Source organism: Kitasatospora cineracea (assembly GCF_003751605.1).
GTDB classification, from domain to species: domain Bacteria; phylum Actinomycetota; class Actinomycetes; order Streptomycetales; family Streptomycetaceae; genus Kitasatospora; species Kitasatospora cineracea.
Map to the genome: position 1 here is coordinate 792687 of NZ_RJVJ01000002.1, position 230686 is coordinate 1023372.

A 230686-nucleotide genomic window follows, 5' to 3' on the forward strand; every position below is an offset into this window, starting at 1 on the left:
GGCCGGGTGAGGCCGGTGATCAGTCGGCGGATCTCGGGGAGGGTGAGGGGTATCAGGTCTGGCGTTCGATCTGGTCCGGCCCCTTTTCGAGCTGCTGGGCCCGCAGGACGGTCAGGTAGGCGTGGGCGGCCATGGCCAGGGTGATGTGCCGGTACCAGCCCGGGTGGCGGCGGACCTGGTAGTCGTCCAGGCCGCACTGGCCCTTCGCGGTCTGGAAGCACTCCTCGATCGCCCAGCGGGCACCCGCGACGGCGATCAGCTCGTTCAGTGTGGCCTCGGCGGGCGCGTAGGCGATGTAGTAGGCGATCTTCGCCGGGTCGGTGATGCTGCGGCGGGCCAGGACCCAGTGCCTGCGGTCGGGGCGGTGCCAGGGCCGGACCTCCACACGCGCCCAGTCGTAGATCCGCAGGCCGTGGGCGCCGTCGCCGCAGGATCGGCGCTTCCACTTCTGCCGGGGCAGATCGGCCATCAGGTCGTGCAGCCGGTGGTCCAGGGCCCGCCGGGTGACGACGGTGTCGTGCCGGGTGGTGGCCACGACGTGGAAGACGTCGGCCTGCTCCAACTCGGTCCGCCAGCCCTTGCTGCAGCCGTAGCCGGCATCCGCGGTCACCCAGCGGAACGGGATCCGGTCGTCGATCGCACGGCGGACCATCGCCCGCGCGAGCTGGACCTTGGTCGCGAACTCGACCTCGTCACCGATCCCGGCCGCCCGGCAGCGCTCGCGGTCGTCCGTCCAGGACTTCGGCAGGTAGAGCGCCCGGTCGATCAACGTCCGGCCCAACTTGCCCGAGTAGGCGAGGAACACTCCGACCTGGCAGGTCTCAGTCCGGCCGGCGGTGCCGGAGTACTGCCGCTGGACGCCGGCCGACCGCACGCCCTTCTTCAGGAACCCGGTGTCGTCCACGATCAGCACGCCGCCCGGGTCCGCCAGGTGCTCGACCACGTACCCGCGCACGTCGTCGAGCACCCCGTCGGCGTCCCAGTCGATCCGGTTCAGCAGCCGCTGGATCCGGTCCGGCCCGCCGTGACCTGCCTCCTCCGCCACCGTCCAGCCGTTCTTGCGCTCCAACGGCGCCAGCAGGCCACGCATGTAGGCCATTGCCGACTCGCGCGACTCGCTCCGCGCGAACCGATGAGCAAACCGCTCATGCAACCCGGCCAGCCCATCCGACCAGCGACGAGCATCGACCTCGGATATGTCCCCACCCATGAACAGCCCAACGAACGAACCCAACAACCGACACGATAAGCACCGTTGCAGTACTAGGTGTTCTGACCACGGAGGTTGGTGACGGGGTTCACGGTGTGGTGATCTTGAAATGAGTGAGGGCCTTCTGGCTCGGTGTGGATTGCGACATCTACCCGGCGACCAGAAAGGCCCTCATGCCGCACTCTAATGCACCGCTGACCGAGACCGGCCGCCTGCGTCTGGCCCGGTGCGTGGTCGAGGACGGCTGGCCGCTTCGCCGGGCCGCCGAGCGCTTCCAGGTCTCGCCGACCACGGCCAAGCGCTGGGCCGACCGCTACCGCGCCCTCGGAGAGGCCGGCATGAGCGACCTTTCCAGCCGCCCGCACCACAGCCCGCGCCGGACCCCGACCCGTACCGAGCGGCGCATCATCAAGGTCCGCGTCCTGCGGAGATGGGGACCAGCCCGCATCGCCTACCTGCTGCGGTTGAACCCGGCCACCGTGCACCGCGTGCTGACCCGCTACCGGCTTGCCCGCCTGAACCACCTCGACCGGGCAACCGGCCGAGTGATCCGACGCTACGAGCACCACTCGCCGGGCGAGTTGGTCCACGTCGACATCAAAAAGCTCGGCAACATCCCCGACGGCGGAGGCCACAAGACCCTCGGACGCGCGGCCGGGCGCAAGACCCGTGCCGGGGCCGGCTACAGCTACCTGCACAACGCCGTCGACGACCACTCCCGCCTGGCCTACAGCGAGATCCTGCCCGACGAGCGCAAGGACACCGCCGCCGCGTTCTGGACCCGAGCACACGAGTTCTTCGCCCAGGCCGGCATCACTGTCCGGCGCGTCCTGACCGACAACGGCTCCTGCTACAAGTCCCACCCCTGGCGCGACGCCCTGGCCCGGACCGGGACCACCCACAAGCGCACCCGGCCCTACCGGCCCCAGACCAACGGCAAGGTCGAACGCTTCAACCGCACCCTGCTCGACGAATGGGCCTACGCCAAGCCCTACCGAACTGAGCAGGAACGACGCGACGCCTACCCCGAATGGCTCCACACCTACAATCACCACCGCGGACACACCGCACTCGCAGGCAAGCCACCCGCCAGCCGCGTCCCCAACCTCACGGGTCAGAACACCTAGACGAGTAGTTCCGAAGTCGGGTGTCTTTGGCTGTTCTGCTTCGGACATGCGGGGAGGGTGTCCAGGCTTCGGGTTGTGACGACCGAAGAGCTGGACACCCTCCTGACGGCACTCTACGTGTGGATCGATGATCATCTGCCTCGAACGCGCTGGTTGGGGCGCCCGCCGCGGCTGACGGACTCGGAACTGGTGTGCCTGGCCGTGGCCCAGGTGCTGCTGGGCTTCCACTCCGAGGCCCGCTGGATCCGCTTCGCCCGCGCCCGCCTGCGCGGCATGTTCCCGCACCTGCCCGAACGCCCCGGTTACAACAAGCGCCTGCGCGCCGCGCGCCCGCTGCTCCAGCAGGCGATCCGCGACCTGGCCCGGGACACCGACCTGTGGGCGGACCCGGTGTGGATCACCGACTCCACACCCGTGGAGTGCGGGCGCTCCCGCGACACCGTGCGCCGCTCGGCCCTGGCCGGGTGGGCCGGCTACGGCTACAGCCGCTCGCACTCACGCTGGTTCTGGGGCCTGAAACTGCACCTGGTCTGCACCCCGGCCGGACTCCCCGTCACCTGGGCCCTGGCCAGTCCGAAGGTCGACGAGCGCGAGGTGTTGGCCGCGCTCGTCGAAACCGAACCGGAGCTGGCCCGCGAGCGGCCCGGCCTGCTGATCCTCGCCGACAAGGGCTACGTCTCCGCCGAACTCGACCGCTTCCTCGAACAGCACGGCGCCCAACTGCTGCGACCGTCCTACCGCAACCGAACCCCACGCCCCGGGGAAGGGCTGCTGAAGTCCGTCCGCCAGCTGATCGAGTCCGTCAACGACACCCTCAAGGGCCAACTCGGCCTCGAACAGCACGGCGGCCGCACCATCGAGGGCCTCGGCGCCCGAGTCGGCCAACGGCTACTCGCAATGACCTGCGCGATCTGGCACAACCGGGCCACCGGCCAACCCGTCACACGCTCGTTGATCGCCTACGACCACTGACCGACTAACCGACTTCGGAACTACTCGTCTAGGCCCTGTCCGCGTCCGCTGCCGCGGGGGCACGCGGGGGACGGCGCCGGGGGTGCCGGCTTCGGCCGGTCAACTGTCCGCTGCGGCGACGTGGTTGAGGTGGGCGAGGACCGCCAGGACCCGGCGGTTGCCCTCGGCCGGGTCCAGGTCGAGCTTCATGAAGATGTTCCCGGCGTGCTTGACCACGGACGCCTCGGTGACGGTCAGCCGCTGGGCGATGGCCTGGTTGTTCCAGCCCTCGGCCATCAGGCCCAGCACCTCCCGCTCGCGCGGGGTGAGGCGGCGCAGCGGGTCGTCGGCGGTGTGCCGGGCGAGCAGGATGCGCACCACCTCGGGGTCGATGACGGTCTGCCCGGCGGCGACCCGTTCCAGCGCGTCGAGGAAGTCGCCGACCTCGAGCACCCGGTCCTTGAGCAGGTAGCCGAGCCCGCCGCGGTCGGCGGAGCCCGCGCCGAGCAGCCGGGTGGCGTACGCGGTGGCCACGTACTGGGAGAGCACCAGGACCGGCAGGCCGGGGTGGCGTCCGCGCAACTCCAGTGCGGCGCGCAGTCCTTCGTCGCGGTGGCCGGGCGGCATCCGGACGTCGGTAACGACCGCGTCGGGGCGTTCGGCGTCGACGGCGCGGACCAGGGCGGTGGCGTCGCCGATGGCGGCCGGCACCCGGTGGCCGACCCGTTCGAGGAGTTCGACCAGGCCGGCCCGGAGCAGGACGGCGTCCTCGGCGATCACGATCTTCAGCACGGGACCTCCAGTTCGAGGCGGGTGGGCCCGCCGGGCGGGCTGGTCACGGTGAGCCGCCCGTCCAGGACGGCGAGCCGGTCGGCGAGCCCCTGCAGGCCGGCCCCGGCGCCGGGGTCGGCGCCGCCGCGGCCGTTGTCGGTGACGGACAGCCGCAGCGCGCCCGCGTCGAGGGTGCCGCGGACGGTGATCCCGTCCGCGCCGCTGTGCTTGGCGGCGTTGGTGAGCGCCTCGCTGACGGTGAAGTAGGCGGCGCTCTCCACCGGGCCGGGCAGCCGCCGCGGCAGGTGCAGGTCGACCAGCACCGGGACGGGGTGCCGGGCCGCCAACTCGGCGACCGCGGACGGGAGTCCGTGGTCGGTGAGGACCTGCGGGTGGATGCCGCGGACCAGGGTGCGCAGCTGCTCCAGGGCGAGCTTCGCCTCGCCGCGGGCCCGGGCGACCAGGGCCGTGGCGGGGGTGTCCCGGCCGCGCAGTTCGAGCTCGACCAGACCCAACGTCATGCCCAGGGCGACGAGTTGCTGCTGCGCGCCGTCGTGCAGGTCGCGCTCGATCCGGCGGCGCTCGGCCTCGAAGGCGTCCGCCAACCGGGCCCGGGAGCGGGTGAGTTCGACCACCCGGACGCCCAGGTCGGTGTCCCGCAGGCCCAACAGCTGCTGGGCGAGCCGCACTTGGGCTCCGGCGAGCAGGGCGCCGCTGTACGCCAGGACGACCAGGCCGAGCAGACCGGCGGCGCTCGCCGCGAAGCCGTCCAGCGGGCCGGAGACGGGCCGTCCGGGCCACAGCATCACCGTGTCCGGGCTGACCGCCAGGATGAACACCGGGGCGGAGAGCAGCAGCAGGCAGAACGCCAGCGCGGCGGCGAACAGCAGCCCGGCGGCGGCGAACACGGTGGACTGGACGAGTGCGTAGGCGAGTTCGCGCCGGCTCGCCCGCTCCCGCAGCCGCCCGCGCAGCCCGCGGGCCGCACTGCGGTGCGGGTCGGGCAGCCGCTCCGGTTCGACCAGGCGCAGCCGCCACCGCTCCAGCGCGCCGACCGGCACCCCGAGCAGCGCCGTCCACCCGAGCACCAGCACCCCGACGCCGAGCACCGACAGCCCGACCCCGACCAGCAGCCCGGCCGCCAGCGCGACCAGCACCACCGCCCCCTGCACCGCGCCCGTCACCAGCAGCGCCCACCCCCGCCACGGCCACCACGACACCAGGAACCGCACCGGCCGCCGCCGCACCGCCGCCCACACCGCGACACCCATCCGTCCACCCCCTCCGCGGTCCCGACCCTATAACCGGTGGAGGGGACGGCCGTGGCGGAGTGCGGTGCGACGGTCGCGTCCCGGGTTGAGCGGGGACGGGCGGGGCTCAGACGAGCAGGAGGGCGCCGCAGGATTCGGTGAGGACGGCCTGGGCCTCGGCGGGGAGGGCCTGGTCGGTGATGAAGCAGTCGAGGTCGGTGAGGGCGGCGAAGCTGCTGAGGCCGACGATGCCCCACTTGGTGTGGTCGGCGACGGCGACGGTGCGGTGGGCGGAGGCGATCAGGGCGCGGTTGGTCTGGGCCTCGGCGAGGTTGGGGGTGGTGAGGCCGGCGCGTTCGCTGACGCCGTGGGCGCCGATGATCAGGAGGTCGACGTGCAGGGAGCGGATGGCCTGGTCGGCGAGCGGGCCGACCAGGGCGGCGGAGCGGGTGGGGGCGCCGCCGGTGAGCAGGAGGGCGGGACCGTTGTCGCCGCGGGTGCGGACGAGTTCGGCGACCGGGAGGGAGTTGGTGACGATGGTGAGGCCCGGGACGTCGAGCAGGCGGGCGGCGACCGCGTAGGCGGTGGTGCCGGCCGAGACGGCGACCACGGTGCCCGGCTGGACCTGGGCGGCGGCGGCCTCGGCGAGGGCGGCCTTGGTCTCGGGCGCCAGGGCGGACTTGGTCTCGAAGGCGGGTTCGTCGGCGGCGGCGGTGCGGGCGACGGCCCCGCCGTAGACCTTGCGGACCGCGCCGGTGCGGGCGAGGGCGTCCAGGTCGCGGCGGACCGTCATGTCGGAGACCCCGAGCTGGTCGACCAGTTCGGCGACCTTGACCGCCCCGTCCCGGCGGACCAGGTCGAGGATCAGGGCCCGGCGCTGGTCGGCGAGCAGTCCGCCGTCGGTGGTCACTGTGGTCCTCCACGAGGGTGGGAGCGGGAGAGCGGGCAGGAGAGTGCCTCAGCATAGTTCGGCGGTGGCCGAACGGGGCCTGTTTGGATGTGGGGTTGTGTGTTTGAATGTGTTGACTATGTCACCTGCTCGTCCGTGAACGCCTGCTGGAGCGCCCGATGACCACCGATACCGCCGCCGTTTTCGCCTCCGCCTTCGGCGACTCCCCCGACGGCATCTGGGCCGCCCCCGGCCGGATCAACCTGATCGGCGAGCACACCGACTACAACGAGGGCTTCGTGCTGCCCGCCGCGCTCCCGCACGCCACCCGGGTCGCGGCCCGCCGCCGCTCGGACGGCCTGGTGCGGCTGGTCAGCGCGCAGGGCGACGGCGGGGTGGTGGAGTTCGCCCTGGACGGGCTGGCCCCCGGGTCGGTGCCCGGCTGGGCGGCGTACCCCGCCGGGGTGTTCTGGGCGCTGGCCGAGGCCGGGCACCCGGTGGGCGGGGCCGACCTGGCGTTCGCCTCGGACGTGCCGACCGGGGCCGGCCTGTCCTCGTCCGCCGCGCTGGAGTGCGCCACCGCTCTCGCCCTGGACGAGCTGTACGGCCTCGGCCTGGACGCCCCCGGCCGGGCGCTGCTCGCCCAGCGCGCCGAGAACGCCTACGTCGGGGTGCCGTGCGGCGCGCTCGACCAGATGGCGTCCAGCTGCTGCGTCGCGGGCCACGCCTACTTCCTGGACACCCGGACGCTCACCGGCCGCCAGGTGCCGCTGGACCTGCCCGCGGTCGGCCTGTCCCTGCTGGTGATCGACACCCGGGTCAAGCACGACCTCGGCGACGGCGCGTACGCGGACCTGCGGGCGGGCTGCGAGCGGGCCGCCGACCTGCTGGGGGTGCGGGCGCTGCGCGACGTCGAGGCCGGGGAGCTGGCCGCGGCGGAGGAGAAGCTGCCGGCCGAACTGCGCCCGCTGCTGCGGCACGTGGTGACGGAGGACCGGCGCGTGCTGGACGCCGTCGCGCTGCTGGACGCGGGCGACCCGCGGGCGCTGGGGCCGGTGCTGACCGCCGGGCACGCCTCGCTGCGCGACGACTACCGGGTCTCCTGCCCCGAGACGGACCTGGCGGTGGCCACCGCCAACGCGGCGGGCGCGCTGGGCGCCCGGATGATGGGCGGCGGCTTCGGCGGCTCGGTGCTCGTCCTGGTGGAGACCGGGCGGCTGGCGGAGGTCGAGCAGGCCGTCCGGGAGGCGTTCGAGGCGGCCGGGTACGGCGCCCCGCACGCGTTCCCGGCGGTGCCCTCGCAGGGCGCGCACCGGGTGCAGTAGGGGGCTGGAGGGTCGAGGGCCCGTTCGGGAGGTTTCCCGGGCGGGCTCTTCGCGTGCGGCGGGGGAAAGAGGGAGGGAAGGGAAAGAGGGAGGGAGGGGCGAGACGGGGGGCGGGGGCGGAAAGGGAGAACCCGCCCGGGGGTCGGGCGGGTTCTCGGCGCAGGGGGCGGGCGGGGTGCGGCGGGGGGATTACAGCTCGCGGAGGGTGCGGGCGGCGGTTTCGGGGTTGATGTCGTTCATGAAGGCGCCCATGCCGGATTCGGTGCCGGCCAGGTACTTGAGCTTGTCGCCGGTGCGGCGCAGGGTGAACAGCTCGAGGTGGAGGGCGAGTTCGGTGGGGGCGGAGCGGGGGGTCTGGTGCCAGGCGGCGATGTAGGGGCGGGGACGGGGAAGAGGCGGTCGAAGCGGCGCAGCAGGTCGAGGTAGACGCGGGGGAACTCGGCGCGGGCGTCGGCGTCGAGGGTGGTGAGGTCGGTGGTGCGGCGGTTGGGGTAGAGGTGGACCTCGTAGGGCCAGCGGGCGGCGAACGGGACGAAGGCGGTCCAGTGCTCGCCGGCCAGGACGACCCGGGAGTCGGGCTTGCCGGCGGTGGCGCGTTCGGCGGCGAGGACGTCGTCGTACAGGTTGCGGCCGGTGGCGGCGAGGTGGGCGGCGGCGCGGTCGAGGGCGAGGGAGGTGCGCGGGGTGGTGAACGGGAAGGCGTAGATCTGGCCGTGCGGGTGGCCGAGGGTGACGCCGATGTCGGCGCCGCGGTTCTCGAAGCAGTAGACCTGGCGGACGCCGGGGCGGGCGTACAGCTCGGCGGTGCGGTCGGTCCAGGCGTCCAGGACGAGGCGGGCGCGCTCTTCGGTGAGGTCGGCGAAGGCGGCGTCGTGGTCGGAGGTGAAGCAGACCACCTCGCAGCGTCCGGTGCCGGGGGTGAGCGCGTAGGGGCCGTCGGACCAGGGGGCGACGTGGGCGGTGGAGGAGTCGGCGAGGGACGGGAAGCGGTTCTCGAAGACCGCGACCTGGTAGTCGGCGGCCGGGATCTCGCTGAGCCGCCCGTCCCGGGACGGGCAGAGCGGGCACTCGTCGGCCGGCGGGTGGTAGGTGCGGCCCTGGCGGTGCGCGGCGATGGTGACCGCGTCGCCGGTGAGCGGGTCGATCCGGACCTCTGAGGCGCTCGCGGCCGGTTCCAGCGGGCGCCGGTCGACGGCGTCGCGGGGGGTGGGCGCGGCGTCGTAGTAGATCAGTTCGCGGCCGTCGGCCAGTTCGGTCACCGTCTTGTGCACGGCGGCACACTCCTCGTGGTTCGCGTCGCGGCTCGGGGCAGGGCGGGCTGGGTGAGCCGACACAACGAACATCTTCGAACATAGGGCATCACAATGCAACACCCCTCCGGTCCGTCGGACCGGAGGGGTGGCGGCATGGGGAGGCCGGACGGGCCGCGACGGGGCCGATCAGGCCTTGGCGAGGACGTCGCCGACCAGCTCGCGGGCCTCGGACTGGACCTGGGCGAGGTGCTGTTCGCCGTGGAAGCTCTCGGCGTAGATCTTGTAGACGTCCTCGGTGCCGGAGGGGCGGGCGGCGAACCAGGCGTTCTCGGTGGTGACCTTGAGGCCGCCGATCGCGGCGCCGTTGCCGGGGGCGTGGGTGAGGACGGCGGTGATCGGCTCGCCGGCCAGGGTGTCGGCGGTGACCCGGTCGGCGTCCAGCGCGGCCAGGGCGGCCTTCTGCGCGCGGTCGGCGGGGGCGTCGACCCGGGCGTAGACCGGGTCGCCGTGCCGGGCGACCAGCTCGCGGTGCAGCGCGGAGGGGGTGCTGCCGGTGACGGCGGTGATCTCGGAGGCGAGCAGGGCCAGCAGGATGCCGTCCTTGTCGGTGGTCCACGGCGAGCCGTCGCGGCGCAGGAAGGACGCGCCGGCGGACTCCTCGCCGCCGAACGCGACGCTGCCGTTCAGCAGCCCGTCGACGAACCACTTGAAGCCGACCGGGACTTCGAGCAGCTCGCGGCCGAGCCCGGCGACCACCCGGTCGATCAGCGAGGAGGACACCAGGGTCTTGCCGACCGCGGCCGTCGCGGGCCAGCCCTCGCGGTGGCGATACAGGTAGTCGATGGCGACGGCCAGGTAGTGGTTGGGGTTCATCAGCCCGCCGTCGGGGGTGACGATGCCGTGCCGGTCGGCGTCCGCGTCGTTGCCGGTGGCCAGCGCGTAGGCGTCGCGCTTGTCGATCAGCGAGGCCATCGCGTACGGGGAGGAGCAGTCCATCCGGATCTTGCCGTCCCAGTCCAGCGTCATGAAGCGCCAGGTCGGGTCGGTGAGCGGGTTGACCACGGTGAGGTCGAGGCGGTGGGTCTCGGCGATCCGGCCCCAGTAGGCGACCGAGGCGCCGCCGAGCGGGTCGGCGCCGATCCGCAGGCCGGCGTCCCGGACGGCGTCCAGGTTGAGGACGGCGGGCAGGTCGTCGACGTAACGGCCGAGGAAGTCGTAGCGGCCGGTGGTGTCGGCGGCCAGCGCCCGGGCGTACGGGACGCGGCGCACGCCCTCCAGGCCGGCCGCGAGCAGGGCGTTGGCGCGGCGCTCGATCCAGCCGGTGGCGGTGGAGTCGGCGGGGCCGCCGTGCGGCGGGTTGTACTTGAAGCCGCCGTCGGCGGGCGGGTTGTGCGAGGGCGTCACCACGATGCCGTCGGCGAGCGCGGCGGGGCGGGTGCGGTTGTGGGCGAGGATCGCGTGCGAGACGGCCGGGGTCGGCGTGTAGCCGTCCGCGGTGTCCAGCAGCACGGTGACGCCGTTGGCGGCCAGCACCTCCAGCGTGGTGGCGCGGGCCGGCTCGGACAGCGCGTGGGTGTCGATGCCGAGGAACAGCGGGCCGGTGGTGCCCTGCTCGGCCCGGTAGTCGCAGATCGCCTGCGCGGTCGCGGCGATGTGGTCCTCGTTGAAAGCGGTGCGCAGCGACGAGCCCCGGTGGCCGGAGGTGCCGAACGCGACCCGCTGGCCGACGTCCTCCGGATCGGGGTGCAGCGCGTAGTAGTCCGTCACCAGGCGGGCGACGTCGATCAGGTCCTGCGGCTGGGCCGGCTGGCCCGCCCGTGCGTGCACCATCGTGGTTCTTCCCCTCGGTCGGTACGGCAAGGATGCCCGTCGACCATCATGCGGGCCACAGTGCGTCAACTGCGGGAACGCCGTGGAACGTGTGACCGACGGCGCACCGGCGGACGCGTACCGGCGCCGGGCACCGAGAAGCCCCGCGCCTCGGGAGTCGACGCGGACCCTGGCGAACGTTGCCCCCGTGGAGATCGACTCGGCCATCGGCCGCGGTGGACTCGTCGGAGCCCTCCAGGAAGCTGGAGTGCGCCACCTGGCGCCGGAGCTCCCGGGACAGGCCGCCGGTGCGCCGGCCCGGATTGGGCCTGCCGGTGCTCTGGGCGGTGCGCTGTTGGGGCTGGGCCTTGGACTTCTTCGGGTTGGACGGGCGGCGCTGTTCCTCGGCGGCGGGTTCGGCGGCGCCGGTAGCGGGCGGCGAGGTCACCGGTGTTGATGGCGGGGCCGAGTTGGGTGTGCAGCCGGGCGAGGACCGCGGGATCCACGGGTGTCCTGCCGGCGATGTGGCGGACCGGCCCCGAGGTGGTCGGGGGCGGGCGGCTGCGTCATGCACGTCGCAGTGCGGCGGCGCGGCGGTGCAGCTCTGCGGCCCCTCGGATGCGGCGGCTGGTGTAGAGGCGCAGGGCGGAGCTCATGGTGTCGAGTTCCACGGTGGCGCGATCGGAGGCGACGCCTTCCATGAGGTCCAGGGCCTGTGCCCAGAGGGTGACGGCTTCTTCGTGGCGGTGCTGGGCGGCGACGGTCTTGGCGAGGTTGGCCAGGGTGAGGGCCCGGCCTCGCCGGTAGGTGCCGGGTACTCGGTGCTGGACGGCGGCGCGGTAGTGGCGTTCGGCGGCGGCGTGGTCCTTCATCGCGGTGAGCGTCTTGCCGGTGTGGGAGGCGACGGTAGCGGCGACGGGCCCGGAGGCCGCGGCGTAGGCAGGGGGCGGTTCGGCGGCGGCGAGCATCGCGTTCTCGGCGGCCAGGATCAGCTTCGCGGCGGCGGCCCGGTTGCCGGAGGCTCCGTTGGCGCGGGCGGCGGTGATGAGCAGCAGGGCCTCGGTGCTCGGGTCGACGCGCCCGCGGGTGCGGTGAAGGGCAGCATCGGCGAGGGCGGCGGTGCCGGTGTGGTGGCCGAGGTCGAGGGCCTGGTGGGCGAGGGCGCGCATCGCCCAGGCGGCGCGGCCCGCCGGGTCGGCCTCGCAGGCGAACTGGTAGGCGAGGAGGTAGAACCGCTGGGCCGCGCCGTCGCTGCCGTGGTCGTGGAGTTTCCAACCGATCAGGGTGGCGAGTTCGGCGGCCGCGCCGAACGCCTCGGTGCGGACGGCGCTGTCGGGGAAGGCGCCCTTGAGCATCGGGGTGACGACGTCGGTGAGGTAGGAAGTGATGGCGACCAGGCCGTGGCCGCCGCCGAGGCGTTCGTCGGCGGTGCGGAACATCTCGGTGAACTGCCGGACGACGGCGATCTCGCCGGGCCCGATCCGGCGGCTGCCGGCGGCGGCGCTGAGCGCGGCCGCGGCGGCCTGGTGGTCGTAGGCCAGCGGCAGGCCGACCGCGGCGGCGGAGAAGGTGGTGGCGAGGAAGTCGCGGCGGCGCAGCATGATGAGCCTTCCGAGGTCGGCGGCGGCGGCGAGGGGGTCGAGGGGCAGCGCCCGGGTGGTGTCCTCGACGGGTTCGGAGCCTAGACCGATCTCGGCCGGCGTGACGGTGCGTCGGAGCCTGCGGCTGAGCGCTTCGGCGATGTAGAGCGGTGTCCTGCCCGCCGGTCTGGTCCCGTTGACGACCCAGTGGTGGACGGCCGCCTTCGAGGTGCGCAGTTCGACCCGGGACTCGGCGGCGACGGCCCGCACCGCTCTGGCCAGGGCTTCGTAGGTCCACCCGGCCTCGTCCAGGACGGCTGCCAGGTGCCGGTTCGGTTCGGCGCTGGGGTTCACTTCGCTCCCTGGGACGACCGCGCGTTGATCATGAACGGGATTAACCAGGAGGGGGAGCGAACACGGTACCGCCGCCCGGGCCCCGGAGGCTTCACTTTCAGGCATCCACCCGACTCCGAACAGAGGTGTAGATCAACATGATTGACGCAAAGTCAGCTGTGACCGTTCAGCTCGCGGGCGCGACGGTGCTGGTGACCGGGGGCGGCGGCCTGGTCGGCAGCCGCGTCGTCGCCCAGCTCGCCGCCGCCGGGGCCCGCCCGCTGGTCCTGGACCGGTTCGACGCCTATCCGCACCCGGTGCGCGAGCGCTTCGGCGTGGACCTGAACGCGGCCGAGGTCGTGCTCGGCGACGTCCGGGAGCGCGCCACGGTGCGCTCCCTCGTCGAGCGCTGCGACTACGTGATCCACGCCGCCGCGTACGCGGACGTCGCCGCCTGCACCCGCCACCCGCGCACCGCGTTCGCCAGCAACCTGGCTGGCACCCAGAGTGTGCTGGACGCGGTGGCCGGCTCGGCGGTGAGGCGGCTGGTGTTCGTCTCCTCCGCGTCCGTCTACGGCCACGGCGGCACCGCCGCCGACGGCCCCGCGGTCTTCACCGAAGCGCAGCCGCTGGACCCGGTCTCCGTCTACGCGAACACCAAGGCGTGGGGCGAGCAGCAGACCCGGCTGATGCTGGACGGTTCCGGCACGCAGCACGCGATCGTCCGGTACTTCTCCGTCTACGGGGAGCCGCAGGTCCCCAAGCCCGGCTCGCACTCGTGGATGGTCCCGTGGATGGCCATGTCCGCGCACACCGGCCGCCCGATCCGGCTCAACGGCGGCGGCACGCAGGTACGGGACATGGTGCACGTCGAGGACGTCGCCCGCGCCACGATCCTCGTGCTGGTCGCCGAACGGATGGCGGGCCGGACGGTCAACGTCGGCACCGGCGTGCCGACCATGGTGCGCCGCATCGGCGAGCTGATCGCCGCCCGCTACCCCGGCGCCCGCTTCGAGCACGCCCCGATGCCCGCCGGGGACCCGCTCGGCGGCTACGCCGACACCAGCCTGGCCACCGAACTCCTCGGCTGGACGCCCGCCATCGGCCTCACCGAAGGCATCGACCGGTACGTCACCTGGCTGCGCTCCACCCCCGGCGCCGTCCCCGACTGGTTCACCGCCGACGGTCCCCCGGCCGCCCTGGCCGCCTGAACCCGCCCCGGCCGGGCCGGGCTGGGCCCGGCTGGGCTCGGCTGGGTCTGGCCGTCAGAAGATCGGCGGCCGGCCCAGCTGCGCCATCCGGCGCACCGTGCTCCACCGCATCGGCCGGCGCGGCGGGCACGCCACCCGCACCCCCTCGAAGAACCCGCCCCACCACGCCTTCAAGCCGGCCAGCGGCGGGCGGCGCAGCAGGGTGTAGCCGATCCAGGAGGCGAGGTAGACCGGCACCAGGGGTGCGGGGAGGTGGCGCTTGGCCAGCCAGACCCGGTTGCGGGCGGTCATCCGGTAGTAGGCGGCGTGCCGGGCCGGGTCGGTGCGCGGGTGCTGGAGCACCAGGTCGGCACGGTAGTCGATGCCCCAGCCGGCGTCCAGCGCCCGCCAGGCGAAGTCGGTCTCCTCGTGCGCGTAGAAGAACTCGGCCGGGAACAGGCCGACTTGGTCGATCACGGACATCCGGATGGCGTGGCCGCCGCCGAGGAACGTGGTCACCGGCCCGGACCGCATCGGGTCGGACTTGCCCAGGCGGGGTACGTGGCGGCGCTGGGTGAAGCCGGTCTCGTCCGCGATCCGGAACGAGGCGATGCCGAGCTTCGGGTCCTGCTCGAACGCCTCCCGGACCAGCCGGAAGGTGTCGGCGCGCGGCAGCAGCCCGTCGTCGTCCAGCACCACCAGCACGTCCGTGCCGCCCAGTTCGCGCAGCCGCTCCACGCCGGCGTTGCGCCCGCCCGGGATCCCCAGGTTCTCCGGCAGCTCCACCGCGTCCACCCACCCCGGGAGTTCGGGCAGCTCGATGCCCTGCCCGAGCACCACCGTGCGCACCCCGGACTCCGAGCCCTCCTGCGCCCGCACCGACTCCAGCAGCGCCACCAGCTCGGCGGGCCGGTTCCCCATCGTCAGCACCACTACGCCCAGCGTGACGCCCATGTCCGACCCGACCCTTCGAGGACTCGATGAACTCTCCACCCACACCCCACGACGCAGGCCGGCTGCCGCTGCACGAGTCGGCGGCCGCGGGCCGCCTGCCCGACCACCAGGTGATGGACCGGCCGACCCTCGCGTGGATCGCCGGCCAGCGGCCGGGCGGTCCGGGTGCGCGGCCCAGACTGCCACACCCCGCGACCCCGCTGGTACCGGATCCGTCCTGGTTCGCCCGGCCGGAGACCGCGACCTCCCTGCACGGCGTGCTGCACGGCGCCCGCGTCGCCGTCCTCGTCCAGTTCCTCGCCGTCGGCCTCGGCCCCGACCGGGTGCTCGCGCTCGCCGCCGCGGCGGCCTGCCACGACTGCCGCCGCCACGACGACCGCACCGACCCCGGCCACGGCGCCCGTGCGGCCCACTGGCTCACCCAGCACCCCACCTGTCTCAGCTCCGCGTTCGGCCACGTGCCCGGCCCCGAGGCGGTCACCGCCGTCGCCCTCCACGACGTCCCCCACCACGCCTTCACCGCCGACCAGCGCGCCACCTACCACCGGCACCGCACGGCCGTCGACGTACTCAAGGCCGCCGACGCCCTCGACCGCTACCGCCTGCCCGCCACCCGCTGGTGGCCCGACCTGCACCTGCTGCGCCTCCAGGTCCCCGCCTGGGCCCCGCTCCTCGCCCACGACCTGGTCATCCGCACCGAACACGCCCGCCTCGACGGCGCGAGCGACACCCACGCCCTCCACCTGGCGCTCCGCGCCCTGCGACCCGAGTAGGAGACGACCGTGCACCCGGACTGGGACCTCGCCCACACCCACCTCGACGCCCCCACCGCGCAGTTGCCCGCCGGCCTCGCCGCCACCCCCGACCACTGGCAGCAGCGCCTCCGGCGCACCCCGGGCGGACACCTGCTGCGGCCCGACGGCAACGCCATGCTCACCGCCCTGGCCACCGGCCGTCCGATGCACCTGCTGCACCTGACGCGCTCCCTGGACGCCATCCGCACCAGCGGCCACCTGCTCGCCTCCACCGGCTGCCTCGCCGCCGCCGTCTACGGCTCCCCGCTCACCCCGATGCCCGGCGGCGCGCTGCGCCCCCACAACCTCGGCGCCCACCTCCTCGACGCTCGCCCCGACCTCGACAGCCGACGCGACAGCACCCCCCTGGTCATCCAGGTCTCCCCCGACCACCCGGCCCCCGGCGCCGGCCTGGACTACCTGCGCCTGGGCCCCGTCCACCTGCGCGCCTTCGACCGCCACCGCCACGCCCTCACCCCCGCCGAGGACCACCAGGTCACCCGGTCCGTCACCGACCGGGTCCGCGCCGCCGCACCCCTGCTGGACCTGATGCTCGCCACCGCCACCGGCCGCCGCCACCCCGACGCCGGGCCGTTCCTCGACCAACTGGCCGCCGCCGTCCCGGTCATGCCCTACCTCGGCTACCTCTACTTCGAGACCACCTCCGAGTACCTGATGCTCCACTCCACCAGCACCGCGACGAAGGACCTCGCCGAACGCGGCGAGATGAACAACCACCTCTACAAGCAACTCGCCTTCACCGCCGTCGACACCATGGGCACCCTCTTCGACATTGGCCGCTTCCGCCCCGGCCACCAACGCCTCCTCGACCTCATCGACGCCATCGAACCCGGCCTGTCCCAGCACGCCGCAGCCTTCGTCCGCGACCGCCTCTGCCACCGCTTCACCGCCACCGCCCTCACCCCGGCCACCGACGCCACCGCCTTCGCCTTCACCGGCACGGACACCGACGGCCTGCGCACCGCAGCCACCCCGCTGCTCGGCCAGCTCCTGTTCCGCGAAGTCCGCCTCCTGGACCGCTACCCCCAGCTCTACCACCTCTTCGAACAGGAGAAGGCCGCCGAGGCGTGGACCTACTGGAACCGCCGGCGCGCCGCCCTGCCCTACAACGCGACGTGCGGCCCCAAGGGAGAGATCGGCGTCAACCCCGCCGACCCTCACGCCCGGATCACCGTCTGGACCGCCGAGCAGTGCGCTCGCGGGCTGCTCCACCCCACCGAGCAGATCGCCGCCGTTCCGGCACCCCGACTCGCCCCCTGGGTCTTCACGCCCCTACGGGACCGCACGGACGAGGAGCTGTGGAACAGCCGCCCGGTATTGGCGTGATCTCCGGGGTTCGCCACCAGACCCTGGGGCAGGTCTTGAGCCGGAGCGACAATGCGCGTGTCCCTGGCCCGGGCTCGCTCACTGAGGTTTGGCCGTTGGGGCAGGTTCCCGGTGGTACCCGGACGCCCAGGGCTACTTCTTGCGGCCGCCGCCGCTGCCGCCGCGCTTGGGCTGGGCGGTGCGGCCGCCGCCGGTGCGCCGGCCCGGCGTGGGCTTGGGCTTGCCGCTGCCGCCCTGGCCGGTGCGCTGCTGGGGCTGGGCCTTGGACTTCTTCGTGCTGGACGGGCGGCGCTGTTCCTCGGCGGCGGCGGTGCGGCCGCGGGAGCTGTTGGCGGTGCGGCCGCGGACGATGCCGATGAACTCCTCGACCAGGTCGGTGGTGGCGTCCTCCGGCCAGGCGAGGGCGACCTGGGACTGCGGGACGTCGACCAGGGTGCGGTAGGTGAGGTCGCGGCGGTGGTGCAGCCGGGCCAGGGACTGCGGGACGGCCAGCACGCCGACGTTGGCGGCGACCAGTTCGATCGCGTCGCCGGTGGTGGCGGGGCGTTCGAAGGCCGGGCGGCCGGGCAGTTCGGGCCAGTCGAGGGTGTCGTCCTGCGGGTGGAAGACGACCTCCTCGGCGAGGTCGGCGGCGGTGACCTCCTCGGCGGCGGCCAGCCAGTGGTCCTTGGGGAAGACCACCACGGTGGTCTCGGTGTACAGCGGGATGGCGCTGAGCACCGTCCGGTCCACCGGCAGCCGGACCAGGCCGGCGTCCGCCCCGCCGGACAGCAGCAGGGCGTGGCCGTCGGCGGGCGCCGACTGCAGCAGCTCGACCGGGGTGTCGGGCAGCCGCTCCTCCCACACCCGCAGCCACTTGGTGGGCGTCACCCCCGGCACGTACACCAGGCGGAAGGAGGCGGGGGACTGCTCGGGCTGCTCGGTCTCGGTCACGGGTTCCAGGCTAGCGGGCCGCGGGGCGGGGCCGGCCCGGCGGCGGGGCGGCGGGGGCGGCCGTGACCTGGGCAGGGGTGCGTTCCCTATACCCTTGTCGCATGACTACGCCCAAGCCCAAGACCTCCCAGACCATGAAGCCCGCGACCGCGGCCAAGAAGCTGGGGATCTACCTGGCGGCGACCCCCGCCGAGTTCCAGGCGGGCGTCGTCTCCCGCGACGAGCTCAACGCCATGCAGGCCGAGCCCCCGCAGTGGCTGGTCGACCTGCGCCGCAACGGTCCGCACCCGCGCCAGGTGGTGGCGGCCCGGCTCGGCGTCTCGGTCACCGGCCTCGGCCGCGCCGGGATCTCCGAGGCCCTGACCACCGAGCAGATCGACGCGCTGCGCGAGGAGGACCCGGAGTGGCTGCGCCGCGAGCGCACCACCCAGGCCGAGGTGCGCAAGGAGGCGCAGCGGGTGAAGGACGCGGAGGCGAAGGCCGCGTCGGTGAAGGCCGCCCGGGAGGCGGGCAAGGCCGCGCACAAGCCCGGCCGGAAGTAGCACGGACCGGACGCAGCGCGGTCGGAAGCAGTGCGGTCGGAAGTAGCACGATCGGAAGTAGCACGATCCGATCGTTTCTGGGCCGTTTCCGCGCCGCGGCACCCGTTCGGATGATGTGCGCACGACATGAACGGCGTTGCGGCGTACGGGAGCTGACGATCCGTCAGCATGGCGGGCATGACGTCGCTACGCCGTTCCGGCACCGCCGCACTCGTCGCCTGCGCGGCCCTGCTGCTGCCGCTCGCTCCCACTGCCCAAGCCGCCGACCGGGCCGGCTCCCGTCCGACCGAGGCCGCCGTCGCCGGCCTGCTGGACGGGATCCGGCAGGACCCGGCACGGCTGGACGCCTTCCTGCGGGCCATGCCCAAGGGCGGCGACCTGCACAACCACCTGTCCGGCGCGGTCACCACCGAACTGCTGATCAAGCTGGCCGCGCAGGACGGCCTGTGCATCGACTCGGTGACCTTCACCTCGGCCACCGGCCCCTGCCAGGGCACCCTGCGTCCGGCCCAGGACGCGCTGGCCGAGGGCGAGTTCCGCACCCAGGTGATCCGGGCCTGGTCGATGCAGGACTTCACCCCCGGCGCGGAGTCCGGCCACGACCACTTCTTCGCCACCTTCGGCAAGTTCGGCGAGGCCAGCTGGCGCCACCCCGGCACGATGATCGCCGAGGTCACCGACACCATGGCCGCCCAGCACCAGAGCTACCTGGAGACCATGCTGACCCCGGCCTCCGGCGGGGTCGCCGCGCTGGCCGCCAAGGTCGGCTTCGACCCGGACCTCGCGGCGCTGCGCCGGAAGCTGCTGGCCGACGGTCAGATGCAGGCCCTGGTGGACAGCGCCCGCGCGGACCTGGACACCGCGATGGCCGAGTACCGGTCCACCGAGCAGTGCGGCACCCCGCAGGCCCGGCCCGGCTGTTCGGTGACGGTGCGGATCCAGTCCCAGGCCTCCCGCGCCTCCACCCCGGCCCGGGTCTTCGCCCAGCTGCTGATCGGCATGGAACTCGCCTCCCAGGACGACCGGTTCGTCGCGGTGAACCTCGTCCAGCCGGAGGACTACCAGTCCTCGCTGGACAACTACCAGCTCGAGATGCAGATGCTGGACTTCCTGCACCCGCTCTACCCGAAGGCCCACATCAGCCTGCACGCGGGCGAGTTGGTGCCCGGCCTGGTCAAGCCGGAGGACCTGACCTTCCACATCCGGCAGGCCGTGCTGACCGGCCACGCCGAGCGGATCGGCCACGGCGTGGACGTCACCCACGAGGACGACGCGGCGGACCTGCTGCGCACCCTGGCCGAGCGCAAGGTGCTGGTCGAGGTGCCGCTGACCTCCAACGCGCAGATCCTCCAGGTGCAGGGGCGGCAGCACCCGTTCCCGCTGTACCGCAAGTACGGGGTGCCGACCGCGCTGGCCACCGACGACCCGGGCGTGGAGCGGATCGACATCACCCACGAGTACGTCCGCGCGGCGCAGACCTACCGGCTGAGCTACCAGGACCTGAAGGACCTGGCGCGCAACTCGCTGGAGTACGGCTTCGTCTCCGGCCGGAGCCTGTGGCGCGACCGGGACGGGTTCAAGCCGGTGCCGGAGTGCCAGGGCCGGGCCCTCGGGTCGGAGAACCCGACGCCGAAGTGCGCGGCGCTGCTGGCCTCCAGCCCGAAGGCGGCGCTGGAGTGGAAGCAGGAGGGGGCGTTCCGCACCTTCGAGACCTCGGTGCTGAACGTGAAGTAGCGGGTGCGGCAGGTGTGTCGGCGGCCCGCCGGGGGTGCTCCCCCGGCGGGCCGCCGGTGTGCGGGGCGGTCGGTGGTGTCAGTGGCGGGTGAGGTGGGCGCGCAGTTCGGTGAGGGGCTGGGCGGCGTCCTCGGCGTCGGCGGCCCGGAACTCGGCGACGGCGGCGTCCAGCCGGGCCAGCGCGGCGTCCCGGCGGTCGAGGCGGTTGGCCTCCAGGATGGCGGCGACCCGGATCGACTCGGCCCGGCCGTGCTGGGCGCCGGGGCCGTAGGCGGCGAACGCGGCGATGGCGAGTTCCATCTCGGCGAGGGCCTCCTCGTCGCGGCGCAGGGTGCTCAGGGTGCGGGCCCGGGTGTCGTGCAGGGTGCCGTCGGGGCAGCCGCTGGCGAAGTCCTGGTCCTCGCGTTCGGCGGTGCGGGCCACCTCGGCGGCCTCGTCGAGCCGGGCCAGGGCCTGTTCGGCCGCCTCGGGGTGGTCGGGGCCGTGCCGGTCGGCGGTGTGCCGGGCCTGGCGCAGCAGCATGTCGAAGACCGCGTCGGCGTGCGGGGCGGTGCGGTGGCTGTCCAGGGCGCGCTGCCGGGCGAGGTCGGCGGCGGGCCACTGCTCGGCGGCGGCCAGGGCGGCGGCGGCCTCGGCGGCGACCATGGTGAGGATGTGCCGCTCCTCGAACCCGGCGACCTGGTCGGCGAGCAGCAGGTACTCCTCGGCGGCGGCCCGGGGTTCGTCGAGTTCGCGCAGGCCGCGGGCCAGGTTGAGCCGGGCCTGGGCCTGTTCGCGGACGTCGAGTTCGGTGAACGCCGGTTCCAGCAGCACGGATTCGAGGACGGCGACGCCGTCGTCGGCGCGGCCGGAGCCGCACAGCACCTGGCCGAGCATGATCCGCGCGGAGGCGGCGTCGTCGGCGTCGCCGTTGCGGTCGTAGCGGGCGGCGGCCTCGGTGAACGCCCTGGCCGCCTCGGCGGGGCGGTCCAGGCCGAGGTAGGTGCGGGCGAGGCCGTCGTGCACCCGGGCGGTGCCGGCCGAGCGGTCGCCGTACTGGGCGGCGGTCTCGGCGGCCTGCCGCAGGAAGCGTTCGGCGGCCGTCAAGTCGCCGGTGTACATGGCGAGTTCGCCGCGCTGGCCGTACACCTGGGCGAGCCGCCAGGGGGCGCCGGCCCGGTCGACCAGCTGTTCGGCCTCGGTGATCAGCCGGTCGGCGGCGGCGAAGGCGTCGCTCTCGTCCCGGTGGCGGTCGGCCAGGAAGCGGGCCCGGGCGCCGAGCAGCCGGGCGTTGGCCTGGCGGTGCGGGAAGCCATGGCGTTCGGCCTCGGTGTACAGCCGCTCCAGGGTGGCCTCGGCCTCGGCGAGGGCGGCCGGGTCCGGCCCGGGGCCGTCCGGGCCGCCCGCCTCGGCGGTGGCCTCGAAGAGTGCCCGCAGTTCGGCGTTGGCCTGCAGTTGCAGGACGGCGACCAGTTCGCGGCCGCCGTACGGGGTGCCGTCCTCGGCCAACTCGGCCAGCCGGGCGCAGAGTTCGCGGATCACCGGAAGGTCGCCCGGGTGGTCGTCGGTGGGGCCGGCCAGCCGGGCCCGGCAGCCGAGGGCCCGGGCGGTCAGCCCGGCCTGCTCGAACAGGGCGGCGGCCGAGGTGTAGAGGGCGGTGGCCTCCTGGTCGGAGGTGTGGCTCTCGAAGGCGCGTTCCAGGGCGAGTTCGGCCCGGAGCTGGGCGAGCGAGCCGAGGCCGGACCGTTCGGCGTCCTCCGGGTGCCGGTGGTCGGGGGCCTCGATCAGGGCGCCGATCCGGTTCCAGTGCAGGATCGCGTCGGGGTGGTTGGTGGTGCTCAACTCGCGTGCCTTCTGCACGAGTTCGGCCAGGTCGGCGGGGGCGGCCGGGGTCGCCGCGGGGGCGGGCGCGGGCTGCGCGGCGGCCGGTGCCGGGCCGGTGGCGCGCAGGCCGAGCGGCAGCGGTTCGGCGAACAGCGGGGTGCGGGCCAGCCGGGCCCGGCGGGCGTCGCCGACCGCGGCGGTGCCGTTGCGGGCGTCGTAGCGGGCGGCCAAGGCGTCGCCCTCGGTGCGCAGTTCGGCGAGCAGGGCGGCGGCGGTGCGGTGCGCGCCGGGCGGGCCGGCCACCGGGACGTCGCCGTGGCCGTCCTCGACCAGCCGGGCGAGCAGCAGGTGGGCGCCGGTGAGGAAGTGCAGCCGGGAGAGCGGGTCGCCGTGCCGGTCGAACAGGTCGCGGTTCTCGGCCAGGATCTCCAGGCCGCGCGGCTCGTTGCGGGTGAGCGCGCAGAACTCCAGGTGCAGGCCGACCGCCTCGGCGGCGGCCGGGCGGCCGCGGGCCCACCGGTAGCCGGTCAGGTGCGCGGAGCGGGCCTCGTCGAGCCGGCCGGCGCGCAGCAGCGGCAGCAGGGCGAGGGCCCGGCTGGTGTGCGGCTCCTCGGAGCAGGAGCGTTCGCCGGAGAACACCGGCTGCCAGATCTCCAGGGCCCGTTCGTCCTCGCCGCGGGCGACGAAGTGCCGGGCCTGCTCGCGCAGTTCGCAGGCGTGGCAGTCGCTGTAGCGGGAGCGCCAGCGGCCGGCCCAGAGCTCGAAGGCGTCCTGGACGCCCTCGCCGGTGTGGGCGGCGAGCCGGTACTGCTGGGCGTAGTAGGGCTGCAGGTCGTGGCCGCGCTCCAGGTAGTGGCGGCGCAGTTCGCCGTGCCAGCGCCGGACCGCCTCCAGCGGGACGTCGGGGACGCTCAGCAGCGCGGCGGCGACCCACTTGTAGCGCCAGTCGGTGGCGTGGTTCTCCCAGTCGCCGAAGCTGTCGGGGTGCTCGGTGCGGAGCTTGGCGATCCGGGCGAACACCACGGGCAGTTTGCGCTGCTCGGCGTCGTACTCGTACGCCTCGGTGAGTTCGAGCAGGGCGAAGGCGAGCAGCTCGGGGTCGTCGAACTGCTCGGCGGCGTCGACGAGTTCCTCGGCGGTGACGGTGCGGGTGCGGCCGTGGGGCAGTTCGTCGTTGGCGCGCAGGGCGGCGCGGACGGCGTCGATGGTGTCGAGCATCACGGCTCCTGGTGCGGCGTGGTCGGGCCGGTCTCCCCGGCGGGGGCTGCGGGGCCGGTCGCTCCGGGGGCGGGCTCGTGGCCGAGCATGGCGTGGTCGAGCAGGGACAGGAAGGAGCGGTTCAGCAGCGCGGACTCGCTGGCCTTGAGCGGGCGCCGGGCGAGCAGCAGGGCCTGGCCGTAGAGCGCCTCGACGGTGGTGACGGCGAGGTCGCGGTGCCGGATCGCGGCGGCCCGGCGCACCAGCGGGTTGAGGTGGTTGAGCACGAGTTGGGCGCGGGGCGCGGAGCTGCCCAGCGAGCCGAGGATGTCGGCCCACAGCCCGTCGGCCTGGTCGGCGAGCTGGGTGCGGGTGCGCTCGTGCCGGGCTTCGCGGTCGTCGAGCAGCAGGGCGGGGGCGCTGCTGGGGTGGAAGGTGCGCAGCGCGACGTCGCAGTCGAACCGGCCGAGGACCTCGCGGGCGGTGGCGAGGAACGCGGCGGCGGCGAGTTCGGTGGCCGGGTCGACGTTGTCGAGGTGCGCGGTGACGGTGGCCGGGTCGAGGTCGGCGACGGTGGTGCCGGTGCGGATCTCGGGGAGGCGGTGCACCAGGTCGCGGTCGTAGGTGTAGCCGCCGTTGATGACGCCGAGGCCCGCGGCGCCGGCGATCGGGGCGACCTGCCGGAACTCCTCGACGGTGCGGGTGACCAGCACGACCGGGTGGGCGCGGGCGAACTCGTCGAGCGTGACGTTGCCGTCGGTGGTCTCGAACGGCAGCCAGGGCAGCAGCATCCGCAGCAACTGGTCGTCGTGCCGGGCCAGCGACTTGACGGCCAGGTGGTGCACGGACAGGAAGCGGTGCAGCAGGCCGGGGTCGCTGGCGGACAGGTCGGTCAGCCAGTCGCGGATCCGCAGGCCGAGCGCGTCCCGGACGGCGGCGAGCGTCTCGTCGGCGTACAGCGCCTCGCGGGAGGCGGTGGGGCGCAGCCGTTCGGCGTCGACCACGCAGCGCACGAAGAACGCCCACTCGGGGAGCAGTTCGTCGGCCTGGTCGGAGAGCAGCATGCCCTTGAGGTGCACCCGGTGCCCGGCCCGGCGGGACGGCGGGACGGCCTCGGGCAGCACGTAGGCGACGCCGCTGAGGCCGACCAGCGGCAGGTCCAGGTCGATGGTGTCGAGCGGGGTGAAGTCGAAGGTGTCGCGGCAGTGCTCGGTGAGCGCCTCGCGCCGGGCGGCCGGGTTGGCGTGGCGGGCGGCCCAGGGCGCGGGGGTCCGGTTGATCCGGGTGGGGTGCCCGGCGGCGTCGACCACGGTGACCTCGTGGCGCAGCAGGCTGCCGTAGTGGCGGGCGAGTTCGAGGACCCGGCGGGGCGCGGTCCACTCCTCGGCGTCGGGGCGCGGGGTGAGGGTGACGGTGGTGCCGGGCTCGGGGCGGGCGCCGCCGGGCAGGGTGGTGATGGTGTAGCGGCCGTCGGAGCGGCCGCGCCACTCGACCACCGGGGCGTCGGGGGTGCGGGCGGAGCGGGTGGTGACGGTGATCTCGTCGGCGACCACGAAGCAGGCCAGCAGGCCGATGCCGAACTGGCCGATGAACTCGCTCCGGGCGTCGGCGAGTTGACCGGCGTCCAGGTCTCCTTCGGCGGTCCGCTTGGAGCTGCGGCCGATGGTGGCGAGGAAGGTGTGCACGTCGGCCTCGGTGAGGCCGACGCCGGTGTCGGAGACCGAGAAGACCTCGCCGGTGGTGACGGTGATCGCGGCGGGCGCGGCCGGGTCGAGGGCCTGCCGGGCGGTGATCGCGTCGACCGCGTTCTGCAGCAGTTCGCGCAGGTAGACGCGGGGGCTGGAGTACAGGTGGTGGGAGAGCAGGTCGACCAGGCCGCGCAGGTCCACCTGGAAGGTGTGCGCGCTGGGGTCGTTCGGGGTCACCGGGCTGGTCCTTCGGCTGGTTCGGGCGGGGCGCGTGGCGGGGACGGGGCGGGACGCGTGGCGGGGCCTGCGACGTGTGGCGGGGCGGGGCCTGCGGCGCGTGCGGGCGGCGGTCGGTGGCCGCGCCCGGGTGGCGGCGGTCAGTGACCGGCGCACTGCAGGCGGGTGCGCTGGTACACCTCCACCGGGTCGCCCCAGTAGGCCCAGGGCAGTTCGGTCACCCGGTCGCCGAGTTCGCCGAGCAGCAGGTGCGCGGCGGCGGGCTGCCCGGAGAGCGCGAACGCCATGGCGAACTCGTTGTGGGCGACCGGCCAGTCCCGGCCGCGGACGTAGCCGGGGTGCCGGACCGAGCGGTCGGCGGCCTCGTGCAGCTGCGCGCGGACGTGCTCCTGTCCGATGTACGCGGCGTCCTCCTCGACCGGCAGCGACAGCCAGTGCTCGATGTGGGCGCGGGCGACCAGCTGGCCCATCGGGCTGCCCTCGGGGGCGGCGAGCATCGACGTCCGGGCGAAGGCGTGCATCTCCTCGTGCGAGCCCTGCCACTTCTCGCACAGCTGCTGCAGGCGCTGGCGGTGCGAGGGGACGTGGCCGGGGCTGCGGCGCAGCGCGGCCTCGAAGCGGTGGCGGGCGGAGTTCCGGTCGAGCGAGGCGCCGCGGCCGCTGATCTGCAGGAAGTACCAGGGGCCGAGCAGTTCGGGGTCGAGTTCGGCGGCCCGGAACAGGTGCTCCTCGGCGCTCTCCAGCCGTGCGTGGAACAGCTTCCACTGCTCCTCGCTCACGTGCTTGGCCCGGGCGCCGGTGCGGGCCTCCCAGGCCCAGCTGACGTGGCGGGCGCCCTGGGCGAGCTGCAGCAGCGGGTCGTCGGGGGCGGCCCGCAGGGCCTCGGCGAGCAGTGTCTCGGCGCCGGTGGTGTCGGCGACGGCCTCGACCATCAGGGTCAGGTCGTCCTGCCCGGCGGCGGTGTCGAGGACGCCCCGGGCGTCGTCCCAGGAGCCGGCCGCGACGGCGGCCCGCAGCCTGGTCAGGTCGGCGTCGCCGTGGGCCGGGTCGATGACCGGGCGCCGGGCGCCCGTCCCGGCCGACCGGTCCTCGCCGGTGTCGCGGCGGCCGAGCAGCCGTGCGAACAGTCCCATTCCCGGGTCCCCTCCGAAGGTGCGATGCGTTCCCGCGGGGGCGCGTGTACGGCGGCCCCCGGATCGAGATTCCTATCACGTCCGGGCGACAGGTGTGCGAAGGGTTTTCGACCTGGGGGACATGGGGGACCTGCGGAGGCCGGCGGGGGCGGGTGGGGCCGGCGGGGGCCGGCGGGCGGCGACAGGGGTTCGCGGGGAGGTGCTAGACGAGTAGTTCCGAAGTCGGGTGTCTTTGGCTGTTCTGCTTCGGACATGCGGGGAGGGTGTCCAGGCTTCGGGTTGTGACGACCGAAGAGCTGGACACCCTCCTGACGGCACTCTACGTGCAGATCGATGACCACCTGCCCCGAACGCGCTGGTTGGGGCGCCCGCCGCGGCTGACGGACTCCGAACTGGTGTGCCTGGCCGTCGCCCAAGCCCTGCTGGGTTTCCACTCCGAGGCCCGCTGGATCCGCTTCGCCCGCGCCCGCCTGCGCGGCATGTTCCCGCACCTGCCCGAGAGGCCCGGCTACAACAAGCGCCTGCGCGCCGCACGCCCGCTGCTCCAGCAGGCGATCCGCGACCTGGCCCGGGACACCGACCTGTGGGCGGACCCGGTGTGGATCACCGACTCCACACCCGTCGAGTGCGGGCGCTCCCGCGACACCGCACGCCGCTCAGCCCTGGCCGGATGGGCCGGCTACGGCTACAGCCGCTCGCACTCACGCTGGTTCTGGGGCCTGAAACTGCACCTGGTCTGCACCCCGGCCGGACTCCCCGTCACCTGGGCCCTGGCCAGTCCGAAGGTCGACGAGCGCGAGGTGTTGGCCGCGCTCGTCGAAACCGAACCGGAGCTGGCCCGCGAGCGGCCCGGCCTGCTGATCCTCGCCGACAAGGGCTACGTCTCCGCCGAACTCGACCGCTTCCTCGAACAGCACGGCATCACGCTGCTGCGGCCGTCCTACCGCAACCGAACCCCACGCCCCGGGGAAGGGCTGCTGAAGTCCGTCCGCCAGCTGATCGAGTCCGTCAACGACACCCTCAAGGGCCAACTCGGCCTCGAACAGCACGGCGGACGCACCATCGAGGGCCTCGGCGCCCGAGTCGGCCAACGGCTACTCGCAATGACCTGCGCGATCTGGCACAACCGCACCACCGGCCAACCCGTCACACGCTCGTTGATCGCCTACGACCACTGACCGACTAACCGACTTCGGAACTACTCGTCTAGCCGCGGCCGGAGATGCGGTCGGCGAGGGCGGCGAGGGGGGAGGTGGTGGTGTGTTCGTGACGGTCGGCGTGGTGGTAGGCGGCGTAGAGGGTGTGGACGGCGAGCCAGCGGAGGGGTTCGGGTTCCCAGCGGCGGACGTGGTGGCCGACCCAGGGGAGGGTGGTGAGGTCGGTGGGGGCGGCGCGGTGGAGGTGACGGAGGGTGAGATCGCGCAGGGTGCGGCCGGCCAGGTTGGCGGTGGCGACGCCGCTGCCGACGTAGCCGCCCGCGAAGCCGAGGCCGGTGGCGGGGTCGAGGTCGACGGCGGCGCACCAGTCGCGCGGGACGCCGAGGACGCCGGACCAGGCGTGGTCGATCCGGGCGTCGGCGGCGGCGGGGAACATCCGGGCCAGCACGGACCGGAGTTGGGCGACGGTGCCGGCGGGGGTGGCGCCGTCCTGGTCGATCCGGGAGCCGTAGCGGTAGGGGTACCCGCGGCCGCCGAGGGCGATCCGGTCGTCGGCGGTGCGCTGGGCGTACATGTAGGCGTGCGCCTCGTCGCCGAGGACGTCGCGGTGCTGCCAGCCGACGGCGTCCCAGAAGTCGGCGGGCAGCGGTTCGGTGGCGATCATCGAGGAGTTCATCGGGAGCCAACTGCGCCTGTTCCCGGGGACGTTGGCGGTGAAGCCCTCGGTGCAGCGGAGGATCGTGCGGGCGCTGACGGTGCCGTGCGGGGTGGTGGCGCGGCCGGGGGCGATGGCGGTGGCGGGGGTGGATTCGTGGACCCGGACGCCGAGTCGGCGGACGGCGGCGGCCAGGCCGAGGACGAGCTTGGCGGGGTGGATCCGGGCACCGTGCGGCGTCCAGGTGGCGTCCAACGCGCCCGGGACGTACAGGCGTTCGGCGGTGCGGGCGGCGTCCAGCAGGTGCACGTCGTCCGCGCCGAACGCCTGCTCGTGGGCGAACCTGGCTTTCAGGCGGGCGAGTTGGGCGGGGGTGGTGGCGACTTCGAGGACGCCGCCGCGGTGGGCGTCGCAGTCGATGCCCTCGGCCTCGGCGGCGCGCAGGGTCTCGGCGACCGTGTCGTTCATGGCGTACTGGAGGCGGCGGGCGGCGTCCTCGCCGTGCAGCCGGGCGTAGCGGCCGCGGCCGGCGATCCCGTTGTACAGCCAGCCGCCGTTGCGGCCGGAGGCGCCGTAACCGCAGAACTCGGCCTCCAGCAGGACGACGTCGAGGTCGGGGGCGGCCTTCTTGAGGTAGTAGGCGGTCCACAGGCCGGTGTAGCCGCCGCCGACCACGCAGACGTCGGCGGTGGTGTCGCCGTCGAGCGGGGCGCCGGGTTCGGGCCGGCCGGTGGCCGCGTACCAGAAGGAGACGCCTCCGTTGACGGTGGTCATGTGTCCTGCTTCCGAGGGGGCTTCTGGGAGGGGTGCGGGGTGCGGGGTGCGGGGTGCGGGGTGCGGGGTGCGGGGTGCGGGGTGCGGGGTGCGGGGTGCGGGGTGCGGGAGGACGGTAACCGGGCGGCGGCGGGCCGGACAACGGGCAGCCTGGCAGGCCGCCGCCGCCCGGGCTGACAGGGTGTCCGGGTCGCGGCGGGCGGGGGCGGGCGCGGGCCGCGGCCGCCCAGTCGGCGGTGTGGACGGCCCGGCCGCCGACGTGGGTGCGCAGGACGCGGGTCTCGACGATCTCCTCGACGGGTGCGGCGAACGGGTCGCGGTCCAGGACGACCAGGACGACCAGGACGACCAGGTCGGCGAGGTTGCCGGGGCGCAGCACGCCGGTGTCGTCGAGGGCGGTGACGTGCCGCTTCAGCGCCTCCGGGTCGACGAAGCTGAGGCCGCTGTTGCCGGTGGTGCAGCCGCAGCCGTCCAGGTAGGGGGCGGCGAGGGCGGCGCCCTGACCCGGGCCGGCCCGGGAGCCGCCCTGCGGTCGGCCTCGGCCGGAATGTCGCACCTGGGCGGTATGTTCGGCCGGACGGCGCCACCGGGCGGTGGTGCCACGGCCGCGTTCCGCCCCTTCCGTTCCCGCAGGAGACCCGCATGCGCATCCACCTCACCTCGGTCTTCGTCGAGGACCAGACGGCGGCACTGGCCTTCTACACCGGGGTGCTGGGCTTCGTGAAGAAGCACGACGTGCCGCTCGGCGGGGGTGCCCGGTGGCTGACGGTGGTCTCCCCCGAGCAGCCCGACGGCACCGAGCTGCTGCTGGAGCCCTCGGGCCACCGGGCGGTGCCGCCGTACAAGGCGGCGCTGCGGGAGGACGGGATTCCGGCGGCCTCGTTCGCGGTGGACGACGTGGCCGCCGAGTACGAGCGACTGTGCGGCCTGGGCGTGGTGTTCACCCAGGAGCCGTTGGCGATGGGGCCGGTGACGACGGCGGTCTTCGCCGACACCTGCGGGAACCTGATCCAGCTCGTGCACACCCCGTAGGGGCGGCTAGCGGACGGGGACGGTAGTCGGGGGCGGCTGGCGGGGACGGTAGTCGGGGAGTTCTCCGCTACCCTCCCTCCATGATCATCGAGGGGGCGCGCCCGGGCGGCGCGAGTTGGTGGGGGATCTTCGCGGAGCGGGCGGTGGCCCGCGGGCCGCTGGTGCTGCTGGTGGCGGCGGTCGGGGCGGTGCTGCAACTCGCCGCCGGGGTGCTGGTGGCGGGCCTGGTCCCGGCGTTCTGGATGCTGCGGCTGCTGTCCGTCGCGGTTGCGACGCTGCTGGTGTCGTTCGAGTACGGGGTGGCGCTGCGGCTGCTGGCCTTCCGGCCCGGCCTGGGGTTCGCGCTGCGGGTGCCGCCGCGGCAGCTCGGGCTGATGGCGGGCTGGTCGGTGCTGCTCTCGGTGCCGACCCTGGTCGACCTGTGCGCGGCCTTCCGCCCCGAGCTGTACTTCGACCTGCTCCGCGGGCCGTTGCGCTGGCCGCTGCTGGCCCTGGGGGCGTTCGGGGGTGTGTTGGCGGCGGCGCTGCCGGCCGCGGTCTTCGTGGCGGGCGGCGGGCTGCGGGCCTCCTGGCGGCTGCTGTCCAGTGGTTGGGCGACGGCGCTGCGGCTGTGCGCGATCGCGCTGTTCGGATGCGTGGCCGGGCTGCTGGTGCAGCAGTGGTCCGTCGAGGCGCTGTGGCGGAGCCGGTCGGTGGCGGCCGCGTTCGCGGTGGACGCGCTGGCGGCGCCGGTGCACCTGCTGGTCCTGCTGCTGCTGTTCGCCACCTACCGCCGCTCCCCCGCCGCCGTCGGGCCGGACGGGCCGGCGGGCGGGTCGGCTGGCGGGTCGGGCGGTGGGCCGGAGGACGGATCGGCGGGCGGGTCGGACGGCGGGTCGGAGAGCGGAACGGCGGGCGCGGGGTCGGCGTACCCGCCGGTGGACGCGGCGTTCGGGCGGTGAGGGCGGCCGGGTAGCGCCGGGGCCTGGTCGACGACGGTGCGTGGCGGGTCCGATGTGGTGGGCGGTGGTCCGGGAGCGGGCGGCCGCCTGCTGGTGGCAACTGCTGCTGGTGAAGCTGGCGTTCGCGGCCGCCGGGAACGTGCCGGCCTCCGTGGTCGGCCGCTCCGGGGCCGCGTCCGAGGCGGCGGCGGTGCTGCTGTTCGCGGCCGGGGCGGCGCTGTCGGCCTGACGCCGGTCCGCCCAACTGCGGCTGCTGACCGGGCAGTCGGACCTGCCTGCGGCGTCCCGCGCCGAACGGGGGCCGGTGCTGCGGCCGGCCCTGCTGGGCGCCGCGGCGGACCTGCCCGGGCCGGCCTGGCTGCTGTCCATGCGGCTGTCCGTGCTGCTCCCCGGCGGGTACGACCTGCTGGTGCGGCCGGTGCTGGCGCTGCTCGACCCGGTCGCGCTGCACCTGCTGGCGGTGGCAGCGCTGCTGCCGACGGCGGTGCTGCTGGAGGCCCGCGACCTGCGCCGCTCCTGGCAACTGCTGCACGGCAGTTGGCGCCCCACGGTGCGGATCGTCCTGGTGGTACCGGCGCCCGCCGCACTGAACCGGGCACTGAACCGGGCACTGCCCGGCCCGCTCCCGGGGCTGGTGCTGGAGGCGGTCTTCGCGGTGCTGCTGTTCGGGTGCCGCCGAGACGGAAAGCGTGATGTCGGTCAGCCGGGGGCCACGCGAGGGCAGCGGCGAGGCAGCGTGTTGAGATGGCCATGTCGCGCTGCCGGTCCGCCGGGCGACGTCGCCGTTCCCCCGTAGGGTGGGACGTCAGGCTCTCGCATCGTTCGTCGTCTGTGGCTGGGAGAACTGTGACCGTCGCCGCCCGTCTCGTCACCACTGTGGCCGCTCCCCTGGACCCGGCGTCCTCGGAGGCCCCGTGGGTCCTGCACGGGCCCGACCGCAGGCTTCTCGTGCAGCGTGGTGACACCGAAGTGGTGGCCCTCGATGTGGACGCGTTCTCCGCCGGCCGAGCCTCCGAGGTCCGCTTCCCGGCGCCCTGGCCGCGCCGCTTCGGATCGGTGACGGTGTCGCCGGAGCGGGATGCCGCGGTGTTCGCAGGCGTGCACGCGGTGCGTTCGGTGGAGGCGACCGGCACGACGCGCTGGGAAGTGCGGCATGGCTGCTGGTACGGCGGCTGCACCCTCCTGCACTCGTCCTTCGACGAGTACGCGCGCGACGAGGACCACCCCTACGCCGACAGCGGCTCGGTCGCCGTCAGTGCGGACGGCAGGCTTGTTTGGGCCCACCTCCGCGCTCCGTTGGGCGGCGACCCGGCCGGGGAGGACGACCAGGAACTGTGGGCAGTCCTGGACGCCACGGACGGAAGGGTCCTGGGGCGCGTGAACACCATGACCGTGGCCTCCGGCTCCGAGCACACTCCGCACCTCGACCCGACGCAGATGGGGTTGAGTGTCGGCGAGGGCGAAGAGGGGTCGCCCGCGCTGTGGGGGCGCTGGGACGGGCAGCGACTGTCCGCCACCGTGATCGGGATCGAGCTGGTCCTCCTTGCGGTGAGCCCGTCCGGCCGGCACCTCCTGGCCGTCGACGTCGGGCAATGGTCGCTCTGCCTCCACCGGGCGGAGGACGGCTCGCTTCTGCGGGAACTGGACGCCGAGGGCACGGTGCCGTCGCACCCGCGGAGCACCGGCGAGGACAGGGTGTACTGGGACCACGACGCGGCTTTCCTGGATGACGACACCATCGTCGCCGGGACCTCCGAGTGCGATGCCCGATACGGCACGGCCCGCCACTGGCTGGTCGATGCACGGGGAATGACCCTCCGCGGCGAAATCTCCTACCCCTTCCCCGTCTCCGGGCCTGCCCGCTCCGCCGGGGACGGTGCGTGGTACACGGTCTCCAAGGACCGAAGGTCCGTGCACCTGTGGAAGCCGGCCGACGAGAACTGACCTCGGCCGGGTGACGCCCTGGCCGTTCGCCGAACGGCGGCAGCCAGGTCCGGTGGTGCTGCAACGTGAGATGCGTGCAGGGCGGCGGGTTGACCGACGCGGGGAGGGCCGCGCGCGGGCGGCTGCGGTTTCAGGCCGTCGAACGCTTCGAGGGCGGCCAAAAGAACGCAGGCATCGCGGCCGCGCTGCGGGCGGGCGTGCGGTCGGTAGAGCGATGGCGAAGGTCCCGGCGCGAGTGCGGCGGGGCCGGGCCGCGGTCGAAGGGGTCTCCGGGCCGGTCCCGGCTCGGCGAGACCCAGGTTGCCGGGCTTGAGCGCGAGTTGGAGCGGGGTCCGCTCATCCATGGCTGGGCGGACCGGCGGTGGACGCCGGCGAGGTCGGGAGGAAGGAGACCCGGCCGCGGGCAAGGGCACTGCGGCGGAACTCGGCGCCTGGATCGCCTTCGAGGACGAGGCCGGGCGGTCGATGACCCCGCCGCGCGCCAGAACGTGGGGCCGGACCGGTCAGACCCCTGTCGTACGGGCACGGGGCCGAGGAGCCGGGCGAGTCTCGATGGCGGGCATGACCTGCTACAAGCCCGGCGAGCGGTCCCGACCGATCTGCACGATCCGCGAATACCGCGGTCGCGAAGACGAACCGAAGGGCTTCGGCCGGCGCGGCTTCCGCGGCCTGACCACCCGCGCCCGCCGCCAGCCGGGCGGGCCGATCGTGCTCGTCCGGGACAACGTCCGTCTGCACCTCACCGCCGGGATGGAGGAGTTCATCGAGGCGAACGCCGACCGGCTGACCGTCTTCCAGCTGCCGACCCACGCCCCGGGCCTCAACCCGCAGGAAGGCATCCGGTCGCTGGTCAAACGCGACATCGGCAACCTCGCCGCCGCCGACCTCAGCGAGATCGCTCGTGCCGTGAAGCGCCGACTCAAGCGCATCCAGTACCGCTCGGAGTTGATCGACGGGTGTTTCGCGGGCACCGGCCTGATCACAGACGGCTGACCGGCAGCACACTTTCAAGTCCAGTACCGGGTCTTCATCGCTCCGGGCGATTTCCTTGCCGGGAAATTTTCCTGACGGTTCGTCAAGTTTTATTCGGAGCCGCTCGACGGCCGGCCCGGGTGGGCCGCGCACCGGCGAGTGGGCGCCCCGCTCGCCGTCCCGGCCTGTGCACGGTCCGGCCCTTCCGCGCGGCACCCCCGGCGGCCGGTGTCGCGGCGGATTGGTATGTTCTCGGAGCGTCACTACCGACAGCCGTCTCACGGGGGATCCAACCAGCATGCGCATCCGTCAACTCACCGCCGCAGCAGCCCTGCTGACCGTCGCCCTGGCCGTCACCGGCTGCGACCCGGAGGACACCTCGGACGGCGGCCCGAGCACCGCCGCCGCGACCGGCACCCCCGGCGGTTCCACCGCGAGCGGTGCCGCCTCGCCGACCGGCGCCGCGTCCAAGCCGGCCACCGGGTCCTCCAAGACGGCCGCCGCGCCGGCCGGCGGGCAGACCGTCAGCGCCGCCGACGAGACCGCGTTCGAGAAGGCCAGCATCGACGTCAACGGCTGCGCCGCCTTCTACAAGACCCACAAGGTCATGGTGGTCGAGAACGCGGCCCCCGGGCAGCTCAAGGCCACCCAGGCGAAGGTCACCTGCGACAAGTACGGGCGGCAGCTGGACCTCGGCGGCGGCGTCTCCTCCTACTACAAGTTCGCCTCCGGCGCCTCCGTCACCATGTTCACCAAGGGCCTCAACCCCTCCGGGACGTACCCGCGATACGAGGCCCGGAAGACCACCTTCGACGACTACGCCAAGCTCCACCAGCCCTGCTTCGACACCTCGAAGCCGGACGACCACCCGGCCGACCTGTGCGGGAACCTCTTCATCTACGAGACCGACGCCGGCGGCCTGATCACCTCGATGCACGAGACCTGGGAGATCGTCGACTGACGCCCGCATCGGCTCCGGCTCCGGCTCCGGCGGGTAGGGTCGCCCCGTGAACCCACCCGCCGGAGCCACCCCGCCCGCCGTCCGGGAGACCTCGCGACTCCTGCTGCTCGACCACCGGGACCGGCTGCTGCTGCTCTGCGCCCGCGACCCGCGGCCGGCCGGCGGGCGCTGGTGGTTCACCGTCGGCGGCGGCGTGGACGAGGGCGAGGACGCGTCGGCCGCCGCCGTCCGGGAGCTGCGCGAGGAGACCGCGCTCGACCTGCCCGCCGAACGGCTCGGCCCGGTGGTCTGGACCCGGCGCACCGACTTCACCTTCGACGGCCGCCCCTTCCGCCAGCGGGAGGAGTACCGCCTGCTGCGCCTGACCCCCGCCGAGACCGCCGCCGTCCGGGTCGACCCGGTCGAAGCCAGGTTCGGCCACCACTGGTGGACGGTCCGGGAGTTGGCCACCACCGACGCCACCGTCCGCCCGCGCGACCTGGCCGCCCGCCTCACCGCCCTGCTGCGCGAGGGGCCCGGCCCGGTTCCGCTGCACCTCGGCGACGTCAACGACGACGAGGACTGAAGGTTGCCTGACGCGGTACCGGGAACCGTCCGGCCGGGCGTCAGCCGAGTGGTTTGCGGCGGGCCGGGGCCGGGCGGTCGGTGAGGGCGAGGAGGAGGGTGGCGGTGGCGGGGAGGGCGGCCATGGCGCGGAGGAGGGCGGTTTCGGGGTAGGTGTCGTGGTGGAGGTGGAGGGCGAGGTAGGCGGTGGTGAGGGCGGCGGGGGCGGCGAGGAGGAGGGGGCGGGCGGCTCGGCGGGGGTGGGGGTGGTGGAGGGCGGCGAGGGCGGTCAGGAGGGCTGCGGCGGCGGCGAGTCGGGGGTGCGCGAAGCCGAGGCCGTAGCGGACGGCGAGGGCGGGGACCAGGAACAGGGCGAGGGCGCGGCGGAGCAGGGTGGCGAGGGCGGTGGTGCCGGGGCCGGTCCGGGTGGTGGGCGGGCGGCGGTCGCGGGTGGTGGCGGTGAGGACCGCGAGGGCGAGGGCGGCCTCGGGGAGGCGGGCGGGCAGGTGGCGGAGGTTGTAGAGCAGGGCGGTGTCGTAGACGACCATCACCAGGGTTCCGACGGCCCACAGTTCGGCGGTGAACCTGAGCAGTCCGAGGGTGTCGGTCCGGCGTTCGGGGCCGGGTGCGCGGCGGGCGGCGCGGAGCAGCAGCGGTGTGGTGAGCAGGGCGGAGAGCACCCGGATCGTCACGTCCTGGACGGTCCACGGGTTGTGCAGTCCCCATTCGACGGCGCCGAACACCAGGGTGTAGGAGGTGGCGGCCGCGGCCGCCAGCGCGGGTGAGCCGATGGTGGCGCGCAGCAGGGCGGGGCTGAGGCGGTGCAGCACCGTCGCGTAGGCGGTCAGGACGAAGGGCAGCTCGAGGAACGCTTGGACCCGCAGCACCGTCGGCGCGAACAGCCGGGGGGCGGGCAGGTGGGCGGCCAGCGCCCGGATCGCCGGGTGGCCGGTCGGTTCGGCGAACCATCCGGACGGCAGGTAGCGGGTGACGTACCCGGCGTCGCCGCCGTGCACCCGCACCAGGTAGGCGGAGCAGAGCAGTTGGTTGAGGTAGAGCAGTCCGGTCACCGCGGCCAGCAGGATTTCCGGCCGCACGCCCCGGCCGGGGACCGGTACCCGATCGGGACCGGAGGCCCGGTCGACGGTCGGTGCGCGGTCCGCGGTCGGTGCGCGCAGGGCCCGGGGGGCGAGCAGCAGGGCGGCGGCGGTCGAGCCGAGGACGGCGGCGTCGACCAGCAGCGCGGTGGTCGTCATCCGGGAGATGCTACTGCCGTCGGTCACGGCGCGTCACCGCGGGCGGGGGTGGGCGGAACGGCGGTGGAGGAACGGGTTCCGGGGGCGGGGGGCGGACGGGTTCCGGGGCGAGGGGGACGGTGGTTTCGGGGATTGCGTCCGGCCCCGGGAATGCGAGGGCTGGTCTTTACCCGGGAAAAGTAGGTTCGGGCACCAAGCACACTCTGTCGGCCGGGGCGGCTATCGCCCGCACGGGCCCTTCCGCCGCGTTCCGGGCGGCTTCCGGGAAGCCCGCGGGCGGCCCGCGGAACGGCGCGTCGATTCGCTGACGCACGGTCACCCGCCGGGCCCGGATGGGGCGGTGGCGGGGCGGGTCGGGTGGCCACGGGTCTGCACCGGGCCGGTTCCGGCGATCACGGAACGTGATCAAGGGGCGGGTGGCGGGCGTTCACGAGTCGAGCACGGATTCATCGAACGGTCCGCCCAACAACCATTGTGGGGCCGGATGGTGCGGGGTAGAGTCCCGGTTCGCCGAAGCACGGACGGGTCACCTCTGGGCATTTTCTTGGAGCGCTCATGTCAAAGAAAGGCGGCGTCAACAGACCGGGTCCCGACCTGTTCGACGCGTTCGCGGAAACCGCTCTCCGATGGCCCGAACGGGTCGCGCTCGATTCTCCCGGAAGCACCCTCAGCTACCTTCAACTCGCCTTGTCCGCCAGCAGGTTGGCGGATGCACTGGGTGACCGGCCGGGCCCGGTGGCGGTGTCCGCCCGGCACGCGCCGGAGACCGTGACCGCGCTGCTGGGCATCCTCGCGGCGGGCGGCACGTACGTCCCGCTGGACCCGTCCTTCCCGGTGGAGCGGCAGCGGGCGATGGTGTCCGCGGCCGGGTGCACCGCACTGGTGGGGGCGGCCGGGCAGGCGGCCGCGCTCGGGCTGCCGCACCTCGAACCGGTGGGCGGGGCGGGCGAGTTACCGGCGGGGTCCGATGGGGATCGGCCGCGGCCGCCGGTGACCGTCGGGCCGGACGATCCCGCCTACCTGCTGTTCACCTCGGGGTCGACGGGGCGGCCGAAACCGGTGCTGACGCCGCGCGGGGCGATCTCGGCGGTGGCCGGGTCGCTGCGCGGACTGTTCGGCGTACGACCCGAGGACCGGGTGCTGCAGTTCGCCTCGCTGAACTGGGACACCTGCTTCGAGGAGATCCTGCCGACCCTGACCGCCGGGGCCCGGCTGGTGTTCGACCCGGAGGCGCACTCGGCCTCCTTCCCCCGGCTGCTGCGGGCGGTGGAGCGGCGCGGCGTCACCGTGCTGGACCTGCCCACCGCGTTCTGGCACGAACTGGTGCTGCACCTCGCCGAGGACGGCCCGGACGCCGAGCTCCCTTCCTGTCTGCGGCTGGTGGTGATCGGCGGCGAGGCCGCCGACCCGGCCCGGCTGGCGGACTGGAGCCGGCTGGCGGACAGCGGACGGATCCGGCTGCTGAACACCTACGGCTGCACCGAGACCACCCTGATCACCCACGCGGTGGACCTGCTCGGCCCCGACACCCCGGAGCCGGGCCGCCGCTGGGACCCGGCCGAGCGCGCGCCGATCGGCCGCGCCCTGCCGCACGTCGAGGAACTGCTCACCGCCGAGGGCGAGTTGCTGATCGGCGGCGCCGCGCTGGCGACCGGCTACCCCGGGCTGCCGGAGACCACCGCGGAGCGCTTCACCGAGCGGGCCGGCCGGCGCTGGTTCCGCACCGGCGACCGGGTCTCCCGGGGCCCGGACGGGGTGCTGACCCACCGCGGCCGGATCGACCACGAGGTGAAGATCCGCGGCATCCGGGTCGACCCGGCCGAGGTGGAGGCCGCACTGGGCGCCCACCCCCGGGTGGGGCTGGCGGCCGTCACCGCGACCACCCTGGCCGGCCGCACCGCGCTGGTCGCCTACGTCGTCCCGCGCGCCGGGGCCGCCGACCCGGCGCCGCCGACCGCCGAGGAACTCCTGCGCCACCTGCGGGAGTCGCTGCCCGCGCACCTCGTCCCGAGCCGGCTCACGGTCGTCCCCGAGCTGGCCCGCACCGCCGGCGGCAAGATCGACCGCGCCGCCTCGCACCGCCTGCACGCCGGGGCCGCCGCGCCGGCCTGAGCCGCCCCGACCGGAACACCCCGGCTGAAACACCCCGCTCGAACCGTCCCGCCGGAGCCCGCCGCCTTTCCCCGCGGCGAGCCCGGCGCCCGGCAGCACCGCTGTCCCGCTGTCCCGCTGCCCCGCCGTACCGCGCACCACCTCGCGCACCCACCGCACCGTCGCACCGCGCACCACCGCACCGCGTACCGCTGCACTCCGCACCACCCGACCACGCACAGCACCGCGCACCACGCACCGCTGGCACCACCGGACCACGCGCACCCCGCACCGGTCGAAGGAGACCCCTGATGAGCCTCGACATGCCCGCCGTCACGCCCGCCGCCCCGCCGTCCCCCTCCGGCGCGGAACTGCTCGACTCGCTGACGGCGGTGTTCCGCCGCGTCCTGGAGCTGGCCGAGGTGCCCGCGGACGGCAACTTCTTCCTGCTGGGCGGGGATTCGCTGGTCGCCACCCGGGTGCTGAGCGCGGTGGCCCGCGCCCACGGGGTCGAACTGACCTTCGAGGAGTTCCTCGCCGACCCGACCCCGGCGGGCCTGGCCGGCCGCGTCAGCACGGCTCTCCCGGCCGCCCGGTGAGCGCCGCCGCGCTCACCCCGTCCCGGCCCGCCGCCCCGCGTTCGGCCCTGGTGGTCGGCGCCGGAGTGGCCGGGCTGACCGCCGCCGTGGAGCTGGCCGAGCACGGGGTGCGGGTGACGGTGCTGGAGGCCCGGGAGCGGGTCGGCGGGCGGGCCCGGGGCCTGGAGGTGGCGCCCGGGCGGTGGATCGACGCGGGCGCCGCGTACCTGGGCGACCGGCACACCGAGCTGCACGCCCTGCTGGCCGCCTGCGATCTGAAGACCGTGCCGACAGAGATGGCCGGGGCCAGCCGGTTCGCGCTGCGGGACGGCGACGGCGACGGCGCGACCGCCGACGGGCGGTTCCCGCCGCTGAACGCGGTCGCCCTGGGCGACCTGTTCGAGCGGCTGGAGGAACTGGCCGCGGCCGTCCGCCCGGACGCGCCCTGGCTGACCCCGGACGCCGAGCGGCTCGACGCGCTGACCGCCGCCGACTGGGCCGAGCGCGAACTCGCGCACCCCGACGCCAGGTTGTTCTTCCCGCTGTTCCTCGGCGAGATGATGGCCGCCGACCCGGCGAAGGTCTCCGTCCTGCACATGGCCTTCTACCTGCGCTCCGGCGGCGGCCTGCGCTACCTGAACGCCTTCGCGGGCGGCGCCCAGCAGGACCGGGTCGCGGGCGGCGCGCACCGGCTGTGCGAACGGCTGGCCCGGCGGCTGCTGGACGCCGGCGGGGTGCTGCGCACCGGCGAGCCGGCGCTGGCCGTCGAGCAGTCCGCAGCGGAGGTCACCGTCCGCACCCCGGAAGGGAGTTACCGGGCGGAGGCGGCCGTGGTGGCGGTGCCGCCGCTGCTCGCGGACGCGATCGGGTACCGGCCCGGGCTGCCGGTGCCGCGGGCCGCGTCGCGGACCGAGCGGGGCTGCGCGGTGAAGCTGAACCTGGTCTTCCCGGAGCCGGTGTGGCGGGCGCACGGCCTGTCCGGCTGGTCGGTGAACGCGGCCGGCCCGCTGCTGTCCACGGTGGACGACACCCCGCCGGAGGGCTCGCCGGGCGTGCTGACCGGCTTCGTCACCGGCGCGGAGGCGCACCGCTACGCCGCGCTGGAACCCGGCGAGCAGCGGGCGGCGGCGCTGGCCCAGGCCCGGCGGCTGTTCCCGATGCTGCCCGAGCCGATCGGCTTCCACCTCACCGACTGGGTCAACGAGCCGTGGAGCCGGGGCTGTTACGCCGCGCTGTTCGGCCCCGGCGACTGGACGGCGCTCGGGCCGACGCTGACCGCCCCGCACGGCCGGGTGCGGTTCGCGGGCACCGAGACCAGCACCGAGTTCTTCGGCCTGCTGGAGGGCGCGGTCCGCTCCGGCCGCCGGGCGGCCGCCGACCTGCTCGCCGCCGGGCCGAACGCCGCCGGCCGGCCCGCCGCCGACCTTCCCTCCACCCCGCTCGAAAACTGACGCCCAGTCAGTCCTCTTCGCTTTCAAGCCTTTCCGGCTTCTTCCCGGACCGGTGTCCGCCCCACGGGGGCGGGCCCGGCGACCAGTCCTGCTTGGAGACCTCCCATGAGCGACCAGACACCCCTCGCCCCGCTACCCGTCCGGGAGCGGTTCATGACCGACCCGGACCTCGGGGCGGGGAACTTCCTCGACCGGGCCGCCGAGGCGAACCCGAACCGGGCGGTGCCGTACGCGTTCGCCCACCGGCTGGACCACCGCGGGCAGGTGGTGCTGCTCGGGCACAGCCTGCTGGACCTGGTGGCGCTGCGCGACCGGTACGCGGCCTGGTACCACGCGATGGGGGTGCGGCCGGGCGAGCCGGTGGGCGTGGTGGTCGCGGAGGGGCTGGAGCCGCTGCTGCACTTCTTCGCGCTGACCGCGCTGGGCGCCGTCCCGGCGCTGGTCAACGACGCGATGCGGCCGGACGTGATGGTCCGCTACCTGGACCACGTCGGCGTGGTCGGGGTGGTCGCGGACGACACCACCCGGCTGGCCGCGGCGTACCGGCAGGACCCGCAGCGCAGGCCCCGGTTCCTGGCGCCGACCGCCGAGGTGCAGTCCTTCGACGCGGCGGCCGCGCCGCTGCCGGAGCGGTACCCGTACCGGCACGCGCCCGAGGACGTGGTGGCGCTGATCCACTCCTCGGGGACGACCGGCACCCCGAAGTCGACGATCCTGGCGCACCGGCAGTTCTGGGAGGGCAAGCAGCCGCGGATGGTGCGCTTCCCGGCCGAGCCGTCCGACCGGCTGATGTCGCTGATGCCGCACACCCACGCGGGCGGCCTGAGCTACTTCCTGACCACCACCCTGCTGGGCCTGCCGACGGTGGTGATGGCGGGCTGGCGGCGCTCGGTGGTGGAGCCGGTGATGGAGGCGTTCCAGCCGACCATGGTGGCCTCCTTCCCGCGCACCTTCGTCGAGTTGGCGACCGGCGAGCTGCCGGTGCGGGGCGCGGCCCGGGTGCACTCCTGGTTCAACACCGGCGACAGCGCGCACTACGGGCACGTCCGGCGGCTGGTGCAACTCGGCGAGCGCCCGGCCGGGCTGGTCAGGCCGTGGCTGCTGCCGCAGGAGAAGGAGGGGCAACCGGCTTTGCCCGGTTCGCAGTTCGTGGACGGGCTGGGCTCCTCCGAGATGGGCATGGCGCTGTTCGGGCAGGTCACCTCGCCGGAGACGGCGCGCGCCGACCGCTGCGTGGGCAGGCCGTCCGAGGTGGTGGAGCGCGCCGCCGTGCTGGACGAGGACGGCGCCGAAGTCCCGGACGGGACACCAGGGTTGCTGGCGGTGCGGGCGCCCTCGATCACGCCGGGGTACTGGAACAACGAGCGGCTGACGGCGAGCTTCCACCTGTCCGGGTACTGGCTGACCGGCGACGTCGCCTACCGGGACGCCGAGGGCCGGTTCTTCCACCTGGACCGGACGGTGGACGTGATCGACACCCTGGACGGGCCGGTGTACAGCCTGCCGCTGGAGGAGGTGCTGCTCGCCGACTGCGCCGAACTGGTGCGGGACTGCTCGGTGGTGGGCGTCCCGCACCCGGCCGGCGGGCAGCGGCCGGTGGCCGTGGTGCTGCTCCAGGAGGGGGCGGGGGTCACCGACGAGGCCGGGCTGCTGGCGGCCGTCAACGCCGAACTCGGCCGGGCCGGGCTGGCGGAGCTGGCCGCGCTGCGGGTGGCCCGCACCGAGGCGGAGTTCCCGCTCGGCCCCACCGGCAAGGTGCTCAAGCGCGAACTGCGCACCCGGCACGCCGGCCTGCTCACCGGCCCGGCCGCCGGGGTGGCCGTCGGAGTGGCCGCCGGAGTGACCGTCGGCGCAGTTGCCGCCCCGGCCCCCGCCTCGCCCGCCGCCCCGGCCGCCGTCTCGCCCGCCGCCCCGGCTGCCGTCTCGCCCGCCGCCCTGGCCGCCGTCTCGCCCGCCCCGAGAGTCTCCTGATGGGGCGCCAGGACACCCCGCAGCCGTACCAGTACGTGCGGCAGCCGCTGGTCGAACCGGACTGGCGGCGGCTGCCGGGCTGGCGGGAGGTGACGGCCGCGCAGTGGCGGGACGCGCAATGGCAGCGCTCGCACTGCGTGCAGGGCGAGCGGCAGCTGCGGCAGGTGTTCGGGCCGCTGCTGACCGACCGGTTCTACGACGAACTCGCGGCCGACCAGCGGGAGTTCGCCACCATGTCGGTGCTGGTGCCGCCGCAGATGCTGAACACCATGGCGGTCGGGGCGCCGCTGGTGCCGGCCTCGTTCACCGAGGCGTTCCTGGCCGACCCGGTGCGGCGCTACATGCTGCCGGTGCGCTCGGACCGGCACCCGGCCTGGCCCAGCCACCCGCTGGCGGCCCGGGACTCGCTGCACGAGGCGCAGATGTGGGTGGTGGAGGGGCTGACCCACCGCTACCCGACCAAGGTGCTGGCCGAGCTGCTCTCCACCTGCCCGCAGTACTGCGGGCACTGCACCCGGATGGACCTGGTCGGCCGCTCCACCCCGCAGGTCGCCAAGGCCCGGCTGGTGCTGCGTCCGGCCGACCGCGAGGAGCAGATGCTCGACTACCTCAAGCGCACCCCGTCGGTGCGGGACGTGGTGGTCTCCGGCGGCGACCTGGCGAACGTGCCGTGGCCGCGGCTGGAGTCGTTCCTGCTGCGGCTGCTGGAGCTGGGCTCGGTGCGGGACGTCCGGCTGGCCAGCAAGGCGGTGGTCGGCCTGCCCCAGCACTGGCTGCAGCCGAAGGTGCTGGCCGGGATGGAGCGGGTGGCCCGGCTGGCGGCCCGGCGCTCGGTCAACCTGGCGGTGCACACCCACGCCAACCACGCGGCGTCCGTGACCCCGCTGGTCGCGGAGGCGGCCCGCGGGCTGCTGGACGCGGGCGTGCGGGACGTGCGCAACCAGGGCGTGCTGATGCGCGGCGTGAACGACAGCCCGGAGGCGCTGCTCGACCTGTGCTTCGCGCTGCAGGGCGAGGCCAACGTGCTGCCCTACTACTTCTACCTGTGCGACGTGATCCCGAACGCCGAGCACTGGCGGCTGCCGCTGGCCGCCGCGCAGCGCCTGCAGGAGGCGATCCTCGGCTACCTGCCGGGCTACGCGACGCCCCGGCTGGTGGCGGACGTGCCGCACGTCGGCAAGCGCTGGGTGCACCAGGCGGTCGGCTACGACCGGGTGCGCGGCATCTCGTACTGGACCAAGAACTACCGCACCGGGCTCGAACTGCGCGGCGGCGAGGGGGCGTTCGGCCCGGACGGGCTGGGCCGCCGGCACCCGTACGTCGACCCGGTGGACACCCTGCCGCCGGAGGGCCGGGCCTGGTGGGCCGAACGGGCCGGTGCCGCGGGGAACTTCGACCCGAGTGAGCTGGAGGAGAGCGAGTGAGCGAGCCGCAGGCGCCGTTGCGCCGGATGTGCTGGATCTTCCCGGACCGGGAGTCGAGCCGGTCCGGGGCGATGTGGAAGCACTACTTCTGGGACATGTACGCGGAGATCGCCGCCGAGCTGGGCCTGGCGTGGACGATGCACGCGCCGGAGGCGGTGACGGTGGACGGCACCGACCCGGCCCGGCCGCGGGTGTACGTGGACGGCGAGCGGGTGACGCCGCAGGACACCCTGTTCATCACCGCGCTGTACTCGCTGCCGTACCAGTCGATGGACGTGTTCAACCAGTTGACGCTCTGCACGGTGCTGGAGCAGGCCGGGTTCTACCTGCCGTTCCCGGCGCAGGTGTCGCTGCTGGGCAACGACAAGCTGGCGACGGTGCTGTTCCTGGCCGACTCGCCGGTGCCGGCCGTCCCGTCGGTGCGGATCGGCTCGGGGCGGGACGTCTCCAAGCACCAGTACGAGGCGGCGCTGGACGGCCTGTCCTTCCCGGCGATCGTGAAGCCGTCCGGCTGGTGCGGCGGCGGCGGGATCTGCCTGGCCCGCTCCCGGGAGGACGTGCGCGGTCTGGCCAGTCTGGCCCAGGGCGGCGACACCGTGCTGGTGGCGCAGCCGTACCTGGGGGACGGCACCGTCGACTACCGGGTGTACGTGGTCGACGGGCGTCCGGTCGCGGCGCTGCGGCGCACCCCGGAGGCGGGCTCGCCGGTGGCGAACGCCAGCCGCGGCGGGTCGATGGAGTTCTGCGAGGTCCCGGCCGAACTGGTCGACGCCACGGCCTACTTCGCCAAGAAGCTGCCGATCCCGTTCTTCTGCGTGGACTTCCTGCACGACGGGGAGCGGTTCTGGTTCTCCGAGCTGGAGCCGGACGGGGTGATCGCCCCGGACCTGGACGACCCGGCCCGGCCGGTGCAGCGGGAGGTGACCCGGGCCCGGTTCGCCGCCTACCGGGACGCGCACGCGGCGTTCGTCGCGGACGGGGGCGTGCGGCGATGACCTTCTCACTCACCGAGGAGCAGGCGGCGGACGGCCTGGCGGTGGCCCGCCGGACGCTGGAACTGCTGCGCGGCGTACCGGGGTTCGGCGACCGGTACGCGCAGGCGGCGGCGCCCTCGACGCTGGCGGAGCTGGCCGCGCTGCCGCCGCTGGCCAAGGACGACCTGAACACCGCGCTGGCGCACCTGGAGCCGGCCGCCGAGCACGGCGCGACCTGGCTGTTCCAGAGCGGCGGCTCGACCGGGGCACCGAAGGTCGGCTACGCGCCGACCGGGTTCTACATGGCGAAGGTGTTCGAGCACTGGCGGCCGCTGGAGCGGGACGACGTGTTCGTCAACGCCTGGGGCGCGGGCCGGATGTGGGGCGCGCACTTCCTGGCGGCGGGCCTGGCCGACCTGTCCGGCTGCCGGGTGATCGCGCTCGGGTCGGTGACGGCCGAGGAGTACCCGCAGTGGCTGGGCTTCCTGGCCGACCGGAAGGTCACCGCGATCGGCGGGACCCCGAGCGTGCTGCGGTTGTGGTTCGCGCACGCCCGCGCCGCCGGGATCGAACTGCCGTCGCTGCGCAAGGTGTTGTGGCTGGGCGAGGCCTGGCAGCCGCAGCTGGAGGAGGACCTGGCGGCGGTCGCGCCGAAGGCCCGCCGGCACGGCATGTTCGGCTCCACCGAGACCTGGGTGGTGGGCTCCAACTCCCCCGACTGCCCGGCCGACACCTTCCACCCGTTCCCGCACCAGCTGGTGCACGTCGGCGACGGCGGGCTGCTGGACTTCACCTCGCTCGACCCGGCGATGCTCAACCCGGTGCTGCGCTACCGCACCGGCGACGCGGGCGAGTTGGGCCCCTGCCCGTGCGGGCGGCCGGGCCCGGCGATGCGGGTGCTGGGGCGCCGCGACAACGTGGTGCAGGTCCGCGGGCTGGGCCTGCACGTGGACGAGCTGCTGGCCCGGGTCGAGCGCGAGCCGGACGTCAGCCGGGCCCAGGTGCTGGTCACCGAACGGGGCGGCCGGGCCCAGTCGGTGGACGTCCTGGTGCTGGGCGCGCTGCCGCCGGGCCGCGCCGAGGCGCTGCGGCGCGAACTGCTGGCCGGGACCTTCACGTTGAGCACCGCCTTCGTCCACGACCCGGAGCAGGTGCGGGTGCGGGTGGTGGACGCGTTGGTCAGCAACGAGCGCACCGGGAAGACCGCGGGCTTCGTGGTCCGGGAGGAAGCATGAGACGAGGGCTCGTGAAACTGCGCAGGCCGGAGCAACTGGGCCGGGGCTTCAACCTGTTCTGGTTCGGCAAGTCGGTCTCCAACGTCGGCGACCGGGTGACGGTGTTCGTCGTCCCGACCCTGATGATCTTCGTGCTGCACGCCTCCGCGTTCCAGGTCGGCGTCGTCGCGATGGCCCAGTACCTGGGCATCCCGCTGCTCGGCCCGGTGGCGGGCGTCCTGGTGGACCGCTGGGACAAGCGGCGCACCCTGATCGCCTGCGACCTGGTGCGGCTGGCGGCGGTCGCGGTGATCCCGGTCGCGTACTGGCTGGACCTCCTCTCCACGCCGCTGCTGTTCTGCTGCGTGGCGGCGGTCTCCGGGGCGACGATCTTCTTCAACGTCGGCTACCTGGTGGCCGTCCCGGCGGTGGTCGAGCAGCCGCACCTGGTGCGCGCCTACTCCCGGCTGGAGGGCAGCGGCTCGGTCGCCGAGGTCTCCGGGCCGTCGATCGCCGCCGCCCTGTACGGGGCGCTCGGCGCGGCCTCGCTGCTGGTGGACGCCGCCAGCTACCTGGTCTCGGCGGCCTGCTTCCGCTGGATGCGGCCCTGGGGGCAGCCCACCGTCGCCCAGGGCTCGGTGTGGCAGCGGCTCACCCTCGGCTTCCGGCTGAACTGGCAGGACCCGGTGCTGCGCCGGGTGGTGCTGGCCGCCGTCACGCTCAACTCCGGCGGCCCGGTGTTCGTCACCGTGATGCCGGTGCTCGCCTACCGGGGCCTGGGCGTCACCGTCGGCGTGTACGGCGCCGCGATGTCCGCGGGCGCGGTCGGCGCGCTGCTGGGCGCGCTGGTCGCCCCGCGGATCGGCGAACGGCTCGGCATCGGACGGACGCTGGCCTGGGCGCTGCTGCTGCACTGCCTGGTCGGCCTGGGCGTGCTGGCTGCGCCCGCGCTGCCCGCCGGGCCGGTCATCGCCGCCACCATGGGCGCTTACGGCTTCTTCATGTCCTGCATCAACGTGTGCTCGGCGCCCGCCCGGCAGTCCCGGATGTCCGCGCAGCACCAGGGCGTCATGCACGCCGCGTTCCGCACCGCCACCTGGGGCGTCATCCCGCTCGCCGCGCTGGCCGGCGGCCTCGCCGTCTCGCTGCTCACCGGCCCGCTCGGCGTGCTGGACGCGGCCCGCTGGACCATGGTCGGCGGCACCCTGCTCGCCGCCTGCTCCTTCCTGCCCGCGCTCGGCATCCAGTCCCGGATGGACGCCGACCTGCCGAAGGCCGTCGACCTGGTCGGCGATCCGACCGCACCCGCCGACGGCGCCACCGCACTCGCCGACGGCGCCACCGAGCCTGCGGAGGCCGCGAAGTGACGGAGCGTCAGCAATTGCTGGTCACCGGCTGCTCCTCCGGCATCGGGCTGGCCACCGCGGCGGCGGCCGACCGGGCGGGCTGGTCGGTGCTGGCGACCGTCCGCGACCCGGAGCGCGCCGGGGCGCTGCGGGAGGCCGCGCCCGGGGCCGAGGTGCGGCGGCTGGACGTCACCGACGAGGAGTCGGTGGCGGCCTGCTTCGCCGGGATCGACCGGCTCGACGCGCTGGTCAACAACGCCGGGATCTCCAACTTCGACCCGACGCTGGAGATGTCCACCAGCGCGGCGCTGCGCGCCAACCTGGAGGTCAACTTCTTCGGCACCGTCGCCGTCTCGCGCGCCGCGATGCCGCTGCTGCGCGCCTCCGGCGGGCGGCTGCTGACCATCGGCAGCGTGCACGGCGTGGTCGGCCAGCCCTTCAACGAGGCGTACTGCGCGGCGAAGTTCGCCGTCGAGGGCTTCATGGAGTCGCTCGCCCCGGTCGCCGCCGCGCACGGCGTGCGGGTCTCGGTGCTGGTGCCCGGCTACGTACCCGACACCCGCTTCGGCATCTTCCCGGACGTCAACCGCCGTACCGTGCAGGCCGCTTCGGGCCCGTACGCGGACACCTTCGCCGCCTACGGCGACCGGATCGGCGCGCACTGGGCCGGCGCCGGGCAGCCCGCCGCGGAGGTCGCCGCGGCGGTGCTGCGCGCGCTGGCCGAGGAGCGGCCGCCGTTCCGGATCCCGACCGGACCGTGGGCCGCGGCCTACCTGGACGCCAAGCTCGCCGACCGCGACGGCGCCGCCGTCCAGCGGCTCGCCCACGACTGGATCGGCCTGACCCCCCTGCCCTGAGGAGCAACCACCGTGCCCGCACTGCCCCTTCACGCGCTCGTCGACCACGCCCGGCGCCACTCGCCGTTCTACGCCGAGCTGTACCGCGACGTGCCCGCCGTCGTCACCTCGCTCACCCAGCTGCCCGTCATCGACCACGTCGCGTTCTGGTCCGCCAACCGGTGGCCCGACAACCGGCTGCTGACCGGGCCGCTCACCGACGCCGCCGTCTACAAGTCCGGCGGCACCACCGGCGCGCCCAAGTTCTCGCCGTGGACCCGCTCCGAGCACGTCGACTCGGTCAGCGCGTTCGGCGCCGGACTGGTCGACGCCGGGCTCAGGCCCGGGCAGAAGGTCGCCAACCTGTTCCGGGCCGGCGAGTTCTACAGCGGCTTCCTGTTCATCGAGGGCGCCCTGCACCACGCGCCGATCGACAACGTCCGGCTGCCGGTGGCCACCGCGCCCGACGAGTACGTCGCCGACCTGGTCCACTCCTTCGGCGTGGACGTGCTGGCGGGCGAGCCGATGAAGCTGTCCGCCGTCGCCGAGACCCTGCTCAAGCAGGAACGTCCGGCCCCGCAGGTCGAGTTGATCCTGTTCGGCGGCGACATCCTGTTCAACGACCTGCGCCCGCTGCTGCGCTCCGCCTTCCCCAACGCCGCGCTCTCCTCGATCGGCTACGCCTCGGTGGACGCCGGGCTGGTCGCCGGGCCGGTGCCCGCCGGGGACGACCTGCGGGTCCACCGGGCCTTCCCGAACCGCACCGTGGTCGAGCTCGTCGACGACACCACCGGCGAGCCGATCACCGAACCCGGCGTGCCCGGCCGGGTCGTGGTCACCAACCTGTTCCGCACCCTGGTCCCGATCCTGCGCTACCCGGCGGGCGACCGCGCCGAATGGACCGACGCGTCCTGCACCACCTTCCGCCTGCTCGGCCGCTCGACCGAGGGCGCCCGGGTCGGCATCGTCACCATGCCCACCGAGGACGTCCGCGACGTCCTGCTCGCCCACGACCCCGACCACCGCATCACCGGCCTGCAGTTCGTCCAACGCCGCTGGGACGGCCGCGACGGCCTGCTCATCCGCCTCGGCCACACCACCCCCGCCCCGCCCCCCGCCGCCCTCACCGAGACCCTCCGGCAGGCCGTCCTCGACGCCCGGCCCGCGTACGTCTCCGAGACCGCGATCGGCGCGATCCACCCCCTGCAACTGGAGTGGGTCCCGCGCTCCGAACTCGCCACCAACCCCCGCACCGGCAAACTCCGCCAGGTCATCGACGAACGCCCCGCGCACTGATCCCGGGCCCGACCTCCGGCCACCCGGGTTGGCATGATGGTCCGATGAGCGACCTTCAGCGCACCGAGCCCTCCCGGGTGGCCGACGACCGCGCCTCCCTGACCGAGTTCCTCCAGTACCAGCGCGAGACGCTGGCGATGAAGTGCGCCGGGCTGACCGCCGAACAGCTCCGGCAGCGGGCCGTACCGCCCTCCGGCCTCTCCCTGCTCGGCCTGGTCCGGCACCTCGCCGAGGTCGAACGCAGCTGGTTCCGCAACGTCGTCAACGGCGACGGGGCGCCCGCGCACTGGCCCGGCGACGCCGCGTTCGACGTGGACGCCGCCGACCCCGACGAGGCCTTCCGCACCTGGCACGAGGAGTGCGCCCGCTCCCGCGCCACCGTCAACGACGCCGCCTCCCTCGACACCCCCGTCCACTGGCGCGAGGAGGTCTTCACCCTCCGCTACGTCGTCACCCACATGATCGAGGAGTACGCCCGCCACAACGGCCACGCCGACCTGCTGCGCGAACGCGTCGACGGCACCACCGGGGAGTGACTCCCGCTACCCCGCGAACGAATCCGCCGGCGCCCGTCCGTCCCGGGCCGTCAGCTGCGCGCCGACCGACCAGGCGTGGCGGGTGACGGCCAGCAGGAAGCGGCCCCGGGAGACGTGGACGGCGTGCAGGGCGGGGCCGTGGTCGACGGCGACGAACAGGGCGCCCGCCAGGGCCAGCAGCAGCCAGGCCAGGTGGGCGAACGGGCGGGCCACCGGGCCGAGTTCGGCGAAGGACTGGTGCAGCCGGCGGACGTGGAACGGGATGTGGCGCCGCTCGTCGTACAGGATCCGGTCGGTGACCTCGCGGGCCAGCGGGTCGGCCAGGCCGTCCCGGAGGCTGCGGTAGTACTCGACGGCGACCAGCTCGGCGACCATCAGCACCATCAACTCGGTGCGCAGGCCCAGCAGTCGGCGCACCCGGACGAAGATCCCGTCGCTCCAGTGCCCGTCCAGCAGCGGGACGCCGGCCGCGCCCAGCAGTTCGGCCAGCAGCCGCGCGTGGTTGCGCTCCTCGTCGACGAACAGCCGCACCGCCGCCGAGTACTCCGGATCCCCCGCCCGGTCGGCCTTGGCCCGCAGGTTGGCCCCGTCCCCGTCCTCCCCCACCTGGAACTTCTGCAGGCTCCGCGCCACCACCGCGGGCAGTTCGACCCCGTGCTCCCACTCCGGGTCCGCGATCCACTCCCGCCGCGCCCGCTCCGCCTCGAACTCCGCCACCCACCCACCGAACCCGCTTCCGGGCATGGCTCCGCCCCCGCTCTCGTGCATGGTGCTGCGCCCGCCGCACCGACGGCGTGCGGGCGTACCGGGATGAACGCCACGGCTCGGTGGCGCACGGCCAGTACGCTACCGCAACTCTGAACGCGTTCAAATAGCCGCGCCGAGCGCTCCTGGTCCCGCGGCTCAGTACACGTCGCGGACGTAGCGCTTCTCGGCGGCGAGGGACTTGACGTAGCCGGCGGCGTCGGCCGGGGAGAGGTTGCCGTGGGTGGTGGCGATGGTGTGGAGGGTGCGGTCGACGTCCTTGGCCATCCGGGAGGCGTCGCCGCAGACGTAGAGGTGGGCGCCGTCCTGGAGCCAGGACCAGAGGTGGTGGCCGTTCTCGCGCATCCGGTCCTGGACGTAGACCTTGGCGCGCTGGTCGCGGGAGAAGGCGGTGTTGAGGCGGGTGAGGGTGCCGTCGGCGAGGTGGGTGCTGAGTTCGTCGCGGTAGTAGAAGTCGGTGGCCTGGTGCTGCTCGCCGAAGAAGAGCCAGTTGGCGGCCCGGTGGCCGCGGGCGCGGCGGTCCTCGAGGAAGCCGAGGAAGGGGGCGACGCCGGTGCCGGGGCCGACCATGATCATGGGGATGTCGGGGTCGGCGGGCGGGCGGAAGTGCGGGGAGCGCTGGAGGTGGACGGGGACGGTGGCGCCGAGGTCGGCGTCGGCCAGGTGGGTGGAGCAGACGCCGCCGCGGGGCAGGCCCTTGAGGTTGTCCCAGCGGACCACCGAGACGGTGAGGGAGAGCAGGTGGGGGTCGGTGAGCGGGCTGGAGCAGATCGAGTACTGGCGGGGCTGGAGCCGGCCGAACACCTCGGCCCACTCCTGGGCGTCGGCCCGGACACCGAACTCGGCGGCCACGTCGACGGCCTGCCGCCCCCACGTCCAGCCGGCCAGCACGTCGGTGCTGTCGGCGCGCAGCAGGGCGCGCAACTCGCGGTCGTCGCGGGTGCGTTCGGCGGTGAAGCGGAGCAGTTTGGGGGTGATCCGGGTAATGTCGAGGTGGCGAGTGAGGGCCTCGCGCAGCGGGAGTTCGCCGGGGCCGGGCAGGGTGACGGCGCTGTCGCCGGGCCTGCCGATGACGGCGAGCCACTCGTCGACCAGGGCGGGCGGGTTGACGGGGTGGACGGCCAGCGAGTCGCCGACGGCGTAGTCGAGGGGGAGGTCGAGGTCGCGGGTGTCGAAGGTGAAGCGGCGCACCTCCTTGCCGGAACCGGCCCCGGAGAGCAGCCGGTTGCCGACCAGCCGGGCCGGGACGGTGCTGCGGCGCGCGGTGGCGGCGGCCGGGGGCGGCGGCGGGAGCGGGACGGGGCGGGTGAGGGCGGCCAGGACGCCGTCCAGCCAGGTGCCGGCGGGGCCCTCGTAGTCGGGGTCGCAGTCGGTGCGGGGGGCCAGGCGCTGGGCGCCGAGTTCGGCGAGCCGGGCGTCCAGACGGCGGCCGTGGCCGCAGAAGTCCTGGTAGTTGGGGTCGCCGAGGGCGAGGACGGCGTAGCGGCGGCCGTCCAGGCGGACGGGTTCGCCGGTGGTGAGGGCGTCCCAGAAGGCGGCGCCGTTGTCGGGGGCCTCGCCGTCGCCGTAGGTGGAGGTGATCAGCAGCAGGTCGGCGTCGGCGGGGAGGGCGGCCGGGTCGGTGTCGGCCATGGCGTGCAGGGCGGCGGGGTGGCCGGCGGCGGTGAGGCGGGCGGCGGCGGCCGCGGCGAACTCCTCGGCGTTGCCGGTCTGCGAGGCCCACAGGACCAGCAGTTGCCGGGTCTCGGCGGAGGCGGAGGCGCCGGCGGCGCCGGCGGCGCGCGAGTACAGGCCGGCCAGCGCGCCGTTGACCCACTGGGCGTGCACGGGGTCGAACGGGGCGTCGGCCGGGAGCACCGGCACGCCGGGCCGGCCGATCGGGATGGCGGCCAGGAACCCGGCCAGGTAGCGGCGTTCGTCCTCGTCGAGGACGGGCGGGGGCGCGGTGTCCAGCCCGAAGACGGCCGCGGTGACGGGGGCGGTGTCGAAGGCGGGGAGGGGCGCGGGGTCGGCGGGCGCGGCGGTGGTCACCGCGGTCAACGAGACGGCGCAGTACTTGAGTTCGGGCTGGAAGGAGAGGGGGTCGACGGCGTCGGAGGTGACGGCGTTGATCGACAGGTCCTCGCCGAACAGGTCGTTCCAGTGGAACGGGGCGAAGCAACTCCCGCGCTGCACCCGGTCGGTGAGCACGGCGGGCAGCACGGCCCGGCCGCGCCGGGAGGCGATCTCGACGCCGTCGCCCGCGCCGATGCCGAGCGCGGCGGCGTCCTCGGGGTGGATCTCGACGAACGGCGACGGGTTGAGCTTGGTGAGTTTGGCGACCTTGGCGGTCTTGGTGAGGGTGTGCCACTGGTGCGGGAGGCGGCCGGTGTTCAGCACGAACGGGTGCTCGTCGTCCGGGAGTTCGGCCGGGTCGAGGTGCGGGCGGGGGTGGAAGACGGCCCGGCCGGACGGGGTGGGGAAGTGCGGGGTGCCGTCGGGCTGCAGGTAGCGGATCGGGTTGCGGTCGGGCCCGTCGGGGTCGGCGGCGGGCCACTGGACGGGGGTGTCGCGCAGCCGCGGGTAGGAGGCGCCGCGCAGGTCCCAGCCGGTGGCGGGGTTGTACGCCTGCTTGAGCTCCTCGAAGACCTGCTCGGCGTCGGTGAAGTCGAAGCCCTCGGCGTAGCCCATGGCGCGGGCGACCTCGGCGATGATCCGCCAGTCCGGGAGGGCCTCGCCGGGCGGGTCGGCGGCGGGGCGGGCCAGGGTGAGGTTGCGTTCGCTGTTGATCAGCACGCCCTCGGTCTCGGTCCACAGCGCGGCCGGCAGGACGACGTCGGCGTAGGCGTTGGTCTCGGTGTCGGCGAACACGTCCTGGGTGATGACGAGTTCGGCCTTCTCCAGGCCGGCTATGACGGTGCTCCGGTTGCCGACCGAGGCGACCGGGTTGGTGCAGATGATCCAGCAGGCCCTGATCTCGCCGTCGGCGAGCTTCTCGAACATCTCGACGGTGCCCCTGCCGACGCCGTCGGCGCGCAGCGTGCCGGATGGCAGCTGCCACAGCCGCTCGGTGAACTCCCGGTCGGCGGCGGACTGGACGGTGCGCTGGCCGGGCAGGCCGGGCCCCATGTAGCCCATCTCGCGGCCGCCCATCGCGTTGGGCTGGCCGGTCAGCGAGAACGGGCCGCTGCCGGGGCGGCAGATGGTGCCGGTGGCCAGGTGCAGGTTGACCAGGGCGTTGGTGTTCCAGGTGCCGTGCGTGGACTGGTTCAGCCCCATCGTCCACAGGCTGGTGAACTCCCCCGCCCCGCCGATGAGTTCGGCGGCCTTCCGGAGGTCCGCCTCGGCCAGGCCGGTGATCTCGGCGACCTTGTCCGGCGGGTAGTCGGCGAGGAAGTCGGGCATCGCCGCCCAGCCCTCGGTGTGCCGCTCGACGAACGCCTCGTCGAGGTGACCGTCCGCGTGCAGCAGGTGCAGCAGGCCGTTCAGCAGCGCCAGGTCGGTGCCGGGCTTCAGCTGCAGGAACAGGTCGGCCTTGGCGGCGGTGGCGGTGCGCCGCGGGTCGACGACGATCAGCTTGGCGCCCGCCTTGACCCGGTCCATCATCCGCAGGAACAGGATCGGGTGGCAGTCGGCGGCGTTCGAGCCGATCACCAGGAACACGTCCGCCAGGTCGAGGTCCCGGTAGGAGCCGGGCGGGCCGTCCGCGCCCAGCGACAGCTTGTAGCCGGTGCCGGCGCTGGCCATGCACAGCCGGGAGTTCGACTCGATCTGGTTGGTCCGCAGGTAGCCCTTGGCGAGCTTGTTGGCCAGGTACTGGGCCTCCAGGCTCATCTGCCCCGACACGTACAGCGCGACCGCGTCCGGCCCGTGCTCGTCCACGATCGCCCGCAGCCGCCGCCCGGTGTCGGCGATCGCCCCGGCGACCGGGGCCGGCACCGGCTCCCCGCCGCGGACCGGGCGCACCAGCGCGGTGGACAGCCGGCCGGGCGCGGCCAGCATGTCCGCGGTGGTCGCGCCCTTGGTGCAGAGCCGGCCGCGGTTGGCCGGGTGCTCCGGGTCCCCGGAGACCTTCTGCACGGTGCGGCGGCCGTCCGGGCCGGTGCCGACGTCCAGGAGCAGGCCGCAGCCCACCCCGCAGTAGGAGCAGACCGACCTGACCTGTTCGGTCCCCGGTCGCTGCGGCTTCGCTGCATCCTGCGCCACCTGTCCGGCCACGGGAACCCTTCCGTTCGACCTGCACCTGCCTGCGGCGACTGTAGGAAGAGCGCATTTCGCGGCTGTCTCCGCGGCGCACGGCCGACGGTTACACCGCCCGCACAGCGGATCGCACCCGCCGGTGAGGCATCGGACACGCTACGGGCCCCGGGCCGGGGCCCGGTCGAGCGGCGGCGGTGGGACGGCCGCGGGACGGCTCAGCCGCTGTGCGGCACCCCGGCGACCAGCACGCTCTGCCCCCGGAACTCGGCCACCACCGCGCCCGCGGCCGTGCGCACCGTCACGTCGTACACGCCCTGCCGGCCCGCCAGCGTCCGCTCCACCGCCTCCGCCACCAGCTCGTCGCCGAGCTGCGCCGGGGCCAGGAAGGTGACCTGCGCGCCCTGGGCCAGCGCCACCGGCCCGTAGCTGTTGCAGGCGTACGAGAACGCCACGTCGGCGAGCAGGAACACGTACCCGCCGTGCCCGATCCCGTGCGCGTTGGCCATCTCCTCGGTGACCTTCATCCGCGCCACCGCGCGGCCCCCGGCCACCTCCCCGAGCACGATCCCCGCGCCGCCGGCGGCCCGGTCGCGTTCGAACATTGCGTCGATCCTGGAACGTCCCACTACGGCCCCCCGGTGAGCTGCGCGTTCAGCGGCAGCAGCATTAGACCGATCACGCTGACGGCCTGTCAATGACGCCACGGCCCGGCGCCGGCCGGGAAAGCCCCCTGACCGGCGCCGACGGCCGCACCGACTGCTACGGCACCCGCTCCATCCGGGGCGGCAGGGCCACCCTGGTCCGACCGGGCAGGCCGTCCGGGACGGGTTCCCGGACGAACCGCACCCCCGGGGCCCCGAGGGTCTGCGCCAGCCCGGCGACGGGGGGACGGCCGTCCGCCCCCGCGTGGGTGCCGACGTGTGCGGTGCCGACCACCACCACGTACTTGGCGGGGGGCGCGCCCTCGCCCTGCTGACCGGCGGGCACCGCCCCCTGGTGGGTGGCGATCACCTCGTGGGCGTAGGCGTTCATCCGCCGCGCCCGGAAGTACTTGCCCTCGTCCCCCGCGACGTCGGCGATCCCCTCCCGGTTGCGCCGGGCCGGGTAGCCGTCGATCACCCGGACGTCGACGCCCTGCCGGTGGGCTTCGACGATCGTGTCGAGGACGGAGTCCTCGGGCAGCTTCATGCCCTTCGACTGCCGGCGGGCGACGGCGGCCAGTTCCTCCCCGGGGGCCGTGCCGGGCGGCGTCGTGGCGAAGTACTGGTCCAGCATCGGCTGGAACGCCTCGTCGGCGAAGTGCTCCAGGTACAGGGTGCGGACCCCGGACTCCCGGAGCTGCTGCATGTTCCCCCGCAGGAAGTCCCAGGTCCCCTGGTCCCCGTGGTTCTCGCCGAGGACGAACCCCTGGTGCTGCCCCAGCAGCGCCTGCGACTGCCCGCGGGCGCCGCCGGCGTCCGCCAGCAGGTCGTCCACCTCGGCGTGCCCGGGCTGCTCCGGCAGCCCCTGCGCCTCCAGCCGGTCCGCGTCGGCGTCCAGGTCGGCGTCCCGCAGCTTCTGCGCCTCCCAGTACCCCTGGGTCTCCGGACGGCTCGCCCCGTAGCGCCGCATGAAGTCGACGCTCTCGGCCGACTGGTTGTCCACGGCGAAGCCGTCGCCCCGGCTCCGCAGGCTGTGCACGATGAAGTCGCGGACCGCGGTGGGGACGGACTCGTACTGGCTGTTGAGCATCCCCGGTTCGATGCGGCAGACCACCTCCCCGGTGGCCTGGTCGAACGAGAGGTGGGGGGCTCCGGCCGGGCCGAGTTCGACGCGCGTGCCGTTCGTCCGCCCGCCCCGGTGCTCCATCCAGAACTTCAGGCTGTCCGCGTCCTGCTGCCACTGCTTGGCCAGCCTGCGCCGCTCCTGCTTCTCCGCCTCGTACGCCTTCTGCTCCGGCGTTCCGGGAATGCGCGCCTTCAGGCTCTTGTCGGGCTTCGGCGGTTCGTCGACCTTCGGGAACCTGCCCTGGACGGGGTGGCCCGGCGGGTTCCGGTGGCTGACGCCGATGCCGTCGGACGGGTCGGTGCCGTGGGCGTTCAGGGTGCCGAAGCGGTCCATGAAGGCCGGGTCGTGCGGGCCGGAGAGGGTCTGCCCGTGCGGGTCGGCGACCGAGGCCCAGAGCGTCCAGTCCTCGCCGAAGCCGGTGGGGAGCGCCCCGTCGGCGGTGGTGACCTTGCGGTCGGTCAGGTCGGCCCAGCGCAGCGTGCCGTCCCGGTCGTGGACCAGCGCGACCGCGTGGCCGTCGCCGTCCTTGCCGGCGCCGATCACGGTGGCGAAGCTGCCCGGGCCGCCCTCCTTCACCTGTTCCATCAGCTTCCGGACGGCTTCCGGCCCCTCGCCGAACCGGGCCGGGGCGTCGTGCCGCTTCCACAGGGCGTCGCCGCCCGCGTGCTCGACCTCGCCGTGCAGGCTCTGGCCGGAGACCCGGGGGCGCCCGTAGTGGGTGTCCCGGTACGCCTCGACGTTCTCCAGGCAGGCGTTCAGGTCCTCGGTGCGCCGCCCGCCCGGGCTCTCGTGGACCGGGCTCTCGTGGACCGGGGCCTCGTGGACCGGGGCCTCGTGCGGATTCACCTTGTGCAGCAGCGTGTTGCTCATCGGCGGGTGCAGCTTCGACTCGCCGCCCAGGTAGCCCACCAGCTCCTGCGAGAGCGGGTGCTCCGGCCCGAACGCCCGGAACCCGCGGCCCTCCAGCACCGCCGGGTCGTTCTCGTACTCCTCGGTGCGGCGGGACTTCGCCGGGGGCGCGGAGTCGGCGGCCGGGGAACCGGGCTCCTCGTCCGGCTCCGGGGTGCGGTCGTGCTTCCTCGATGACGACGGCGGCGGGGGCGGGGAGGGCGGGAGGTTCCCGGGGTTCCCGGGGTTGCCGGGGTTCCCGGGGTTGCCGCCCTGGCCGTCGTTCTGCGGGTGCCCCTGCGGGGGCTCCTGCGGGTGCTCCGGCGAGGTCCGGGGCGGGGCGCCGCGGTCGGTGGCGGCCGGGAGGCCCAGGCCGTTCAGGCGCTGGTCGAACTCGCCCACCGCGCCGAGGAATTCGTTGCGTCCCTCGATCATGGTGGCGGCGCTCCGGGCGCGGTCCGCGGGGGGCCTGGCCGGGTCGAGCAGGTCGGCGCCCTCCTTGAACTTCGAGATGCCCCGGTCGGCCCGGTCGGCGAGCTCGGACAGGTCCTTCCGCAGCGCCGGGTCGCCCGCCGCGTCGGCGATGTCCCGGCGCGCCTGGACGTTCTCGTGCAGGGACCCGGCGAGTTCGTCGGCGGTCCGCCGCACCATCGGGATCTCCTGCCGGACCTGCACGGTGCCCATCGGGTTCGGGTGCGCGGTGCCCTGCCCGGTGGCCAGGTCGGTCTCGTCCAGCCCGAAGCTGCGCACGCCCGACATCGACAGCGTGGCGTGCCGGGCGACCTCGTCGGAGGCCCGGTCCCAGGCGTTCTGGAACCTGGCGCCGTGCTCGCCGACCGCGATCGAGCCGTCCGGCAGCAGCGCCGTGCCCTCGTGGTTGCCGGACGCCCGCCACAGCTCGTGGAACTTCTGCTGGGCCGCCTTCGGGTCGTACGGCAGGCCCTGCCCCTCCTGCTGCCGCAGCCAGGCGGTGAAGTCCTTCTGGTAGGGCGGGTCGGACGGGATCTTCCCGTCCGGGTACCCCTGCTTGATCTCGTCCAGCGCCCGGAAGTGCTCGGGCGTCGAGCTCATCAGGTAGCCGGGCGCGGCGGCGGCCTGCCCCTCCCCGGTCCTCGCCGGGTCGTTGCCGTAGGCCGGGCCGAGCTTCGGGTCGGACGCCGACTTCTCGGGCCCCGACCAGAGGTTGTACTGCAGGGCGCCGGCCGGGCCGTCCTCGCCCAGGCCCAGCTTGGCCAGGTTCTCCTGGATCTGCGCGTACACCTGCTCGGTGTGCACCTGCAGCGCGGTCATCCGGTCGCCCAACTCCTGGTTGGTACGCGGGTCCTGGCTGCCCGAGAACGTCCCGACCTCGGTCGGCACCGGGTGCACCGGCGGAGGCGGCGGGGGCGGGGAGGCCGGGCGCGACCCGGGCGGCGGCGGGGGCGGCGAGGAGGGGAGGTCGCCCGGCGCCTGCTGCACGGGCTGGACGTCCCGCTGCACGGGCTGCTCGTGCACGGGCTGCTCGTGCACCGGCTGCTCGTTCGCGGGCTGCTCGTGCACCGGCTGCTCGTTCGCGGGCTGGACAGCGTCCTGGTGCACCGGCTGGACGGCGTCCCCGTTCACCGGGGCGTCGTGCACCGGGCTCAGCCGGAGACCGCCGGGCTTGGTCTCGCTCGTCGCCAGGTTCCCGTCCGGGCCGGTCAGCTTCACTCCGGGGACGCCCAGCATGTCGGCCGTGCCGCGGATCGGGGCGCCGCCGGTGACCGCGTGGTCGTGGACGTGCGCCATGCCGGTGACGAGGACGTACTTGCCCGGGTTGCCGTTCGTGTCGATGATGTGCCGCGCGTACGAGTTGAACCTCCGGGCCCGGGCCTCCTGCTCCTGCGTGGACTTCTGGGTGTCCGCCGTCGCGGGGTACCCGTCCACGGCGCGGACGTCGACGCCCTGGCCCTTCGCGCTCTCCAGCAGACCGCGGAGCGTACCGCTGGAGCCGGCGTTGTAGTGGTTGTCGTAGCTGGCGACGAGCCGCCTGAGCTTGTCCGGCATCGCGGTGCCGGCCGGGCTCTTCAGGTACTCGTCCAGCAAGGGCTGGGCGGCCTCGTCCTTCAGTGCTTCCAGGTAGATGGTGTCGACACCCGCGTTCTTCAGGTGCTCCATGTTCCCGGTGAGGAACCCCCAGGTGGCCGAGTGGTTGTGCGACTCGCCCAGGACGATGCCTTCGTGGTCCGCGAGCAGCCGCTGCGCGCCGTCCAGCGCGGAGGGCGAGCCCGCCAGCCGCCCGGCGACCTCGTCCTCGGGCACCGGGTGCCATTCGGCCTGCGCGTCCTGGTGGGCCAGCCGTTCCAGGATGTTGCGGCGGACGTCCTGCTGCGCGTGGTGGTCCTTGGTGCGGTAGTCGAGCCGGCTGCCCTCCTCCAGGATCCTGTTGTTCGCCACGTCACCGGGCGGCAGGTGCTCTTTGACCAGGGGGTTCACGTGGTTGGCCACGCTGCCGTAGACGGCCATGAAGGTTGCCGGGTCCTGCTGCACCTTCAGCGCGTGGTCCTTCTCGCTGTACCGGACCTCCGGCTTGTTGTTCGACCCGATCTCCGTCGAGCTGTTGCCGTGCTTGGGGTCCTTCTCCGGGAGGATCGAGTTGAACAGCTCCAGCCTGTCCGGGGTCGGCCGGAACTTGTTCGCCATCCGGTTCACGCCGAGTTCGAACGCGTTCTTGGTCGGTGGGATGACCATCGCCACCCCGCTCGGGTGGGCGTGCATGTACGCCAGCTCGTCGGGGGTGGGCGGCTTGTCCAGCGGTTCGATCTTCGGGCGCGGCCGCGACGGCTCGGGCGGCGGCGCGGGCAGTTCGTCGTCGGTGGCGCGGGGCGGCGGGGCCTCGTCCAACCGGGCGTGCGGCTGCGGTTGTTCGTGCGGTTGCGGTTCGGGGGTGTCGTGGTTGCCCTCGACGAGGTCCGTGAACTCGCGCAGGCCCGCGTACATGTCGTTCTCGGCGGCGGTGGCGTGCACCGGGTTGGCGCCGCCCTGCCGGTCCGGGGCCGGGCCGTACAGCTTCTCCAGCAGCGGCAGCATCTCGGGCTCGTTGTGCCGCACCCAGTCCACGCCGTTGTTGCGCGGCTCTCCGGTGTACGGGTCGGTGCCGTGGTTGGTGCCGAGGTAGGCGTTGGTGAGCTGGGCGAAGTACTCCTGCTCGTCGCGGGACGAGTAGTTCTTCTCGCCGTTCGCGCCCCGGCCCGGACCGTCCGGCCAGACCGCGTCCGGGTCGCCGTCCTTCTTGCGGAAGGTCTCGGTGATCAGCTTCTGCCCGGTCTCGTCGAGGCCGTGCCGGTGCAGGGTGTGGCTGAACTCGTGGGTGGTGGTGGAGTACCCGTCCTCGTAGTGCCCGCCGTGCCCGATCGAGGTGTCCTCGCCGAGCAGGTTCTCCTCGGTGACCGCCGCGTGCCGCCCGCCCGAACCGCGCATGTCGTCGTACGCCCGGCCGGCCGCCGCGTCGGAGTCGTTCCGCACCGCGCGCAGCTCGTGCAGGCTCGGGACGTCGGTCATCCGGACGTCCTTCGGCACGATCACCACGTCCGCGCCGCTCTTCAGCAGCCGCGCCGCGGTGTCCGGGTCCTGGAGCATCCGGGCGACCTGCTGCTGCGCCTCCTGCCGCGCGGACGCGGCCCGTTCGGCCCGCGGGTCCACGTGCACCAGCAGCTCGGACGCCGTCCGGGCGAACTCGTGCGGCGGCAGGCCGTTGCGCAGCGCGTCCACGGTCCGCGGGTCGCGCGCCAGCCAACGCCGGTTCTCCGGGCTGAGGTTGGCGAGCTCCTGGGCCCGCTCGTGCGCCGACATGCCCGGCAGCTCCTGCCGCAGCCGGTCGGCGTCCACGGGGCGGACGGTCTCCGGCTTCGGAGTGCTGTCGGTGTGCTCGGTGTGTTCGGTGGGCGCGTGCTCGGTGTGTTCGGTGGGCGCGTGCTCGGTGTGTTCGGTGGGCGCGTGCTCGGTGGGCTCGGTCGACGGGCGGTCGGGGGCGGGGGTCTCCGGACGGGCGGGGCGTTCCGCGCCCGGGCGGATCGTTCCGCCGGACGGGCGCTCGGTGGCGCCGGACGGCCGGACCGGGCCGGACGTGGCCGGGCGCGGCGGCTGGTGTCCGCCGGTGCTGCCGCTGCCGGTGTGGGCGCCGCCGCCCGTCGGGGCGGTTCCGAGGCCGCCCGTCATCGGCATCTGCACCGGCGCCTGCTGCGTACCGGCTCCCGCCGGGGGCGCCGTGTCACCGGCACCGCCCGGGTGCGCAGCCGCCGACGCCGCGTCCGGCGGCGTCGGCCGGACCGCCGTCGCACCGGCACCCGCCAGCCGGGAGCCGCCGTCGATGTGGGTGGCGCCCGCGAGGTTGGGCACCGGGCCCGTAGCGCCGCCCGGCACGGCGCCGGACGGATGCGCGGTACCGGACTGGGGCGCGTCGTGCCCGGCCCCCGACTCCCGTAGCGGGACGCTCTCCTGACGGACGTCCGCCTGGGACGGCCGGGACGACTGCTCCTGCGGGCCGCCGTGCTCGGCGTTCGCCTCGTGGACGGGCTGGGCATCCGGGCGGACGCTCGCCACGGGCGTCGCCGCGGGCTGGGACGACGGTTCGTGCGAGCCGGACGTGCCGGTGTGACTGCCCGCGGTCTCGTGCGGCAGGGGCGCGTCGGCGGTGCGGACGGAGCCGGTGGGCGCGTCGTGGCCGCCCGTGCTGCCGGTCGTCTCGGGGTGGACGGGCGGGGCCTCGTGACGGCCCGTCGCTTCGGCGTACGACGGCGGAGCTTCGTGTCGGCCGGGCGCCTCCGTATACGACGGCGGGGCCTCGTGTCGGCCGGGCGCCTCCGCGTACGACGGCGGGGCTTCGTGGCGGCCGGAACCGGTGGGCGCGTCGTGGCGGCCGGACCCGCTCGTCGCCTCCGCGTAGGACGGCGGGGCCTCGTGGCGGCCGGAACCGGAGGTGGCCTCCGCGTAGGACGGCGGGGGCGCGTCGCTGGTGCGGCCGGAGCCGAACGGGGTGAGGCCGTTGGGCCTGCTCTCGCTGCCGGTGCCGGTGCCGCTGCCGGTGCTGCTGCTGTTGCCCTCCGGGCCGTGGTAGCTGCTCTCGCCGGTGGGGGCGGAGTCGGGCTTGGTGAAGGACGGCGGAGGTCCGTCCTGGCGGCCGCCGGTGCCGGGGGCGGTGGGGCCGGGGATGTCGAGGTGCGGGCCCTCGCCGGGCTTGGGGGCGTTGGCGTGGGCCTTGGCGGCGGCGCCGGCCGCGTGCAGGCCGACGCCCGCGCCGCCGGAGAGGCCGGAGCCGAGCAGGGAGGAGCCGTCGACCTCGCCGGTGGTGATGAGCTGGGTGAGGGCGTCCGCGCCGACGCCGACGGCCGCGCCGGTGGCCATCTTGCCGACGGTGGAGCCGAGGGCGGCCTCCGCGCCGAGCTTCTTGCCGATGCCGCCGATGCCTGCGCCGAGCAGGTGTCCGGTGGCGCCGCCGATCGCGCCGCCGAGGGCGTTCTGGCCGACTTCCTTCATGTCGATGCTCTTGCGGTGGCCCTCGGCGAGTTCGATGCCCTGGGCGAGCAGGTTGATGGCGGCCATCTGGATGGCCTGCTTGGCCGCCATGGTGATCATCTCGGTGGCGAGCTTCTTCAGGATCCCGAGCACGATCTGCCGCTGGGTCTGGATCATCACCGGCACCTGGAGCATCGAGGCCCCGGCGGTGACCACCGACTCGGCCTCGGCGGTGGCGATCTCGAAGGCCAGGATGCCGAGTTGCACGACGATCTGGATCTTCGCGGTCTCGGCCGAGTTGGCCATCTGCTCCAGCATGTCGCCCATGCCGTTGAGCGCGTTGACCGCGCCGCCGAGCCGGCCGGGGTCGTTCTCGGTGCCCTTGCCGACCGAGAACTTCACCCAGTACGCGCCCAACGACTGGGCGGCGTTTCCCTGTTGGCCGTCCAGGGCGCGTTTGATCGCACTGTCGGCCCCCCGCGAGGTGTCCTTCAGCCCCTCGGCGGTCTTGCGGCAGTGCTCGGCCATGTCGCGGAGCTGGTCCTCGTCGGCCTCGGGCCAGCGGCAGCCCGCGAGCAGCAGGAGCACCCACTGGAGCGGTTCCGGGAGTTCGGTGGCCATCGTGGGTCAGTGCCTTCCGCTCTGGGTGAGGTGCGGCGTCATCGGGACGTGCACGGGGGGACGGGGCGCGGACGGCGCCGGGGGGAGCGGGGCGGTGCCCTGGTCCTGGCCGCCGAGGTCGGCGGTGATCGCCGAGTCCGCGTCCTGGTAGCTCTGGCCCATCGCCTTCAGGCCGTCCGCGATGTTCTTCAGGTCGCCGGAGAGCTCCTTGAGGACGGCCAGGGTGTCGTGGCTGTAGCTCAGGTAGCCCTTCTCCCCCTCCGCGAACTTCTTGCCGGAGTCGTCGTTGCCCCAGGGGTTCTGGGACTCCAGCGACGGCAGGTAGCCGCTCAGCGCGCTGCTCAGCGCGGCCACCTGCTCGGACGCCGCGAGCAGCGGTGAGACCGCCGCCAGGTACTGCGCGGGGTCGACCCGGAAGCCCGCCCCGGTGTTGCCCGCGCCCCCGGTGGTTCTGGCGGCGGCGCCCGCGGGCTGACGGGGCGTCATCGTCGTGCCCGCCGGAACGGTGCCCGTCTCCTTCGCCACCCCGGGCACCGTCCCGGCCCGGTCCGTCGGCACCCCTTCCGACGCCGCCCGGCCCACCTGCTCGGCCGGAACCGTCCCGTCAGCAGCCCTGAGCGGCACCCCTTCCGTGGCGGGCACCCCGGCCCGGTAGGCGGGGATCGTCCCGTCCGTCGCCGTGAGCGGCACCCCCTCCGATGCCGGAACCCCAGCCTGGTAGGCGGGGATCGTCCCGTCCGTCGCCCTGAGCGGCGCCCCCTCCGATGCCGGAACCCCGGCCCGGTACGCCGGGAAGGTCCGCTCGCCGAACTCCGCCGGTATCCCCTCCGTCGCGGGCACCCGCTCCTGGTACGCCGGGAACGTCCGCTCGCCGAACTCCGCCGGCACCCCCTCCGCGGACGACCTCGCGGTGTAGGCGGGGAACGTGCCGTCGGGCAGGACGGTGCCGATCCGGGCCGGTTCCACCCCGTCGGGCAGGACCGTGCCGATCCGGGCCGGTTCCACTCCGTCGGGCAGGACGGTGCCGATCCGGGCCGGTTCCACTCCGTCGGGCAGGACGGGTTGGGCGGGGACGGTGCCTTCGGGGTAGTGCCGGGCGGTGTGGGCCGGGGTGGTGAACCAGGCGGGCTCGTCGGTGGTCATGGGGGGTCCTCTGCTGGTTCAGTCGGTCGGGGCGGCGAGGCGGGTGAGGGCGGCGCGCAGGAAGGGGCTGGGGACCTGGTAGCCGCCTTCCTCCCGGATGGGTGCGGGCTTGGCCTCGGCGGCGGCGGTCGGGGTGGCCGGGGTGGTGGACGTGGTGGAGGTGGTGGCCGCGTCGGGTACGGCGGGTGCGTCGGGGTGGCCGCGGCGGGCGGCGGCGGTCCTGGCGCGGTCGAGGTAGGCGTCGTCGCGGTCGGCGGCCTGGGTGGTGGCGTCCTGGGACCTGGTGCCTTCGCCGCCGACGGCCGTCGCGGTGTCGCCGGGGGCGGCGGGGCCGTCGTCCGCGGTGCCGTCGGTGTCGTCGGTGCCGCGCAGGACGCCGGCCAGCAGGGCGAGGGCGTCGCTCTCGCTGGCGGGGGTGACGGGGGTCTCGGCGGGGGCGGCCTCGGTCTCGGGGGCGGTGAGGGCGCCGTCGGCGCGGGCGTCGTCGAGCCAGCGGCGGCGGGCCTGCTGCCACTTGCGGTCGCGCGGGTCGGTCTCGGCGGCCTGGCCGAGGATGCCGCGGTCGGTCTTCGGGAGGTCCTCGTCCTCGGTCTCGGCGCCGAACCGGCTGGGGCTGAGGAAGCGGTTGCCCTTCTTGCCGTCCTTGCCGGCTCCGCCGCGTCCGCCGCCACCCATGCCGCCGGGGCCGTGGGCTCCGGCGGCGGTGCCGCCGGGTCCGGCCCCACGTCCGGACCCGGCGGCGGAGAGGAGTCCGGCTCCGGCCCGGCCGACGGCGGAGGCGGCTCCGCCGAGGCCGTTGGCGGCGGCGCCCGCGGTCCCACCCGCCAGTGCGCTGCCGCTGCCGCTGCCGCCGAGGCCGAACGCCCCGCCCCCCGCCCCGCCGCCCGCGCCGCCGAACGGGGACAGCGCGCCGGAGCCGGAGCCCCCGCCGAGCGCGCTGCCCGTGTCCAGCCCGGACAGGCCGGCCAGGCTCAGCCCCCCACTGGGACTGAGCGGGAGGGGGGAGTAGACCGGCAGCTTGCCGCTGCCGGAAGTGAAGTCGGGGACGGTCGGCATCGCCGGGGTGAGCGGCTTGAACGGCTGGATCGCGGGCGTCTTGCCCTTGCCCAGGCCCGCGCCGCCGCTGTGCGAACCGAGGCCGCCGGGCCCGCCCGCCCCGGAGCTGCCCGCCCCGGAGCCGGGTCCGCCGCCGTCCGGACCGCTGCCGCCGGATCCGCTGCCCGCGCCGCCGTCCGCGCCGGGGGGCGGGGTGATCCCGTCCAGGCCGGTGCCGGGGCCGCCCGCACCGGCACCGCCCGCACCGGCGCCGCCGCCGTTGCTGCCGTTGAGGGCGCAGGTCTTGGCCATGCCGGTCATGTCGGTGATGTGGTCGGCGCTCTGCCGGAGCATGCCGTCGACGTTGCTGCCGACCTGGCCGATGTACTGGTGGTAGACGGCGGCGGCCTGCTTGACGCCCTCGGACTGGGCGATGTCGCTCTTCTTGCCGGCCGGGTGGGACGCCATGTACTCCTTGGCGTACTGGAGTTCGCGGATCATCTCGTTCTTGGTGCCGGTCACGGCCTGCGCCGCGCCGTGCAGGCTCTGGGCGATCGCCTGCCCGGCCTGCAGGGTGGTGGCGACGTGCGAGCCGGCCCCGGAGGCGAACTTCTGCAGGTACTGGGAGAAGCTGTCGGCGGCGGGGCCGGACATGCTGGACATCGCCCGCTGGGCGGCCTGGACGATGCCCTGCACGTGGCCGTCGGCGGCCTCGTTCCACCGGTCCCAGGCGGCGGCGAGCTCCGCGATCAGGTCCTCGTTCCCGTCGGGGAAGAAGATGTCCTTGCCGTTCTCGTTGTTCTGGACGGTCTTGAGCACGTCGGCGAGTTCGGCGGGCAGCAGGATCATGGCGGGCGGCTCTCTCGGGCGCGGACGGGGAGCGGGGCGGAGGGACGGGGCGGGGCGGACGCGGGGACGCGGCGGGGTGACCGGGCGTCAGATGTAGTTGCGCTGGCCGCCTCCGCCGCCCGTGTGGGTCTCGGGGGGCGGGGCGGGCTTGTTGTAGTCGAGGTCGGGCGCGGTCGGGTCGTGGTACCCGATGCCGGGCGCGGGCGCCGGGGCCGGGGCGGGCGCGGAGACCGGCTGGCCGGCCGGGACGGACGGCACCTCGGCGGAGACCGGGACCCCTTCGGACGCGGGCACGGCGGGGATGAGCGGCGCCGACAGCGGCACGGCGGGCTGCGTCTTGGCGACGGCGTCCACCGCGGTGGCGCCGGTGCCGCCGGTCTCCGTGCCGAGCCGGCGCAGGTCGGCGGCGTGCTCCTCGTCGACGCTCTGGTGGCGGGCCGCCATGGTCTGGAGGTTGGCGCCGACCGCGGCGGCGTTCCGCAGGAACTCCCGGATGCCCTCCAGGACCTGGGTCTGGTGGGTGCCGAGGCCGCCGATGCCGGAGGTCTCGCCGATCAGGGACTTGCCGAGCAGGTCGCTGCCGTAGACCTTGTCCTGGACCTGCTTGACCTTGGCCTCGAGCTGGTTCATCGGGCCGTTCAGTTCGTCGAGCAGTCCGGCGATGGTCTTGGCCGCCGCCTGTACCTCGTCGAGGTCGATCTGCACCGTCTCGCCCGCCACCGCGCCCCTCCAGGGTGTCCGTGTCCGATGGGACCGCGGACCGCCGGTGCGGTCCGTACGGTCCGTTCGGCGGCGGAGTGCCGGGGGCCGGTCCGGTCGGGCGGGGTCGGGTGGGCCGGAGCCGTGCACGCGCCTGGAGCCGGCCGGGCGGGTCCGCGCTGCCGTGCGGCCATCCTCCCGAGGGGCGTTTGCCTTTCGGCTGCGCCTGGTTAACGTCCCATTGTCAGCGCGGCGCGTGACGCGGATCACGCCCGGCGCGGGGGCGGGTGACGGGGCGTCAGACGGGCGACAGCAGGTCGGCCCGGAGGCGGTGCGCGGCGGCGGCGTGGCCGTGTCCGGCGGCGTCCTCGGCGCGGGCCAGGGCGCGCAGGACCTCGGCGGTGGCCTCGTCGTGGCCGACCTGTTCGGCCTCGGCGAGGGCGGCGCCGAGCCGGGCCCGGGCCTCGGGGTGGCGGCCGAGCGCGGAGAGCGCCTCGCCCGCGGTGGTGTGCAGCAGGACGCGGCGCGGGTCGGAGTGGGTGCCGGTGCTCAGCGCGAGGCCGTGCAGGGCGTGGTCGAGGGCGGGCCGGGGGCGTCCGGTGCCCAGGTGGTGGCGGGCCAGGTTGAGCAGGGCGAGGGCGGTGGTGTGCGGGTGGTCGGCGGCCAGGGCGATCTCCAGGGCCTGAGCGAGTCCGGCTCCGGCGGCGGCGTGGTCGGCGAGTTCGGAGTGGACGGCGGCCAGGTTGATCAGGGCGATCGCCCGGCCGACCTGGTTGTCGGCCCGGGCGGCGAGTTCGGCGGCGGGGGCCAGGCAGGCGGCGGCCTCGTGCAGGCGGCGGTTGGAGACCAGGACCCAGCCGAGCAGCGCCCGGACCTGGCTCTCGCCGTCCAGGTCGCCGGCCTCCACGGCGGCCTCCAGGGCGAGTTGGAGCTGCGGAACCCAGCCGTCGCGGACCCGGCGCAGGATCAGCGGCCACTGGGTGAGCACCAGCCGCCAGGTGCGTTCGGGGGTGGCGGTGGCGATCACCTCGGCGAGCGTCTCGCGGTGCGCGCCGAGCCAGTGCAGGGCGTCCCCGATGGCGGTGAACTCCGGTACGGTGCGCTGGCGGTGGCTGCCGGCGGGCGGTTCGCAGCACGGCTTGCTGCCGGGTTCGGCGCACTGCGCGGCGGCCAGGCCCGCGTACAGGTACTGGTCGGCGAGCCGGGCCCGGGCGGTGCGCTGCTCGGCGCGGGAGGTCTCGGCGGCGAGCTGGCGGGCGTACAGCCAGACCAGGTCGTGCAGGGTGTACTGCTCGGCGTCGGTCTCGGTGACCAGGTGGGTGGCCGCGAGCCGCTCCAACGCCTGGGCGGCGTCCGGGTGTTCGAGGTCGGCGAGGGCGGCGGCGGTGTAGGCGTCGACCATCGGGCCGGGGTGCAGGCCGAGGGCGCGGAACAGCCGGGCGGCGGTGGGCGGGAGCTGTTCGCAGGAGATCCGCAGGGCGCTGGTGACGCTGATCTCCTCGGCCGCCAGGTGGTTCAACCGGCGCTGCTCGTGCCGCAGTTGCTCGGTGACGGCGGCCAGGCCGCGGCGCGGGTCGGCGGCGGCCTTGGCGGCGGCGATCCGCAGCGCGAGCGGCAACCCGTCGCACAGGTCGGCGAGTTCGCGGGCGGCCTCGGGTTCGGCGGCGATCCGGGCCGGGCCGAGCACCCGGGCCAGCAGCGCCGAGGACTCCTCCGGGCCCAGCACGGACAGCGGGACGGGACGGGCGAGTTCGGAGGCGACCAGGCCGAGCATCCGGTGCCGGCTGGTGACCAGCGCGGCCGAGTCGGCGCCGGCCGGGAGCAGCGGGCGGACCTGCTCGGACTCGCGGGCGTTGTCGACCAGGACGAGCAGCCGGCGGCCGGTGGTGGCCCGCCGGTAGAGGGCGGCGCGGCCGGCCAGGGTGGGCGGCAGGTCCTCGTGGGCGGTGCCGAGGGCGGCCAGGAACTCGGCCAGCACGTCGCCGAGTTCGCGGTCGGGGCGGTCGCTGAAACCGCCGAGGTCGGCGAACAGCACGCCGTCGGGGAAGCGGTGGCCGTGCCGGTGCGCCCAGTCCAGCGCGAGCGCGGTCTTGCCGACCCCGGCCGGGCCGGTGACCAGCGCGATCGCACCGTCCGGCCCGGTGCTCAACGCGTCGCCGAGGGCGGCGAGTTCGGTGCCCCGGCCGTAGAAGCCGCGCGGCGGCCGGGGCAGCAGGTCGACGGCGGGCAGCTCGGCGGCGTCCCGGTCCGGGGCCTTGGCCGGGGGCGTGGCCGACGAGAGCACGGGTGCGGGCGCCGGGACGACGGGCGCGGCCGGCCGCAGCCGGCCCCGCTGGACGGGGATGCCGGGCACCCCGACCGGCGCCGCGGCGGGTCCGGCGGTGTCGGCGGGCCCGGCGGCGTGGTCCGCCCCGGCGGCCGCGGCCGCGGCGCCCTCGCCGCGCAGGATCCGCTCGTACGCGGCGTTCAGGGCCCGGCCGGGGTCGACGCCGAGGCGGTCGGCCAGCGACTCCCGGGTGCGGTGGTACCAGGTGATGGCGTCGGACTGCCGACCGGCCCGGAACAGGGCGAGCATCAGCGCGGAGACCAGCGACTCGCGCAGCGGGTGGGCGACCGTCTCGGCGCGCAGCAGTTCGGCGGCGCGGGCGGGTTCGCCGAGTCGCTGGAGGTGGTCGGCGAGGGTCTCGACGGCGGCGAGCCGGTTCTCCTCCAGGGTCTGCCGCCAGGCTTCCAGCGGGGCGCTGGGGACGGTGCCGGTGAGGGCGGGTCCGCGCCACAGGCCGAGGGCGTGCTCGAGGGCGCCGACCACCTCGGTGGAGCGCTGCTCGGTGCGGGCGGCGGCCACCAGCGCGTCGAACTGCTCGACGTCGAGCAGCCCTTCGGGCAGGCACAGGGTGTAGGCGTCGCCCGCGGTGGTCAGCCCGACGCCGTGCCGGCCGGCCCCGGCCTCGGCGAGCAGGGCGCGCAGCCGGGAGATGTGGCTCTGCACGACGGTGCGGGCGTTGGCGGGCGGTTCGTCGACCCAGAGCGCCTCGGTGAGCTGGGCGACGGACACCGCGCGGTTGCGGCGCAGCAGCAGGAGGGCGAGCAGACTGCGCCGCTTCTCCGGCCCGAGCCGGAGCTCGCCGTCGGCTCCGTCCGCGGCAACTGCCCCGAGCAGCCGGAATTTCACCGTGTACCCCCCACTGTGGTGCATTGTTCGGTGAGGGAGGCTATCCGGTCGTTATCCGGTGCACACCACCGGGCCCGCCGCAGTGCCCCGCCGGACGGGCCCGGTGCCCCACCGGACGACCGCAGTGCCCCGCCGGGCGGATCCGGTGCCCCGCCGGGCGGCGCGGTGCCGCCCGACGGGTGCCCGGTGCCGTCAGGCGGACGGCGCCCCCGCCGCCCGCAGCGCCTCGACGTGCCGGCGCATCGCCTCGACCCGGGCGGCCGCCGCCGCGGCCGCCGGTGAGGTGCCGCCGGCCGACTCGCCCGGCCCGGCTTCCGGCGCCGGGGCCGGGACCGGCTCGGGGCGGCGGTGGCTGAGCATCAGCTCGCGGCTGCGGTCGGAGCGGGCGGTGATCCGGTAGTCCCAGTCCTGGCCGTGCTCGGACGGGCCGGCGAACCGGACGGTGACCTCGCGGGGCGAGACGCCCGGCTTGAAGTAGGTCTCCGCCTCGATCTCCCCGATCCGCTGCACCGGGTCGCCGTCCAGGGTGAACTGCCGGTGCATCGGCAGTCCGGGACCCTCGCCGCTGACGGTGAGGTGCAGCACCCCGCCCGCCCCCGCCGCGCCGTTGCCGAGCAGCGGCAGGACGGCGCCGGAGGCGGTGGCCATCGCGGAGGTGAGCAGGCCGCTGGCCGGGCCGTGGTCGGTCCAGGTCTCGCGCCGGACGTCGTACGGCCGGTCGGTCGGCCAGCCCTCGCGGGCGCCGGTGACCAGGTCGTCGAGGGTGAACGGCCCCTCGGCGCTGCGTCGCACCACGTAGTCGAGCGCCCGGCGCACCTCGGTGGCCGGCAGCGGTTCCCCGGCGGGGGCCTTGAGCAGGTCGCCGAGCAGGCCGGCCGCGGACTCGGAGCTGCCGCCGGAGAGTTCGACCAGCCGGTGGGTGGCCTGGATCCGCTGCTGGGCGAGCGGGGTGCCCGCGGTGAGGGCCTGGCCGTAGGCGGCCCGGCCGAGCCGCACCGTGCCGGCCAACTGCTCGCGTTCGGCGGGCGTGAGCGCCCCGTGGTCGTAGCCGCCGCTGCTGCCGTGGACCGCGTCGTGCACCTGGTCGAGCAGGCGGCCGCCCTCGGTGAAGTGCGGGGTGCCGTCCCGGTGTTCGGGGCTGAAGGCCCGGTACTGGTCGCCGGGGACGTCCACGGTGCGGGACTCGCCGCGCGGGACGTCCAGGGTGATGGGCAGCAGGCCCTTCTCGACGACCGGGTCCTTGCCCTTGTCGAAGAACGTCACCTCGACCTCGGCGTAGCCCTGGTAGCGGTCCACGGGGGCCGCGAACTTGCCGTTGGAGACGGTCTGGCCGGCCTCGTTGAGGCTGCCGCCCTCCCGCCACAGCCGCTGGGCCCCGGCGGTGATCCCCGGGCTGGTGGTGACGTCGCCGGTGATCTTGGCGCCGACCTGGGCCTGGGCGCCCGCGTGGTTCGCGGACAGGTCCGAGCGGGCGGTGCCGGAGGCCGTCGTGTTGGCGGGGCTGAGGTCCGTCTTCTCGTTGCTGCCGTCGTGCTCCAGCGAGACCACCTTCACGCCGACCTCGACGCCCTTGCCGCCGCCGAGCGTGACCCGGTTGGTCGGGGCGGTCGCGCTGATCCCCCCGCCCTGGCTGGCGGTGCCGAACATGGCGGACAGGTGGCTGTGCGTGGTGAGCGCGTTGACCTTGGGCTCCAGCTCCTTCCAGGAGGTCTTCCCGAAGTAGTCCTGCCCGCGCAGCCGCACCACGTCCCGGACGCCGCCGACGTCGCCGAGCCAGCGCAGCGCGTCGGTGTCACGCAGGCCGTTCTCCCAGATCCGCTCCGGCGGCACCGGGACCGCGGTGGTCTCCGGCGCCTTCACCGGGACGGTGCGCGCCGGGTCGTCGACGACCTCGTCCCGCCCGTACTTGTCGTTCGGGTCCGTCTCCTCCTCGGACTTCCGGCCCTGCGGCTCCGTCTTGCCGCCTTCCGTCTTGCTGCCTTCCGTCTTGCCGCCTTCCGGAGCCTTCGTCGGCTCTGTCTTGCTGCCTTCCGGGGCCTTCGCCGGGGCGGTCTCCCCCTCGGGGGCCTTGGCCGCCGGCGCCTTCCCGTTCACGAAGGGCTCCACCGGGACGGTCTCGCCGGTCTCCACGATGGTCTCGAAGCCGACCGTCGCGGTGCGCCGCTGGTGGACCGAGGTGCCCACCCACGGCTTGCGGGTGATGGTGAACTGGAGTTCCGCCTCGCCCCGGTAGGCACTGCCGGGCAGCTTCGACTTGGTGGCCAGGCCGGCCGTGGTCGACTCGGTCCGGACCTCCGTGTGGTCGTGGCCGTGCCCGCCGGTGCCGGTCAGTCCGGCGGTCACCGAGACCGGTGCGCCGGGGATCGGGGCCGCGCCGGTCGCCCCGAGGACGCCGATCTTGGAGTTGCCGCCGCCCTCGGTCCGGGCGAAGGTGCGCTGCACGTCGGTGCCGGCGTTGAACTCGGTGGTGCCGGACTCGCCGAGGTGCTCCATCCGGTCCCGCAGCACGGCGCCGACTCGGACGGTGGTCCGGCCGTGCCGCACCACGATCTCGTCACCGGCGGTCATGCCCTTGAGCCGGGACTGCAGCCGGTCCGGGGTGAGCTCCGCGTCCAGCTTGCGGCTGATCCCCTCCCAGTCGCTGCCGAACGGGTTGCGCTCGGGCCGGGCCGCGCCGTCCGGCCGGGCGCCGCCGCGGCGGGGCTTCCAGCCGGACTCCACCTGGTCCCGGATCGACTCGCCGAGCGTCCGCCGCGGCCCGGGCGCCCCGCCGCCCGTACCGGCCGAACCGTTCCGGTCCCCCAGCGCGTGCACGTCGGTGACGATCGCCGAGGAGTCCAGCCGCCGCCGCTCCACGAAGCCCTTCGGCTGCCGGGAGGTGGTCCGCCCGGTCGGCTCCGCGTCCTTCTTCCCGTCCTTCGGGTCCTCCTTGGGTGCGTCCTTCGGGGCCTCCTTGGGGGCCTCCTTGGGGGCTGCGCCCTCCTCGTCCTTCGGGGCCGGGGCGGTGTCCTCCTTCTTCGGCACCGGGACGGCGTCGCGCTCCGGCACCGCGACCCGGGCCACCGTGTCGACCTGGTGGGTGACCGAGCCGTCGGCGATGCCCAGCCGCTTGAATTCGACCTTGACGTCGTACTTGGCGTCCACGTCGAACAGCACGGCCGTCTCGACGTGCTTGCCGCGGTTCGAAGTCGAGCCGACCGTCTCGGAGTTGTGGCCGTACGTGCGGTCCACCCGGTAGCTGGAGCCGCCCGTGACGTCCAGCACCGGGGTCTTCAGCCGGCCGATCCCGCCGCCGTTCAGCCGGGTGCGGCGGTCGCCCAGGCTGCCCTGTCCGCTGGAGGTGCGGGTGCCGGACTCGAACTCGTAGTCCTTCGACGTGGAGTGGTAACTCGACTCCCCGGTCCGGGCGGTGACGGTGATCTCGGCCTTCCAGGTGGTGCCGGAGACCGTCTCGGTGAGCTTCCCGCCGCGGGTCAGCTGGGAGAGCTGCGACTTCAGCGCGAGCCGGTCGAAGGTCTCCCCGAGCTGCTGGCGGGTCTCCTCCGACAGTTCGCCGTGCTTCGTGCGGACGGCGTTCTCCACCGTGGTGCGGACCTGGTCCGCGCCGCTCAGGCTGTGCACCACGTACGAGGCGTTCAGCTCGCCCCGCTCGTGGATCCGGGGCGGCGCGGTGTGCGTCGCGTCCGGGTTGGGCGCCTTCGCGGCGGCGGACACGGGGGCGGCCTCGGGCAGCTTCTCCGGCCGGGTGAAGGTGTGGGTGCCGTCCTCGGTCTTCGCCACCTTCGACTTGACCGTGTTCCCGGCTTCGAGGCCCACCTCGATGCCGAGCGGCGCCGTGGTGTCCGAACGGCCGCCCGGCAGCGTCTCGCCCGGGCGCCCGAAGTGCACGTCCACCGCGAGCTTCGCACCGTAGATGACCTGCGGCGCGTTGTACTTGCCGTTGGCGTAGACCCGGTCGGCCTGCCGGTCCTGCCCGCCCTCCCGGTGGCGGTGCTGGGCGGAACCGGTGGCCAGCAGGTCGCCGCCGGGCGCGCCCTTGGCGACCGTCCCGCCGAGCTGGCCGTTGCCGGCCGCGGTGCGCGCCAGCATCCGCCGCTCCACGGTGAACGAGCTGTTCTCGTTCACCGTGTTCAGCGCGGCCTTGCCGTCCTCGCGCCGGTAGGTCATCTCCTGCACCCGGGCGGTGGCGGTGACCACCATGTCCTCCTTGCCCGGGATCTTCACCACCAGCGGCTCGCCCCGGGTCATGCCGGTCATCCGGGAGGCCAGCTTCGGCTGGCTGAAGCCCTGCAGCACCTGCTCGCGGACGGCGTCCCAGTCCTTGCCGAACCGCTCCCGGCCCTTGGCGTCCACCGCCGCGCGCAGCGCGGACGTGTTCTCCACGTCCCGGACCACGACGTCCTCGCCGAGCCCGCCCCGGTCGTTGCCGCCGCGCCACACCGACTCCGGCGGGCCGGCCACCTCGTGCTGCTCGGGCTCCGGCGCACCCTTGGCCTTGGGCTCCCCGCCGCCTTCCTTCGCGTCCTTCACGTCCTTCGCGTCCTTGGAGTCCTTGGGCTCCGTGCTGCCCTCGTCCTCGGGCTTGGGGGCCGCGACGGGGGCCTTGGTGTCCGCCCGGTCGACCAGCAGCCGGACGTCGGCCTCGCCCGCCGGGTGCGCCGTGTCCTTGCCGTTGAACTTCACCTCGTAGTGCACGGCGCCGTCGTAGAGCACACCGGGCACCTTCGACTTGCTGGTCAGCTGGGAGACCCGGCTGTCACCGGAGATCTCCACCACGTCCCGGCCCAGCCGCCCGGAACCACCGACGTTGATCAGGGCCGCACCCGGCTTCAACCCGAGCGACGCGCCGAGCTGGCCCGCGTTGCCCTTGTTGGTCGCCGTGCTGTGGACCTGCTGGACGGTGGTGCCGATGTTGAACTCGGTCTCCTTCGTGGTGCCGACCTGCTCCAGCGTGCCGACCCGCGCCCCGATCTCGACCGTCCCGAGGCTCTTGCCGTTCCGGTCCGTCAGGTTGACGGTGAGCGGCTCGCCCGCCGTCATCGACTTGAGGTCCCGCTGCAGGCGTCCGAAGTCGACCTCGGCGAGGACCTTCTCCTTCATCGCGGGCCAGTCCTTGCCGAACTCCCGCGCACCCGCCTGCTCGACGTGGTCCAGCAGCCCCTCGACCGGCCGCTTGCCCGAGCCGCCGTCGCGCGGCTTCAGGTCCAGCACGATCTCCTGACCGCCCACCCGGCCGTCCAACAGCCGCTGCGGGGGCACCCGGTGCTCGCTGTCGGCCCCCATCGTCGGACGCTCCGGCACCGCCACCCTCATCGTGAGGTCCACCTGCGCGGTGTGCCCGGACTCGGTCCGCACCGGGGTCCCCCGGTGGCTCATGTTGCCGAAGTCCAGCTCCAGCCGCATCGTCGAGTCGAACAGCTCCGCGGTCCCGGAGGTCTTCGACCGCGCCACCATGCCGCCCAGGTCCACGTCGACCTGGGCCTGGCCGCGGTCGTGGAAGTACCCCACCATCTCGGTCGGATCGGCGATGCCCTTCGACTCCCGGACCTGGACGCCCACGTTGTACTGCCACTGCGAGTTCCGGTTCCCGCCGGTCGCCACCGTCCGGTCCGCGCCGTTCTCGAACTCGATCTTGTCGGTCCCCGCGGGCTTCGACTCGGTGACCCGGCCGCGCAACTCCACGCTGCCGCTCCACCCGTGCCGCTCGAACGAGGCCGTCCACACCTCGCCCCGGGACAGCGCCCCGAGCATCGGGCGCAGCGTCGCCGGCCCGAAGTGCTCCTCCGCGAACGCCCGCGCCGCCGCCCGGTCCCCCGGCACCATCCGCTCGATGGCCGCGACCACCTGCTCCCGGACCGCCTTCTCGTTCCCGGTCAGCCCGACCACCAGGTCCGTCCCGGCGATCGGCCGGGGCGCCGTGGACTCCTTCTTGCCCTCGGGCGAGGGGAGTTCGGGCTCGGGCTGCTTCTTCTCCTGCTCCGGCTCGGGCTCCGGCTGCTTCTTCTCCGACTCGGGCTCGGGCTCCGGCTGCTTCTTCTCCGACTCCGGCTCGGGCTGCTTCTTCTCCTGCTCCTGCTCCGGCTCGGGCTGCTTCTTCTCCTGCTCCTTGAGCGCGTTCTCCCACTTCCCGTGGCTCGGCGACGGGGCACCCTCCGGGCGCGGCACCGGCGCGCTGCCGTCGTAGTGGGCGGGCGCGTCGTGCTCGGGCCCGTCGTTCCGGTACACCGTGACCTGCCGGCCGTTCTCCGGGCCGAACGTCCCGACGTGCTCACCGTTCGGGTCGAGGACCCGCAGCCGGACGCCCAGCGCGTTGGCCGCCGCGACGGGCAGCATCTCGCCCGCCTGGGTGTTCCAGCGGTTCCCCCAGTCGCGGACGGTTTCGAGCAGCGCCTGCCGCTCGTGCGGGAGCGGCGGCGGGGCAGTGGTGAGGATGTGGTCGCCGACGATCGTCCGCAGCTCGGCGAGCGGCACGTCGCCGAACCCCCCGCGCACGTCCTCGGGAAGGTAGGAGAGCAGCTCCTCCCTGGACGCGTTGCCCCGGGCCACCAGATCGCCGCGGTAGTTGGTGACGACCTCCTGCGGCCACTGGTCCACGGGCAGCGTCCGGAAGTGCTCCTCGACCTCGGCCCGCAGCCGGTCGTGCGCGCCGTTCACGCCCGAGAGCTCGGGCAGGCCGACGACCAGCGAACGCAGCAGGCACAGACCGTCGGCCGCCACCGGAACCAGCTTCCCGGCCGGCGGGAACTCGGGCCGCTCCTCGGTGTCGTCCTTCGGAGCCTTCTCCTCGTCCTTGTCCTTGCCCTCGTCGCCGTCCTTCTTGCCCTGCTCCTCGTTGCCGTCCTTCTTGCCGTCGCCCTCGTCGTCCTTCGGGGCCTTGCCCTCGCCCTGCTCCTCGTCGCCCTGCTTCTTGCCCTGCTCCTCGTCGCCGTCCTTCGGAGCCTTGTCCTTGTCTCCGCCCCCGTGGTCCTCGGGGCCCTTGTTGCTCTTCTCCCCCTCGGGGGACGGCGGGTGCTGCTCGTGGACCGGTGCGTGCTGGGTGCCGAGTTCGGGCGGGGCCGAGGCGGACCGGGGGCGGGTGGTTCCGGTGGGCGGCGGCGGGGCGGGGGTGTCCTCGGTGTGCTGCTGCCGCGGGGGTTCCTGGTGTTCGGTGGGCGGCGCGTGGTGGGGGACCGAGCCGAAACCGGGCTGGTTGTCGTTGCCGCGCGGCGTGCCGGTGCTCCCGGTGCTGCCCTGCGGCGCCTGCTCGTTGCCGCGGTTCTCCAGCAGTTGCTGGCGGCGGGCGAGCTTGGCCGCCTTCGTCTCTTCCTTCTTCCGGCGCGCCTCGGCTGCGGCTTCCGCCTTCTGCCGTTCCGCTTCCAGCTGCTCCGGGGTCTTCTCCGGCTTGGCCGAGAGCGCTTCCCGGCGCTTCTCGAGGTCGTCGTTGCTCTTGACGACCTCTTCCGCTTGCTTCTTGCGGTCGTTGAGCAGCTCGTTGGCCTGCTTGGCCCGCTCTTCGGCGGCGGCGAGCTGCTTCTGGTGTTCGGGGCTCCGGTCGTCCGTCTGCTTGAGGCGCTGGACCTCGGCCTCGGTCTGCTGGACGAACTCCTCGGTGCGGGCGACGGAGTGCTTCGCGGCGGAGACGGCGGGACCGTACTGGCGCAGCGCGTTGTCGAGGTTCCTCTTGTTCTCGCCCTTGTTGGCGTTCTTGTCGCCCTCGCGCTGCCGGTCGTCGACCCGGTCGGACATCCGGGCGGCGGCGAACGCGATCGGGTCGAGGGTGCCGTCGTTGCGGTAGCGGCCGTCGCCGTCCGGGTTGTGGACCGTGAGCGGGCGGTACGGCGGCCGGCCCTCGCCGGCCGGGCCGGGGCCGTGGCCGGGGCGCGGGTCGATCGGGAGGCCGGAGCCGAACTTCGCCTCGGGGCGGTAGAACCGGGAGACGAGGTCGCCGAGTTTGCGTTCGGCTTCGTCGACCTGCTTCTTCGCGGCGGGTTCGCGGTCGGTGCCCCTGGCGTCTTCCAGGTCGCCCTTCGCCTTGGCCAGTTCGTTGTTGAGGCCGACGGCGTGTTCCCTGAGCGCGGGTCCGCCCCGGTGGATCTCCTGGACGACGGACAGGGCGAGGCCCTCGGCCACGTCCTTGCCGTGGAAGACCTCCTGGTCGAAGGTGACGTGCTGCTTCGCGCCGCCGTTGCCGGGGTAGGTGTGCTCCCACTTGCTCTTCTCGCCGGTGGCGGTGGAGCCCTCGACGTACTTGGTGGTGCGGACGGTCTCGCCGTTGGGCAGCTTGTACTCCTGCATGGCCGGGCGGTCCAGCGGTTCGAGCTGGTCGTGCAGGGAGACCCAGCCGTCGTGGTGCTGCAGGATGTCGGAGCCGAACACCATGGTGGTGGGGCCGTAGCGGGTGACCATCTTCTCGTCGCCGACCTCCATCCGGAAGAAGGCGAAGTCGTCGTTGCCCAGGCTGCTGGTGTTGGTGTCGCTGCTCTTCCCGGACGCCATGAACTTGACGTCCCGCCGCATGAGGTCGCCCTGCGAGGAGAGCATGCCGGAGTTGGCGATGGCGTGGTAGGCCGGGGTGGAGTGCTTGAGCCGGTAGGGCAGGTCCTTGAGCGAGTCGTGGAGGTCCTGCAGTTCGGGGTCGTCCTTGAGGTGCGGTTCGACCTGGTCGCGCAGGTTGCCGAGGTTGCGATCGGACAGGGCGCGGACGAAGTCGGCCCGCTGCTCCGGTGGGAGGGTCGACAGGTCCTCGGGGAGGTTTGCCAGGTCCTCGTTGGTGAGCTTCTTCGAGCCCTCGGCCTTGGGCTGGTTCGCCGGGTCCTCGGCCTTGGGCTGGTTCGCCGGGTCCTCGTGCTTCGGCGGGTTCGCCGGGTCCTCGACCTTGGGGGTCTCGGAGGCCGGCGGCTTCTGCTGCCCGGCGCTGTCCCTGATGTCCTGCTGGACGGTCTTCCACTGGGTGCCGGTGGGCACGTCGGCGTACGCCTGGTCGCGGCGGAACTCGCGGACCCGGTTGTGCAGCAGGTCCATCAGCTTCGGGTCGAGCGCCAGCGGGACGCGGCTGCCCGCGCCCTGCGGGTGCGGCTCGGACAGGGTCTTGGAGAGGCCGGTGAGCGGGCCGTACTCGTTGCGCAGGTGGTAGAGGCCGCCGTGGTCGGCGGCGCCCGTGACCTGGCCCTTGAGCAGGCGGTCCAGTTCGTCGCCGCGCCGCACCGTCTCCTCCTCGTAGGCGCGCCGCGCCTCGGGGGTCGGGTGGGCCTGCTCGAAGCGCGGGGGGTCCGTCAGCAGCTGGAGCCGCTCGCGCAGTTCGTCGCCCTTGCCGACGATCTCGTTGCCGGTGGCGCGCAGGTGCTTGCCGGGGTCGGCCCCGTCGTTGCCCAGCCGGGCCTGCTCGTCCAGCCACTGGGCCCGTTCCAGCACCTTGGTGGCGGTCTGCGGGTAGTCGCTGCGGATCAGCATGTCGGCGAACTGGTGGAGTTCGGGCTGCGACAGGTGGTCGACGTTCACCTCGACCGGGGTGTCCTTGCGGGTGGTGAAGTCCTTGCCCATCCAATCGGAGAACGCGTTCGGGTGGGCCTGGTCGTCGGTGGAGGGGACCCACTTCTTCTGGTCCGCGTCCCACTTGATCCTGACCGACCCGTCCTGGGTGACGGCGGCCTCGTTGTCGCGCCGCTGGGCGGCTTCCGGGTCGTCGTCCTGGTTCTGCTTCCCGTCCTTCTTCTTCGCTCCGAAGCCCTCGTGGTCGGCGGTCGGCTCCGGGAGCGGCCGCTCCTCGGGGCGGGAGAAGTTGGAGTAGGTGTCCATGAAGGCGGGGTCGTGCGGCCCGGAGATGTTGTTCTCGTGCGGGTCGGCGACCGAGGCCCAGACCGTCCAGTCGGAGCGGAAGTTCTCCGGCAGCCCGCCGGTCGCGGGGGCCGTCGTGTGGTCCGACAGGTCGGCCCAGCGCAGTTGGCCGTCGTGGTCGTGGACCAGCGCGACCACGTGGCCGGTGCCCTCCTTGCCCGCGCCGAGCACGGTGGCGAAGCTGCCCGGGCCGCCGGCCCGGACCGTCTCCATCAGCTTCGGGATCGCGGCGGCGCCCTCGCCGAACAGCGCCGGACCGTCGTGCCGCTTCCACAGCGTGCTGCCCGGGTTCTGTTCCACGTCCCCGTGCAGCGTCTGCCCGGCGACCCGGGGACGGCCGAAGTGGGTGTCCCGGTAGGCCTCGACGTTCTCCATGCAGGCGTTCAGGTCGTCGCCGACCCGGAAGCCCTCGCCCGGGTGGACGGGCGCGGCGTGCGGGTTCACCTTCTCGAGCAACGCGGGACTCACCGGCGGATGCGCCTTCGCTTCGCCGCCGAGGTGGTTCACCAGGTCCTGCGTCAGCGGGTCGTGGGTGCCGACGGCCCGGAAACCGCGGTCCTGCATGACCGCGTCGCTGTTCTCGTACGACGGCGTCCGGCGGCGCTTCGGCTCCTGCTCGGAGACGGGCTGGTCGTCCTCGTCCTCGTCCCGTCCGCGCTTGCGGCTGTTCGACGGGGAGGGCTGCGGCGTGGCGTCGCCGTCCGCGTCCCGCTGGTGCGGGACGGCCCGGGTGTCCTGGGCGGGCGCGGTGGCGTCCGTCGGACGGGGCGGCTGGTGTTCGGGCGCGGCAGTGCCGTGCGCGGTGGCGTCCGTCGGACGGGGCGGCTGGTGTTCGGGCGCGGCGGTGCCGTGCGCGGTGGTCGACGCGGGCGCCGAGTCCGACGCGGGCGCCGGGCGCGACGGGAGCGAGCCGAAGTCCCGGGCGCCGGTGCCCTGTCGGCTGCCCTCGGCGGGGGGCGAGACCGGCGGCGGCACGGACGTGCTCTCGTCGCCGGACCGGGCCGTGTCCGGTCGCGGGGTCACCGGCCCGGGGTTGTCGGTGGAACCGGACGGCTGGGGCTGCCGGGCGGCACTCTCGTCCCGCATCACCCCGATCCAGTCCGACTTCCGGAACTCCGAGAGCAGGGTCTCGGGGGTCCGGTTCGGGTAGGCCGCCAGGGCCTGGTCCGCCAACTGCCGGATGGGGACCTCGCTGGCGTTCAGGAACTGCTGGTTCGCCTCGTTCGCCCTCTGCAGCTGGGCCACCGTGGCCTCGACGTCCGCGAGGGTCTTGCCGGGCCGCTGGAGCTCGGCGACGAGACGCTCCTGGGCTTCGAGCCGCCCGCTCATGTCATTGACGAACCTCTTCAGCGTCTGGACGGACGGGTCCCGCGGGTCCAGCCCCTTGGTGAGGCCGTGCGCCGCGTCCTGGAACTGTCCGAGCTGCTGCTTCGCCCTGACGTGGTACGGGTCCACCGTCATCTTGACGAGGTTCTCCGGGGTCTGCGTCGCGACCTCGAACGGGATGGTCGACTGCTTGGAGACCGTCGGCGGACGGTTCGGATCCAGGATGTTCGTGTGCGTCTCCTGGCTGACCAGTTCCCAGCCCTGCCCGTTGTGGCGCAGCATGTTGGTCGCCGCCGGCGTGTGGCCGGGCGGCAGGGGCGCCGCGTAGTCGTGCAGCCCCGCCCACTGGGTGACGGTCTTCCCCAGCCGGAAGTCGGCGCCGGCCTGCAGGTTCTCCGAGGCGGAGTACGACTGGTAGTGCCACGCCGTGAAGGTGTCCTCGCCGGGCTTGACGGTGGCCACGAACGCGCAGCCGTTCATCGCGTCGGTGAACACCAGCCCCTCGCGCGGGAGGCCCGGGTGCGGGCGCAGCGGGACCTCGGTGTGACCGATGGTGTGGTCGGCACCGGGACGCTCGCTGGCTTCGTAGGGCACGTACGCGCCCTTCACGTAGTGGCTGTCGTCCTTCAGCGGCGGCAACTGGGCCCCGACCGGCTCGGGGAAGCGCTCGAGTCCGGGGAAGCTCTCGGGGTGCTCGGCGAAGTGCGCCGCGTACTTCTCCCACGCGGGCACCAGGTGGTAGGAGGGCTTGCCGCCGTGGCCGGCGGCCGGGTCCGGCTCCATCGTGAACCAGTGCTTGTCGCTGCTCTTCATCGCGTTGAGGAACGCGATGTCCTGCCCCGGCCTCAGCCCGGGCATCCGCTGCTTCACGCCTTCGGAGAAGTCCACCGAGAGGAGGTTGTCCTCCAGGAACCTCGCCGGGTCGTGCATGATCCCGTGCTCCGGCGTGCCCACCGGCGGCAACGGCTCCGGCTCGACGTGCGGCACGGCCTCGTCGTGGTCCGACGGCCGGTCGGTACCGTCCTGCTGCTCCCGGCCCTCGTGCTCGTCCCGGACCTGCGACGACTCGGGGCCGGCCTCGTGCTCGGGCCGGAGCGAACCGCCGCCCTGGTGGCTGCCGCCGTTGCCGGTCGCGCCGTTCGGGTGGACGGAACCGGACACGCCGGAAGTTGACGGCGCCCCGGATCGGATCCCACCGCCCACGTCACCGACACCGCGGACCGGACCGGTCACCGGTCCCGACCGGTGACCGTCCTGCCGCGGGACGGCCCCGAAGCCCGTCGGGCGGCCGGACGCACCGGCCCCGCCGCGACCGGCACCGGCCGCACCACCGGCCGTCGCACCGGGCAGGTACCCGCCGCCCGCCATCGGGGGCGGCGTGGCGGTCGACGACGTGACGTCCGGGACCGCGTCCGGCGACTCCTGACCGGGCAACTGCTCCGACCCGGCCGGACGCATCGGCGTCGGGGCGGACGCCCCCCGAGTGCCACCGTCCAGATGGGTGCCACCGCCACCGGCCAGGTTCGCGGCGCCACCGAGCACGCCCGACAGGTTCGGCACCGCGGACTGGTGCGCCGCCGCGGAACCGTCGGACTGCTCCGTCCCCCGCGACGCAGGACCCTCCTGGTGCGGCAACGCCGTCCCGTGCGCCTGCGCGGCGACCGGCTCGTGGCGCGGGGCCGGAGTCTCGTGCGGCTGGGCGACCGGCTCCTGGCGCGGGGCCGGAGTCTCGTGCGGCTGGGCAATCTGCTCCTGGCGCGGGGCCGGAGTCTCGTGCGGCTGCGGAGTCGGCGACTCGTGCGGCTGAACCGCCACCGGTTCCGTGCGCGGCGCGGGCGACTCGTGCACCTGCTGGGCCACCGGCTCCGGACGCGGCGTCACACTCTCATGCGGCTGCGGCGCGGGCGACTCGTGCACCTGCGGAGTCGGCGACTCGTGCGGCTGAACCGCCACCGGCTCCGTGCGCGGCGCCACGTTCTCGTGCACCGGAGCCGACTCCTGGCGCGGAACAGCCTGCTCCTGACGCGGAGCAGCGCTCTCGTGCACCTGAGCCGCAGGCTCCTGACGCGGCGCCACGTTCTCGTGCACCGGAGCCGACTCCTGGCGCGGAACAGCCTGCTCCTGACGCGGAGCAGCGCTCTCGTGCACCTGAGCCGCAGGCTCCTGACGCGGCGCCACGTTCTCGTGCACCGGAGCCGACTCCTGGCGCGGAACAGCCTGCTCCTGGCGCGGAGCAGCGCTCTCGTGCACCTGAGCCGCAGGCTCCTGACGCGGCGCCACATTCTCGTGCACCGGGGCCGACTCCTGGCGCGGAACGACCTGCTCCTGACGCGGAGCAGCGCTCTCGTGCACCTGAGCAGCGGGTTCCTGACGCGCCGTCACGTTCTCGTGCACCGGGGCGGCCTGCTCCGTGCGCGGTGCCACGTTCTCGTGGACCGGCGGGGTGGCCGTCGGCGTGGAGTCCGTGTGCGGCCTCACCGATTCGACCTTCGGCGTCGCCGCCTGGGTCTCGGCGTGCGGTGCGGGGGTGTCCTGGATCCGCACGCCCGTCTGCTCGCGCGGCGTGGACGCGGGGGTCTCGTGGGTGGCGGACCCGGCGGAGGTGGTGGTGTCGTGCGCCTGGGGGGTGACGGGCGTGGTCGTCGGGTGGGTGCCGCCCGCGGTGTCCCCGGCGCTGCGGCCCGAGCCGAACGGCGCCAGGCCGCTGACCTTCGACTCGCCCGCGCCGGCGCCCGCGCTCGCACTCGTCCCGGAGCTGTGCCCGCCGGACGAACCGGCCGCCGCAGCACCCGCACCCGCACCGGCGCCAGCGCCAGCGCCGAGCAGCGAGCCCGCGCCGGTGCTGCCGTGCGTGCCCGCGCTCTCCGCCGAACCGCTGCCGCTGCTGCTGCCGCTTCCACTGCTGCCACTGCTGCCACTGCTGCCGGAGGAGGACGTCCCGGACGGCCCCTGGTAGGCGCTGTCGCCGGAGGAGGTGGCGGACTTGTTGAAGGTGGGCGGGCCGTCGTGGCTCGCGCCGCCGCCGGTGCTGCCGGTGCTGTGGGGGAGGTCGAGCTTGGGGGCCTCGGCGGGCTTGGGGGCGGCGGCGTGGCCCTTGAGGGCGGAGGCGCCCGCGTGCAGGCCGGCGCCCGCGCCGCCGGAGAGGCCGGAGCCGAGCAGGGACTCGCTGTCGACCTTGCCGGTGGTGATGAGCTGGGTGGAGACGTCGGCGCCGACGCCGACGGCCGCGCCGGTGGCCATCTTGCCGGCGGTGGAGTTGAGGGCGCTCTCGGCGCCGATCTTCTTGCCGGCCGCGCCGATGCCCTTGCCGATCAGGTGGGCGGAGGCGCCGCCGACCGCGCCGCCGAGGGCGTTCTGGCCGACTTCCTTCATGTCGATGCTCTTGCGGTGGCCCTCGGCCAGCTCGATGCCCTGGGCCAGGAAGTTGATCGCGGCCATCTGGGCGGCCTGCTTGGCCGCCATCTCGAGCATCTCCTTGAGCAGCTTCTTGAGCAGCTGCGAGACGACCACCCGGCTGGCCGCGATCATCACCGGGACCTCGAGCAGCGAGGCGCCCGCGGTGAACGGGGCCTCGGCCTCGGCGGTGGCCAACTCGAAGGCCAGGATGCCGAGTTGCGCGATGATCTGGATCTTCGCGGTCTCCGCGGAGTTGGCCACCTGCTCAAGCATGTCGCCCATGCCGTTGAGCGCGTTGATCGCGCCGGGTAGGTAGCCGGGGTCCTGCTCGGTGCCCTTGCCGACCGAGTACTTGTCCCAGTACTTGCCGAGCGCCTCGGCGGCGTTGCCCTTCTGTCCGTCGAGGGCGCGCTTGATCGTCGAGTCGGCGCTCTGGGTGGCGTCCTTGAGGGAGTCGGCGGCCTTGCGGCAGTGGTCCGCCATCTCGCGGAGTTGGTCCTCGTCGGCCTCGGGCCAGCGGGTTCCGGCGAGCAGGAGCAGGACCCACTGGAGCGGCTCCGGGAGTTCGACAGCCATGGGGTCAGTGCCTTCCGCTCTGGGTGATCCGCGGGGTCATCGGGACGTGGACGGGGGTGGACGGCATGGAGGGGGAGGTGGGCATCTGCACGGGGCTGTCGATGTCGCCGAGTTCGGAGACGACGTTCTGGTCCGCGTTCTGGTAGCTCTCGGCCATCGCCTTCAGGCCGTCGGCGATGCCCTTGAGCGCCTCGGGCAGGCCCTTGACCACGTCCATGGTGTCGTGGCTGTACTTCAGGTAGCCCTTCTCGCCCTCGGCGAACTTCTTGCCGGACTCGTCGTTGCCCCACGGGTTCTGGGACTCCATCGAGGGCAGGAAGGCGCTCAGCGAGCGGTAGACCGAGGCGACCTGCTCGGAGGCGGCGAGCATCGGCGAGACGGCCGCCCGGTACTGGTCGGGGTCCACCTGGAAGCCCGACCCGGCGTTGCCCGACCCCCCGCTGCCGGAGGCCGCGCTCCGCTTGGCGGCGGCGGTCTCGCCGCGCCGCAGGGCCCGGTCGGGCGTGGCCTCGCCGCGTTGCAGGGTCCGCATCGGTTCGGCCTCGCCGCGCTGCAACGTCCGGTCCGGTGCGGCCTCCTGCGCCGGAACGCCCCGCTCCATCGGCCGCAACGGCTCCGCCTCCTGCGCCGGAACAGCCCGCTGGAACGGCTGCAACGGCTCGGCCTCCTGCGCGGGGACGCCCCGCTGCAACGTCCGGTCCGGTGTGGCCTCCTGCGCCGGAACAGCGCGCTGGAACGGCTGCAGCGGCTCCGCCTCCTGCATCGGGACACCGCGCTCGAACGGCTGCAGCGGCTCCGCCTCCTGCGCCGGAACGCCCCGCTGGAACGGCTGCAACGGCTCCGCTTCCACCCGCTGGAACGGCTGCAACGGCTCGGCCTGCACCCGCTGGAACGGCTGCAACGGCTCCAGCGGCTCGGCCGGCTGCTGGCCCTCCTCCGCGGCCCGGAGGACCCGGTGCTGCGGCTCCAGCGGGACGCTGTCGGGGATGACCGTGCCGACCCGCAGGTGGGCGGGTTGGACGGGTTCCTCGGGCAGCAGTCGGGCCGTGCTCGGCTCGGACGCGGCGTACCAGGCCGACTCGTCGTTGCTCATGGGAGGGTTCCTTCGTCGGTGCGGGGGTGGCGGCGGGCGGGCGCGCGGGTCAGTCCGCGGCGGGGGCGGCCAGCCGGGAGAGGGCGGCGCGCAGGAACGGGCTGGGCACCTGGAAGCCGCCCTCCTCGCGGAGCGGGGCCCGTTGCGGCGCGGCGGCCGCGCCCTCGGCGGCGGGCGCCGGGGCGGTGGTGGCGGCGGGCGCGTCGGGGTGGCCGCGGCGGGCGGCGGCGCTGCGCGAGCGCTCCAGGTAGGCGGCGTCGTCCGTGCGGTCGGCGCCCTCGGCCGGGGTGTCGGTCCGGGTGCTCGCCGGGGTGTCGGTCCGGGCCGTGGTCGGGTCGGCCGCGGGGCTGCCGCCGGGGGTACGGTCGGTGTCCGGCGTGCTGTCGGTGGCCGGGGTGCCGTCGGTGCCGTCGGGGGTGGTCGCGCCGCCGCCGAGCAGGACGCCGGCCAGCTGGTTGATCATGTCGTTCTCGCTGGCGGGTCCGGCCGGGGCGACCGTGGCGGGTTCCGGTTCGGCGGTGGTGAAGGTGCCGTCGGCGCGGGCGTCGTCGAGCCAGCGGCGGCGGGCCCGGTGCCACTGGCGGTCGCGCGGGTCGACGTCGGCGGCCTGGCCGAGGATGCCGGCGTCGCCGTAGAGCTCCTCGTCCTCCTCGCCCTCGGCGCCGAACCGGGTCGGGCTGACGAAGCGGTTGCCGCCCTTGTCGCCCTTGCCGCCGCGTCCGCCGCCGCCCATGCCGCCGGGGCCGTGGGCGCCCGCGCCGGGGGTGCCGGCGGCGCCGTTGCGGCCGCTGGTGCCACTGCCGCTGCCGCCGGCCGCCAGGACGCCCGCGCCGGCCCGGCCGACCGCGGAGCCGGCCCCGGACATGCCCTTCGCGCTGGCCCCGCCGGCCGCGCCGAGGCTGCCGGCGCCGCCGGAGCCGGCCCGGTACGCGGAGCCGCCCGCGCCGCCGAGGCCGCCCGCGCTGCCGCCGCGCCCGGCCAGGGCGCTGCTGCCGGAGCCGACGCCGCCGCCCGAGCCGCGCAGGGCCGAGCCGCCGGCGCCGACGGTGCCGCTGCGTCCGGCGGTGCTGCTGCCCAGGCCGAACGGGCTGCCGCTGGTCCCGTTGAAGGGGGCGAGGCCGCTGCGGCCGAGGCTGCCGGGGTTGCCGGAGGTGACCAGGCTGTTGCCGAGGACACTGCCGAGGTTGAGGCTGCTGCCGGGGCCGCCGCCGCTGGTGCCGAGGCTGCCGGGGTTGTAGCCGCCGCTGGGGGTGTACCCGCCGCTGGGGGTGTACCCGCCGGTGTTGCTGGCGGGGCCGCCGAGGTCGCCCAGGTCGCCGAGTCCGGCCAGGCCGAGCGAGCCGGCGCTGCTGGAGAGCGGGCTGAAGGTCGGGGTGGAGGCCACCGGGCCCGCGCCGTTGCCGAAGTTGGGCATGTTGGGGGTGAGCGGGGTGAAGGGCGCCAGCCCGCCGGAGCCGGAGCCGCCGGGGCCCGAACCGCCGCCGGAGCCCGAGCCGCCGCCGAAGCCGCCGCCGCCCGCGCCGCCGTACGCACCGCCGCCGCCGGTCCCGCCCGCGCCGCCGTACGAGCCGGCGCCGCCGCTGCCGGACGCGCCGCCGAGGGAGCCCGGGTCGCCGACGCCGCCGAGGCCGCCGTACGCGCCCGCGCCGCCCGCTCCGGACGCGCCGCCCAGGGCCCCCGGGTCGCCGACGCCGCCGAGCGCACCGGCGCCGCCGAGCCCGTCCGCGCCGCCGAGGGCGCCCGCACCGCCGAGGCCGTCGGCGCCGGTCGCGCCCGGGGCGTACGGGTCGCCGGGCAGGGCGGTGCCCCGGATCCTCATCGCGGCCGCCGTGCCGTCCGCGCCCGTGCCGCCCGCTCCGGCGGCTCCGCCGGTGCCCGAACCGCCGCCCGCGGACGTCCCGTTGAGGGCGCAGGTCTGGCCCATGCCGGTCATGTCGGTGATGTGGTCGGCGCTCTGCCGGAGCATGCCGTCGACGTTGCTGCCGACCTGGCCGATGTACTGGTGGTAGACGGCGGCGGCCTGCTTGACGCCCTCGGACTGGGCGATGTCGTCGTGCTTCCCGGCCGGGTGGGCCTCCATGTACTCCTTGGCGTACTGGAGTTCGCGCACCATCTCGGTCTTGGTGCCGCTGACGGCCTCGGAGGCGCCCTGCAGCGAGTTGGCGATCGCCACGCCGGACTGGAGGGTGGTGGCGACGTGCGAGCCGTCGCCGGCGGCGAACTTCTGCAGGTACTGGGAGAAGCTGTCGGCGGCGGGGCCGGACATGCTGGACATCGCCCGCTGGGCGGCCTCGGTGATCGCCCGGACGTGGGTGTCGGCCACCTCGTTCCAGGTTTTCCAGGCGTCGGCGAGGTTGGCGAGCAGGTCCTCGTCCCCGTCGGGGAAGGCGATGTCCGCGCCGTTCTCGTTGCTCTGGACGGTCTTGAGGACTTCGGCGAGGTCGGCGGGCAGCTCGATCATGGCGGGAGGTCTCCGGAGAGGGGAGGTCGGGTGCGGAGCGGGTGGCCGGTGGCCGGGGCCGACAGGGGCCCGGGCGGCGGCAGCGACGGGCGGTGCGCGGCGGGTGCCGGTCCGCGGCGGCGGAGCGGCACGGGCCGGTGCGGTGCAGTACGGGGCGGGCGGCGGGCGGACCGGGGTCCGGTGGCGCCGCCCGGCGGCCCGTCAGATCATTCTCGGCCCGGCGCCGCCGCCGTAGCCCGGCCGCAGCAGCGGGTTGGGGTGGTTGTAGTCGAGCTCGGGCGCGTCCGGGTCGTGGTAGCCGACGCCGGGGTCGGTGTTGCCGATCGGGGTGATCGGGGCCGGCGGCGGGGGCGGCGTCGGTTCCGGGACGGGGTCCGGTTCGAGCAGCGGCCGCATCGGCGCGTCGGGCAGCGAGGCGGGCACCGCGTCGACGGTGTCCGGTTCGAGCAGCGGCAGCCGGGGCGCGAGGGGCAGCGAGGCCGGGACCGCGTCGACGGTGTCCGGTTCGAGCTGCGGCAGCAGGGGGCCGAGGGGCAGCGAGGCCGGCACGGTGCCGGTCGATGCCTGGCCGACGGGCGCGGAGAGCGTGCCGGTCGGGATGACCTGGCCCATCGCGGCGGCCTGTTCGTCGTCGTTGGCGCGGTGCCGGGCGACCATGGTCTGCAGGTTCTCGCCCACCGCGGTGGCGTTCTGCATCAGGGTGCGGATGCCCGCGAGGACCTGTTCCTGGTGCTGGGCGAGGCCGCCCACCGAGGAGCTGCCCCCCAGCAGGGCCTTGCCGAGCAGGTCGGTCCCGTAGACGGACTCCTGCACTTGTTTGACGGCGGCCTCCAACTTGTTGGCCGGTCCGTTCAGTTCGTCAAGCAGCCCCATGATCTTCTTGGAGGCTGCCTCGACCTCGTCGAGGTCGATCCACACCGTCTCGTCCGCCACCGCACACCTTCCCGAACTCCACCCGCCCCCGGTGGGTACGCGTCCGCACCGGCGGCCCGGTCGGGCATGCCTGAACACCGGAGCGGAACGGCTCCGGGCGTGCCCGTGCCATGCCCGCACCGGCCCTTTTCGCAGGCAACCCTAACCCGCCGCATGAGCGCGCACAGCCAAGGCCGGGTGCCGGGATGACGATGCGTCATCCCGGCACGAGCTTTGCAGAGCTTTCGACTCCTGTAAGGAGCCACAAAGCATGCATCAGGTAAATTCACGGCGTGAAACCGTAAGGGAGGTAAAGAACGGACGTGCGTGTTCCGGGTGGATCGTGAAGGTTCTGGAGAGGTTGTGCGCTAGAGGGTGACGGCTCCGCTCGGGGTGACGATCCGCAGGCCCGCCTCGTCCAGTTCGATGGCCAGTGGAGTGCCGTCCAGCGCCGCCTCGTTGAGCAGCGTCGCGCTGGAGAGGTGCCACAGCCGCAGCGTCCCGGCGGCGTCCCCGGCCGCGAGCAGCGCCTCGCCGTCGAACTCCTTGCCGACCACGGCCCGGACGGCCGCGCCGCCGCCGGTCAACTCGGCGGTCCGGCTGCCGTCCTGGACGTCCCAGACCAGCACCGTGCCGTCGCCCGCGCCCGCGATCACCACGGGGCGGCCGCCGATCTCGGCGAACGTCACCACCTCGGCGGGGCGGGGCAGTCCGGCGCAGACCGGGCCGGCCGCGCCGCTGCCCGCGTGCCACAGCCGCACCGTCAGGTCCTCCCCGGCGGTGGCCAGGATCGGCTGCCCGCCGGCCACCGTGGCGGCCAGCGCGGTGAACGGGCCGCGCCCGGTGGCGAAGCGGCGGCTGTCGGCGCCGGTGGCGGCGTCCCGGACGGAGAGCGCGCCGTCCCGCCCGGCCGAGGCCAGCAGCGGCTGCTCGCCGGGGGTGAAGGCGATCCCGGCGACCGGCCCGGCGTGCGGGACGGGCAGCGGCAGCGCGCTGCCGTCGGCCAGCCGGTGGCTGCGGACGGCGCCCGCGGCGGTGCCGCACAGCAGCAGGTCGGCGGTGAGGTCGAGGGTGTGCACCGGGCCGCCCTCGCCGGGCAGGTCGAGGAGTTGGCCGCCGGTGGGGGCGTCCCACACCGCGACCGAGCCGTCGCCGAAGCCGGCCGCCAGCACCGGGCGGCCGTGCAGGGTGCCGGCGGCCAGCGCGGCCAGCGGGCTGCCGGGGCGCCCGGCGGGCACCGCGGCGGTCGCGGGCCGGCCGGTGGCGGCCTCCCAGACGGTGATCCGGCCGGTCTCGTCGCCGGTGTAGAGCAGGCCCTCGACGGCGGCCAGGCCGGTGAGCCACTCGCCGGCCGGCCAGCCGTGCAGCGGGCGGCCGTCGTACACGTCCCAGGTGCGGACGGTGCCGTCCAGCGCGCAGGAGGCCAGCACCGGGCGGTCGTCCAGGGTGGTGAAGGCCAGGCCGGTCACCGTGCCGGTGTGGCCGTCGAGTTCGGCCACCGACTGGCCGGTGGCCAGGTCCCACAGCCGGATCCGGCGGTCCTGCCCGGCGGAGGCCAGCACGGCCTGGTTGTCGAGGGTGAGCACGGCCAGCGCCGCGACCTCGCCGCGGTGGCCGACCAGCAGGTGCATCAGCTCGCCGGTGCCCGCGTCCCAGACCCGGACGGTGCCGTCGGGGGAGGCCGCGGCCAGCAGGTCGACCCCGGCGCAGTGCGCGGCGCGCAGCGCGGTGGCGCCCCGGCCGCCGGTGGGCAGGGTGCCCAGCACCCGGCCGTCGTCGGCCCGGACGGCCCGCAGGTCGCCGGACTGCCCGGCCGAGAAGGCCACCGGGATGTCCCGGCAGACCAGCGCGGCGACGGCCTGCGCGCCCTCGCCGCCGGTGGTGCCGTGCGCGACCCGGCCGGTGGCGGCGTCCCAGACCTGGACCGAGCCGTCGGTGCTGCCGACCGCGAACAGCGAGCGCCCGCCGGCCTCGCCGAGCGCGACGGCGGTGGGCGCCAGGCCGGCGTCGGCGTCGGAGCCGCCGAGCGGGGCGGCGTCGTCCAGCGCGGTGAGGCCGAACGCGCCGTCCTCCTCGACCAGCGCGTACGCGGCGCGGCCGGCCACGGTGCCGACGGCGGCGGCGCTGCGGGCGGTGCCGGCGGCGGGTTCGGTGCGGGCCAGCGCGGTGGCCAGCGCGGCCGGGGCGCCGGGCTCGCCGAGGGCCTGGCCGAGCAGCGCGGCGAGGACCGCGGCGGAGGCGGGCAGCGGGGCGGCGGTGCCGTCGGTCCACTGCCGGTCGGCCTGGCCGGGCTGGCCCTGGACGGTGAGCCGCCGCCCGGTGGCGGGGGTGCCGTCGGGGGCGGGGGCCTGGCCGGCGCCGGCCAGCACCCGGCGGATCAGCGCGGCGTCGATCCGGCCGGTCCGTTCGAGGTCGGCGCGGGTGGCGCGGAAGGCGCCGTCGGCGGTGATCACCAGTTCGCCGAGGGCGCCGTCTTCCAGTCGTACGCTTCCTGACATGTCGTCACTCCTGGTTCGGTGCGGGGAGTTTGGGGAGCCCCGGGGTCAGCAGAGGTCTTCCGGTACGAGTGTCGCGTGCACCGCGTCGTGCAGCCGGTGGGTGCGGGAGCTGCGGAACAGCGCGGGGCGGTAGCCGGCCCGGCGGAAGCCGATGGCGGCGCCGGTGAGCTGGCTGGGCATGTTGTCGGCGGCGGCGAAGGCGTCGATCCGGCGCAGGCCGATCCGTTCGAAGCCGAACCGGCAGACCAGCCGGAGCGCGGCCTTGGCGGTGCGCAGCCGGCGGTGCTCGGGCAGCAGCCAGACCGCGACCTCGGCGCACTCCTGCTCCGGGTCGAGGTTGACCAGCTCGGCCCAGCCGAGGGCCTCGCCGGTGTCGGCCGACTCGACGGCGAAGTAGGCGGCCCGGCCGGTCTCCCACAGCATCGGCGGGACGTCGGCGAGCCACTGCTCGGCGGCCGCGGCGTCCCGGTGCGGGACGACGGCCTGCAGGAACTCCCGCACCAGCGGGTCGTGGGTGCCGCGGTGCACCAGGGCCGCGTCGCCGGTGCGCGGTCTGCGCAGCACCAGCCCGTCGGCCGTCATCGGTTCGTCCCGCACTTCGGCGAGCGTCAGCATCGCTCCCCCCGTCCCGCCTGCCCCGACCACCTCGCGGACGGCTCTCCCGGAGCCGCCCGGCGTACCCTCCCCCGCCGTCCGACCCGGCGTCAAGTCAGGCCCGCCCCCCGGGCGTTTGTGCACGTCAGCGGGACGTTAGTGGAACGTGAGCGGGGCCGCGCAGACTCGGTCGTGGGGTTCGTCACTCCACGTCCCGCCGCCCACCCGGCCCACTCTTTCTCTCCCGGGCCGGGCGCCCCCGCTACGGGCGGCGGGACCCCCGCACCGATCGGGAGCGGCCCGCAGCCGGCTTTCGCCGTCGCGCTCCACGTACCGGGCCGGCCGCTGCTGGAAGGGCGACATGTCCTCCCGTTCGAGGTCCTCCCCGTACTCGTGCCAGTCCTCGTCCTCGCCTTCCTGGAGCCACAGGGGCGGTTCGGCGTCGAGCCCGGCGCGGACGTCGGACCGCTCGCGGACGCGCACGGGGCCGGGGGCTTGCGCGACGGCGGTCTCCGTGCCCTCCGGCACGTGCACGACTCGCGCGTACTGCCCGGGGACGGAGGATGAGCCGGAACCTCGCCGCACTCAGTCGACGGTGACGCCGAACAGGTCGTACAGGGCACCGGCGCCGGGCGGGGTCACCCGGAGGGCGCGGCCGGTGCCCACGGGTTCGAGCCAGCCGGTGTCCACCGCGTGCGCGCGCAGCGCCGTGCCGAGGACGCCGGCCAGGTGGGGCCGGCGTTCGGTCCAGTCGAGGCAGCTGCGGACCATCGGGCGGGAGCCGCGGCGCGCCGGGTCCAGGTCGATGCCGATGCGGGCCAGCCAGGCGCGGCCCGGCGCGGTCACCGTCAGGCCGGTGTCGTCCGCGACGACGCCGCGCGCCAGCAGGGAGTCCGCGAGGGCGACGCCGAGGCGGCCGGCGAGGTGGTCGTAGCAGGTCCGGGCGCGCGCCTCGGCACTGCGGCGGACGCTGTCGCGCAGGTTGCGCGGGACGGGCGCGGCACCCGGTTCCGCCGCGAACGCCGCCATGTCCTCGACCAGCGCGGCGGTGCCGGGCCCGGCCAGCCGCAGGTAGCGGTGCCGGCCTTGGCGCTCCTCGGCCAGCAGCCCTCCGGCGACCAGCCGGGACAGCTGCTCGCTCGCGGTCGACGCCACGACTCCCACGTGGTGGGCCAGTTCGCCCGCGGTCCAGGCGCGGCCGTCCAGCAGAGCGAGGCAGATCGCGGCCCGGGTGGGGTCGGCCAGCAGCCCGGCGAACCGGGCCAGGGGTGGTACGGACATGCGGCCATCATCCCCCGGCCGCGGTTCGGCGGGCGTCGAAGTGTCCCGCGCCTAGCGTGGGCCGCATGACGATCTCCGACCCGTCCGTCCGCTCGCCCCGCGTCACCGCGTACGCCGACGCCCGCGCCGTGCTCGACCATCCGTTGCTGGTCCCCGAACCCGCCGGCGCCGCGGCCGGCGCGGCGGACCCGCCCGTCGGCTCACTGGCCTGGCTGCGCGCCTCCGTCGCCCGCTTCACCGGCGACCCGCAGGCGCACGCCCGGCGCCGCGCCCGCGCGGAGGCCGGGCTCGCCGGGCTGGACCCGCGCGACCTGCGCCAGGCCGCCGCCGGTTCACCGGTCGGCGCGGACGACCGGCACACCGTCGTCCGCCTCCTGGCCGAGGAGCTGGGCCTGCCGGACCCGGACGCCGTGGCCGAGGCGGTCGTGACGGTCTGCGCCGGGTACTTCGGCGAGGAACTGGATCCCGCTCGGGCGCAGGCCGCGGACGAAGCCGTCGCGTCGCTGCTCGCCCGGACCACCCGGCCCACCCGACCCGCCCGGCCCGCCCGGCCCGCCCGGCCTGCCGGGAAGGACGACGCGGACGGCACGGAGAGCACGGACGACGAGGACGGCACGGACGACACGGAGGCTGCCGCGCAGCGGATCGGGCTGCTGGTGCAGGCGTGCGACGCGACCGCCCGGCTGGTCGAGCACGCCCGCCGGGCCGCGCCGAACGGCCTCCCGCCGGGTGGCGCGGACGTCCTGCTCGCCGAGGTGCTGCGGCAGGACCCGCCGGTGACCGTGCTGCGCCGGCGGGCGCTGGCCGACGCCCGCGTGGGCGGGCTGGACCTCCGGGCCGGGGAGGTGGTGCTGGTCGACGTCGCCGCCGCGGCGCCGGACGCCCCCGCCGACGGCGCCCCGGACGGTCCGGCCCCGCTCGCCTTCGGCGCCGGCCCGCACCGCTGCCCGGGCCGGGCCCAGGCGGTGGCGCTCGCCGCCGGGCTGCTGGAGCGGGACGACCCGGCGGCGCAGGTCACCGGCGCGGTCGCCCGGGCGCTGGACCTCGCCGCGACCTGGACCGCCTGGGACGGGCGGCCGCTGGCGGTGGACGACCGCGTCCACACCCCGCACAAGGCGATCCGCCGGATCGCCGACCACCTGGTCGACCACCTCGCCGAGTTGGAGGCCCGCATGGCCGGTCGGGAGCCGCAGCCGGACCACTGGCACGCGTCGGCGACCACCACCCCCGCCGACCTCGCGCCGTTCACCGCGGAGGACCTCGACGAGGCGCGCAGCCGCCTCGTCCGGCTCGGCCACGTCTGGGCCGACCGCCTCGGGTCGCTGAGCGACGCGCAGTTGGACCGCTCGCCCGGCCGGGGCTGGTCCTTCCGCCTGCTCGCCGCGCACGTCGCCGGTTCGCTGGACTACTACGCTGGGGCCGTCGGCCGCCCCGGCGCCGGCGCCGGCCCCGAGGGACGGGAATGAGCACCGCCGGCGGTTCCGCCGCCGCCTTCCGCGAACTGCACCACCGTCCCGGCGCGCCGTTGCTGCTGCCGAACGCCTGGGACCACGCCTCCGCGGCCGCGCTGGCCGCGGCCGGTTTCCCCGCCGTCGGCACCACCAGCCTGGGCGTCGCCGCCGCGGCCGGGCTGCCGGACGGGGCCGGCCGGACCCGGGCCGAGACACTGCGGCTCGCACGCGGGATCGGTGGCGGGTCCTTCCTGCTCTCCGTCGACGTCGAGGGCGGCTTCAGCGACGATCCGGCCGAGGTCGCCGATCTCGCGGCGGAACTCGCCGAGGCGGGCGCGGTCGGCGTCAACCTGGAGGACGGCCGCGCCGACGGCGGCCTCACCCCGCCGCGCCTGCACGCGGCGAAGATCAGCGCGGTCAAGTCGGCCGTGCCCCGGCTCTTCGTCAACGCCCGCACCGACACCCACTGGCTGGGCGGGGGGCGCGGCGCGGAGACGGCGCCCCGGCTGGCGGCCTACCGGGACGCGGGCGCGGACGGCGTCTTCGTGCCGGGCCTGACCGATCCGGCGGCCATCGCGGCGGCGGTGGATGCGACCGCGCTGCCGCTCAACGTCCTTGCCGCACCGGACGGGCCTTCGCTCACCCGCCTGGCCGGGCTCGGTGTGCGCCGGGTCAGTCTCGGCTCGCTGCTGTTCCGGCTCGCCCTCGGCGCGGCAGTGGACACCGCGGTCGGCTTGCGCGCGAACGGCGTGCTCCCGCCGGCGCCCGCGGTCCCGGGCTACGCCGAGGTCCAGGCCCTGGCCTCGCCCGGGGACTGAGGGCCCACCGGCCCACCGGCTCCCCGCCACCGACCCGTCCGACCTGTTCGAAGGCGTGCCGGCGAGCGCGGGCCCCGGCGAGCTGCTGGCGCGGAGCCGGCGGAGCGTCAGTTCGCGGGTCCGGCCAGCCGCAGCTGCTCGTCCTCGACGATCCGCACCGCGAGCGCCCGGTCCGAGACGTCGACGGCCTCGGGGGCGGCCTCGGCGAGGTCGCTGCGGCGGGCGTACCGGTCGAACAACTCGGCCTTGCCCTTGAGGAGTTCGACCAGTCGGCGGTCCAGGCTGTCGGTGGCCAGCAGCCGGTGCACCCGGACCCGGCGGACCTGGCCCATCCGCTGGGCGCGGGCCACCGCCTGGTCCTCCAGGGTCGGCTTGAGCTGCGGCTCGCACAGCACCACCACGCTGGCGGCCTGCAGGTTGAGACCGATCCCGCCCGCCTGGATCTGGCAGAGCAGCACCGCGTGCCCGGCCGCCGCGGTGAACGCGTCGACCAGCTCCTGCCGCGCCTCGGCGGGCAGCGAACCCGCGACGGTGCCGGTGACGGCGGTGCCGAGCGCCCCGTGCACGGCGGCGAGCACCTCCCGGAAGTACGAGAACACCACCACCTTGTGCCCCGACTCGGCGGCCTCGGCGACGAGTTCGCGCAGCCGCCGCAGCTTCGCCGAGTGCGCGGGCTCGGCGTACGCGGCGCGCCGCATCGCCATGAAGTTGCCCTCGGCGACGGCCGCGGCGTACGCGGCCCGGTCCGGCCCGGACAGCTCGTCCCACTCGTCGACCCGCACCACGTCCGGGAGTTCGGTGAGCACGTCCTGCTGGTTGCGGCGCAGGTAGGCGGGGGCGACGGCGCGCCGGAAGGCCAGCGGGCCGAGCGCGCCGAGGCCGGCCGGCAGGTCGGTGAGCAGCTCGGGCTGGAGGTGGCCGATCAGGGTGCGGAACTCCTCGACCCGGTTCTCCATCGGGGTGCCGGTCAGGAACAGCACGTGCCCGGTACGGGCCGCCCACTCGGCGACCAGCCGGGTGCGGCGGGCCGCCGGGTTCTTCACGAAGTGCGCCTCGTCGACCACCAGCGCGGCCACCGGGTCGGCGGCCAGCGTGCGCAGCGACTCGTACGTCGCCACCAGCACGCCGCCGCCAGCCAGCCAGCGCTCCCGGGCGGCCTCCCGCCCCGGGCCGTGGTAGCGGTGCGCGGCCAGCACCGTCCGCTCGGCGGTCTCCCGCTGCCAGTTGACCAGCACCGAGGCCGGGCACACCACCAGGAAGCGGTGCGGACCCCCGTCGGCCGCCAGGTGGGCCAGCACCGCCAGCGCCTGGACGGTCTTGCCCAGGCCCATCTCGTCGCCGATCACCACCTTCTTCCGGGCCAGCGCGAACCGGGCGCCGAACGCCTGGTAGCCGCGCAGCGAGACGGTGCAGCCCCGGTCGTCGAAGGGCTGCGCCCGCACCTGCTCGGCCAGGCCGTCCGGCAGGTGGCCCTCGGCCGCGGCCCGGCCGTCGGTGGCGGTCGGGCCGGCCAGCCGGCCCTCCTCGGCCAGCACCGACAGCTCGGCGTAGAACTCGGCGGCCCGGTGCTCGAACTCGACCCAGGTCTCCACCTCCCCCGCGGGCGGGCGCAGCAGGTCCGCGGACGCCTGGGCGAACCGCAGCGCCACCCCGTCCGCCTCCGCCCGCTCCCCCTCCTCCGCCAGCGACTCGACGGCCCGCCGGGCCCGTTCGCGCTTCTCCGTCCCCACCAGCAGCCCGCGCAGCCGGCCCCGCGCGTACTTCGCCTCCGCCAGCGGCCGCTCGTACCGGGCGTCCAGTCCGGCGGCCTCCGCCGCGGCCCGCCGGGCCCCGGCCCGGCCAGCACCAGCCGGTGCAGGGCGGCGACCAGCGCGGTGGCCTCCGCGTCCGGGTGCGCCGGGTCCAGCCGGACGGCGGTGCCCTCCTGCACGGCGGTGGCGATCTGCCCGGCCGCCGCCAGCAGCTGGGCGGCGGTGGGCCCGCCGATCCCCGGGATCCGCAGCAGGTCCTGCCGGGTCGCGCCGTGCACGGCCGCCACCGTGGCGTACCCGGCGCCGCGCAGCGTGCCGACCTGCAGCCGCCCCTCGGTGACGTCCTTCAGCCGCTCGACCGGTATCGCCTCCAGCTCGGCCCGCACCAGCCGCTCGAAGATCCGCCCGTGCGCCTGCGCCACCTCCCCGACCGCCGCCGCGTGGTCCGCCACCAGCGCCCGCGCCGCCGCCCGCTGCCGCCCGGCCACCCCGAGGACCTCCCGGGCCCACCGCACACCCCGTCCCGCCACCCGCGTCTCCTCGCACTCACCCGGCCCGCCCATCCTGGCACCCCCCGCCGTCACCCCGACCGGCCCCCCGGGGACGGGCGCAGGGCGGTGGCGCGGCGGTGCGGGTCCGTCGCCGGTGCCGGGCACGGGCGGGGACGGGCGTCTCCCCGCGGGGCGGTTCAGGCCACGAGCAGGCGCAGGCCGAGCTCCGCCTCGTCGAGCGCGACGAGGTCGCGGTTGCGCTCGGCCCACCGGCCCGAGGCGAGGTCCTCGCGGAGGCCGTTCACCGCCCGCTGCTCGGCCGCCGGCCCGACCCTGGTCCACACCGACACCGCGCGGCGCACCTGCTCGTCCAGGTACGCCTCGGGCCGGCGCCAGTGGGCCTCGAAGAAGCCGTCGGCGCAGTCCCACGGGACGGGCACCGGTTCCGCGCGGCCACCGATCGCGCGGGTCATGTCGGCCAGTGAGGGCCGGTCGGCGAGCAGGCCGGCGAATTCGGGCAGGTAGTCGCGGGTGAGCCAGAACCGCTGGAGCCAGCCGGCCGTACTGGCGTCGTACGTGAACACCACCACCCGGCGGGCCACCCGCCGCATCTCGCGCAGCCCGGCGAGCGGGTCCGGCCAGTGGTGCACGGTGCTGACCGCCATCGCGGCGTCGAAGGACCGGTCCGCGAACGGCAGGCGCCCCGCGTCGGCGGCCACGCACGGCGCCGCGCCCGCGGGACGCTGCGCCCGCATGACCGCCGACGGTTCCACCGCCGTGACGTCGCGGTCCGGGGGTTCGTAGGAGCCGGTGCCGGCCCCGACGTTCAGGACCGTCCGGGCGTCCCCGAGCGCGTCCCAGATCCTCGCGGCGATCCGCGGCTCGGTCCGCCGCGTCGCCGGGTAGGCGGACCCGATGACTTCGTACAACTGCGCGCCGAACACTTTCAGTTGCTCCTCCGGTGTCGTCCTGATCCCCAAGGCCCGCGCCTCCAGTTCCCGGTCGATGGCCGTCACCATGGCGGCCGTGCGGTCGCGCTGCTCCACCAGCAGGCCGCGCAGCCGGCGCAGGTGCGCGACCGCGTCGGCGGTCGGGTCGTCGACCAGGTCCGCGATCTCGCCCAGCCCGAAGCCCAGCCGCCGGTAGGCGAGCACCTCCCGCAGCCGCTCCACGTCGTCCGCCGAGTACGCCCGGTACCCGGCCGCGGTCCGCGCGGACGCCGGCACCAGGCCGATCTCGTCGTAGTGATGCAGGGTGCGGACGCTCACCGCGGCCAGCTCGGCCACGCGTCCCACGGTCAGGTGTTCTTCCACGCCACCGACGATGCGGCATCACGCCACGTGAGGGTCAAGCGCTTTCGCTCCCGGCGCCGCGGACGGCCGGCCCCGGTCCGACCCCGGGCGCCGCGGCCGGGGTGCGGGCCGGACGGGGCAGCAGGAGGGGGGTGGGGAGGACGAGCAGGCCGATGACGGCGAGGGCGGTGCGGGGCGTGGTGGCGTGGGCGAGCAGGCCGGCGAGGGCGGTGAGGCCCGCGATGGCGGCCTGCTGGCCGATCGACCAGGCGGTCAGGGTGCGGGCGAGCAGGTGGGTGGGGGTGCGTTCGAGGCGGTGGGTGGCGAGGACGGGGGTGTAGAGGCTCATGTTCACCACGATGGCGAGTTCGACGGCGATCACGGTGAGCAGGCCGGGGAGGCCGGGCCGGACGAGGACCAGGCCGATCAGCCAGACGGCGCGCAGGGTGCCGACGGTCCGGAAGACCGCGGGGCGGCCGTAGCGGGCCACCACCCGGGGCGCCAGCCGGGAGCCGAGCAGGCCGCCGAGGCAGGGGGCGGCGAAGGCGAGGGCGTACTGCCAAGGGGGGAAGGCGAGTTGGCGCAGCAGGAGGACGGCGAGCAGGGGTTCGGTGGCCATGATCAGGCCGGAGACCAGCAGGTTGTTGAGGTACAGCGCCCGCAGTTCGGGATCGCCCAGCAGGTGCCGCCAGCCGTCGAGCAGCCCGGCCGTCCGGCCGCGGCCGGGCGGGGCGGCCGGGGGCGGCGCCTCGCGGCCGCCGATCGCGGCGAGGCCGAGCGCGGAGAGCAGGTAGCTGACCGCGTCGGCCAGCACGGTCGCCACCGGCCCGAACAGCCCGATCGCCGCCCCGCCGAGCGGCGGCCCGACCGCGATCGAGCTCCAGTTGGTGGACTCCAGCCGGGAGTTGGCCACCAGCAGGTCCTCCGGCCGGACCAGCGCCTTGAGGTGGGCGCCACTGGCCGCGTTGAACGCGATCCTGGCGGCGGCGACCAGCACCGAGACCAGCAGCAGTTGGACGAACCCGAGCAGGCCGAACGCGTAGGCCGCCGGGACGCTGGCCATCGCCGCGCACCGGACCAGGTCCGCCGCCACCATCACCGGCCGCTTGCGCCGGAACTCCACCCGGGGCGCCAACGGCACCGCGACCAGCGCCCCCACCGCCGGCCCCACCGCCGACAGCACCGACACCTCGGCGGGCCCCGCGTGCAGCACCAGCACCGCGATCAGCGGCAGCGCCCCGAACCCCAGCCCGGACCCGTACGCACTGACCGCGTACGACGCCCACAGCCAGCCGAACTGCCGTCCCAGCGCTCTCCTGCCCACCCGGCCGCTCCCCGTCGCACAAAACTCCGTTGACCGGGGAGAGCCAAGCAAGCGGGGCAACCACAGGTCAAACAACCGGCGGGCGCCTTCGCCACAACCACCCGTTGTGGGCCGGGGCCGGTCAGGGCAGTTCGAGGACGTCGGCGAGGCCGGCCTCGGTGAAGGCGGCGAGGAGGGGTTCGCGGCCTTCGGTGAAGTGGGCCCAGCTGTCGTAGTGGACGGGGACGACGCGGCGGGCGCCGAGGATGCGGGCGGCCCGGGCGGCGCGGGTGCTGTCGAGGGTGAGCAGGGCGTTGTCGAGCAGGCCGATCCGGGCGGCGCCGGCGAACAGGACGGCGGTGTCGACGGGGCCGACGCGGTCGGCGATCTGCTGGACGACGTCGAGCGAGGCGTTGTCGCCGCTGACGTAGACGACGGGCAGGCCGTCGCCGGTGAGGACGAAGCCGATCACCTCGCCGACCACCGGTTCGCTGCCGTCGGGGCCGTGCTGGGCGGGCACGGCCGTGATGGTGACGGGCCCCAACTCGACCTGCTCCCAGGGGGCGAGGCCGCGGGCGGTGCCGCCGAGGCGTTCGGCTCCGCCGCGGGTGGTGAGGGTGAGCGGGACGTCGGCGAGCAGGGCGCGGCCGCCGTGGTCGAGGTTGTCGGGGTGCTCGTCGTGCGAGAGCAGGACGGCGTCGACCGGTCCGAGGGCGGCGGGGTCGACGGTGCCGGGGAGGGTCTTGGTGAGGAACCGGCCGTCGCCGCGCGGGTAGTCGCCGGGGGCGTCGAAGGTCGGGTCGGTGAGCAGGCGCAGGCCGCCGTACTCGATCAGGGCGGTGGGGCCGCCGAAGACCTGGACGGGCACGGTGGGCAGAGCAGGGACAGCGGTCATGGCACACCTCACGCATCGTCAGTTCCCTCACGGGGAACTGTTGCTTTCTCCGTGAGAAGAATCTAGCGGCACCTCACGGAGAACCGCAAGGTTCAACGTGAGATCGGGGAGCCGCGGCCGCGGCGGCAGCCGATCCGCCCACCGCGCGTCGACCAGTCGACATATCAACCGGCACGCCCCTCCTCACGGCCAACACCGGCCTTTACCATGAGAGACATGAGCCAGCGCACCACCAGCACCCACCCGGCCGCCCCCGCCGCCCCGCCGCCCGCGCCGGGGGCCGAGCAGCACCCGGCGCTGGACTTCGCCAACTCGCTGCTGACCCTCCCGGCCGGGCCGCTGGACCTGCTGGCGGCGCCCGCCCCGACCTCGGAGTGGCTGGCGGCGCACGACCTCGCACCGGAGGGGAGCCGGGTGCGGGAGGCGTGCACGGCGCGACTGCGGGCGTTCCGGGAGGCGGTGCGCGAACTGCTGGAGGCCGCGGTGGCCGGACGGCCGGCCCCGGCCGGGGCGCTGGCGGCGGTGAACGGGGCGCTGACCGCGGCCCCGTCGGTGCCGCTGCTGCGCTGGGACGCCGAGCGGGGCCTGCACCGCAGCCTGCCGCACCCGGCCGACCGGATCGCCGACCGGGCGATGGCCCTCCTCGCCGCCGACGCCGCCGACCTGCTGACCGGCCCGGACGCGGCCCGGCTGGCCCGCTGCGGCGGCACCCCGTGCACCCGGTTCTACGTCCGCACCCACGCCGCCCGGCACTGGTGCTCGACCCGCTGCGGCGACCGGGTCCGGGCGGCCCGCGCCTACGCCAGGAAGCGCGCGGCGGAACAGGACTGACGATCCGTCGGGAGAAAAAGCGAGGACCCCGGCCGGCCCGCAGGCCGACCGGGGTCGGTCGTTCACGACCCGGGGTCCGGGTCGGTCGTCCACGGCCCGGGCACCGGTGCCCGGGCCCCGCGCGTCAGTGCGCGGCGGCGACCGGGAAGGTCGGGTACTCGACGCCGGAGACGTGCTGGACGACCCGGACGACCTGGCAGGAGTAGCCGAACTCGTTGTCGTACCACAGGTACAGGATCGCGTTGTCGCCCTCGACCTTGGTCGCGCCCGCGTCCACGATCGAGGCGTGCCGGGAGCCGATGAAGTCGCTGGAGACCGCGTCGGGCGAGTCGATGAAGTCGATCTGCCGCTTGAGCGGGGAGGTCAGCGAGACGTCCCGCAGGTGTTCCAGGACCTCCTCGCGGGTGGTCTCCCGGGCCAGCTGCAGGTTGAGGATGGCGATCGAGACGTCCGGCACGGGGACGCGGATCGAGCTGCCGGTGATCTTCGCCTGGAGCTCGGGGAGGGCCTTGGCGACGGCGGAGGCGGCGCCGGTCTCGGTGATGACCATGTTGAGCGGCGCGGAGCGGCCCCGGCGGTCGGCCTTGTGGTAGTTGTCCAGCAGGTTCTGGTCGTTGGTGAACGAGTGGACGGTCTCCACGTGGCCGCGCAGCACGCCGTACGCGTCGTTCATCGCCTTCAGCGGCGGCACGATCGCGTTGGTGGTGCAGGACGCGCAGGAGATGATCTGCTCGTCCGGCTTGACGGTGTCGTGGTTGACGCCGTGCACGATGTTCGGGACGTCGCCCTTGCCGGGGGCGGTCAGCACGACCTTGGCGATGCCGGGGCGCAGGTGCTTGGAGAGGCCCTCGCGGTCGCGCCAGCGGCCGGTGTTGTCGATCAGGATGGCGTTGTCGATCCCGTACGCGGTGTAGTCCACCTCGCCGGGGTCGTTGGAGTAGATCACCTGGATCGCGTTGCCGTTGGCGACGATGGTGTTGGTCGCCTCGTCCACGGTGATGGTGCCCTGGAACTGGCCGTGGATGGAGTCGCGGCGCAGCAGCGAGGCGCGCTTGACCAGGTCGTCGCCGCCGCCGTTGCGGACCACGATGGCGCGCAGCCGCAGGCCGCCGGCCTTCTCGACCAGCAGGCGGGCGAGCAGGCGGCCGATCCGGCCGAAGCCGTAGAGGACCACGTCGCGCGGGGCCTGGCGCTCCAGCTTGTCGGCGCCGGTCGCGCCCGCCACCGCTTCGGCGGTGAACTCCGCCGGGGACAGGCCGCGGTCGTCGGCGCGGTGGGCCTCGGCGAGCAGGCCCAGGTCGATCTGGGACGGGCCGAGGTCGAGGGCGGCGAGGGCCTGGAGGAAGGGGAAGGTCTCGGTGATCGAGAGTTCCTCGCCGGCGATCTGGCGGGCGAAGCGGTGCGTCTTCAGGATGCTGACCACCGACTTGTTCACCAGGGAACGGCTGTGCAGCAGGATGGTGACGTCCCGCTCGCGGTGCAGCCGCCCGATGATCGGGATCATCGTCTCCGCGAGTTCCTCGCGGGTCTTCCAGTCCGTGAACACGTCGTCGTTGACAGTCACAATTCAACTTTCGAGGGTGGGCCGAGCTGAGGGTCGGCCGGTTTTGAGGGTTGGCCGAGCTGGGGCGCGCCCCATGCTAGCTTCGGCCTCCGGGCCCTCCCGGCGCCGGTCCCCTCCCGGGCCCGCGGCGGTCCGCCCCCGAATGCCCAGGTCGGCGTGACGGCGGCCACACCGCCGTGCGGCGGCGGCCGGTTGGGCCGGACGGACCACCGGACATGACGGTCCGTCAGGTCCGACCTGGGCGATCACAGCACGTGACAATAATCACTTGCGTAACATTAGTCACTCCCGTGAGTGACGAGCTGTCAGTTTCCGGGACAACGGACCAGGTTTACCGGCAGAGTAGGAGTTCCCGGCCGAGGCCAGGCCGAGCAGGTCGGGCCCGCCGCGAGCGACGGGACAGCTACCCATGGGACATGAGGCCTTCCAGCGGGCCGCACTGGTGTTCACCCTGTTCGACACCAACGGGAACGGGGTGCTCGACGCCGAGGACTTCGACCTCATGACGGAGCGGCTGCTGACGGTCGCCGAGGACTCGCCGGCCGCCGACCGGCAGGCGCTCGCCGACAGCCTCAGCCGCTACTGGCAGGTGCTGTCGGAGACCCTGGACACCAACCGGGACGGCCTGATCAGCCCGGAGGAGTTCCGCGGCTTCGTGCTGAACACCGAACTGTTCGGCGTCACCGCCGCGGCCTTCGCCGAGGCGCTCGCCGTGCTCGGCGACCCGGACGGGGACGGCCTGATCGAGCGTCCCCGGTTCCTCTCCCTGATGACCGCCATCGGCTTCGAGAAGCCCAACATCGAATCCCTGTTCAACGCCTTCGGCCCGGACGCCGAGGACCGGATCACCGTCGGCGTGTGGGCCGAGGGCATCCGCGACTACTACTCGCCCGAGAAGGTCGGCATCCCCGGCGACCACCTGGTCCCGGAGTCCTTCTGACCTGACCTGACCGGACCCGGCCTGCCCGAACCGGCCTGGTCCGACCCGGCCCGACCCGAACGACCGCCGTCCCGCCACGGCACCGCCCCTCCCCTCTCCTCCCCCGCCTCACCCCACACCGTCCCGCCACGGCACCGGCCCTCCGGCCGCCGAAAGAGCCCGCACCGACGTCGGCCCCGCCGACGCCGGTCCCAGCCATGCCGCCGCCCGGCCGCCGTCTCCTCCCGCACCACTCCCAAGGAGCCACGCAGTGACCGCACCCCTCATCGCCCTCGCCGTCGGCCGCGGCACCGGCCCGGACCTCGCCCCCGTCTTCGAGCGGGTGCTCGACCGGATCACCCGGCTGCACGGCCGGCAGGTCCGGGTGGAGCGGTCGCCGCGGACCTACCACTCGTACGTCTCGCTGCGCGCCGAGGCCGCCGGCACCGCGGAGATCGCCGCGCTCACCGAGCAGGACGCCGCGCACTACGAGCGGTTCTGCCGCGAGCAGGCCGCCGCCGGGGCCCGGGCGGTGTTCCGCACCGCGATCAACGCCCAGTCGCTGTACCTGGTCCGGCAGCGGCTGGCCGCCGTCAAGGTCGAGCCGATCACCGCCGGGGACGCCCGGCTGCTGCTGGTCCGCGACCAGGCCCAGGGCTTCTACACCGGCGAGAACCTGCACACCCCCGGCAAGGTGGTGCGCACCATGGAGTTCAGCCGCGACGTCACCGAGCAGGTGGTGCGCTACGCGGTGCGCCGCGCCCGCGAACTGTGGACCGAGGGCCCGGCCCGGGTGCAACTCGCCTACAAGTACCACCTGCTGGACGGGGCGCTGGACGACTGGGCGCAGGGCCTGTCCGCCGAACTCGGCCTGGACGTCGCCCTGTTCCAGCCCGACACGGTCAACCGCAACCTGATCGCGCACGGCCCCGCGGACCGCACCCTGCTGGTCGCCGGGAACGAGTGGGCCGACATCATGCACGTCGTCCTGCTGGACCGCTACGGCTCGGAGCGGCAGGAGAACCGCTGCACCGAGAACGTCCACCTGCACCCCGAGCTGAACGGGCTCCCCGAGTACCAGACCGTGCACGGCTCGGCCGACGACCTGGCCGGCCGCGACCTGGTCAACCCGCTCGCCACCGTCCGGGCCGCCGCCCGGATCGCCGAACGGCACGCCGACTGCCCGGGCGCGGAGGCCGCCGTCGAGGCCGCGATCGCCGCCGCGCAGGCCGCCGGGGCCCGCACCCCCGACCTCGGCGGCACCGCCGGCACCACCGCGGTGGTCGACGCCGTCCTTGCCTCCCTTGCAGGAACGTTCGTGCCGGGCCCGGCCGGAGCGGTCGAGGACACCCGCCCCGCCGGGGCCGGTCAGGGCATCCGCCCCGCCGGGACCGGTCAGGACGCCGCGGACACCGCGGACACCGCGGACACCACCGCGACGGCGGCCGCCCGATGAGCTCCGCGCCTACCCGCCCGCAGGCCCCCGCCGGGACGGCGCTGGTCGTGGTCGACCTGCAGAACGACTTCTGCGCGGGCGAGGTCGCCGCCGCCCGCTTCCCCGGCGACCCCGCGCTGCTCGCCCGGGCCGTCGAGGGCAGCGTCCGGGCCGTGCAGCTGGCCCGGGAGAGCGGCGTCGAGGTGCTGTTCGTCCGCTTCCTCGGCGACCCCGCCCACCAGGGCCCGGCCTGGCGCAGCCGGGACGCCCGGCTCGGCAAGCGGCCCAAGTGCCTGGAGGGCAGCTGGGGCGCCGAGTTCCACGGCGTCCAGCCCCGGCCCGACGAGGCGGTGTTCACCAAACCGGCCTGCTTCGACGCCTTCCAGGACCCGGAGTTCGAACCGCACCTGCGCCGCCGCGGCCTCCACCACCTCGTGCTGGCGGGCCTGTTCACCGACGTCTGCGTGGACTCCACCGCCCGCACCGCCTTCCAGCGCGGCTTCCACCTCACCGTGCTGCGCGACTGCACCACCGCCCTGCACCTGGCGGACGCCGACATCCTGCGCTTCATGAGCCGGGTGTACGGCGCGCGGATCACCGGGCTGGACCAGCAACAGCCCTTCTCCGCCGAAGAGTTCACCGACGGAGCGGCCACCGGCCCGGAAACGGACGCGGACGGCGTGCCCGCCGCGCGGTCCGCTCGGTCCGCGCGGGCCGCCGGTGCGACGGAGCAGCCGGGGGCCGCGCCGACCCGGCGGTGACCACCCCCGCCCCGGCGCCCCCTTCACCGCTTTCCCCTCTCCCTTTTCCCCCTTCACCCCTACCCCTGCGAGAGAACCATGCCCGGAACCCTCGGGACCACGGCGGCCCAGCAGTGACCGCCCTCGGCACCACCACCCTCGACACCCTCGGCACCGCCCGCCCCGACCCCGGGGTGGAGGCCGGTGTCGGCCGGACCGCCCTGCTGGTCGCCAACGCCCGCGCGCTGGAGGCGCGCCGGGCCGAGGCGCTGGCCGTCGACCCGTTCGCCGCCCACTTCGTCCGCGCCTCGCCCGGCTGCGCCGACTGGCCGGACGACCCGGCCCGGGTCACCCCGGGCGACCCGGTGTGGGAGCGGCTGGCCGCGTACTTCGCCCTGCGCACCCGGGTCCTGGACGACCACCTGCTCGCCGCGGCCGCCACCGGCACCCGGCAGGTCGTCCTGCTCGGCGCCGGTCTGGACAGCCGGGCCCACCGGCTGCCCTGGCCGGCCGGCACCACCGTCTGGGAACTCGACCGCCCCGAGGTGCTCCGCTTCAAGCAGCGCGTCCTGGACGGCCTGGACGCCGCCCCCGCCGCCGACCGCCGCACCGTCCCGGTCGACCTGCGCGACGACTGGACGGGCGCCCTGACCGCCGCCGGGCTCGACCCGGCCGAACCGGTCGCCTGGCTGGCCGAGGGGCTCTTCCTCTACCTCCCCGCCGAGAGCGAACTCGCCGTCGCCACCGCCCTGGACGGCCTCAGCGCCCCGGGCAGCACCCTCGCCTACGAGGTCAAGAACGGCCTCGAGTCCGCCACCGTCCGGGCCGCCCCGGTCTACGCGGCCGCCCGCGAGCGCCTCGACGTCGACCTGCTGTCCCTCTTCGCCCCCGGCCCCCGCCCGAACACCGCCGCCGCCCTCGCCGCCCTCGACTGGGCCACCACCGTCCGCTCCCCCTTCGACCACGCCCCCGCCTCCCGCCTGCGCCCCGAACCGCACGACGCCCTGGCCGCCAACCGCTGGGTCACCTGCACCAAGCACACCGGGGCCAGGACGGTGGTCCGGCTGCCCTAGCCGCGCCGCTCCCGCTGCGCCGACTCCCGCAGCCGGGGGCCGAGTTCGGCGATCAGGCGGCGGTAGGTGTCGAAGGCCGGCTTGGGCGTGTGGTCGTCGCGGAGCAGGCCGAAGTGGTGGAACGGGCTGCTGCCGGAGCTGTCCGCGTCGCGCAGGGCGAACAGGGCGTAGCCGTCGATGTTGAGCGGCCCGGCCCGGTCGGCGACGGTGCGGATCACCGTCTCCAGGGCGCGGGCCTGGGCGGCCTCGGGGCGGCCGGGGCCGGTGGGCCAGCCGTTCTCGCAGATCCGGATCGGCGTCCCGGCCGGGATGCCGGCCGCGGGCAGGTCGGTGTGCCGGAAGGTGTGCAGCAGCCAGGCGGTGGCGTCGGCGAGGCGTTCGGCGGGGACGGGGCGGAAGACGTCCGGGAAGCAGTCCAGGCCGACGTAGTCGAGCGCGTCCAGGAAGCGCCGGTCGGCGAGGCGGCCCAGGTCGGGCCAGAAGGTCGCGGCCGGGTCGAGGGTGGGGACGGCGTTGAAGCCGACGGCCGCGTCCAGGCCGAGCGCGCGCACCTCGTCCTTGGCGGCGACCACCCCGGCCACCAGCGCCTCCAGCACGCCCGGGACGCTGCCGTCGAGCACCGGCAGGTCGGCGTTGGGCTCCTCGCAGACCTGCACCGCGCCGAGCCGTTCGCCGAACTCCCGCACCTGGGACCGGACGTACGCCTCCCAGCCGTCCCGGCTGCCGCTCGGCTCGCGGAACTGCAGGACCAGGTCGACCCGTCGTCCGGGCCGCTCCAGGTACGGCTCCCAGCCGTCGGGGGTCTGCGGCGGCGGGGTGACGGTGCGGGCGAAGGAGCGGTAGATCCGGATCCGGAAGCCGGGTTCGGCGCCCTGCAGCAGGTCGAGCGCCGCCGCCAGCCGGGCCGGGTCGTCGGGGCGGACGGGGTGGACGATGCCGCTCTCGTCGCCGAGCAGCGCGCCCGGGTAGATCCCGAACCCGAACTCCCGCCGCGGCCCGGCGTCCCTGCTGCTGTCCGTCGTGCTCGTCACTCCGGCCCCCTCGAAAATCTTGGTGTCACTCCAATTTTTCAGTGACCCTACCATTCCGTACGATGGGCGCCATGGGCCTTCGCGAGACCAAGAAGCAGCAGACCCGCACCGCGATCGCGGACGCCGCGCTGCCGCTGTTCCTGGCGCACGGCTTCGACCGGGTCACCGTCGCCGAGGTCGCCCGGCACGCCGGGGTGTCCACCAACACGGTGTTCAACTACTTCCCGACCAAGGAGGACCTGTTCTTCGACCGGCAGTCCGAGGTCGAGCAGTACCTCGCCGCCCTGGTCGACCCGCTGCCGCCGGGCGCCTGCTGCCCGGCCGCCGCCGTCCGCGACGACCTGTGCGCCGCCCTCGGGCGCGGCGACCCGGCGCTCGGGCTCGGCCCCGGCGCGGCCGACTTCTTCCGCACCGTCGAGGCCAGCCCCGCCCTGCGCGCCCGCGAACGCGAGATCGGCGAACGCGTCGAAACCGCCCTCGCCGCCGCCCTGCCGCCCTCCCCCACCGCCCCCCTGCTGGCCGGCGCCCTGGCCGGCCTCCACCGCGCCACCCTGCGCGAACTGCGCCGCCGCGTCCTGGCCGGCGACCCGCCCCCCACCGTCGCCGCCGACCTCACCGCGGCCACCACCGCCGCCTTCGCCCCGCTCTGCCCCTGCCAGGCGGCTTCGTCCGGGTCAGTTGGTCGTTGGTCCGGGTGCGCCGTTGACCGGTGCGCGGTGGGCGCGGATCGAGCCGCTGCTCCCGGACCGGAAGCCGAAGCGGGGCGGCCGCCGGCGGGACCATCGTGAGGTGATCGACGCGGACGGCTCCGCCCCAGGCCGGACCCGGTCCCGGCCGGCGAGGCGCACTCCTCCCGCGAGATCCGCAACCGGCTGCGCAGAAGAGACATCCGAGCGGTGGTCCCGGAACGGGCCGGCCAGCAGGCCAACCGGATCCGCCGTGGACGGGCAGGTGGCAGACCACCTGCCTTCGGCCGGGAGGCGCACAGGCAGCCGCAACACCGTCGAGCGGTGCATCAACCGGCTGAAGCAGCGGCGCGGCACCGCCACCCGCCACGAGAAGACCGCGACGGTCCGTCCGGCCGGTCCCCACGCCGCCGGCGTCTTCCTCCGGCCCGCCCGACGAGCACCTTCGTCCTCAGGCGTGACTGTGGACGTTGATGACGCTTCCGTCGGGTGCCTGAACGAAGAAGCGCCGAATCCCCCACGGCTCCGTGGTCAAGGGATAGACCACCGGGTACCCCCGGCGCTCGGCTGCGGCGTGCGCGGCATCAACGTCCTCGACTTCGACCGCCAGCGCCGAACGCGAGGTATGAGGGTCCCACGAGTCTGCGGCAGGAGAGACCACGGTCATCTGCGCCGTCGGATTGGCCGGTGAGGCCAGCATCAAGAAGCCCGGCTCGTCCATGCGCACGTCCATCCCCAGAAAGCCGCTGTAGAAGCTTCGGCTCTCCTCGATGTCCCGGGTGACGACGTTGGGCATGATGCGACGGATCGTCATCCCCGCACTGTAGCCGAGGACCGCTCCGACAACTCGATCCGAACGAGAGGCCCCGCGCCGGTCGGCAGCGGCACGGGCCCCGGAGTCGGGCAGCCCGTCGCCGCCGGGTGGGCCGGTTGGCGTGGGACGGTTGACGTGGGACGGGTGACGGCGAGGGAGAGGCGGTGGCGGGGTGGAACCGGCCGGCGTGCTGGGGGTGTTCGGGCATCCGGACGACGAGTCGTTGGCGGCGGGCGGGCTGCTGGCGCGGCAGGCGGCGGCGGGGGCGCGGACCGGGGTGGTGACCGCGACCTGGGCGGAGGGCACCCACCGGGTGCCGGAACTGGCCCGAGCGCTGGCCGAGTTGGGGGCGGGGGCGCCGCGGCTGCTGGGGTACGCGGACGCGAGGGTGCCGGAGTCGGCGCCGGGCGCGGCCCGGCTGCTGGACGTGCCGGTGGAGCGGGCGGTGCGGCAACTGGTGGGCCACCTGAGGGAGTTCCGGCCGGACTGGGTGGTGACGCACGACGCGCACGGCGGAATGACCGGGCACCCGGACCACCGGCGGACGCACCGGCTGGCACTGCTCGCCGTCCGGGCCGCCGCGCTGCCCGGCCGCTTCCCGGAGCTGGGCGGGCCCTGGCGGGTGCGGCGCCTGCTGTGCGCCACCCATCCGCACTCCGCCGCCCGCGCGCTGGGGCCGCTGCTGCTGCGTCCCGGCCGGACGGCGCACACCGTGCCGGACGAGGAGGTGACGGCGCTGGACGTCTCGCCGTGGCTGGAGCGGAAGCTGGCAGCGGTGTTCGCGCACCGCTCGGAGGTGGCGCGCGGCGCCCTCCCCGGCCGGCTGGCGGCCGCCGCCCCGGCGGACCGGGTCCGGATGGCGGGCACCGAGTGGTACCAGGAGATCCGGATGACGGGCGCCGAGTGGCACCGGTGAGGTCCCGCCGCCGAACGCCCCGGCCGAGCTCGGCGGTCCTCCGGCACGTCCCGCCGTCCGGGGGGTTGACGCGGCACTTCCGGGAAGCGAAGGTGAGCCGAATCATCTGACATGTTGCGTGTGACATTTCATAGGCTCGATGCCATCGCCGCGGCCGCCACCGCCGGGGCGGGGCCGCCCGCACGCGAGGAGGGCCGGCCATGGATCTGGAACTGCGACACCTGCGGGTGCTCTGCGCGATCGCCGACAGCGGCAGCGTGGGGCGGGCCGCAGCGGCGATCGGCGCCTCCCAGCCCGCGACCAGCACCCAACTGCGGCGGATCGAACGGTACTTGGGCGCGGCCGTGTTCGACCGGACGGCCGCCGGGGTGGTGCCCACCACGTTCGGGGCCGAGGTGCTGGCCGCCGCCCGCGAGGTGCTCGCCCGGGTCGACCGGCTCGGCCAGGCCGCCGCCCCGGACGGCGAACGCCCGCACCGCGAACTGCGGCTGGCCGCCGGCTGCCCGGCCCTCACTCCCGGCACCCTGGCCCGGGCCCGGCAGCTGCGCCCCGAACTGCGCTTCGCGCTGACCCCGCCCGACGACCCCGAGCGGCCCTTCGACCTGGCGCTGCTGCTCGACCACCCCGGCTCGGGCCTGCGCGCGACGCCCGCCCTGGCGGCCCGCGCCGTCGCCACCGAGCCGGTGTTCGTCGCGCTGCCCGCCGCCCACCCGCTGCGCCACCACGCCGAGCCCGCGCTCGCCGACCTGGCCGGCGAGCGCTGGCTGCTGCCGGCCGCCGACGGCGGACCCTGGGCCGGACTGCTCCGGACGGCCGGCGAGGCGGGCGCGTTCACCCCCGCCGAGGTGCGCGAACTCCCGTACGGGCGGCGGGAGGTGCTCGACCTGGTGGCCGCGGGACTGGGCGCGGCGCTGGTACCGGGCAGCACCGCGCCGGTGCCGGGCGTCGCGGTCAAGCCACTGCTGGGCACGCCGCTGTGGCTGCGGTACGTGCTGCTCTGGCGGCGCGCCGCGGTCGGCCCGCAGCTGGCCGACACCCTGCTCGGCGCGGCCGCCGCCGCACACCGGGAGCTCGCCGCCGAGGCCCCCCACCTGCACGGCTGGGCCGCCCGGACGTTCCGCCCGCCGCGCACCTGAGCGCCCGGCCGCCCCCGCCTCCGCCTCCACCCCCGCCCCAAGGTCTTCCCCTCCGTGTTATGCCGCGTTCATGAAATGTCATATGACCTGTGACATTGTTCTGATGCTGCCTCCGATGCCAGGATGCTCCCGCGTCACCCACCCCCTCCGCCGTGCTCAGTGAGCTCCCTCCCCAGGAGAAGCAGTGCGTCTGCGCATACCCCTCCCCACCCTGGCCGCCGGTCTGCTGGCCGGCTGCGCCACCGCGGCCACCCTGCTGCCGGTCTCCCCGGCCGCGGCCGCCCCCGGCGGACAGCCCGCGAAGGCCGCCGCCGTCCGGTCGGCCGCCCCGGCCTCCGCCGCGGACGCCGGGGCCCCCGGCGGGGCCGTCCCCAAGCCGCTCGGCCCGGTCGTCGCGGCCGCCCCCGACACCCTCACCCCGGTCGCCGCCCCGCTGCCGCCCGCCCTGCTCGGCCAGGCCCAGCTGGGCCAGCCCGCGGGCACGGCCGTCCAGACCTCCCCGCGCCCGGCCCGCCAGGACGCCGCCGCCAAGGCCCCGACCGCCAAGGCCGCCACGGCCACGGGCCCGGCCGCCGCGCAGAGCTGCACGTACGGCGACTTTGGCAGCCGTTCCGGCGCGGACCTGGTGAACTTCGTCAAGGCGTCGACGACCAGTTGCATCGGCACGCTGTACAACGCGACCGGCACCGACGCGGGCGCGGTCTTCAAACAGGCCCACATGCTCACCGTCGCGGGCGCGTTCAAGGACCTGGCGGCGTCCTACGACGGCACCAACACCTCCGGCATCCTGCAGCTGGTGCAGTTCCTGCGGGCCGGCTACTACGTGCAGTCGTACTACCCGGGCCAGGTCGGCGCCTACGACGGCACGCTGACCACCGCCACCAAGGCGGGCCTGGACGCGTTCTTCGCGGGCCCGCGCTGGAAGGACGTCACCGACGCCAACGGCACGGTGCTGTACGACGTGCTGGTGCTGACCGACAGCGCCAACCTCCAGGCCAAGTACCTGGCCACCTACCAGCAGGTGCTGAACGGCTACACCAACGCGTACAACGCGGCGCCGAAGATGGTCAACGCCGTCAACGCGGTGCTGTCCGCCCCGCTGTGGCGCGGCAACTGGAACAGCGACTTCGTGACCGCGCTGAGCGCCGACACCTCGCTGATCAGCACGCTCGGTGGCTTCACCATGAACCACAAGGACCTGCTGGGCACCGCCAACGCCTTCCTGGACGTCAACGCGGGCAACGACCTGGCCCGGATGTCCGGCGACGGCCCGGCGATCGAGGCCGCGGCCCGCCCGCTGATCAAGCAGATCCTGGACAGCACCCCGATCGTCGGCAGCGGCGGCAGCCTGTACGTGCACACCGCCTACCAGGCCACCACCTACGACAACGGCCAGTGCGGGTACTACGGCACCTGCAACCTGCCCGCCAAGCTCGCCGACGCCGTCCTGCCCAACGTCCTGGTCTGCGACAACAAGACGCTGCGCGCCCAGGCCCTGACGGTGGCCCAGCTCCAGCCGGTCTGCGACAGCCTGCGCGGCGAGGACGGCTTCTTCCACAACCTGGTCAAGGACAACGGCCCGGTGCCGAACCAGTACGGCAGGACCCTGGTCATGCCGGTGTTCGCCAGCGCCGCCGACTACCAGACCTACTCGTGGGCGATCTACGGCAACTCCACCGACAACGGCGGCCAGACCGTCATGGACGTCACCGACCCGAACAACCAGCCGGTGTGCGTGATGTACCAGAAGTCGTGGAACGACGACTTCGCGGGCAACGTGTGGAACCTCAACCACGAGTACACCCACTACCTCGACAACATCTACGACATGAAGGGCGACTTCGCCGCCGAGACCTCCGTCCCGGACATCTGGTGGGTCGAGGGCGTCGCCGAGTACCAGTCGTACGCCTACCGGGGCGTCACCGACACCCAGGCGATGGCCGAGGCCGCCAAGCACACCTACAAGCTGTCGACGCTCTTCCAGAACACCTACGGCAACTCGGACTCCACCCGGGTCTACCCGTGGGGCTACCTGGCCGTCCGCTACATGGTCGAGAAGCACCCGGCGGACGTGTACAGCATGCTCGGCCACTTCCGCACCGGCGACTACCAGGGCGGGTACGCGGTCTACAACGGCCTCGGCACCTCCTACGACGCCGACTTCGACGCCTGGCTGACCCGGTGCGCGGGCGGCGACTGCTTCGCCACCGGCCCGACCGCGCTGTTCGACCAGTCCGTGAACGGCGCCACCGTCACCCTGACCGACCGCTCCGTGGTCACCAACTCCCCCGCGCAGATCACCGGTTGGCACTGGACCTTCGGCGACGGCAGCTCCGCCGACGAGCGCAACCCCGCGCACACCTACGCCAAGGCCGGCACCTACACCGTCGCGCTGACCGTCACCGACGCCAACGGCCGCTCCACCGCCACCCCCGCCTCGGTCACCACCACCGTCGACGGCGGCAGCGGCCCCGTCGTCCTGCCGCTCTGCACCGACCAGCGCGCCGACGCGATGGGCCAGAACTGCCGCCGCACCGGCCGGTCCCGCGCCGCGGGCGGCATCGACTACCTGTACGTCTACCTGCCCGCCGGGACCAGCACCCTCAAGGTCACCACCAGCGGCGGCACCGGCACCGCGTACCTGTACTACAACGACGCCACCTGGGCCTCCCCGAGCGCCTTCACCGCCTCCTCCACCGCCGCGGGCACCACCCAGTCCGTCACCGTCACCAACCCCGCGGCCGGCTACCGCTACCTGAGCCTGTACGCGGCCACCGACTTCTCGGACGTCACCGTCAGCACCCAGTTCTGACCCCCCACCGCCCGGGGCGGTCGCGGCCACCGGCCACGGCCGCCCCTCCGGCGCTCACCCGGCGCTCACCCGGCCAGCCGCCGGGCGGCGTCCGCCCGCAGTTCGGCGGACTCCAACCGGCTGCCGCGCAGTTCGGCCAGCCGGACGGCGAGCCGGCCGCCGCCGGGGGCCCGCCGGACGGCGTGGTGGCGGGCGTCCGGCTCGCCGTCCCAGAGCGACTCGACCAGCAGCGGGACGGCCACGCCGGGGTCGATCGCGTCCAACGCCCGCAGGTAGGACGGGCGTTCACAGCTGCGCGGGGTGCGCTGCCAGAGCCGCCGCAGCAGCGGGACGGCCGCCCCGGCCGCCGGGCCGAACCGGGCCAGGCCGCCCGCCAGCACCATCGGCCCGCACCACCCGCCCGCCGCCTCCTGCCGGGCCAACTCGGCGGCCGGTGGCGCACTTCGACTTCCGGGTCGCGGACCTGGGCGCGGCCGTCGCCGAGGCGCTCGCGCTGGGCGCCACCCTCGTCGGGCACCAGCCGCAGGAGCGCGTCCGGGTCCTGTTCGACCCGGCGGGGCACCCGTTCCGCCTCTGCCACGACCCGTCCTGAGCCCGCGCCGGGGTCCGGCTCCGGGGCGGGGGGCGGGTGCGGGATCATGCTCGGTATGACCCCCGTTCTGGTGTTCGGCCTGGCCGCGATGATCATGCTGCTGACGCGGCGGCGGCCCGGCGGCGAGTGGCCGGGGCCGGCGGTGGAGGAGGTGACGGCGGGGTTCGATCCGGCGGCGCACGGGCTGGTGCCCTCGGCCGAGTTGGACCCGGGCCGGGCCGGGCCGCCGATGCGGCTGCTGCGGCGCAAGGAGCTGGAGGCGCTGGCCGACTCCTGCCTGGCGGGCGGCTGGCGGGCCGCCGAGGCGTACGTGGCGGCGGCCGGGGAGGACTGGGACGAGCGCTGGTCCCGGCTGGACTTCCTGGCCCGGGTGGCCGCCGAGCGGGACGCCTGGCTGACCGCCTGGGAGGAGGCGGGGGCGTCCGCGTGCGCCGCCGCGACGGTCCGGGCCCGGCTGCTGGTGCAGCGGGCCTGGGAGGCGCGCGGCAGCGGCTTCCCGGCACAGGTCGCGCCGGAGCGGATGGCCGCGTTCCGGACCCAGCTGCCCGCGGCGTACGAACTGGCCCGCCGGGCCGCCGAATCGGACCGGCGCGACCCCGGCCCCTGGGTGGTGATGATCACCGCGGCGCGCGGGATGCGGCTGCCCCGGCGGAAGTTCCGCGAACTGTGGGCCGAGGTGACCGCCCGGGCCCCGCACCACGTCGGCGGGCACTGGCAGGCGATGCAGTACTGGTGCGCCAAGTGGCACGGCAGCGACGCGCTGATGCTGCGGTTCGCGGTGCGCGCCGTGCACGCCGCCCCGGCCGGGTCGCCGCTGCCCGGGCTGTACCTCCAGGCGCTCACCGAACTGGAGTTGCGGCACGGCCCGCGCGGACTGCCCGGCGGCCGCCGCCACCGGGACCTGCTGCCCCGGGTCGCGGCCGCGCTGGACGGCTCCCCCGCGTCGAACGAGCAGGTGCCGCTGCTGCGCCACCTGCTGGCGCACTTCGCCCTGATGTCCCGGCAGCCCGCGCTGGCCCTGGAACAGTTCCGCCGGATCGGCCCGTGGTGCGGCGCCCACCCCTGGTCGGCCGCACCCAACCCGGTCCGGGCCTTCGACCGCGCCCGGGCCCTGGCCGCGGCCCTGACCGGCCCGGACGGGACGGGCGACGGCCGGACGGCCGCGCACGCCTGAGCGACCCGGGCCGCCCGGGCCGAACGGGCCTCCGGCGCACCGCGATTCACCGGTACGTGCTATGGCGGAGGGGGTGGCGCGGCGGGTTCCCGCCCCATCCGGTGCGAGCGGCGACGAGTGCCGTGACCGCCTCCGGGTTCGGTCGTTATCCCCGAACGTGAGTGCCGACCCATGGGCCCCTATGGGCGTCCGAGACGAAACGATTCAGCAGGCTCCCATCTACGCACGGCTGGTGACCATCTGGCACCAGTCCGGCCGCACCGTGCCCGGCCGCCGGGACCACGAGTGGTCCCGGTTGGTCACCCCGCCCCGGTTCTCCGCCCACCCGGCACCCGAGCGCGAGCCCGAACGGGAGCGAGAACGGTTCATCCCCCACCCGCCACCCGGTCCGGCCCCTGATCCAACACCCGGCCCGGCTCCCGGCCCAGACCCTGATCCGGCCCCTGATCCGATGCCAGCGGACGAGGCCACCGGGAACACCGCCCCCGCGCCGGACACACCGGCACCCGACACACCCGTGCCCGACACGCCCGCCGCTCTGTCCAGCACCTCGCCCGACGCTCCGTCCGACATCCCGCCCAACACCCCGTCCGTCGTCCGTCCGAGGGAGGCCCGGTGACCCACCAGAACACCCCGCACACGTGGTTGCGGCGCAACGGCGAGCCGGACTGCGTGCTGCTGCTGGACGTGACGGTGTCGCCGTGTCCGGGGCTGCGGGTCTCGGTGCCGGCCCGGCTGCGGTACCACCGGGCCGACCCGTACGCCGTGCACCTGGACTGCCACGTGGACCTGGAGGAGCCGATCACCTGGCTGTTCGCCCGCGAGTTGCTGGTGGTCGGGCTGGAGGGGTGGGCCGGGGTCGGGGACGTGACGATCCGGCGGTCGACGGCGGACGAGGACCTGCTGGCGATCGCGCTGAGCACGCCCGGGCAGACCGCGGTGCTGCACACCCCGGCGGGGCCGGTCCGGGAGTTCCTGGAGCTGAGCCACCGGCTGGTGCCGGTCGGGACCGAGCACCGGTACCTGGACACCGGGGGGATGCTGCGCCGGATCCTGGTGGAGGCCGGGAATCCGGAGAAATTCGAATAACACCGGGCCGACCAGGCCGATCGTATTTCTGTCGGGTCATCACATTCCACGGGTGCGGCCGCCGGGCGGCCGCACCAGGAATCGCTTCTTCGCCACCGAACGGAACCGGCCGCCGCGGGACCGATTTCCGCCCTCGTCCGCCGAAAAGTCGGCGTTCGCCGGAAATCGGCATGGACAATCGACGTCGCCCGTTATTCTGGGGCCAACCCCTTAAGTGGTTCGCACGAGGAGTTGCCGATGCCACACGCCCGCGGTCCGAACGTCGCACTGCGCGGCTGCATGGCGGAGGCCGGGTGGAACGGCCCCGCGCTGGCGGCCGCGTTGCAGAAGGTGGCCCGGGAGAGCGGCTTCAGCGTGGGCTACGACCGGACGACGGTGGCGCACTGGCTGTCGGGCACCCAACCCCGGCCGCCCGGGCCGCAGTTGCTGGAGGAGGCGTTCGCCCGGCGGCTGGGCCGCCCGGTCTCCCGCGGCGAACTCGGCCTCCGACCGGCCGAGCAGGCCCTCGCCGAGGAGCCGGACCGCGAGCCGACCGACGCCTTGACGGGGCTGCGCCGGCTGCATTCCTGGCCGAGTTCCGGCGAACCGCCGGACGAGGCGTTCCAGCCCCCGCTGTTCCAGATCCGGATGCTGCCCTCCCCCCGCCCCCCGGTGAAACCGGCCGCGGGCCCGGCGCCCCGCCCGCCGCTGGTCCCGGCCGGCCGCCGGCCCGGCCCGGAGCGGGTGGGGGCGCGGCAGGTGGAGGCGGTGCGGGAGATGACGGCGTTCGGCGCCCGGCACTACGACGGGTACGGCGGGGCGATCGCCCGGAGCCTGCTGCTGGGCTACCTGCGCGACCACGTGCTGCCCTGGGCGAAGTCCCCGTCGGGAGACCGGCGGCACCGCGAACTGCTGGTCGCGGCCTCCCAGTTGGTCCGCCTGGTCGGGCGGACGTACACCGACGACAACCGGCACGGGGAGGCCCAGCGGCACTACCGGCTGGCGTACCAGCTGGCCGCCGAGGCGCAGGACGGGCAGGCCCAGGCGATGGCGCTGCGCGACCAGAGCACCCAGGCCGGGGCGCTCGGGCACCAGGCGTACGCGGCCCGGCTGGCGGACGCGGCGGCCGAGCACCTGCCGGCGGACGCGGCCCCGGGCGTGCGGGCCTTCGTGCTGGCCCAGCAGGCGGTGGCGGCGGCCCGGCTGCACCAGGCCGCCGAGGCGCTCAAGCACCTGGAGGGCGCGCAGCAGTGGGCCGGGCGGGCGGCCGCGGAGGGCGGCCCGCACCGCTACCCGGAGCCGGCCCTGCTGTACCAGGCCGCGCAGGTGCACCGCTCGCTGCGGGCCACCGACCTGTCGCTGTCGTACCTGCGGGCCTCGCTGCGGGCCCGGCCGGCCGGCGAGCACCGGACGATCGGGGTGTCGCTGCTGCAGCTCGCCCACCTGGAGCTGGACGCGGGGAACATCCACCAGGCCCGGCGGGCGTACGCGAACTTCCGGGAGCGGCAGGACGCGCTGCGCTCCCCGGCCACGACGCTGCAACTGACGCGCCTGGAGGGCCGGTTCGCCCGGCTGGGCGGGTAGCGCGCCCCGGCCCGGGCAGCCGGAGGTCCGGCCCGGCCGCGGGGTGAGGCGTCCGCGCCGAGTGCTTGGCGGGCCGGGGCGCCGGGTGATCAATGGGGGTATGAACGATCCCTCGTACTACCCGCTGGTGTCGCCCGCTCCCCCGCCGCCGCCGTCCCCGGAGGCCCCGGCCGCGCCCGCCGCCCCGGTGGTGGCGGCGGACGGTGACGGGTCGTCGCCGGAGCCGGCCCCGGGCCGGGCGGGGTACCCGGGCCGGGGCCGGCGGTGGTCCTCCCGGGGCGGGGAGGGGTTCCCGTGACACGTCCGGCAGACGTGCCCGGCAGACGTGCCCGGTAGGCGCGTTCGTGCTCGCGCGCCCAACAGGCTTGCCCGGCAGGCACGTTCAGCAGACGTACTCATTAGACGCGCCCAGCAGGCACGTTCAGCAGACGTGCCCAGCAGGCCTGCTCAGCAGACGCGCCCAGCAGGCCTGCTCAGCAGGCGCGTTCGTGCTCGCGTTCGCGTTCGCGCTCGCCGAGGACGGGCACCCGGATCCGGCCGGTGGAGCGTACGGGGACGCGGCCGACGGGTGCGACGGGGCCGGTGGGGCGGACCCGGTAGCGGTTGAGGTGCTGGCGTTCGGCCTCGCGCAGCGGGCGGCTGCGCCGGGTCGCGGCGTCGGTCGGCACGGTGACCGTCCGGGCCTGGAAGACCATCTGCCCGTGCCGCCGGGCCTCGCAGGTGGTGCTGATCGAGGACCGGCCGAGCCGCTCCACCCAGATCTGCACGGGCAGCGGGGTGGGGCAGTGGTACAGCGGGGAGCGGTAGTCGATCTCGTGCCGGGCGATCATGAACCCGTCCTCGAACAGGTCCTGTCCCTCGGTGTCGTCGTACAGCAGGCAGTAGACGGCCTCCTGGACGTACTGGAGCACCTTGAGGTTGTTGACGTGCCCGAAGGCGTCCATGTCGCCCCAGCGGGTGCGGCACATGTAGGTGTACAACGGTCAGCCGTCCGTTCGGTGCTCGGAGCGGAAGCCCAGGCTGCGGCGCAGGTATCCGTAGGCGTACGGGGAGCGGTGCAGGGCGGTGTCGTGGCCCTGTTCGTAGACCTCGGCGGCGGTGTCCAGGACGGCCCGGCCGAGGGCCCGCTCGGTGCGGCGGCAGAGTTTCTCCAGTTCGGCCAGCCGTTGGGCGGCGGGCAGTCCGGCGAGGGCGGCGCACTCCCTCTCCACGTGGTCGACCCCGTCTCGGTGTTCAGCCATCGATTCCTCGTTTCCGGTCGGCTCTGGTGCGCGGTTCACAGGCGCGGTTCACAGGAGGGTCCAGCAGGGGATTCATCGTTGAGGGGGAAGGAGCAGCGGCCTCGTTGACGCTGAATGCCCTTCCGGTGATCAAACTCGATCAGGAACCAGCCGGAAACGGCGAATTGCGCGGTCTTCCGTTGAAGATCGCGCCTTTTCCGGCGGCTTTCAACGCCCGCCGCCGGACACCCTCAGCACACCCCCCGCGCACCCCCGTCCACCACCGGGGACCGACCCGGACGGCGGACCTCAGCCGACCAGGGCGAGCCCGAGCACCGAGCCGGGCAGCGCGGCGACCACCAGCCCCTCGGGGGTGACCGCGAGGGTCCGGACGGCCGCACCGAGCCGGAGGTCCGCGCCGCGGTGCCGCTCGCCCCAGCGGCGCAGCCGCAGCAGGCCGTCCGACCAGGCGGCGGCCAGCAGCAGCCCGGCCGGGGTGGCGGCGAGGGCGACCGCGGTGACCGGCCAGGGGCGCCGGTCGACGGGGGCGGGCAGCGGCGGGCGGCCCGGCATCCAGGTCCACACCCGGCCGTCCTCGCCGCCGCTGGCGACCAGGGTGCCGCCGTCGGCCGCGGCCGCGCCCAGCGCGGTGACCGGGCCCTCGTGCAGCGGGACGTCGGGGCGGTGGGCGGTGCCGGTGGCGGTCTCCACGCAGTGGGTGAGGCCGTCCGGGCCGCCGAACACCAGCACGCCCTCGTGCCCGGCGACGGCCGTGCACGCGCCGGGGAGCGCCGGGGCGCCGTCCGGGAGGGCGGGCGCGCCTCGGACGGCGAGCGGGCGCAGCTCGCCGGAGGCGTTGAGCAGCAGGGCGCCGCCGAACGGGGTCGCGGTCAGCGCCCGCGGGTGCGGCTCGACGGCGGCCCCTCCCCCTCCTGCGGCCAAGGGCTCGACGGGGCCGAGGAGTTGGCCGGTGGCGGGGTCGGCCAGGTGCAGTCCGGCGCCGTCGGTGAGCAGCAGGTGTCCGGCGTGCGGGCCGAGGCCGAGGGCGGCGGCGCACGGGCCGGCGGCGGGGAGGTGCTGCCAGACGGCGTGCCAGCGGGTGTCGGCCTGCCGGGCGAGGTCGGCGCAGTGCGCGGCGGCGGCGTCGTGGCGGCCGGTGAGGTGGGCGTGCAGGACGGCGGCCCGGTCGGCGGGGCGGGCGGTGGCGGCCCGGTCGGGGGCGGCCCGGCGCCAGGCCGCGGCGAGCGGGGTGGGGGGCAGTCCGACGTCCTCGGCGTGCTGGAACGCGGCGGTGACGGTGGCGGGTTCGGCGTGCAGCAGCAGGTCGATCTCGTCGAGCATCGGGCTGCCCGGGTCGCCCGCGGAGGCGTGCCGGACCAGCAGGGCGAGGCGTTCGGGGTCGCTGGCGGCGAGGTCGGGGCCGCCGTCGGCGCGCACCGGGATGCCGCCGGCCACCTCCCACATCATCGCGGCGTGGTCGACCGGCGGGCTGTCGGCGGCCACCAGGTCGGCGAGCGGGGTGGGGCGCAGCCGCCAGCGGTCGGCCATCGGGGGCGGGGGCAGCAGGTCGGCGGCGGCGGCGACCCCGGCCGGGTCGGCGCCGGGGAGGGTGGCCCACAGCTCGGCGCTGAGCGGCCCGTCGGCCCCGGCCAGCGCGGTGAGGGCGGCGCGTTCGGCGTCGGGGACGGCCTGCCACCAGGCGGCGGCGAGCGCGGCGACCCGGTCGGCGGGCGGCAGGGCCGGGTCGGGGGCGGCGCCGGGGGTGCGGGCGGCGAGCTGGGCCAGGCCGGGGCTGGGGTGGGTGGCGGCCGGGTCGACGGGGTGGCCGACCAGGCCCGCGCACCAGGCGGCGTACTGGGCGGGGTCGGTCCACTGCGGCTGGTCGAGGTCGAGGACGGCGCCGGTGGGGACGGCGTCGGCGAGCAGGTCGGCGGCGGGGCCGTGGGCGGCCTCGACGACCAGCAGCAGCCAGGGCACCGACAGCAGCGGGACGAGCAGTTCGCGGGCCAGGCGCTCGGGGGTGCCGGGCAGCCGGGGGCCGCCGGCCCGGTCGAGGTCGGTGACCACGACGGTGCGGGGGGTGCCGTCCTGCAGTGCCTCGAGCAGGTCGGCGGGCTCGCCGGCGGTCAGGCCGAGCAGGTCGGCCAGCCGGGCGGTGGCCGAACGGACCGTCAGCCCCTCGGCGTCCAGCAGCGCGTGGACCCGGCGGCCGGGCCGCGGGTGGTCGGGCGGGCAGGCGGCGGCCAGCCAGGTCAGCAGGTGGGTGCGGCCGCTGCCGGAGGACCCGGCGATCCGGCACAGCCGGGGCGCGCGGCCGTCCTCCAGCCAGGACAGCAGCGCCCGCCCGGCGGGACGCCGCCCGGCCCCGAGCGGAGGCAGGCCGGGGGCGGGCGCGTCGGCGTGGACGTCGGCGGGGACCGGTTCGGGCAGCGGGCGGCCGTGGCGCGGGTTGGGGCGGTGGGCGCCGGGCCGGCCGGCCGCGTCGGCGGGCGGGGTGCTGCCGCGGACGGCGTGCACCGGGATCCGCCCGGCCGGGTCGAGGCCCTCGTCCAGCAGGTACTGCCAGGCCGTCGGCCCGTCCGGCCCCCGGGTGTCCGGCTCCGCCCGGTCCGCGAGTCCGACGCCGGCGCGGTTGTCGCTGTCCACGTGTGCCTGTCCTTCGTGTCCGTCCCCGTCGGCCGTCCCCCTCGGCGGGCGCCCGGACGCAGCCGGCTGTTCCCCGGCTCGTCGCGGCACCGTCACTTCCGGCCGCGCACAGCGTACTTGAGGTGCGCGGACATTCGTTCGGGGGCGGTACACCGGTATGATCCCGGCCACGAGCGGCACGGCGACCACGGCGGCAGGAGAGCCACGATGAGCGGGCACCCGGCACGACCGGCGGACGAGGCAGCGGCCCCCGCCCCTACCTCTGCCCCTGCCCCTGCCCCTACTTCTGCCCCTGCCGCCGCCCTTGCCGCTGCCTCGGAGCGGGCGACGCGGGAGTACGCGGAGCACCGGGAGCTGCTGTTCGCCCTGGTCTACAACCTGCTCGGCAGCGTCGCCGACACCGAGGACGTCCTCCAGGACACCTGGCTGGCCTGGGCGGCCCGCACCGCCTCCCCCACCGCCGGGGCGGTCGAGCACCCGAAGGCGTACCTGGTGCGGATCGCGGTGAACCGGGCGCTGGCCCAGCAGGCCGCGGTCAGCCGGCGCCGCGAGACGTACGTCGGCCCGTGGCTGCCCGAGCCGCTGTTCGGCCCGGCGGCCGCGGCGGACGGCGGGGCGGGCGGCGCGGCGCAGGACGTGGCGCTCGCCGCCGAGCGGGCCGAGTCGGTGTCGATGGCGCTGCTGGTGGTGCTGGAGACGCTCTCGCCGCTGGAGCGCTCGGCGTTCGTCCTGCACGAGGTGTTCGGGTACAGCGGGGCGGAGATCGCCGTGATCCTGGGCCGCAACCCGGCCGCGGTACGGCAGTTGGTGAAACGGGCCCGCGAGCACGTCCGGGCCCGCCGCCCCCGCTACGAGCCCGCCCCGGACGTGCGCCGCCAGGTCACCGAGCGCTTCCTGGCCGCCGCCCTCGGCGGCGACCTCACCGCCCTCCTCGAACTCCTCGCCCCCGACGTCACCCTGATCGGCGACGGCGGCGGCAAGGCCCCCGGCGGCCGGCGCCCGCTCACCGGCCGCGCCGAGGTCGCCCGCCTCCTGACCGCCCTCTCCGCCAGGCCCACCCCCGCCCTCCACATCACCTGGCGCGACGTCAACGGCGCCCCCGCCGCCGTCCTCTCCGCCTTCGGCCGCCCCTTCGCCGTCCTCGTCCTGGACCTCGCCCCGGACGGCGACCTGGTCTCCGGCATCCACGCGGTATCCAACCCCGACAAGCTCCGCGGCCTGGCCTGAACGACCCGCCCCCTCAGCGGTCCCGCGGAACGGCCCGCGCCGGGGCATCCAGCCACGGCACGGCGCCCTCCGCCCCGACGGTGAGCCCGAACCGGCCCGGCCCCGGCCGGCCCCGGTCGTGCCACCAGGCGAGGGCCCGCTCCACCAGCTGCCAGAGCCGACGGGGCCCGGCCTGGTACACGACGGCCTCCGGCTCCCCCTCCCGCCGCACCATCGCCGCCCACGACCGGTCGGACAGCCCGTAGCACCACACCACCACGGTGCCGCCCTCCTGCCGGTGCACCAGGTGCGTCACGTCCGGTACCGCCAGCCCGACGACGAACCGCTGCACGGCCCAGCGGTCACCGAGGTCGTCCGCCGTGAGCGCCGTGCGGTGCCGGGTGTCGGCAGTGCCGGGGAACTCCGGTACGTACGCGGCGTGTTCGGGGAACGCGAGGCGCTGGTCCCGTGACTTCATGAACTCCACCAGCCCGGTGAAGCGCCCGCAGGCCGTGCCGTCCGGCCCCACCTCGAGTTTGACCACGGCGTCCAGCGGGCTGAAGTCGGTGCCCCAGGGCACGACGACGACACCGCCCGGCCGGGACTGCGCGATCCACGCCCGCGCGATCTCCCGGACGCCGTACGTCACGACGACCCGGTCGTACGGGGCGCCGTCAGGGCAACCGAACCGCCCGTCGCCGACCAGCAGTTGCGGCCCCAGACCGGCCCGTTCCAGGTGGGCGGCCGCCACCGCCGACACGCCCCGGTCGCACTCGACGCTGACCACCTGCCGCGACCCGAGACGACGGGCCAGCAGCCCCGCGTTCCAGCCGCAGCCCGTCCCCACGTCGAGCACCCGCTGTCCCGGCCGCACGTCGAGGTCGCGGAGCATCGACGCGACGACGCTCGGCATGCTCAGACTGCTGGTCGGCACCACGCCCGGTTCGGGCCCGCCGTGCGCACCGTCGTCCCACTGCGTCACCAACGGGACGTCGGCCTCCGTCGCGGCCCGCCAGGCCGCCGGGTCCGCGTCCCGGTCCACCAGCACGCTGCGGCCGGTCGCCATGTCGTGCGACCAGACCCGGGGCGGCGTGAACAGCGCGCGGGGCACGGCATCGAACGTGTCGACCCAGTCCGGAGACAGGTGCCCGGCCGAGAGCGGGAACCGCCCCGGTCCGAAACCGGGACGGCCCACCCCCTCCGCCACCCGGAGGCCCTCGATCACCTGCGGTGCCCCCCGTTCCCGGGCGGCGCGCTGCCGTCGGGCGACGGCGGGGGCGGGGGCGGCGGCGGTTGGATCGGCGCGGGGTTACCCCCGTGCCCGCCATCGGCGTCGAGCATGCGAACGACCTCCCTGCACCAGCGGAACCGGCAGCCGGACGACCACCGGATTTCCACGGTAGGACCGGCCGGAAGGGCGTCCTAACCGGTTTCCCGTTCCCGCAAGAACTCGTCCCGGACATCCTCGACCAGTTCCCTCATCGCGTCACCGAACCGAGCCACTTGTTCGAATGACCGGAACTTCCGGACGTACTGTTCGACGTCCCGGGGCTCCCTGGTCGTCACCTCGGCGTGGGGGATTTCGACGACCGCCATCCTGGCGTCGAAGAGGACGAACGAACACGTCGGCGGCTCCGGCATGGGGGCATCCAGCGGCACCAATCCGACCGAAATGTTCGGCATCCGCGACACCGCCACCAGCCGGTCGAGTTGCACCGCCATCATCGCGGGCCGGACCAGCCTCCACCGCAGGACGGATTCCGTGATCAGGAAATGGAAACTCCGACGGGCCTCGTACAGGACCTCCTGCCGGCGCAGCCGCGCACCGACCATCTTCTCCAGGGAGTCGTCGGAGAGGCCGGAGTCCCGCAGGATCGCCCGGACGTACTCCGGGGACTGGAGGAGCCCGGGAATGCACGACGCCTGGAAGACCCGGACGGACTCCGCCTGGGACTCCACCGCCCGGATCTCCTCTTGGTGCCGGTGCAGACCCGTCCGGCGGTAGACCCGCCACGCCGTCGCCTCGGTGGCCACGGCGCGGGCCGCTTCCACGAGCCGCGCCGCGACGTCCGGCGGAACGTCGAGGGCTGCCAGGATGCGCTCCACGTCGGTGACGCTCGGAGCCGCCTTGCCGTTGAGGATCTTGCTCAGTTTGCTCGGGGACATGAGAGCGCTGCGGGCCACCGCTTTGGCCTCTTTCCCGCTGGCCTCCCGCAGCTCCCGCAGCGCTCCCCCCAGATCGACTCCGTTCACTCGTTTCCGTACCGCTCCCACCACTCGGCGAACGGCTCGGCGTACGAGAGGGCCGCGTCCCGGTACTCCAGGTACTCGGCCGCGTCGGGCTGCGAATCCGCCCCGACGAACGAGCCGCCCGGGCCGTATTCCATGGTGACGACCGCAGTCTCGTCGAAAACCCAGAAGTCGGGAACGCCCTCCAGCGGGTTCGGCCGGTCGGTGGTGTCGAGGATGAAGAACTCCTCCCCGGACCGGGCGTTCTTGGTGTAGCCCCAGCCCAACTCGAACCGGAGGTACGGCGTCAACGGCCGCGAAAGGATGTGCACCCGGTACATGCGCTTGCCTGATTGCACGTTGGCCCGAACCTCTTCGGCCCATTCCTGGTTGTAGTCCTCCGGCTGCGCTTCGCCGGCCAGGAACGCCCGGATGCTTTCGGCCTTCGACGACCCGGTGTAGTCGTCCAACGTCTCCAGCCGAAAGGCTTCCCGCTGGAAGCTGTTGAACAGACCGCCGAATTCCTCACCCGAGATGCGCATCGGCCAGCCTCCGGATCAACGATGCGGGAACCCGCACGGCGACCTCTCCGGCCGGGAGCCCGATGGCGGCCAGCACCTCCGGATCATCCACGACGTATCCCTGCACGATCAGGTCGCCCGTCCCGTCCACACCGTAGACGGTGGGACAGGTGCCCTTCTCGCACTCGCCCACAAGCCTTGTCAGCTGCAACGCCGATCCCCTCCCTGCTCGACCATGACGCGTTCGATGCTCCCGAAGCCGCGACACGAGGGTCAAGAGATCACAGTTGCGAAAACGGGAAACCGCCCCGGCGGCTGGGGCGCGCCGGGATTGACGGGTTGTCGGATTTTTTCGTAACGGGGCGTGGGGGGCGATGTGGGCAGTTACGATCTGCGGCAGTTCAGATCGGCGCCTCGGCTTGTTGGAGTGGGTTAACCAGCTTGCGAATCAACACACTTGATCCCTCGTCAAGTCCGCTTGCGGCCTTCGGCTGGCAGTTGCGCGAGCTGCGCAAGCGGGCGCGCCTCAGCCAGGACGAGCTGGGGGCCCTGGTCAGGTACACCGGCGCCTACATCTCGTTGATCGAGAACGGGAAGCGGGTGCCGCCCGCCGGGTTCGCCCGGACCGCGGACCAGGCGCTCGGCGGCATGGGGACGTTGGAAAGCACCTGGTTCCTGCTGGGGCACACCACACTGGTGGAGGGTTTTCCGGAGTACATCGTGCTGGAGGCGAAGGCGCGGTTGATCCGGCTGTTCAAGGCGGGCATGGTCCCGGGGCTGGTGCAGACCGAGGAGTATGCCTCGGCTGTGGAGGCGGGCTACGTGGCACGCGGCAGCATCACCACGGAGCAGGCGGAGGAGCGGGTGCGGGTCGTCCTGGTCCGACAGGCTCCGATAGAGCAACCGGACGGGCCCCGGCTGCACCTCGTGCTGGACGAGAGCTGCCTGCGGTCCGTGATCGGCGGCCCGCAGGTGATGGTCCGGCAGCTCGACCACCTGCTGGCCCTGGTGGACCATCCGAGGGTGGTGCTCCAGGTGATGCCGTTCGAGCGGGGAGCGCTCCGGCCTTTCACCCACTTCGTGGGGTTGCTCTCCATGCCGGACCACGAGTTGCTGGGGTATACCGAGACGCCCCAACGGGGTTATCTGACAAGGGATCCTGACACCGTGGCCACGTGGACGACGGATTACGATCTCCTCCAGGTGGAGGCCCTGTCCCAGGCGGACTCGGCAACCATGATCCGCGAGATCCGGGAGGGATTCCAGCATGGTGACCAGTCCCAGCACCGCGGCGCTGCGCGCCGCCGCATGGCACAAGTCCAGCTACAGCGGGGGCGGCGGAGAGTGCGTCGAGGTGACTCGTGACTTCGAGGCCGCCCACGGCCTGGTCTTCGTCCGCGACAGCAAGAACCCCGAGGGCCCGGCGCTCGGCCTGGCCCCTGCCGTGTGGCGGGAGTTCACGGCGGCCGTCGCGCGCGGAGCTTTCGGGGAGGTCTGAGCCCGGCGGCCTGCGGCTGGTGTGAGGACGGTGGAGAGTGGCGAGGCGTGGCCCGCCCGTTCCAGGTCCAGGGCCAGGAGCAGGACGGCCGCGGTGACGGTCAGGCCGTCGGCGCGTCCCTCCTCACCGAGGGGCGCGTCCTCGCCGGGCCGTCCGCGCATCCGCCCGCCGTCCGCGGCACCGTCTCGCTGGAGGACCTCGCCGACGTCCCGCTGCTCACGGTCGAGGGCGAGCTGCGCGAGTCCCGGCGGGAGTACCACCGGCGCCCTGCACGCCTTCGCGGGCGCGGCCCGCGCGGCGGCGCGGGAGGCCCTGCGGACGGCGGCGGGCCTACCAGGTGCGGCGGGGCGGGGCCGGGTCGCGGAGGTGGGCGATCAGGGCGCGGCGCAGGTCGCGGTCGTGGTCGGTCTCGACCGGGAGGTCGAGTTGGACGATGTCGACGCCGGCGGAGCGGAGCAGGTTGATCCGGGCGGCGACGGTGGCGGGTGAGCCGGTGTGGGCGCCGGCGAGGGAGCGGCGGATGTAGGCGGCGACCTGGGCGGGGTCGGTGGCGGGGTCGGCGGCGGCGCGTTCGCGGTCGCGGTCGAGGGCGACGGCGTCCAGGTAGCGGGGGGCGTCGGGGCCGGAGGTCAGGCGCAGGGCGTCGCGGCGCAGGCGGCGAAGGTGCTGTTGGGCGGCGGTGTCGGTGTCGGCGAGGACGACGGTGACGTGTCGCCAGATCCGCAGGGTGCGGCCGTGCCGGGCGGCGGCGCGCGCCTGGGCGATCCGCAGCCGGGTGTCGGGCAGCGGGCGGGGCGGGACGGCGTAGACCTGGGCGTAGCGGGCGGCGAGGTCGACGCCCGCCGGGGAGGAGCCGCCGAAGGAGAGGAGTTCGCTGCCGGGGGCGGGGCGCAGGCCGGTGCGGGCGGCGCGGACGGTGTAGTACTCGCCGTGGTGGTCGAGGTCGTCCTCGGCGGCGAGGTAGCGGGTGAGCAGCGAGAGGTACTCGTCGGCGCGGCGGTAGCGTTCGGCCTTGGGGAGGGTGTCGCCGTCGCGGGCGACGTCGGCGTCGCTGGAGCCGATGATCAGGTGGGCGCTGATCCGGCCGCCGGAGAGCCGGTCGAGGGTGGCCAGGGTGCGGGCGGTGGTGGTGGGCGGGGTGGTGCCGATGCGGTGGGCGGCGGCGATCCGCAGCCGGGTGGTGGCGGCCAGCGCCCAGCCGGCGACGGCCCACGGGTCGGGCCAGGACGAGGACTGGACGACGAGCGCCGAGTCGAGTCCGTCCTCTTCCAGCTCCCGTGCGGTGCGGGCGATGTGGGCGGGGTCGGCGGTGCGTTCGCGCGGGTCGGGGGCCCAGCGCAGGGCCTGGCGTTCGGCGGGGGTGCGGCCGGCCACGGGGGCGGCGCGGACGCCGCCGCGCAGTTCGAGCTCCATCGGGTCAACTCCGTTGATGGCATGGGGTGGTGGGCGGGCCGCCGGGCAACGGCGGCCCGCCCGGGGACAGTCGGCGGGGCAGCTCATCGGGCGGCGGGGCCGAGTCGGGCGAGGGTGTCGAGCAGCCGGGTGCGGCTGGTGAACACCTCGGGCGGCAGCGAGACGTACAGCTGGATGGCGGTGACGCCGGGCTGCTGGTAGCGCAGGATCTGCTCCCGGCACTCCTCGGGCGAGCCGTGCAGGAACAGCGCGTCGACCACCTCGTCGGGCAGGGCGCGCTGGGCGCCCTCGTGGTCGCCGTCGGCCCAGCGCTTGTGCGTCTCGGCGAGCAACTCGCCGTTGCCGAGCCACTGTTGGAACTTGCGGTAGGGCTCGCGGTTGAGGATCCAGGCCAGGAAGGGGCGGCTGGCGCGGTGGGCGTGGGCGGTGTCCTCGGTGGGGCAGACGAACACCTTGACGACGAGTTCCTTGCCGGGCGGCTGCGGGCCGACCGCGTCCAGCACCTTGGGCAGGTCCTGGGCGCGCAGCAGGTTGGTGATGGCGCCGTCGCCCTCGGTGAAGCCGAGCCGGAGCATGCCGGGGCGCAGCGCGCCGAGGATCACCTTGACCGGGTCGGCGGGCGGGTGGGGCAGCCGGTAGCCGGTGATGGAGAAGGTGTCGAAGTCCCCGGCGACGTGTTCGCCGCGCAGGGCGGCGGTGAGGAAGCGCAGCACGTCGCGGGTGCGCTTGAACGGCTCGTCGAACGGGATGCCGTTGATGTCGGTGACGTGCGCGGGCACGGAGGCGCCGATGCCCAGCAGGACGCCGCCGGTGGAGAGTTGGGCGAGGGTGGCGGCGGTCTGGGCGAGCACGGCGGGGCCGCGGGTGTGCACCGGGACGATGCCGGTGGCGATCCGCAGGTGCGGGGCCCAGGCGGCGGTGGCGGCCAGCGGGGTGAAGGCGTCGGTGCCGCCGCCCTCGGCGCTCCACACGTCGCCGTAGCCGAGGTCGGGGAGCCGTTCGACCAGGAAGCGGTGCCGGTCGATGGTGAGGCCGGGCAGCGGCAGGGTGATGCCCCAGGCGGGCGGGGGCGCGGTGGGGCGGGCGGTCGGGCGGGCGGTGGTCATCGGGGGCCTTTCTGCGCTGCCGGTCGGGTGCGGGGCGTCACTTGCCGACCGACACGGTGGTGAGGTCGAGGAACCAGGACTGCGGCTGGACGAGTCCGTGGACGGTGGGCGCGAGGGCGCGCGGGTTGCGGTCGTTGACCACGAACAGCCAGGGGGCGTCCTCGGTGACCTGGCGCAGCGCGGTGCGGTAGGCGGCCTGCCGGGCGCCCTGGTCGGGGTCGGCGGCGGCGGTGGCGATCAGCTGGTCGACCTTGGGGCTGGCGTAGTGGCCGGTCCAGAACGGGCTCTTGGAGCCGATGAACAGCGGCAGCAGCGCCTCGGACTGGAACAGCGTGGTGGACTGGGCGATCGCGTCGGAGCCGAGCGCGACCTCGCCCTTGGCCTCGGCGCCGATCAGGGTGGTCCAGTCGGTGGTGCGGATGTCGACCTTGATGCCGACGGCCGCCAGGTCGCGCTGCAGGGCCTCGGTGATCGGCACCGGCAGCAGGTTGCCGGAGCCGCCGGTGGGCACCGTCACCGAGGTGGCGAAGCCGTTCGGGTAGCCGGCTTCGGCGAGCAGCTGCTTGGCCTTCGCCGGGTCGTGGCCGTAGCGGTCGTCGGCCGGGTCGTAGGCGGCGGTGGCGCGCGGCGCGGCCTGGAACGCCGGGTCGGCGGTGCCGTGCAGCAGGTCGGTGGCGATGGCCTGCCGGTCGATGGCGTAGTTGGCGGCCTGCCGGACCCGGACGTCCGCCCACGGGCCCTTGGTGGTGTCCAGGATCCAGTACCAGAGGTGGTCGTAGCTGTTGGAGAGGATCTGCGCGCCGGCCGCCTTCAGGCCGTCCAGGTCGTCGGGGTTCGGGTACTCGATCCAGTTGACGCCGCCGGAGCGCAGTGCGGCGGTGCGGGCGGCCGGGTCGGGCAGCGCCTTGACGACGAGGCGGTCGAGCTTGGGGGCGCCGCGCCAGTAGTCCTTGTTGGCGGCCAGTTCGACCTGCTGGCCCTCGGTCTGCGAGACGAAGCCGAACGGGCCGGTGCCGACCGGGTGCTGGGAGAAGTCGGCGGTGCCGGTCCTGCGGACGGCGGTGGGGCTGGCGATCAGCACGTGCGCCAGGTCCTCGGGGAAGTGGCCGTTGGGGCCGGTGGTGACGAGTTCGACGTGGGTGTCGTCGGTCTTGCGGTAGGAGGCGATGTCGCCCGCGTACTCCTTGGCGGCGGCGCCCAGCGCGTCGGTGTACTCCGGGCTGGACCTGTCGAGGTAGCGGTGCAGGTTGAACAGCACCGCGTCGGCGTCGAAGGGCGTGCCGTCCTGGAACTTGACGCCCTTGCGCAGGGCGAACGTCCAGGTGACCTTGTCGGGGGCGACCTGCCAGGACTCGGCGAGCGCGCCGGTGACCTGCGGCGGCTTGTCGGTGTCCTTGAGCAGCTCGTAGCGGGTCAGGCCCTCGTAGATCTGGAAGCTCAGCAGGCGCTTGCCCTCGAAGCCGGCGCCGCCGATCACGGTGTCCAGGTTCGGGAGCTTGCCGGTCGCGCCGATCACCAGCGTCCCGCCGCCGGCGCCCGCGGCGTCGCCGCCCGCGGGGGTGGAGGCGCAGCCGGTGGCCGCCAGCAGGAGGGCGGCGGCCAGTGTGGCGGCGGCTCCGGGGCGGATGCGGGGGTGCTCGGTCATGTCGGGTCCTCGTTCTTGTCGTTCGGTTCGGCGCTGTGCGCGGCGTGTCGAAGGGTCTTGGTGGTGCGGAGGGTGACGTGCGGGCCGGAGGCGTCCAGCAGGGCGCGGGTGTAGGGGTGGTCCGGGGCGGTCCACAGGTGCTCGGTGCGGCCCTGCTCGACCACCCGGCCGGTGCGCAGCACCAGCGTGCGGTGCGCGAAACGGGCCACCGCGGCGAGGTCGTGGGAGACGAACAGGTAGGCGGTGCCGGTGCGTTCGCGCAGCTCGGTCAGCAGGTCGAGGAGGCGTTCCCGGGTGTCGCGGTCCAGCGCGGAGGTCGGCTCGTCGCACACCACCAGGGCCGGTCCGGTCGCCAACGCCCGTGCCACCGCGACGCGTTGCAGCTGGCCGCCGGACAGTTCGCGCGGGAAGCGGCGGGCCAGCTCCGGTGCCAGGCCCACCCGGCGGAACAACTCGGCGGTGCGCTCGGCGCGTTCGCGCCGCGGGACGCCGTGGGCGCGCAGCGCGAAGCCGACGGCCTCGCCGGAGCGCAGCGCCGGGTTCAGCGACCCGCGGGGGTGCTGCGGCACGAACTGCAGCCTGGCCCGGACGTCCCGGTCGGCCCTGGCCCGCAGGCGGGCGGGGTCGCGGCCCTCGAAGGAGACGGTGCCCGCGTCGGGGCGCACCAGTCCGAGCGCGAGCCGGGCCAGCGTCGACTTCCCGGACCCGGACTCGCCGACCAGGGCGACGCTCTCGCCCGGGTGCACCTCCAGGGTGACGTCGGTGACGGCGGGGCGGTGGGCGTAGCTCTTGGAGACGGCGTCGAGCCGCAGCAGGGCGCTCATCGGGAGGACTCCCTCGGGGGGACGGGCGGGAGCGGTTCGGCTGCGGGGTGCGGCGTCGGCCCGGGGTTGCCGTCCCGGCGGGCAGCAGCACGGACCTTTCGCCGGGATCCGACCGGCAGCAGCACGGGCTCGCCGTTGCCCGGCGCCCCGGCGGGGCTCTGCGGCAGCGGTCCCGGTCCCCTGGCGGGGTCCGGGACCAGCAGTTCCTCGGCCGGGCCGGTCGCGGTGAGGCGGCCGTGGGTGAGGACGGCGGCGGTGCCGCCGATGCGGGCGGCGGCGGCGAGGTCGTGGGTGACGAGGAGGAGGGCGAGGCCGCGTTCGGTGCGCAGGGCGGTGAAGAGGTCGAGGACGCGGGCCCGGACGAGGGTGTCGAGGGCGGTGGTGGGTTCGTCGGCGATCAGGAGTTCGGGGCCGCCGGCCACGGCGAGGGCGATGGCGGCGCGTTGGCGCAGGCCGCCGGAGAGTTCGTGCGGGTGGGCGTGGGCGGCGCGTTCGGGGTCGGGGAGGCCGGCGGCGGCGAGCAGCGGGAGGGCGGCGGCGCGGGCGGCGCGGCGGGTGCCGGCGAGGCCGTGCACGCGCAGGACTTCGGCGAGCTGGGTGCCGATCCGGCGCAGCGGGTCGAGGGTGGCGGAGGGGTCCTGCGGGACGTAGCCGATGCGGCGGCCGCGGATCCGGGTCCAGTCGCGTTCGGTGCGGCCGAGCAGTTCGGTGCCGTCGAGGCGGATCGAGCCGCGGACGGTGCCGGTGCGCGGGGTGAGGCCGAGGACGGCCCGGGCCAGGGTGGTCTTGCCGCTGCCGGACTCTCCGAGCAGGACCAGGGCCGCTCCGGCGGCGAGGTCGAGGTCGACGCCGTCGAGGGCCCGGACGCCGCCGGGGTGTTCGACCGTCAGTCCTTCGACCGTCAGCAGGCTGCCGCTCACCGGGCGGCCTCCGTTCCGGCGCCGAGGCGGGTCCGCAGGCTCTCGCCGAGGGTGTTGAAGGCCACCGAGACGGCGAGGATCACCAGGGCGGGGAGGGCGGCGAGCCAGGGGTGGGTGAACAGGGCGGGGCGCAGTTCGTCGAGCATGGCGCCCCACTCGGGGGCGGGCGGGGCGACGCCGAGGCCGAGGAAGGACAGGCCGGCGGCGTAGACCACGGCGAGGCCGACCAGCGAGGTCGCGTAGACCAGGACCACGGGGGCGACCACGGGCAGCACCTGGCGGAGGATCAGGGCGGGGCGGGTCGCGCCGGAGACGGTCGCGGCCTCCAGGTACTCGGCGGCCCGGATCCGGCGGGTCTCGGTGAACGCGACCCGGGCGACGGCCGGGGTCAGCACCACGGACAGGGCCAGCACGGTGGCGCCGGGGCCGGGGGTGAGCAGGGTGGCGACGGCGATGGCGAGCAGCACGCCGGGGAAGGCGTACAGCACGTCCAGGCCGCGCAGCAGGGCCTGTTCGGTGGCGCGGCCGGCCAGCGCGGCGGTGATGCCGATCAGCGCGCCGGCCAGGGCGGCGACGGCGACCGGGAGCAGTCCGGCGACGAGCGAGGGGCGGGCGGCCCAGAGCAGGCGGCTGAGCAGGTCGCGGCCCTGGCTGTCGGTGCCGAGCAGGTGGCCGGGGGCGCCGGGGTCGAGCAGCCGGTCGGCGAGGTGTCCGGCGGTCGGGTCGGCGGGCGCGAGCAGCGGTGCGGCGAGGGCCAGCAGGACGGGCAGCAGGGCCCCGGCGGCGGCCAGCGCCGTGCCGGGGGCCCGCCGGACGGCGCCGAGGGCGCGTCCCGCGGTGGTCGTGGTGGTGGTCGTCATCGCGGGTCAGCTCCGCACTCGGGGGTCGATCGCGGCGTGGGCGGCGTCGACCAGCAGGTTGACGCCGACGAAGGCGGTGGCGACGAGCAGCACGCCGCCCTGCACGAGGGGCAGGTCGCGGGCGGTGAGCGCGTCGTACAGCAGGCGGCCGAGGCCGGGGCGGGCGAACAGGGTCTCGACGAAGACCACGCCCTCCAGCAGGTAGGCGAGTTGCAGGCCGCCGATGGTGAGCAGCGCGGGCGAGGCGTTGTGCGCGCAGTGCCGCAGGACGGCGGCGCGGCCGAGGCCGCGGGCGCGCAGGCCGTCGGCGAGGTCGGAGCCGAGGACGGTGGTGAGCGCGGCGCGGTGGACCCGGGCGGTGAGGCCGAGCGGGACGAGGGCCGCGGCGGTGGCGGGCAGCACCAGGTGGCGCAGCTGGTCGGCGGGGCCGCCGCCGGTGAAGGCGTCCTGGGTGCCGCTCGCGGGCAGCAGGTGCCAGTGCACGGCGAACACGGCGGTGAGCAGCAGGGCGACCGAGTACTGGGGCGCGGAGACGGCGAGGGTGGCGGCGGCGCCGGTGAGGCGCTTGGTCCAGCCGTGCGGGCGCAGCGCGCCGAGGGTGCCGAGCAGGACGCCGCCGGCCAGCACGAGCGCGAAGGCGGCGCCGGCCAGCACCAGGGTCTGGCCGAGGGCGGGCAGCAGCAGGTCGGCGACCGGGCGCTGGGTGGAGACGGAGGTGCCGAGGTCGCCGGTGAGGGTGTGGCCGAGCCAGTCGAGGTAGCGGACGGGCAGCGGCCGGTCGAGGCCGATCCGTTCGGCGAGGGCCTGCCGGGCCTCGGCGGGTGCGCCGGGGCCGAGGAACGCGGTGACGGGGTCGCCGGGGACGAGCGCGACGGTGGCGAACACGACGACGCTCACGCCGAGCAGCGTGGGGACGGCGAGCAGCAGGCGGCGCCGCAGGAAACGGGTCACGGGGCGGCCGGGTCGGCGGTGGCGGCGGGCATGGTGCGGGGTCCTCCGGTTCGGACGGCGGGGGCGCGGCCGGCGCCGCCCGGGGCTTGTCCGGACCGAGGCTCGCGGACGGTGCGCGGGGCAGCCAGCCAGGCGTTCGTGCTGTTACCCGTGGTCATAGGAGCGGGGGTGCCGGGTGGCGCGGTGGGGGCGGTGTCCGGGCGGTGGACCGTCCTTGACCGTCCCTCAACGGCGGAAATAGGATTTCCCTATGGCTTATCGGCGGACCGACTTCACCCTCTGGGGGATCGGCGGCTCGTGGCACCGCAGGTGCTTCGACGAGACGTGTCGCCCCGGCACGGTGCGCCGCCCCCGGTCCTGACCCGGCCCCCGGCGCCCCGCCCGCCCTCCGCGGGGTCGGCGCCCGTCCGCGTACCGCCGCCGATCCCCCGCTCCGCGCCTTTGCCGCCTCCGAGGGGACCGACCCGCCATGCACCCGCACCCCGCCACGCCCTCCCGCCGGGAGGCACCGTGCCCGCGCTGACCCGCGGCTCCGCCCGGGTACTGCGCCACCGCGCGCACCCGCAGGACGCCCTGCACACCGAGATCGACAACCCGCTCGACCTGCTGGCCGGCCACCAACTGCTCACCGACGCCGCCCGCACCGCCCCCGAACCGGCCTGCGCCTGCGGCCACCCGCTCTGCCCCACCAGCCCCACCGGCCCCGCCCACCGCACCGCCGCCACCCGGGTCTTCCTGGTCGAACGGCACCCGGTGGTCAGCGCCGGACTGCGCAGCGTCCTGGCCACCGCCGCCGACCTCACCGTGATCGGCTCCGCCACCGACCCGGCGCACGCCGTCCGCTCGGTCCACCGCGCCCGCCCCGACCTGGTCCTGCTCGGGCGCGGCACCGACCTCGACACCGACCTGGCCGCCGTCGCCGCCCTGCGCCGCCCCGACGGGGCGCCCGACGCCCGGGTCCTGCTGCTGCGCCGGGCCGAGACCACCACCGAGGCCAGCCGCATCCTGCTCGCGGGCGCCAGCGGCGGCTTCCCGCTCGACCTGCCCCCCGAACGGATCGTCGACGCCGTCCGCCTCGCCGCCGCCGGCGGCACCCTCTTCCTCCCCGCCCCCGCCCCCGTCCGCCCCCACCCCACCCCCGCCCCCACCGAACGGCCGCTCGACCAGACCGGCCTGACCGACCGCGAACGCGAAGTCCTCGCCCAGCTCGCCCTCGGCCTCAGCAACGCGGAGATCGGCCGCCGCCTCGCCCTCGCCGAAGCCACCGTCAAGAAGCACCTCACCCAGGCCATGCGCAAGACCGGCCAGTCCGACCGCCTCCGCGCCGCCCTCTACGCCGTCCGCCACGGCCTGGCCGGCTGACCCCGCCGGGGCGCCGGTGGCTACGGGTTGCGTGCCGGGGAGCCCGCCGGGGCAGCCACCGGGGAGCTACCGCCGGCCGCCGGGTCCGGGTGGGCCGCCGGCCGGTGCCGCGGTTCGCGGTGGCGGAACCGGTGGGACGAGCCGGACACCCGCATCGGCCCGGCGTCGCAGCAGTGGTCGAGGAAGGCGCCGAGCCGGCCGGGCGGCCGTCCGCGGGAGCACGGCAGGAAGACCGGGGAGCAGCGGGCGCCGCTCCGGCTGAGCGCCGCCACGAGCCCGGCGACGAGCCCGGAGCAGAGGGCCGGCGCCGGCAGCCCGGCCGGCAGGCTCGCCACCGCCACCGCCACCGCCACCGCCACCGGCAGTCCCGGCAGTCCCGGCAGGGCGACTCGGTCCGCGAGCGCGGGCGTCCCGCCCACGGTCGGCCGCAACGCGGTGAACACCACGCCCGCCACCACGCCCGCCACCAGGAGCGCCGCACCGGCCGCCACCGGCCGCGCCGCCTCCGCTCCCCCGGCCTCGCCCCCTCCTCCGGGCCCGGCGCTGCGCAGTCGCACAACTCCCCTGTCGGCACACCGGCATGACACCGCGTCAGAACGCCCCCCGTGGGTGCCGTGCCGTACGCGGTCGCCGCCCGGGTGCTGCCGCTGCTGCCCGGCCGAGGGGCGCCCCGGGGCGGCGGGCGGGGGCGACGAAGGTCGCCCGCGGGGTAGCCGTTCGGGGCTTCTGGGGGCGGGTGGCGGGTCCTTAGCGTGGCTGGCAGGAAGGCACCTGCGGGCCGGGCGGAGGGAGAACACCTGATGGGCGTCGACGGGGCGGGGGCGGGGCGGCGGCGGGTGGTGGTGCTGCCGGTGGGGGCGGCGGACGGCGGGGCCGAGTGGGGCCGTTCGCCGTACCGGTCGATGTCGGAGGCGGAGCGCTCCGCACTGTGGCGCCAGCGCCTGCACGAGGCCGAGGCCGGGCTGACCCGCTACCTGGTCTCGCTGGACGACCAGCCGCAGTTGGCGGAGTGGTTCGCGCTGCAGGGGGAGATCTTCGCCGACCTGCCGGAGGAGTCCGCGCCGTCCGCGCGGTGGCAGCGGCTGTTCTTCCGCGGCCAGGCGCTGATGGAGCGCTTCCTGGTGCGCCGCTACGGCGAGCAGGTGCTGGAGGCGTGGGCGGCGTCCAACGCCGAGGTGCACCGCACCGTCGAGCCGGACCACGGCCGGGGCGCGGCGGACCCGATCCACCGGATCGCCCGGCAGGCCGAACTGTACGGCTCCGAGTACGAGTTCGACGACGAACGGCCGCCCGGACGGGAGAGGGCCGAGCTGACGATCACGCACTGCGCGATCTGGGACTACCGGGAGCAGGCCCGGCGCAGCGGCGTGACGATCACGCTGGCCTCGCCGTGCACGTACTGCACCCACGCGCTGTCGGCGAACATCCGCGCCAAGGGCTTCCGTCCGGCGTACCGGCTGCAGTCCGGTCCGACCGGCCACGGCTGCCACTGGGAGGCGAGCGCCGCGACCGAAGGCACCGAGGAAGGGACGGGGACGCGCTGATGTGCGGAGTGACCGGATGGCTGGACTGGGCGGACGACCTGCGGCTGCGCGCCGACACCGTCCGCCGGATGACCGGGACGCTGATCTGCCGCGGCCCGGACGCCGACGGGGTGTGGCTGTCGCGGCACGCGGCGCTCGGCCACACCCGGCTGGCGGTGATCGACCCGGACGGCGGCCTGCAGCCGTTCGCGGACGCCGAGCCCGCCGGGGCGGTGCTGGCATACAACGGCGAGCTGTACAACTCCCGTGAGCTGCGCGCCGAGTTGGAGGCGCACGGGCACGTGTTCCGGACCCGCTCGGACACCGAGGTGGTGCTCCGCGCCCACCTGCAGTGGGGACACCGGGCGCCGGCCCGGTTCAACGGGATCTACGCGTACGCGCTGTGGGACGCCCGGCGGGAGGAACTCCTGCTGGTGCGCGACCACTTGGGCATCAAGCCGCTGTACTGGCACCGGCACGCCGACGGCGTGCTGTTCGGCTCCGAGCCCAAGGCGGTGCTGGCGAACCCGCTGCTGCCCGCCGAGTTGGACGCCGAGGGCGTCGCCGAGCTGTTCGCGCTGCCCGCCGCGCCCAGCGCCGGGCACGGCCTGTTCCGCGGCCTGCACGAGGTCCGCCCCGGCCACCTGGTGCTCGCCACCCGGCACGCGGTGCGCGAACTGCGGTACTGGCAGCTGGAGTCGGCCCCGCACACCGACGACGAGCCGGCCACCCGGGCCCGGGTGCGGGCGCTGCTCGCCGACGCCGTGGAGCGCCAACTGGCCAGCGACGTCCCGCTGTGCACCCTGCTGTCCGGCGGCGTCGACTCCTCCGCGATCACCGCGCTGGCCGCCGCCGCCCGGGAGCGCCGGGGCCAGGGCAAGATCACCAGCTTCTCGGTGGACTTCCCCGGCAGCGCCGACCGCGCCCCCGACGCCTGGCGCACCAGCCAGGACGCCCCGTACGTGCGGGCCGCCGCCGAGCACATCGGCACCGTCCACACCAGCGTGCTGATCCCCGACGACGACCTGCTGGAGGCCCGCGACGCGGTGCTGCGGGCCCGCGACCGGCCCGGCTGGGGCGAGATGGACGCCTCGCTGCACCTGCTCTTCCGCGAGGTGCGCCGCCGCTCCACGGTCGCGCTGTCCGGCGAGGCCGCCGACGAGGTGTTCGGCGGCTACCCCTACTTCCACGACGCCCCGGCGCTCGCCTCCGGCACCTTCCCCTGGCTGCACGGCCGCACCACGCCGGCCGCGCTGCTGCGCCCGGAGGTGCGCGCCGAGGTCCGGCCCGCCGAGTACACCGAGGCCGCGTACCGGGCCTCGCTGGCCTCGGTGCCGCGGCTGGCCGGGGAGGACCCGGCGGACGCCAGGGTCCGGGAGACCTTCCACCTGGCGCTGACCCGCTGGCTGCCGCCGCTGCTGGACCGGGTCGACCGGGTGTCGATGTCGGTCGGCCTGGAGGTGCGCGTCCCGTTCTGCGACCACCGCCTGGTGGAGTACCTGTGGAACGTGCCGTGGGCGCTCAAGTCGCCCGGCGGCCGCGCCAAGGGCCTGCTGCGCGACGCCGTCCGCGACCTGCTGCCGCCGCAGGTCACCGACCGCCCCAAGTCCGGCTACCCGTCGACCCCCGCGGTCCGCTACACCGAGGTGCTGGCCGCCCGGGCCCGCGAGCTGCTCGCCGACCCGGCCGCCCCGGTCTTCGACCTGGTCGACCGCGACCTGGTCCGCCGCCACCTCGCCGAGGGCCGCCCGCTGCCCGGCCCGCGCACCGCGCCCAACCCGGTCGGCGGCCTCGACCACCTGGTCCAGGTCGACGAGTGGCTGCGCGCCTACAAGGTGGCCCTGCGGTGAGCGCGCCCGTGCGGACCGCGGTCACCGCGGACGCGCTGCGGGCCGCCGCCCGGCGCTGGCCGACCGGGGTCGCGGTGCTCACCGCCCGCTGGGGCGGGGAGGAGTACGCCAAGACGGTGTCCTCCTTCGCCACCCTCTCGCTCGACCCGCCGCTGATCGGCGTCGCGCTCTCCGCGCGCAGCCCGCTGGCCGCCGCCGTGCACGACTCCGGGCGGTTCGCCGTCAGCGTCCTGACGGAGCGTCAGGAGACGCTGGCCCGGCGCTTCGCCACCCCGGGCGCGGGCCGCGCGGCCGGCCCGCTCCCCGACCTGCCGGTGCACCCCGGAGCGGCCGGCGCCCTGGTCCCGGCCGGCTGCGCGGCCTGGTTCGACGCCCGCCTGCACGCCGAACTCCCGGTCGGCGACCACGTGCTGCTGGTCGGCCGGGTGACGGCGGCCGGCACGGACGGGGCCGACGCCCGCCCCCTGCTGCACCACGCGGCCCGCTACCGGCTGCTCGGCCCCGAGACCCCGTCCACTGCCTCAACCACCTTCCCCACCAGAGGAGTCGGCGCATGACCCTGCTGTCCCCGACGCCCCGCGGCCTGCTCACCGGCGACCGCTACCGGGCCGAACTCGACGACGGCCGCGAGCTGTACCTGGACGGGCAGCGGATCGCCGATCCGGCGTCGCACCCGGCCTTCCGGCCGGCCGCCGACGAGCTGGCCCGGCTGCTGGACCTGCAACACGAGCCCGAGCACCGCGAGTTGCTGACCTGGAAGGACCCGGAGAGCGGGCTGCGGCTGGCCCGCGCCTACCAACCGCCCACCACGCTGGAGGAGTTGCGGGTGCAGCGGCGCAGTGCCGAGTTCTGGCACGCCCAGGCGCTCGGCCAGCAGGGGCGCTCGCCCGCGTTCATGGCCTCGATCGCGGTGGGGGTGTACGACTTCCGGCACCGGCTGGCCGCCGCCGACCCCCGGTTCGGGGCCAACGCCGAAGCCTGGTACCGGTACTGCGCGCAGAACGACCTGGTGCTGTCGCACGCGCTGGGCGACCCGCAGATCGACCGCTCGGCGAGCCCGCTGGACGACCCGGACCTGGCGCTGCGGGTGCTGGAGGAGAACGAGCGGGGCATCGTGGTGCGCGGCGCCAAGCAGTTGACCACGCTGGCGCCGCTGGCGCACGAGGTGCTGGTGTACCTGTCGGCGTCGTTCACCGACAACCGGGCCGAGAAGTTCGTGGTCTGGTTCGCGCTCCCGCTGAACGCGCCGGGCCTGATCACGCTGGCCCGCGAGCCGCTCGGCACCGCCCCGTGGGGCCACGGCCACCCGATCGGGGCCCGGTACGACGAGCAGGACGCGATGCTGTTCTTCGACGACGTGCTGGTGCCGTGGGAGCGGGTGTTCCTGCTGCGCGACGCCGCGCTGGCCCGCGAGGGCTTGGGCCGGATCAACGCCTGGAGCGCGTACGTCGGCCACATCCGCTACCGGGAGCGGCTGCGCACCCTGCTGGCCACCGCCACCCTGCTCGCCGAGTCGATCGGCGTCGACTCCTTCCGCAACATCCAGGAGGACCTGGGCCGGCTGGCCGGGTACGCCGAGCTGACCGGCTACTTCCTGGACGCCGCCGAGAACCGCGGCGCGCCCACCGACGCCGGGCTGTTCGCGCCCGGCGACACCTTCGCCTCCCGGGTGTGGTCGGCCGAGGTGGCGGGCGAGGCGGTCGACATCGTCCGCCGGATCGGCGCCTCCGGCCTGCTGATGCAGCCCTCCCCCGGCGACCTCGCCCACCCGCGGCTGCGCCCGCACCTGGAGCGCTACATGCGCGGCCGCGGCACCGACGTGGAGCGCAAGTCCCGGCTGTTCCGCCTCGCCTGGGAGCTGACCGGCGACGGCTTCGGCCAGCGCCAGGACCTGTACGAGTACGTCCACCGCGGCGACCTGGCCCGCAACCGGATCACCGTCTACCACCGCCACGACCAGTCCGGGGCCCGGGCCCGGCTGCTCGCCCTGCTCGACGCCGAACCCGCCGCCGAGCCCCGCACCGATGACCAGGAGGCCCCCGCGTGAGCCCGTCCGCCGTCGAGATCCAGGCCCGCACCCTCGCCGGGTACGCCGACGCCAGCCGCCTGCGCCAGGTCCAGGACCGCGACTGGGTGCTGGACCGGGTCACCGGCAGCCCCGAGACGCTGATCGACCTCGGCAGCGGCATCGGCCAGCTGCTGGAGAGCGCCCTGGAGCGCTTCCCCTCGCTGCGGCTGGCCGTCGGCCTGGAGCGCTCCGAGCACCGGATCGCCGAGGCCGGCCGCCGCCTCGCCCCGTACGGGGAGCGGGCCGAGCTGCACCGGGCCGACCTGACCGCGCCCGAGCCGCTGCCGCACCGCGCCCAGGTGATCACCCAGACCTCGGTGCTGCACTGGCTGTACCCGGTCGAGGACCGGGTGTTCGCCTGGGTCGCCGCCCACCTCGCCCCCGGCGGGCGCTTCCTGCTCACCACCTACCACCCCGCCCGCGACGCCCACGGCCTGGGCGGCGAGGACGAGTTGGTGCGCGAGGCGCTCGCCGCGCTGGGCACCCCCGCCGCGGACGTGCCCGCGCTGCTCGCCGCGCACGGCGTGCTGCCGATCGCCACCCGCACCCGCACCGTCGACGACCTGCTGACCGTCCTCGCCCCCTACCTGGAGGTCGCCGGGCACGCCGAGCGGGACGCGGTGGTCACCGTGGAGTCCGCCGAGCAGTACGAGCACTTCCACGCCGCGACCTTCGGCGACTACTACGCGCAGGTGCTGCCCGGGGAGCGCCGCGCCGACTTCTACCGGGCCGTCGGCGCGGCCGCCTGGCGGCGGCAGTCCGAACGCGGGCACGTCAGCCACATGCCCGTTCGCCGCTGGGAGTTGACGGCACGTGAGGAGTTCGTTTCAGGATCCGGAACCGGCCCGCTCCCGGCCTAACCTGGAACCGACGTACCCGGGAGAACCACCGCGACGAGGAGCGAGCACCGTGTCCACCCCCGCCACCGGCCAGGAACTCGGCGCGTTCCTGCGCGCCCACCGCGAACTCCTCCAGCCCGCCGACGTCGGACTCACCGCCACCGCCCGGCGGCGCACCCCCGGGCTGCGCCGCGAGGAGGTCGCCTCGCTGTCCGGCGTCGGCCTCGCCTGGTACACCTGGCTCGAACAGGGCCGCGTCACCGCCTCCCGGCAGGTCCTGGAGGCGGTGGCGCGGGCCCTGCGGCTGGACGCGGCGGGCCTGCGGCACGCGATGCGGCTGGCCGGCTACCACGAGCCCGTCCCCGCCGACACCGACCGCACCGCCGCCGGGCGGCTGGCCGCCGCCGTCCGCCCGGTGCTCGACTCCTGGCCGGCCAGCCCGGCCGTACTGCTCGACCGGCACTTCGACCTGCTGGCCTGGAACGCCGCCTGGTCGGCGCTGTGGGGCACCCCCGAGACCGTCCCCGCCGACCGGCGCAACCTGATGTGGCTGATGGCCGTCGACCACCGCCTGCGCGGCGTCCTGCACGACTGGGAGCCGCTCGCCATGAACGTCTTCCAGCACTTCCGCGCCCAGGCCGGCCCCGCCCTCGCCGACCCGCGCACCGGCGAGCTCTACCGCCGCCTGGAGAGCGACGCCCCCGAGCTGCGCCACTGGTGGGGCTGCCACTCGGTCGCCGAACTCACCGCCCGCACCGTCCTGGTGGAGCCCCCCGGCCTCGGCCCGGTCCGGCTCACCCTCAGCTCCTTCCACCCCGTCGACGACCCCTCCGCGCTGGTGCTGCTCTTCACCCCCGCGTCCGGCACCGACGCCGCCCGGATGGCCGACCTCACCGCGCACCCGCTGCGCTCGACGGCCTGAGGCCCCGCCGGACGACTGCTCCGACGGGGCCCCGGACGGCAGCTGCTCAGCCCTGCCCGGCCCCCGCGGCCGCCTGCTGCTGCCGCAGGTTGCGGGTGACCAGCCAGGCGCCCGCCGCCGCGACCAGCGCCAGGCCGGTGCCGACCAGCAGGGTGCCGCGGACCACGTCGGAGAACGCGCCGACCGCCCACGCGCCCAGGCCGGTGCCCGCGTACATGGTGGAGGTCAGCCAGGCGCTGGAGGTGGCCCGGTGGGCGGGGGCCACGGTGCCGGCCAGGGTCTGCTGGTCGGTGACGAAGGCCCCGCTGGCGGTGAACCAGAGCAGCACGCCGAGCAGCGCGAGCGGGACGCCCGGCGCGGCGGCGGCCAGCGCGACGCCCGCCGCCAGCAGCAGCCCCCAGAACGCGAGCAGCGGCAGCTCGGTGCGGCCGGTGCCGCGGTTGCGGTCGTTGAGCCGCCCGCCGAGCAGCGACCCGGCCACGCTGCCCGCGCCGACCAGCACCCCGACCAGGCCCAGGGCCTGCACGGAGAAGCCGAAACGCCGGTCGAGGACCGCGCCGAGGAAGGTGTAGGCGCCCAGGTTGGCCGCGTTGAAGACGGTGTTGACCAGCAGCGCCCGCCGCAGCGCCGGGTCGCGCCAGCCGCCCAGGACCGCCCGCACCGCGCCGCCCCCGCCGCCCGTCGGCGCACCACCGGCCGCCGCCGGGGCGGCGACCTGCCGGGCCAGCAGCACCAGCGCGGCCAGGGTGCCCGCCGCCAGCGCCCAGAACGCGGCCCGCCAGCCCGCCGCCCCGGCCAGCAGCCCGCCCAGCGGCACGCCCACCACCTGGCCGGTGGAGAACAGCGCCATGCCCAGCCCCAGCGCCCGGCCGCGCACCGCGTCCGGCGCGGTCTCCGCGATGTGCGCCCAGATCGCCGGTCCGGCCGCCGCGGCCGCCAGCCCGGCCAGCCCCCGGGACAGGACCAGCAGGGTGAGGTCGGTGGAGAGCGCGGCGGCCGCGTTCGACAGCACGAACAGCAGCCCGCCCGCGAGCAGCGTGCGGCGCCGCCCGAACCGGTCGCTGAGCAGCCCCAGGAACGGCGCGCACACCGCGTACACCAGGACGTACGCGGTCACGGTGGAGGCGGCGGCCGCCTCGGTGGAGCCGATCGAGTCGGCGATGGTCGGCAGCAGCGGCGAGACCAGGAAGGTCTCGGTGCCGAACAGGAACAGCAGCGCGAACACCCCGGCGTAGCGCAGCGGCCGCAGCGGCTCCGGGGCTGGCACCGTCGTGTCGGTGCGTTCGGTCAGGTCGGAGACGTCGCTCACGGCGACCACCACCTCGTCCGGTCGTCGGATCGCGCGGCGCGTCCTCGGACCGCAGACGCGTTCGGCCGCGCGCGGGGAACAGGGGCGTCCGATGCGGCCATCGTGGGCGGCGGCCCGCGGACGCAGCCAGACAGGCGTTTGTCCTGTGACCGGGGCTCACACCCTGGCGCGCCGTCAGCGTGTGCGCGGTGTGATCGGGTCGCGGCAGGGATAGAAGGGCTGCATGCGCTTTGTTCCGGAGTCGGTGGCCGCGGTGGTGCGTCGCGGGGCCAGGGATGCGTTCGTCGTGCAGTCGGTGCGGGCCACCGTCGCGGCGACGCTGTCGTACGTGGTGGCGACCTGGCTGAGCAGTGAGCCGGTGCCGCTGACCGCGCCGCTGACGGCGCTGCTGGTGGTGCAGGTGACGGTGTACTCGACGCTGACCACCAGCATCCGGCGGGTCAACTCGGTGGTCGTCGGGGTGCTGATCGCCATCGGCTTCTCCACCGTGGTGGGGCTGTCCTGGTGGAGCCTGGGGCTGATCATCCTGGCCTCGCTGGTGGTCGGCCGGTTCGTCCGGGTCGACGAGTTCGTCCAGGAGGTGGCGATCAGCGCGATGCTGATCCTCGGCGTCTCGCAGGTCACCACCCAGGCCTGGGACCGGGTGCTGGAGACGGTGATCGGCGCGAGCGTCGGCCTGCTGTTCAACCTGGTGATAGCGCCCCCGGTGTGGATCGACACGGCCGGCGAGTCGATCGAGGACCTGGCCCGCCGGGCCCGCCACCTGCTGCTCGGCCTGGCCGAGGAGCTCGGCCGCCCCGTCCCGGTCGAGCGGGCCGCCGAACGGCTGTACGAGGCGCGGCGGCTGGACCAGGCGATCAGCGAGGTCGACGGGGCGCTGCGCCAGGCCGAGGACAGCCTGCGGCTGAACCCGCGGATCAGCGAGGGCCTGCTGTCCCGGCTGGTGCTGCGCACCGGGCTGGACACGCTGGAGATCTGCGTGGTCGTCATCCGGGTGATCGCCCGTTCGCTCACCGACCTGGCCAAGCGGCGCTCCTCGGACGAACGGCTCTTCGCGCCGGACGTCGCGGTCGCCCTGGAGGAGCTGTTCGAGCACGTCGGCGGGGCGCTGGTGAGCTTCGCGGTGCTGGTCACCACCCAGGTCAGCCGCAACGCCGAGGAGGCCGAGCAGCGGCTGGCCGCCGAACTCGCCGCCGCCTGGTCCTGTCGGGAGAACGCCGCCCAACTGCTGCTCCGCCGCGTCCAGGAGAGCCCGGAGGCCTGGCAGCTGCACGGCTCCCTGCTCGCCGAGGTCGACCGCATCCTCGACGAGCTCGACCTCGAGCACCGCGGCCGCCGCCTGATGGAGGAGCTCGACCGCGCCTCCGTCGCCAACCGCGACCGCTTCTCCCGCTTCTCCCGCCTGCGCCGCCTGGCCCGCGGCGAACGCCTGCGCCCCCGCCGCCTGCGCCCCCGCCGGGAGGCCGCCTGACGGCGGGGACCGCCGTTGGACCGTCAGGGGGAAACGTCGTACCGGTTCGGGTGTGTTGCGGCGAGCGCCCGAACGGCTCCGAGGACGCTCTGGAGGGTGCCGGCAGCACGCCGGCCCGTCCCCCGCCACTCTCCCCCGGAGCTCCCATGGCCCCCACCACCCTGCTGCTGCGTGCCGCAGCCCTCGCCGTGCTGCCGCTGGCCGCGTTCGCCGCCCCCGCGCACGCCGCGCCCGGCGACAACGGCGACGTGAAGATCCACGAGGTCGGCACCCCGACGGACGACCAGAACGACCAGCCGAAGGTCTGCTCCTTCTACCTGGACGCCTTCAACTTCGACACCGTCCAGCAGGTGACCTGGCACATCGACCAGCAGCCGCCGACCGGCACCGCCACGAACGTGCGGACCGGGCAGATCACGCTGGTCACCGGCCACGGCTTCACCCCGCCGGTGCTGCCGCAACTGCCCGACGGCCACTACGAGCTGTTCTGGAACTTCGCGGGCGAGAGCGGCGCCGCCAAGCACAAGGTGTTCATGGTCGACTGCTCGGGCGTCGGCAGCAGCCCCTCCCCGTCGCCGAGCGCCTCGCCCTCCCCGGTCGGCGGCGGCACCTCCCCGTCGCCCGGCAGCTCGCCCTCCGGCCCGGGCGGCCCCGGCGGGCCGGGCGCGGGCGGGCCCGGGCGGACGCCGCAGGGCGGGGTCGCGGCCGGGGCCGGCGGGTCCTCGCGGGACTGGAACCCGGCGGAGGTCACGGTCGGCGCCGCCCTGGTCGCCGGAGCCGGCTACCTGGTCGTGCGCCGGCGCCGCCGTTCCCGCCGTTGAGCCGGACCGCGCGTCGGCGCGCCCGCGGTGCCGCCCTGTTGCGGGTCGGCACCGCGGGCGTCGCCCTGCTGTGCGGCGTCTGGCTGGTGGACGACGGGCTGACCACCAGCCGGCCCCCGGCGCCCGCCCCGCCGGGGAGCGCCACCTCCACCGCGGCCCCCGCCCCGCCCGCCCTCGGCCCCACCGCGCCCGCGCCCGCCGCGAGCCCCCCGGCCGTCCCGGCCACCACCGCGCTCGCCCCCTCCGACCCGACCCGGCTGCGGATCCCGTCGATCTCGGTGGACGCCTCGTTCACCCCGCTCGGCCTGGACGCCTCCGGCGCCCTCGGCACCCCGCCGGTCGGCCGCCCCGACCTGGTCGGCTGGTACCGGGACGCCCCCGCGCCCGGCGCGGACGGCACCGCCGTCGTGGTCGGCCACGTCGACGACCGGCACGGCCCGGGCGTGCTGTACCGGCTGGGGCTGCTGCGCCCCGGCCTGACCATCGCCGTCACCCGGCAGGACCGCCGCACCGCGACCTTCACCGTGGACGCGGTGCGCTCCTACCCGAAGAGCGCCTTCCCCTCCGGGGAGGTGTACGCGCCGACCGGCCGGGCCGAACTGCGGGTCATCACCTGCGGCGGCCACTACGACCGGCACACCGGCTACGACTCCAACACCGTGGTGTACGCCCACCTGACGTCCGCCACCTGACCCACCGTCAACCGGCCCGCCCTCGGCGGGCCTCGGCCGCCAGGGCCGCCACCGCGAGCAGGGCCGCCGACAGGGCGGCGACCAGCAGCGGGTGCGGGCCGTCCGGGTGCCCGGCGGTGCGGGCCGCGCCCATGAAGTCCACCGCCGCGACCCGGTTGACCAGCAGGTACCACAGCGGCAGGTAGAGCGCCTGGAACAGCCGGTGGCCGCGGCTGACCGCGCCGAGCGCGAGGGCCAGCGAGGGCACCAGCAGCGGCCCGCCGAGCCAGTGCGCGGCCCCGGCGCCGTCGCCCGCGGCCAGCATCCGCAGCAGCGGGGCGAGCCCGGTGAGCGCGGTCAGCAGGACGCCCGCCGCCCACTCGGCCAGCAGCCGGCGGCGCGGCGCCGGGTGCGCGCCGAGCAGTTCGGCCAGCCCGTGCTCGGCCTGCTGGGAGCCCAGCCGGGACCACAGCAGCACCGGCCACAGCCACAGCACCGGCAGCAGCAGCCCGCCCACCGTCGGTTCGGGCACCGCGAACACGGCGGCGGACAGCACCGCGACCACCGCCCACCAGGTGCGCGGCACGCCCTGCACCAGGATCCGCGCCTCCCCCGCCAGCAGCCGCCCGAACGCCCCGGCCCGTACCGGCACGGTGCCCGGCAGCCCGGTGAACTCCCGTTCCTCCGGAGGCAGTCGGCCTTCCGCCCTCCCTTCCGCAGCCTTCGGGCGCCCCGCGGTCCGGTCGAAGCGGCCGAACCAGAGCGCGGGCAGCACGGCGGCCGCGGCGGCCAGCAGGAACAGCGCCAGCCGGGCCGACAGGAAGCCGCCGGTGAGCGGTGCGCCGTCCCAGCGGAAGGGGTGCAGCGGGTGCTCGGTCTCGGTCAGTCCGATGCTGAACCCGCCCTGGGAGTAGGCGAGTTGCTGCTCCTCCAGGGCCCGCCGCAGGGACGGTACCGCGTGCTGCACGCCGAGGCCGCCGAACGGGGCGTGCGCGGACTGGCCGCCGATGGCGATCAGCAGCGCCGACCCGAACCAGAGCACGTTGCCGAACCCGGCCCGCAGCGGCGGGACGGTCTCGAACAGCACGGCCGCCGCGGCCGTCACCGCCAGCACCGGCAGCGCGACCAGCAGGAACGGCGCCAGCAGCGCGACCGGGTCGACGGAGCGGTCCTCGCCGGCCAGCAGCTGCCGCACCAGCGCGGTGCCCGCCAGCACCCCGAGCATCGAGGCCAGCACCAGCAGGTTGGAGAGGAACTTCGCCGCCAGGTACCCGGCCGAGCGCAGCGGCGTGGCCGCCAACACCTGCCCGACCCCGGTGGTGTCGTCCCGGACGATCGCGCCGCGCACCACGTAGAACCCGCCGACGGTCAGCCACAGCGCCCCGGCCAGCGCGGTCGCGGTGCCGACCCAGGCGCTGTTGTACACGCCCCGGTTGCCGCCCACGTCGATGACGCCCCAGCGGCTGCCGGCGTCCGGCACCGCCAGCCGCCCCAGGCCGACGGCGGCCAGCAGCGTCACCGCGTACACCGGGCGGCGCACCCGTTCCCGGAAGTCCCCGACGGCCAGCCCGGCCAGCGCGCGCACCGTCACCGCCCCGCCCCCGGCCGGACGGTGTCCAGGTAGACGTCCTCCAGGTCCGGCCGCACCGGCACGGCGGCCGCGGACGGCGGGCCGGGCGCCAGCAGCCGCAGCCGGACGCCCTCGGCGGTGCGGACGGTGCGCCCGACCCGCCAACGCGCCTGCCAGGCCGGCACGTCCGCCACCGGGACGGTCAACTCCCACACTGCGCCGTCGAGTTCGCGCAGCAGCCGCTCCGGGGGGCCCAGCCGCAGCAGGCGGCCGCCGGCCAGCACGGCGATCGTGCCGGCCGTCGACTCGACGTCGGAGACGATGTGGGTGGAGAGCAACACGGCCCGCTCGACGGCGAGTTCACCGAGCAGGTTGCGCAGCCGGACCCGCTCCTCCGGGTCCAGCCCGGCGGTCGGCTCGTCCACCACCAGCACCTTCGGGTCGGCGAGCAGCGCCTGCGCGATGCCGACCCGGCGGAGCATGCCGCCCGAGTAGCCGCGCAGCGGGCGGCGGACGGCCTCGGTCAGGTTGAGCAGTTCAAGCAGCTCGTCGGTGCGGGCCCGGGCGGAGCGCGCCGAGAGGCCCTTGGCGGCGGCCAGGTAGGCCAGGAACTCGCGCGCCGTCAGGTTCGGGTAGACGCCGAAGTCCTGCGGCAGGTAGCCGAGTTCGCGGCGCAGCCGGTCGGGCGAGGCGACCGCGTCGACGCCCCGGTAGTGCAGCGTTCCGCTGCTCGGCCGGGTCACGGTGGCCAGGATCCGCAGCAGCGAGGACTTGCCCGCGCCGTTCGGCCCGAGCAGGCCGAGCAGCCCCGGCCCGATCGTCAGCCCGACCCCGTCCAGGGCCCGCTTGCCGCCCCGGTAGACCTTGCCGACCCCGGCCAGCTCGATCACCGGCGCCCCCTCCCGCTGCGCGCCGCGCGCCTTCCCCCCGCCGCTGCCCCTGCCCCTGCTGCTGCCCCCGGTCTCGGGACGTCCTCGGTCCACCGGTTCCTCCGGTCCGTTGCGGTCGCTCACGCCCCGAGCCTCGCCGATCCGGGACGGCCCGCCATCTGCCGTTCGGCAGATATCCGCCCGGCGGCCGGGGCCGGGCGCGCGAAGAGGAAGGCGGTGCCACCCTGGTAGCGGTGGCACCGCCTTCCGGCGCGTCCGTCCGGTCAGCCCGTGGTGCAGGCCAGGGTCGGAGCGGCGTTGGTACCGCTGTAGTTGGCGTTGAAGCCGAAGCTGGTGGTGCCGCCCGCCGGGACGGCGCCGTTGTAGGCGGCGTTGTTCACCGTGACGACCTTGCCGGACTGGGTGTAGGCGCCGCTCCAGAGGTTGGTGACCGTCTGGTTGCCGGCGTAGGTCATGGTGACCTTCCAACTGTTGGTGGCGGTGGAGCCGTTGTTCTTGACGGTCACCGCGCCGGTGAAGCCGGAGCCCCAGTCGGACGCGTTGGCGTAGGTCGCGGTGCAGCCGCTGCCGCCGCCGGTGGTGCCGCTCGGGCTGGGCGACGGGGAGGGCGAGGGGCTGGTGCCGCCGGTCGGGGAGGGCGACGGGCTGCCGGTGCCGCCGGTCCCGTGGCTGACCGTGATGTTGGAGCTGCCGCTGCTGCCGTAGCCCTCGGTGGCCAGGATCTCGTAGTTCGGGGTGCCGAGGTTCAGGCCCGCCTTCGCCCACGCGTTGAAGAAGGTGGACACGGTGATGGTGCCGCCGGTGCGCTTCGCCTGGCGGATCGCCCAGAACTGCGTGAAGTTCGAGTGGTCGCCCTCGATGGACGGGGCGTCGGTGCGCTGCGTCGAGTACAGGTCGTAGGTGCTGCCGTCACTGACGACCGAGCCCAGCTTGGTGGCGCCCGAACTCGGGTTGTAGTTGCCGTAGTTGTCGACGATGTAGTACTCGATGAGCGGGTTGGTGGTCCACCCGTACAGCGACAGGTAGCAGTTGCCGTTGCAGTTCCACGTGCCCGAGTAGGTCACGGCGTCCGTCGTGCCCGGGTTCCAGCCCTTGCCGGCGACGAAGTTGGTGACGTTGTTCCACGTGGTGCTGTACTGGCCGCCGGCGCCCAGGGTCATGGACGCCTGGCCGCTGTTCTGGCTCCAGAACGAGTAGAAGTACCCGTTGTTGGTGCCGGTGCCGTTCGACGAGATGGTCGTGTCGGCGTTCGCCACGGCGGGGACGACGAGGACGGCCGCGAGGGCCACGGCAAGGATGCGTGCCTTGCTGACGAGCCGGGAGAGGCGGCCGCCTCGGGTGGGACGGATGGGCTTCACGGGCCTGCTTCCTCTTCGGTGGGGGACGGACGGAAGGGCGCGCCGCGGCACGACCCGGCGCAGCGCCGCGGCCGAGGTGGCGGCCGGAGCGGATCGGCGGTCGTGAGGGCCCGCCGTTGGCGATGATGCTGGCCCGCACCTGTCGGACTGTCAACACTTTCGACACGCCGCCGAAACAGTTCCGAACCGCCAGGGTTCCCGCGCCGGAGCATCTACGCAGCTCACCGGCCACGCCCCGGGGTCGAGGCATGCAGACCGCCCGCCCGACCGAGGTGCGCCGCCGTGAAAGCTTGCAAGCCCGGCCATCCACGGAGGGCGCATTTCTCGAAAATTTCGGAGTGCTGATCGATCGTCATGCCGGCCGGGCCGAGGCCCGACCCCCGGCGCCGGGGCGCCGCGGATACGAACGGGTGCTCCCGGCCCGGACCGGACTGGACTGGACTGGAGGAACCACGTCCCGAGCTGCCAAGGCCAAGGGCATCGTCGCGCCGCGCCGTCCACCGTCACCATCGACTCCACCGCCACCGCCGTCTACCGGCTCAGCCGGGACGCCCGACCCCTGCCCCGGGCCGAGCGCGCCACGGCCCCGTGGAGGCGAGAGCCTCCACGGGGCCGTGGCAGGTCGGGCGGGCGGCGCGGCGGGGCCGTCAGTGCGTGGCGGCGGTCATCGCTGCGGCGTGGGCGGCGAACAGCTCGGCGGTGGTGCGGGTGGGGTTGGCGGGGTCGTTGTTCCACATGACGCGGTGGCCGTCGTAGTCGGGGTAGAACGAGCCGTCGTCGACGCGGGAGGTGAGCAGCCAGAACTGGTCTCCGGCCGCGCCGGAGGCGAGGGCGGCGCCGGTCCAGGCCCGGTAGGCGGCGTCGCGGGCGGTGGTGTCGGCGATGTCGCGGGCGGCGTCGATCTGGAGGCCGAACTCCTCGATGACGACGGGCTTTCCGAGCTTGCGGCCGTCGGCGAGGTGGTCGGTGATCCAGCGGGTGCCCCAGCCGGTGGCGTCGGTGCCGGGCTTGTTGCCGCTGGTCTCGCCCCAGTTCTGCGGGTAGACGTGCACGGTGCCGTAGTCGACGGCGGGCAGCGCGGTCAGCTTGAGCCAGTCGTTGCCCTCGTAGTTCGAGTACGGGTAGTCGGCCTCGTCCGCCCGCCCGTAGAAGCCCTCGTCGCCGACGGCGAGCAGCTGGCGCGGGGCCAGCGACTTCACGTAGGCGCTCATCTCGCGGGCCCAGCCCAGCAGCGTGGCACCGGACTTGTCGCTGCGGCAGCGCGGCTCGTTGGCCAGTTCCCAGGCCATGACGGTGGGGTCGTCGGCGTAGCGCAGGCCGGTGTAGCGGTTGCGGCGCTGGATCACGTGCTTGGCCCAGGCCCGGTACGCCTTGCGGCAGTCGGCGTCGGTGTAGAACTTGTCGTGGTGGGTGCCGTCGCCGTAGGAGTCGTCGGCGAGGCCGAGGAACCAGGACACGTACTGCTGCATGCCGCCGTAGTCGGGCCAGTTGTTGACCAGCGGGAGGACGAGGCGCAGGCCGAGCTGCCCGGCCTTCTGGACGGCGTAGTCGAGGCTGTCGAAGGCGGCTTCGTCGTAGCGGAACGGCTCGGGCTGCAGGGCCCGGTAGGAGTGGCCGGAGCCGTCGGCGAACGCCCAGGCGCGGACGACGGTCAGGCCCATCGCGGCGGCGTCGTTCAGCACCGCGTCGATCATGTAGTGCGACTGCTGGTGCAGGTAGTAGCAGTTGGTGCCGCCGAACCGGAACGTCCGCCCGTCCAGGCGAAGTTCACCGCCGCGCGCGGTGACGAAGGCGCCGCGGCCCCGGCCGGAGCCGTCCTGGCCGCCACCGCCCTGGCCGCCGCCGCCCTGGGCGTCCTGGCCGGCGGCGAAGGCGGTGCTGCCGAGCAGCGGGGTGGCGGCGAGGCCGAGGGCGGCCGCGCCGAGCAGGTGGCGGCGGCTGGTGGCGCGGGGCTGGTCGTTCACGTGCGTCCTCCGGACATGCGGGTGGGGTGGGGGTGGCGCCTGGGGGGATCGTGAAGTCCCGGGTGCGGCCCGGCCGGTGGGGTTCCGGCCGGGCCGCGGGGTGGGCCGGTCAGCCGTTGACGGTCTTCTGGGCCTGGGACCACTTCTTGTCGAGTTCGGCGAAGTAGCCGTCCCGGTCGCCGGGGGCCGCGCCGCGGGCGATGTCGACCAGCTTCTGCCGGTAGTCCGGGGCGTCCAGGTTGATCTCCGCGCCCTTGTCGATCTTCTTGACCACCGCGGACTTGTCCTGCTTCTGCCCGATCAGCTGCACCCCGTTGTCGGTGAACGGCTTGAGCGCGGCGGGCAGTTCGGTGCCCTTGACCGAGGAGATGCCCTGCTCGGCCTGCGCCGCACCGGACTTGGCGATGTACCAGTCCAGCCACGCCCGCGCGGCCTCCTGGTTCTTGGAGTGCTTGTTGATCGCGTACTTGTAGTCCGGCTGCAGGACGCTGCACAGCTTCCCCGACGTGGAGGGGAACGGCATGTAGCCGATGTCCTCCGGGTCCGCCCCGGCCTTGGTGGCCGCGTCGCGCATCTGCGACACCGACCACGAGCCCAGGTACATCGCCCCGACCTTCCCGGTGCCCAGCATCACCTTCGACTGGTCCCAGTTGGTGGTCGTCGGGTCGTCCTCGGACAGCTTCTGGTCGACGATGGCGTACACCAGGCTGTCGATGGTGTTCAGGTCGCCCCCGGCCGCCCACGGCTGCGCGGTGGTGGCGAGCTCGTCCTTGGCGCCCTCGTCGCAGGACGGCGAGCCGATCGCGTCCGTCCACTGCCGCAGCGGCCAGCCGTCGTGGTAGTTGGTGTAGTACGGGACCGCCTGCCCCTTGGCCTTGATCGCCTTCAGGTCGGCCAGGAACTCCTCCGGGGTCCTGGGCCAGGCGGTGACGCCGGCGTCGGCCCACACCTTCTTGTTGTAGACGAAGCCGGTCACCGTGCCGAAGTTGGCGATGCCGTAGACCTTGCTGTCGACCGTCGCGTAGTCGGTCCACTGGTAGGTCTTCGACAGCTCGTCCGAAGACCCCAGCGAGGAGAAGAAGTTGGGGAACTGGGCGATCGACAGGTCGGAGGGGATCGGCAGCACGTCACCGTAGTTCTCGGTGTTCATGCGGATCTTGACTTCGCCCTCGTAGTCCTTCATCCCCTCGAACTTCACCTTGACGTTCGGGTAGACCTTGTTGAACTCCGCGGCGTACTTGTCCAGCGTCCCGTCGCCGAGCTGGTCGGTGCGGTTGGTCAGCACCGTGATCGAACCGGTGACCTTCGCCGGGTCAGCGTTCACCGACGGCGCAGCGGACGTCCCACCGCCACCACTGCTACACGCAGTGAGCACCACCATGGAAGCGGCCGCGACGGCCGGCCATCCTCTGCGCATCTCGCTCATCCTTCACGCTGATCTTCATTGGCTCGTGGAAGCAGCGACCGGCGGCCGCAAGCGGCGCTCCGGGCTGTTGGACGCTTAACGTAGACGTCACATCCCAGCCATGTCCATAGACCGGTCAACACTGAAATACAGCGGTTTTGAAGGCACAAGGTGCCGAAGAACTAAAACTTTACTTAACTTTATGACGGATTAGTCTCGTTACCGGACTGCGACCGCGAACCACTGGACAACGTTGTCAAAGCAGGCCAGAATCCACCCCGGGCCCAGTGACACTGCGTCACGATCCTGGACGGTCCCGGGCACGCAGAAGCCGCGGCCCGCCCCGGACGAACAGGGGCGGGACCGCGGCCGCCGGGTGTGTCAGACCGTCCGGGTGAGGCGGTCGGCGAGGAGCTTGGCGAAGCGGGCCGGGTCGGCGAGGTCGCCGCCCTCGGCCAGCAGGGCGGTGCCGTAGAGGAGTTCGGCGCTCTCGGTGAGCGAGGGGTCCTCGGGGCGCTCCTCGTGGGCGGTGCGCAGGGCGGCGACCAGCGGGTGGTCGGGGTTGAGTTCGAGGATGCGGCGGGCGGGCGGGACGTCCTGGCCCATCGCCCGGTACATCTTCTCCAGGGTGGGGGTCAGGCCGTCGGCGTCGCTGACCAGGCAGGCCGGCGAGTTGGTCAGCCGGGTGGTGAGGCGGACGTCCTTGACGTCGGCGAGCGCCCCGCCCAGCCAGCCCAGCAGCGGCGCGTAGGAGCCGGCGTGCTCCGCGGGGACGTCCTCGGCGGGGAGGTCGACGGCGCCGCGGGCGACCGAGGCGAACTCCCTGCCCTCGTACGGGGCGACGCCCTCGACCCAGATCTCGTCCACCGGGTCGGTGAGCAGCAGCACCTCGTAGCCCCGGGCCCGGAACGCCTCCAGGTGCGGGGAGTTCTCGACCTGGGCGCGGCTCTCGCCGGTCATGTAGTAGATCTTGTCCTGGCCGTCCTGCATCCGGGCCAGGTAGTCGGCCAGCGAGGTCGGCTCCTCGCCCGCGGTGCTGGCGAAGGAGGCGACGTCGAGGATGGCCTTGCGGTCCTCGGCCGGGTCGAGCAGGCCCTCCTTGACGGCGGGGCCGAACTCCCGCCAGAAGGTGCGGTACTTGTCCGCGTCGCCGGTCATCATCTCCTTGACCGTGGCCATCACCTTCTTGGCCAGGCGGCGGCGGATCAGCTGGATGTGCCGGTCCTGCTGGAGGATCTCGCGGGAGATGTTCAGCGAGAGGTCGGCGGCGTCCACCACGCCCTTGACGAAGCGCAGGTGGTCGGGGAGCAGCTCGCGGCTGTCCTCCATGATGAACACGCGCTTGACGTACAGCTGGACGCCGTGGCGGCCGTCGCGCTGGAACAGGTCGTGCGGGCGGCGGGCCGGGATGAACAGCAGCGCCTCGTACTCGAAGGTGCCCTCGGCCCGCAGGCTGACGGTCTCCAGCGGGTCGGTCCAGTCGTGCGCGATGTGCCGGTAGAACTCCCGGTACTCCTCGTCCGCGACCTCGGCGCGCGGGCGGGCCCAGAGCGCCTTCATCGAGTTGAGGGTCAGCTCGCCGGTGCCGTCCGGTCCGGCGGTGCGGATCGGGAAGGCGATGAAGTCGGAGTAGCGCTTGACGATCCGCCGGATCGTCGCGGTGTCGGTGTAGTCGTGCAGGCCGTCCTCGCCGTCCTCGGGGCGCAGGTGGACGGTGACCGCGGTGCCCTCGGGGGCGTCCTCGACGGTCTCGACGGTGTAGGTGCCCTCGCCGGCCGACTCCCAGCGGGTGCCGGTGGGCTCGCCGGCCTTGCGGGTCAGCAGGGTGACCTTGTCGGCCACCATGAAGGTCGAGTAGAAGCCGACGCCGAACTGGCCGATCAGCTCCGCGGCCTCCTTGCTCTCGCGCAGCCGGCGCAGCGTCTCGGCGGTCCCGGAGCGGGCGATGGTGCCGATCAGCGCGACGACCTCGTCGCGGGTCATGCCGATGCCGTTGTCCCGGACGGTCAGCGTGCGGGCCTCCGGGTCCGTGTCGACGGAGATGTGCAGGTCGTCGGCGCGCAGCCGCTCCTCGGTGAGGCCGGCCAGCCGCCGCTTGTCCAGGGCGTCCGACGCGTTGGAGATCAGCTCGCGCAGGAAGACGTCCTTGTTCGAGTAGATCGAGTGGACCATCAGCTGCAGCAGTTGCCGTGCCTCGGCCTGGAACTCCAGCGTCTCGGTGCTCATGGGATCCTTTTCGCTCGGGGTGACGGTGCGGGTACGGGAGCACGCGCTCCGTGGCAATCTGGCACACCGGCGGCGGCGCGGACAAACGCCGACGGAGGAGCGCCGTCCCCGGGCCCGCCGGCGCGCGAGGTGGACGACGATGTCGGCGGTGATCCCGACCGTCTCCGGCAGGACGCCCGCGACCGCGTCGTACGCCTGCTGCCGCGCGGGTTCCGGCAGTTGGAGGTACGCCGAGACGGTCGACAGGTAGCCGACGTAGTCGCGGGCGCTCATCGTCAGGCGCCGCTCGACGACGGTCTGCCGGACGTCGGCGAACAGCGGGGACCGCCGCAGCTCCGTGCCCGGCCACTGCAGCGGCGCACCGGGAGCGGTCCCGTCGGGGGACGGCACGTCGTCGCTCGCCAGGAACGGCGCCCGGGCGGCGCGCACCGCCTCCTCGACGGCCGGGTCGGCCAGGTGGACCGGGCCGCCGAACGAGGCGAACACGCCGCCCGGTTCCAGCAGCGCGGCCACCCTCGGCCAGCGCCCCTCCGGGCGGGTCCAGTGCAGGGCCGCCGCCGCGTACACCAGGTCGTGGGGGCCGCCCGGCGGCAGGTCCTCGAACGCGGCCCGCACGGTCGTGACGTGCGCGGGCGCGGCCCTGCCCAGCTCGGCGAGCATGGCGGCGTCGGGCTCCGTCGCCGTGACCGCGACCCCGTGCCCGGCGAACAGCCGGGTCGCTTTGCCCGTCCCCGCGCCGATCTCCAGCGCCGTCCGGACCGGCCGGCCCGCGTACGCCGCCACCAGGTCGAAGAGCTCTTCGGGATACCCCGGCCGGAACCTCTCGTAGGCTTCCGCGATCGCGCCGAAGCTCAGTGCACGGGTGGACATGCCGAGCATCCTGGCACGGCCGGGGCGGACCGCGCCCGGCACGACCCGGCGGCGCGGCCCTCCCCGGAACGGCGGCGGCCCCGGCGGACGGCCGGGGCCGGGCCCGGAGGACGGCCGGGGCCGGGCCCGGAGGACGGCCGGGGCCGGGCCCGGAGGACGGCCGGGGCCGGGGCCGGCGGTCAGGCGTGGGCGGCCGCGCACTCCGGGTGGCCCCAGCTGCCGCCGACCTTGCCGATCGTCTCGCCCTTGCCGTAGGAGCGCCCGCACGGGCAGCGGCCGGGGAACTTCGCGGCCAGCGTCCGGCCGCCGCCGCCCGAACTCCGCCTGGCCGCACCGCCGCCCGCACCGCCGCCCGCGCCCCCGGAGGTGCTGCCGGACGTGGCCGCGGCGCGGCGGGCGCGCGGGGCCGGGGCGGTCACCGGGTCGGGCACCGGCAGGTCGGCGGCGGTGCCGGCGGCGGCCTGCTGGGTGCGGGCGGCGTCGCTGGCGGCCTTGTCGGCGACGGCGTTCAGCGGGTCGCCGTCCACCTGGTGGGCGGGCACGTAGACGAACGCGACGTCCCGGTCGGTGAGCAGCGCGTCGATCCGCTGGATCAGCTCCTGGTTGGCGACCGGCTTGCCCGCGGCGGTCTTCCAGCCGTTGCGCTTCCAGCCGTGCAGCCACTTGGTGACCGCGTCCCGGGTGTAGGTGCTGTCCAGCCGGACCTCCAGCGGCAGCGCCGGGTCGGTGGCCTCCAGCAGCCGTTGCAGGGCCGTCAGCTCCCCGACGTTGTTGGTGTTCCGGCCCAGCGGACCAGCCTCCCAGCGCTGCGGGGCGCCGTTCCCGTCGGCGACCACGAAGGCCCACCCGGCCGGACCCGGGTTGCCCTTGGCCGCTCCGTCGCAGGCGGCGATGACTCGTTCAACCATCCCCCGATCATGCCAGCCCCCGCCTACGCCCCCGGACCGGCCGCCGCGGCTGCCCCCGGCCCGCGCACCCGGCTGTGGGGGCGTCCGGGTACACCCGGTAGTGGCAACGGAGCCGCACGAGGGGCGGCCGGCCGGCTGCGGGGCGGTGGGCAGGCCACCGTGGCCGGCGCGCGCGACCCCTGGGGGTTCGCCCGCCTCCCCTCCTGAACTCCGCCGGCCTGGAACGGAGTTCAGGAGTCGGTGCGGCGGCGCAGGAAGCCGGTGGCGAGGACGCCCACCAGCACCAGGGCCGCGTTGACCAGGACGGCGAGCGCGACGCCGTCCAGCACCGCCGGGGCGGACGGGTGGGCGCCGGCCCGGGCGGCCACGATCGCGCTCATCACCGGGGTGCCCATGGTGATGCCGATCTGCTGGGTCATGGTGGCCAGGCCGGTGGCCAGGCCCTGCTCGCGGTCGGGCAGGCCGGAGGTCGCGGTGACCATGAAGCCGACGATCACGAACATGTTGCCGACGCCGCCGACGAAGGTCGCCGCCAGCAGCAGCCCCAGCGAGGAGTGGCTCTGGCCGAGCAGCAGCAGGGCCGCGGTCGCCGCGGCCTGCACCAGGCCGCCGACCACCAGGGTGGCGCGGGTGCCGGCCGCGGCGATCAGCCGGGCGGCGGTGGCGCCGCCGAGCACGGTGCCCAGGCCCAGGACGCCGAAGGACAGGCCCGCCGCGAGGGCCGAGAAGTCCAGCACCTCCTGCAGGTAGAGGGTCAGCAGGAAGACCAGCGAGGTCTCGGTCAGGAAGGCGATCAGCCCGGCCAGGTTGCCCCACACCACGCTGCGCCGCCGCAGCACCGACAGCGGCACCAGCGGCGCCGCCGCCCGCCGCTCCACCGCCCCGAACACCAGCAGCAGCACGGCGCCCAGGGCCAGCGCGCCCAGCGCGAGCGGGTCGGCCCAGCCGGCCAGCCCGGCCCGGGTCAGGCCGTAGACCAGGGCGAGCAGGCCCAGGGTGACGGAGAGCGCGCCGGGCAGGTCCAGCTTCGGGCGGACGTCCGGGCGGCTCTCCCGGATCACCCCCGGGGCGGCCAGCAGCACCCCGAGCGCCACCGGCACGTTGACGAAGAACGCCCAGCGCCAGGACAGCAGGTCGGTGAGCACCCCGCCGAGGACCGCGCCCGCGGTGAACCCCGCCGACATCAGCGCCCCGTTCAGGCCCAGCGCCCGCTCGCGCAGCGGCCCCTCCGGGAACGAGGTGGTCAGCAGCGCCAGCCCCGCCGGGGTGACCGCCGCCGTGGCCAGGCCCTGTGCGACCCGGGCCGCGATCAGCACCCCGGGGCCGGTGGCCAGGCCGCCCACCAGCGAGGACACCCCCAGCACGACCAGGCCGGCCAGGAACAGCCGCCGCCGGCCGAACAGGTCGGCGACCCGCCCGAACAGCAGCGTGAACCCGGCCGCGGACAGTGCGAACGCCGTCCCGATCCACTGCAGTTCGCCCAGCGGGAAGCCGAGGCCCGCGCCGATCGCGGGCAGTGCCACGTTCAGGATCGAGAAGTCCACCGCCAGCATGAACTGGGCGACCAGCAGGACCAGCAGGACGATCTGCTGACGTCCCGTCAGTTTTGTTGCACCAGTCGGTCGTTGGGGCTTCGTCGCTTCGGCCGTCGCCATGGCGGGCCTCCCTCTCGTCGGGTTCTGCGGTGACGAGAAGGAGCCTGCACCGGCCCGGACGACCCACCCAGACCCCTGCGGAAGGTAGCACCGGCAGGGATACCCGGCGGCGGTCACACCGGCGCCCCGCCCGGGCAGACTGGACGGCATGGAGACCACGACCGCACTCGGCGAGTTCCTGCGCACCCGGCGCGCCCAACTGCGCCCCGAGGACGCGGGGCTCACGCCGTACCCGGGGCGCCGGCGGGTGCCCGGGCTGCGCCGCGAGGAGCTCGCCCTGCTCGCCGGGGTCAGCGCCACCTACTACACCCGGCTCGAACAGGGCCACAGCGCCAACGCCTCCGACGGCGTCCTCGACGCCCTCGCCCGCGCCCTGCGGCTGACCGGCGACGAACGTGCCCACCTCTACGACCTGGCCCGCCCCGCCCGCCCCGGCCGCACCCCGCAGCACCGGCCCGCCAAGGCCCGGCCCGCGACCAGGCAGCTGATCGACGCGATGCCGCAGGTGCCCGCCGCGGTCCTGGACCGCGGCAACGACGTACTGGCCTGGAACGCCCTCGGCCACGCCCTGCTGGCCGGCCACCTCGACCCGACCGCCCCCGACCGGCCCGCCGACCGCCCCAACCTGACCAGGCTGCTCTTCCTCGACCCGCACACCCGCGAACTGCACGCCCGCTGGGAGGAGGACGCCAGGACCGCCGTCGCCGCACTCCGGCTCGCCGTCGGCCGGTACCCGGAGGACCGCCGACTCGCCCAGCTGGTCGGGCAACTCGCCATCCAGAGCCCGGAGTTCGCCGCGATGTGGGCCCGCCACCCGGTCCGCGACTGCGCCGTCGGCAGCAAGTCCTTCCGGCACCCGCTGGTCGGCCCGCTGGAGCTCCAGTTCGAGAGCCTCCCGCTCTCCGACGGCACCACCCACCGCCTCCTGCTCTACAGCGCCGCCCCCGACAGCCCGTCCGCCGCCGCCCTCGCCCTGCTCACGGGGGCGCTCGGCGCGGGGACGGCCGGGACGGGGACCGTCGGGACGGGGACGGTCGGCGCGGAGCGGGCGGCAGAGGTGCCGGCCGGGCGGGAGTAGCGGAAACCGCGACGGCGGCCGTTCCCCGGGCGGGGCGGCCGCCGCCGCGGTGTGGCGGGAGGGGTCAGCCGATCCAGCCGTGGCTCTTGGCGAGCTGCAGCATGGCCGAGCGGACCTGGAGGATCTGGGTGCCGGTCAGCGAGGGGGCCGACTCGAGGAGGGCCTCGGTGACGTCGTCGAGGTAGTCGTCGGCGGCGAGCTGCTCGTCGTCGTCCACGGCGGTGCGCACCACGCGGTCGGCGGACGGGCCGGCCGGGGCGTTCAGTTCCGCGCCCGGGGCGAGCTGGACCGAGGAGGCCTTGGGGCCGCGGTCGCCGTCCTCGATCTCGAAGACCACCGCCAGGCCCGTGCGAATGTAGGACTCCGGGATCAGCAGGTCGTTGACGTGCAGGAACACGTCCTCCCCGCCCTTGTCCGGAGCGATGAACCCGTAACCCCGCGAACCGTCGAACCGCACCACGCGACCGGCAACCATGCCAACCCCCAAAAAACACCTTCCGGGCCCCTTGCCCGCAACCTGGGCCCGAGAATAGCCCTGTCCGCGCGGGCAAGGCGAACCCGCCGTTCGGAAGCCGTCAAGGCGCCCGTGCGCGCGCCGCCACCCGGCCGACGGCGGGCCTGGCGACGGGCGGGCGGCGGCGGGGCGGTGGGGCCCGGAGGCGGTCAGTCCTCGCGGGGGGCGCTCATGTCGCCGGTGGCGGGGATGCCCTCGGCGAGGCCGTAGCGCAGCAGGACGGTGCCGCGGGGGCTGGCGGCGGGCGGTTCGAGCAGGGTGACGTTGGTGGGGACGGCTCCCCCGTCGAAGACCTTCTTGCCGGTGCCCAGGACGATCGGGTGGACCCACAGGTCGAGGCGGTCGTAGAGCTTCTCCCGCAGCAGGGTCTGCACCAGGTCGAGGCTGCCGACCACCGTCACCTGCTGGTGCCGCTCGCGCAGTTCGCGCACCGCGGCGGGCAGGTCCGGCCCGAGCAGCTGGGACCCGGCCCAGGTCAGCTCGGGCTTGCCGCGGGAGGCGACGTACTTCGGAATGCGGTTGAAGAGCCGCGCGAACGGGTTGTCCCCGGCCTGCGGCCAGTAGGCGGCGAAGATGTCGTAGGTGCGGCGGCCGAGCAGCAGCGCGTCGGTGCCCTCGTAGGCGGCGTCGACCTGCGCGCCGGAGACCTCGTCGATCAGCGGGGCCTGCCAGCCGCCGAAGGCGAAGCCCGTCGGGTCCTCCTCGGGGCCGCCGGGCGCCTGGCCGACCAGGTCGAGGGTGGTGAACAGTTCGATGTGGACGAAGCCCATGGCGTGCTCCCGGGGAAGTGGGTCGGTGGTCCGGTCATGAGTGCAGACGGACCGGGACGGACGGACTCATCGCTCCCCCGCCCGCGAATCCTCCGTGCCCGCGAATCCTCCGCGCCCCGGTGCCCCGCACTCCGATCCTCCGGCCCGCGGACCGGTCCGCGCACGCCCGGACGCCCTGGTCGGCCAGGTGCGCGGACATCGCCATGACCGAGCGTGCTACGAGCCGGTAGCCTTCCGGGCTCGGACTTTTTCGGCGCACGGACGGGGAGCGGGCATGGGCGGGGACGGGTTGTCGCTGGAGGACGGGTTGTCGCTGGAGGACGGGCGCGAGGTGGTGCTGCGCCTGCCGGACGGGGCGGCGGCGGGGGCTGGGGCGCCCGTGGTGGTGCTGCTGCAGCCGTTCGGGGCGTGGGACCGGGACGCCTCGCTGCCCGCCGAGGTGTCGGGGAACGGGCCGGTGCGGCTGTTCGCCGACCTGGGGGCGGCGCTGGCCGGGGCCGGGTACGCGGCGGCCTCGTTCGACACCAGGTTCGTCACCGAGGACCGCCGCGGCGGGGCGGGCTCGTCCCGGTTCACCTTCACCGGCCTGGTGGACGACGCGGTCCGGGCGGTGGAACTGCTGCGGGCGCACCCCGGGGTGGACGGCGGGCGGGTGGTGCTGCTGGGCGTGTCGATGGGGACGGACGTCGCGCTGGCCGCGGCCGAACGGCTGGGCGGCGAGACCCTGGCGGTGCTGGTCGCGCCGTGCTCCGAGGCCCGCCCGGTGTTCCAGCGCCACCTGGGCCTGGACCGGCGGCTGGAGTGGCTGCTGGCCGGCGGCTTCACCGGCCCGGACGGCACCGTCGACCTGGCCGCCGCCCGGCGCGACGTGGCGGGGCGCAGCGGCTGGTGGGAGGAGTTCGACCTGCCGGAGCGCCTCGGGCCCCGCGCCGACCCCGAGGTGCTGCACGCCGAGCTGACCTGGGAGTTCGACGCGTGGGAGCGCGGGGCGCTGGACGGCGCCGACGACTCGGCCCCCGCCTCGTTCTGGCGGGACTGGTACGCCCAGCCCGCCCCGTACCGCCGGCTGGCCGGGCTGCGCGGCCGGGTCGCGGTGCACGTGGGCGCCGAGGACTGGACGACGCCGCCCCGGCAGGCGCACCTGCTGCACCGGGCGGCGTCGGCGTACGGGCTGCGGTCGCGGCTGACGGTCCATCCGGGCCTGGGGCACCTGCTGTCGCCCCGCTCGGCGGCGGGGCTGCGCACGTACGGGCCGTTCGACCCGGGGTTCCTGCGGGAGCTGGTGGGGTCGGTGGCGGAGGTGCTGGACGGCGGCCCGCAGTCCGGCTGAGCGGGCCGCCGCCGCGGCCCGGGGCCGGCCGGGTTCCGCCCGCCGGGGGCGGGTGCCGGTCGGCGGGGCCGGGTGCCGGTCGGCGGGGCCGGGTGCCGGTCGGCGGTCACCGCCGGGTCGGGGCCCGCCCCGTCCGGCCGCCGTTCACTGCCCGCTCCGGACCGGGTGCGGCCAGCCGGGGACGTTCCGCACGTGGACGCGGTCGTCGCACCAGGCGCACTCCCACTCGCCGAGGTCGATGTCGTAGGCGAGGCGGCCGCAGTGCACCGGGATCGGCTGGCCGCCCAGGAAGGTGGTCCCCCAGTCGGCGCGCGGCAGGGTCGGGTTCGTTCGGGTGTCGGTCATGGGAGTCAGCGTGGCAGGGCGCACTGACGGCGGGTCAGGTGCGCGGCGGTCCCGGCGGGTGGCGGTGTAGTCCGGTCGGTGGGAGTTGTGGTGACACATTTCACCGTTCGCACGGTTCTGCCGGAGGGGGTGGGGAGTCTAGGTTCCTGCGACCAGGGGCATGAGTCCCCTTCGATCACTGCACACGTCCGGCACCACCTCCTCCGACGAGAGAGAACGAGCGATGTCTGGATACGACTCCTCCGTCCGCCCGCCCCAACAGGTCGGCGTGGTCGCCGAGTCCGTGCCCGGGGAGACCCGGGTCGCGGCGACCCCGGCGACGGTGCGCGGGCTGCTGGCCCTGGGGTACGGCGTGGTCGTCGAGTCGGGGGCCGGTGCGGCGTCCGGGTTCGACGACGCGGCGTACGAGGCGGCGGGGGCCGCCGTCGGGGACGCCTGGGCGGCCGAGGTGGTGCTGAAGGTGAACGCGCCGTCGACGGCCGAGGTCGGGCGGCTGCGCGAGGGGGCCGCGCTGGTGGGCCTGTTGGCGCCCGCGCAGCACCCCGAGCTGCTGGCGGCGCTGGCCGGGCGCGGGGTGACGGCGCTGTCGCTGGACGCGGTGCCGCGGATCTCCCGGGCGCAGTCGATGGACGTGCTCAGCTCGATGGCCAACATCGCCGGGTACCGGGCGGTGATCGAGGCGGCGCACGCCTTCGGCCGGTTCTTCACCGGGCAGGTCACCGCGGCGGGCAAGGTGCCGCCGGCGAAGGTGCTGGTGGCGGGCGCGGGCGTGGCCGGGCTGGCCGCGATCGGCGCCGCGTCCAGCCTCGGCGCGATCGTCCGGGCCACCGACCCGCGGCCCGAAGTCGCGGACCAGGTACGGTCGTTGGGCGGCGAGTACCTGGCCGTGGAGGTGGCCCAGGAGGCGAGCACCGACGGGTACGCGAAGGCCACCTCGGCGGACTACGACCGGGCCGCGGCTGCGCTGTACCGGGCCCAGGCCGCGGACGTGGACATCGTGGTGACCACCGCGCTGATCCCCGGCCGGCCCGCGCCGAAGCTGCTGACCGCCGAGGACGTGGCGGCGATGAAGCCCGGCAGCGTGGTGGTCGACATGGCGGCCGCGCAGGGCGGCAACGTGGCGGGCACGGTGGCGGGCCGCACCGTGGTCACCGACAACGGCGTGACCCTGATCGGCTACACCGACCTGGCGTCCCGGCTGCCCGCGCAGGCCTCCCAGCTGTTCGGCACCAACCTGGTCAACCTGCTGAAGCTGCTCACCCCCGGCAAGGACGGGCGGTTGACGATCGACTTCGAGGACGTGGTGCAGCGCGCCGTGACGGTGGTCCGCGACGGCGCGACCACCTGGCCGCCCCCGCCGGTCGCCGTCTCCGCGGCGCCCGCCGCTCCCCCGGCCGCCCCGGCCGCGGCGCCCGCGCCGGAGCCGGCCCGGCTCACCCCGGCCGTCCGGACCGGCCTGGTCGGCGCCGGGATGCTCGCGCTGTTCCTGCTGATCGCCTTCGCCCCGGCCCAACTCGCCGAGAACTTCACGGTGTTCGCGCTGGCCGTGGTGATCGGCTACTACGTGATCGGGAAGGTCCACCACGCCCTGCACACGCCGCTGATGTCGGTGACCAACGCGATCTCCGGGATCGTGGTGATCGGCGCGCTGCTGCAGATCGGGCACGGCGGCGTCCTGGTCACCGTGCTGTCCTTCGTGGCGATCCTGCTGACCAGCGTCAACATCTTCGGCGGTTTCGCCGTCACCCGCCGCATGCTGAGCATGTTCTCGAAAGGCTGAGCCGAGATGACGTCCCTCACCGCCGCGCACGCCGCGGACCTGGTCGCCGCCCTGCTGTTCATCCTCAGCCTGGCCGGACTCTCCCAGCACCGCACCTCCCGGGCCGGCGTCGCCTACGGCATCGCCGGCATGGCCCTGGCGCTGGCCGCCACCGTCGTGGTCGCCTCCCGCTCGATCAGCGCGGGCGCCGTCGCGCTGATCCTGCTCGCCATGGCGCTCGGCGCCGCGATCGGCCTGTGGCGGGCCCGCCGGGTCGAGATGACCCAGATGCCGGAGCTGATCGCCGTCCTGCACAGCTTCGTCGGCCTGGCCGCCGTCCTGGTCGGCTGGAACAGCTACCTGGAGGTGGAGCGGCACGGCGCCGCGCAGAGCGCCGTCGCCGCCGACCTGCTGACCATCCACCACGCCGAGGTGTTCATCGGCATCTTCATCGGCGCGGTCACCTTCACCGGCTCGGTCGTCGCCTACCTGAAGCTCTCCGCCAAGATCGCCTCCCGCCCGCTGGTGCTGCCCGGCAAGAACGCCCTCAACCTGGGCGCGCTCGGCGCGTTCGCCGCGCTGACCGCCTGGTTCACCGCCTCCCCCGGCCTCGGCCTGATGGTCGCCGTCACCGTGCTCGCCCTGCTGCTCGGCTGGCACCTGGTCGCCTCGATCGGCGGCGGCGACATGCCGGTGGTGGTCTCCATGCTCAACAGCTACTCCGGCTGGGCGGCCGCCGCCGCGGGCTTCCTGCTCGACAACAACCTGCTGATCGTCACCGGCGCGCTGGTCGGCTCCTCCGGCGCCTACCTCTCGTACATCATGTGCAAGGCGATGAACCGCTCCTTCCTGTCCGTCATCGCGGGCGGCTTCGGCATCGAGGCGCCCGCGAGCGGCGACGCCGAACAGGGCGAGCACCACGAGATCCGGGCCCGGGAGGCCGCCGAACTCCTCGCCGCCGCCAAGTCCGTCATCATCACCCCCGGCTACGGCATGGCCGTCGCCCAGGCCCAGCACCCCGTCGCCGACCTCACCCGCCGCCTGCGCGAACGCGGCGTCGAGGTCCGCTTCGGCGTCCACCCGGTGGCCGGCCGCCTCCCCGGCCACATGAACGTGCTGCTCGCCGAGGCCAAGGTCCCCTACGACGTCGTCCTGGAGATGGACGAGATCAACGACGACTTCGCCGACACCTCCGTCGTCCTGGTCATCGGCGCCAACGACACCGTCAACCCCGCCGCCCTCGACGACCCCGCCAGCCCGATCGCCGGCATGCCCGTCCTCAAGGTCTGGGAGGCCGAGCGCGTCATCGTCTTCAAGCGCTCGATGGCCTCCGGCTACGCGGGCGTCCAGAACCCGCTCTTCTTCCGCGACAACACCGACATGCTCTTCGGCGACGCCAAGCAGAGCGTCGACCAGATCCTCCAGTCCCTCGACGCCCCCGACCCGGCCCTCACCTGACCCCGGCCCCCCTGGCCCCACCGCGGAGGTGGGGCCAGGCCCACCCGGGAGTGGGGGCAGGCGTATGTCGGGCCGGGCGGCCGCTCCGTAGCGTCGGAGGTGTCAGCAGGACGGCACCAGCGGAGGAGTCCGGAGCAATGGCAGTCAGTGGGGGCGAGAGCCGTACCGGGGACGTGTTCGACACCGTGCGGACCTGGGTGGACCTGTTCGGGGCGGTCGGGGCGGTGGTGCTCGGGACGGTCGCCGCGGTGGCGGTGGCCGGGCAGCCGACCACGCCCTTCATGTGGGTGCGCGGGGCGGTGCTGCTGCTGTTGGTGGTGCTGCTGCGCCGGTACGTGGCGCGGGCCCGGGGCGGGGACGGGCGGGCCTGGGAGCGGTTGCGGAAGACGTCGACGGTGCTGCCGTTCGCGGTGGTCGGGGTCGACCTGCTGCCGGGGCTGTGCCCGGCCTGGTACGCGGTGCTGCAGGGGCTGTCGGTGCTGGCGCTGGTGCCGGTCGCCGTGCTGACCCGCCGCGGGAGGTGAGCGCGGTGGGAGGATCGACCGCGACGGAAGGGGCGGGGACGGTGGCGAACGGGGTGCCGGGTCGGATCGCGGTGGGGCTGTGGCGGTGCGCGGTGCTGACCGCGCTGACCTGCCTGCCGGTGCTGGTGGCCGGGCCGGTGGCGTGGGCGGGGGGCTCGCTGGCGTACTCCTGGTCGGCGGGGATGACGGCGGCGCTGCCGCTGCGGGTGCTGGCGGTGGTCGGGGAGACCCTGCTGGTGCTGCTGTGGACGGGGGTCGCGCTGTGGACGGTGCACCCGTTCACCAGCCGCCCGCTGGCCGGGGCGGCCCGCCGCTGCGCGGCCCGCTGGCTGGGCCTGGAACTCTCGGTGGCGTACCGCCGGACCAGGCCGGTGGTGCGGATGGCGACCGGTTTCTGGTGGGACGGGCACGAGTACCACCGCTCCGAGCGGGAGGCCCGCCGCCGGGCCGCGGTGCACGCCCGGTACCACGACCCGCAGCTGCACTGGGACGGGGTGTGGCTGCTGGGCGCGGCCGTCACGGTGCTGCCCGCCGCCGCGCTGCCGCTGCTCGCGCTGCTGCTCGGTGCGCTGCTGACGGCCGCTCACCCCTGGTACGGGCTGCTGCTGGTGGCGGCCGGGGCGGCGGCCGCGCCGTTCGGCTGGCGGGTGCTCGGCCCGGTCGGGCGCCGGCTGCTGGGGCCGGTGGCGTCCACCCGGCTGGGCTGGCGGGTGGCCGAACTGGAGGCGATCCGGGCCGACCTGACGCAGACCCAGGCCGCCGAACTGGAGCGGATCGAGCGCGGCCTGCACGACGGCGCGCAGGCCCGGCTGGTCGCGCTGGGCATGTCGATGGGCGCCGCCGAGCACCTGGTGGACCGGGACCCGGCGGCCGCCAAGCGGCTGCTCGCCGAGGCCCGGTCCGCCTCCGCGGGCGCGCTGGACGAGCTGCGCGCGCTGGTGCGCGGCATCAACCCGCCGGTGCTGGTCGAGCGCGGCCTGGTCGACGCCGTCCGGGCGCTGGCCCTGGACGCCGCCGTGGAGGCCGAGGTGGTCAGCCGGGTGCCGGCCCGGCCGGAGCGGCCGGTCGAGGCGGCGCTCTACTTCGCCGTCGCCGAGCTGCTGACCAACGCCGCCAAGCACGCCCGCGCCACCCGCGTCCTGGTCGAACTCCACTACGAGGGGCGGACGCTGACTGCTACCGTCAGCGACGACGGGGTCGGCGGGGCGGCCGCCTCGCCCGGCTCCGGGCTGAGCGGCCTGGAGCGCCGGGCGGCGGCCTTCGGCGGCCGGCTCGAGGTCGACAGCCCTGTCGGGGGACCCACTCGGATCACTGTGGCGGTGCCGTGCGAATTGTCGTAGCCGAGGACCTGTTCCTGCTCCGGGACGGGATGGTGCGCCTGGTCGAGGCGTTCGGCCACACCGTGGTCGCGGCCGTCGACGACGGCCCGGCCGCCCTGGCGGCGCTGCTGGAGCACCGGCCGGACGTCGCGGTGGTCGACGTCCGGCTGCCGCCGACCTTCTCCGACGAGGGCCTGCAGGCCGCGCTGGCCGCCCGCCGGGCGGTGCCGGGGCTGCCGGTGCTGATCCTCTCCCAGCACGTCGAGCAGCTGTACGCCCGCGAGCTGCTCGCCGACGGGCACGGCGGCATCGGCTACCAGCTCAAGGACCGGGTGCTGGACGCCGGGCAGTTCATGGACGCCGTCCAGCGGGTCGCCGACGGCGGCACCGCGCTGGACCCGACCGTGGTCGCCAAGCTGCTGGGCCGCCCGCTGCGCGCCGACCCGCTGGGCGCGCTCACCGAGCGGGAGCGCTCGGTGCTGGCGCTGATGGCCGAGGGCCTGTCCAACGCGGCGATCGCCGCCCGGCTGTTCCTCTCCGAGGGTTCGGTCGGCAAGTACACCACCGCGATCTTCGGCAAGCTCGGCCTGGTCGGCGACGAGGACACCAACCGGCGGGTCCGGGCCGTCCTCGCCTACCTGGACGCCGGCCGCGCCGGGTAGCGGCGGTCAGGAACCGCCCGGCCGGACCAGGCCGGTCTCGTAGGCGATGACCACGAGTTGGGCCCGGTCGCGGGCGCCGAGCTTGGTCATGGCGCGGTTGACGTGGGTCTTGGCGGTGAGCGGGGTGACGAACAGCCGTTCGGCGATGTCGTCGTTGGACAGACCGGCCGCGACCAGCGCGACCACCTCCTGCTCGCGGGCGGTGAGCACGTCCAGCCGGGGCGGCGCGGCCCGCCGTCCGGGGTCGGGCTGGGCGAGGAAGCGGCCGATCAGGGCCTTGGTGGCGGCCGGGGAGAGCAGCGCGTCGCCGGCCGCCACCAGCCGGATGGCGTCCAGCAGTTCGGCCGGGTCGATGCCCTTGCCGAGGAAGCCGCTGGCCCCGGCGCGCAGCGCCTCGGCGACGTACTCGTCGTTCTCGAAGGTGGTCAGGACCAGGACCTTGACGCCGGCCAGGTCCTCGTCGGCGGTGATCAGCGCGGTCGCGGCGAGGCCGTCCAGGTCGGGCATCCGGATGTCCATCAGGACCAGGTCGGCGCGCAGGCTGCGGGCCAGCGCGACGGCCTCCCGGCCGGTGCCGGCCTCGCCGACCACCTCCAGGTCGGGGGCGGAGTCGATCAGCAGCCGGAAGGTGCCGCGCAGCAGGGCCTGGTCGTCGGCGAGCAGGACGCGGATGGTCATGGACGGCAGCCCTTTCGGCCGGTGCCCGCGGGCAGCGGCAGTTCGGCGTGGACCCGGAAGCCCCGGCGGCCGGGGCGCGGCCCGGCGGCGAGGGTGCCGCCGACGGCCCGGGCGCGTTCGTGCATCCCGATCATGCCGTGCCCGGTGCCGGCACCGCCCACGGCGGCGGCGCCCGGGCCGGTGCGCCGGCCGTCGTCCTCGACGGTCAGCCGCAGCACGCCGGCGTCGGTGGCGGTGCCGAAGTCGAGGCGGACCCGCGCGGTGGTCGGGCCGGCGTGCTTGTGGGTGTTGGTGAGCGCCTCCTGGACGATCCGGTAGGCCGTCAGGTCGAGGATCGGCGGGAGGTCGGCGGAGGTGCCGGCGCGTTCCAGGGCGACGTCCAGGCCGGAGTGCCGGAAGGCGTCCAGCAGGTCGTCGAGGCCGGCCAGGCCGGGGGCGGGTTCGCGCGGCGCGGCCCGGTCGCCGCTGTGGCGCAGCAGGCCGACGGTGGCGCGCAGTTCGTCGAGGGCGGCGCGGCTGGTGTCGCGGATGCGTTCCAGGGCCCGGTAGGCGTGCTCGGGGTCGGTGCGCATCAGGTGGTGGGCGACGCCGGCCTGCGCGTTGACCAGGGTGATGTGGTGGGCGACCACGTCGTGCAGTTCGCGGGCGATCCGCATCCGTTCCTCGGTGACCCGGCGGCGGGCCTCCTCCTCGCGGGTGCGTTCGGCGCGTTCGGCGCGTTCGACGGCGGAGGCGAGCAGTTCGCGGCGGCTGCGGACGGCGTCGCCGATCGCCACCGACAGGCAGGGCCAGGCGATCAGGCCGAGGTTCTGCGGGAGTTCCTCCAGGCCGGGGCGGACGATCAGCGCGGTGAGGGTGAGCGCGGCGGCCGCGCAGCAGCCGGTGCGCCAGGCGGTGGGCCGGTCGGTGCGGGTGGCGACGGCGTACAGCGCGACGCCGACGGCGAACATCGAGATCCCGAGGGCCTCCGGGCGCGGGCCGGGGGAGAACGGGATCAGCACCAGTTCGACCACGCCGACCAGCACCGTCGCGGCGACCACCGGCACCGGCCACCGGCTGCGGACCAGCAGCGGCAGGCAGGACAGCAGCAGGAACAGCAGGTAGCCGGTGATCGAGGCGCCCCGGTGGTACGCGGTGGCCGCGGCGAGCGGAACGGCCAGCAGGAAGCAGGCCAGCGCCACCGCCACGTCGGTCCGCAGCGGGCGCCCGCCGCACCACCGCCTGAGCATCTCCGTCACTCGCACTCCTTCACCGTACGCAGTTCCGTCGCGGCGCAGTTCCGTCGCGACGCGGTTCCGTCGCGGCGCGGTTCCGTCGCGGCGCGGCGGGGCCCGGCCGGTGGGGGTGACCGGCCGGCCCCGCGCGGGGGTCAGCCCCGGGCGTCCGCGAGCTCGGGTTCCCGGACGGGGGCCGGGTCGGGTTCGCCCTCGACCGAGACGTGCGGCAGCAGGCGGTCCAGCCAGCCCGGCAGCCACCAGTTGGCGGCGCCGAAGCGGTGCATCAGGGCCGGGACGAGGACCATCCGCAGCACCAGCACGTCGAGCAGGACGGCCAAGGCCAGGCCGAGTCCGAACTCGGCGATCATGCGCTGGCCGCCGAACAGGAAGGCGGCGAACACGCAGGCCATGATGACGGCGGCGGCGGTGATGACCTGGCCGGTCTCGCCGTGGCCGACCCGGACGGCGCGGTGGTTGTCCCGGGTGTGGGTCCACTCCTCGTGCATCCGGCTGATCAGGAAGACCTGGTAGTCCATCGAGAGTCCGAACAGGATCGCGATGATCATCACGGGGGCGAACGCCTCGACCGGCCCGGCCGCGCCCGCGCCGAGCGCCTCGGAGCCCCAGCCCCACTGGAACACCGCGACGATCGCGCCGAACGCCACGCCCATGGTGAGCAGGTTCATCGCGACGCCGATCAGCGGCACCAGCAGGCTGCGGAAGGCCACCATCATCAGCAGGCAGCCCAGGCCGACGATGATGCCGATGAACAGCGGCAGCTTGGAGATCAGCACGTCGGCGAAGTCCGCGGCGGTGGCGGTGGCGCCGCCGACGTGCACCCGCAGGCCGGTGCCGGCCTCGGCGTCCGGGACGGTGTGCTCGCGCAGCTCGGTGATCAGGTCGGAGGTCCTCGCGGACTGCGGGGAGGTGGTGGGCACCACCTGGACGATGCCGACCCGCTGCCCGTCCTGCATCGGCGCGGCCGCGACCCGGGCGACGCCGTCCATGCCCTTCAGCTCGGTGACCAGCTCGGTCAGCGCGGCCTTGTCGGCGGCCTCGGGGGCCTCGGCGACCAGCAGCAGCGGGCCGTTGGAGCCGGGGCCGAAGCCCTCGGCCATCAGGTCGTACGCCTGCCGGGAGGTGGTGGTCTTCGGGTTGTTGCCCGCGTCCGAGCTGCCCAGGCGCAGCGACAGCACCGGCAGCGACACGGCGAGCATCAGCACCAGCGCGACCAGCGCCTTGCCGGTGGGCCGGGCCTGCACCCTGGCGGCCCAGCGCGGCCAGAACCCGGTGGTGCTCTCCTCGCCGGGGCCCTGCGCGGCCAGCCGGCGGCGCTGGGCGCGGGAGAGCACCCGCGGGCCCAGCAGGCCGAGCAGCGCGGGCAGCAGGGTGACCGCGGCCAGCACGGTCAGCGCGACGGTGAGCGCGGCGGAGACCGCCATGCCGTTCAGGAAGCCGATGCCGAGGATCAGCATGCCGAGCAGCGCGATCACCACGGTCAGGCCGGCGAACAGCACCGCCCGGCCGGAGGTGTTCAGCGCCTTCGCGGACGCCTCCTGGACGCTCAGGCCCGCCATCAGCCCCTTGCGGTGCCGGTTGACGATGAACAGCGCGTAGTCGATGCCGACGCCGAGACCCACCAGCACGCCCAGGGTGGGCGCGACCGAGGCGATGCTCAGGCCGTGGCTGAGCAGCCCGGTGCCGATCACGCCGGTGCCGACGCCCGCGACGGCGGTCAGGATCGGCAGCGCGGCGGCCCAGGCGGAGCGGAACACCAGGGTCATCACGACCAGCGCGGCGACGATGCCGATGATCTCGCTGAGGCCGCCCATCTCGGTCTCGGTGTTCTGCACGGCCTGCCCGCCCAGCTGGACGTCCAGGCCGTCGGTGCGGGCCTGCTTCGCCAGGTCGATCACGTGCTCGACGTCGGCCTTGGGGACGGAGCGCGCGTCGCCGGTGAAGACCACCTGCGCGTACGCGGTGGTGCCGTCGGCGCTGATCTGCTGGGCACCGCGCTCGGTGTACGGGCCGGACACCGAGGCGACGGACGGGCTGTGCGCGATGGTGTCCAGCGCGGCGGTCATCCGCTCCTCGACCGCGGGGTCGTTCACCGTGCCGGTCGCGGTGTGCCACACCACGGTGTCGGTGTCACCGGCCGCGGCGGGCATCTGCTCCTTCAGCAGTTCCAGTGCCCGGCTGGACTCGGTGGCGGGCATCGCCATGCTGTCGCTGTACTTCGTCCCGACGGCGCCGGAGGCCGCGCCGAGCCCCACCAGCAGGCCGAGCCACAGCAGCACGGTGACGAGCCGGTGCCGATGGCACCAGCGGGCGAGAACGGACATGCGCGCTCCAGGATTCGGCCTTCTCCGGTCTCCTCCACCCTCCGCCGCGGGCCCGCCCGCTGTCGTCCCCCGCCCGCAGACACCCGCCGTACCGCACCCGCGGTACCCCCGCCCCGCCCCTACCGCGCCCGCGGACGTCCGGGTGCCGGGGATCCGGGGCGAGGGCTGATCGGCGTGAGCACGCCGAGGCGGTCCTCGATCTCCTGGGCGGCGGCCAGGCACAGGTCCTCGCGGAACGCGCGCCCGACGACCTGTACGCCGGACGGCAGTCCGTCGCCGGTCCCGGTCGGCACGGCGACCGCGGGCACGCCCACGAAGCTGGTCACCGTGCACAGCCGCATGCCCATGGCGACCCGTTCCCGCCCCGCTTCGTCGCGCGACTCCAGTCCCGGCTCGACGGGCGGCTCGGTGAACACCGGGCCGAGCAGCAGCGGGTACTCGTCGAGGAACTCCGCCCACGAGCGGCGGATGCCGAGCCAGGTCCCCATCAGCTTCGTGAGCTCGGCGGCGTTCGCGGGCGGAGTCCTCTCCATGGCCATCCGGATGTAGCGGTCCCCGCCGTCGCCGAGCAGTTTCCGCACCACCGGCCAGGTCGGCGCGAATTCGGTCACGGTGATCCGGCCGTACGCCTCGAGCGCCTCGTCCAGCCGAGGAACGTCCGCGACCTCCCGGACGTCGTACCCGGCGTCGCGCAACGCGTCCGCCGCCGCTGTGACGGCCCCGCGGACCGCGGGGTGGACGCCGTGGCCTCCGGGATCGGCGACGACCGCGACCTTGACCGGCCCCGGCAGCGGTTCGCCGTAGAGGGGCACGGGTACGGCCCGCGGGTCCCGGGGGTCGGTCCCGGAGAGCGCCTCGTACGCCAGCCGCAGGTCGGCGACCGTACGGGCCAGGGGCCCGTCGGTGACCAGCATCTGCGAGGCCGGCCCGGGGTCTTCGGGGCCGAGGACGCGGTGGTCGGCGGGGAACCGCCCGGTGGTCGGCTTCAGCCCCGTCACGCCGCAGAACGAGGCGGGGATCCGCACGGATCCGCCGGAATCGTTGCCGAGTCCGAGCGCGGCCATGCCGGTGGCGACGGCCGCCCCGTCACCGCCGCTGCTGCCGCCCGGGGTCCGGTTCCGGTTCCACGGGTTGACGGTGTCGCCGAACAGCTCGCTGCGGGTGTGCATCCCGGCCAGGACCAGGGTGGGCATGTTGCTGTGGCCGATCGGTACGGCTCCCGCCGCGCGGAGCCGGGCCACCGGGAGGGCGTCGGCCGGCGCCACCAGGTCGCGGAAGCGTGGCGTTCCGAACGTGGTCGGCACCCCTTCGACAGGGGTGGTCTCCTTCACCGTGAACGGCACGCCGGCCAGCGGCCCGAGTTCTTCGCCCGCCGCTCGCCGCCGGTCCGCGCGGGCCGCCGCCTCGCGGGCCCGCTCGGCCATCAGCTGCGTGACCGCGTTGATCTGCGGGTTGACCTCGGCGATGCGGTCCAGGTGGCTGTCGACCAGCTCGACCGCCGATATCTCCCCGCCCCGGACCGCCTCCGCCTGAGCGGCGGCCGTCATCGCCCACAGGGCGTCCTGCCTGATCATCGTGTTTCCCGTCCCCGTCCCCGTGCCGAAGTGCTCGTGGCCGACACCCTAACCCGAAAGTGATACGGTCGTATCGAAATAAGGAGGCTGCCCGAGCATGCCCAGACAGGTGGACTACGAAAGCCGACGCCGCCGGATCGCCGAGGCCGTCTGCCTCCTCGCCGACGAACACGGGCCGCAAGGGGTGAGCATGCGCGACGTCGCCGCCCGCGCACAGGTCTCACTGGGCGCCGTTCAGCGCTGCTTCCGCAGCAAGGAGGAGATGCTCCTCTTCGCCGTCGACCACGTCGGCGAACGCATCACCGAACGCGTGCGGACCCGCCTGACCGCGAGCCCCGCCCAGTCGGCCGCCACCGCCCTGGGCCACGCGGCCGACGAGATCGCCCTGCTCCGCGAAGAACACCGCGCCGAAGCACGGATCTGGCTCGCGTTCATCGCCCAGGCCGCTGTCAGCGAGCCGCTCGCCGACCCGCTGAGAACCAGCTACACGGCCCTCCAGGACCTCCTCGTCCGCCTCGTCGCAGAGGCCGCCGACAGCGGCTCGGCCGACGGGCGCGCCACACCACCCGACCCCCAGCACGAGGCCCGCGCCCTGCTCGCCCTCGCCGACGGCCTCACCACCCATGTCCTCGTGGGCCACTTGACCGCAGCGGAAGCCGAGGAAGTCCTGCACACACATCTGGCCGGCCTCTGGAAACGCCTCGGCACCACCCGGTAGCCCACCGGCGCCCGGCCCTTCAGGACGAGCCGGCTCCCCTCGCAGCACCCGCGCCGCAGCATGGCGACCGGATCCGCGCCCACCTGCCGGCCCGGCAACTCCTGCTGCACCCAGTGGACTTGGCGCCGTCCGGTCGATCACGTGCGGAGCCAGATGACGAGCGAGGCAGCCATGAGGATGCTTTGGGCTCATTCGGCCCCACACCACAACAGGTGACCCTTGCTCTCGGCCGTGTGGCGACGCAGGATGCCGTTTCCGTCCCGCAGCCGCTACGGGTCGGGCCGTGGAGGCTGAAGTCAGGGCGCCTGTCGGTGCTCCACGTCCCGGTGGACGGGGTGGTGAGCGGCTGCGGGCAGCGCATCCCACCGACAGCCCGGGTGAGCGCGCCGGATCCGGAGTGGTTCCTGCGCGGCCGGTGCTACAACTGCTTCCACCGGTTGTGGCCGCAGTACGGCCCCGCGGACTACATCCAGCCGCACGACGGAAAGCAGTTCCCACCCACCCGCAAGTGCCCGCACGCCCGGAATCCGCGGTACTGCCCCCGCTGTACTCCTACGGCCGCGCAGAACTGGCCCCGCCCGAACGGCTGAACGGATGCGGTCGACCACGATCCGGGCCACCCGTACACCAAGTGCACAGTCCGGCCGCCTCGACGCCGGCCGGGACCGGACGACCGGTGCGTCGGCAGGTGCGAGACCACCGAGGCCGCGATGCACAAGGCGAACCCGGGGCTGTTCTTCGACCTGGCCGACAGCGCATCCGTGTACTGCTACCACTGCTACCACTGCGACCGCGAGATGACCGAGCTGTGGCGAGCTGTGGGAGGACTGACACCCAGAGCCGGCCAGGATGGAGACCACTTCGCCGCAGCCCCACCGCCCCCACCGCCCCCACCGCCCCCACCGGCCAGGCCGGGCATCCCGGAGGACTGAACCCCCGGACGGCCGGACTCGCCAGCTCGCCTCCCCGGAGAGGGCCGGCCCGCGTTCCGTGGCGACGGGCGGCCGGTCGGAGCCCGAGCCCGCTTCCGCTCCGCCCGCGCGGGACGCCGGGCCCCGCCCCCACCCCGGGCGGCAGCGGCGCGAGGTCCTGGGACACCCTTCCGTCCCAGCTGTGATTCACGTCACTTCCGGCGGCTCGGTGCAGCACTCGGCCCCGTTCCGCCGTCATGGGGACAGTGATCGGGACGGGGCGAGGAGAGGAGGTCGGCGGGTGAGGTTTCGCAGGAGCGGTCCGGGCAACGGATTCACGGAGTTCGTCGCACAGCGGTCGGGAGCGTTGTTCCGCACCGCGTATGCGCTGACCGGTGACGTGCACGTGGCCGAGGATCTGGTGCAGGAAGCGCTGGAGCGGGCGTGCCGACAGTGGCGGAAGGTCGCGGTGGCGGACTCGCCGGAGGCGTACGTGCGCAAAGTGCTGGTCAACCTGGCCAACGACCGCTGGCGGCGGCTGTCGCGCCTGGGCGAGCGCCCCGGGCTGTCGGGGGTGCCCGAGACGGCCGACCCCCGGGACCGGTTCGGGCAGGTGGATCTGCGCGCGGAACTGATCGAGGCACTGCTCGGGCTGCCGATGGGCATGCGCAGCGTGGTGGTCCTGTACTACCTGCACGATCTGGACGCCCGGCAGGTCGCCGACGTCCTGGACATCTCTTCGAGTGCGGTGAGGTCCCAGCTCGCCCGCGGCCTGGCCAAGCTGCGCGATTCCGTATCGGGCGCCCAGGCGCCGCACACCCCGTCGGCCGCTTTCGGAGGTACGAAGTGAGGAACACGTCGTCCGGACCCGCCCCGTTCGAGCCGGGCCTCGAAGCCGAGCTGCGTGCCGCGGTGGCCTCCTTCGCCGACGGGCCGACGGCGCCGGTCGTCGACGCGGCCGCGATCGAGCGAGTCGTCAGCCGCAGCCGCACCCGCCGGGCGCTCCTCGGCACCGCTGCGGCGTGCTGCGTGCTGGCGTGCGCCACGGTGGGGTTCTTCGCGCTGAAGCCCGTGCCGCCCGCACCCGGCGCCTCCCCGTCCCCACCGGCGAACGGGGCGTGCACCCCGCTCGCCACCGGCACCCCCAAGAGCGGAAGCGCCGATGCGACTCCGACACAGGAGCAGGAGCAGACCGCGGGAGCGGGCATCGCGCTGCCGAACCTGGCCGGCATGCCGGTCGAACAGGCCGGAAGCCTGCTGCGCGGACTCGGACTGAGCTGCACGATCATGCGGCACACGGACTGGAACGCTCCCGCCGGGCAGGTGATCAGCAGTGACCCCCGGGGCGGCGCAGAACCGGTGGCACCGGGCTCGTCCGTCCTCCTGCTGGTCTCGACGGGCAAACCCGGCAGGACCTGAGCGACCGGGCCCTTCGGCCCGCGCACCGGCGGACGGCGCCCCGTCCTGCCGGGCAGGGGAGCCACCCGGAGCGGGGGAACGGCTGCGGGTGGCGGGCTCCGATGCCGTCAGCCGCGCAGCTCGCTCGGCATCGTCTTCGGGTTGCGGAGGTCCTGCCCGAGGCGGCGGCCCCGACTGCCGTCCGGTGGTGCTGGCGCCCTATGGAAAGAACCGGGTAAAAGAACCCGCCCTCCCTCCCGGAGCGGGAAGGGAGGGCGGGTGGGGGCGTTGCCCCGAGGATGCCTGTCACCAGCAGCCGGGTACCGGCAGCGGCCGAAGGCGGGCCGGGGCCCGACGTGTCATTTCGCCTGCGGGGTGACCACGGACACCAGCGCGGGGAACAGCACGGTGGCGAGCGCGACGGCGGGCAGGGCGGCGAAGCTCGGCGGGATGCCGAACCTGGATGCCACCCAGGTCCCGGCTCCGGCGAAGATCGCCACCACGGCGGCCGCGGCAACCACCCGGGTCAGCGACAGGATCGAGGGCAGGAGCCGGGCGGTGTAGTCCTGTACCGGCTGGAGGTCCTTGAGCTCCTCCTTCGGCAGCAGGGCGCCCACCCGGCCGGCGACGTAGTTGTCGGCTATCTGCACCACGAGGTCGGCGATCTCCTTCGCCGCGCCGGCGGCGTCGACTGGGCAGCCGGGAGGCCGGAGCAGCTACAGCCTGCCGGTCAGCTCCAGCACGTCCACGAGCGCGGCGTCCAGGAGGTCGCAGACCTCGACGTCGGGGCGGGCCCGGTCCTCGCCCTCCGGTCGGACCGGCCGACGACCCGGTGCGCGCCGCGCACACCTGCGGGGCCTAGACCGCGATCACGGTCCAGGTTCCGTCCGGGCGATCATGTGCGGAGCCAGATGGCGAGGGCGGCTGCGGTGACGGTGCCGAGGTGGACGTAGCCGCGTTTGTCGTATCGGGTGGCGACGGCTCGGGCGTGCTTGGGCTTGTTGACGGCCCGTTCGACGGTGTTCCGCTTCCTGTACCTGTCCTCGTCGAAACCCGGTGGCCGCCCGCCGCGTGAGCCCTTGCGCCGGCGGGCCGCCCGGCTGTCGGTCTTCTCGGGGACGGTGTGCCGGATACCGCGCCTGCGCAGGTGGCCGCGGCGCGTCCCGTTGCTGTACGCCTTGTCGGTGGCCACGCTGTCGGGCGTCTTGCGGGGCCTGCCCGGGCCGGTGCGTGGGACGCGGATCTTCTCCGGCACGGGCTCGAACTGCGTGCAGTCCGCCCGCTGTCCCGCGGTGACGACCAGGGACAGCGGGCGGCAGCGGCCGTCCGCGCTCAGGTGGACCTTGGTGGTGAACCCGCCGCGCGAGCGGCCCAGGCCCTCACCTCCTGCACCGCCTCCGCCAGGCGGGCGGTCAGGCTCTGCCACGGCGTCTCGTCCTGGTGTTCTCCCGGCCCAGCCCCCTTCGACGCGAGGGCTGGCGGCGGGTCGGTGCGGGCGCCGGCCGCGTGCTGACGGGCCCGGACGACGGTGGAGTCGACCGAGATGTCCCAGTCGATGTCGCCGGCCGCGTCCGCCTCGGCCTGGACCCGCTGGAGCAGGCGCTCCCAAGTGCCGTGGGCCGACCACAGCCGGTGGCGTTCGTAGACCGTCTTCCAGGGACCGAACCGCTCGGGCAGGTCACGCCAGTGCACACCGGTCCGCACCCGGTACAGGATCCCGTCGATCACCTGCCGATGGTCCCGCCACCGACCACAACGCCCGTTGCCGACCGGCAGGAACGGCCGCAGCCGCTCCCACTCGGTATCCGTGAGATCTCCCCGCCCCATGCCCCGACCAACGAGCACGGCAGGCGACAGTCACATGATCGACCGGACAAGTCCTAGCCGCATTCCGCTCGTCGTACGGGCCCTCGGCGGGGGCGAGAAACGGTGGGCTGGTCACCTGCGAGGTCGAGATGGAGGCCGCGGACCTGGACCGGATTCGAGCCCTGGATCTCGAAGGTGCGGCCGCACCGGGCGGTGGTCCCGGAGCGCGGGCCGAGATTCTGAGGTTGCGTGGGTTCTTTCAAAAAAGCGGAGCAGATTTTCCAGAGTTCGCCAATGCGGGAATTTCCCAGAAGGCTGCAAATGGCGCAACCACTCCCCAATGCGCCCCAGTGGGTGTTTTGCCTTATTTGTGGATCAATATTCGGGGAAGGCGCTGCGCAGGCTTCCTTCTTGGTGCATGATCGATCCTGCTCCTTGTCCGGCGGCCCGCGGCGGCGCCGACTCATCGCTCGCAAGGAAGGCGGCGCGAATCATCAGCGATCCCCCTGCGTCCGCCATGATCCGCCCCAAGGTCCGCTCCGGAATCCACACTTGCGGTGCGGCTGTGCAGGCCGGCCCTCTCCTCCGGGTTTCTGTACACGCATTGGGTGGTTCACATCGAAATGCAAGTGATGGAAAGGTTCGCAGCCATCCGGAATCCTTCCGGCCGTTTTCCCGTGCCGTTCCGATCTGCCGAGGAAACAGCCGGTACGGGCCGCATGTGATCACCAGGCGCCACATGCCGGTCGACCGCATGCAGACGGCACAACCCGCGCGATCTGTCCAAGCGCGCCATTGCAGAGAGTCCTTGCCCGTTTCTTCGAAGTGGATCGATAACTGTGCCTGTTCATGTGACCGACTGTTCCTTCGGCTACCGGCGAGGGGTCCGGATCCTGGACGGCCTCAGCCTCAGCCTCGACGCGGGCTGCAGTGTGCTGCTCGGCCCCAACGGCGCCGGCAAGTCGACCCTGCTCGGGCTGGTCGCCTCCGCCCTCCGGCCCGAGGCCGGCCACATCGAGCTCGACGGACTGGACACCCGGAACAAGAAGGATCTGAGGGCCTACCGGCGCAAGGTCGGCTGGCTCCCCCAGCAGGTCCGTCCGGTGCCGGGCCTGCGCGTGCGGGAACAGGCTGCCTACGCAGGCTGGCTCAAGGGCATGTCCCGCAGTGAAGCGTGGGAGCGCTCGCAGCAGGCGATCGAGAAAGTCGGACTCGGCCCGCTCTCGGACCGGCGCAGCGCCGAACTGTCAGGAGGGCAGCTGCGCCGCCTCGGTATCGCCCAGACCCTGGTGCACGATGCCCAGCTCGTCTTGATGGACGAACCGACTGCCGGCCTGGACCCGGTGCAGCGCGGCGTGTTCCGTGAGTTGATCGGCGAGCTGAAGAGCTTCAGCAGTTTCGTCGTCTCGACCCATCAGACCGAAGACCTGGCGGAGATCTACGACTCGGTCGTACTGCTCGATCGAGGGCGGGTACGGCACCAGGGGCCGATCGACTCCTTCCTGGCTCTCGCCCCGGAAGACGTTTCCTCCGAGCGGCGTGCCGAGGCGGCCTACGCCGGCATCGTCACCGGGGAGGTGTGAGCATGCCCTGGCGCACCCTCATCCGTACGTCCTCCGCGTTGCGAGCCGCGCCCGTGCTGTTCGTGTGGCTCGTGATGTACAGCGGCAACATGACCGGATGGATCACCGAGGGCTACTGGCCGTCCGTCGCCTCCCAGAGCACTTTCCTGCTCAACTTCACGGCGCCTGCCGTCGCAGCCTGCGGGGCCTGGGAGGCCCTGAAGGTCCGCAGGTCTGCCGTCCTGAATACGGCGCCCGCCCGGTCTTCCACCATGATCGCCCTGGCCGCCCTCGCCCCGGCCCTGGCACTCGGCGCGGTCTCCGTTCTCCTGGCCTTGGCGATGTTCGTCCCGCAGGCCGGTGGCTTCCCCGGCTGGTCGCTCCCGGTCATCCTTCTGCTGGAACTGCTCGTCGTCCTCGCCCACGCCTCGGTCGGCTACGTGTTGGGGCTGGCTCTGCCCCGCCTGCTCGCCGTTCCTCTGACTTTGATCGCCAGCTTCGTGTGGATGGCCTACCCGTCGGCACTCGATATTTTCTGGGTCCGCCAGCTCAACGGCCGCAACCTCACCGAGTGCTGCGCGCTGGACCAGGTGCCGGCCACCCGCGCCGTGTGCGCCGCGGCAGTGGCCACTCTTGGGATGATCGCCGCTGCCTGGCTCTGGAACGGCCTTCGCGCACCTCTTCGGCTGACCGCCTTCGTTGCTCTCGCCGCCACCGTCGCCGCAGGAGCCTGGATCGCCGAGCCCCTCGACTTCCGTGCGGCACAGCCGCGTTCTGCGAGTGAGCAGACATGCACGGAGGGTACGCCGCAGATCTGCCTGTGGCCTGAGCAGCGGTCCGAGGCCTCGGACATCACCGGTTGGGCTTCTGAGGCCCAGCAGCGCCTCAATGCTGTCGGCGTGACTCAACTCGCCCCAGTGAAGCCGTTGTCCGACAAGCCCACGCGTGAAGACATCCAGTCCCTGATCGCTCTGGGCTCCATTCCGAACCACGCTCCCCCGTGCGCTTCCGAGCGCGGTGTCCGGTGGTCGGGGATCGAAGCCGTCGGTCCGCTCTCGGCCTGGCTGAAGCTGACCGCGGGAGTCGCCCCCCGGGCTGTGGAGACCCGGTACGGCCGACCCGCGGTGCAACTGGCCGGCCGGGTCATGACGCTGACCACCGAAGAGCAGCACACGTGGTTTCAGCGCAACGCCTCCACGCTGACCGGATGCGACACCAAGCCTGACCTTGATCCGTCCCACTTCCACCAGACTGCTGGCGCCCAGGCCGGAGGAGCGCAATGATCTGGTGGCTGCGCATCAGGCACGTACCCGCCGTGGCCGCCGGACTTCTTCTGTGCATCGCCCTGGGTGCCGCTGCGGACTCGGTCACGTTGCCGGTTCCCGTCATCATCGGGGGCCTGAGCTTCGATCTGCCGCTGCCGAGCCTGCTGCCGCTTCTTCCCGTCTGCCTGATCCTGCAGGGACAAGGTCGCGCTGACCACATGACAAAACGCGTCGCGGTCCGCTCCGTCGGCCGTTGGGACGCCGCCTTCATGGCCCTGTGCGTTCTGGCCAGCGTGGCCGCGGGCACCGCCCTGTCCGTGGGCGGAGCCGGTCAGGCTGCGGCGGCCATGGCCCGCGATTTCGCCGGCTACCTCGGCCTGGCCCTCATCCTCCGATGGCTCGTAGGGGAACGCTTCGCCTCAGTCGCCACAGCTGTCTTCCCTTTCTTCTGCGTCTCCTTCGGACTCGTCTTCAACCGGCCCAGAATCTGGGCCTGGCCCCTGCATTCCCCTTCATCCGTCACTGGAGCCCTCCAAGCAGCGCTCCTGCTGCTCATCGGAGCTGCCACCCTGGCCCTCCCCCGACCCCGCTTGGCACCAGCAGACACCGAGGAATGAAAAGGCGTTATCGGACCCTGGCCCTGGCCGACACGCTTCCACAACCGGTAGCACCACCGAGCCGGACGCGACCGGCAGGCTAGGTTCCGTCCGGTCGATCATGTGCGGAGCCAGATGCCGAGCGCTGCTGCCGTGACGGTGCCGAGGTGGCCGCAGCCGCGCCTGTCGTAGCGGGTGGCGACGGCTCGGGCGTGCTTGAGCCTGTCCGATGGCCCGTTCGACGGTGTCGCGTTTCCGGCAGCGCTCCTCGTCGAAGCCGGGTGGCCGTCCGCCGCGTGAGCCCTGGCGCAGGCCACGCCGTCGGGCGCCTCGCGGGGCCCGCCCGAGCCGGTGCGTGGGACGCGGATCTTCTGCGGCACGGGCTCGACTGCGTGCAGTCCGCCCGCTGTCCCGCGGTGACGACCTGGGACAGCGGGCGCCCGCTCAGATGCCGTCGAACTCCCCGCGCCCGGCCGCCGCCGCGAACGCGCTCCACGCGGTGGGCGAGACCGCCAGGACGGGACCCTGCGGGTCCTTGCTGTCCCGCACCAGCACGACGCCGTGCGACCCGGCCAGGTTCACGGCGGGCTGGACGCAGTCTCCGCCGTTGCCGTCGCTGTACGAGCTGGACTTGAACCACGCGATCGGCCGGAGCAGTTCGGTGTTGAAGTGCTGCGTGGACATGGAGTTGACCAGTCCTTTCATGACTCGGCGGATCAGCGCGGCCGAATCCGGAACGGAGAGCACGTGACCGCGAAGCCAATCATAGGCGCGGGAGTAGTACCTGATCTCTTCCGGATCGGTGGTGAAGTGACCGGATGTCAGGCTCTCGGAGTAGAGGTGCTGTCGGCCGTCCGGCATGGTCAGCAGGGTGAACGAGGTACCGGCGGGCGCGCGTTCGCCGAGTTCCAGCGGAGCGACCTGGATCACGATGTTCGGCCGCCGCATCAAGTCCAACAGGTGGTTCAGTTGACGGTGCATCATCTGCGGCCCGCCCACTACGCGCCGGATCACCGCTTCGTCGAGGACGACGGAGAGCAACGGCCCGCCGTCCGCCAGGAAGCGGGCCTGGCGACTGATCCGGGCTGCGACCGCCGCCTCGATCCGGGCGGGAGTGGGATTGATCTGTCGCCACTTGAAGATCGCTGCCGCGTAGCCGGGTTCCTGGCACGGGCCGGGGATGAGGCTGACCGAGTACCTCCGCACCTCCACCGCCTGCGCCTCCCGCTCGGCGAACACCTGGAACCACTCGGGGTGCGCCACCTCCCGGTACCAGCCCACCCGTTCGTAGGCGTTGGTCAACAGCCCTTCCGCGCCGATGAGTTGGTCGATGCGGCGGACCATCTCCACGGCCGGTACCCGTTCGCCCGACTCGAAGCGGCTGATGAGCGAGGGGTCGCAGTGCACCTCGCGGGCCAGCCCGGCCTTCTTGAGGCCGGCCTTCTCGCGCAGTTCCCCCAGCAGCCAGCCGAACGCGGCCGGGGTCATGTCCGTAGGGTTCCCGGGTGCTTCCCCCGTGCGACGCGCCAACCCCGCTCCCCAGTTCGATCATGACAGCTCGTCAGTGTCACGCCTCTCCGCCTGTTCACGGTACCGCTTTCTGCCGATGCTGGTGACGCACCGAGGAGAACACAGAGACAGGCGGTAACCGTCATGGGGAACTCCCTGCTCGACCGGCTGGAGCGGCAGGACCGGGCTTTCGCGCGCAAGGTGCGCGACGGCCTCCGGGACGCCCTCGGCTCGGCGGGCCTCAGGCTGCCCTCGCTGGGGGTGGAGCGGAGCGTCACCGGCGCGCACCTGGTGCAGTTGGGCGGTGTCGCTCCGGAGGTGGCGGGCGAGTTGGCGACGCTGGTGTGGGCGGGCGCGCCCTACGTGCGGGCCGTGCGGGGCGGGGAGTTCGCCGAGATCGCCGGGTCCGTCCGGTCTTACGGGCAGGGGGAGTTGCTGGTCGACACGGGGAGCGGGCGGCTGGGCGGGTTCTCCCACGTCGACGGGCGGGGCGCCCTGGTGCTGGTGCCGGCGGACGGGGGCGCGCCCTGGTCGGTGGGCCGGGGCGCGGTGCGCCGTCCCACCTGCGCCGACCTGGGCGCCGCCTCGTGAACGACGCTTTACGGCAACGGACTTGGGAGATCGCCGAGCGGCTCTCCCGGGCCGGCGGCGGCGGGGAGGCCCGACTGACCACCATCGCCGACGGCTTCCGGATCGAACTCTCCGTCATCCGGCCCGACGGACCCGACGACCCACCGGCCGTCCTCGCCGCACTCGCCCTCGGCGACCGCTGGGGACACAGCTACTCCCCCGCCTTCCGCAACAACGGCGTCGCCCGCGAGATCGTCTGGAGCGAAGTCCACCACCCCGTACCCGCACCCGCACCGGACGACGCCTGAGCACCCTCAACTTCCGTCCCCCGGAACGGCGTTCACCCGCTAGGCTGGCCGCAAGGGGACCGGGGCCGGCGGTACCGCACACGACGACCGCTGTCCGGAGGTGCCGGCGATGAACGCCAGCCACGCGGCCCACACCCGCCCGACCGACCCGCCCCGCCAGAACCACCCGAACCACCCGACCCGACTGCCCGGCGAGGGGCCCGGCGCCCCGCTGCCCGGCCCGGCCGCGCGGGTCGCCGTCGCCTTCGCGGGCCTGGACGGCGCGGGCACCGAACCGCTCACCTGGGGCCAGTGGTCGCTGTGGGAGGCGATGGTCCGGCACGGCTCCTGGATGCCGCTGGGCGGCGCCCGGCCGCTGGCGCCGGGAACGACCGTGCAGGACGTCGCGGACGAGCTGCGCCACCTGGTCACCCGTTACCCGTCGATGCGCACCCGGCTGCGCTTCGACGCCGGGCCCGAGCCCCGCCAGGAGGTGGCCGGGGCGGGCGAGGTGTTCCTGGAGGTGCACGACGCCCCCGACGGCGCCGACCCCGCGGCGACCGCCGCCGCCGTCGCGGCGCACCACCGGCACGCGCCGTTCGACCTGGCGGCGCACTGGCCGGTGCGGATGTCCGTGGTCCGGCACCGCGGCACGCCCACCCACCTGGTCGCCGTCATCTGCCACCTGGCGACCGACGCGGCCGGCGCCCGCACCATGCTGCGCGAGGTCGCCGCCAAGGAGCGCTCCCCGCTGCGCGGCCTGCAGCCGCTGGAGCAGGCCCGCTGGCAGCGCTCCCCCGCCGGGCGGCTCCAGGACGACCGGGCGCACCGCCACCACGAGCGGCTGCTGGCCGCGATCGTCCCGCGCCCGCTGCCCGCGGCGCCCCCGCCGCCCGGCCCCCGGTACTGGACCGCCGAACTGCGCAGCCGCGCCCTGCGGCCCGCCGTCCGCGCCGTCGCCCGGCGCACCGGCGCCACCCCCACCACCGTGCTGCTGGCCCTGTACGCGGCCGCGCTCGCCCGCGCCACCGCCGTCAACCCGGTGGTGGTGCGGCCCATGGTCGGCAACCGCTTCCGGCCGGGCCTGGCCGACGTGGTCTGCATGCTCTCCCAACTCGGCCTGTGCACGCTCGACCTGGCCGGCGCCACCCTCGACGAGGCGGTGGACCGCACCCGCCGCGCCACCCTGGGCGCCTACAAGTACGGCTACTACGACCCGCGCCGGTTCGCCGCCCTGCTCGACCGGGCCACCCGGGAGCGCCCGGGCCTCGATGTCTCCTGCGTCTTCAACGACCGCCGCGACGAGGCCCCCGACACCGCCGACGCCGCCGACGACACCCCCGCGCCCACCGCGGAGCAGTTGCGGGCGGCCCGCACCGGCACCGCCTTCCGCTGGGCGGAGCGCACCGACCGGCCGTCCGAGCGGCTGTTCCTGAACGTCGAGGACGAGCCGGAGGGCGTCCTGCTCTCCTTCACCGCGGACGTCCGGCTGCTGCCCCCGGACCGCTTCGAGCCCCTGCTGCGCGACGTCGAGGGCCTCGCGGTGACCGCCGCCCTGGACGGCACCGCCGCCACCGGCGTGTCCCCGGCCGCCCCCACCGGCGTGTCCCCGGCCGTCCCCGCACCCCCGACTACACGCCGTTCACCGCGCCGCCCAACCGGACCTCGCTGACCAACGGCCTGGCCACCGCGCCGTCCTGCGGCCCGGACGTCCCGGCCCCGCAGGCCGCGACCGCCGCCGCCGCGGCGCCGGACCGGGCCAACCCGGCCCAGATGAACCACCTCACCTGGTACGAGGCCCACGACTGGGCCACCCCGTACCCGGGCGAGCGGGCGGTCCTCGCCCCGGCGGACGTCCCGGGCGCCTACCTGCCCTCCGCGGAGCTCGACGGCTGACGCCGCCCCCGCCCCGGCGGAGCTGCCCGCCGCACCGTCCCCGGTGCGGCGGGCAGTTCCGTTCGGGCGGGCCTCGCCGTGCAGAGAGTAGGCGGCGGCCGCGCGCCCCGTCAATGAAAAGTACCGATATTCGATCGGAAACTCCTGCCGTCCGGACGCTTCGACGTTTTCCCAGCCCATCCGGCCCAGGGCGGCAACGAACCTGACGATTCGTCCAACTTCTGCTGCGTGCAGCCTTATTGACTGGGGCGGATTTCCGGCACTAGCTTCTTGGAAGTTCGATCGATATTTCGAAACTTTCGAAACATCTGACGTCCCTTCCCCACCCCCCAGCACCCCCGCACCAAGGAGTTCGCTGTGAAGCTACGCCGTCAGCTCGCGGCCGCCGCCGCCACCGCCGCCGTCCTCATGCTCGTCCCGTCCGCGGTCGCGGCCGCCGGCGGGGAGAAGGGCCGGGCCGACGACTCGCTGCGGGCCCTGGGCGCGCGCCAGGACCTGCGGATCGGCACCGCCGTCGACGACGCCCACCTCGGCAGCGACGCCGCCTACACCGGGATCGTCGCCGACCAGTTCTCCGTCGTCACCGCGGAGAACGCCATGAAGTGGGAGTCCGTGGAACCCACCCGGGGCAGCTACGACTGGGCCGCCGCCGACCGCCTGGTCCGCTTCGCCCAGCAGAACGACCAGAGCGTCCGCGGCCACACCCTGCTGTGGCACAACCAGCTGCCGTCCTGGCTCACCACTGGCGTCGCCGACGGCACCATCGGCACCGCCGAACTCCGCAACATCCTGCGCAAGCACGTCACCGACGAGGTCACCCGCTACCGCGGCAAGATCTGGCAGTGGGACGTCGCCAACGAGGTCTTCGCCAACTCCTGGGACCCCAACCCGCTGCCCAACGGCCTGAACGGCGACGACTTCTGGATCAAGAACCTGGGCGAGGGCGTCATCGCCGACGTCTTCCGCTGGGCCCACCAGGCCGACCCCAAGGCCCTGCTGTTCTACAACGACTACAACATCGCCGGACAGGACGGCAGCAACGCCAAGTTCCAGGCCGTCCACGACTTCTTCGCCAAGCTCGTCGCCCAGGGCGTGCCCGTCAACGGCATCGGCGAGCAGGGCCACCTCGACACCCAGTACGGCTTCGACGCCCAGCGCTTCCAGGCCGACCTCCAGTCCTACGGCGACCTCGGCCTGAAGGTCGCCGTCACCGAGGCCGACGTCCGCACCTTCGTCAACAACTCGACCGAGCAGGTCCCGACCAGCCAACTGGCCGCCTTCGCCCAGCCGTTCGAGTTCTCCGAGATGCTCAAGGGCTGCCAGCTGGTCCGCCAGTGCATCTCGTTCACCGCCTGGGGCGTCTACGACGGCGACTCCTGGATCCCCGGCACCTTCGCCGGCACCGGCTACGGCCTGCTCTACGACGTGGCCATGAAGCCGAAGCCCGCCTACTACGCCCTCCAGCAGGACCTCGCCCTCGCCGCGGGCAACGCCCGCCACAACGGCAAGTAACCCCCTCCCCCGCCGACCGGCCCGCCGGAGCGCCCACCCCCACGGGGCGCCCCGGCGGGCCCCTTCACGCCGGACGGGGCTCCGGGCCGCCGTCCTCCGGCCGCAGGAGGCCCCACGCGTCCAGGGCGAGGTAGGCCGCGGCGGTGTCGGTCAGCCCGCCCCTGCGGAGCACCCGGGTGCGGAACTCGTCCAGGGGGAGGGTGACGACCTCGACGAACTCGGTGCGTTCCGGGGCCGGTTCGGCGACCTTGACGCAGTCGGTGGCGAAGAAGGCGAAGCGCCGGGCGTCGGAGTAGGCGTCGTGCCAGTACGGTCCGGCCGCGTGGACCTCGCCCCGGTAGCCGGTCTCCTCCAGCAGTTCCCGGGCGACGGCGTCCAGCGCCTCCTCGCCGGGTTCGAGGAAGCCGCCCGGCAGCTCGTGGAGCACGCGGTCGGGGCCCGGGCGGTACTGGCGGGCGAGGACGACGCGGCGGTCGGGGGTGAGGGCGAGCACCGCGCCGGCCGGGCGCTCGCGCTTGAGGTAGAACTCCTCCCTCCGCCCGTCGGGCAGCTCGTAGTCGACGCGTTCCACGGACCGGCCGAACCTGCTGAAGACGGTGGTGCGTTCGATCGCGCGCCACGGGGCGGTGGTGTCGGTCATGCCCGGACTGTACGGCCCCGTCCCGGTGCCGGGCGGCCCCGCCGGCGACCGCGGTCCACGGCCGCTCAAGAGCGGCACGCCAGAATGCCGCTGCGGCAGGTGATCCTGAACGTGCCTCCGGTCGCGATCTCGGCGGCAGCGATCTCCGCCGCCCGGCTGACGGTCTCGTGGAACGGGACGCCGCTCTGGTCGGCCCACGCCTCGTAGGAGGCCAGGTGGGCGACGACCGGCGCAGGATCGGTGATCTCGATGATGCCGGGCAGCTCCCGTACGCGGATGTCCTTGAACTCCGCCCCGAGGTAGCCGGGCGCCCTCTCCAACGAGAAGCGGGAGCTGAGGGAGACGCGCGCCGGCCCCTCGGGAAGCCCGAGGACGTCACCTGCGGCCCTGGCCCAGAGCCGGTCCAGCTCCTGCTTGTCGGTATCGCTGTTGGTCGAGGCGATGAGCACGCCGCCGGGCCGGAGAACGCGGGCCAGTTCCGCGATCGCAGCCTCGATACCACCGACGTGGTACAGCATGTGCAGGGCCAGCACGGCGTCGGCGCCGTTGTCGGCGAAGGGCAGCGCCTGGGCGTCGGCCACCAGGACCGGCTCCTCGACACCGGCGAGGATGCCCGCCGAGATGTCCACCCCGACGACCTGGAGGTCGGGGCGGTCCCGGTGCAGGCGGCTGACGAACTTGCCGTTGCCGCAACCGACATCGAGGACGGTCCCGCTCGTACCGGCCAGTTCCTCGACGACGATCCCGGGCAGGTCGTACTGCGGCCGCTGCCACCGGTAGATCGACTGGCGGGCGGCCAGGTGGCGTCCGTCGGCGTAGGCGTTGTTCGCCAGGATCGCCCTGTCGGCGACTGCGGCGTCCTGCTGTGCGGTGTTGCTCGTCACTGCGGCAGCTCCGGAGGGTTCGTGAGTGCGGGTCGAGCGCAGGCTTCCCTGACATTCTCACGGAGCCTCAGGACGACCGGGGAGCCTGCGTAGGCGGGCTGGGCGAGACGAGTGCTCAGTGCCCGAAGGCGGCTGGAGATGCTCGCTGTTCGCCGGTCCGGTGCGGCGTCCAGCACCACCGAGAGCTTCTCCTGCACGCCGTCGAGGTCGCCGTGGGCGAGGTGGGCGCTGGCGAGGTCGAGTCGGGCGGCCAGCAGGTCGCCGGAGGACTGCTCCTGCTGCGGTGCGGACTCGTACAGGGTGATGGCCCGGGAGGACGCCTCGATGGCACGGTTCACGTGACGCCGGCTTCCCAGGGCCAGGAGGGCGGTGCCGGCGTAGGTCCACTGCTTGGCCTCGGGAAACGTGAACACGCCGGGAAGATCCACGGCGGCTACGGCGCTCCGCGCCGCCTCGGCAGCCTCTACGGCCCGCAGCGCGCCCGCGCTGTCGCCGAGCGCGGCGGCGGCCCGCGCTTCGAGGCCGAGCAGGCGGGCTGCGATCGTTCCGCTGTCCGCGTACGGCAGTCCCGCTCTGGCCAGCTCGGCGGCCTGGCGGTGGTCCTGCTGCCAGTAGGAGATCAGGGACTGGACGGATCGGATCCAGGCCCGGAGACCGTTGTGCCGGGCCGACTCCGCGCAGCGCCAGGCCGTTCGCGAATGCGTGGCCGCAGCTGTGTATTGGCCGAGGTCGAGGGCGACATGGGTGGCCAGGCCGCAGAGACGTCCGGCCTGCAGGTAGAGGTGGCTTGTCTGGTACGGGTGTTGGCGGCCTCGGAGTAAGTCGAACACTCCTCGCCGGAGGGTTCCGATGTCGTGGAAGAGCTCGGGCACCGGCTTGCTCACGTAGTCCGCGGCCAGCCTCGCGATGTCCGCGTCGATCTGTTCGAGCAGTGTGTCGTCCACGTTGGACGCGCTCGAGAAGCGAAGGAAGAGCGCGGACTCTGCCGAGTCGGCTGCCACCGCCGCTACAAGATTGTTGGCGTGATCCGTGCGCTGGACAGGCACAGGAAGCGAGACCTCGCCGACGCTGCTGGGCGGTGGGACTGCTTCGGCGGCTGCAGGAGGTACTGCCAACCGGTCGACCGGGAGTCCCAGGGCCCGGGCGAGCTTCGGCCGCATCCAGGGCTGCGGGGCGCCCCTACCGCTCTCCCATCGCCCCACGGTCGTGCGGTCCACATCGAGGGTCTCAGCCAGGGATTCCTGGGTGTGGCCGACAGCTTCCCTGTGCTGGATCAGCCGGGACCTCCTGGATGCCATTCCGCGTCCTCCAGAGGTACGTCAGTTCGCCTGCAGCCGTAACAGGCCAGGTCGTGACCGGGTTTGCGGCACGGATACCTCGTTGCCGCTTCAATTCTGCTCTGGTTCAACGGCGTTGGAGGCGGTTCTGTGGATACCTGCCGGGTGGATCCCGGCGCGAATCGGCCCGCCCCGTAGAACCGAAGGAGTACCTCGTGCCCGAGAACCTGACGGACAGCACCGAATTGGAGGGCGACGGCCTGTTGGTCGCCCGCGCGAAGGTCGCCGCGGCCCGCTCGCGTGGCGAGGTGCCGTCGGACGGCGGCTCCACCGGCCGCTCCGACGGCAACGACTGACGGCTGCATCACGATGACCGCCGAGCAGTTCTCGGTGGTCGAGCGTCTGGGCGGGGACGACTTCCTCGCCCGGACGCTCGGCCGCAGTTTCAAGGTCGCACGCGGCGAAGCCGCGTCACTCGCCGGACTCGTGAGCTGGGACGACCTCAACGCCATCCTGACGCACCACCGGTTCGAACCGCCTCGCCTGCGACTCGCTGCCAACGGCGAGCAGGTGCCCGCGCACACGTACTCCCAGCCGATCGTCACCCGGCGGAGCACCGTCTGGCACCGCCTCCAGCCCTCCGAACTGCACAAGCGCCTCGCCGACGGAGCCACCCTGGTCCTGGACGCCATCGACGAACTCCACCCCGGCATCAGCGCCCTGACCGGCCAACTGGAGCGCTGGCTGCGAACCGGCGTGCAGGCCAACCTGTACGCCTCCTGGACCGGCACCGAGGGCTTCGGCGTGCACTGGGACGATCACGACGTGGTCGTCGTCCAGCTCGACGGCGCGAAGCGCTGGCGCATCTACGGCCCCACCCGCGCGTTGCCGATGCACCGCGACGTCGAGACCCCGGAACCGCCGCCCGAGGTGCCCGTCGCCGAACTGGTCCTCACCGCCGGCGATGTGCTCTACCTGCCCCGGGGCTGGTGGCACGCCGTCGCCGCCTCCGAGGGCGAGCACTCGCTGCACGTCACGTGCGGGTTGCAGAGCACGACGGGCGCCGACTTGATCACCTGGCTGTCGGAGATGCTGCGCGCCCACGAGGCGGTCCGAGCAGACCTCCCGCGCTTCGGCAGCGCCGAGGAGCAGCGAGCCTTCCTCGACGCGATCGGCAAGCTCCTCGCAGGCGAGTTGGAGAGCGAGGACCTGATCGCCCGCTTCTCCTCCGCCCGCGACGCCACCGAGCGAGCCCGGCTCGCGCCGTCGCTGCCCCACATCACGGCGGCCCCGCCGGATGCCGATCTGCAGGTGCGGCTGGTCACCACGCGGCCCGCGCTCGTAGCCGCACCCGACGGCACCGCCCGGCTGACCGCCGGCGGCGAGGAGTGGACGTTCGCCGCCAAGGCCGAGCCGGTGCTCGCGCTCCTCGCCGACGGGGAACGCCACAGGCTGGCCGATCTCGCACAGGCCGCAGGCATCACCCTCGCGCAGGCGGCCGGCGTCGTGACGGAGCTGGTCGACGGCCAGGCCGCCGCGATCGGGGGCCCATGATGACCGCCCGGCTGGGCCTCGGCACCTACCGCTGTCACGATGTGGCCGAGGCCGCAGTGAGGGCCGCTTCCCGGGGTGCCGACTGGGTGGATACCGCGCCCAACTACGGGGGTGGTCGGGCGGAGGCGGCACTGGCCCTGGTTCTGGCGGCGTATCCGGATCTCCGCGTCTCCACGAAGGCGGGTTTCGTCCCTCCCGGTGCCGGGCGGACCGGCGTGCGCGCCGGTGCGCTCTCCGCCGGTGCTGCCGAACGCGGGCACTGCCTGGCACCTGACTACATCGCCTGGCAGGTCGCCCGTAGCAGGCGCGTGCTCGGCCGCATCCCCGACGTCGTGTTCCTGCACAACCCGGAACACGACTGTCAGGAGGACGAGATCGCCGGCCGGCTCCACTCCGCGTTCCTCGCCTTGGAGGAGGCGTGCAACCAGCGCGTCATCAATTCCTACGGAGTATCTACCTGGCGCGGTTTCAGCAGCGGGCTCTTCGACGTACCCGCCCTGCTCGAACTCGCGACCAAGGCCGGCGGCCCGCAGCACCACCTACGAGCTGTCCAACTCCCCGTCTCCCTCATCCACCTCGGCGCCGTCGCCCAGGCCCTCGACGGACACGGCCCGCTGGTCGATGCCCCGGCTGCGGGACTGGAGGTGTTCGCCTCCGCCCCGCTCCACGGTGGCGAGATCCCCGGCCTCGTGACCCGCGAGCTGACCGACCTGATCAGCCCCGGCAGCACGCCCGCGCAGGCTGCCCTCGCCGTCGTCGCCTCGACCACCGGAGTGGGACGCGTGCTCCTGTCGACCGGGAATCCGGAACACTGGGCGCAGGCCGCCGATGCCGTCGGCCGTCCGCCGTTGTCTCCGGGCGTGCTGCGAAGGGTCGTTGATGTACTCGGAACCTGAGCCGAACACCGCCGGGCGGATGCGCAGCATGCACACCGCGGCCGCGGCGGCGTTCGACGCCGCCCCGGTCGGCTCGCGCGAAGCGTGGGGCTGGCGGGGGCGTACCCTCAGCCGCCCGGTTGCCACGGCGTCCGGCAAGGGCTGGCTCCGCCTGGTGTCCGCACCGGCCGACCGGGCCGGTGGAAAGCTCTGGGAGGGACCGCAGGAGGCCGAGCGACTCATGCCTCCTGCGGTACCCAGGCCGCATCTGAGGGGCCGACACACCTGGACCAACGGTGAGCACGGCTACCTGGCGGAGCTGTACGACAGGATCACCGTCCCCACCATCACCACCCACGAACCGACCCTCCGGAAGGCCCCCGACCTGGACGACGCCTGGTGGGACGGGCTCAGCACCGCTCTCGACGTCATCGCTGCCGTCCCGAGCACCCGGGTGGCGGTCCGTCAGGAGTACCTGGACCGCGCCATGCCGCAGTACCTCGGCGTCCCGGTCGACACCAGGCTGCCCGCCTGGACGACCGCCCACGGCGACCTGCACTGGGCCAACCTCACGGGTCCGGCCCTCACGGTCCTCGACTGGGAGGGCTGGGGTGCCGCGCCCGCCGGGTACGACGCGGCACTGCTGCACTCCCACAGCCTCCTCGTGCCGGACACCGCGGCAGAGATCCGCCGGCGGCTCGGGTCCGTCCTCGACACACCGGCGGGGAGGTTCGCCGAGCTCGTGGTCATCACCGAACTCCTGCAGACCACCACCCGGGGCGACAACCTCGACCTTGAGGAGCCGCTGCGGCACAGGCTCTCCGAAATCACCGGCTGACCGGCGCTCGGCTCTTCCCGTCGAGGACACGGCCGCGCCCCCTGCCCGGAGTGGGAGGGGGCGCGGCCGGGACGCCGGACGGGCCGTCAGGCGGTGCGGAAGTCCGCGTGGAGGCGGCGGGTGTGGTCCAGGGTGCGGACCGGGCCGGTGAGGCGGACGGTGGCGGTGAGGCGGGGGTCGGTGCTGGAGGCGGCGAGCCGGAGTTCGAGGTCGCCCGGTTCGACGATCCGGCGGCCGTCGCGGCCGGTGAAGGAGGCGAGGTCGGCGGGGACGGTGACCCGGACCAGGGTGCGTTCGCCCGCGTCGAGGGTGATCCGGCGGTAGCCGATCAGTCGCTGCACCGGCTGGACCACGCTGGCGACGGGGTCGTGCAGGTAGAGCTGGACGGTCTCGCTGCCGGCCCGGTCGCCGGTGTTGTGCAGGGTGAAGGCGAGTTCGAAGGCGCCGTCGGTACCGGTGGCGGCCTGTTCGACGCCCAGGCCGCTCCAGTCGAAGGAGGTGTAGCCGATGCCGTGCCCGAAGCCGAACGCCGGGGTCGGGTCGGTGCTGGAGACCTCGCTGGGTCCGGCCAGGCGGGCGGCCAGGTAGGTGGAGGGCTGCACGCCCGGGCGGGCCGGGATGCTGACGGGGAGCCGGCCGGACGGGTTGACCCGGCCGCTGAGCACGGCGGCGACCGCCTCGGTCCCGGCCTCGCCGGGGAAGAAGGTCTGCACCAGGGCGGCCGCCTCGGTGACGGCGCGGCCCAGCGCGTAAGGGCGCCCGGCCAGCAGCACCGGGACGACGGGCTTGCCGGTGTCCAGCAGCGCGTCGAGCAACTGCCGCTGCACGCCGGGGAGTTCGAGCAGCTCCACGTCGCAGCCCTCACCGCTGGTGCCGCGCCCGAACAGGCCGGCCCGGTCGCCGAGCGCGACGATCACCACGTCGGCCCGGCGGGCGGTCTCGAGCGCCTCGGCGAACCCGGAGGTGTCGGCGGTGTCGATGCCCGACCCGGCCGCCGTCCAGATCTCGCTGCCGGGGAACTCGGCCGCCAACGCCTGCCGCAGCGTGGGCAGTTCGATGCCGACCGGGGTGTCCGGGTGCTGGCTGCCGACGTGCACGGGGAAGGCGTAGCAGCCGAGCACCGAGGTCGGGGTGTCCGCGTTGGGGCCGATCAGCGCGATCCGGCGCGGGGCGCGCAGCGGCAGGGTGCCGTCGTTGCTGAGCAGCACCACGGCCCGTTCGGCGATCTCCCGGGCCAGCTGCCGGTTCTCCGGCCGGTCCAGGTCGACGGTGCCGCGCAGCGCCCGCGGGTCGTCCAGCGGCCGGCCGGCCAGCACCGCGGGGACGGCCTGCCAGTCCTCGTCGAGCAGGCCGAGTTCGGCCTTCTGGGTCAGCACCCGGCGCAGCGCCCGGTCGATCAGCGCCTCGGGGACGGTGCCGTCCTGGACGGCCCGCAGCAGCGGTTCGCCGAAGGTCTTGACGGTGGGCAGTTCCACGTCGACGCCGCTGTCCAGGGCGAGGGCGGCGGCCTGCGCCCAGTCCCCGGCGACGCCGTGCAGCAGTTTGAGGAAGGCGATGCCGAAGTAGTCGGCGACCACCGTCCCGTCGAATCCCCAGGTGTCGCGCAGCAGCCCGGTGAGCAGTTCGCCGTCGGCGGCCGAGGGGACGCCGTCGGTGTCGGTGTAGGCGTGCATGACCGAGCGCGGGCGGCCCTCGCGGACGGCCATCTCGAACGGCGGCAGGATGACGTCGGCGCGCTCGCGGGCGCCCATCCCGACCGGGGCGAGGTTGCGTCCGGCGCGGGAGGCGGAGTACCCGGCGAAGTGCTTGAGGGTGGCGACGATGCCCGCGGACTCCAGGCCCTGCACGTAGGCGGTGGCCACCGTTCCGACCAGGTACGGGTCCTCGCCGATGGTCTCCTCGACCCGGCCCCAGCGGGCGTCGCGGACCACGTCCAGGACGGGGGCGAGGCCCTGGTGGACGCCGACCGAGCGCATGTCGCGGCCGATCGCGGCGGCCATCTCGCGGACCAGGTCGGGGTCGAAGGTGGCGCCCCAGGACAGCGGCACCGGGTAGGCGGTGGCGCCCCAGGCGGCGAAGCCGGCCAGGCACTCCTCGTGGGCCAGCGCGGGGATGCCGAACCGGTTGGCGGCGGCGATCCGCTGCTGGCTGCGGGCCAGCGAGAGCGCGCCGAGCGCCGGGTCGACCGGGACGGTGCCGAACGGGCGGGTCAGCTGGCCCAGGCCGTTCGGCAGCAGGTCGTCGAGGTCGGGCGGCTCCTCCATGTCGTGCTGGTGCGGGGCGACGTCGCCGCCCTCGTCGGAGGCGCCGACCCAGAGGCCGACCAGCTGGCCGAGCTTCTCGGGGAGCGTCATCTCGGCGATCAGGGCGTCCGCGCGCTCCGCCGGGGTCAGCGTGCGGTCGCGCCAGCGGGGGGCGGAGGAGGGGGCGGTGGGTGCGGCCGGGTTCGTCTCGGCGGCCAGTTCGGCGGTCATTTCGGCGGTCACTTTCCTCCGACGCCCATGAGGCCCTGGACCAAGGCGCGACGGGCGAACAGGTAGACGATGAAGATCGGGAGCATCGACAGCACGACGGCGCTGAGCAGGCCGGGCACGTCGACGCCGTGCTCGGTCTGGAAGTTGTACAGGCCGAGGGTGATGACCTTGGTGCTCTCCGACTGGGTGAGGATCAGCGGGAACAGGAAGCCGTTCCACGCCTGGAGCGCCGAGAAGACCACGATGGAGGACAGGCCGCCCTTGGACAGCGGCACCACCATCTGCCAGAACACCCGCCAGGGGGTGGCCCCGTCCATCGCCATGGCCTCGTACAGCTCGTTGCTGATGTCGCGCATCGCACCGGTCAGCACCAGCGTGCACACCGGCAGGCAGAACGCCGCGGTGGGCAGGATGATGCCGATCAGGTGGTCGTACAGTCCGGCCTTGCTGATCACGTAGAACATCGGCACGATCACGGCCTGGGCGGGGATCGCCAGGCCCAGCAGGAAGATCCGGAAGACCGTGCCGATGGTCCTGCCCTGGGCCCGGACGATCGCGTAGGCCAGCGGGGGCACGACGAGCAGCACGATCGCGACCACGCTCACCGTGACGATCACGGTGTTGAGGAAGTCCTGGCCGAAGCCGTTGGAGAAGTCGTCGACGTAGTTCTTGAGGGTCAGGTGCTCGGGGAAGCTGAGCGGGCCCTCGGAGGAGTAGCTGGAGCGGGTGCGGAACGTCGAGATCAGCAGGACGTACAGCGGGAAGCCGACGACGACCAGCCAGACCAGCGAGCCGAGCCCGGCGAGGTAGTTGGGACGCCTGCGCATCACAGTCCCTCCGTCGTGCCGCGCATCTTGTCGTAGCCGGAGAGCCGGACGACGGCGAGCGAGATCAGGGTGGCGACCACCACGAGGACCAGCGCGATGGCCGAGCCGGAGCCGAAGTCGAAGCTCTTGAAGGCCTGCTGGTACATGTAGTAGGCGCTGTTGGTGGTGTCGGTGCCCGGGCCGCCCTGGGTCAGGATCAGCACGGTGTCGAAGGTGGTGAGGCCGCCGACCAGCATCAGGATCACCGAGGTGATCATGGTGTTGCGCAGCTGCGGCAGGGTGATGTGCAGGAACTGCCGGACCTTGCCCGCGCCGTCGATCGCCGCGGCCTGGTAGAGCACCTGCGGGACCGCCCGGGCGCCGCCCTGGTAGAGCAGGGCGTGCATCGGCGTCCACTGCCACATGCCGACGAAGGTCAGCACGGCGATGGCGCCGCTCTGCGAGCCCATCAGGTTGCCGTCCCCGAACAGCCACTGCATCTGCGAGGGGACGCCGAAGTTGGGGTCGAGGATGGCCCGCCAGACCACCGAGATCGCGGTGGCGGACAGCAGCAGCGGGATGAAGAAGACCGCGGACAGCACGGCCCGGTTGCGCTGGTGCCCGGCCGCCCACACGCCCAGCAGGATGCTGACCGGGGTCTGCACCACGACGCCGGCCACGGTGAGCACCAGGGTGAGCCAGATGCTCTGGGTCATCACCGGGTCGTGCAGCAGCTTGGTCCAGTTGTCCAGGCCGTTGAAGGTGGGGGCGCCGACGCCGTCCCAGCTGGTGAAGGACAGCACCGCGACCAGCACCAGCGGCAGGAGCGCGAACAGCAGGAAGAAGACGGTCGCGGGAACCGCCCAGACCAGGCCCGGGCGGGTCACCCCGACACCGGCCCGGCGTCCGGCGCGCGCGCTGCGGCCGGACCCGGACCCGAGGGAGGAAGTACTCATGGAGTTTCGTCTCAGGAGGCGGGCAAGGCCTGCATGGCCTTGATGAAGCCGTCCACGTCGAGCTTGCCGTTGAAGAACTGCTGCACGGCGGTGTGGATGGGCGTGGTGGCGGCCGGCGGGTACGCCTGGTCCCAGGAGAGCTGGAACGACGGGGCGGCCTTGACCAGGTTGTACTGGTACTTCGAGTACTCGGGGCTGGCCGAGGTGTCGAGGAACTGCTCGGTGTTGGTGGTGGTCGGCAGGTTGCCGATGGCCAGCTGGGCCTTCACGAACTCGTCGGAGTACATGAGCTTGAGGAACTCGGCGGCTTCCTTGGGGTGCTTGGTCTTCTTCAGCACCGAGTAGAAGTTGTTGGTGTTGCCGACCACGTCCGCCGGGTCGCCCTTGCCGCCGGACACGGACGGGAAGTTGCTGTAGCCGAGGTCGTTCTTGGCGAAGTCCGGGTTGGCGTCCTGCTGGGTGGCGTACCCCCAGGAGCCCATCAGCTCGAACGCGGCCTTGCCCTTGGCCAGCAGCGCCGGGGAGCCGCCGTCGGTGAACTTCACCGAGTCGAAGTTGGAGCCGAACGCGCCCGCGTCGACCAGCTGCTTGAGCATGCCCAGCGCCTTCTTCGACTCCGGGCTCTCCCAGGCGGTCTTGTCGCCGGACAGCGCCTTCTGGAACAGGTCGGGGCCGGCCACCCGGTCGAAGACGTACTCGTACCACATCAGGGTCGGCCACTGGTCGCCGCCGCCGAGCGCGAACGGGGTGACGCCCTTGCCCTTGAGGACGGTCACCGCGTTGAGCAGCTCGTCCCAGGTCTTCGGGACGCTCAGGCCCGCGTCGGCCAGCACCTTCTTGTTGTTGAACAGCAGCACCGGCTGGGTGCCGCGCATCGGGATGCCGTACGACTTGCCGTCGATCACCGCGGTGTTGAACACCGCGGGGAGGAAGTTGCTCTTCAGGCCCGGGTCCGAGGCGATCATGTCGTCCAGCGGGAGCAGCAGGTCCGCCTTGACGTAGGGCTGGATGCTGCCGCCGCCCCAGTTGAAGAAGATGTCCGGGGCCTGCGGGGTGTTGATGACGGTGTTCAGCTTGGACTGGTAGTCGGCGCCGGGGATGGTGTCCAGCACGACCTTGACCTTCGAGGTCTTGTTGAAGGTCTCGACGATCTGCTTCTCGACCTTGTTGCTGGCGTCGCCGTAGACCAGCACGTGGATGGTGTTGGAGCCGCCCGCGGCGGTGGAACCGCTGCTGCAGGCCGTCACGCCCACCGTCGCCAGGGAAAGGCCGAGGGCCACCGCGAAAGCGCGTCTCTTCATCGGAGAGTCTCCTAAAGTTTCGAGCCAAGTCCCGAAATAACTGCCTGGCCCGGACGCTAAGTTGCGAGCATGTTGCGGGTCAACCCCTCGTACCGAGGGTTACTGAAGCGTGATCCGGGACTGGACCCGCGCCGCCCGTGCCCTATGCTGCGTCCATGGAAAAGGGCGATGAACTGGGACGAGTCACCCTCGCGGACGTCGCGAGAGAGGCCGAGGTCTCCGTTTCGACGGTTTCGAAGGTTCTCAACGGACGTACCGACGTCTCGGCGTCCACCCGCGGCCGGGTCGAGCGGGTCCTGCGCGAACACGACTACCAGCGCGCCGCCCGCAACGGCGGCGAGGCGCCGCTGATCGAGATCGTCTTCCACGAGCTCGACAGCCTCTGGGCGATGGAACTCCTGCGCGGCGTCGAGACCGTGGCCAACGAGCACGGCGCCGCCGTGGTGGTCGCCCACAGCGGCTCCCGGCACGCCCCCGGACCCGGCTGGATCGACGCGGTGCTGCGCCGCCGGCCGCTCGGCGTGGTGCTGGTCTTCTCCAGTCTCCCGCCCGAGCTCAAGCGCCAACTCCGGGCCCGCTCCATACCGTTCGTCATCATCGACCCGGCCGGCAACCCCGACCCGGACATCCCCTCGGTCGGCTCCGCCAACTGGGCCGGCGGCCTCGCCGCCACCCGGCACCTGATCGAACTCGGCCACCGCCGGATCGCCATCGTCACCGGCCCCGAGGACACCCTCTGCTCGCTGGCCCGGCTCGACGGCTACCGCTCGGCCATGTCGATGGCCGGACTCGACATCGACCCCGCGCTGATCGCCTTCGGCGACTTCCACGCCGAGGGCGGACTCGCCCGCGCCAAGCAGCTGTTGGAGCTGCCCGACCGGCCCACCGCGATCTTCGCCGGCAGCGACCTGCAGGCCCTCGGCGTGATGGAGGCCGCCCGGGTCTGCGGCCTGCGGGTGCCCGAGGACCTCTCCGTGGTCGGCTACGACGACCTGGACATCGCCCAGTGGACCAGCCCCGCGCTGACCACCGTCCGCCAGCCGCTGCGCGAGATGGCCGAGCAGGCCACCCGGCTGATCCTCGCCCTGCGCAGCGGCGAGGCCACCGCCGCCCCCACCCGCCTCGAACTCTCCACCACCCTGGTGGTGCGCTCCAGCACGGTGGCGCCCGGGCCCGCGGCGTCCTGAGCCGGAGCGCCCCGGGGCGGGACGACCCGAACCGGAGCGCCCCGAACCCGCGCGCCCCGGCCCCGGCACGCCCTTCGAAACTTTCGACATCTCCTGCCCCTTGCCTCGCTGACCTCGGCCGACTAATTTGTAGCTTGCCATTGCAAATGGGAACGGCCGTACGCCGGGCGCCCCGCACCGACCCCCCGGGGGTGCACCGATGACGACCACCGACCCGACCGGCCCGACCGGCCCGACCGGAACCGACCCGACCGGCACCGGCCCGCTGACCAACTGGGCGGGGAACCTCGCCTTCGGCACCCGCGCCGTCTACCGGCCCCGCAGCGTGGACGAGCTGCGCGAGCTGGTCCGCCGCAGCGACCGCGTCCGGGCGCTGGGCAGCGGGCACTCGTTCAGCCCGGTCGCCGACACCGCGGGCGACCTGGTCCGGCTCGACGGGCTGCCCACCCGGATCGAGATCGCCCCCGACGCCCGCAGCGTCACCGTCTCCGCCGCCACCCGCCACGCCGAACTCGCCACCGCCCTGCACGCGGCCGGCCTGGCCCTGGAGAACCTGGCCTCGCTGCCGCACATCTCGGTGGCCGGCGCCACCGCGACCGGCACCCACGGCTCGGGCGACGCCCGCCGCTCGCTCGCCGCCGCCGTCCGCTCGCTGGAGGTCGTCGGCGCCGACGGCGAACTGCGCACCACCGCCCACCCCGGCGCGGTCGTCCACCTGGGCGCGCTCGGCATCGTCACCGCGCTCACCCTGGACGTGGTGCCCGCCTTCGACGTCCGGCAGTACGTCCACACCGGGCTCGCGCTCGCCGACTACGCCGCGCACCGGGACGAGATCCACGCCGCCGGGTACAGCGTCAGCCTGTTCACCGACTGGGGCTCGGACACCGGCCGGGTCTGGGTCAAGCAGCTCGACGACGGCACCCCGCCCGCCACCGTTCCCGGTGCGCGGCCCGCCGCCCAGCCCGAGCACCCGGTGCCCGGCATGCCCGCCGCCACCTGCACCCCGCAGCTGGGCGTCCCCGGCCCCTGGCACCAGCGACTGCCGCACTTCCGCCCCGAGTTCACCCCCAGCAGCGGCGCCGAGCTCCAGTCCGAGTACCTGCTGCCGCGCGCCGCCGCGGGCGCCGCGATCGCCGAACTGCGCTCGCTGGGCGCACAGTTGGCGCCGGTGCTGCACATCTCCGAGATCCGCACGGTCGCCGCGGACGACCTGTGGCTGAGCCCCTCGTACGGCCGCGACTCGACTGCCTTCCACTTCACCTGGAAGCCCGACCCCACCGCCGTCGCCCCCGCCCTCGCCGCCGTCGAACGCGCCCTGCTGCCACTCGGCGGCCGCCCGCACTGGGGGAAGATCACCCTCGCCGACCGCGCCACCGCCGGCTACGAACGCCTCCCCGACTTCCTGGCGCTGCGCCGGGGACTCGACCCGGCAGGCAAGTTCGCCAACCGCTTCACCGAGCAGCTGGCCGGCGCCGCCCGCTGACCCGCCCCGCCCGCCCCGTTCCCTCCCCGCCCCACCCCACCGCTTCCGCCGACCGGGCAGCCCCCCGCTTCGCCGCCCGGCCGACGGCGCCCGCCCCTGCCCGCCGCCCCCGGACACCCGGTCGCGGCGCGACAGCGGACGGGCCGGTCGGCCGTCGGCCCGCAACGACGCGGAACCAGCCGACGGCCGATCCGAACTCCCGCCCGGCAGCAGCACCCTGATCACGCCGCACGCACCGGAGCGGGCAGGGCAAGTACGACCTGGCGGGGGAGCTCCCGGGGCCGGGGCCCTTCCGCGTCCGGGCGAACCGCGACCGGAGCCTCACCCGCCGGACCTGACCGCCCGCCGGACGTGACTGCCTTCCTGCCCGCAGGACCTGACTGCTCGCCATACCTGCCTGCCTGCCGGACCTGACTGCCGGACCTGACCGCCCGTCAACCGGCGCCAACCGCCGACCGCCGACCGGCACCGGGCGTCCCGCCGCACCGGCCGAAAGGTGATCGGCGCCGATCGGTCGCGCCCGCGCCGCACCCCCTGCCCCGCGTTCCGCGCCGAACCGGCCCAATCACCCGCCTTTTCCGGCCGACCGCAGGGCCGCTTCCGGGCATCATTACCGGCACCGATCGAATATCGACAGAAAGTTTCAACCGGAACATTGACACCCGAACTGCCCGGGTCAAAACTCTTCGCAGTCGGCCGTCGCCGACTTCCCCCAGTCGAGCCGGGTCGCCGGTTCCATCCGCCTCCCGGGCTCCCCAGCGAACCACGAGGAGTCGCACCCCCATGCGCATCGCCAGTCTTTCGCCGCGCCCGCTGATCGCCGGGCTGGCCGTCGTCGCCACCGCCGCGGCCGCCCTGACCGTCTCCGCCGTCGATCCGGCCCCCGCCCGGGCCGCCACCTGCACCGGCTACGTCGGGCTCACCTTCGACGACGGCCCCTCCAACGACCACACCCCGGCGCTGTTGAACGCCCTCAAGCAGAACGGGCTGCGGGCCACCGTGTTCAACGAGGGCCAGTTCGCCGCCTCCTACCCGGCCCAGGTGCAGGCCGAGGCGGCGGCCGGGATGTGGATCGGCAACCACAGCTACACCCACCCCCACCTGGTCCAGGAGAGCCAGGCCCAGATGGACTCCGAGGTCGGCAACACCCAGTCGGCCATCGCCAACGCGGGCGGCGGCACCCCCAAGCTGTTCCGCCCGCCGTACGGCGAGACCAACGCGACCCTGAAGGCGGTCGAGGCCAAGTACGGCCTGACCGAGGTGATCTGGGACGTCGACTCGCAGGACTGGAACGGCGCCAGCACCGCCGCGATCGTGCAGGCCGTCGGCCGGCTCGGCAACGGCCAGGTCATCCTGATGCACGAGTGGCCCGCCAACACGCTGGCCGCCATCCCGCAGATCGCCCAGAACCTGGCCTCCCGCGGCCTGTGCGCCGGCATGATCTCCCCGCAGACCGGCCGCGCCGTCGCCCCCACCGACAACGGCGGCGGGACGGGCGGCGGCACCGGTGGCGGCACGGGCGGCGGAACCGGCGGCGGGAGCTGCACCGCCACCCTCTCCGCCGGCGCCTCCTGGAGCGACCGCTACAACCTGAACGTCGCGGTCACCGGCTCCAACACCTGGAAGGTCACCGTCAAGGTCCCCTCCCCCGAGAAGGTCAGCGCCACCTGGAACACCACCGCCAACTACCCCGACGCCCAGACCCTGGTCGCCACCCCCAACGGCGCCGGCAACAACTGGGGCATGACCATCATGAAGAACGGCTCCACCACCTGGCCCACCGTCAGCTGCACCACCGGCTGACCGCACCACCGGGGCCGCGCGGAAAACCCCCAACAGGTACACCGTGCACGTACCGAAAAAAGGAAAAGCAGCGGCGGGAGTTCACCGGCGCGGGCAATTCGGTGCACCGCGCCACCGCTCCGCCGGGAATTCCCCCGCTCCTGCCGCACCGGGCCGCCGACCCCGGCCCGCCCCTCCCCGGTTTCGAAAGTTTCGACCATCTCTTGCCGAAAATTGTGCCGCACGATCCGGCCGCACGCCATCGAAAGCGCCCGATCCGCGTTCGACTCTCCGCGCCACCCCTCGGCAAATCCCGCGCTGACCAGCAGAGTTGCTCAGGAGGCCGCCACGGCCCGGCGATCGACGCATTCGGAAATCCTGGCGAAAGAGTTGACAGCCCGTCGGGGGCCGCCCAACACTGGCGCCGTCGACAAGTCCGTACGGCCGCGGATCCAGGCCGTGCCCGCCAACCTGCGCCCGGTGCAAGCCTGTTGACGACGGACCGGGCCCGGCGCAGGGCGGCATCCCCCACCCCCACCCCTCGCAGAACGGATCTCGACCCGTGACCCTCCCCCACCCCAAGAGCGCCGGCCGCCTGTCGCGGCTGGTCCGCACCGCCCGCATCCTCCCGCTGGCCGCCGCGGCGGTCGTCCTGCTGCCCGGCACCGCCGACGCGGCGACCATCAGCAGCAACCAGACCGGCAACGACGGCGGGTACTTCTACTCGTTCTGGAGCGACGGCAACGGTTCGTCCTCGATGTCACTGAACGGCGGTGGCAACTACAGCACCTCCTGGAGCAACGTCGGCAACTTCGTGGCGGGCAAGGGCTGGAGCACCGGCTCGCGCAACCCGGTCACCTACTCGGGCACCTGGAGCACCAGCGGCAACGCCTACCTGTCGCTGTACGGCTGGACCACCAACCCGCTGGTCGAGTACTACGTGGTCGAGAACTACGGCTCCTACAAGCCCACCGGCACCTACAAGGGCACCGTCACCACCGACGGCGGCACCTACGACATCTACGAGACCACCCGGTACAACGCCCCCTCCATCGAGGGCAACAAGACCTTCAACCAGTACTGGAGCGTCCGCCAGTCGAAGCGGACCGGCGGCACCATCACGGTCGGCAACCACTTCGACGCCTGGGCCCAGCACGGCATGAACCTCGGCAGCATGAACTACGAGATCCTGGCCACCGAGGGCTACCAGAGCAGCGGCAGCTCCAACATCACCCTCGGCTCCTCCGGCGGTGGCGGCGGCACCGGTGGCGGCGGCACGGGCGGTGGCGGCACCGGCGGGAGCTGCAGCGCGACGCTCTCCGCGGGCGACTCCTGGAGCGACCGCTACAACCTGAACGTCTCGGTCACCGGCTCCAGCAACTGGAAGGTCACCGTCAAGGTGCCCTCCCCGGAGAAGGTCAGCGCCACCTGGAACACCACCGCCAGCTACCCCGACGCCCAGACCCTGGTGGCCACCCCCAACGGCGCCGGCAACAACTGGGGCATGACCATCATGAAGAACGGCTCCACCACCTGGCCCACCGTCAGCTGCACCACCGGCTGACCGTCGGCCGACGCTCCGGCCCCGGCCGCGGGACGCACCGGCGGGTGCGTTCAGCGGCCGGGGCCGGGGGCACCCGCGTCCCGGGCGAGGGCGACGTAGTGGTCCATGACGGCCGGCCGGTAGCGCACGGGCAGCGTCTGTCCCGGGGCGAGCCGGGTGAGCTCGGTGATCGTGAGGTCCTCGTCCGCGATACCGCGGAACGAGACGCCGTCGGCGGTCTCCACGTCGAGCATCAGGACCACGCGTGGACTGCCGTCGCTGCTGACCTCCCGCCAGTCGACGAGAACGCCGAACGCGAGCTCCCCCGTGCGCAGTTCCGCACGGCGCCTGCGTGCCTCACTGCTCAGGAGCGGGTTCGGGACGATGCCGGGGAAGTCGGGCCCGACACCGAGCGACTCCCGGCTCAGGTCGGGCCTGAGCTGTGCCACCAGGTCGTTGAGCTTCTCGCTCGGACCGAACATCCCGCCGAGCATCCTGCTGAACATCCCGCCGAACATCCTGGCCCCTCCCCCTCCCCCGCGCCGGTGCCGGAGTCCCGGCCCGGCGCTCCGCCCTCCGCGCGATTCTACGTCGCGGCCGTTCCCGGCCGGCCGGGGCCGAGGAGGGTCCAGGGCTGGGGGCGGGCGAGGGCCAGGTGGGGGCGGCGGGTGGCCCAGTGGTGGACGGAGGCGGCCATGGCGGCGGCCGGGTCGGGGACCTTCCAGGTGGGGGTGAAGGGGCGGCGCATGCTGGTGTAGCTCTGGAACATGGCGAGGAGTTTGACGGCCTGGCTCTGGATCGGGGAGAGGTACTGGTCGGAGAGCGGGAGGAAGAAGCGGTTCCAGCTGTCGACGGGGACCAGCGGCGGGCGGGCGACGGGGGCGGCGCCGTGGGCGGCGCGGAAGTCGTTGAGGGTGGTGCAGATGACGTCGAGCAGGGTGTCGAGGTCGAGGCTGTCGGGCCCGGCGGCGATCACCTCGGTGCGGGGCCGTTCGGGCGGGGCGTCCAGGACGGCGGCGGTGAGGGCGGCGGCCACCTCGTCGACGGGGCTGATCTCGGCGTGGCCGGCCGGGTCGCCGACGACCACGGCGGCGGTGCCGGAGACCAGGGCCTGGAGCATGGTGTAGGGGCCGGAGAACCGGGCGATCTCGCCGGTGGTGCGGCGGCCGACGACCAGCGGCGGGCGGACCAGGGTGAGCGGGCCGGGGTGGTGGGCGCGGGCGAGGTCCTCGCAGCGGGCCTTGGACCACTCGTAGCCGTTGCGGTAGCCCTCGAACTCGGTGCCGCGCAGGTCCTCGGGGTTGCGGTCGCCGCCGACGTACGCGGTGGAGACCTGGACGAGGTGGGTGTCGCGGTCGGCGAGGGCGAGGACGGCGCGCAGCGGGTCGAGGTTGGCGGCGACGGCCTGGTCCCGGCCGAGGGTCCAGCGGGTGCTGGCGGCGGCGTGCACGACGACGTCCCAGTGGCCGGTGAGTTCGGCGGGCGGGGGTTCGGTGCCCATCCGCCAGTGGACGGTGTGCTCGCCGCGGCGGGAGACCGGGACGAGGTCGAGCGGGCGGCCGCGGGCCGCGGCGGCGGCCCGTAGCTGGTGGGCGAGTTCGGTGCCGACCACTCCGGTCGCCCCGGTGAGCAGGACTCGCATTGCTTGGCTCCATCCGAGGGGCGGGGTCAGGTCGGGGGTGCGAGCACCAGGCAGGCGTTCTGGCCGCCGAAGCCGAAGGCGTTGGAGAGCACGGGGGCGGGGGCGACGGCGCGCGGGGTGCGGTGGACGAGGTCGAGCAGGTCGGCTTCGGGGCTGGCCCGCAGGTTGGCGATCGGCGGGACGAGCCCGTCGGCGGCGCAGCGCAGCGCGAGCGCGGCGGCCAGGGCTCCGGCGGCGCCGATCAGGTGGCCGGTGGCGCCCTTGATCGCGGTGACCGGCGGCGGCGCGGCGCCGTAGCAGCGGGCGACGGCGCGGGCCTCGGCGCGGTCGCCGGGGACGGTGGAGGTGCCGTGGGCGCTGATGTGGCCGATGTCGGCGAGGGCGAGTCCGGCGTCGGCGACGGCGGCGCGCATGCAGCGGGCGGCGACCTCGCCGTCCTCGTGCGGGGCGGCGATGTGGAAGGCGTCGCAGTTCTCGGCGTACCCGGCGATCTCGCCGTGGATCCGGGCGCCGCGGGCGCGGGCCGTCGCCCAGCGTTCCAGGACGAGGACGACGGCGCCCTCGCCCATCACGAAGCCGTCCCGGTCGGCGTCGAACGGGCGGCTGGCGAGGGCGGGTTGGTCGTTGCGCAGGGAGAGGGCGCGCATCCGGGCGAAGGAGCCGAGCACGACGGTGCTGACGGCGGCGTCGACGCCGCCGGCCACCGCGACGTCCAGTTCGCCGTGCCGGATCCGGCGGGCGGCCTCGGCGAGGGCGGTGCCGCCGCTGGCGCAGGCGCTGGAGTAGGTGGTGCAGACGCCCTGGAAGCCGTGGCGCAGCGCGACCCGGCAGGCGGGCGAGTTGGCCATGGTGCGCGGGACGGTGTGCACGGGCAGGTCGCGGGGGCGGTGGACGTACCCGGCGGTGGCCTCCTCCATGCTGGTGAGGCCGCCGATGCCGGTGCCGATCTGGACGCCGATCCGCTCGCGCGGCTGTCCGGCGGGCAGTTCGGCGTCGGCGAGCGCGTCGGCGGCGGCGCACAGCAGCAGCCGGGCGGGGCGGTCGATCTGCCGGGCCTCGCGCCGGCTGAGGTACGGCTCGGTGTCGAACTCCGGTACCAGGCAGGCGATGTGGACGGGCAGGCCGGCTTCGACGAGCCGGTCGAGGCGGGTCGCGGCGGGCTTGCCGGCCAGGACGGCGGCGTACGCCTCGTCGAGGGTGTGGCCGACCGGGGTCTTCAGGCCGATGCCGGTGACGGCGACCCGGTGGCCGCCCGAGGGGTGCCGGTCGCGCGGGTTCACGCGGAGCCTTCCGGGGCGGGCACCAGGTCGATCACCGCGCCGGCCGGCCGGCTGCCGGGCGCGGCGGTGGCCGGGTCGGCCGCCCGGGCGTGCAGCAGGTCGACGGCGTGGCCGACGTCGCGGGCCGAGAGCAGGTCGTCCGGGTCGATCCGCAGGTGCAGCGTCCGTTCCAACCGGGCGCCGATCTCCATGAGTTCGAGGCTGTCGACGCCGTAGTCGTCAGCCAGGCTGGTCCGTTCCTGCAGTGCGTCCGGCTCCGTGCCGAGGACGTCGGAGATGACCGTCCTGACCGTCGCGGCCAGTTCCTCTCGCGTGGGCACCTGCGTTCGCTCCTTTCGCCGCACCGGGCGGCGTGCTCCGTACCGGCCGGTCCCGGCCGTTGTCCCGTGCGCCGGCCGGTCCCGGCCGGGGTTCCCCGTGCGCCGGCCGTGGTCAGCCGGTGGTGGCGGTCGGCCGCAGGGCGCGGCCGGTGGCGGTGAGCGCGGCGTCCAGGACCGCGGCCGCCTCGGCGAGTTCGGCCGCGGTGGCGATCAGCGGCGGCAGCAGCCGGACGGTGGTCGGGCGGCTCAGGCACGGGGAGACCAGCAGCCCGGCGGCGGCCAGTTCCAGCACCATCGAGCCGGCCGCCTGCGGGGAGGCGCAGTCCAGGCCGCGCAGCAGGCCGCGGCCGGGGACGGCCCGCACCACCTCGGGGTGGCGCTCGTGCAGGCCGGTCAGTTCGGCGTCCAGCAGGGCGGCCAACTCGCGGCCGTGGTCGGCGAGTTCCTCGATCGCGTCGAGGGCGGCGGGGACGGCGGCGCAGCTCAGCGGGTGGCCGCCGAAGGTCGCCGAGTGCAGGAACGGGTCGGCGGCCAGCGGCGCGTACAGCCGTTCCGAGCACAGCAGCGCGGAGAGCGGGACGACGCCGCCGCCCAGCGGCTTGCCGAGCAGCACCGCGTCCACCGGGAGCCCCTCGGCGAGGGCGACCGAGCGTTCGCCGCAGCGGCGCAGGCCGCACTGGATCTCGTCGGCGATCACGAAGGCGCCGTCCCGGGCCGCGTCCGCGCACCACTGCCGCAGCACGCCGGTGGGCAGCGGCAGCGCGCCGTTCTCGCCCTGCACGGGTTCCAGGACGATCGCGGCCACCTCGCCGCCCGCGGTCTCCCGGCCGACCGCGGCCGGGTCCTCGGCGTCCACGTGCACGACGTCGACCTCGCAGCCGAGCAGGCCGCGCCGGTAGAGCGGGCTGTGGGTGAGCGCGAGGGCGCCCTGCGACTTGCCGTGGAAGGCGCCGCGCACCGCCAGCACCCGGGGGCGGCCGGTGGCCAGCCGGGCCAGCTTGACGGCGACCTCGACCACGTCGGCCCCGTTCAGCCCGAAGTAGACCTTCGGGAGCGCGTCGCCGAGGTAGCCGCTGAGCCGGGCGGCGGCCTCGGCGGTGACCGGGTTGGCCAGGCTGCGGGTCGCGGTGGGCATGGTGTCCAGCTGGGCCCGGACGGCGGCGGTGACCGCGGGGTGGCGGTGGCCGAGCAGGGTGACCGCGTAGGAGCCGAAGTCGAGCGCGGTGCGGCCGTCGGAGAGCGTCACCCGGCAGCCGTCGCCGGCCGCCTCCACCGCGCCGCGCCCGGCGAAGCCGCCGGTCAGCGCGAGTTTCGGGGAGAAGTGGCGGCGCAGCCGGTCGAAGACCGCGGCGGGGTCGGCGGCCGGGCCGGTGGTGGTGGTCATCGGGCGGCTCCCTGGAGCAGCAGGCGCTGTTCGAGGGCGCCGAGCATCTGGGCCGCGCTCTCCCGCAGGGCGTCCGCGGCGACCGGGTTGAGCATCTCGGCGAGCAGCGGGATGCCGATGTCGAAGTCGACGTGCAGGGCGACGGTGCTGCCGCCGCCGGGGGCGGGCGACACCGACCAGTGGCCGGTGAACGCGCCGAGGTCGCCGCTGGTCTGCGCGAAGTCGAAGCGGCGGGCGGCGTGGTCGATCACCTCGGCCTCGGTCCAGCGCAGCACCGAGCCCTTGAGCCGGACCGACCAGGCGGTGGTGCGGTGCCGGTCGTCGGGCTGCTCGACGAGTTCGACCGAGTCGACGCTCTCCATGCAGGCGGGGTAGCCGAGGACGTCCACCACCACCGGCCAGGCGTCCTCGGGGGCCGCGGCGACGGGCAGCTCCACTTCAACGTGCGGCATGCGGGGGCCTCTCTTCGGTGCGGACTTCGGCGCGGGGGTGCGGGGGTGCGGGCCGGGCGCCGCCGTGCGGGCCGAGCGCCCGGTCGCGGGCGGCGGTCAGCGCGGGCGGGAGGAGCCGGCGGAGCAGGGCCCGGGGCAGCGGCCGGACGTGGGTCATCGCGTGCCACTGCTCGACCAGCGCACAGCCCAGCTCCACCTTGGGCAGGTACGCGGTCTGGGCGAAGCGGATGTGCCGGCAGCCCGCGGCCAGTGCCAGCCGGACGGCCGCGTAGTGCAGGTTGTGGTAGAGCGCGGCGTCGTGGGCCAGCCGGTAGTCCAGGCCGATCCGGGCCCCGGTCGCGCCCGCCGCGGCCCCGGCGACGACCCCCTCGCCGTCCCCGGACCCGGACCCGGCTCCGGTCCCGGGGGTGAAGAGGCAGAGCAGGAAGCCGACCAGCCGCTCGCCCTCGAAGCAGGCGACCAGGCGGCTGAGCGGGTCCTCGGCGAGGGCGGCCAGGAAGGCGTGGTCGAGGACGTCCAGGGTCTGGTCGGCCCGGTCCATCACCTGCCCGTAGAGGGCGAGCACGGCGGGCAGCAGGTGGGCGAAGTCGGCCAGCACCTCGATCCGCAGGCCGGGGCGGGCGGCGAAGCGGCGGATCTTGGCCCGGGCGTTGCGGCGCGGCTTGGCCGGGAGGGCGGCCAGGTACTGCTCGAACGAGTCGGCGGGAAGGGCGAGTTCGGTGTCGGGGAGGCTGGGGACGAGGAAGAAGCCGGCCGCCGTCAGCGGGGCGCGCAGCGGGGCCAGGTCGGGCCCGGCGAAGTCCTTGAGGACGACGGTGCCGAGCCGCTCGCGGCGGGCGAAGTCGAGGACGGCGGAGACCAGCAGTTCCCCGGCCGGGCCGTCCAGCGGTTCGGCCGCCAGGACGTGGCCCTGGCCGAGCAGGTGGCCGCAGAACAGCATCGGCACCCGCAGCAGGCGGGGCGCGTGGCGGCGCAGCGGGGCGAGCAGACGGCGTTCTTGCGGGCCGACGATCCGGTCGAGCTGCAGGTCGCGGAAGAGGCACAGCGGCAGCACCGCGACGGTCTCCGCGCCCCGGCGCACCGTCAGGTAGGCGTAGCCGGACGGGCCGACCCGGCTGCGTTCCAGGGCGCGGAAGACGCCGCGGGACCACATCGGGTCGCCCGCGGGGGCCAGCCGTTCCCAACTGCCGGGCGGCAGTTGGTCGATGCTGCGCAGCACCTCGGCCCGGTGGCCGGTCGCGCGTCCCACCGGGTCAGCCGATCCGCAGCGGGCGGCCGTCCAGGTGCTCCCGGAGCGGGCGGGCCATCCTGGTGCGGGCCGGGGGGTGGAAGGTCAGGGCGAGGGCGGCCGAGGCGAGGTAGGAGCCGTCCGGGGAGCTGACGAAGGACATCCCGCCGAGGGCGGCCAGGCAGGCCCGGGTGCTCTCGGCGATCGCGTCCTGCGCGGCGTAGCGGGCGGTGAGCGCCCGGACCAGCAGGGCCTCGTCCCAGGGCTCGTCGGCCATCGCCCGGGCGACGGCCTCCACGGCCAGCATCGCGCCCTCGACCGGGACGAGGTACGGCGTCGGGTCGTCCTCGGCGGCGCCCGGGCGCCGCAGGGCGCGTTCGACCAGGGCGCTGGCGGCGCCGAGGTAGCCGGCGGTCAGCAGCAGTTCGAACCAGAGGAAGCCCGCCACGTTGAGCGCGTCCGGCACGGCGTCGGCGGTGACCTCGGTGGCCACCACCATGCTCGGGTCCAACTCGACGTCGGTGAGCCGGACTTCGTCGCTCTCGGCGCCCGCCAGGATCGGCGTGCCCCAGAACGGGTGGACGGTGATGCCGGGGGTGTCGGCGGGGATCAGCGCGACGGCCAGCCGCGGCACGCCGTCCGGGCCGGTCAGCGCGACGGAGGCGGTCAGCAGGTCCATCGAGCGGGAGAGGCTGCACGGCATCTTGCTGCCGTTGAGCACGATCCGGTCGCCGCGCCGTTCGGCGGTGAGGTGCGGGGTGAGGATGTTCCGGCCGGGGCGGCCCTCGGCGAAGGCGGAGGCCAGCAGCAGTCGCTGCTTGGCGACGCTCTCCAGCAGCGCCCCGGCCAGGCCGTCGCCGTACTCGGCGGCCGCGGCCAGGCCCGCCACCGAGAAGTGGTGCATGGTGGTGGCCACCGCGAGCGAGGGGCAGCGGGCGCCGACCGCCCGCTGCACCCGGACGGCCTGCAGCGCGCTCGCCCCGGCGCCGGAGTTCGCGGCGGGCACCAGCAGGCCGGGGCCGCCGGCCGCCTTGAACGCGGCGACCGCCGGGCTGGGCGCCTGCTCCAGCTCGGCCAGCGGGTGGCGGGCCAGCGCCTGGTCCAACCCGGGCATGAGCGCCTCGAGTTCGGCGCGTTCGCGGTGCAGGAAGTTCACGGGCACGTCCTTCGGGGCTGCGGTCGGGAGGCTTCGAGCGGGGGAGGTGCGGGCGGGGGGAGGCTTCGAACGGGCGGGAGGTGCGGGCCCGGGGTGCGGGCGGGGCGCTAGCCGGTGGCCGCCAGCGGCAGGGCGTCGAACGAGCGCAGGCAGGCCGAGGCGCGCCGCACCGGGGGCCCGGCCGGGGCGAGCCGGGGGAAGCGCTCCAGCAGCCGGCCCAGCAGGACGGCCGTCTCCAGCCGGGCCAGGGCCGCGCCGAAGCAGTAGTGCGGGCCGGCGCCGAAGCTCAGCACGTGGACGTCCGGGCGGGTGACCAGGAACGCGTCCGGGTCGGGGTAGCGGCGCGGGTCCCGGTTCGCGGCGCCCAGCACGGCGGTGACGCTGGCCCCGGCGGGGACGGGCACCCCGGCGACCTCGGTGGGGCGGGCCGCCAGCCGCTCGGTCATCAGCACCGGTGCGTCCCAGCGCAGCGCCTCCTCGACCGCGCCGGGCAGCAGCCCCGGGTCGGCCCGCAGCAGCGCCGCCTGCGCGGGGTGGGCCAGCAGCGCGGACACCGCGGTGCCGAGCAGGCCGGCCGTGGTCTCGAACCCGGCGACGAAGACCAGCAGCAGCAGGTCGGCCGTCTCCCGTTCGGTGAGCGGCAGTTGCCCGGACGGCGGCTGCGGGCCGCCCCGGTCGGACGCCGGGGCGAGCAGGGCGGTGGCGAGGTCCTCGGCGGGGCGGGCCCGGCGCTCGCGCAGCAGGCCGGTGAAGTACGCGCGCAGCGCGGTCACCGCCGCGTCCGCCCGCTGCCAGTCCTGCTCCGAGCGGACCGGTTCCAGCAGCCGGGCGGCGTCCCGGCCCAGCCGGTGGAAGTGCTCCCGGTCCGCCCGGGGGACCCCGATCAGTCCGCCCACCACCGCGACCGGCAGCGGGTAGCCGACCAGGGCCTGGAAGTCCGCCGTCCCGCCGTCCGCGGTGGCGTCCGCGAAACCGTCCATCAGTTCGTCGACGATTTTCTCCACGCCCGCCGACAGCTGCGCCGCCTGCCGCGGCCCGAACGCGGCCGTCAGCGGCGCACGGAGGCGTTCGTGCGCGGCCCCGTTCGTTCCCAGCAGGGAGGCGTAGAAGAAATCCGCCGCCGGCCGGGCCGCCCACTCCGGGCGCTCCCGGGCCAGCCACCGCGCGTCCGGCACCGCGAAGGCCGGGCTCGCCAGTGCGGCCTGGCAGTCGGCGAAACCGGTCAGCAGCCGCGTCCCCAACTCCTCGTCGTACCAGGCCGGATCGGCCTCGCGCAGCGCTGCCAGCGCCCCGTGCGGATCGGCCCGGAACGCCGGGCCGAAGGCCGTCGACGGGGCGCGCCGGGCGCCCGCCGGGTCAACCGCGGAACCGTCCACCGAGCTCGCCCACCTCCACCCACTGCCGCGCGCGCCGGACCGGCCGAACCGCTCGGGAATTCCGTTCCGTTCGGACCGAGAGTACCTGAATTCCCGCTCTCGATACACCGGGAATGCATTGAAGTACCCATCCAGCAATAGGAATTACTGCCCGTCGGATCATTTCCGGGCGCCCGTTTCCCGGCCCGCTCCCCCACCGGGCCGGAGGGCGGTCAGCCGGCCGTCCCGCGCAGCGCCTTGCGCGTGGTGCCCAGCTTGCGCAGCACCGCGGCGACGTGGTGCTCGGCGGTGCGTTCGGAGACGAAGAGGGCGGCGGCGATCTCCTTGTTGCGGGCGCCCTCGGCAAGCAGGTCGGCGACCTGGCGTTCGCGCGGGGAGAGGGTGTCGGCGGGGTCCCCCGGGGTGCGCGGGACGGGGCCGAGGGCGCGCAGGCGGCGTCGGGTCCGGGAGGCGTCGCGGACGGCGCCGAGGCGGTCGAACTCCTCGGCGGCGGCGGTCAGCAGCGGCCCGGCGTCGGCGGCCGGCCCGGCGAGCGCGGCGCGTTCGGCGGCGAGGGCGGCGGGGTGGGGGCGGCCGACGGACCGCCAGGCGTCGCGGGCGCGGCGGAACGCGGCGGCGGCCGCGTCCGGGGTGTCGGCGAGCAGTCCGGCCGCGGTGTGCTGTTCGGCCCGGCCACCGGGGCTGACCAGCCCGTCGAGGCCGGCCGCGTGCTCGGCGGCGAGGGCGGCGGCGGTGGCCCGGTCGCCGCGGCGCAGGGCGGTGTCGACGGCGGTGGGCACCAGGTCGAAGGCGAACGGCCAGGCTTCGCGGCGGCGCAGCAGGCGCAGCGCGGGGGCGAGGGTCCGCCAGGCGGTGTCGGGGTCGTCGCGGTCGAGGTGGAGGCGGGCCAGGCCGGCCGCGGCGGGCAGGGCGAGGACGCTGGTGGCGTCCTGGTCGAGGGCGGTGCGGAAGTGCTCGGCGGCGCGGGCGGCCCGGCCGCGGGCGGCGGCGATGGCGCCCTGGGCGGCGGCGAGCAGGCCGGTGTCGGCGACGGGGCTGTCGGGGAAGCGCCGTCGGTAGGCGGCGAGGGCGGTGTCGAACCGGGTCCACCGGCCGGCCGCCCAGTCGAGCAGCACCGGGTAGCTGCGGGCGTACATGGCGAGGCCGTCGAGTCCGGCCCGCTCGCCGAGCGCGGTGGCCTCCTCGGCCCAGCCGCGGACCTGCGCGTCGAGGCCGGTGCAGCAGGCGATCTCGGCGGCGTTGGAGAGGCTGATGACCGTGCAGAACACGACCTTGGGGTGGTCGCTGTGCCGGGGCAGGGCGGCGAGCAGGCCGGGGATCTCGGGGGTGGCGCAGACCGGGAGCGAGACCAGCCGGTTGGTGTGGACGACGGCGGTGGCCTCCGGGTCGTCGACGCGTTCCAGCAGGGCGAGGGCGCGGTCCATCCAGACCCGGCGTTCGGCGGCGGTGGCGTCGCCGGTGTCCATGGCGGCGATGACGGCCAGCGTCTTGGCCGCGTGCCGGGGGTTGTCGGCCGCCAACTCGACGGCGGCCTCCTCGAGTTCGGCGACGCCGTGGGAGCCGCCGAGGTGCAGTCGGAGGATCTGGCCGAGCCGGGCCCGGATCTCGCCGCGGACGGCCGGGGCCAGGCCGGGGGTGTCGACGATCCGGCGCAGCGCGTCGGCGCTGGCACCGGCCTCCGCGGTGTAGGTGACGGCCTCGGCCAGCGAGCGGGCGGCGGCGCCGAGTTCGTCGGCGGGCAGGCCGGGGTGGTCGATGATCCGGCGGAGCATCAGGGCGGCGGTGCCGAGGTCGCCGACCTCCATCGCCCGGTCGGCGGCGGCGCGGGCGTGCACCAGCCACTGCGCGGTGTCGCCGAGCGCCTCGGTGTGGTGGGCGATCTGCACCAGCGGCTGCGGGTCCCGGGCGGTGAGCAGGCCGAGGACGCGGCGGTGCAGCCGGGTGCGGAGCGGGCCGGGCAGCGCGTCGTAGACGGAGCGGCGGGCCAGGGCGTGCGAGAACCCGTAGCGGTCGGGGCCGTGCTCGACCAGGACGGAGCGCTCCAGGGCGTCGGTCAGGGCGGCGTCGGCCCGGTCGGCGGGGAGGGCGGCGGCCTCGGCCAGCAGGTCCCCGGACGCGGGGACGGCGAGCACGGCGGCGGCGTCGACCAGGTCGGCGGCGTCCGGGGTGAGCCGTTCGATCCGGGCGGCGAGCACTTCGCGCAGGCTGCGCGGCACGCCCAGCAGGTCGGGCCGGTCGGCGGCGCCGGGGCGGGTGCCGAGGGTGATCAGGTCCTCGACGGCGATCAGCGGCAGGCCGTGGCTGCGCTCGTAGAGCGCGCCGGTGAGCCGGCGGGCGCCGTCCGGGCCGAGGGCGGAGCCGGCCAGCGCGGCGAGGGCCGGGCGGTCCAGCCGGTGCAGGGCCAGGTCGCGCAGGCCGGTGCCGGCGGGGCGGCGCAGTTCGCGGCCCAGCAGCGGGCCACGCACCTCCTCGCCCCGGTAGGTGAGCAGCAGCGCGGTGTCCTCGGGCAGGCTGCCGGCCAGCAGCAGGAGGAGTTCGCGGGTCGCGTCGTCGGCCCAGTGGACGTCCTCGACCACCAGCACCACGGGGGCCGCGGCCGCCAGCAGGGCCCGGGTGGCGGTCAGCACCGCCTGGCGCTGCTCGCCCGGCCCGGTGGGCCCGGCGGGCGGCGGGGGCAGCCGGTCGGCGAGGTCGGGCAGCAGCGGGGCGAGCGGCGCGGCGGCGGCCCCGAGCCGGGCGCCGGGCGGCAGCAGCGGGCCGAGCGCCCCGAGGGCGTCGATGACCGGGCCGAAGGGCAGCGGCTCGCGCAGCGGGTGGCAGCCGCCCACCACGGTCCCCACCCCGCGGGCCCGCAGCGCACCGGCGGCCTCCGCGACCAGCCGGGTCTTGCCCACCCCGGCCTCGCCCTGCACCAGGGCGACGGCCGGGCGGGCGTCCAACAGCTCCACCAGCTCGGCCAGTTCGGGCTCCCGGCCGACGAAGGCGAAGCCCCGCCGCTCCGGGGCGGGACCGGACCGCCGCACCGCACCGACCATCCGCCGCTCCTGACCACCGTGAACGCCTCTCCCTCACGCTACTGCCGCCCCGCCGGGGAACCGCCCGGCGGGCCGGGAGCCCGGCCCCGCGGACCGCCCGGGTCCGGGTGCGGAACTACCCATGTCCCGGCCCCCGGCGGACGGGAATGGGTAGTTCCGCGTCTTCCGGCGGGCCGCGGGCCGGTCTTCCCTTGAACCGTCGGCACCACCCGCACCACCCGCACCACCCGGAGGCGAGCAGCCATGAACCCCAGGAACCGTCCGGCGGCCAGCCGCCCCACCGCCATCTACCTGCGCTGCTACCCGTACGACGCGGGTTTCCTGCTGGACTTCTGGAGCGCGCTCAGCCATTACGCCCTGGCCGCCGGGCTGGGCGAGGCGACCGTGTTCCTGGACAACGGCCGCCGCTCCCAGGACCCGTTGAGTTCGCTGGAGGCGCTGCTGGCGGCGGCCGCGGCGGGGCGGGTGTCGGCGGTGGTGGTGCCCGGCCCGTTCGTCTTCTCGCTGGACGACGAGGCGGCCCGGGCCACGGTGCGCCGGTTCGAGGCGGTGGGCTGCGCGGTCCACGAGCTGCCGGACACGCACCGGCGGCGGCCCTCCGCGCGGTTCGCCGTGGCGGGCTGAGCGGGGGCGGGCTGAGCGGGGGCGGCGGGTCCCGTCAGGGGGTCTCGGCGACGACCAGCTGTCCGACCTGTTCGCCGAGCACGGTCCGGGCGGGTGCGTCCAGGCCGGAGTCGGTGACGAAGCAGTCCAGTTCGTCCAGGGCCGCGAAGGCGCTCAGTCCGACCACGCCCCACTTGCTGTGGTCGGCCACCGCGACCACCCGGCGGGCCGAGGAGATCAGGGCCCGGTTGGTCTGCGCCTCGGCCAGGTTGGGGGTGGTGAGCCCGGCCCGTTCGGAGACGCCGTGCGCGCCGATCAGCAGGAGGTCGACGTGCAGCGAGCGGATCGCCTGGTCGGCCAGCGGGCCGACCAGGGCCGCCGAGGGGGTGGGGGTGCCGCCGGTGAGCAGCAGGGTCGGCCCGCTGCCCGGGTTCTTCGCGGCGTGCTCGCGCAGCAGGTCGGCGACCGGCAGCGAGTTGGTGACGATGGTCAGGCCGCGGACGTCCAGCAGCCGGCCGGCCACCGCGTGGGCGGTGGTGCCGGCCGAGACGGCGACCACGCTGCCGGGTTCGACCAGGGCGGCCGCGGCGTCGGCGAGCGCGGCCTTGGCGGCGGACTCGCGCTGCGTCTTGGCCTCGAAGCCCGGTTCCTCGGCCCGGGCGGCGCTGGTGACCGCGCCGCCGTAGATCTTCTCCACTTCGCCGGCCCGGACGAGTTCGTCCAGGTCCCGGCGGATCGTCATGTCGGAGACGCCGAACTGCTCGACCAGGTCGGCCACCCGGACGGCGCCGGTCCGGCGCACCAGTTCGAGGATCAGCGCCCGGCGCTGGGGGCCGAGAAGTGCCGGGTCCGCCACGGGTTCTCCTTACACCGCTCGGCAGTGGTTCACGGATCAACAGGATAGTGCGGTCCTGATCAGCCGGGCGCCCACCCTCCCCCACTCCACCCAGAGTCAACATAATCAAACGTTCAATGACGGTGGAGATGCGGCCACGAAATGCCCCTTTGAACCCACCAAAACCCTTCTGAACTGGGCAAACATCCCCGCTCCCGATCGGGGCCCGCAACCGGGCCGGTCAGAACCCTTGACACAACCGAACACCGCTCCGAGACTCTCCCCAGCCGCTTGTTTGCGCCAACATGCTTCACCCCCCACCCCCCACCCGAAGCCGCGAGGTACTCCCCCATGTCGCGTACGAGATCCGCGCTGCTCTGCGCCCTGCTGGCGCTCGGCGCCCCGCTGGCCGCCGGCACCGCCCCCGCGCAGGCCGCCCCCGTGCCCGTCGTCAACGGCACCCAGTTCACCGACACCACCGGCGCGGCCGTGCAGGCGCACGGCGGCGGCGTGATCAAGGTCGGCGCGTACTACTACTGGTTCGGCGAGGACCGCAACGCCGACAACAGCTTCCGGTACGTGTCGGTGTACCGCTCCACCGACCTGAAGACCTGGGAGTTCCGCAACCACGTGCTGACCCAGGCCACCGACCCGGAGCTGGCCTCGGCCAACATCGAGCGCCCGAAGGTGATCTACAACGCGGCCACCGGCCAGTTCGTGATGTGGATGCACAAGGAGAGCGCCACCGACTACGGCGAGGCCCGGGCCGCCGTCGCGGTCTCCTCCACCGTGGACGGGAACTACAGCTGGCGCGGCAGCTTCCGGCCGCTGGGCGAGATGTCCCGGGACATCACCACCTTCGTGGACGACGACGGCACCGCGTACATGGTGTCCGCCGCCAACGAGAACCGGGACCTGCACGTCTACCGGCTGACCGCCGACTACACCGGCATCGACGCCCAGGTGCAGAGCCTGTGGAACGGCTCCTCCCGGGAGGCTCCCGCGCTGTTCAAGCGGGGCGGCGTGTACTTCCTGCTCACCTCCGGCGCCACCGGCTGGACCCCCAACCAGCAGATGTACGGCACCGCCACCAGCGTCACCGGCAGCTGGAGCGGCCTGACCAACATCGGCGACGGCCTGACCTACGGCAGCCAGACCGCGTACGTGCTGCCGGTCCAGGGCACCTCCGGCACCGGCTACCTGTACATGGGCGACCGCTGGGGCAACTGGACGGGCGGCACCGTCAACGACTCCCAGTACGTGTGGCTGCCGCTGACCTTCCCCACCGCCACCAGCATGACGATGGGCGACTCCCCGCAGATCACCGTGGACACCGCGGCCGGCACCGTCGCCCCGATGAACGCCACCTGGGAGAACCTGACCGGGCAGCAGAGCGGCAAGTGCGTGGACGTCGCCGGCTACGCGTTCACCGCGGGCGCGCAGACCGTCCAGTGGTCCTGCGGCTGGGGCGCCAACCAGACCTTCTGGTTCAAGCCGCTCAGCGGCGGCTACGTGCAGATCATGGCCCGGCACAGCGGCAAGTGCCTGGACATCGCGGGCAACTCCACCGCCAACGGCGCGGCCGTGGTGCAGAACACCTGCTCCACCGCCAACTCCCAGCAGTGGCAGGTGCAGAAGGCCGACAGCAGCGGCAACGTCCGGCTGGTCGACCGGCGCTCCGGCAAGTGCCTGGACGTGACCAACCAGTCCACCGCCGACGGCACCGCGCTCGAGCAGTGGACCTGCAACACCGGCACCAACCAGCTGTGGCGGCGCGGCCCCTCCTGGCTCTGACCCCCGTCCCCGCCCCCACGCACCACCCCCACCCGACGGCACGTCCCTGGTCCTCGCCCGGCGAGGGACGTGCCGTTCCGCATGCCCGCCCCCGGAGGAACACCGTGTCCCCACAGCGCCGCACCACCCGTAGCGCCCGCGCCGCCGCCCTGACCGCTCTGGCTGCGCTCGCCGCCGGCACCCTGACCGCCCCGCCCGCCGCGGCCGAGGAGGCCGCCGCGCACGTCACCGTCCGGCTCGACCCCAGCTACCAGCAGCAGCCGTTCCAGGGCTGGGGCACCGCGCTGGCCTGGTTCGCCAACGCCACTGGCGACTGGCCGGACGCCAAGCGCAACGAGCTCGCCGACGCCCTGTACGGGGCGAACGGCCTGGGCTTCACCGTCGCCCGCTACAACATCGGCGGCGGCGACAGCCCCGAGACCGTGCCCTACCTGCGCCCGGGCGCGGCCGTGCCCGGCTACTGGAACCGGCCCGCCGCGTACGGCCCGCCCGGCGGCGACACCACCGGGTGGACCGAGCAGCCGAACTGGTGGGACCCGGGCGACCCGGACGACTGGAACCCGCAGGCCGACGCCGCCCAGCGCTGGTGGCTGACCGCCGCAAAGAGCCGCGGCGCCGACACCTTCGAGGCGTTCTCCAACTCCGCGCCGTACTTCATGACCGACAGCGGCCTGGTCTCCGGCGCCGTCAACGGCTGGCAGGACAACCTGCGCCCCGACCAGTACGACCGGTTCGCCGCCTACCTGGCCGGGTCGCTGCAGCGCGCCCAGGCCGCCACCGGCGTCACCTTCGACTCGCTGTCGCCGATGAACGAGCCCGGCACCTCGTACTGGCACGCCGGCGGCCCGCAGGAGGGCTCGCACTGGGACACCGACTCGCAGACCCACCTGGCCACCAGCGTCCGCGCCGCGCTGGACGCGGCTCACCTGACCACGCCCCTGGCCGCGATGGACGAGACCAACCCGGACCTGTTCCGCGACGAGTGGAACGCCTACCCGGCCGCCGCCCGCGCCGCGGTCGGCAGGCTCAACACCCACACCTACTCCACCGGCGGCCGCGGCACCGTGCGCGACCTGGCCAAGGGCGCCGGGCTGCCCGACTGGATGTCCGAGGTGGACCTCGGCGGCTCGGTGCCGCAGAGCTTCACCGACATGTCGCCCGCGCTCGACTTCGCGCACCGGATCACCGACGACGTCCGGGAACTGGAGCCGGGCGCCTGGGTGATGTGGCAGGCCGTCGAGGACTACACCAACATGACCCCCGCCCACGAGAACTCCAACTGGGGCCTGGTCCAGGTCGACCTGAACTCCGCCGACCCGGCGAACGAGCCGCTGCGGCTCAACAAGAAGTACTGGGCGATGGCCAACTACAGCCGCTTCGTCCGGCCCGGCGCCCGGGTGATCGCCACCGACTCCGCCGACACGCTGGCCGCGCTGCGGCCGAACGGCACCGGCGCGGTCGCGGTGTACACCAACTCCACCGGCGCCGCGCAGACCGTCACCCTCGACCTGGCGGGCTTCCAGAGCGTCGACACCTCGGTGCCGGTGCAGCGGTGGACCACCGACGGCGGCAAGAACCTGGTCCGCGAACCCGACCTGGCCGCGACCGCCGCCAAGACCCTGACCGCCACCGTCGGCCCCGGCTCGGTGACCACCTTCGTGCTGCCCGGCGCCACCGGCACCGCCGCCGCGGCCGCCACCGTCCCCACCGGCCGGACCCGCCTGCTGGTCAACGACCACAGCGGCCTGGCGCTGGCCGCCTCCGGCACCGCTGTGGTCCAGCACACCCCGAACACCACCGACACCACCCAGCAGTGGAACTTCACCCGGCTCGCCGGAACGTACGACTCCACCGCCGCCTACCGGATCACCAACGCCAAGAGCGGCAAGGCGCTCAGCGTCGCCGGCGGCGCGCTGTCGCTGGTCTCGGCGGGCAGCTCCACCCAGCAGCAGTGGCTGCTGTCCACCACCGGCGACGGGCACGACACCCTGGTCAACAAGGCCGGCGGCCTGCTGCTGGACGTCAGCAACCAGTCCACCGCGGACGGCGCGCCGGTCGGCGCCTGGACGCCCACCGGCGGCGGCAACCAGTCCTGGGCGATCGGCTCCGCCGCACCCGACGCCTACAAGGGCCTGAAGGTCCGGCTCAGCGGGCGCTGCGCGGAGGTCGCGGGCGGCTCCACCGCCGCGGGCACCGCCGTGGTCCAGCACACCTGCGCCAACGCCACCGACCAGCAGTGGACGCTGCGCCCGGCCGGCGGCCCCGGCCAGGTCAACGTGGTGGTCCGGTCCACCGGCCAGTGCCTGGACGTGGCCGGCGCCTCCACCGCGGACGGCGCGCCGCTGGTGCAGTACCCGTGCAACGGCGGCACGAACCAGCAGTGGTCGGTGCGCGACACCGGCTCCGGGTACGTCACGCTGCTGGCCCGGCACAGCGGCAAGTGCCTGGACGTGAACGGCTCCTCGACGGCCGACGGGGCGGCGCTGGTGCAGCGGCCCTGCACGGGCGCGCCGGGCCAGCAGCTGCTGGCCGGCTGACCGGCCGGCCGCGACGGCGGCGGGCCCCACCTCCGGACCTCCGGGTGGGGCCCGCCGCCGCCGTTCGTTCAGCCGCGCGGGGCGGGCGGGGGCGCGGTGCTGGCCCGCACCACCAGCTCGGGGGCCACCACGACCGGCGCGTCCCCGGCCGTGGCGGGGGCCTCGATCTGGGCCAGCAGCCGGGCCACGCACTGCCGGCCGACCTCCTCGAAGTCCTGCCGGACGGTGGTCAGCGGCGGCAGGTAGTAGGCCGCCTCGGGCAGGTCGTCGAAGCCGGCCACGCTGACGTCCTCGGGGACCCGGCGGCCGGCCTCGTGCAGGGCCCGGAGCAGGCCGAGCGCCAGGTGGTCGTTGGCGGCGAACACCGCGGTGACGTCGGGGCGGGCGGCCAGTTCGCGGCCGATCCGGTAGCCGTCCTCGGCCGTCCAGTCGCCGTACCGCAGCGGGGGCACGGGCGCGCCGGCGGCCTTCAGCGCGGCGTGCCAGGCGGCGGCGCGGCGGCGGGCGGCGTAGGAGTCCTGCGGGCCGCCGAGGTGCCAGACGGTGCGGTGGCCGAGGCCGAGCAGGTGGCGGGTGGCGGCGGTGGCGCCGGCCGCCTGGTCGGTGTCGACCGAGGGGAAGCGGCGCTCCGGGTCGCCGTCGGCGACCACCACCGGGACGCCGGAGGTGACGGAGAAGCCGGGGCGGTCGAGGATCTGCGCCTCGATCACCACCAGCCCGTCCACGGCCTGGTCGGTGAGCTGGCGGACGGCCTGCTGCACGGCGCGCTCGGTCTGGTCCTCGACGCAGACCACGTTCAGCGAGTAGCCGGCCCGCTGGGCGGCGCGCGAGATCGCGGCCAGGGTGCGGGCGTTGCCCTGGGCGGTGACGTCGAAGGTGACCACGCCCAGGACGTGGAAGCGGCCCAGGGTGAGCGCCCGGGCGGCACTGTTGCGCTGGTAGCCGAGCACCCGCATCGCCGACAGCACCCGTTCGCGGGTCTCCGGTTCGACGTTGCTGCGGTTGTTGGCGACCCGGGAGACGGTCTGCGAGGAGACCCCGGCGAGCGCCGCGACGTCGGCCTGCGACGGCGGCCGCGTCCTGCCGCGGGCGGTGCCGTCGGCGGTCGGGCCCTGCTGCATGCGGTCCTCCTTCATGTCTGCGTAAACATGGTAGCGGGGCGGAGATCGGGAAAAGCCACCGCCCCGGCTGCCGGAGCAGTCGGGGCGGTGACCTGGCGGGCGCGGCCGACCCTCAACGGCCGGCCCGCCGTTCCGTCCCCGGCCAGGAGCCGGGCCGCCACGCCCGTGGGGCGGCCCACCGAAGCCCGGTGGCAGGGGGACGGAAGCGCGGGGGGGGTGGGTCAGGCGGGGAGGCCGATGGCGCGTTCGCCGTTGCGGCGCTGTTGGATGACGACGGCGACGACGAGGAGGGCGCCCTGGGCGACGTTCTGCCAGAAGGAGTTGATGCCCTGGACGGTGAGGCCGTTCTCCAGGGCGCCGAGCAGGGCGACGGCGAGCAGGGTGCCGCCGATGCCGCCCTTGCCGCCCTTGAGGGCGCAGCCGCCGAGGGCGGCGGCGGTGATGGCCTTGAGTTCCAGGCCCTCGCTGCCGGAGGTGGGTTGGCCGGAGCCGGTGCGGGCGGTGAGCAGGATGCCGGCGAGGGCGGCGACGGTGCCGATCAGGCCGTAGACGGCGATCAGGTACTTGTTGATGTTGATGCCGGCGAGGCGGGCGGCGGTGTCGTTGCCGCCGATGGCGTAGAGGTTGCGGCCGAGGTCGGTGCGGGCCAGCAGGACGTGCACGGCGAGCGCGACCAGGACCAGCAGCCAGACCATGACGGGCAGTCCGGCGATCCTGCCGCGGCCGAGGAAGACGAACACCGGGTCGCCGAGGACGTAGCCCTGGGCGCGGCCGTCGGAGATCAGCTGGGCGAGGCCCTTGTAGGCGGCGAGTCCGGCGAGGGTGGCGATGGTGGGGTTGACCCGGCCGTGCACGATGACCGCGCCGTTGAGCAGGCCGATCAGCAGGCCGACGGCGACGGCGGCGGCGATGCCCGCGTAGGCGTTGGAGCCCGCGGAGGTGAAGGCCATCGCGGAGACGACGGAGGCGACGCCGGCCTGCGAGCCGACGGAGATGTCCAGGCCGCCGCAGATGATGACGACGGTCTGCACGACGGCCAGCAGGCCGGTGATGGTGGCGGCCTCGGCGATCACCTGGAGGTTGC

171 protein-coding genes and 7 pseudogenes (1 of these 178 running past the window's edge) are annotated in these 230686 nt (G+C 74.6%); 86 read left to right on the plus strand and 92 right to left on the minus strand.

The window, feature by feature from the left end:
- Positions 1-52 precede the first annotated feature (52 nt).
- Complete coding sequence (locus tag EDD39_RS30050) at positions 53-1210, minus strand: IS701 family transposase (RefSeq protein ID WP_123562077.1); 1158 nt, start codon at positions 1208-1210, stop codon at positions 53-55.
- A 173-nt stretch (positions 1211-1383) separates the two neighbouring features.
- Between EDD39_RS30050 and EDD39_RS30055 the strand changes: the two genes are divergently transcribed.
- Positions 1384-2337, plus strand: coding sequence for an IS481 family transposase (locus EDD39_RS30055; RefSeq protein ID WP_123562079.1), 954 nt, complete (start codon positions 1384-1386; stop codon positions 2335-2337).
- 75 nt (positions 2338-2412) lie between these two features.
- A complete protein-coding gene (locus EDD39_RS30060) occupies positions 2413-3309 on the plus strand; it encodes an IS982 family transposase (RefSeq protein WP_123554944.1) in 897 nt (298 codons plus the stop codon).
- A gap of 99 nt (positions 3310-3408) precedes the next feature.
- On the opposite strand, the gene EDD39_RS30065 is transcribed toward EDD39_RS30060, so the two are convergent.
- The 3 genes from EDD39_RS30065 to EDD39_RS30075 all read right to left on the minus strand — a co-directional run bounded on the left by EDD39_RS30065 (position 3409) and on the right by EDD39_RS30075 (position 6219).
- Complete coding sequence (locus EDD39_RS30065) at positions 3409-4080, minus strand: response regulator (protein ID WP_123562081.1); 672 nt, start codon at positions 4078-4080, stop codon at positions 3409-3411.
- Positions 4074-5330 carry a sensor histidine kinase gene (locus EDD39_RS30070; RefSeq protein WP_123562083.1) on the minus strand — a complete coding sequence of 419 codons (1257 nt, stop codon included), beginning with the start codon at positions 5328-5330 and terminating at the stop codon, positions 4074-4076. The genes EDD39_RS30065 and EDD39_RS30070 overlap by 7 nt, the downstream gene beginning before the upstream one ends.
- A gap of 106 nt (positions 5331-5436) precedes the next feature.
- A complete protein-coding gene (locus EDD39_RS30075) occupies positions 5437-6219 on the minus strand; it encodes a DeoR/GlpR family DNA-binding transcription regulator (protein WP_123562086.1) in 783 nt (260 codons plus the stop codon).
- A 158-nt stretch (positions 6220-6377) separates the two neighbouring features.
- Here EDD39_RS30075 and galK point away from each other — a divergent pair, with 158 nt between their 5' ends.
- The gene (galK, locus tag EDD39_RS30080) at positions 6378-7523 is read left to right on the plus strand and encodes a galactokinase (protein WP_123562088.1); all 1146 of its coding nucleotides are present in this window, start codon (positions 6378-6380) and stop codon (positions 7521-7523) included.
- Between the two features lie 189 nt (positions 7524-7712).
- Here the strand turns inward: galK and galT are convergent.
- The 3 genes and pseudogenes from galT to EDD39_RS30095 form a co-directional block, all read right to left on the minus strand.
- Positions 7713-8794, minus strand: a pseudogene (galT, locus tag EDD39_RS30085) (galactose-1-phosphate uridylyltransferase).
- Between the two features lie 168 nt (positions 8795-8962).
- Positions 8963-10606, minus strand: coding sequence for a phosphoglucomutase (alpha-D-glucose-1,6-bisphosphate-dependent) (gene pgm / locus EDD39_RS30090; protein WP_123562090.1), 1644 nt, complete (start codon positions 10604-10606; stop codon positions 8963-8965).
- Positions 10607-11151: 545 nt separating this feature from the next.
- Entirely contained in the window at positions 11152-12519 is a 1368-nt protein-coding gene (locus EDD39_RS30095; RefSeq protein ID WP_244257361.1) for a tetratricopeptide repeat protein, read from the minus strand.
- A 158-nt stretch (positions 12520-12677) separates the two neighbouring features.
- On the opposite strand from EDD39_RS30095, the gene EDD39_RS30100 reads away from it, so the two are divergent.
- On the plus strand, positions 12678-13709 hold the full coding sequence (locus EDD39_RS30100; RefSeq protein ID WP_341869342.1) for an NAD-dependent epimerase/dehydratase family protein: 1032 nt from the start codon (positions 12678-12680) through the stop codon (positions 13707-13709).
- A 54-nt stretch (positions 13710-13763) separates the two neighbouring features.
- On the opposite strand, the gene EDD39_RS30105 is transcribed toward EDD39_RS30100, so the two are convergent.
- On the minus strand, positions 13764-14642 hold the full coding sequence (locus EDD39_RS30105; RefSeq protein ID WP_208765683.1) for a glycosyltransferase family 2 protein: 879 nt from the start codon (positions 14640-14642) through the stop codon (positions 13764-13766).
- Between the two features lie 26 nt (positions 14643-14668).
- Between EDD39_RS30105 and EDD39_RS30110 the strand changes: the two genes are divergently transcribed.
- Both EDD39_RS30110 and EDD39_RS30115 read left to right on the plus strand, forming a co-directional pair.
- Complete coding sequence (locus EDD39_RS30110; protein WP_123562096.1) at positions 14669-15415, plus strand: hypothetical protein; 747 nt, start codon at positions 14669-14671, stop codon at positions 15413-15415.
- 9 nt (positions 15416-15424) lie between these two features.
- A complete protein-coding gene (locus tag EDD39_RS30115) occupies positions 15425-16783 on the plus strand; it encodes a hypothetical protein (protein WP_123562098.1) in 1359 nt (452 codons plus the stop codon).
- 132 nt (positions 16784-16915) lie between these two features.
- Here EDD39_RS30115 and EDD39_RS30120 read toward each other — a convergent pair whose 3' ends face one another.
- On the minus strand, positions 16916-17716 hold the full coding sequence (locus EDD39_RS30120; protein ID WP_123562100.1) for a LysR family substrate-binding domain-containing protein: 801 nt from the start codon (positions 17714-17716) through the stop codon (positions 16916-16918).
- A gap of 101 nt (positions 17717-17817) precedes the next feature.
- On the opposite strand from EDD39_RS30120, the gene EDD39_RS30125 reads away from it, so the two are divergent.
- Together EDD39_RS30125 and EDD39_RS30130 are read left to right on the plus strand one after the other, a co-directional pair.
- Positions 17818-18258, plus strand: coding sequence for a DUF5997 family protein (locus tag EDD39_RS30125; protein WP_123562102.1), 441 nt, complete (start codon positions 17818-17820; stop codon positions 18256-18258).
- A gap of 168 nt (positions 18259-18426) precedes the next feature.
- The gene (locus tag EDD39_RS30130; RefSeq protein ID WP_123562104.1) at positions 18427-19992 is read left to right on the plus strand and encodes an adenosine deaminase family protein; all 1566 of its coding nucleotides are present in this window, start codon (positions 18427-18429) and stop codon (positions 19990-19992) included.
- A gap of 78 nt (positions 19993-20070) precedes the next feature.
- Here the strand turns inward: EDD39_RS30130 and EDD39_RS30135 are convergent, their stop codons facing one another.
- The 3 genes from EDD39_RS30135 to EDD39_RS30145 form a co-directional block, all read right to left on the minus strand.
- Positions 20071-23013 carry a tetratricopeptide repeat protein gene (locus tag EDD39_RS30135; RefSeq protein ID WP_123562106.1) on the minus strand — a complete coding sequence of 981 codons (2943 nt, stop codon included), beginning with the start codon at positions 23011-23013 and terminating at the stop codon, positions 20071-20073.
- A complete protein-coding gene (locus tag EDD39_RS30140; protein ID WP_123562108.1) occupies positions 23013-24917 on the minus strand; it encodes an HSP90 family protein in 1905 nt (634 codons plus the stop codon). Before EDD39_RS30140 ends, EDD39_RS30135 begins: the two co-directional genes overlap by 1 nt.
- Positions 24918-25057: 140 nt before the next feature.
- Positions 25058-26050, minus strand: a complete 993-nt coding sequence (locus EDD39_RS30145) for a hypothetical protein (RefSeq protein WP_123562110.1) — start codon at positions 26048-26050, stop codon at positions 25058-25060.
- A 281-nt stretch (positions 26051-26331) separates the two neighbouring features.
- Between EDD39_RS30145 and EDD39_RS30150 the strand changes: the two genes are divergently transcribed.
- Positions 26332-27228 carry an IS982 family transposase gene (locus EDD39_RS30150; RefSeq protein WP_123562112.1) on the plus strand — a complete coding sequence of 299 codons (897 nt, stop codon included), beginning with the start codon at positions 26332-26334 and terminating at the stop codon, positions 27226-27228.
- A gap of 28 nt (positions 27229-27256) precedes the next feature.
- Here EDD39_RS30150 and EDD39_RS30155 read toward each other — a convergent pair whose 3' ends face one another.
- Positions 27257-28636 (minus strand): NAD(P)/FAD-dependent oxidoreductase, encoded by a 1380-nt coding sequence (locus EDD39_RS30155; protein ID WP_123562114.1) that lies wholly within the window; start codon positions 28634-28636, stop codon positions 27257-27259.
- Between the two features lie 642 nt (positions 28637-29278).
- Here EDD39_RS30155 and EDD39_RS30160 point away from each other — a divergent pair.
- From EDD39_RS30160 to EDD39_RS30195, 8 genes and pseudogenes are all read left to right on the plus strand, one after another.
- Entirely contained in the window at positions 29279-29668 is a 390-nt protein-coding gene (locus EDD39_RS30160; RefSeq protein ID WP_123562116.1) for a VOC family protein, read from the plus strand.
- 80 nt (positions 29669-29748) lie between these two features.
- Positions 29749-30609 (plus strand): hypothetical protein, encoded by an 861-nt coding sequence (locus EDD39_RS30165; protein ID WP_123562118.1) that lies wholly within the window; start codon positions 29749-29751, stop codon positions 30607-30609.
- 40 nt (positions 30610-30649) lie between these two features.
- A complete protein-coding gene (locus EDD39_RS39075) occupies positions 30650-30838 on the plus strand; it encodes a hypothetical protein (RefSeq protein ID WP_148089559.1) in 189 nt (62 codons plus the stop codon).
- A gap of 75 nt (positions 30839-30913) precedes the next feature.
- A complete protein-coding gene (locus EDD39_RS30170; RefSeq protein WP_123562120.1) occupies positions 30914-31405 on the plus strand; it encodes a hypothetical protein in 492 nt (163 codons plus the stop codon).
- Positions 31406-31455: 50 nt separating this feature from the next.
- Positions 31456-32553: a hypothetical protein gene (locus EDD39_RS30175; protein WP_123562122.1), complete on the plus strand. Its 1098-nt coding sequence runs from the start codon at positions 31456-31458 to the stop codon at positions 32551-32553.
- A gap of 65 nt (positions 32554-32618) precedes the next feature.
- Positions 32619-33546, plus strand: a pseudogene (locus tag EDD39_RS42805) (transposase).
- A gap of 277 nt (positions 33547-33823) precedes the next feature.
- A complete protein-coding gene (locus tag EDD39_RS30190; protein WP_123562126.1) occupies positions 33824-34486 on the plus strand; it encodes a hypothetical protein in 663 nt (220 codons plus the stop codon).
- 46 nt (positions 34487-34532) lie between these two features.
- Positions 34533-35051, plus strand: a complete 519-nt coding sequence (locus tag EDD39_RS30195; RefSeq protein ID WP_123562128.1) for an NUDIX hydrolase — start codon at positions 34533-34535, stop codon at positions 35049-35051.
- 40 nt (positions 35052-35091) lie between these two features.
- Here EDD39_RS30195 and EDD39_RS39925 read toward each other — a convergent pair whose 3' ends face one another.
- Positions 35092-36285, minus strand: coding sequence for a hypothetical protein (locus EDD39_RS39925; RefSeq protein ID WP_162870251.1), 1194 nt, complete (start codon positions 36283-36285; stop codon positions 35092-35094).
- A gap of 555 nt (positions 36286-36840) precedes the next feature.
- Between EDD39_RS39925 and EDD39_RS30205 the strand changes: the two genes are divergently transcribed.
- The 11 genes from EDD39_RS30205 to EDD39_RS30255 all read left to right on the plus strand — a co-directional run bounded on the left by EDD39_RS30205 (position 36841) and on the right by EDD39_RS30255 (position 50002).
- The gene (locus EDD39_RS30205; protein ID WP_123562130.1) at positions 36841-38397 is read left to right on the plus strand and encodes an amino acid adenylation domain-containing protein; all 1557 of its coding nucleotides are present in this window, start codon (positions 36841-36843) and stop codon (positions 38395-38397) included.
- 290 nt (positions 38398-38687) lie between these two features.
- Complete coding sequence (locus EDD39_RS30210; protein WP_123562132.1) at positions 38688-38975, plus strand: acyl carrier protein; 288 nt, start codon at positions 38688-38690, stop codon at positions 38973-38975.
- Complete coding sequence (locus EDD39_RS30215; RefSeq protein WP_244257362.1) at positions 38972-40405, plus strand: flavin monoamine oxidase family protein; 1434 nt, start codon at positions 38972-38974, stop codon at positions 40403-40405. The genes EDD39_RS30210 and EDD39_RS30215 overlap by 4 nt, the downstream gene beginning before the upstream one ends.
- 105 nt (positions 40406-40510) lie before the next feature.
- Complete coding sequence (locus EDD39_RS30220) at positions 40511-42376, plus strand: class I adenylate-forming enzyme family protein (protein ID WP_123562134.1); 1866 nt, start codon at positions 40511-40513, stop codon at positions 42374-42376.
- A complete protein-coding gene (locus EDD39_RS30225; RefSeq protein ID WP_123562136.1) occupies positions 42376-43800 on the plus strand; it encodes a KamA family radical SAM protein in 1425 nt (474 codons plus the stop codon). The genes EDD39_RS30220 and EDD39_RS30225 overlap by 1 nt, the downstream gene beginning before the upstream one ends.
- Positions 43797-44795 (plus strand): ATP-grasp domain-containing protein, encoded by a 999-nt coding sequence (locus tag EDD39_RS30230; RefSeq protein ID WP_123562138.1) that lies wholly within the window; start codon positions 43797-43799, stop codon positions 44793-44795. The genes EDD39_RS30225 and EDD39_RS30230 overlap by 4 nt, the downstream gene beginning before the upstream one ends.
- Positions 44792-46009: a phenylacetate--CoA ligase family protein gene (locus EDD39_RS30235; protein ID WP_123562140.1), complete on the plus strand. Its 1218-nt coding sequence runs from the start codon at positions 44792-44794 to the stop codon at positions 46007-46009. Before EDD39_RS30230 ends, EDD39_RS30235 begins: the two co-directional genes overlap by 4 nt.
- Complete coding sequence (locus EDD39_RS30240) at positions 46006-47355, plus strand: MFS transporter (RefSeq protein ID WP_123562142.1); 1350 nt, start codon at positions 46006-46008, stop codon at positions 47353-47355. Before EDD39_RS30235 ends, EDD39_RS30240 begins: the two co-directional genes overlap by 4 nt.
- Positions 47352-48191: an SDR family NAD(P)-dependent oxidoreductase gene (locus EDD39_RS30245; protein WP_123562144.1), complete on the plus strand. Its 840-nt coding sequence runs from the start codon at positions 47352-47354 to the stop codon at positions 48189-48191. The genes EDD39_RS30240 and EDD39_RS30245 overlap by 4 nt, the downstream gene beginning before the upstream one ends.
- A gap of 12 nt (positions 48192-48203) precedes the next feature.
- Positions 48204-49466 (plus strand): phenylacetate--CoA ligase family protein, encoded by a 1263-nt coding sequence (locus EDD39_RS30250; RefSeq protein ID WP_123562146.1) that lies wholly within the window; start codon positions 48204-48206, stop codon positions 49464-49466.
- A gap of 44 nt (positions 49467-49510) precedes the next feature.
- Positions 49511-50002: a DinB family protein gene (locus tag EDD39_RS30255; RefSeq protein ID WP_123562148.1), complete on the plus strand. Its 492-nt coding sequence runs from the start codon at positions 49511-49513 to the stop codon at positions 50000-50002.
- Positions 50003-50008: 6 nt separating this feature from the next.
- Here EDD39_RS30255 and EDD39_RS30260 read toward each other — a convergent pair whose 3' ends face one another.
- From EDD39_RS30260 to EDD39_RS30345, 15 genes are all read right to left on the minus strand, one after another.
- Positions 50009-50719, minus strand: a complete 711-nt coding sequence (locus EDD39_RS30260) for a ferritin family protein (RefSeq protein ID WP_123562150.1) — start codon at positions 50717-50719, stop codon at positions 50009-50011.
- Positions 50720-50905: 186 nt separating this feature from the next.
- On the minus strand, positions 50906-54964 hold the full coding sequence (locus tag EDD39_RS30265) for a bifunctional nitrate reductase/sulfite reductase flavoprotein subunit alpha (RefSeq protein WP_244257364.1): 4059 nt from the start codon (positions 54962-54964) through the stop codon (positions 50906-50908).
- Positions 54965-55161: 197 nt separating this feature from the next.
- Positions 55162-55548: a hydroxyphenylacetyl-CoA thioesterase PaaI gene (gene paaI / locus EDD39_RS30270; protein WP_123562152.1), complete on the minus strand. Its 387-nt coding sequence runs from the start codon at positions 55546-55548 to the stop codon at positions 55162-55164.
- Between the two features lie 157 nt (positions 55549-55705).
- On the minus strand, positions 55706-63694 hold the full coding sequence (locus EDD39_RS30275; RefSeq protein ID WP_123562154.1) for a WXG100-like domain-containing protein: 7989 nt from the start codon (positions 63692-63694) through the stop codon (positions 55706-55708).
- Between the two features lie 6 nt (positions 63695-63700).
- Positions 63701-64837: a hypothetical protein gene (locus EDD39_RS30280; RefSeq protein WP_123562156.1), complete on the minus strand. Its 1137-nt coding sequence runs from the start codon at positions 64835-64837 to the stop codon at positions 63701-63703.
- Positions 64838-64855: 18 nt separating this feature from the next.
- A complete protein-coding gene (locus tag EDD39_RS42305) occupies positions 64856-66721 on the minus strand; it encodes a WXG100-like domain-containing protein (RefSeq protein WP_162870252.1) in 1866 nt (621 codons plus the stop codon).
- Positions 66722-66808: 87 nt separating this feature from the next.
- Positions 66809-67441 (minus strand): hypothetical protein, encoded by a 633-nt coding sequence (locus EDD39_RS30290; protein ID WP_123562160.1) that lies wholly within the window; start codon positions 67439-67441, stop codon positions 66809-66811.
- Between the two features lie 277 nt (positions 67442-67718).
- Positions 67719-70592 carry an AfsR/SARP family transcriptional regulator gene (locus EDD39_RS30295; protein WP_123562162.1) on the minus strand — a complete coding sequence of 958 codons (2874 nt, stop codon included), beginning with the start codon at positions 70590-70592 and terminating at the stop codon, positions 67719-67721.
- Positions 70593-70784: 192 nt separating this feature from the next.
- Complete coding sequence (locus tag EDD39_RS30300; protein ID WP_148089560.1) at positions 70785-85703, minus strand: WXG100-like domain-containing protein; 14919 nt, start codon at positions 85701-85703, stop codon at positions 70785-70787.
- Positions 85704-85707: 4 nt separating this feature from the next.
- On the minus strand, positions 85708-86796 hold the full coding sequence (locus tag EDD39_RS30315; RefSeq protein WP_123562168.1) for a hypothetical protein: 1089 nt from the start codon (positions 86794-86796) through the stop codon (positions 85708-85710).
- Positions 86797-86845: 49 nt separating this feature from the next.
- Positions 86846-89257: a WXG100-like domain-containing protein gene (locus EDD39_RS42310; protein ID WP_123562170.1), complete on the minus strand. Its 2412-nt coding sequence runs from the start codon at positions 89255-89257 to the stop codon at positions 86846-86848.
- A gap of 201 nt (positions 89258-89458) precedes the next feature.
- Positions 89459-90190, minus strand: coding sequence for a hypothetical protein (locus EDD39_RS30325; RefSeq protein ID WP_123562172.1), 732 nt, complete (start codon positions 90188-90190; stop codon positions 89459-89461).
- Between the two features lie 347 nt (positions 90191-90537).
- Positions 90538-92667 carry a WD40 repeat domain-containing protein gene (locus EDD39_RS30330; protein ID WP_123562174.1) on the minus strand — a complete coding sequence of 710 codons (2130 nt, stop codon included), beginning with the start codon at positions 92665-92667 and terminating at the stop codon, positions 90538-90540.
- Positions 92668-92712: 45 nt separating this feature from the next.
- A complete protein-coding gene (locus EDD39_RS30335) occupies positions 92713-93282 on the minus strand; it encodes a GNAT family N-acetyltransferase (RefSeq protein ID WP_123562176.1) in 570 nt (189 codons plus the stop codon).
- A gap of 564 nt (positions 93283-93846) precedes the next feature.
- Entirely contained in the window at positions 93847-94542 is a 696-nt protein-coding gene (locus EDD39_RS30345; RefSeq protein WP_123562178.1) for an ArsR/SmtB family transcription factor, read from the minus strand.
- Positions 94543-94607: 65 nt separating this feature from the next.
- Here EDD39_RS30345 and EDD39_RS42585 point away from each other — a divergent pair, with 65 nt between their 5' ends.
- Both EDD39_RS42585 and EDD39_RS30355 read left to right on the plus strand, forming a co-directional pair.
- Positions 94608-96008: a cytochrome P450 family protein gene (locus EDD39_RS42585; RefSeq protein ID WP_341869343.1), complete on the plus strand. Its 1401-nt coding sequence runs from the start codon at positions 94608-94610 to the stop codon at positions 96006-96008.
- Positions 96005-96811, plus strand: a complete 807-nt coding sequence (locus tag EDD39_RS30355; protein ID WP_123562180.1) for an isocitrate lyase/PEP mutase family protein — start codon at positions 96005-96007, stop codon at positions 96809-96811. The genes EDD39_RS42585 and EDD39_RS30355 overlap by 4 nt, the downstream gene beginning before the upstream one ends.
- A gap of 107 nt (positions 96812-96918) precedes the next feature.
- Here EDD39_RS30355 and EDD39_RS30360 read toward each other — a convergent pair.
- The 4 genes and pseudogenes from EDD39_RS30360 to EDD39_RS30375 form a co-directional block, all read right to left on the minus strand.
- Positions 96919-99125 (minus strand): annotated as a pseudogene (locus EDD39_RS30360) (DEAD/DEAH box helicase).
- Positions 99126-99250: 125 nt separating this feature from the next.
- The gene (locus EDD39_RS30365; protein WP_123562182.1) at positions 99251-100366 is read right to left on the minus strand and encodes a MerR family transcriptional regulator; all 1116 of its coding nucleotides are present in this window, start codon (positions 100364-100366) and stop codon (positions 99251-99253) included.
- A 34-nt stretch (positions 100367-100400) separates the two neighbouring features.
- Positions 100401-101669 carry an MFS transporter gene (locus EDD39_RS30370; RefSeq protein ID WP_162870253.1) on the minus strand — a complete coding sequence of 423 codons (1269 nt, stop codon included), beginning with the start codon at positions 101667-101669 and terminating at the stop codon, positions 100401-100403.
- A 121-nt stretch (positions 101670-101790) separates the two neighbouring features.
- On the minus strand, positions 101791-102543 hold the full coding sequence (locus EDD39_RS30375) for an MBL fold metallo-hydrolase (RefSeq protein WP_123562184.1): 753 nt from the start codon (positions 102541-102543) through the stop codon (positions 101791-101793).
- A gap of 216 nt (positions 102544-102759) precedes the next feature.
- Here EDD39_RS30375 and EDD39_RS30380 point away from each other — a divergent pair, with 216 nt between their 5' ends.
- The gene (locus tag EDD39_RS30380) at positions 102760-103374 is read left to right on the plus strand and encodes a CGNR zinc finger domain-containing protein (protein ID WP_244257365.1); all 615 of its coding nucleotides are present in this window, start codon (positions 102760-102762) and stop codon (positions 103372-103374) included.
- Positions 103375-103498: 124 nt separating this feature from the next.
- On the opposite strand, the gene EDD39_RS30385 is transcribed toward EDD39_RS30380, so the two are convergent.
- Positions 103499-104938 carry a glyceraldehyde-3-phosphate dehydrogenase gene (locus EDD39_RS30385; protein ID WP_123562188.1) on the minus strand — a complete coding sequence of 480 codons (1440 nt, stop codon included), beginning with the start codon at positions 104936-104938 and terminating at the stop codon, positions 103499-103501.
- Positions 104939-105347: 409 nt separating this feature from the next.
- Between EDD39_RS30385 and EDD39_RS30390 the strand changes: the two genes are divergently transcribed.
- From EDD39_RS30390 to EDD39_RS30405, 4 genes are all read left to right on the plus strand, one after another.
- Positions 105348-105878 (plus strand): EF-hand domain-containing protein, encoded by a 531-nt coding sequence (locus EDD39_RS30390; RefSeq protein WP_123562190.1) that lies wholly within the window; start codon positions 105348-105350, stop codon positions 105876-105878.
- 250 nt (positions 105879-106128) lie between these two features.
- Positions 106129-107313, plus strand: coding sequence for an isocitrate/isopropylmalate family dehydrogenase (locus EDD39_RS30395; RefSeq protein ID WP_123562192.1), 1185 nt, complete (start codon positions 106129-106131; stop codon positions 107311-107313).
- Entirely contained in the window at positions 107310-108053 is a 744-nt protein-coding gene (locus tag EDD39_RS30400) for a cysteine hydrolase family protein (protein WP_123562194.1), read from the plus strand. Before EDD39_RS30395 ends, EDD39_RS30400 begins: the two co-directional genes overlap by 4 nt.
- 113 nt (positions 108054-108166) lie before the next feature.
- Complete coding sequence (locus tag EDD39_RS30405; RefSeq protein ID WP_123562196.1) at positions 108167-109105, plus strand: SAM-dependent methyltransferase; 939 nt, start codon at positions 108167-108169, stop codon at positions 109103-109105.
- Here EDD39_RS30405 and EDD39_RS30410 read toward each other — a convergent pair.
- The gene (locus tag EDD39_RS30410) at positions 109102-110136 is read right to left on the minus strand and encodes a glycoside hydrolase 5 family protein (protein ID WP_123562198.1); all 1035 of its coding nucleotides are present in this window, start codon (positions 110134-110136) and stop codon (positions 109102-109104) included. The two genes, EDD39_RS30405 and EDD39_RS30410, sit on opposite strands and share 4 nt — an antisense overlap.
- A gap of 71 nt (positions 110137-110207) precedes the next feature.
- Here EDD39_RS30410 and EDD39_RS42315 point away from each other — a divergent pair, with 71 nt between their 5' ends.
- Positions 110208-110924, plus strand: a complete 717-nt coding sequence (locus EDD39_RS42315; protein ID WP_123562201.1) for a TetR/AcrR family transcriptional regulator — start codon at positions 110208-110210, stop codon at positions 110922-110924.
- A gap of 12 nt (positions 110925-110936) precedes the next feature.
- Positions 110937-111246, plus strand: a pseudogene (locus tag EDD39_RS41525) (transposase); the annotation flags it as partial.
- 27 nt (positions 111247-111273) lie between these two features.
- On the opposite strand, the gene EDD39_RS30425 reads toward EDD39_RS41525, so the two are convergent.
- On the minus strand, positions 111274-111636 hold the full coding sequence (locus tag EDD39_RS30425) for a VOC family protein (protein WP_123562205.1): 363 nt from the start codon (positions 111634-111636) through the stop codon (positions 111274-111276).
- Between the two features lie 172 nt (positions 111637-111808).
- Here EDD39_RS30425 and EDD39_RS30430 point away from each other — a divergent pair, with 172 nt between their 5' ends.
- The 3 genes from EDD39_RS30430 to EDD39_RS30440 all read left to right on the plus strand — a co-directional run bounded on the left by EDD39_RS30430 (position 111809) and on the right by EDD39_RS30440 (position 116500).
- A complete protein-coding gene (locus EDD39_RS30430) occupies positions 111809-112552 on the plus strand; it encodes a PIG-L deacetylase family protein (protein ID WP_244257367.1) in 744 nt (247 codons plus the stop codon).
- A gap of 200 nt (positions 112553-112752) precedes the next feature.
- Complete coding sequence (locus EDD39_RS30435; RefSeq protein WP_123562207.1) at positions 112753-113688, plus strand: LysR family transcriptional regulator; 936 nt, start codon at positions 112753-112755, stop codon at positions 113686-113688.
- 184 nt (positions 113689-113872) lie between these two features.
- Entirely contained in the window at positions 113873-116500 is a 2628-nt protein-coding gene (locus EDD39_RS30440; protein WP_123562209.1) for a collagenase, read from the plus strand.
- Positions 116501-116565: 65 nt separating this feature from the next.
- On the opposite strand, the gene EDD39_RS30445 is transcribed toward EDD39_RS30440, so the two are convergent.
- The gene (locus EDD39_RS30445) at positions 116566-116883 is read right to left on the minus strand and encodes a hypothetical protein (RefSeq protein WP_123562211.1); all 318 of its coding nucleotides are present in this window, start codon (positions 116881-116883) and stop codon (positions 116566-116568) included.
- 47 nt (positions 116884-116930) lie between these two features.
- Here EDD39_RS30445 and EDD39_RS30450 point away from each other — a divergent pair.
- From EDD39_RS30450 to EDD39_RS30465, 4 genes and pseudogenes are all read left to right on the plus strand, one after another.
- A pseudogene (locus tag EDD39_RS30450) lies at positions 116931-117092 on the plus strand (VOC family protein); the annotation flags it as partial.
- Between the two features lie 55 nt (positions 117093-117147).
- Entirely contained in the window at positions 117148-118266 is a 1119-nt protein-coding gene (locus EDD39_RS30455) for a hypothetical protein (RefSeq protein ID WP_123562213.1), read from the plus strand.
- Between the two features lie 615 nt (positions 118267-118881).
- Complete coding sequence (locus EDD39_RS30460) at positions 118882-119355, plus strand: SsgA family sporulation/cell division regulator (protein WP_123562215.1); 474 nt, start codon at positions 118882-118884, stop codon at positions 119353-119355.
- A 237-nt stretch (positions 119356-119592) separates the two neighbouring features.
- The gene (locus EDD39_RS30465) at positions 119593-120918 is read left to right on the plus strand and encodes an NsdA family TPR-like regulatory protein (RefSeq protein ID WP_123562216.1); all 1326 of its coding nucleotides are present in this window, start codon (positions 119593-119595) and stop codon (positions 120916-120918) included.
- A 473-nt stretch (positions 120919-121391) separates the two neighbouring features.
- Here the strand turns inward: EDD39_RS30465 and EDD39_RS30470 are convergent, their stop codons facing one another.
- The 3 genes from EDD39_RS30470 to EDD39_RS30480 form a co-directional block, all read right to left on the minus strand.
- Complete coding sequence (locus EDD39_RS30470; protein WP_123562218.1) at positions 121392-121898, minus strand: acyl-CoA thioesterase; 507 nt, start codon at positions 121896-121898, stop codon at positions 121392-121394.
- A 3-nt stretch (positions 121899-121901) separates the two neighbouring features.
- Positions 121902-122159 (minus strand): hypothetical protein, encoded by a 258-nt coding sequence (locus EDD39_RS30475; protein WP_123562220.1) that lies wholly within the window; start codon positions 122157-122159, stop codon positions 121902-121904.
- Positions 122160-122447: 288 nt separating this feature from the next.
- Positions 122448-124784: a hypothetical protein gene (locus EDD39_RS30480; RefSeq protein WP_123562222.1), complete on the minus strand. Its 2337-nt coding sequence runs from the start codon at positions 124782-124784 to the stop codon at positions 122448-122450.
- Positions 124785-124991: 207 nt separating this feature from the next.
- Here EDD39_RS30480 and EDD39_RS30485 point away from each other — a divergent pair, with 207 nt between their 5' ends.
- Complete coding sequence (locus EDD39_RS30485; RefSeq protein ID WP_123562224.1) at positions 124992-126011, plus strand: sigma-70 family RNA polymerase sigma factor; 1020 nt, start codon at positions 124992-124994, stop codon at positions 126009-126011.
- 13 nt (positions 126012-126024) lie between these two features.
- On the opposite strand, the gene EDD39_RS30490 is transcribed toward EDD39_RS30485, so the two are convergent.
- The 4 genes from EDD39_RS30490 to EDD39_RS30505 form a co-directional block, all read right to left on the minus strand.
- Positions 126025-127101: a methyltransferase domain-containing protein gene (locus tag EDD39_RS30490; protein WP_341869345.1), complete on the minus strand. Its 1077-nt coding sequence runs from the start codon at positions 127099-127101 to the stop codon at positions 126025-126027.
- Between the two features lie 311 nt (positions 127102-127412).
- Positions 127413-128243, minus strand: coding sequence for a helix-turn-helix domain-containing protein (locus EDD39_RS30495; protein ID WP_123562228.1), 831 nt, complete (start codon positions 128241-128243; stop codon positions 127413-127415).
- Complete coding sequence (locus EDD39_RS30500; protein ID WP_123562229.1) at positions 128240-128761, minus strand: DUF6879 family protein; 522 nt, start codon at positions 128759-128761, stop codon at positions 128240-128242. Before EDD39_RS30500 ends, EDD39_RS30495 begins: the two co-directional genes overlap by 4 nt.
- The gene (locus EDD39_RS30505; RefSeq protein WP_244257369.1) at positions 128745-128891 is read right to left on the minus strand and encodes a hypothetical protein; all 147 of its coding nucleotides are present in this window, start codon (positions 128889-128891) and stop codon (positions 128745-128747) included. Before EDD39_RS30505 ends, EDD39_RS30500 begins: the two co-directional genes overlap by 17 nt.
- 290 nt (positions 128892-129181) lie before the next feature.
- Between EDD39_RS30505 and EDD39_RS39930 the strand changes: the two genes are divergently transcribed.
- Positions 129182-130105, plus strand: coding sequence for a helix-turn-helix domain-containing protein (locus EDD39_RS39930; RefSeq protein WP_162870254.1), 924 nt, complete (start codon positions 129182-129184; stop codon positions 130103-130105).
- A complete protein-coding gene (locus EDD39_RS42590) occupies positions 130095-130238 on the plus strand; it encodes a DUF397 domain-containing protein (RefSeq protein ID WP_341869346.1) in 144 nt (47 codons plus the stop codon). The genes EDD39_RS39930 and EDD39_RS42590 overlap by 11 nt, the downstream gene beginning before the upstream one ends.
- A gap of 330 nt (positions 130239-130568) precedes the next feature.
- Here EDD39_RS42590 and EDD39_RS30520 read toward each other — a convergent pair whose 3' ends face one another.
- From EDD39_RS30520 to EDD39_RS30550, 7 genes are all read right to left on the minus strand, one after another.
- Positions 130569-131651, minus strand: a complete 1083-nt coding sequence (locus tag EDD39_RS30520) for an LLM class flavin-dependent oxidoreductase (RefSeq protein WP_162870255.1) — start codon at positions 131649-131651, stop codon at positions 130569-130571.
- Positions 131652-131734: 83 nt separating this feature from the next.
- Positions 131735-132757, minus strand: coding sequence for an LLM class F420-dependent oxidoreductase (locus EDD39_RS30525; RefSeq protein ID WP_123562236.1), 1023 nt, complete (start codon positions 132755-132757; stop codon positions 131735-131737).
- A 37-nt stretch (positions 132758-132794) separates the two neighbouring features.
- The gene (locus tag EDD39_RS30530) at positions 132795-134402 is read right to left on the minus strand and encodes an ABC transporter substrate-binding protein (RefSeq protein ID WP_123562239.1); all 1608 of its coding nucleotides are present in this window, start codon (positions 134400-134402) and stop codon (positions 132795-132797) included.
- Positions 134399-135226, minus strand: coding sequence for an ABC transporter ATP-binding protein (locus EDD39_RS30535; protein ID WP_123562241.1), 828 nt, complete (start codon positions 135224-135226; stop codon positions 134399-134401). Before EDD39_RS30535 ends, EDD39_RS30530 begins: the two co-directional genes overlap by 4 nt.
- Positions 135223-136146, minus strand: coding sequence for an ABC transporter ATP-binding protein (locus EDD39_RS30540; protein WP_162870256.1), 924 nt, complete (start codon positions 136144-136146; stop codon positions 135223-135225). Before EDD39_RS30540 ends, EDD39_RS30535 begins: the two co-directional genes overlap by 4 nt.
- A complete protein-coding gene (locus EDD39_RS30545; protein WP_123562246.1) occupies positions 136143-137006 on the minus strand; it encodes an ABC transporter permease in 864 nt (287 codons plus the stop codon). Before EDD39_RS30545 ends, EDD39_RS30540 begins: the two co-directional genes overlap by 4 nt.
- Positions 137007-137012: 6 nt before the next feature.
- Positions 137013-137957, minus strand: a complete 945-nt coding sequence (locus EDD39_RS30550; RefSeq protein WP_123562248.1) for an ABC transporter permease — start codon at positions 137955-137957, stop codon at positions 137013-137015.
- Positions 137958-138467: 510 nt separating this feature from the next.
- Here EDD39_RS30550 and EDD39_RS30555 point away from each other — a divergent pair.
- Positions 138468-139319, plus strand: a complete 852-nt coding sequence (locus EDD39_RS30555) for a LuxR C-terminal-related transcriptional regulator (protein WP_123562250.1) — start codon at positions 138468-138470, stop codon at positions 139317-139319.
- A gap of 20 nt (positions 139320-139339) precedes the next feature.
- Here EDD39_RS30555 and EDD39_RS30560 read toward each other — a convergent pair whose 3' ends face one another.
- A complete protein-coding gene (locus EDD39_RS30560) occupies positions 139340-139876 on the minus strand; it encodes a hypothetical protein (protein WP_148089562.1) in 537 nt (178 codons plus the stop codon).
- A 243-nt stretch (positions 139877-140119) separates the two neighbouring features.
- Here EDD39_RS30560 and EDD39_RS30565 point away from each other — a divergent pair, with 243 nt between their 5' ends.
- Genes EDD39_RS30565 through EDD39_RS30590 form a run of 6 tightly spaced genes read left to right on the plus strand, consistent with a single transcriptional unit; the run spans position 140120 to position 146521 of the window.
- Positions 140120-140863, plus strand: a complete 744-nt coding sequence (locus EDD39_RS30565) for a hypothetical protein (RefSeq protein WP_123562254.1) — start codon at positions 140120-140122, stop codon at positions 140861-140863.
- Entirely contained in the window at positions 140863-142692 is a 1830-nt protein-coding gene (gene asnB, locus EDD39_RS30570; protein ID WP_123562256.1) for an asparagine synthase (glutamine-hydrolyzing), read from the plus strand. The genes EDD39_RS30565 and asnB overlap by 1 nt, the downstream gene beginning before the upstream one ends.
- Positions 142689-143249, plus strand: coding sequence for a flavin reductase family protein (locus EDD39_RS30575; protein WP_162870257.1), 561 nt, complete (start codon positions 142689-142691; stop codon positions 143247-143249). Before asnB ends, EDD39_RS30575 begins: the two co-directional genes overlap by 4 nt.
- Complete coding sequence (locus EDD39_RS30580; protein WP_123562260.1) at positions 143246-144739, plus strand: 4-hydroxyphenylacetate 3-hydroxylase N-terminal domain-containing protein; 1494 nt, start codon at positions 143246-143248, stop codon at positions 144737-144739. The genes EDD39_RS30575 and EDD39_RS30580 overlap by 4 nt, the downstream gene beginning before the upstream one ends.
- Entirely contained in the window at positions 144736-145620 is an 885-nt protein-coding gene (locus EDD39_RS30585; RefSeq protein ID WP_123562262.1) for a class I SAM-dependent methyltransferase, read from the plus strand. Before EDD39_RS30580 ends, EDD39_RS30585 begins: the two co-directional genes overlap by 4 nt.
- 49 nt (positions 145621-145669) lie before the next feature.
- On the plus strand, positions 145670-146521 hold the full coding sequence (locus tag EDD39_RS30590; protein ID WP_162870258.1) for a helix-turn-helix domain-containing protein: 852 nt from the start codon (positions 145670-145672) through the stop codon (positions 146519-146521).
- Between the two features lie 46 nt (positions 146522-146567).
- Here EDD39_RS30590 and EDD39_RS30595 read toward each other — a convergent pair whose 3' ends face one another.
- Positions 146568-147830, minus strand: a complete 1263-nt coding sequence (locus EDD39_RS30595; RefSeq protein WP_162870259.1) for an MFS transporter — start codon at positions 147828-147830, stop codon at positions 146568-146570.
- 223 nt (positions 147831-148053) lie between these two features.
- Between EDD39_RS30595 and EDD39_RS30600 the strand changes: the two genes are divergently transcribed.
- From EDD39_RS30600 to EDD39_RS30610, 3 genes are all read left to right on the plus strand, one after another.
- Positions 148054-149301: an FUSC family protein gene (locus EDD39_RS30600; RefSeq protein ID WP_123562268.1), complete on the plus strand. Its 1248-nt coding sequence runs from the start codon at positions 148054-148056 to the stop codon at positions 149299-149301.
- A gap of 146 nt (positions 149302-149447) precedes the next feature.
- Positions 149448-150122, plus strand: a complete 675-nt coding sequence (locus tag EDD39_RS39935; RefSeq protein ID WP_162870260.1) for a hypothetical protein — start codon at positions 149448-149450, stop codon at positions 150120-150122.
- Positions 150123-150160: 38 nt separating this feature from the next.
- Positions 150161-150814, plus strand: a complete 654-nt coding sequence (locus EDD39_RS30610) for a class F sortase (protein WP_123562273.1) — start codon at positions 150161-150163, stop codon at positions 150812-150814.
- Positions 150815-150821: 7 nt separating this feature from the next.
- Here EDD39_RS30610 and EDD39_RS30615 read toward each other — a convergent pair whose 3' ends face one another.
- From EDD39_RS30615 to EDD39_RS30650, 9 genes and pseudogenes are all read right to left on the minus strand, one after another.
- Positions 150822-152384, minus strand: coding sequence for a hypothetical protein (locus tag EDD39_RS30615; protein ID WP_123562275.1), 1563 nt, complete (start codon positions 152382-152384; stop codon positions 150822-150824).
- Positions 152381-153253: an ATP-binding cassette domain-containing protein gene (locus tag EDD39_RS30620; RefSeq protein ID WP_123562277.1), complete on the minus strand. Its 873-nt coding sequence runs from the start codon at positions 153251-153253 to the stop codon at positions 152381-152383. The genes EDD39_RS30615 and EDD39_RS30620 overlap by 4 nt, the downstream gene beginning before the upstream one ends.
- A gap of 263 nt (positions 153254-153516) precedes the next feature.
- Complete coding sequence (locus tag EDD39_RS30625; protein WP_123562278.1) at positions 153517-154611, minus strand: glycoside hydrolase family 11 protein; 1095 nt, start codon at positions 154609-154611, stop codon at positions 153517-153519.
- A 647-nt stretch (positions 154612-155258) separates the two neighbouring features.
- Positions 155259-156575 (minus strand): glycoside hydrolase 5 family protein, encoded by a 1317-nt coding sequence (locus EDD39_RS30630; RefSeq protein WP_208765685.1) that lies wholly within the window; start codon positions 156573-156575, stop codon positions 155259-155261.
- 109 nt (positions 156576-156684) lie between these two features.
- A complete protein-coding gene (locus EDD39_RS30635; RefSeq protein WP_123562280.1) occupies positions 156685-157992 on the minus strand; it encodes an extracellular solute-binding protein in 1308 nt (435 codons plus the stop codon).
- A gap of 369 nt (positions 157993-158361) precedes the next feature.
- Entirely contained in the window at positions 158362-160206 is a 1845-nt protein-coding gene (htpG, locus tag EDD39_RS30640) for a molecular chaperone HtpG (protein WP_167518092.1), read from the minus strand.
- 489 nt (positions 160207-160695) lie between these two features.
- Positions 160696-161085 (minus strand): annotated as a pseudogene (locus EDD39_RS41530) (class I SAM-dependent methyltransferase); the annotation flags it as partial.
- Between the two features lie 170 nt (positions 161086-161255).
- On the minus strand, positions 161256-161984 hold the full coding sequence (locus tag EDD39_RS30645; RefSeq protein WP_123562284.1) for a ribonuclease H family protein: 729 nt from the start codon (positions 161982-161984) through the stop codon (positions 161256-161258).
- A 230-nt stretch (positions 161985-162214) separates the two neighbouring features.
- Complete coding sequence (locus EDD39_RS30650) at positions 162215-163639, minus strand: MFS transporter (protein WP_123562286.1); 1425 nt, start codon at positions 163637-163639, stop codon at positions 162215-162217.
- 148 nt (positions 163640-163787) lie between these two features.
- On the opposite strand from EDD39_RS30650, the gene EDD39_RS30655 reads away from it, so the two are divergent.
- A complete protein-coding gene (locus tag EDD39_RS30655; RefSeq protein WP_123562289.1) occupies positions 163788-164717 on the plus strand; it encodes a helix-turn-helix domain-containing protein in 930 nt (309 codons plus the stop codon).
- A 64-nt stretch (positions 164718-164781) separates the two neighbouring features.
- On the opposite strand, the gene EDD39_RS30660 is transcribed toward EDD39_RS30655, so the two are convergent.
- Both EDD39_RS30660 and EDD39_RS30665 read right to left on the minus strand, forming a co-directional pair.
- Positions 164782-165192 (minus strand): cold-shock protein, encoded by a 411-nt coding sequence (locus EDD39_RS30660; protein ID WP_123562291.1) that lies wholly within the window; start codon positions 165190-165192, stop codon positions 164782-164784.
- Positions 165193-165380: 188 nt separating this feature from the next.
- The gene (locus tag EDD39_RS30665; RefSeq protein WP_123562293.1) at positions 165381-166001 is read right to left on the minus strand and encodes a dihydrofolate reductase family protein; all 621 of its coding nucleotides are present in this window, start codon (positions 165999-166001) and stop codon (positions 165381-165383) included.
- 274 nt (positions 166002-166275) lie between these two features.
- Between EDD39_RS30665 and EDD39_RS30670 the strand changes: the two genes are divergently transcribed.
- Positions 166276-167331, plus strand: coding sequence for an alpha/beta hydrolase family protein (locus EDD39_RS30670; protein WP_123562295.1), 1056 nt, complete (start codon positions 166276-166278; stop codon positions 167329-167331).
- A gap of 144 nt (positions 167332-167475) precedes the next feature.
- Here the strand turns inward: EDD39_RS30670 and EDD39_RS30675 are convergent, their stop codons facing one another.
- Positions 167476-167676 carry a hypothetical protein gene (locus tag EDD39_RS30675; RefSeq protein WP_123562297.1) on the minus strand — a complete coding sequence of 67 codons (201 nt, stop codon included), beginning with the start codon at positions 167674-167676 and terminating at the stop codon, positions 167476-167478.
- Positions 167677-167899: 223 nt separating this feature from the next.
- Between EDD39_RS30675 and EDD39_RS30680 the strand changes: the two genes are divergently transcribed.
- From EDD39_RS30680 to EDD39_RS30700, 5 genes are all read left to right on the plus strand, one after another.
- Entirely contained in the window at positions 167900-169456 is a 1557-nt protein-coding gene (locus tag EDD39_RS30680; protein WP_123562298.1) for a Re/Si-specific NAD(P)(+) transhydrogenase subunit alpha, read from the plus strand.
- A gap of 6 nt (positions 169457-169462) precedes the next feature.
- Positions 169463-170893 (plus strand): Re/Si-specific NAD(P)(+) transhydrogenase subunit beta, encoded by a 1431-nt coding sequence (gene pntB, locus EDD39_RS30685; RefSeq protein WP_123562300.1) that lies wholly within the window; start codon positions 169463-169465, stop codon positions 170891-170893.
- A 137-nt stretch (positions 170894-171030) separates the two neighbouring features.
- Positions 171031-171417, plus strand: coding sequence for a hypothetical protein (locus EDD39_RS30690; protein WP_123562302.1), 387 nt, complete (start codon positions 171031-171033; stop codon positions 171415-171417).
- Positions 171418-171422: 5 nt separating this feature from the next.
- Positions 171423-172757, plus strand: a complete 1335-nt coding sequence (locus EDD39_RS30695) for a sensor histidine kinase (RefSeq protein WP_244257370.1) — start codon at positions 171423-171425, stop codon at positions 172755-172757.
- Positions 172742-173398, plus strand: coding sequence for a response regulator transcription factor (locus EDD39_RS30700; RefSeq protein WP_123562304.1), 657 nt, complete (start codon positions 172742-172744; stop codon positions 173396-173398). Before EDD39_RS30695 ends, EDD39_RS30700 begins: the two co-directional genes overlap by 16 nt.
- Before the next feature lie 6 nt (positions 173399-173404).
- Here EDD39_RS30700 and EDD39_RS30705 read toward each other — a convergent pair whose 3' ends face one another.
- The 4 genes from EDD39_RS30705 to EDD39_RS30720 all read right to left on the minus strand — a co-directional run bounded on the left by EDD39_RS30705 (position 173405) and on the right by EDD39_RS30720 (position 179209).
- On the minus strand, positions 173405-174076 hold the full coding sequence (locus EDD39_RS30705; protein WP_123562306.1) for a response regulator: 672 nt from the start codon (positions 174074-174076) through the stop codon (positions 173405-173407).
- Entirely contained in the window at positions 174073-175305 is a 1233-nt protein-coding gene (locus EDD39_RS30710; RefSeq protein WP_123563444.1) for a sensor histidine kinase, read from the minus strand. Before EDD39_RS30710 ends, EDD39_RS30705 begins: the two co-directional genes overlap by 4 nt.
- Positions 175306-175445: 140 nt before the next feature.
- A complete protein-coding gene (locus tag EDD39_RS30715) occupies positions 175446-177635 on the minus strand; it encodes an MMPL family transporter (protein WP_123562308.1) in 2190 nt (729 codons plus the stop codon).
- Positions 177636-177754: 119 nt separating this feature from the next.
- Positions 177755-179209, minus strand: coding sequence for an amidase (locus EDD39_RS30720; protein ID WP_208765686.1), 1455 nt, complete (start codon positions 179207-179209; stop codon positions 177755-177757).
- Between the two features lie 97 nt (positions 179210-179306).
- Between EDD39_RS30720 and EDD39_RS30725 the strand changes: the two genes are divergently transcribed.
- The 3 genes from EDD39_RS30725 to EDD39_RS30740 all read left to right on the plus strand — a co-directional run bounded on the left by EDD39_RS30725 (position 179307) and on the right by EDD39_RS30740 (position 182257).
- The gene (locus tag EDD39_RS30725) at positions 179307-179927 is read left to right on the plus strand and encodes a TetR/AcrR family transcriptional regulator (protein ID WP_123562310.1); all 621 of its coding nucleotides are present in this window, start codon (positions 179307-179309) and stop codon (positions 179925-179927) included.
- A gap of 1278 nt (positions 179928-181205) precedes the next feature.
- Entirely contained in the window at positions 181206-181688 is a 483-nt protein-coding gene (locus EDD39_RS30735) for a SigE family RNA polymerase sigma factor (protein ID WP_223245410.1), read from the plus strand.
- A complete protein-coding gene (locus EDD39_RS30740) occupies positions 181685-182257 on the plus strand; it encodes a PASTA domain-containing protein (protein ID WP_123562314.1) in 573 nt (190 codons plus the stop codon). Before EDD39_RS30735 ends, EDD39_RS30740 begins: the two co-directional genes overlap by 4 nt.
- A gap of 338 nt (positions 182258-182595) precedes the next feature.
- On the opposite strand, the gene EDD39_RS30745 is transcribed toward EDD39_RS30740, so the two are convergent.
- The gene (locus tag EDD39_RS30745; protein ID WP_123562316.1) at positions 182596-182889 is read right to left on the minus strand and encodes a hypothetical protein; all 294 of its coding nucleotides are present in this window, start codon (positions 182887-182889) and stop codon (positions 182596-182598) included.
- 242 nt (positions 182890-183131) lie between these two features.
- Positions 183132-184063 (minus strand): IS5 family transposase gene (locus EDD39_RS30750; protein ID WP_425269779.1). Its coding sequence is split into 2 segments (ribosomal slippage): positions 183132-183668 and positions 183671-184063, totalling 930 coding nucleotides; the frame shifts between segments, so codons are not numbered across the junction.
- Positions 184064-184881: 818 nt separating this feature from the next.
- Between EDD39_RS30750 and EDD39_RS30755 the strand changes: the two genes are divergently transcribed.
- Genes EDD39_RS30755 through EDD39_RS30765 form a run of 3 tightly spaced genes read left to right on the plus strand, consistent with a single transcriptional unit; the run spans position 184882 to position 187486 of the window.
- Positions 184882-185625: an ATP-binding cassette domain-containing protein gene (locus EDD39_RS30755; RefSeq protein ID WP_123562318.1), complete on the plus strand. Its 744-nt coding sequence runs from the start codon at positions 184882-184884 to the stop codon at positions 185623-185625.
- 2 nt (positions 185626-185627) lie between these two features.
- On the plus strand, positions 185628-186887 hold the full coding sequence (locus EDD39_RS30760) for a DUF7224 domain-containing protein (protein ID WP_123562320.1): 1260 nt from the start codon (positions 185628-185630) through the stop codon (positions 186885-186887).
- Positions 186884-187486: a hypothetical protein gene (locus tag EDD39_RS30765; RefSeq protein ID WP_123562322.1), complete on the plus strand. Its 603-nt coding sequence runs from the start codon at positions 186884-186886 to the stop codon at positions 187484-187486. Before EDD39_RS30760 ends, EDD39_RS30765 begins: the two co-directional genes overlap by 4 nt.
- A 423-nt stretch (positions 187487-187909) precedes the next feature.
- Here the strand turns inward: EDD39_RS30765 and EDD39_RS30770 are convergent, their stop codons facing one another.
- A complete protein-coding gene (locus EDD39_RS30770; protein ID WP_123562324.1) occupies positions 187910-188953 on the minus strand; it encodes a Scr1 family TA system antitoxin-like transcriptional regulator in 1044 nt (347 codons plus the stop codon).
- Positions 188954-189118: 165 nt separating this feature from the next.
- Here EDD39_RS30770 and EDD39_RS30775 point away from each other — a divergent pair, with 165 nt between their 5' ends.
- The 5 genes and pseudogenes from EDD39_RS30775 to EDD39_RS30795 all read left to right on the plus strand — a co-directional run bounded on the left by EDD39_RS30775 (position 189119) and on the right by EDD39_RS30795 (position 193239).
- The gene (locus EDD39_RS30775) at positions 189119-189565 is read left to right on the plus strand and encodes a hypothetical protein (protein ID WP_123562326.1); all 447 of its coding nucleotides are present in this window, start codon (positions 189119-189121) and stop codon (positions 189563-189565) included.
- Positions 189562-189852 (plus strand): hypothetical protein, encoded by a 291-nt coding sequence (locus EDD39_RS30780; RefSeq protein ID WP_123562328.1) that lies wholly within the window; start codon positions 189562-189564, stop codon positions 189850-189852. The genes EDD39_RS30775 and EDD39_RS30780 overlap by 4 nt, the downstream gene beginning before the upstream one ends.
- A 331-nt stretch (positions 189853-190183) precedes the next feature.
- The gene (locus EDD39_RS30785; protein ID WP_279638468.1) at positions 190184-191503 is read left to right on the plus strand and encodes a condensation domain-containing protein; all 1320 of its coding nucleotides are present in this window, start codon (positions 190184-190186) and stop codon (positions 191501-191503) included.
- Positions 191458-191727 (plus strand): annotated as a pseudogene (locus EDD39_RS30790) (hypothetical protein); the annotation flags it as partial. The gene EDD39_RS30785 and the pseudogene EDD39_RS30790, both read left to right, overlap by 46 nt.
- 357 nt (positions 191728-192084) lie before the next feature.
- Positions 192085-193239: an endo-1,4-beta-xylanase gene (locus EDD39_RS30795; protein ID WP_123562332.1), complete on the plus strand. Its 1155-nt coding sequence runs from the start codon at positions 192085-192087 to the stop codon at positions 193237-193239.
- Positions 193240-193303: 64 nt separating this feature from the next.
- Here EDD39_RS30795 and EDD39_RS30800 read toward each other — a convergent pair whose 3' ends face one another.
- From EDD39_RS30800 to EDD39_RS30810, 3 genes are all read right to left on the minus strand, one after another.
- Positions 193304-193879, minus strand: coding sequence for an NUDIX hydrolase (locus tag EDD39_RS30800; protein WP_123562334.1), 576 nt, complete (start codon positions 193877-193879; stop codon positions 193304-193306).
- Between the two features lie 65 nt (positions 193880-193944).
- On the minus strand, positions 193945-194763 hold the full coding sequence (locus EDD39_RS30805; protein WP_123562336.1) for a class I SAM-dependent methyltransferase: 819 nt from the start codon (positions 194761-194763) through the stop codon (positions 193945-193947).
- Entirely contained in the window at positions 194760-196061 is a 1302-nt protein-coding gene (locus tag EDD39_RS30810) for a helix-turn-helix transcriptional regulator (RefSeq protein WP_123562338.1), read from the minus strand. The genes EDD39_RS30805 and EDD39_RS30810 overlap by 4 nt, the downstream gene beginning before the upstream one ends.
- 194 nt (positions 196062-196255) lie before the next feature.
- Here EDD39_RS30810 and EDD39_RS39940 point away from each other — a divergent pair, with 194 nt between their 5' ends.
- The 4 genes from EDD39_RS39940 to EDD39_RS30825 are packed head-to-tail and all read left to right on the plus strand — an operon-like array spanning position 196256 to position 199307.
- Positions 196256-196396, plus strand: a complete 141-nt coding sequence (locus EDD39_RS39940; protein ID WP_162870221.1) for a hypothetical protein — start codon at positions 196256-196258, stop codon at positions 196394-196396.
- 13 nt (positions 196397-196409) lie between these two features.
- Positions 196410-197594 carry a cupin domain-containing protein gene (locus tag EDD39_RS30815; protein ID WP_123562340.1) on the plus strand — a complete coding sequence of 395 codons (1185 nt, stop codon included), beginning with the start codon at positions 196410-196412 and terminating at the stop codon, positions 197592-197594.
- Positions 197591-198490 carry an aldo/keto reductase gene (locus EDD39_RS30820; protein WP_341869348.1) on the plus strand — a complete coding sequence of 300 codons (900 nt, stop codon included), beginning with the start codon at positions 197591-197593 and terminating at the stop codon, positions 198488-198490. Before EDD39_RS30815 ends, EDD39_RS30820 begins: the two co-directional genes overlap by 4 nt.
- Positions 198474-199307, plus strand: coding sequence for a hypothetical protein (locus EDD39_RS30825; RefSeq protein ID WP_123562342.1), 834 nt, complete (start codon positions 198474-198476; stop codon positions 199305-199307). The genes EDD39_RS30820 and EDD39_RS30825 overlap by 17 nt, the downstream gene beginning before the upstream one ends.
- Positions 199308-199393: 86 nt before the next feature.
- Here the strand turns inward: EDD39_RS30825 and EDD39_RS30830 are convergent, their stop codons facing one another.
- Genes EDD39_RS30830 through EDD39_RS30845 form a run of 4 tightly spaced genes read right to left on the minus strand, consistent with a single transcriptional unit; the run spans position 199394 to position 204844 of the window.
- Positions 199394-201781: a beta-xylosidase/alpha-l-arabinosidase gene (locus EDD39_RS30830; RefSeq protein ID WP_123562344.1), complete on the minus strand. Its 2388-nt coding sequence runs from the start codon at positions 201779-201781 to the stop codon at positions 199394-199396.
- Positions 201782-201789: 8 nt separating this feature from the next.
- Complete coding sequence (locus EDD39_RS30835; RefSeq protein ID WP_123562346.1) at positions 201790-202608, minus strand: carbohydrate ABC transporter permease; 819 nt, start codon at positions 202606-202608, stop codon at positions 201790-201792.
- Complete coding sequence (locus tag EDD39_RS30840; protein WP_244257372.1) at positions 202608-203543, minus strand: carbohydrate ABC transporter permease; 936 nt, start codon at positions 203541-203543, stop codon at positions 202608-202610. The genes EDD39_RS30835 and EDD39_RS30840 overlap by 1 nt, the downstream gene beginning before the upstream one ends.
- Before the next feature lie 11 nt (positions 203544-203554).
- Complete coding sequence (locus tag EDD39_RS30845) at positions 203555-204844, minus strand: ABC transporter substrate-binding protein (protein ID WP_123562350.1); 1290 nt, start codon at positions 204842-204844, stop codon at positions 203555-203557.
- A 155-nt stretch (positions 204845-204999) separates the two neighbouring features.
- On the opposite strand from EDD39_RS30845, the gene EDD39_RS30850 reads away from it, so the two are divergent.
- From EDD39_RS30850 to EDD39_RS30865, 4 genes are all read left to right on the plus strand, one after another.
- Complete coding sequence (locus tag EDD39_RS30850) at positions 205000-206031, plus strand: LacI family DNA-binding transcriptional regulator (protein ID WP_123562352.1); 1032 nt, start codon at positions 205000-205002, stop codon at positions 206029-206031.
- Between the two features lie 199 nt (positions 206032-206230).
- Entirely contained in the window at positions 206231-207514 is a 1284-nt protein-coding gene (locus EDD39_RS30855; RefSeq protein WP_123562354.1) for an FAD-binding protein, read from the plus strand.
- A gap of 783 nt (positions 207515-208297) precedes the next feature.
- A complete protein-coding gene (locus tag EDD39_RS30860) occupies positions 208298-209317 on the plus strand; it encodes a polysaccharide deacetylase family protein (protein ID WP_123562356.1) in 1020 nt (339 codons plus the stop codon).
- Positions 209318-209891: 574 nt separating this feature from the next.
- Positions 209892-210860: a glycoside hydrolase family 11 protein gene (locus EDD39_RS30865; RefSeq protein ID WP_425269796.1), complete on the plus strand. Its 969-nt coding sequence runs from the start codon at positions 209892-209894 to the stop codon at positions 210858-210860.
- A gap of 50 nt (positions 210861-210910) precedes the next feature.
- Here the strand turns inward: EDD39_RS30865 and EDD39_RS30870 are convergent, their stop codons facing one another.
- The 10 genes from EDD39_RS30870 to EDD39_RS42320 form a co-directional block, all read right to left on the minus strand.
- On the minus strand, positions 210911-211345 hold the full coding sequence (locus EDD39_RS30870; RefSeq protein ID WP_244257373.1) for a hypothetical protein: 435 nt from the start codon (positions 211343-211345) through the stop codon (positions 210911-210913).
- Positions 211346-211425: 80 nt separating this feature from the next.
- Complete coding sequence (locus tag EDD39_RS30875; protein ID WP_123562359.1) at positions 211426-212481, minus strand: SDR family oxidoreductase; 1056 nt, start codon at positions 212479-212481, stop codon at positions 211426-211428.
- A gap of 26 nt (positions 212482-212507) precedes the next feature.
- Positions 212508-213761, minus strand: a complete 1254-nt coding sequence (locus tag EDD39_RS30880; protein WP_123562361.1) for a beta-ketoacyl-[acyl-carrier-protein] synthase family protein — start codon at positions 213759-213761, stop codon at positions 212508-212510.
- Complete coding sequence (locus EDD39_RS30885) at positions 213758-214081, minus strand: acyl carrier protein (RefSeq protein ID WP_123562363.1); 324 nt, start codon at positions 214079-214081, stop codon at positions 213758-213760. The genes EDD39_RS30880 and EDD39_RS30885 overlap by 4 nt, the downstream gene beginning before the upstream one ends.
- Positions 214082-214193: 112 nt before the next feature.
- Positions 214194-215465 carry an aspartate aminotransferase family protein gene (locus tag EDD39_RS30890; RefSeq protein WP_123562365.1) on the minus strand — a complete coding sequence of 424 codons (1272 nt, stop codon included), beginning with the start codon at positions 215463-215465 and terminating at the stop codon, positions 214194-214196.
- Positions 215462-215917, minus strand: a complete 456-nt coding sequence (locus EDD39_RS30895) for a type II toxin-antitoxin system RatA family toxin (protein WP_123562367.1) — start codon at positions 215915-215917, stop codon at positions 215462-215464. The genes EDD39_RS30890 and EDD39_RS30895 overlap by 4 nt, the downstream gene beginning before the upstream one ends.
- Positions 215904-217166 (minus strand): GNAT family N-acetyltransferase, encoded by a 1263-nt coding sequence (locus EDD39_RS30900; RefSeq protein ID WP_244257374.1) that lies wholly within the window; start codon positions 217164-217166, stop codon positions 215904-215906. Before EDD39_RS30900 ends, EDD39_RS30895 begins: the two co-directional genes overlap by 14 nt.
- Before the next feature lie 4 nt (positions 217167-217170).
- Positions 217171-218301, minus strand: coding sequence for an acyl-CoA dehydrogenase family protein (locus EDD39_RS30905; protein WP_162870262.1), 1131 nt, complete (start codon positions 218299-218301; stop codon positions 217171-217173).
- Positions 218302-218408: 107 nt separating this feature from the next.
- Positions 218409-219677, minus strand: a complete 1269-nt coding sequence (locus EDD39_RS30910; RefSeq protein WP_123562371.1) for a cytochrome P450 — start codon at positions 219675-219677, stop codon at positions 218409-218411.
- Between the two features lie 212 nt (positions 219678-219889).
- On the minus strand, positions 219890-222712 hold the full coding sequence (locus EDD39_RS42320) for an AAA family ATPase (RefSeq protein ID WP_123562373.1): 2823 nt from the start codon (positions 222710-222712) through the stop codon (positions 219890-219892).
- Positions 222713-222955: 243 nt separating this feature from the next.
- Here EDD39_RS42320 and EDD39_RS30920 point away from each other — a divergent pair, with 243 nt between their 5' ends.
- On the plus strand, positions 222956-223336 hold the full coding sequence (locus EDD39_RS30920; protein WP_123562375.1) for a hypothetical protein: 381 nt from the start codon (positions 222956-222958) through the stop codon (positions 223334-223336).
- A gap of 34 nt (positions 223337-223370) precedes the next feature.
- On the opposite strand, the gene EDD39_RS30925 is transcribed toward EDD39_RS30920, so the two are convergent.
- Complete coding sequence (locus EDD39_RS30925) at positions 223371-224171, minus strand: DeoR/GlpR family DNA-binding transcription regulator (RefSeq protein WP_123562377.1); 801 nt, start codon at positions 224169-224171, stop codon at positions 223371-223373.
- A gap of 330 nt (positions 224172-224501) precedes the next feature.
- On the opposite strand from EDD39_RS30925, the gene EDD39_RS30930 reads away from it, so the two are divergent.
- Complete coding sequence (locus EDD39_RS30930) at positions 224502-225944, plus strand: RICIN domain-containing protein (protein ID WP_123562379.1); 1443 nt, start codon at positions 224502-224504, stop codon at positions 225942-225944.
- 104 nt (positions 225945-226048) lie between these two features.
- Positions 226049-228481 carry an RICIN domain-containing protein gene (locus EDD39_RS30935; RefSeq protein WP_123562381.1) on the plus strand — a complete coding sequence of 811 codons (2433 nt, stop codon included), beginning with the start codon at positions 226049-226051 and terminating at the stop codon, positions 228479-228481.
- A 68-nt stretch (positions 228482-228549) separates the two neighbouring features.
- On the opposite strand, the gene EDD39_RS30940 is transcribed toward EDD39_RS30935, so the two are convergent.
- Complete coding sequence (locus tag EDD39_RS30940; RefSeq protein ID WP_123562383.1) at positions 228550-229617, minus strand: LacI family DNA-binding transcriptional regulator; 1068 nt, start codon at positions 229615-229617, stop codon at positions 228550-228552.
- A gap of 206 nt (positions 229618-229823) precedes the next feature.
- Positions 229824-230686 carry the 3' portion of an ABC transporter permease gene (locus tag EDD39_RS30945; RefSeq protein WP_123562385.1) on the minus strand. It continues 163 nt past the right edge of the window, so only the last 863 of its 1026 coding nucleotides appear in the window; its start codon lies off the right edge, out of view; the stop codon is at positions 229824-229826.

Bases quoted from the DNA above. Each gene is read 5' to 3' on its own strand.
- EDD39_RS30660 (WP_123562291.1), bottom strand. From the start codon at position 165,192: ATGGTTGCCGGTCGCGTGGTGCGGTTCGACGGTTCGCGGGGTTACGGG.
- EDD39_RS30055 (WP_123562079.1), top strand. From the start codon at position 1,384: ATGCCGCACTCTAATGCACCGCTGACCGAGACCGGCCGCCTGCGTCTG.
- EDD39_RS30765 (WP_123562322.1), top strand. From the start codon at position 186,884: ATGATCTGGTGGCTGCGCATCAGGCACGTACCCGCCGTGGCCGCCGGA.
- EDD39_RS30210 (WP_123562132.1), top strand. From the start codon at position 38,688: ATGAGCCTCGACATGCCCGCCGTCACGCCCGCCGCCCCGCCGTCCCCC.
- EDD39_RS30545 (WP_123562246.1), bottom strand. From the start codon at position 137,006: ATGACGACCACCACCACGACCACCGCGGGACGCGCCCTCGGCGCCGTC.
- EDD39_RS30760 (WP_123562320.1), top strand. From the start codon at position 185,628: ATGCCCTGGCGCACCCTCATCCGTACGTCCTCCGCGTTGCGAGCCGCG.
- EDD39_RS30940 (WP_123562383.1), bottom strand. From the start codon at position 229,617: ATGAAGGAGGACCGCATGCAGCAGGGCCCGACCGCCGACGGCACCGCC.
- EDD39_RS30355 (WP_123562180.1), top strand. From the start codon at position 96,005: ATGAGCACCGCCGGCGGTTCCGCCGCCGCCTTCCGCGAACTGCACCAC.
- EDD39_RS30830 (WP_123562344.1), bottom strand. From the start codon at position 201,781: ATGACCGCCGAACTGGCCGCCGAGACGAACCCGGCCGCACCCACCGCC.
- EDD39_RS30445 (WP_123562211.1), bottom strand. From the start codon at position 116,883: ATGGTGCTGGCGGGCGGCCTGGCCCGGTTCGGCCCGGCGGCCGGGGCG.
- EDD39_RS30850 (WP_123562352.1), top strand. From the start codon at position 205,000: ATGGAAAAGGGCGATGAACTGGGACGAGTCACCCTCGCGGACGTCGCG.
- EDD39_RS30820 (WP_341869348.1), top strand. From the start codon at position 197,591: ATGATGACCGCCCGGCTGGGCCTCGGCACCTACCGCTGTCACGATGTG.
- EDD39_RS30815 (WP_123562340.1), top strand. From the start codon at position 196,410: ATGACCGCCGAGCAGTTCTCGGTGGTCGAGCGTCTGGGCGGGGACGAC.
- EDD39_RS30635 (WP_123562280.1), bottom strand. From the start codon at position 157,992: ATGCGCAGAGGATGGCCGGCCGTCGCGGCCGCTTCCATGGTGGTGCTC.
- EDD39_RS30710 (WP_123563444.1), bottom strand. From the start codon at position 175,305: ATGCTCAGGCGGTGGTGCGGCGGGCGCCCGCTGCGGACCGACGTGGCG.
- EDD39_RS30565 (WP_123562254.1), top strand. From the start codon at position 140,120: ATGGGCGTCGACGGGGCGGGGGCGGGGCGGCGGCGGGTGGTGGTGCTG.
- EDD39_RS30300 (WP_148089560.1), bottom strand. From the start codon at position 85,703: ATGGCTGTCGAACTCCCGGAGCCGCTCCAGTGGGTCCTGCTCCTGCTC.
- EDD39_RS30680 (WP_123562298.1), top strand. From the start codon at position 167,900: ATGTCTGGATACGACTCCTCCGTCCGCCCGCCCCAACAGGTCGGCGTG.
- EDD39_RS30665 (WP_123562293.1), bottom strand. From the start codon at position 166,001: ATGGGCTTCGTCCACATCGAACTGTTCACCACCCTCGACCTGGTCGGC.
- EDD39_RS30070 (WP_123562083.1), bottom strand. From the start codon at position 5,330: ATGGGTGTCGCGGTGTGGGCGGCGGTGCGGCGGCGGCCGGTGCGGTTC.
- EDD39_RS30315 (WP_123562168.1), bottom strand. From the start codon at position 86,796: ATGAGCAACGACGAGTCGGCCTGGTACGCCGCGTCCGAGCCGAGCACG.
- EDD39_RS30535 (WP_123562241.1), bottom strand. From the start codon at position 135,226: ATGAGCGCCCTGCTGCGGCTCGACGCCGTCTCCAAGAGCTACGCCCAC.
- EDD39_RS30475 (WP_123562220.1), bottom strand. From the start codon at position 122,159: ATGGCTGAACACCGAGACGGGGTCGACCACGTGGAGAGGGAGTGCGCC.
- EDD39_RS30785 (WP_279638468.1), top strand. From the start codon at position 190,184: ATGCCGCTGGGCGGCGCCCGGCCGCTGGCGCCGGGAACGACCGTGCAG.
- EDD39_RS30155 (WP_123562114.1), bottom strand. From the start codon at position 28,636: ATGACCACCGTCAACGGAGGCGTCTCCTTCTGGTACGCGGCCACCGGC.
- EDD39_RS30770 (WP_123562324.1), bottom strand. From the start codon at position 188,953: ATGACCCCGGCCGCGTTCGGCTGGCTGCTGGGGGAACTGCGCGAGAAG.
- EDD39_RS30840 (WP_244257372.1), bottom strand. From the start codon at position 203,543: ATGAGTACTTCCTCCCTCGGGTCCGGGTCCGGCCGCAGCGCGCGCGCC.
- htpG (WP_167518092.1), bottom strand. From the start codon at position 160,206: ATGAGCACCGAGACGCTGGAGTTCCAGGCCGAGGCACGGCAACTGCTG.
- EDD39_RS30165 (WP_123562118.1), top strand. From the start codon at position 29,749: ATGATCATCGAGGGGGCGCGCCCGGGCGGCGCGAGTTGGTGGGGGATC.
- paaI (WP_123562152.1), bottom strand. From the start codon at position 55,548: ATGTTCGAACGCGACCGGGCCGCCGGCGGCGCGGGGATCGTGCTCGGG.
- EDD39_RS30930 (WP_123562379.1), top strand. From the start codon at position 224,502: ATGTCGCGTACGAGATCCGCGCTGCTCTGCGCCCTGCTGGCGCTCGGC.
- EDD39_RS30650 (WP_123562286.1), bottom strand. From the start codon at position 163,639: ATGGCGACGGCCGAAGCGACGAAGCCCCAACGACCGACTGGTGCAACA.
- EDD39_RS30390 (WP_123562190.1), top strand. From the start codon at position 105,348: ATGGGACATGAGGCCTTCCAGCGGGCCGCACTGGTGTTCACCCTGTTC.
- EDD39_RS39935 (WP_162870260.1), top strand. From the start codon at position 149,448: ATGGCCCCCACCACCCTGCTGCTGCGTGCCGCAGCCCTCGCCGTGCTG.
- EDD39_RS30890 (WP_123562365.1), bottom strand. From the start codon at position 215,465: ATGACCACCACCACCGGCCCGGCCGCCGACCCCGCCGCGGTCTTCGAC.
- EDD39_RS30520 (WP_162870255.1), bottom strand. From the start codon at position 131,651: ATGGAGCTCGAACTGCGCGGCGGCGTCCGCGCCGCCCCCGTGGCCGGC.
- EDD39_RS30145 (WP_123562110.1), bottom strand. From the start codon at position 26,050: ATGGGACTGTTCGCACGGCTGCTCGGCCGCCGCGACACCGGCGAGGAC.
- pntB (WP_123562300.1), top strand. From the start codon at position 169,463: ATGACGTCCCTCACCGCCGCGCACGCCGCGGACCTGGTCGCCGCCCTG.
- EDD39_RS30380 (WP_244257365.1), top strand. From the start codon at position 102,760: ATGAGCCAGCGCACCACCAGCACCCACCCGGCCGCCCCCGCCGCCCCG.
- EDD39_RS30375 (WP_123562184.1), bottom strand. From the start codon at position 102,543: ATGACCGCTGTCCCTGCTCTGCCCACCGTGCCCGTCCAGGTCTTCGGC.
- EDD39_RS30255 (WP_123562148.1), top strand. From the start codon at position 49,511: ATGAGCGACCTTCAGCGCACCGAGCCCTCCCGGGTGGCCGACGACCGC.
- EDD39_RS30645 (WP_123562284.1), bottom strand. From the start codon at position 161,984: ATGGTTGAACGAGTCATCGCCGCCTGCGACGGAGCGGCCAAGGGCAAC.
- EDD39_RS30465 (WP_123562216.1), top strand. From the start codon at position 119,593: ATGCCACACGCCCGCGGTCCGAACGTCGCACTGCGCGGCTGCATGGCG.
- EDD39_RS30715 (WP_123562308.1), bottom strand. From the start codon at position 177,635: ATGTCCGTTCTCGCCCGCTGGTGCCATCGGCACCGGCTCGTCACCGTG.
- EDD39_RS30845 (WP_123562350.1), bottom strand. From the start codon at position 204,844: ATGAAGAGACGCGCTTTCGCGGTGGCCCTCGGCCTTTCCCTGGCGACG.
- EDD39_RS30725 (WP_123562310.1), top strand. From the start codon at position 179,307: ATGCCCAGACAGGTGGACTACGAAAGCCGACGCCGCCGGATCGCCGAG.
- EDD39_RS42305 (WP_162870252.1), bottom strand. From the start codon at position 66,721: ATGATCCTGCTGCCCGCCGAACTCGCCGACGTGCTCAAGACCGTCCAG.
- EDD39_RS30720 (WP_208765686.1), bottom strand. From the start codon at position 179,209: ATGATCAGGCAGGACGCCCTGTGGGCGATGACGGCCGCCGCTCAGGCG.
- EDD39_RS30800 (WP_123562334.1), bottom strand. From the start codon at position 193,879: ATGACCGACACCACCGCCCCGTGGCGCGCGATCGAACGCACCACCGTC.
- EDD39_RS30690 (WP_123562302.1), top strand. From the start codon at position 171,031: ATGGCAGTCAGTGGGGGCGAGAGCCGTACCGGGGACGTGTTCGACACC.
- EDD39_RS30110 (WP_123562096.1), top strand. From the start codon at position 14,669: ATGAACTCTCCACCCACACCCCACGACGCAGGCCGGCTGCCGCTGCAC.
- EDD39_RS42315 (WP_123562201.1), top strand. From the start codon at position 110,208: ATGGGCCTTCGCGAGACCAAGAAGCAGCAGACCCGCACCGCGATCGCG.
- EDD39_RS30280 (WP_123562156.1), bottom strand. From the start codon at position 64,837: ATGACCACCGACGAGCCCGCCTGGTTCACCACCCCGGCCCACACCGCC.
- galK (WP_123562088.1), top strand. From the start codon at position 6,378: ATGACCACCGATACCGCCGCCGTTTTCGCCTCCGCCTTCGGCGACTCC.
- EDD39_RS30485 (WP_123562224.1), top strand. From the start codon at position 124,992: ATGAGCGGGCACCCGGCACGACCGGCGGACGAGGCAGCGGCCCCCGCC.
- EDD39_RS30455 (WP_123562213.1), top strand. From the start codon at position 117,148: ATGACCCCCGTTCTGGTGTTCGGCCTGGCCGCGATGATCATGCTGCTG.
- EDD39_RS30125 (WP_123562102.1), top strand. From the start codon at position 17,818: ATGACTACGCCCAAGCCCAAGACCTCCCAGACCATGAAGCCCGCGACC.
- EDD39_RS30810 (WP_123562338.1), bottom strand. From the start codon at position 196,061: ATGGCATCCAGGAGGTCCCGGCTGATCCAGCACAGGGAAGCTGTCGGC.
- EDD39_RS30105 (WP_208765683.1), bottom strand. From the start codon at position 14,642: ATGGGCGTCACGCTGGGCGTAGTGGTGCTGACGATGGGGAACCGGCCC.
- EDD39_RS30655 (WP_123562289.1), top strand. From the start codon at position 163,788: ATGGAGACCACGACCGCACTCGGCGAGTTCCTGCGCACCCGGCGCGCC.
- EDD39_RS30135 (WP_123562106.1), bottom strand. From the start codon at position 23,013: ATGCTCGACACCATCGACGCCGTCCGCGCCGCCCTGCGCGCCAACGAC.
- EDD39_RS30860 (WP_123562356.1), top strand. From the start codon at position 208,298: ATGCGCATCGCCAGTCTTTCGCCGCGCCCGCTGATCGCCGGGCTGGCC.
- asnB (WP_123562256.1), top strand. From the start codon at position 140,863: ATGTGCGGAGTGACCGGATGGCTGGACTGGGCGGACGACCTGCGGCTG.
- EDD39_RS30835 (WP_123562346.1), bottom strand. From the start codon at position 202,608: ATGCGCAGGCGTCCCAACTACCTCGCCGGGCTCGGCTCGCTGGTCTGG.
- EDD39_RS30875 (WP_123562359.1), bottom strand. From the start codon at position 212,481: ATGCGAGTCCTGCTCACCGGGGCGACCGGAGTGGTCGGCACCGAACTC.
- pgm (WP_123562090.1), bottom strand. From the start codon at position 10,606: ATGGTGCACGCACGGGCGGGCCAGCCGGCCCAGCCGCAGGACCTGATC.
- EDD39_RS30190 (WP_123562126.1), top strand. From the start codon at position 33,824: ATGCGCATCCGTCAACTCACCGCCGCAGCAGCCCTGCTGACCGTCGCC.
- EDD39_RS30600 (WP_123562268.1), top strand. From the start codon at position 148,054: ATGCGCTTTGTTCCGGAGTCGGTGGCCGCGGTGGTGCGTCGCGGGGCC.
- EDD39_RS30870 (WP_244257373.1), bottom strand. From the start codon at position 211,345: ATGTTCAGCAGGATGCTCGGCGGGATGTTCGGTCCGAGCGAGAAGCTC.
- EDD39_RS30705 (WP_123562306.1), bottom strand. From the start codon at position 174,076: ATGACCATCCGCGTCCTGCTCGCCGACGACCAGGCCCTGCTGCGCGGC.
- EDD39_RS30400 (WP_123562194.1), top strand. From the start codon at position 107,310: ATGAGCTCCGCGCCTACCCGCCCGCAGGCCCCCGCCGGGACGGCGCTG.
- EDD39_RS30160 (WP_123562116.1), top strand. From the start codon at position 29,279: ATGCGCATCCACCTCACCTCGGTCTTCGTCGAGGACCAGACGGCGGCA.
- EDD39_RS30920 (WP_123562375.1), top strand. From the start codon at position 222,956: ATGAACCCCAGGAACCGTCCGGCGGCCAGCCGCCCCACCGCCATCTAC.
- EDD39_RS39925 (WP_162870251.1), bottom strand. From the start codon at position 36,285: ATGACGACCACCGCGCTGCTGGTCGACGCCGCCGTCCTCGGCTCGACC.
- EDD39_RS30205 (WP_123562130.1), top strand. From the start codon at position 36,841: ATGTCAAAGAAAGGCGGCGTCAACAGACCGGGTCCCGACCTGTTCGAC.
- EDD39_RS30235 (WP_123562140.1), top strand. From the start codon at position 44,792: ATGACCTTCTCACTCACCGAGGAGCAGGCGGCGGACGGCCTGGCGGTG.
- EDD39_RS42320 (WP_123562373.1), bottom strand. From the start codon at position 222,712: ATGGTCGGTGCGGTGCGGCGGTCCGGTCCCGCCCCGGAGCGGCGGGGC.
- EDD39_RS30275 (WP_123562154.1), bottom strand. From the start codon at position 63,694: ATGGCCACCGAACTCCCGGAACCGCTCCAGTGGGTGCTCCTGCTGCTC.
- EDD39_RS30330 (WP_123562174.1), bottom strand. From the start codon at position 92,667: ATGTCAGGAAGCGTACGACTGGAAGACGGCGCCCTCGGCGAACTGGTG.
- EDD39_RS30775 (WP_123562326.1), top strand. From the start codon at position 189,119: ATGGGGAACTCCCTGCTCGACCGGCTGGAGCGGCAGGACCGGGCTTTC.
- EDD39_RS30580 (WP_123562260.1), top strand. From the start codon at position 143,246: ATGACCCTGCTGTCCCCGACGCCCCGCGGCCTGCTCACCGGCGACCGC.
- EDD39_RS30425 (WP_123562205.1), bottom strand. From the start codon at position 111,636: ATGACGATCCGTCGCATCATGCCCAACGTCGTCACCCGGGACATCGAG.
- EDD39_RS30435 (WP_123562207.1), top strand. From the start codon at position 112,753: ATGGATCTGGAACTGCGACACCTGCGGGTGCTCTGCGCGATCGCCGAC.
- EDD39_RS42310 (WP_123562170.1), bottom strand. From the start codon at position 89,257: ATGATCGAGCTGCCCGCCGACCTCGCCGAAGTCCTCAAGACCGTCCAG.
- EDD39_RS30335 (WP_123562176.1), bottom strand. From the start codon at position 93,282: ATGCTGACGCTCGCCGAAGTGCGGGACGAACCGATGACGGCCGACGGG.
- EDD39_RS30500 (WP_123562229.1), bottom strand. From the start codon at position 128,761: ATGCGCATCTCGGGTGAGGAATTCGGCGGTCTGTTCAACAGCTTCCAG.
- EDD39_RS30345 (WP_123562178.1), bottom strand. From the start codon at position 94,542: ATGTCCGTACCACCCCTGGCCCGGTTCGCCGGGCTGCTGGCCGACCCC.
- EDD39_RS30895 (WP_123562367.1), bottom strand. From the start codon at position 215,917: ATGCCGCACGTTGAAGTGGAGCTGCCCGTCGCCGCGGCCCCCGAGGAC.
- EDD39_RS30130 (WP_123562104.1), top strand. From the start codon at position 18,427: ATGGCGGGCATGACGTCGCTACGCCGTTCCGGCACCGCCGCACTCGTC.
- EDD39_RS30050 (WP_123562077.1), bottom strand. From the start codon at position 1,210: ATGGGTGGGGACATATCCGAGGTCGATGCTCGTCGCTGGTCGGATGGG.
- EDD39_RS30240 (WP_123562142.1), top strand. From the start codon at position 46,006: ATGAGACGAGGGCTCGTGAAACTGCGCAGGCCGGAGCAACTGGGCCGG.
- EDD39_RS30855 (WP_123562354.1), top strand. From the start codon at position 206,231: ATGACGACCACCGACCCGACCGGCCCGACCGGCCCGACCGGAACCGAC.
- EDD39_RS30825 (WP_123562342.1), top strand. From the start codon at position 198,474: ATGTACTCGGAACCTGAGCCGAACACCGCCGGGCGGATGCGCAGCATG.
- EDD39_RS30525 (WP_123562236.1), bottom strand. From the start codon at position 132,757: ATGACCACCGCCCGCCCGACCGCCCGCCCCACCGCGCCCCCGCCCGCC.
- EDD39_RS30670 (WP_123562295.1), top strand. From the start codon at position 166,276: ATGGGCGGGGACGGGTTGTCGCTGGAGGACGGGTTGTCGCTGGAGGAC.
- EDD39_RS30530 (WP_123562239.1), bottom strand. From the start codon at position 134,402: ATGACCGAGCACCCCCGCATCCGCCCCGGAGCCGCCGCCACACTGGCC.
- EDD39_RS30675 (WP_123562297.1), bottom strand. From the start codon at position 167,676: ATGACCGACACCCGAACGAACCCGACCCTGCCGCGCGCCGACTGGGGG.
- EDD39_RS30220 (WP_123562134.1), top strand. From the start codon at position 40,511: ATGAGCGACCAGACACCCCTCGCCCCGCTACCCGTCCGGGAGCGGTTC.
- EDD39_RS42585 (WP_341869343.1), top strand. From the start codon at position 94,608: ATGACGATCTCCGACCCGTCCGTCCGCTCGCCCCGCGTCACCGCGTAC.
- EDD39_RS30225 (WP_123562136.1), top strand. From the start codon at position 42,376: ATGGGGCGCCAGGACACCCCGCAGCCGTACCAGTACGTGCGGCAGCCG.